A 190199-nucleotide genomic window follows, 5' to 3' on the forward strand; every position below is an offset into this window, starting at 1 on the left:
CGAGTTCAACGTGCTGGACCGGCTCTGGAACGCCCGCGTGACGTCCCATATCCCGCTCAAGGACGTCGCCGCGCGACTGTCCGGCGAGCGCATCCATCGCGCGCTCAAGCTGACCGATGCCTGCATGCGCAATGCCGGCTTCGCCCGGCCGCGCATCGCGGTCGCCGGTCTCAATCCGCATGCCGGCGACGGCGGCAATTTCGGCCGTGAGGAGATCGATGTCATCGCGCCCGTGGTCGCGGCCGGCCAGCGCGAGGGCATTGCCGCCGAGGGGCCGTTCCCGGCCGACACGGTGTTCCTGCGCGCCAAGGGCGGCGCCTTCGATGCGGTGCTGACGATGTATCATGACCAGGGCCAGATCGCGATGAAGCTGATGGGCTTTGATCGCGGCGTGACGTTGCTCGGCGGCTTTCCGTTCCCGATCTGCACGCCCGCCCACGGCACCGCCTATGACATCGCGGGCCAGGGCATTGCATCAATCGGTGCCAGCCGCGCCGCGGTGTTGCTCGCCGCGGAGATGGCCGCTCCGCGAGCCACCTGATTACACGCGATGACCTGGCGTTACTTCGCGACAGGCGTCACGAGCTCCTTGTCAGCAGTATCCACGACAAAGACCGCCAACAGCTTCGCGGGCTCGGTGTCGCTGGCATTGGCGCTGACGGCGTGGCGGTCGCCGGGCTTTTCAGAAAAGTTCTCTCCCTTGTGATAAACCTTGGCAGGCTCGTCATTGACCTGGCTGCGGATCGCTCCTTCCAGGATTGTGGCATAGATGAATGCGGAGCGCGGGTGCATGTGGGCGGGCGAGGAGCCTCCTGGGCCGTACTCGACCAGCACGCCCTTCATGCTCTTGCCGGGGACGTTGGGCAGCGCCTGGTCGAACACGACGGTCACCTTGGCCGTGGGTGTCGCCGTCTCGGCGGCATGGGCCGTCAGGAATGATGCGGCATAAACAGCGGTTGCGATCAGCAATCTGCGCATGGGAGTCTCCTCAAAGTTTCGCGAGCCAGGTTGCGAGCGACGTTTTCCCGAGCCGCGCCTCGCCGAGAGGGTTCAGCGACGTGTCGTCGATGGGAGCGCCGTAGTACGGCGCCCTTGGGTCTCCCACCACCGGTCGAGCGTCGCCGGACGCCTTCAGGCGCCGTGCGATGAAGTCATTGAAGGGCGCCTTCTCAGGTCCTGCGATATCGATGGTGCCGTTGAGCGGCTGGCCCATTGCGACCTCCGCGAGGTGATCGGCGACGTCCTCGGCGGCGATCGGCTGAAACAATGCCGAGGGAACGACGATCCGGCCATCGGCCGCACCCATATCGCCGATGGCGCCGAGGAATTCGAAGAACTGGGTGGCGCGGACGATCGAGTAGGGGACCGGAGATGCCTTGACGATGGTCTCCTGCGCCAGCTTGGCCCGAAAATACGCGATGTCGGGCGAACGCTCGGTCCCGACGATCGAGAGCGCCACATGATGCTTCACGGCCGCAGCCGCCTCGGTCGCGGCGAGGTTCTTGCTCGAACGCTCGAAGAATTCGAGCACGGCGGCGGGCTCCCACGACGGCGCGTTGGCAACGTCGACCACGACATCCGCGCCCGCCAGCACTGCTGCGAGGCCTTCTCCGGTGACGGCGTTCACGCCCGATTTCGGCGAAGCCGCGACGGCGTCGTGGCCTTGTTGCTTGAGCTTCGCTACGAGCTTGGATCCGATCAACCCGGTCCCGCCGATCACGACGATCTTCATGGCATATCTCCTCGGGGCGTTGCGGGCGCGAGCGTTTCAGGGTCGACGGCGCGCGCGTCGCGAAAGCGATGAGGCCACTCTTACCGGGGAAATGGGGCAGGCTCTTGCCTGTAACCGGCCCGCCTTGTCCAAAAATGCTGAAGACGTCTGTCGGATCGCCGATAGATAAAGTTGCATATCGAAATCATCCGACGCGCGGAGCGCACCGCTGATGCCGGCATCCGCCAGCGGCGCTCGCTAGATTGCAGCGCGTCCTTGTTGGTGTTCGGTCACAGACGGCATTCGCACCACGCAGCGGAACCCGACATGGCTGGTCGAGGTGTCGACCGGTTCGGCGTGCCGCGCGGCCGGGCGATATCGGCGGCAATAATTCGGCGCGCAGAGGTGCGAGCCGCCCTTGAGGACCTTGCGCGGAATCTGGATGTCGGGGAGGCGCGGGTCGTAACTTGTGTGCTCACCGCCGCCGCGAGGATTCTTGGGGATGCAGCAGGGTTTTGCGGCGTCGGCGGCGTGCTTTGACGACCACCAGTCGGAGGTCCACTCCCAGACATTGCCGATCATGTCGTAGAGGCCGTAGCCGTTCGGCGGGAAGGCCATGACCGGCGAGGTACGCTCGTACCCATCCTCGCCGAGATTCTGGACGGGGAAGTTGCCCTGCCAGATATTGGCCATGTGCTTGCCGCCCGGCATCAGCGCGTCGCCCCAGGCGTATTCCTCCGCCTCGAGGCCGCCACGCGCCGCGAACTCCCACTCCGCCTCCGTCGGCAAGTCCTTGCCGGCCCAGCGGGCATACGCTGCCGCATCGCTGAAGGAGACGTGGACGACGGGATGGTCGTCGAGGTCCTTGATGTTGCTGCCGGGACCATAGGGATGGCGCCAGCTGGCGCCGCGCAGGAAAGTCCACCACTGGCTCCAGTCGGTGAGATCGGTGATGTGCGGCAGCGGGGAGAACACTAGCGATCCCGCGTAGAGCATCTCCGCCAGCGCGCCTGGATAGTCCTTCGGATCGGGAACGACCTGCGCCTCGGTGACATGGCCGGTTGCGTTGACGAACTGCTTGAACTGCCGGTTGGTCACGGGCGTGCGGTCAATCCAGAAGCCGTCGACAGCGACGCGATGGCTCGGCGCCTCCTCGGGATAATGATGGTCCGAACCCATGCGAAAGGTTCCGCCGGGAATGAAGACCATCTCGCCGCTCTTCAAATCATCCGGCAACCACTCGCAGTGATCCAGATCCGCTCGCAACATGGTGGAAGCTCCGATACGCGCATTCCACCCGATGCTACTGCGCCAACTCTGGGAGACTTCGACGATAGCTCTTTGCCCTGCTCATTAGACGCATTGTCTGGTCCCCTCTTTTTGGCGCTCGGGGGAGAGGCGGACGCTTGCGTTGCGTCAACATCTCTTTCCTTTGCACGCACGTCTTGAGCACACGGCAAATCCATGCCGCATGCGCTCTGCCATCCGCAGAGCGTGTCCGCTCATCTCGCTAAGGTTGCAAACGGTATCCGAAGATTGGACGGCTGTGATGTGCAGTTTGTGCCAGTCTGCGCAGGCAGTTGGTGAGATCTAATGTCCCATGCCGCAAATCCCTCAATCGAAGGCATTTCACGCGCAAATCTTGCAACAAATGCGGCGATGATTTGCTCAAAAACGCGAAGTCGGCTTGTCGCACCCACCTCGCGTTGTGGTGGTATTTCGCTGCTGCCTGCCGCAGAATTGTCGCGCTTCAGTAACAGGGTACAGCCATGGGGCAATTCCTTCTGGTTGATTCGCGCAAGCTGGACGGTTTCGAAGGACTTCAGCAGGCCGTCCACGGCTCGCATGTCGATGTGATGCAACTCGGCCGCGGTCGGTTGCGCGGAACATTATCCCATGTCGGCATCGGCGACTTCTCGCTCAGCATTGGTGCGTTCAACGTTGGCATGCGCACGCAGCGGGTTTCCAGCGACGACAGACTGATCATCGGGATGCTGCTCGCGGCCGAAGAGCGCGTCGCCCACTGGTCGTTCGACATGCAGCTCAACGATGTGCTCGTCATTCCGCCGCGGCTCGAACATGACGGTGTTTTTCATGGCGGCTCCGCCTACGCCGCCATGCGGTTCGACCTCAACGAGGTCGCGACGCTGTTCGGCCGAGAAGCGCGCCTGAGCGACCCCGATACCTGGCGCAGCCGCGGTCATTTCCGCGCGCACATCGAGACCGGCGCGATCGCCTCGCGCCGCCTGGTCCGGATCATGTCGCACCTGCGCGACAACAAATATGGGCTGATGCCATCAACTGCCGATTTCTGGAAACGATCGATTGCCGAATGCATGGCTGCCAACGTCGCGTCGTCGCTGCCACCCGACGGCAATGGCTGGCTCCCTTCCGCGCGACGGCTGATCCGCAAGGTCGAGGAGTTTCTCGACGACGCCGGCACCCGTCCGGTGCACGTGTCGGAAATTTGCGGGACGCTCGGCGTATCGCGGCGGACCCTCCACCGCGCCTTTCAGGAGGTATTCGGTCTCGGTCCGGCCAGCTTCCTCAGGCACAAGCGTCTCTGCGCTGTTCACTCCATCCTGCACCAGAGCGCACCCGGTTCGACCACCGTGACAGCCGTCGCCATGCAACAGGGCTTTTACGAGCTCGGCCGGTTCTCGCAATATTACCTTGCAATGTTCGGGGAGCGTCCGTCGCAAACGCTTGGAATTACAACGCTGCAGCCAGTCGAAGACGACATCGCCAGAGCCTAGCGCTCTGGGTCCGGACCGCGAACGGTGCCATGATCGCATGCATGCCGGCGTTTTGCCCGCGTCAAACGGCGAAAAAACCGTCATGAAAACAACCAGATGGCTACTGTGCATGGGGTTGTTTTCACGGTTTTGAGTTGGACAGGCAGGCCGCCTCCCGCTTCACGCCCCGCAGACGATCACGCCGTACCAGCCCAGCCCGCGATAGGTCTCGTAGCCGGGCGTCGCATGGAACGCGACCAGCGTGCCGGAGCGGTCCTGATAGAAGCCGGAGCGCCGACCGTCCAGCGACAGCGAGATGCGTTCGCTGAGAATGCCTTGTCCGTCGGAAGCGGCGATCACGCGAAGATTGGAGTCGACCAGCAGCACGCGCGCCTTGTCGCTGTCGCCGACGCGCACGCCTTGCACGATGGCGCGGGCCTGTGCCTCCCAGTCGAAATGGATGGCGAGCACCCCGATCGGCGCTCCGTTGGCCTGGCCGCCGGCGCGGACGCTGGCGCAATAGGTCGCGACCTGGGCATTGCCAAGCAGCGGCTGGTTCTCGACGTCGCCCGCGACATAGTCGTCGCCGGAGCGCAGGGTCTTGGCCTCGCGAAACCATTTGGTGTGGGCGACGTTCTGGCCCACGACGCGAAAGCGGTCGGCGCGCCCGTTGGCGATGACGTTGCCCTCGAGATCGCAGAGCCAGAGGTCGAGATAGACGGTGTAGGCGCCCAAGATCACGCCGAGACGCTGCGAGGCATGGGACACGGCCGCGGCGTCGGGCGAGGCCGCGCAATCGACCAACGCTGAATCGGTCGCCCACCAGCGCACGTCGCAGGTCCGTTCATAGAGGTTGCGGTCGATCAGCTCGATGGCATTGAGCGACAGGTCGACCATGCGCTCGCCGCGCGAGCGCTGGCTCATCCGGTCGATCGAGGAGACGAGATCGCCGGTTCGTTTCGTCAATTGGCTTTCGAGCTCGCGGGCGATGGTCTCGACCTGCTGGCCGACGCCGCGGACCTCCTGCGCCACCACGGCGAAGCCCGCGCCCTGCGCGCCGGCGCGCGAGCTTTCGATCAGCGCATTCAGCGCCAGCATCTTCATCTGGTTGGTGATCTGCTGGATCGCCTTGGTCTTGTCGACCGCGATCTGGTTGACCTCCGCCGTGAGCCGGTTGATCAGCGCGGAGATATCGGAATCATCATCAGCGGGTTCATTTGCGATCGGCTTGGCTTTGAGACCCAGCGCAGCAGACATCGGGGGCTTCCCTTGGCAATGAGGTCTGATCTGCAACGAACCCGGAACAATCACTGACAGATCGAATACGATTCTTTTTCGAAGATTCCGCCTAACGCCTGCTTAATTTGCTGTTTTGCGGAATGCTCAAATGATAGTCAGTCCGCGTAGCAAAACGGCAATCCACCGCTTTGTGCCGCGCGGACGTTGCAAATCCCGGGGGATTGCGGGCCAATCGTCCCGTCGGCCGGACGATGCAATACTTCCGGCTCCCAGGTTCCTCAAACCGACCGTTGTTCATGACGCCGCCCGCCACCACCTTGCCCGTCGAAGCGCCCCAGGCATTCCTGGGGGTGGCGCGCTCGCTCACTGACAAGCTTTGGCGCGACCGGCTGGATGCGCGCGGGGCGGCGAAAGCGCTTGCCATCGTGCAGCGCCACCAACTGCCCGAGCTGCTGGCGCGGGTGCTGGCAGGCCGCGGTGTCGACAGTGATGCCGTTGTCGATTTCCTCGATCCAACCATCCGCAAGCTTCTGCCGGACCCGTTCACGGTCACGGAGATGGAAGCCGCCGCGAAGCGGATCGCGGATGCCGCGGCGAACGGTGAGAAGGTCGCGATCTTCGGCGACTACGATGTCGACGGCGCGACCTCGGCGGCGCTGCTGACCTGGCATCTGCGCCATTGCGGGCTTGACCCGCTGATCCACATTCCCGACCGCATCTTCGAGGGCTACGGGCCCAACACGGAAGCCGTGCGTGCGCTGGCCGCAAAGGGCGCCACCCTGCTCGTCACCGTCGATTGCGGCACCACCAGCATCGAGCCGCTCGCCGAAGCAAAACGTCTCGGCATGTCCGTCGTCGTGATCGATCATCATCAGGCCGGCACGGAGTTGCCGGAGGTCGACGCGCTGGTTAATCCGAACCGGCTCGACGATCTCTCCGGCCTCGGCCATCTCGCCGCCGTCGGCCTGGTGCTGGTGACGCTGGTCGCGGTCAATCGCGAATTACGCCAGCGCGGCTTCTGGAATGCGGAGATGCCCGAGCCTGACCTGCTCGGCATGCTGCATCACGTTGCGCTCGGCACGGTTGCCGATGTCGCGCCGCTGATCGGTCTCAACCGCGCGTTCGTCGCCAAAGGCCTGATCGCGATGCGGCGGCGCGACCATGTCGGCCACACCGCGCTGATGGACGTGGCGCGGCTCAACGGCCCGCCGGAGGCCTGGCATCTCGGCTTCATGCTGGGACCGCGCATCAATGCCGGCGGCCGCATCGGCCGGGCCGATCTCGGCGTGCGGCTGCTTTTGGAGGGTGACAGCGTCGAGGCCGCGCGGATCGCCGCCGAACTCGACCGCCTCAACAGCGAGCGCCGTATTATCGAGCAGGCCGCCGAAGCGCAGGCCGAAGCCGAGGCGCTCGCCTCGATCGGACTCGAGGACAAGATCGGCGTGATCGTGACGGCCTCCGAAGGCTGGCATCCCGGAGTGGTCGGTCTCGTTGCGTCCCGGTTGAAGGAGAAGTTCTCGCGGCCCGCCTTCGCGATCGCGCTGGAGCCTGGCGGCATCGGCACCGGCTCCGGCCGCTCGATTGCCGGCGTCGATCTCGGCAAGGCCGTGCGCCAGGCGGTCACCGACGGCATTCTGCTCAAGGGCGGCGGCCATGCGATGGCTGCGGGCGTCACGTTGCGGAAGGAAAAGCTCGCCGAATTTCGCGCCTATCTCGAGCATGCGCTGGCGCGCGACGTTGCCGAGGCGCGCCACGTCAACGAGCTCTACATCGACGGCGCGGTCTCCGCGCGCGCCGTGACGACCGAGCTTGCAACGACGCTCAACCGCGCAGGTCCCTTTGGCAGCGGCAATCCGGAAGTCGTGTTGGCGCTGCCGGCACACCAGCTCGTCTATGCCGACGAGGTGGGACAGGCGCATTTGAGGCTACGCTTCAAGTCGGGCGACGGCGCCATCGTCAACGGCATCGCGTTTCGTTCGATCGGACAGAAGCTTGGCAACGCGCTCGTTGCCAATCGCGGCCAGCAACTGCATGTCGCGGGATCATTGTCGGTCGATCGCTACCAGGGCGCCGAGCGTGTGCAATTCCGGGTCATGGATGTCGCGCTACCCGACCAGGGACCATCCATGATTAGATAGGCCCGGCAAACAACAAAAAACGAATAGAAAAAAGGGAGTGAGCATGGCAGGGCAGGTTGAGGGTAAAGTGGCGCTGGTGACGGGCGGCGCCTCCGGCATCGGCGAGGCCGTCGTCGAGCTGTTCGCGCGCGAGGGCGCCACCGTCATCGCCACCGACATCGACGAGCTACGCGGCCCCGAGCTCGCTGATCGCATCACCAAGGCTGGCGGCAAGGCGATTTTCCTGGAGCAGGACGTCACCAGCGAAGAGCGATGGATCGAGATCGCAGCCGAGATCGCGAAGCGCTTTGGCCGGCTCGATATTCTCGTCTCCAACGCCGGCATCGGCATTGCCGTGCCCTCGATCGTCGACATGACGCTCAGCGACTGGCGCAAGCAGAACGCGATCAACCTCGACGGCGTCTTTCTCTCGGTCAAGCATTGCCTACCGTTGATGCGCAAGACCGGCGGCGGCTCGATCGTCATGATGTCCTCGCTCGCGGGCCTGCGCGGCGCGCCCGGGCTGTCGGCCTATTCGGCGACCAAGGGCGGCGTGCGGCTGTTCGCAAAGTCGATCGCAATGGAGTGCGCGGCGGCCTGTGACGGCATCCGCGTCAACTCCGTCCATCCCGGCATCATCGACACGCCGATCTGGGGCAAGATCCCGACCGGCGCGACCGGCAACCAGGGCAACGCGCCGATCGACCCAGACGAGCGTGCGCGCGTCGTCACGCCGCTCGGCCGCGCCGGCCAGGCTGGTGAGATCGCCTCCGGCGTGCTGTATCTGGCCTCCGATGCCTCGCGCTACGTCACCGGCAGCGAGCTCGTCATCGACGGCGGCATGAATGCCGGCGGCGTGCCGCGACGGCAATAGCCCGCCGCGCGGGCTGCGAAGGGCAGGGTGGCGCCCGCGGGGGCTGACGCGCAGGCGTCGGACCTGTACAACGCGGGCGTCTTCCGGCCGACAGAGGTGTCCTTCCGCCATGGCGCACAGCCTTCACTCTTCGTCATCTACGCCAGCAACGTTCCGCTCGAACCGTCCGGACCTCGTCACCGACGCGATCCGCAGCGCGCGCGAGGATCTTGCCGCCTGCTTCCGCATGGCTGCGCGCAACGGCTTTGAGGAGGGCATCTGCAACCACTTCTCGGCCGTGGTGCCGGGCCATGACGATCTCTTCCTGGTCAACCCTTACGGCTACGCCTTCCGCGAGCTGACCGCGTCAAAACTGCTGATCTGCGATTTCCACGGCAACGTGCTCGACGGCGAGGGCGTGCCCGAGGCGACCGCGTTCTACATCCATGCCGAGATGCACAAGCGCCTGCCGCGCGCCAAGGTCGCCTTCCACACCCACATGCCCTACGCCACGGCGCTGTCGATGACCGAGGGTGATCCGCTGATCTGGGCCGGCCAGACCGCGCTGAAATTCTACGGTCGCACGGCCGTGGACCGCGACTACAACGGCCTCGCGCTCGACAACCGCGAAGGCGCGCGCATCGCGTCCAGCGTTGGGAATGCCGATATCATCTTCATGAAGCATCACGGCGTGATGGTGCTGGCACCGACCATCGCGGACGCCTGGGACGATCTCTACTATCTCGAACGCGCCGCCGAGGTGCAGGTGCTGGCGATGTCGACGGGCCGGAAAGTGCTGCCGGTCGATCCCGCGATTGCGGCCGAGACCTACAAGCAGATGCGCGAGGGCGATTCCGAATCCGCCCGGCTGCATCTTGCGGCGATCCGTCGCCAGCTCGATGCGGAAGAGCCGCAGTACCGACATTGAGGCGCGTTACGACCCCTGGCGCAGCTTCGCCAGCACCTTCAGCCCGCCATAGCCATCGGCAGGTGTGATCCCCGCGCGCTGCTGAAAATCCTTGATTGCCTTCATGGTGTCGTTCCCGACACGGCCGTCGGTGCCGCCGGTGTCGAAACCGGCCTTCGTCAACCGCGTTTGCATCTCCTGCACTTCTGCGAGGGTCAGCGCGCGCTCGGAGCCGGGGAATGGCTGGATAAAAGGCGGGGCGCCGAGGCAGCGGTCGCCGAGATGACAGATCGCCAGCGCATAGTTCATCGAGGGATTGTAGCTCTTCACCGCGTTGAAATTCGGCCCCAGCAGAAACGTCGGCCCGCCCGCAACCGGGGTCCACATTTGCGCGGATGCGGAGGGTTGCGGGAACGGCTGGCCGTCGGCACGGGTGACGCCGGCTGCCTGCCAAGCCGCATAGGTCCGGCTGCCGCTCATCTCACCGGGCGTGCGCACCTCGTAGCCCCAATGCTCGCCGCGGTGCCATTTGCCGCGATTGACGAGATATTTTGCGGTCGAGCCCAGCGCGTCGTCGGGCTTGCCGAACGGCGACACCTTGCCGTCGCCATCGTAGTCGATGCCGACATTGAGCCAGACCTCCGGCATCCATTGCGAATGCCCCATCGCGCCGGCCCAGGATCCCTGCATCTGCTCCGGCGTGCTCCAGCCCTTGTCGACGATGCGTAGCGCGTTGATCAGCTCGGTCTCCCAATAGGCTTTGCGCCGCGGCTCGTTCCAGGCGAGGGCGGCGAGCGAGGGAAACACCGGCGTCATGTGGTTCTGCTGCACCAGCGGATCGCCGTAGGCGGACTCGACGCCCCACAGCGCCAGCAGCGTGCCGCGCTCGACGCCGAAATCGCGCTCGATGCGTGCGAGCAGCGCCTCGTTGTTCTTCAGGGCGATCTTGCCGTTGATGATACGCCAGTCGGAGACGCGACGGTTGATGTATTGCCAGACCTGCTCATGGAATTCGGGCTGGTTGCGCATCTGCTTGAACACGCTCATGTCGGGCTCGACCCGCGCCATCGCGCGCTGCCAAGTCGCGGCCGAAATGCCTTTCGCCATGGCACGGGCGCGAAAACCCTCACGCCATTCCTCGAAGCCTGGAGGCGCGGCCAGGATGCGCGTTGGGACTGCGACGAGTGCGGCTGCGCCGAGCGTGGATCGAAGCAGAGCGCGGCGGCTACGAGAGGCTATGGAATCAGCGTGTTTCATGGACCCATTCTAGCGGGAAACATGGTGGCTGTGACCAGTTCCTGGAACTGCAGGAACAGACGCGGGCCCGCGTTCCCCGGAACAAACTGTCGCACTCCCGCATTCCCCCAGCATCACGTTTGAGGAGGAGAAGATGAGGAAATATCTGTTTGCCGCCGCCATGGTCACCGCCATCGCCGCGCCTGCGTTGGCCGACGAAGTCGGCGTTCACGTCGGTCCGGTCGGTGCCGGTGTGACCGTCGGACAGTCTCACGAATATCGTGAGCGGGACCGCGATCGCGACCGCACCACCGTCATCAGGGAGCGCGAGCCCGCCGACCGCACCACGGTGATCAAGAAGGAAGATGAATTCGGCAATCGCAGCAAGACCGTGATTCATCACGACAACGACTGATGGAGTGGGGCCCCGGCCGATCGCCGGGGCCCTCCGTCGCTCGCAGTCCGTTCATCGAGAATTCGGGGTGGAATGAAGATACGCGCGCACGCGGAGAGCCATGTCGTAGAACTGGACGACGGATCGCAATGGCAGATCTTTCCCGGCGATCTCGCCACCACGCTGAGCTGGGAGCCCGAAACCGATCTGCACCTGGAGCGAAGCGGCGAGCGGGTGAGTTCGCATGAGCTGGTGAATGACGCCGATCAAAGCCGCGTCCGGGTGATCGCAGCGGGCGAGACCTGGCCCGATGGCGAGGTCAAGAAAGTGTTGAAGGGCGGGTAGGGCGCGCCTGCAACAGGTCGGATATCCCCAATTTTGAGCCTGTCACTTTACGGTCGGTTTGCCTCCGCCTGCGCACAATGCGTGAATGCAGGAGCTGTTCGACATTATCCGCGCCAATCCCTGGCCGTTCGGGGCCGGGTTGTTCGTCGTCATCCTGATGATCCTCGCGCAGAACTTTGGGCGCGGTATTCAAGGCGACGGCGCAGTCAGTGACTTTTCGGATTCGGACGGTGGCGGCTGCGGCGACGGAGGAGGCGACTAGGGCTGGTCAGCGGCCGAACGCGCTTCGCCTAGTCCTCCTGCAAATCGGCTGCGATGCCTGCGAGCCAGCGGCGAATGCTTGCTTCGGCCTTGGCGTCGAGCCCGGCGGCCAGGCGCTTCTCCAACGCAATCACCCGTTCCCGGCACGCCTTCAAAAGCGTCGTGCCGCGCGGCGTCAGCTTCCATTGCTGGATGCGGCCGTGGACGGGATGGGGCGTCATCACAATCGCACCGTCACGTTCAAGATTGCGGATGATGACGCCGACGGTCTGGGGCGTCAGAAAGGTGAGGCGGGCAACGTCGGCCCCTGACAGTCCCGGATAAGCATTGAGCATGGTCAGCACCGCGAATTGCGGAGAGGTGACACCGAGATCGGCCAGCGACCGCTCCATCGTCAGACGGACTGCGGCGTGGGCCTGGCGCAGCAGATAGCCGAGATAGCCTTGCTCGCCGCGCTTGCCTTCCCCTGGGGCTGGGACGCGCACCGCCGGGGCGGCCGTGGCTGCCTGCCGCCGCGGTTGCGATCTCGTGATATCAGGCGGCTTGCGCGTCATGTAAGTGCTCTTATAATATGTCAGCGCTCTTACAATACCACGAGGTGAACGGCAATGTCACACGCCCGCAGCGAATACGAGGATTTCAAGAGGATCGCGCCCGACGCGTATGAGCTGGTGCTGGCGCTCGGCCAGGTCGCGGCCAAGGCCGGCCTCGACAAGCAGCTTCTCGAACTGGTCAAGCTGCGGGCATCGCAGATCAACGGCTGCGCCTTCTGCCTGCAGCATCACATCCTGCTTTCGGAGCGGATCGGCGTCCCCGTGGACAAGCTCAATTTGGTCGTGGTCTGGCGCGAGGCGCCGATCTTTTCCGCGCGGGAACGTGCCGCGCTGGCGTGGACCGAGGCGCTGACCTGCCTGCCCGACGGAGTCGGCGAAGACGTGTACGCCGAGGCGAGCCGTGAATTCTCGGAGACCGAGCTGACATACCTGACCTCGGCGGTCGCCTCGATCAACGTCTGGAACCGTTTTGGTGCGGCGTTTCGCTGGACGCCGGCGAAGCGGCCGGTCGCAGCGAATGCGGCGGCATCCTGATTGCAACGAAGGGAGATCATGATGACAACGATGAGTCTGCCCACCACACCGCGCCCGTTGCCGTCGCGCTCAATGGCGATCGCCGTTATCGGCGGGCTCGCCTGCGCGCTTGGGATTGGCAAGGCGCTGCCGGTAACGATGGACACCATATCCGGCGCACTCTCGCCGCTCTGCGCCACAGCTGCCGAAAGCTCGCCGCTCGACAAGGTCGAACCGATTGGCTCCTACGCGCTGCCGAACGTACCGGGCAAACGCGTCACCATCGTGCGCGTGTTCTACGGTCCCGGCGGGTTCTCGCGGCCGCATCGTCACGCGGGATCCGTCACCGCCTACATCACCAAGGGCGAGATCCGCTCCCAGCTCGGCGGCGGCCCGGTCGAAACGTTCGGCGTCGGCCAGTCCTTCTTCGAGCCGCCCGGCTCGACCCATCTGGTCTCGGCCAATGCGAGCACCACGGAGCCGGCGGAATTGATCGCGGTGTTCGTGGCGGACGAGGGCGCGCAACTCACGACGCTGTTGGAGTAGCTGGCACTCACAATCCGAAGCCGCTTTTGTTCAGGTCGGCTGCGATCGCTTAAGACGCTTCCATAGTGGTGAAAGACCGTATGTGACGGCCGGTATCGCAACCGCGCCGACAAGGAGGCCAACGACGCCCGAGATGGCTGCCTCGACCGACCATTCGACGATGCCGGCAATGGAGGGAAGGAAATGCGCGGCGGCCTCGGCGGCGGCATGGACCGTACGACCGATCACTGGTGGGCCGTATTGTTCGATGCCGTGCAGGATGATGCCGCCGCCGACCCAGATCATGGCGGCGGTGCCGATGGTGCTCAGCACCGCAAGGAAGGCCGGCATGCCGCGGACGAGCGCACGTCCAAGCAAGCGGATTGCGCCGCCAATGACTGAGGCGCCGCTATACCGCGCAAGGGCCAGGCCGACATCGTCCGCCTTCACGATCAGGGCGACCACGCCGTAGACACCAACTGTGATGAAAATGGCGACGAGGGCCAGCACGAGCGCCTGCGTCCAGATGCTGCCCGCCGGGACGGCTGCCAACGTGATTGCCATGATCTCCGCTGACAGGATGAAATCCGTCTTGATGGCGCTCGCGACCTTCTCGTCCTCGACCGACCTGGCATTCAACGCAATCGGCTGGGGCTGAGCTTCGTGGTCGTGCGCATGATGCGGCATCACGGCCTCGAGCACCTTCTCGGCACCCTCGTAGCAGAGAAAGGCGCCGCCCAGCATGAGCAGCGGCGTGACTGCGGCGGGAAGGAAATAACCAAGCAACAAAGCGATGGGCAGCAGGATCAGCAATTTGTTGCGGAGCGACCCAACCGCAATCTTGCCCACGATCGGCAGTTCGCGTTTCGAGGCAAAGCCGATCACGTAGTTCGGCGTGACGGCTGCATCATCGATGACCACGCCAGCCGCCTTTGCTCCCGCCTTGGCCGTTTGGCCCGCGACATCGTCGAGCGAGGCTGCCGCCACCTTTGCGATCGCCGCGATATCGTCGAGAAGACCAATCAGTCCGACACTCATCAACCCAGTTCCTTCGGCCTTCCAGCGGGCGGTGTGTGCGACAAACACGCTGTTGCACTGCCTGGCATGGAAGGAGCAAGCCGTCAGTTCTCGTCGCCGCCTGATCCCTCGCGCAGGTCCGGCTTGAGCACGTCCTCCGGCAGCGCATGCGCCACGGGCTGCGGCGTGCCGGCGATCTCCGGGCCGACCTCGCGGCCGCGGGCGCGGATCAGGCGCTCATAGGCGGAGACCAGCGTGACGTAGGGACTGACCCAGATCCAGCCGTCCCGAGTGAACACCTGCACGTCGAAATGCAGGTGCATCGAGGTGCCGGCGGGATGGTCGAGATAATTCGAGACCACGCCGATCTTCTCGCCCTCCGATACGACGCGGCCATTGAGCAGGCCATCGGCGTTCAGTGCCTGCGGGTTCATATGCATGTAGCGGAAACGGATGTGCTCGCTCCGGCTGTTGATTTGCAGCGTCACTGCCTGGTCCTTGGAAGCGCGTATGACCCTCGCATCGCGCACGGCGACGACGGCGCGCTGCTTGGGATCACAGGCTTGGCGGCCTTCACCGGGCGGTGGGCACTCAGCCGCGCGGATGTCCTCGCCTTGATGGCCATAACCGCCGCCGCATTGCCAGACCTCGAAACTGCGGGACTCGCAGAAATTGTCGCGCCAGGGATAGGCGGTCGTGCTCTCCATCTTGTCGCGCTTGGCATAGGATTGCGAGTGTACGAACGCGGGCGCCTTCTCGAGAGGAAAGCGGATCTGTGCGTAGGCCATCACGTCGGGATGGCCGCCCTGCTTGCGATAGCCGGTGTTCGGGATGATGTCGCCGCTCGGCCGGTAGGTGAAGTCCGGGGAACGTGCCCCGGGACGATCGAGAATGTTGGAAGCGATGTCCGTCAGCGGCCGCATGCGCTGGCCGCCGGCCACGCGTAGCGCCTTCAGGAAGCGTTCGGCGACCGGATAGGCCTCCTTGCAGGCAAGCCGCCGCGGTTTTGCGACGCTGTCGAGGCATTGTATCGACACCACATAGGTGACGCCGAAACGGGTGAAAGCGTAGCGTACATAGCCTTCCCGGATGAACTTGCGCAGGTCCGGGTAGAGCGCCGCGAGCGGTTTGACCGGCTCGCCCTTGCCGCCCGAGGGATCGGCAATGTCATAGACGAGCGCCGAACCCGTAATCTGCACCTCGACCGGCCTTGCGAAGACTCGGCTCGGCATGCCGTCTCCGGTACCAGGCTCGAACGAAAAGGTCGCGCTGTAGCCGGCGGGCCCGGCATCGAACATGTCGACGGAATTGATGTCGGCCTGGTAGCGCGACAGCGCGAGGGTCGCCGGCGCGCCATTCCGCCGTGCTTCGAAATACGCGGCAGCGTCGAACGGCAGCAGCACGGGCACGGAGCTCCGGGCGATGCCGGTGAAGAATTGCGAGGAGATCGCATTGAGCTGCACCAGCGCCGGCATTGCGCGGGAATCATAGCGCGGCACCGAACGACGGGGGGCGAAGATGAAGTCGTCCGCGACCCGGGGATGGGCGTTGATTTCGGTGCGGAGCTGGTCGAGCGCCGCGCGCCAATCGACGCGCAGCGCCGTGAGCGAGGGGCTGCGGAACTCATCCGCAGCAAGCGGAGAGGCAATGAAGAGCGAAAGCGACGCCAGAAGTTGCGAGACGAAGCGGAAACTTTTCCCAACCACTGTCTCGCCCCCCGGCGGCACCTGTTGCGCTCGCTTTGGCCCCGTCAGTCCTTGGCGCGCTCGGAGTAGGAGCCGTCTTCGGTCATCACGACGATTCGGGTGCCGACGGCGATGTGCGGCGGCACGGTGGTGCGCACGCCGTTGGACAAAATCGCGGGCTTGTAGGACGAGGAGGCGGTCTGGCCCTTGGTCACGGGCTCGGTCTCGACCACTTCGAGCGTCACGCGCTGCGGCAACGCGATCGACACCACATTGACGTCGTGCGTCGACAATTTGACCGTCATGCTCTCCTGAAGATAGGCCGCGGCGTCGCCGATGACGTCCTTCGACACCTGGACCTGGTCATAGGTTTCAGGGTTCATGAAGTGGAAACCATCACCGTCTTCATAGAGATAGGTGAAGTTGCGTTCTTCGATCGTGGCCTTCTCGACCTGGTCGGTGGTCTTGTAGCGCTCGGAGATCTTTACCCCGTCCGAGATTCGGCGCATCTCGATCTGGCTGACCGGGGTGCCCTTGCCGGGATGGATGTTCTCGGCGGTCACGACGACATATAGCTTGCCGTCTTGCTCGATCACGTTGCCCTTGCGAATAGAACTGGCGATGACTCTCAAAGCTGTATTTCCTGCTTGCTTGGCCCGGCTCGGGCCAGGAGGTGGTCAAATTGATGGGGGACCTGGGGCCCCAAATCAGACCGCGGCACCCGTTTCGGGCCGCAACATACTGGTTTTGCCGTTGGATGCCAGCGTTTTGCTGGCCAACGGAGCAGTCGGCTAATGGCTGGGGACAAGCCGATGTCGCCGTTCTGGTCCCCCTCGCGGCATCTCGACCGCCGGCCGTTCCTTCAGGCCAGGGGGGCCATCACAGGGGCTCTACGGGGATTTTTCGCCGAGCAGGGCTTCATCGAGGTCGAAACCTCCGTTCTCCAGATCTCTCCGGGCAACGAAACCCATCTGCATGCCCCCCGGACCGAGATCATGCGACCCGACGGCAGCCGTGTGAGCCGATATTTGCGGACTTCGCCGGAATTCGCCTGCAAGAAGCTGCTGGCGGCCGGAGAGACCCGGCTTTTCGAGTTCGCCCGGGTGTTCCGGGACCGCGAGCGCGGCGACCTGCATTTGCCCGAATTCACCATGCTCGAATGGTACCGGGCAGACGCCCCCTATGACGCCATCATGGCCGATTGCGTCGTCCTCATCGCCCGCGCGGCCCAGGCGACCGGTATCGGCACGTTCGCCTTCCGCGGCCGGACCGCCGATCCCTTCGCCGAGCCGGAGCTCGTAACGGTGGCCGGCGCCTTCGAGCAGCTTGCGGGAATCGACCTGCTTGCGACCATTTCCGGCGGCGAGGGCGACCGCGCCTCGCTCGCCCGGGCCGCTGCCGGCAAGGTCCGCGTCGCCGAGGATGACACCTGGTCCGACATCTTCAGCAAGGTCCTGGTGGAGCATGTCGAGCCGCATCTGGGGCATGGGCGTTTGACCATTCTGTTCGAATACCCATCTCCAGAGGCGGCACTGGCGCGCTTGAAGGCGGGCGATCCTCGCGTTGCCGAACGGTTCGAGGTCTATGCCTGCGGTGTCGAGCTCGCCAACGGCTTTGGCGAACTGACGGACGCCGAGGAGCAGCGCAAGCGCTTCACGCAATCCATGGCGGAGAAGCAACGCCGCTACGGCGAAGCCTATCCGCTGGACGAGGACTTTCTGGACGCGGTCGCGGCCATGCCGGAGGCAAGCGGCGTCGCGCTCGGCTTCGACCGGCTGGTGATGCTGGCGAGCGGCGCATCGCGAATTGATCAGGTGGTCTGGACGCCGCCTGCAAATGAAACGTTAAGCGAGACATGATGAAGAGCAATCTTGCGCGCACATTGCGCGAGCCGGCCGAACTTGTGGCCGAGCAGCTGGTATCAGCCGAAGCGCTGCCGGCGCTCGAACGTGTTGCCGCGCGTTACGCAGTTGCGATCACCCCCGCGCTGGTCGATCTGATCGACAGGTCCGATCCCGACGATCCCATCGCGCGGCAATTCGTTCCGACGGCCGCGGAGCTGGCGATGCAACCGGGCGAGAACGCAGATCCAATCGGCGATCATCCGCACTCGCCGGTTCCCGGAATCGTGCATCGCTATCCCGACCGCGTGCTGTTCAAGCTCGTTCACGTCTGTGCAGTCTACTGCCGCTTCTGCTTCCGCCGCGAGATGGTCGGACCCGGCAAGGAGAACGCGCTCTCGGACGCCGCCTATCGCGCGGCGATCGACTACATCCGCTCGCACGGCGAGATCTGGGAGGTGATCCTGACCGGGGGCGATCCCCTGATGTTGTCGCCGCGGCGGGTGAGCGAGATCATGGCGGACCTTGCCGGCATCGATCACGTCAAGATCATCCGCCTTCATACCCGCGTGCCGGTGGCCGATCCCGCGCGCATCAGTGACGAGATGGTCGCGGCGCTCAAGGCCGAAGGCGCCACCACCTGGGTGGCGCTGCATGCCAACCATGCGCGCGAACTGACAGGGCCGGCGCGTGCCGCCTGCGCGCGGCTGGTCGGTGCCGGAATCCCCATGGTCAGCCAGTCCGTGCTTTTGCGCGGCGTCAATGACAATTTGGCCGCTCTGTCGGATTTGATGCGAGCTTTCGTCGAATGCCGGATCAAGCCCTATTATCTGCACCACGGTGATCTCGCGCCCGGCACGGCGCATCTGCGAACGACGCTCGCCGAGGGGCAGGATTTGATGCGGCAGCTGCGCGGAAGGGTGTCCGGAATGTGTCAGCCCGACTATGTCATCGACATTCCCGGCGGCGCGGGCAAGTCGCCGGTGGGACCGAATTACGTGTTGCCGATGCAAAATACCGCACCTGATGCGGGTGATGCGGCATCGGAAACGCGCTATCGTATCGTGGATTATTGCGGCGACATTCATGTCTATCCGCCCGAGACCTGAAGATGCCGGCTTGAGAAATGGAGAGGTAAAATGAGAAGCATCATTTTGGCACTGTCGCTTCTGACGGTGTTCGGCAGCGCCGGCTTCGCGCAGACGGGAAGCAAGGGATCGACGACCTCGGGACAATCGGCGGGTTCTTTGCCGCCTGCACCCGTCGGTCATCGGCAGCCGCGCGTCGGCGACGTGCCGAACGAGAAGAACCTGAGCGATCCGAACGATCCCCTCAGCAAGGAAAATCAGGCGCTCGACAAGAAGATCAAGAGCATCTGCCGCGGCTGCTAGGCGCCGGAGCGGCGGGCAGGGTGCGACAGCCTCACCCCGCCCGCAATCGCTCGGTCAGGCGGAGCGCTCGTGCAGCCCAGCGCGCTTGGTGTTGCGCCGGATCTCGACCGCGTCAGCGAGCTGCTTGAGCACGGTTGCCGTGGTCGCCCAGTCGATGCATCCGTCCGTGATGCTCTGGCCATAGGTGAGCGGCTTGCCCGGCACCACGTCCTGGCGCCCGGCGACCAGATTGCTTTCGACCATCACCCCCATGATGCGGTTCTCGCCGCCGGAAATCTGCCGGGCGATGTCGGCCGTCACGAGCGGCTGGTTTTCCGGCTTCTTGCTCGAATTGGCGTGGCTCGCATCGACCATCACGAGCGGTGCGACGCTCGCTTTCGCCAGATCGTTGCAGGCCGCTGCGACGCTCGCCGCATCGTAATTCGGCGTGCTGCCGCCGCGCAGGATGATGTGACAATCCTCGTTGCCCGCGGTTGAGGCGATCGCCGAGCGGCCGAGCTTGGTCACCGCCATGAAATGATGCGGATTCGAGGCCGACTTCACCGCGTCCGCCGCGATGCGCACATTCCCGTCGGTGCCGTTCTTGAACCCGACCGGGCAGGACAGCCCCGAGGCCAGCTCGCGATGTATCTGGCTTTCGGTCGTGCGCGCGCCGATCGCGGCCCAGGACACGAGGTCCGCAATGTATTGCGGCGTGGTCATGTCGAGGAATTCGGTGCCGGCGGGCAGGCCGAGATTATTCACCGCCGAGAGCACGTTGCGCGCCAGCCGCAGGCCCTTGTTGATGTCGAAGCTGCCGTCCAGATCAGGATCGTTGATCAGGCCCTTCCAGCCGACCGTGGTCCGCGGCTTCTCGAAATAGACCCGCATCACGATCTCGAGCTGGTCGGCAAGCTCTTCGCGCAAGCTCGCGAGGCGCTCGGCGTAGTCGAGCGCGGCCCTGGGATCATGCACCGAGCAGGGGCCGACCACGACCAGAAGCCGGTCGTCCTGGCCATTGAGGATCGCATGGATGGCGTTGCGTGCCGCCATCACCACGCGCGTCGCCGTGAGCGTGCGCGGGACTTCCCGCATCACCTCTTCGGGCGTGCTCAGCTCTTTCAGTTCGCGGATACGAAGATCGTCGGTCGTGCTCAGCACGGCGGGCTCCTGTCATTTTGAGAACCTGCCGGCCAATAAAAAAGCCGCCAAGTCTGGCGGCTGTTCGGACTAGATGCTGCAATTTGTCAGATTGAGCGTGATCCTCCCACCGCCAGCGAGCTGTCGTAGCTAAAATACCAATAAAAGCTGATGGTGGCGGTTATCATGGCCAGTCATATAGCGCGGGGTCGGCGGCTTGTCACCCCCCGAATGGACGTGACGGCCACGGGGCGCCTCAACTGTTGCTTTTGCGTGCCGCCAGCGCCATGCCGATCAGCGTGGCGCCGCCGAACAGCAGGTTGATCCCGACGAGGATGCCGATCGCCCATTCCGCCGAGCTCGGCAATCCCGTGATCACCATGAACGAGATCGCGATGTCGACGAGGCCCGAGATCAGGAGCCACGACCAGCGGCCGCCCGGCTCGCGACGATGCTCCAGTGCGTACATGATGGTGGCGACGCCCTCGGCGAGGAAATAGGCGCCGAGCACGATGGTCAGCGTCAGCACGGCCTGCATCGGCCGCGCCAGCAGCAGCATGCCTGCGAGCACGGCGAGCGCGGCCGAGATCAGCGACCACCAGAAGCCCGGCGTGCTGCGCGCCCAATAGGTCGCGATCAATCCGCCGATGCCGCTGATCAAGAACATCCAGCCGAGGAAGATCGCAATCGCAAGGCTTGCGAGCGGCGGCAGGATCAGCGCGGCAACGCCGAGCACGGAAAGCAGGATCCCTTCGAACAGGAAGGCCTTCCAATGCGCCTTGACCGTCCGGCTCATGGCGGATTGCAGCCGGGAAAGATCCTCAGGCGATGTCATGGGCGGGCTCCGGATCGAGACGTGTGTGCTCGATCTAGTCTAGTACGTGCGCACCGCGCTCGCCACCCCGCGGCTCAGCCGCCGCCGTGCGCCGACGAAAAACCTTCGCCGCTGGTGCGGATGCGGTTGCGGCCGAGAACATAGATCGCGGTCGTGACGATCAGAAGTGCGAGGCCGAGCAGGATCGAGACCAGGCCGATCGGGATCAGGGCCAGCGTCAGATTGCGCTCGGGGTTGATGAGCCAGTGATGGATCGAGGTCAGCACGAAGGCGAGCCCGAGAAACCCGACGCCGCCACCGGCCAGCAGCAGCGCCCACATCCGGCGGAGCTGGCTGAGGCGCTCCCGCGCGACGTCGGTTCGGGGTGCATGATGGCGCGCGACGCGCCGTACCAGTCGGACGGCGAAGGCGATCGAGCTGAAGCCGATCAGCAGGCTCGCGCCGCCCAACCACATCCGCAGCGTCGGATCCAGATCCGGCATGCGCTGGAGTGTGAGCAGCGGGAAGTCGAAGGCCGAATGCAGGGCGAGCGGGCCTGCGAAGATCAGCAGGCGGCTGGAGAGACGGGCCCAGTCGCGATGATGGCGGTTCGCACCCAGCGCCGTGCCGGCGCGCGCGATGGTCAGATAGGCGCCGGCGATGATGCCAAGCGCGCCGTGGAACGGCACCGTCAGCACGCTGCGCAAGGCGGCCAGCGAGCGCCACATTTCGGCGTGCTGGACGAGATAGGCGAGGTTCTCGTAGGCGGCGAAGCCCAGGCCGACCGCGGCGCCATAGACCACGGTGTCCATCGGATTGGCGAAGGTCCGCCGCTTGGTCGAGGCGACCAGCACGATGGCGATCACCTTGACCGCTTCCTCGGGCAGCGCGACGCCGAAGATCGAATGCATGGCCAGCGCCGCCCAGGGGTTGTCCGGGGCCGCGACCATTTTGGCGAAAGGGGCGCGGGCCAGGCCCAGCAGCGAAATGCTGGCCGCGCCGAGCAGGAACGCGGTCCAGACCTGGGCCGGCGGTCCCGGGCGTTCCTCGGCGGCGATGACAAGCCACAGCATCAGCAGCGCCGGGGCAATGGCGGCCGTTCCGATGACGGTGGGTAACGCTTCAATCAGGTACATCGGCGCCGAAAATAGGTTCCCTTGATCCGCTTATCCACATCGTCCGATGCGACCTTCTGTCATGCGCTTGCTGTCGCGTCTCTTAACAAGCGTGACAGCCTGGGTTCATCAAGACGGTCGCCGAAGTGTAGAATATGGAGTGCAATCAATCGCATGACAGAACCACCTCGTCATCCCTGACAACGGTCGCGCGCCCGTCGTCAGATCGTGATTGGTAAGTTAGATCAAGGCAATGTGCAGGTTTCTTCGATTCACGATGAACGTGTCGCCGCGGCAAGTCCAGAACCGGGATAGCCCCTCCGGGCGAGGCATGGCTTGGCAAGCCGGCCTAGTCACGCTTCGTCGCACGAGAGGGTGACGAGATCCGGTGTGCCCGGATCTGCTCCAGCTCCCAAAAGGCGCGTATGAGGCACGTGCCGAGACAGAGCACGATGAGCAACAGCAGAAAGGCCTGGTCGACGGCAGAGATATGAGTGGGGATGGGAGTCATGGCAATGATAAAGCAACGCCCGTGCCACGCGTTCCCGCCGCGGCCTGTGCTATCTGCAAGGGCCGCCGCTCCCAAGCCCGCTTTGACTCAATGCGTGGTGAACGGCGGCGGTGCGTCGGGCGCGACGTCGAAGGCGCCGAGATGGAATTCCTCGCCGATGGACGCGTCCGGCTCGGAATGCTGCGCCATCAGCGTGAACGCGGCCTGCGGGTATTGCTTCCAGATGTCGAGATCGCCGGCGGTGATGGTGAGCCAGCCGAAGGTGTACATGTAGCGTCCGGGCTCGGTGACCCGGCCGACCCTGTCCCAGGTGATCTTTTCGACCGTGATCTTTTCGACTGCCATTCGGTCCCCCGATCGCAAGTCTGCAGATGATGCCCGGCAAGAGCCGCGGACCTTCAAAAGCTGACCCCGGAATGGGGCTGCGATAGGGCGGCGCGGCGCGAGGATCAGGCCGATTGCAGCATGGGCGTGCGGACGATCAGCCGGACGACGTCATCCCGCGACTGCTTTTCCGCGAATTTGACCGCGAACCCGTTTTCGAATTTGCGGATCACGCGCCCGACGCAAGCGCCGACCGCAAGCGGAGTTCCCACTGGCGGATCGTACTCGCAGGATATCGCGACACCGGCCGTGGAGACGTCGATGATGAAGCAGGCATGGGTGCTGCCGTCGGCGAGCGTCAGGAAGGTGTGCGCGACCTGCGGCACGAAGCGCGCGTCATTCCGCAGCTCCTGGACGCTGGCGTCCTTCTGCTTCTTCTCGAGCCAGGTCAGCTTTTCCGACATCCAGGCGCGCCGGGCCCGCGTCATGTCGAGTTCCATCAGGAATCCCGATTTCAGCGTCGCGCTGATGGTGCACTGGAATTCGCCAAAATCTTGGAAGTATGAGGTCACGCGCTCGCCGACCTTTCCGACCACGGGAACGTCGACCATCATGCGGAACGGTGAGACGCGGCTGGTGCGGCACGCGAAGGTGCGCAGCTTGCCCTCGCAATCGTACCAGCGCGGCAGAGAGTAGCTGCCGCTCACGGTGACTTGCACGGCACGCTGTCTGAGGAACTCTGCGACGGACATGGGCGCCAATCGTGTTGCGGAGGTTTTCCGTAATTCCACGGTAGCAATCAAATTCTAAGCAAATGATACCGGCGCTCACGAGCAGGGGTAAATTTTTGGTAAACGCGCGGGTCGGGATGGGCGGCATAGCGCCGCGATTAGCAGGCCCGCGATCTCACGATTGCGTCATCCGAGCAGCACCAGCAGCGCCAGCACGCCAATGGCCATGACGAGCTTGATCGTCGCGCAGGTCTGGCTGCCGGGTCCGCGCTCAAATCCGAACCACGGCAATGCATGCCGCATCGCGCGCGTTGCGAATGCTTCGACGATGACGAACAAGAGAGCGATGCCGGCGAGGAAGGACCATGATGCATCCGGCAGCATCCATGCCGCGAGCCACGCGGGAGCGGACGCCTTCAGCGATGCCAGCAGCGCGAACCATCCGAACAGCGATACGAAGCCCTTGATGATGTCGGGCCCGATCGTGCCGGGCTCGAGACGGATGCCGATCTTTCCAAGAGCGAGTTCGATGCGCTCGCCATCGGTGAAGAAGAGGAAGGCGCCGAGGTAGAGCGGGACGCGCGACTGAAACAGGAGCGCGACCATGCCGAACAGGACGGCGTAGCCGAAAGCATCACTGACGATTGTCGTGCCGGCCGCCTGCGACGGCTCCGGTGCAGCCGTGGCCCGAGGCAGCGACCTGGCGCGCGCCATGTGCTCGAGCATTCTAGCGCGGCGCTCCGGCGCGTAGGCTGCCGTGCGGTGGATCCATGGCGGCGGCGCCGGCGAAGCAATTCCGGCCTGGTCGTCCGAGGGAGATTTATGCTGCGCCATGGGCCTGCATCCGGTTCCATCTGGACATTGGTCGGAGCCGAGGGGCAGGGAGGTTCATGCGGGGGCAGCAGATATCGCCGCGTCATCCAAAACGCCCGGATAATGGCGCTCCCTAGCGGAATCGAACCGCTCTCTCCACCGTGAAAGGGTGGCGTCCTAACCGATAGACGAAGGGAGCAAACCCAGGGCCCCGCCGCTTTTCGCGGCACGGCCGCTGGCCGCCCGAGTCATGCCCGGCGGCTGCAGCGGGCGAACCTATAATGGCCTTTGGCGCCCTGGGCAAGCCGTTCGGGAACGGTCTTTTGGCGCCGGTGGATAGCATCCTCCCCGGATCATTCGGGGGCGAATTCAACGGTTTCTTAGGTTCCCTGAGCTAGCGCTGGACTGGGAGAATTTGAGCCGATGCCACCGCCCAAGAAGCGCGCAGCCCGCAAGTCGCTGTCGCAGCATGCCTGGATCACGCTCGAGGGCGGATTCGCGGCGCGGCAATGCCTGGTCCAGGACATCTCCGCCACGGGCGCCAAGATCACGCTGGACGAGGATGCGAGCCAGCTCCCGGGCGTGATCCGGATGGCGTTCGCGCGCGATGCGCGGACCGGGCGGAGCTGCCAGGTGGTTTGGCGCCGCGGCAAATCGGCCGGCATCAAGTTCATCTGACCCCGGGCAAAGTGACCTCGATGGCGCAAGGCGCCGGTTCGGGTTAGAACGGCCCGCATGCGTGCGCCGCTCCTCATCCTGATCTCGTTGCTGACCATGTCCGCGGCCGCGGCGGAAGCCTTGCGTCTGCCGCCTGCGGAGCGTCCACAGGCCGGCAAGGCCTTGCCGCTCAAGGGTGCCGGCGGGAGCGCGAAAGCGGGCTCCTGCGCCGCCTATGGCCGCGGCTTCCATCTGGTCGAGAGCACCGGCACCTGCGTCAAGATCGGCGGCTCGATCAGCGTCGAGACCGCGATCAGGCGCTGACCTCGATGCCACCGGATATCATGCGGCCCGAAATCATCGTCCCGTTCGTGATGTATTGCGCGCTGCTGTGGTGGATCGGCCGCGGCCTGAGCTGGACCGCGCGGCTCGCCACCGCGGCCGTGACGCTCGTGCTGATTTTCTGCGTGCTGCTTTTCGAGCGCGGTTGGCCCTAAACAAAAAAACGCGAAAACAACCCCATGCACAGTAGCCGCCACCTCTTGGCGGCACGCGGCGAAGTGCCGATTCATCGTGCTCTCAACGAGGGTTAAGCCGCATCACCGCTCACGACATCGGCGGTGCCACAAATTGCGCAAAACCGGGCCGTTTGCCGAGATCGGCGAGCCAGCGCGTCAGATGCGGCTGCGCGGGCCGGGTGATGCCCTCGACGCCGAGCCAGCGCCGCGCATAGGCGCCGATCGCGATATCGGCGAGGGTGAACGCATCGCCGTCCATGAACGGACGCGTGGAGAGCAGACGGTCGGCGATGGCCCAGACCTCGGCGGCGGCATCCGCATCCTTCTGCAACTGGATCATGTCGCGCTCGGCGGGCGGCGTGCGCACGAGGCCCCAGAACACCGGGCGGTCGACCGGCTGCACCATCGACAGCGTCCAGTCGAGCCAGCGGTCAACGCTGGCGCGCAGCTTCGGCGCCTCGGGATAGATTTGCGTGCCGCGCCCGTGCGCGAGGCAGAGATAGCGCATGATCGAATTGGATTCCCACAGCGTGAAATCGCCCTCGACCAGCGTCGGGATCCGCGCATTGGGGTTCATCGCGAGATAGTCGGCCTCGCGGGTCTTGCCGAAAGCCATGCCGGCGTCGATGCGCTCGTAAGCCAGGCTGAGCTCGGCGAGGCACCACAGCACCTTCTGCACGTTGACCGAATTGGCGCGGCCCCAGATCGTCAGCTTTTGGTCCGGCACGTCATCCTCCCCAGGCGTTTCTTTCGGCGCGGGTAATAGCGGAATTCACTGCGGCGAGCGACGCGCGATTGCGCCGATCCTCTCATGCAAAAGGGCCGCATGCAAAAAGCTCCGCCCGAGGCGGAGCTTTCATTGCAAGGTCAAGCTGGTCAGGCGATCAGCGGCCGAAGAACAGCCACAGCAAAATGATCACCGGGATCGGCACACCCAGCATCCACAACAAAATTCCGCGTCCCATCGTGTCCTCCTCCAATTGCATTGTCGAAGAGAGAACGCTTAGGGCAGGGGCTGGTTCCCGCGGAAAGGCTCTACCAATGGCCGATGTTGGGCATCGACGACCACGGCTCCTGCGGCGGCTTCGGATCGCCCTTCTGCAAGATCTCGATCGAGTGCAGATCGGGCGAGCGGACGAAGGCCATGTTGCCGTCGCGCGGCGGCCGGTTGATGGTGACGCCGGCCTTCTGCAGCTTCTCGCAAGTGGCGTAGATGTCGTCGACCTCATAGGCGAGATGGCCGAAGAAGCGGTCCTCGCCGTACTTCTCCTCGTCCCAATTCCAGGTGAGCTCGACCAGCGGCGCGCCGCGCGTCTGCGGCTGCTTCTTCAGCGCCTCGAGATCGTCCGACGAGCACAGGAACACCAGCGTGAAACGCCCCTTGTCGTTCTCGATCCGCCGCACCTCCTTCAGCCCCAGCGCATCCTGGTAAAACTTCAGCGCGACATCGAGATTGCGCACGCGCAGCATGGTGTGGAGGTATCGCATGGTTGTTGCTCCCTGGGTGGATGGAGGGTTTTTGGTTCGGCCGAGCCGAGCCGAGGGGAGTAGGAGATAGCAGGAAAATCCGAGGAGGGGCAGGGGGCGGGTGCACATGTGCATGAGGGCGAAGCCGGCTGATGAAGTAAATCAGCCGGCGAAATTTCAATGCACTTTCACCGCAAATCCAGTGGCGCACACGCGCCATTGGCAGTGTGTGCGGGGCGGTCTGCTGCCGCAGCCTATTGCGTCGCGAGGCGCTTTCCGGCCTGCTCGGCCGGCGGCGTGAAGAGCGATACTGCGGTGCCTTCGGGGTCACGAAACTGGAACGTCCTGTTGCCCCATGGCATCGTTTTCAGCTCGTGCACCAGCGTGACCTTGTCTTTCAGGCGCTCATAATCCGCATCGATGTCCTCAACCTGAAACTCGATCACGGCGGTCCGATTGGCGCCGGGCTCGGCACTGTTTTCTTTCCAGAGCGCGACCGTCTCGGCTGCGCCGATTGCCAGGTTGGCGCCCGGCGTCACGATCTTGGCGAACACCGGCGCGAGCCATTCGGCGGAAACTCCGGTGATCATTTCGTAGAACGAAACCATGCTTTTGATGTCGGTGGCGATCAGGCGAGTGGAGGCGAACTTCATGGCATGTCCTTTGGTTGACCGCAGATTTGAGCGGCATCGCGGGGCTCGTCGCACACCGCTGCTGCCACCCTGATGTCAGCAGTCACGACGCCGCGCCGAGCGTGCGAACTAAGGGCATGAATTGCGATGGCAGTGCTCAAGCGCTAGACCACGAGCCCCTTCACGCGATGCTCCCCACAGCGCGAACCGGGCGGTCAGAACGGTGACGCAACCGCAGAATTGGCCACCTCACTCACGGGTGGATAGGCTTGTGTAGCCGCTCGCAGATGAACTCCTCGCGGCAATGACGCGACTAACGGACATGGCCAATATCCTAGGTGAGCTTCTGTTTGCACTGATCCGCTCGATTGTTGCTGGATGGGCGTATGCGCTCTGGGTCAAACTGGCGACATGGCTCGAGCCGAAAATCCAACGGCGTTGGGTGAAGCTTGCCGTAGGGGGCCTCCTCGGCTTGGCAGCTTATTTTATGATTCCGATCTTGATGGGGCTGTTGGGCCCTTGAACACAATGAAATCCGTTCTCATCGTCGCACTGGCAATCGGGGCGCTCGTCTCGACGGTGCTGCTCGTCATGGAGCAGCTCACCGACTACTCCATCGCTGTGATGGCATGGGAGATGCCGGGCATATCCGCAGCCTACCTTTTCTGGGGAGCGGTTGGCAGTTCCGTTTTCCTGGGCGTCGCCATCACTTGGGCCGTGAATGCAATCGTTTACGGCGCGCCCGCCTTCGTTGTCCTTACAGTCGTCAAGCTGGCAATTCGCGGTCTGCCGAAGTGATCTGGCAATGACCGTGGGGTCAGATCTTGGCCTATGCGTCGGGAATTACGCATTACGGTGACACGCAGTTAACTGCGTGATTGCGGTGCTGTTCGCGAGCACCGACGGCTACCTTACGGGATAGTGCACTGACGCCGCAGGTGCCAACGAAACGCATCACGCTTAACGTTTGTGAATGCCGCGTTGGCCGAACGCCTGCAATTTTCCAGTATTGGCGGCACTTCAGATCATCGGTGGAGTCAGGCTCTCCCGTCTCGCGGGACGGAGCGTGCATGCCTCGATCGGCGTCCGCCCGCCAACACGACTAGCCGTATTCATTATGAGTTTGAGGACAGGTGATGTTGCTTCTGGAGGAGTTCAACGAACGAACGCTGTCGCACATGGACAGGGCGCTGGAGCGCGTCAGCGAGATGATGCCTGAGGTGATGGAAGCCTACACCGCGCGCCGGTATGTCGCCGAACGGATCATCCACTGCGCCAAGCACGAGACACGCGAGATCGACGGCCTCGTCGCGGCCGGCCGGCGTGCGGTCGCTGAGCTGGCTGTGAGGGTCGTCGAAAGCGATTAGCTGTCTGGCCGCGAACCTGCCGCAGAGGACCGCGCTCGCCGGCGATGATTGGTACAAATTGGCGCTTGGCGACGGGCGGCCTCCCTGTCAGCCGCCGCCCATCTTTCGGGTTTCGAAATGCAGCGCCGTTTACTTCTCGAGCCCGGCTTTCTGCCGCATCGTGTCGATCAGCTCTGACGCCTCTGCCTTGGTCAGATCCTCCTTGGGGAGGGGCTTGTGGGCCTGCTCGGCGAGGGTCTTGAGATAGGATTCCTGGGCGCCGGTCATCGGGTCGTCCCCGGAGACCCAATCCTTCGGGTCCTTTTGGGTGTTGCCTGCGGTGTTGCCAGCCATCTTGTTGTCGGTCACGGCGATCTCTCCTTTTCAGGCTCAATGCCGACTGATGTTTTTTGTTCCTTATTTGTTCGTGGCCCATGACGCAGCCAGGGCCGCACTTGCCCGGATTCAGGGTCGGGAGATGATCACGGAACGGCCGGCAGCGATCGGCGTCTGCGCATCAGACTTAGCTTGCGCCCCCAATCGAGGATCGGTGCCTCAACGGCGACGTGCAAGGCGGCGGCGAGACCGATGGAGAGCAGGATGCCCGCGATGATTGTCCCGACGGTCGACAGAAGCCACAGTCCGTCGAAGCTGGCGATCCATTTCACCACCAGATAATGGACGATATACAACGCGTACGAGATCTTGCCGAGCCATTGCAGGACCGGTGAGAAGGATCGCCCCTCGATCTCGACAGCGACCACAGCATGGATCAGCAATCCCGCGCCGAGGCCATAGGTCAGGACGCGCGCGAATTGCGGGTCGGCCGCGCCGCGCACGAAAATCCAGTACCACCCGGCCACGAACAGGCCCGCGGAAACGGCGGGGAAGTGGCGCGAAAAGCGCAATCGTCGGCTTCTCTGGAGATAGGCGATGACAACGCCGGCACCGAATTCCAGCACCAGCGGATGAAAGTAGATCCCGGCCTCCAGGCCGAAGACGAGGGCAAGAATGACCAGGGCGAATCCAGCGAACAAGATCTCGAACAGCCGGTCCGGCTTGATCGCCAGGACGATGGCGACGGCGACGTAGAAGTGCAGTTCGAAAGCCAGCGACCAGGCTGGGCCAAGGTACCAGTTCGGATAGGTCCATGCGAAGATGGTTCCGAGATCGAGAGCGGGGCGGTCGCCCGGCGCCAGCGCGATCCAGGAGGAGCTGACAAACGCCGCCAGCAACACCAGCCAATAGAGCGGGAAAATTCTGAGGGCCCGTCTGAAAGCGAAATCCAGCGGGTTGTGTTGTGCCGTCGCGGTGGTCGCGATGATGAAGCCGGAGATCACGAAAAAGATGTCGACGCCGCTCGCAAGTATCGTCAGCGCACCCTCGGCAAGCTCCGGCCCGACCATGTCGGGTCGCGCACTGATCGCGTGTCCGCAGACCACCGACAGCGCAGCGACGCCGCGCATCGCCTGTACACCCGCGAAGATTCGCACCAAGCCTCGCCACGTTCATTCCAGAATAGTGCAATTTAGGCGAGAAACCCATTAAGGAACAGTTGCGCGGATGCGATAGAATGGGTGTCGGATGCGTTAGGGTGAGGCATGCATCTGAGGCGGATTGATTGCTGTGCCCTTCCTCCAAGGCACGACCACAGGAGCACTCCCTAGCGCTTTGCTTCCTGCTTGCCCCGCCTGATTTCCTCTGCCTCGTCCACCAGCTTCAAGGCGGCGCCGTCGTAGCTCAGCTTCAGCCCACGACCGACGGTCCATATCCATCCCTCGCGGGCATCCCCGGTTGGCTGGGCGTTGAACTGGTCGGATATCGATTTGACGGCAGCGTCTTGGGGGCCCGGATTGCTCAACTCCGCGTTGACGCGCCAGATGGGATGTTTGGGGTCCGGATTCTTGGGGTCGACGTCGTCGGCAAAGATCGTGACCTTGGCGCCGTCGACTGCGCATTCGAGGACGTAGGAATCGCGAAGCTGACGGCAGCGGTAGCGACGTTGCGTGATGAGCTTGTTGGTCTCGTCGAATGTCATGCCGGGCGAAAAGCCGAGGATGTCGGACTTCTGCACGAGTGCCAGTGACGCAGGCTTCAGAAAGCTCGGCTGGACCGCCACGAGAACGGCCGCGGCAACAACGATCACGCCGGCGACAACAATGGCAATCTTCATCAGCCCCTCGTAAGAAACGTCCGACCATACAACAGCCGGAGCGTTCTACCAGCATCGCGCTGCATGGTTCGAGACGTCCGCTGTCGTTGGAGGATCGCACCACCGAAAGATCGCATGGTCACATATCGCCTGGTCATGAACGTGAAAAACCGCCCCTGACATGACCAGCGGCGGTTTTAGCAAACGGGGTTTTCGAAACGCGGTCTAGTGACCGGTGCCGGGCTTCGTCGTCTTCGGCGGCTTGCCATCTTCGATCCGGCCTTCATTGCGCAAGTCGCGACCTTCCTGGGCTTTCTTCTGGCTCTCAGGGGACTTGCCGTGTTCGTTCATCTCTTCCTTGATGAACCCGGCGCCTTCCTTCACTTTACCTTCAACGCTCATGACGATCTCCTTGTCCTGGTAATAGGTCAACTCGCGCGAGACCTGACCGTTCCGGTGCGCGCACCTATGTGAGGAGTGCAGTATTGAGGGTGCACTTTGTAAGGGTACACTTTGTAAGAGTGCACTTGCCGGGAACAGGTTAGTTGTCAGCGCGTACCGATGCGTTGATGTCGCGGGCAGAAACCGGAAAAATGCGCCGCGTCCAACATCCCCATTGCGTCCGGTTGTCACCCGGCAGTGCGTTGGACAACGCGGCTTCGGGCGACAGGTTTCCATCGGGAGCCGTTATGAAATGGCCGCGCCGCCTTTTGGAAAGCGACGCGGCCAAGAGGCAAGCGATATAGGAAACCGGCTTACTTCATGTTGCTGCGAGTCTTGGTGCCGCCCTGGTCGCTGCCGGGGCCGGAGCCGCCCTGGCCGGAGGCGTCGGGCCTCACCATTCCGCCCTTGCTCGTGCCGTCATGGCTCATGCCCGTCGTGCCCCTCGTCATCGTGCCCTTGTCCGTGTTGTTCATGCCGGGCTTCTGCATGTTGTCCGACTGCGCGGCGGGGCCGGTCTGGGTCTGGGCAAAGGCAGAGCCGCACATGAGGCCGAGGGCGGCGGTCGCAATGATGAACTTCTTCATCTCAAACTCCTGGTTGGTTGAGTAAGCCAACGGGAGCGCAGAAGCCCTGTTCCTAAAACAGGGCGTTCCAGAGTGCAAAAATTCTCGTCTGCGCGCGAACCGCTATCGACTTCGCTTGAAAGCGCTCTAAGCCGCAATCCGCTGGTCGGCCGGACCCGTCAAGTGCTTGAGCACTTCCGCATGCTCCAGGTCTGGAACCGCGATGGCGGTGTGGCTGTAGCTCGCATGGGTTCGTGATTTTGCAATCTGGTCCAGGATCTCGCCGCCCTTGATGACGTGGAGGCCCATGCCCTCTCCGGACGGGAAGATCGCGAGCACCACGTCATAGGCCGTGATGACGGCGCGCAGCGCTTCGGCCTTGTCTTCGGCAATTTCGACGAACACGCGAACATCGGCCGCGAGTTCACGCAGCTCGTTAAAATCCAGCACTGTGGGTACTCCAACGCAACGATACTGAGAGGAGCTTGGAGGGGTTAGGTTACCGAAGTCTCAACGGCGCATGCCCGGCAACAGGTTTCTCGACCGGGCGCCCCCCGCGAGGCGATAGACAAGCGGGCATTGCCGCCTGCTCGGCAATGCGCCGGCACGGAAAGAACATCTGGAACGGGGAGGGACGAAGCGCGCCTCATACCCCTAAGGGCGTCACACGATGCGCGCGTGACTTTATGCGCGCTTTACTTGGCGTATCCCTGGGATCGGAGCCACGCGATCTTGCGGTCGCCGTTGATCCAGTCGTCGGCATCTGCCTTGCTGGTGAAGCCCTTGATTTCGCGCTGTTCGCTGTCCGGGTAATCCGCCAGGATTTTCCAGTCGTTGTCTGCAATGCGGACGGTTTTGAAGGTCACTTTTGTTTTTGCCATGCCGCATTATGCAGGAGATGACCTGAAAAGAGAACCTGCCTTGTGACGGTCACCCGCGCGGCCCCAGGCGCAGACCTGGGGGCCAGCCTGATCGGCATTGCGCGGCCGGGTCCCCCAGAAAAGGCGAAAGCCCCGCCTGGGGGAAGCGGGGCTCTCTGATGGGGGTGAAGCTTGGGGACTTCAAAGAGTTAGACGCCTCAGGAAGAAAATGGTTCAACGCGGAAACGGCGCAAGCTGCGGCATCTTTGCCGGGGCGTCCGGGCTCCCCCAGAACCCCCTGCTTGCGTTTTGGGCGTCGATGGGTTCTAAGCCCCGTCACTTCATGAAAGTTGGCATGAATCAGAAGCGCGTTGCGCGGTTGGACCGCGTCCTGAGCAAAGCCTGCTCGCGCGCACAGAAGGAAATTCAGACATGGCGAAGATGACCAAGACTCAGTTGATCGATGCAATTGCCGAGGGTACGCAGCTGTCGAAGAACGACGTGAAGTCGGTCATCGAGTACATGGCAACCGTCGGCTACAAGGAGCTCAACGAGTCCGGCGAGTTCGTCATTCCCGGCTTCGTCAAGATGTCGGTTGTGAACAAGCCGGCGACCGAAGCCCGCATGGGCGTCAATCCCTTCACCAAGGAGCCGATGCAGTTCGCCGCGAAGCCGGCGAGCAAGTCGGTGAAGGCCTCGCCGCTGAAGGTGGCCAAGGACTCCGTCTAAGGGCTCGCCAAGGGCTCGCGTTTTCGTTGTGGACCCTCTTTTTCGCGGAGTGCTGCCGCGGAGTGCTGCAATGACCGCTTGCTTGTGCTGAACCAATAAGGAACTCTCTTAGGGAACTCTCGGGCGTCGTCAGGCTTTGCTTCCGAAAGGGAGAAATCACATGACTGGTCTCAGTGAAGTAGAGATTCGAAACCGCGCCTATCACCTCTGGAAGGAGGCCGGCGAGCCCGCGGGCACGATGGACACCTTCTGGTACGAGGCCGAAAAAGAGCTTCTCGCCGAGCGGACCAAGCAAAGCGAAGTCCCGCCCGGGATGACCGACAATCTGCCGGTCTGACTTTGCCGGTCTAAGAGCGGACAGAGGCGAGCGTCGACAGTTCTCAAAGCAGCCACCCGGCGTAACGCCCGGGTGGCTGCTTTGCTGTTCGGGCCATCGCTTGGATGGCGGCCTCAAAGAAAAACCCCGGGCTTAGGGACCGGGGCTCTTCAAGCTGGTCGGCCGCGTCGCGACATGCCGCCAGCACCACTGAATTCGGTTTGACAACGCGAGACGAAAAAATTCGTTCCGGCGGCTACTCCGCCGACACGGACACGGACACGTCGACGATCGCCGGCGTATCGACCTGGCGCTCGCGCCAGACGACGAGATCGCATTTGGGATTGAGCCACTGATACTCGGAGCCGCGCGCCTTCAGATGCGCGAGCGCTGCATCATGTGCGGCGGTCTGATCCGGCGCCTCGACCATGATTTCCACGGTCTCCTCGATCTGACGCACCACCTCGACGGCGTAGTATTTTCTGGTCACGGTCCCTCGCTCCGGAATGACTAACGGGGAGGGCCATGGCGCGTTCCCCAAAAGAAAAACCCCGCGCTTTCGCACGGGGCCTTCCTGGCTGGCTGCGATGGGATTTCAGCGCCGCGCCGCCGGCCGCGTTCTCGAACTTAAGGTTGAAAACCCAAAAAGCAACCGCGCCGACGCGCGGAAGGCTCAAGGCGATGTGCCCGGCGAATTTCGCGGGAGGGGCTGGACTTTCTGTTCTTAGTTTGTTCTAGTGAAGCATCTCTTTTGGCGGCGACCATTTGGTTGGAGGTCCCCATGACTGTCGAGAAACAACGCGAAGTGATCAGGCTCTGGAATCAGCTCAGGAAGCTCGAAGGTCCGGCCGCGGAAGAACTCCGCATCCAGATCCTCGAATGCTTTTCGGAGAAGGATCTGTCGGGGAAGGAGACGGTGAAGCGCGCAGCGTGATGAGCGTCGCACTACGTCGACGATAACAGGCAATCGCGCCTGCCTTCACCGATCGTTAGGAATCGTTTTGCGCTGATTCCTCGACTCCGATTCGTTCTTTGCGAACGAAGTGGAGTCGGATGCAGAACAAGCCGTGGCTTCTGTGTCGATGCGGGACATGCCCTCTCTGACCCAGCCGGCGTGATGCTTGGCACAGTCCCGTTGGCGTCTCCTCGCTATGAGATCAGGCGAGGGAGACGCGACATGGATGCGTGCTGGTTTATCGAGATGTTTGCCGAGATCGCAAAAGTGTTTTTGTACGACCGGCATCCGCGCTTGCGCAAAGGCAGGCCGTCGGTGCCGCAGGTGCAACCGCGATCGAAATCCGATGACGCGATGTGAGCGCGCGACCGTTTGCGATGATGCGATCGCTTGCGCACAAACGAAGAGTTAAGACTTGCTTCGCGCCGATTTCTGCGATTCCGATTCGTTCTTCGAGAACGAAAGGCAGGTGAAGCTGGAACAAAGCCGGACGGCGGATCGCCACAAGCTCCGCAGCCTCGGCTTCGCGCGAGGTTGAGACGGCTCGCCGAGTTCTGAAGGCGCTTGGCGAACTCCTAACGGAAGCTTGCCGCGAAGCCGATAACCCTATTCGGTTAGATTAAAAACCCAATCGCGTTGCGCTTGCCGCTGCTTGGGATAGGTGTGTCTGGCGACGTCTGGAAACGACTTTGCCAACAAGCGACTTTGGCCAACAAGCAATTTTGCCAAGAACGAATTCATGACACCTTTTTCACAACCGAGCTTTTATCAAGGCGACCGCCACACCTACCGGCGCGTCGCCATCGTCGGCACGCTCTTTTGTCTGGCGTTCGTGGTGATCAGCGTCTCGCTGCGGCCACAGCTCGAGGACACGCGTGTCGCGGTCAAGGCCGACAGGCTGATGCGCACGGCGGGCCAGCCACCTCACACGAATTAACGGTCGTCGCCGGAGATCTGATGGTCGGCGCAATTCCCTGGGCACGCGGTGCCATGTGAGGCGAGCGCCACGAAACCGGCATAACCGGACAGGTTGAGCAGGACTTCGAGCCAAACGGGCATGTCGGCCTCTTTTCTCCTTGAAGGCTACGCCAACGTGCGCGCGAAGCGCATGTTCCCGGACAAGACGGACCGGCGCCTCAAAGCGGGGTGGTGGGGTCGAGCCGCCGGCCGAGGGCGCCTACGGACTCGCTCGACGGGTGTTCCTTAAGGAACTCGGCAATGGCCCGCGCCAACTCGCCGTCGCTCATCGGCGTCGGCGGCGGGCGCAGCGTGCCGACACCGAAACTGCGGACGATCTCGTCGTAATGCTGATCGCCCGATCTCGGAACCAGCCTGCGGATACGGGCCAGCAATCTGGATATCGGCACTTTATCCTCCTGGACGCTCCCCGCTGGCAGCAATTGTGCTGCGTTGCCAATTTGCTGTCCGTGAAACTGAAAACCCCGCCAGCATTGGTGATGCTGACGGGGTCTTCGTGCTGTTGCCTCAACCGGATGGCGGAGGCGTCCGCACTTGAACAAGCAATTCGCGGAACGCGCGCCTGTTCCATGCGTGGCGGATTTAATCCGAGCTCGGTTCCACAGCCTTGCGCGCAACCATCTCACCGCGCCGGCGTTGTCTATGCGAGATACGAAGGAGGAGATTCATGATGAGGAAGACACTGGCAGTTCTGGCTACCGTTGCGGCCGTCGGCGTGACCGCGGTCGCGGCGCCTGCGCCTGCCGAGGCGCGCGGCCGCGGCATCGGTCCGGGCCTCGCATTCGGCCTCGCTGCCGGCGCCATCACCGCGGGCGCCGTCGCCGCGTCCCATCCTTACGGCTACGGCTACGGCCCGGGGTACGGCTACTATGGCCGCCCCGCTTATGCTTACGGCCCCGGTCCGTACGCCTACTACGGCGATGGACCGTACTACCGCCGCCACCATTATTACCGTCACTGGTAACGGCTGACCAAATGAAAAGCCCGGAGCAACGCTCCGGGCTTTTTTCATGCTCGGTGATGTGGTGTCGTTACGGCCAGAGCGAGGGCCGCTCCACCTTGCGCGCGTTGTCGAGCGTCGACACGAAATACTCGTCACGCTCGCGCTTGAATTTTTCCTGGGTGGCACGGAAGGCGGCGACACGGGCGGCGATCTCTTCGCGTTCGCGGATTTTACGTTGTTCGTCCTCGGTCATTTCAATCCCCTCTGCACGTGAGTATGTGTCCTACTGAACTCAAGCACTGCCGCCGCAATCACGTTGAGTCGCGTCAACACATGCATTGGCGCTTCTGATTGGGGCGTCAATGGGGAGGAGGCATTGCAGGATTGTGATAAGCGAGGGGCGGAAAAAATTGCCGACCACGTCGTGCGCCGCGGTGGATAACCGCGTCAACAATCTTGTCGCTTGCGCATGTTGCAGCTAGCGCAAAAACAAATCGGCAAAACCGATCGGCCAAGCCAATCGGCAAATCAAAACGGGAGGCCGCGTTGATTGCATCGTATCTTCGCAGCGGCGTCGAGCGTCTCGGCGACATGATCGCCGAAGCCAAACGGATCGTGCCGTTCACCGGCGCCGGCATCTCGACCGAGTGCGGCATCCCCGACTTCCGCTCGCCGGGCGGAATTTGGACCCGCAACCGCCCGATTCCATTCGACGAGTTCGTCGCCAGCCAGGAGGCGCGCGACGAATCCTGGCGCCGGCGCTTCGCGATGGAGGAGGTCTTTGCGGCGGCCCGGCCCGGCCGCGGCCATCGCGCGCTCGCCTCGCTCTATCGTGCGGGAAAGGTTCCCGCGATCATCACCCAGAACATCGACAATCTGCACCAGGCCTCAGGCGTCGCGAGCGACCACGTGATCGAACTTCACGGCAACACCACCTATGCGCGCTGCATCGGATGCGGTCAGGCCTATCCGCTTGATTGGGTCAAGCGCCGCTTCGACGAGGAGGGCGCCGCGCCCAACTGTACCGTGTGCGACGAGCCGGTGAAGACCGCCACGATCTCCTTCGGCCAGATGATGCCGGAGGACGAAATGCAGCGCGCGACTGCGCTGTCGCAAGCTTGCGACCTCTTCATCGCGATCGGTTCCTCGCTGGTGGTATGGCCGGCCGCGGGCTTTCCGATGATGGCGAAGAGATCAGGCGCACGTCTGGTGATCGTCAATCGCGAGTCCACCGAGCAGGACGACATCGCCGACCTCGTGATCCGCCACGACATCGGCGAAACGCTCGGGCCCTTTGTCGGTAATTGAGGCAGCAATTTGATTCGCGGCTATGCAAGCTGTTCATAGGTTCCGCCGAATCTCTTTTTTGTCTATGCGTCGCAACCGGGAGTGTTATCTTTTGAGTCGAAAGATTCGCGTCGCGTCGAGTTGAGAAGATTCTCTAAAGACGCGTGATTCGGCGCCGCCATTCAGGCGGGTTGCATGGCATGTGTGGGGTCCGGGGTTATGGGGTCGTCGGACGGATTTGAGTCCAAGAAGGTCGGAGTTCCCGCGGTGGGCGAACACGGCGGTGGCGGTCGCGACAGCGCACTCAGTCCGTTCACGGGACTTGGTGAGAGCAGCGCCAACCTCGTCGAGGTTCACGGCGTCATCAAATGGTTCGACGCCTCAAAGGGCTACGGCTTCATCGTTCCCGACAATGGCTGGCCCGACGTGCTCCTGCACGTTACCGTGCTTAGGCGCGACGGCTTCCAGACCGCCTACGAGGGCGCCCGCATCGTCGTCGAGTGCATTCAGCGCGCCAAGGGCTACCAGGCGTTCCGTGTGGTCTCGATGGACGAATCCACGGCGATCCATCCGGCGCAGATGCTGCCGCCGCGCACCCATGTCACGGTGACCGCGACCAGCGGGCTGGAACGGGCTCAGGTCAAATGGTTCAACCGGCTGCGCGGTTTCGGCTTCCTGACCTGCGGCGAGGGCACGCCCGACATCTTCGTGCACATGGAGACGCTGCGCCGCTTCGGCATGACCGAGTTGCGGCCCGGCCAGTATGTCCTGGTCCGCTTTGGGCCCGGCTCCAAGGGCATGATGGCGGCCGAGATCCATCCCGAGACGGGATCGCCGGTCTCGTCCCACTAATTTCATTCCCGCGATCGTGAGCAGAGGCGCGCTGGCTGACCGGCGCGCCTCTGGCTTTTCCGGCGACCGCCACGTAAGGACTGGTCCAGTCCCACGCCTCGAGAGCCATCCATGAATTTCGATCGAAAGGCCGTCTTCGCCGTTGCGAAGGGCTGGCTTGCCGCCATCCTCGTCATCGCCGGCTGTGCCGTCGCGAGCGCACCCGTCCGCGCCGCCAGCTTGCAGCCGCTCGAGATCGTCACCAGGAACGGCGTGCAGGTGTTCTCGGTCGAGATCGCGACCACCGAGGAGGAGAAGCAGACCGGCCTGATGTACCGCAAGGAACTGGCGGACGGCAAAGGCATGCTGTTCGACTTCAATCCCGAGCAGGAGGTGTCGATGTGGATGAAGAACACCTACGTCTCGCTCGACATGATCTTCATTCGCGCCGACGGCCGCATCCTGCGCATCGCCGAAAATACCGAGCCGATGTCGACAACGATCATCTCATCCAGGGGGCCCGCGCGGGCCGTTCTGGAGGTGGTGGCGGGGACGGCGCAAAAATATGGTATCCGCGCCGGCGACCGCGTCGGCCACCCGCTGTTCGGCAGCAAGTAGGCGGGCAAGGGGCTATTGGCAGGGCCATTGCCCCCGTCCTGACGGTCTTTTGGGAAGCTTGCTGGCGCCTTTGGAAGGCTTGCTGGCGCTTTGGGAAGCGTGTATCGACGGGGCTCGCCGGACATTCGGGGTATAGCGCAGCCTGGTAGCGCGGCAGTTTTGGGTACTGCAGGTCGTTGGTTCGAATCCAGCTGCCCCGACCAGTCCGGAGGTGGGTCGGAACGGCACCAGAGAACAACAGCCATTCGGCGAGGCGCCAGGCGATCCAGGCGAGCGCGGTTTCCAGCCGAGCGCGGCGATCCAGGCCAAGCCGACAAGGCGCGTTCGATGCAGATGCCCGGAGCTGCCAAAGCCTTCCTAACCCTCAACGCTCAATCCCTGCGCAACGCGACTTCCGCGCGATTTTTCAAGGCATTGGGCGGCTCGGAAGGCGCGGAAATCATAAAACTTTGTCGAACCTTTAGGCGTCGCCCTAGACATATAGGTGTTGGGGGATTTCAGCGCCCAATGCCTAACGGACGCCGCCAAGCGATGATATTCCGCTTGCGCGGCGTTACGCTTTTCCAACCATCAGTTCGTCGCGTACCAGCCGAACGGAAACGGCAGGAACGGCCAGGCCAGCTGATTGTCGTTGGCGACCTTCCGCGGCTCTTGCTCCGGCGTCTTGGCGGGCAGAGCAGGCGGCGTCGAATGCAGCGCCAAGCGCAAACATGCACATTGCAAATTCATCGTGGTGGCCCCCGCCCATCAATCGTTTTCAAAAATTCGCGTCAGCCTGGAAATCACCGCGCGTCCTCAAAACGACGCGCTCATTCTCAAATCGCACACAGTCTAGGAAAATCGGCGAGCGCTTTCAACCGGTCTTGCCACGCGCTCACAGGAAGTAAGGTTGACCGGTTAGGTTAAGGGCGAGCGGTTGTTGCGGCCGCTTTCGCGGCTGTTATCAGATCGGTCCGGCTCGCGATGGGTTGCCTGAATTCGTGCTCACACGACATCACAGTTCGTCGCAGTGCTCGTATCCTGTGAGTTCTGCATCATGTCTTTCGATCGCAACGTCCGAACCACCGGTCCGCAGGCGAGCTGGACCGAGATCTGGCACCTCTGGACCGTGCTCGTGCCGCGCCGCTCGATCAACGGGCAGCTCGTTTACGGCAAGGTCTGGCGCCGCCACGACGGCCGCGACTGGATCTACAAGAAATTCACCGAGTACGATAGCGAAGCGGCGGCCTGAAGCGGCGTCGCTGTCGTCCGGCGCGGTATCGCTGCTGCCCTTCAAGCGGCCTTTGCGGCCGCAGGCTTGGGCGGCGGCGGCTTCAGCGGCTTGTCCTGCTTCTTCGACCAGGAGATGTAATAGGCCACCGTCGTCATGATCGCGATGCCGGCGACGCTGACGAAGATCTGCGCAAATAGCGAGCCCGAGCTCATCGACAGCTCGAAATGACCGACGAAGGACAGGAACACGCCGACGCAGAACACGGCGAGCGACTGCTGGCCGCACACGATGATGGGGTCGAACCCTTTCCATTCCAGGCCCGGCCAGTCCTTCGGCACGAAGCGGATCACCAGGATCACGATCACGACGAAGTGGATGAAGCGATAGGGCGCGAGGTTGGTCTTGTCGTTCGGGTTGAATGCCGAGAACAGCCATTCCGGGAACATGCCGCCGAGGGTCGGGAAACGACCAGCCATGGTCATGACCAGCGCGAACAGCATGTAACCGAGACAGAGCCACAGCGTGACCGGCGCGTTGATCAGCGTCATCGAGCGCCGCGCGCCACCCATGGCGCACCAGGCGCCGAATACGAATAGCACCTGCCAGGCATACGGGTTGAAGTACCACTGGCCGGCCGGATAGGCGGTCAGGTTCAGGCCGAAATGCCGGGCGGCGAGCCACAGCACGATTGAGAGCGCCATAGTGAGGTCTGGCTTGCGCAGCATGAACCAGAGCACCGGCGGAAACAGTCCCATCAGCACGATGTAGAGTGGCAGCACGTCGAGATTGAGTGGCTTGAAGCGCAGGAACAGGCCCTGGCGCAGCGTCTCGGTGGCGTTGTCGACCAGGCCGGCGACGTTGAACTCGTTGATCATCTCTGAATCGCCGAAGCGCAGCGCCAGATAACTGATCGAGGCGATGTAGATCACGAACAGGATGATGTGAGCGACGTAGAGCTGCCAGACCCGCTTGGTCAGCCTGGTGGCGCCGACCAGGAAGCCGCGCTCGAGCATCATCCGCGCATACACGAAGGATGCGGTGTAGCCGGAGATAAAGACGAACAGATCGGCGGCGTCGGAAAAGCCGTAATTGCGGGTGGTGATCCAGTTCACCACGTTGTCGGGGATATGGTCGAGGAAGATCGCCCAGTTCGCAATGCCGCGAAACAGGTCGAGCCTGAGGTCACGGCCCTTCTCGGGGAGCGTGGCGTTGATGTTCAGGAAAGACATGCGACGGGAGCTTTCGGAGGGGACGGACAGGGAGATGTCAACGAAGCAGGGCCGCCGGGCGAGACCCCGGCGCGGAAGGCGGGTACGCAATTGTCACGATGCAGCATAATGATTATACCCATCGGCGAGCCATCCCGGGGGCCGGAATCACCGATCAGTTCCCAAAAGGTGTCTCTATACTATGCCCGCGGTTTCCACCAACTGCTACCGTGACGCATCGAAATCGGACGAAAAGACGAACAAGAGGCCCGGACCATCCATGACCGCACGCATTTTCAAGCCCGCCAAGAACGCGATGCAATCCGGCCGGTCGAAGACCAAGGAATGGCAGCTCGACTACGAGCCCGAGCAGCCGCGCGCGGTCGAGCCGCTGATGGGCTGGACCTCGTCCGGCGACATGAAGCAGCAGATCACGCTGCACTTCCACAGCAAGGAAGAGGCGGTCGCCTATTGCGAGCGCAAGGGCATCGCCTACCAGGTGATCGAGCCGAAGGAGTCGGTGCGCCGTCCGGTCGCCTATGCGGACAATTTCTCGTTCCGCCGCGGCGAGCCCTGGACGCATTGAAGGCGGGCCACGCGTCGAGACTCTCGTCGCGCCCGGGCTTGCCGTCTTCGCTGAAGCTTCGCCGGCCCAACACCGAATGCCCGGCAAGCCTTGGCGGAAGGGTCGCGGGCATCTACGTTTTAGCCTCCGCGTGAAAAGGCGCGGACGGCCGGGACAAGCTCGGTCAATCACGCCGGTTCTTCCCATGGTCCTGCGCTTGGCAGCCACTCCGCCCCGTGCTTCGCTGCCGCGCAAGACAGGCTCATGGCGAGGTGGGGTATGGCGGGGCGTGACCAGCTCGACGGCGTCGATCTGAAAATACTCTCCGAATTGCAGCAGGACGGGCGGGTTCGCAACAACGAGCTGGCGCTGCGCGTCGGGGTGTCCGGGCCCAACTGCGTGAGGCGGCTGAAATCGCTGTTCAGCCGCGGCGTGATCCGGGCGGTGCGCGCCGTCATCGACGAGCGGCTGCTCGGCTATGAGGTGGTGTCGTTCGTCTCGATCCAGCTCGGCAGCCAGGCCCAGCCGGTGCTCGCGGCGTTCGAGAGCTCGATCGCCGCGATCCCGCGCATCCAGCAGTGCTGGCGGATTTCGGGCGACACCGACTATCTTCTCAAATGCGTGGCGCCGAGCGTCGAGAGCATGCGCCAGCAGCTCCTGCATTTCGCCGCGATGCCGAACGTGAAGAACGTCCGGAGCTTCCCGGTGCTGGGTGTGGCGAAGGACGTGCCGCTGCCGTTGCAGGAGATCGCGGCGGCAGGATAGTTCGGCGGGGACGGGTGCCAAAGCGTGGCGGGCACAACGACATCCAAAACTCCGAAGGCGCGAGAGTGATCCCCTTGCCGGGATACAGGTTCGGATAAGACGGATAAAACATAAGTAACTCACCTAACTGTGACATGTTATTTGGGAAGTTCTGCAATGCGTCGAGCCGTGATTGCCGGTTCCTGGCGCCGGCCTACATGCGAGCTGTGAACCTCAGCCTGCGTCGCATGCCGAGGCCTCTTTTGTGGGACCCTGAAGCAGGAAAAGACAACATGACCCCGACCTCGAAGACGTTCGTCGCATCCGCTGCGACGCTGTTTGCATCTGCGTTTCTCATGATGACCGCGCCGGCTGCCCAGGCAGAAGACTACTGCATCACCAATGGCGCCCAGGCCGCACACGGCTGCGGCTATCCGACGATGGAGGCCTGCCGGGCCGCGGCCGGCGGCATCGGCGGCTCGTGCTCGCAGAGCGGCGGCGCGAAGACTTCGACCGACGCGCTTGCCTTCCAGCCGAAGCAGACGCAGTCGCGCACCAAGCTTCGCCCGGGTGGGCAGACCAACTCGAACTGATCGAGACCGGTTTCGAAATGTTGCGGCCTCTGAGTTGGATCTCGGAGGCCGCAACAGCATGACAGCCCGCGCGTCAGCGATACCGTCAGCGATACCTGCCGCGAAACTCGCGCGGTGAGGCGCCGGCCCAGGTGCGGAAGGCGCGGGAAAAGCTCTTCTCGTTGCGGAAGCCCGCGATCTCCGCGATCCGCTTGATCGGGTTACGACCGCGCATCAGCTCCTGCTTGGCGAGCTCGAACTTTGCCTCTTCCTTGAGATCGCGCAGCGAGGTCGCTTCATCGCGCAGGCGCCGATGCATGGTGCGGGTGGAGAGCGCCAGCTCGCTCGCGACATCCTCGGCTCCGAGGCTGCGTCCGCGCGCATTGCGGAGCACGCGGCGAACGCGCTCGACCAGGAGCCGGTCGCGCCGATAGGGTAGTACGGTCAGCCGCAGCGCGCCCTTGAGCATGTTGTCGAGGTCCGCCGCGCTACGGGTGAGCGGCAGCGACAGATAATGCTTGTCGAAGGTGATGGAAGCTCGGTCCGCATCGAAGCGGATGTTTCGGCAAAAGATGGTCGGATAGACCGAGACGTGGCCGGGCTCGGGGTGCGGAAATTCCGCGGCGCGGAGCGCGATCCTGGAATCCACGGCCCAGCAGGAAAAGCCGAGAACATAGCGGAGCAGGGTGACCAGGCAGAATTCGCGCAAAGGCCCGAGGTCGCGCAGCTCGCGGATGGACACGACGGCGGTCTCCTCGCCGACGGCGAGATCGAGCAGCACGTCCTCGGTCAGCAGGCGGTGGTGCCGGCACCAGCGCTTGAGCGCGACTTCCAGCGTCGGGGCGGTGATCGAGGCGCGGCACAGCATGCCGTAGGTGCCGAAGGGCAGCCGCCGCGAGAACCAGCCGAGCGCCTCGTCATCGAGTTCGCGCATGGCATGACCCGCCAGCGCCTCGAACTGGCCGGCCGTGACCCGCCCATCCGGAGAATTGACAAGGTCTGGCGTTACCTGACCCCGGCTCAGCGCCTCGGTCGGATCGCGGCCGTAGCGTTCGTAAGCGGCAACGACGCCGCGGACGAAGGCGGTAGGGGTCACGGCACGGCGCGGGATCGCGGTTGCGACTTGAAAAGGCATCGGACATCCTCTGGAAAAATCCTCGCCAAGTTTGGCGGAAAATGCAACCTTTTCGACCGCAGAAGGGCCCCGATGCCGCTAGGTTTGGTCCCCAAAATACGGAGGAATCGCCTTGAATATCCCGAGCATCGATTTCGATCTGGGCGAAGACATCAGCATGCTGCGCGACACGCTGCGCGCCTTCGTGGAGGCGGAGATCGCCCCGCGTGCCGCCGATATCGAGAAAGCCAATCTGTTCCCGGCGGACCTCTGGAAGCGCTTCGGCGACCTCGGCCTGCTCGGCATGACCGCGCCGGAGCAATATGGCGGCTCCAACATGGGCTATCTCGCCCATATCGTCGCGATGGAGGAGATTTCGCGCGGCTCGGCCGCGGTCGGGCTCTCCTACGGCGCGCACTCCAATCTCTGCGTCAACCAGATCCGCCGCAACGGCAATGATGCGCAGCGCGAGCGCTATCTGCCAAAGCTGATCTCCGGCGAGTTTGTCGGCGCGCTCGCGATGTCCGAGCCCGGCGCCGGCTCAGACGTCGTCTCGATGAAGCTGCGCGCCGACAAGCGCGGAGACCGCTACGTACTCAACGGCTCGAAGATGTGGATCACCAATGGCGGCGATGCCGACGTGCTGGTGGTCTACGCCAAGACCGATCCGGAAGCGGGCCCGCGCGGCATGACCGCCTTCCTGGTCGAGAAGGGGGCCAAGGGCTTCACCCACGGCCAGCATCTGGACAAGCTCGGCATGCGCGGCTCCAACACCTATCCGCTGTTTTTCGACGAATGCGAGGTGCCAGAGGAGAACGTGCTCGGCAAGGTCGGCGAGGGCGTCAGGGTGCTGATGTCCGGGCTCGACTATGAGCGCACGGTCCTCTCGGGCGGGCCACTCGGGATCATGGCGGCCTGCATGGACGCGGTGGTGCCCTACATGCACGAGCGCAAGCAGTTCGGACAGCCGATCGGCGACTTCCAGCTCATGCAGGGCAAGCTTGCCGACATGTATGCGACCTGGCAGGCCACGCGCGCCTATGTCTATGCGGTGGGGCGTGCCTGCGACCGCGCCGATCACGCGCGCAGCTTGCGCAAGGACGCCGCCGCTGCGATCCTCTATTCCGCCGAGAAGGCGACGTGGATGGCGGGTGAGGCGATTCAGGCGCTGGGCGGGGTCGGCTACACCTCCGAATTTCCGGTCGGGCGTCTGTGGCGCGATGCAAAGCTCTACGAGATCGGCGCCGGTACCTCGGAGGTCCGGCGCATGCTGATCGGTCGCGAATTGATGGCTGAGACGGCTTAAAACCTTCACGCAATTGGAATCAACATGCCGCTCCATTCCAGCATCGATACGTCTTCATCGGACTTTGCCCGCAATTCGGAGGCCATGCGCACCCTCGTCGCGGATCTGCGCGAAAAGCTGAGCCAGGTCGCCGGCGGCGGAGGCGAGGTCTCGCGCAACCGCCACACCTCGCGCGGCAAGATGCTGGCGCGCGAGCGCGTCGACCTGCTGGTCGATCCCGGCACTGCGTTCATGGAGCTGTCGCCGCTCGCGGCCTATGGCCTCTATGGCGGCGACGTGCATTCGGCGAGCGTCGTCACCGGGGTCGGGCGCATCGCGGGCCGCGAATGCGTGATCGTCGCCAATGACGCCACCATCAAGGGCGGCACCTATTATCCCATGACCGTGAAGAAGCATCTGCGCGCGCAGGACGTGGCGCGGCAGAACAATCTTCCCTGCGTCTACATGGTCGATTCCGGCGGCGCCTTCCTGCCGCTGCAGGACGAGATCTTTCCGGACGAGCGTCACTTTGGCCGCATCTTCTACAACCAGGCCCAGATGTCCTCGCAAGGCATCCCGCAGATTGCGATCGTGATGGGCTCCTGCACCGCTGGCGGCGCCTATGTCCCCGCGATGTCGGACGAGAGCATCATCGTGCGTAACCAGGGCACGATCTTCCTCGGCGGGCCGCCGCTGGTGAAGGCGGCGACGGGCGAAGTGGTGACCGCGGAGGAGCTTGGTGGCGCCGACGTGCACTCGCGGCAATCGGGCGTGACCGATCACTATGCCCAGAACGACGCACACGCGATCGGCATCGCCCGCCGCATCGTCGGCACGCTGAAGCCATCGGTACGACCGAACCTCAACATGCATCCGCCGCGTGATCCCTTGTTCGCGGCGGAGGAGATTTACGGCGTGGTGCCCGTCGACGGGCGCAAGCCGTTCGACGTGCGCGACATCATTGCGCGCGTCGTTGATGGTTCCGAGTTCGACGAGTTCAAGAAGCTCTACGGCACGACGCTGGTCTGCGGCTTCGCCCACGTCTGGGGTTTTCCGGTCGGTATCATCGCCAACAACGGCATCCTGTTCAGCGAGAGCTCGCTGAAGGGGGCGCATTTCATCGAGCTGTGCTGCCAGCGCGGCATTCCGCTGGTGTTCCTGCAGAACATCACGGGTTTCATGGTCGGCAAGAAATACGAAGCCGGCGGCATCGCGCGGGATGGTGCGAAACTCGTGACGGCGGTCGCGACGGCGTCGGTGCCGAAATTCACCGTCGTGATCGGCGGCTCCTACGGCGCCGGCAATTACGGCATGTGCGGCCGCGCCTACTCGCCGCGCTTCCTCTGGATGTGGCCGAATGCGCGCATTTCGGTGATGGGCGGCGAGCAGGCCTCGATGGTGCTGAGCCAGGTCCGGCGCGACAATATCGAGGCCAAGGGCGACAGCTGGTCGAAAGAAGAGGAAGATAAATTCCGCGAGCCTATCCGCGCGCAATATGAGAGCCAGGGGCACCCGTATTACGCGACCGCGCGTCTCTGGGACGACGGCGTGATCGACCCGGCCGATACAAGGCTGGTGCTCGGCCTCGGCCTCTCGGCGGCGTCGAATGCGCCGATCGAGCCGACGAAATTCGGCCTGTTCAGGATGTGATGCGATGGACCGCTCAAAGCTCTACCGCCGTTTTCGCACGCTCCTGATCGCCAACCGCGGCGAGATCGCCTGCCGCGTGATCCGCACCGCGCGCGCCATGGGCCTGCGCACCGTGGCCGTCTATTCCGAGGCCGACCGCGACGCGATGCATGTCGCGCTCGCCGACGAGGCCGTGCTGCTCGGTCCCGCACGTGCCCGTGACAGCTATCTCAACGTCGAGCGGCTGATCGAGGCCGCGCGCAAGACCGGCGCGGAGGCGATCCATCCCGGCTACGGCTTCCTGTCGGAGAATGCCGAGTTTGCGCAGGCGTGTTTCGACGCCGGCCTGGTCTTCGTCGGCCCGACCGCGGCGATGATGACCGCAATGGGCTCGAAATCCGGCTCCAAGGCGCTGATGGAGAAGGCCGGCGTACCGCTGGTGCCCGGCTATCACGGCGAGGCCCAGGACGATGCCACGCTGGCGAAGGCGGCCGAGAAGGTCGGTTTCCCCATTCTGGTGAAGGCGTCCGCCGGTGGTGGCGGCCGCGGCATGCGCATCGTTCGCTCGGCGGATGAACTCGCGCCTGCGATCGTCAGTGCGAAGCGCGAGGCCAAGGCCGCGTTCGGCGACGACCGCATGCTGATCGAAAAATATGTCGACAATCCCCGCCACATCGAGGTGCAGGTGATCGGCGACAGCCACGGCAATCTGCTGTCGCTGTTCGAGCGCGAATGCACACTGCAGCGCCGCCACCAGAAGGTGATCGAGGAGGCGCCGTCACCGACGCTCAATGCGGCCCAGCGCGAGACGGTCTGCGCCGCCGCGCGAAAAGCGGCCGGGGCCGTCAACTATGTCGGTGCCGGCACCATCGAGTTCGTCTCCGACGGCAAGGACGTGTTCTTCATCGAGATGAACACGCGCCTTCAGGTCGAGCATCCCGTGACCGAGCTGATCACCGGCATCGACCTGGTCGAGTGGCAGTTGCGCGTCGCCTTCGGCGAAGCGCTGCCACTCGAACAAGATCAGATCAAGCTCAACGGACATGCCGTCGAGGCTCGGGTCTACGCGGAGAACCCGACCAAGAACTTCATGCCCTCGGTCGGCAAGATCTCGACCTGGCGGTTGCCGGCGGAAACCGGCGGCCTGCGCATCGACGCGGGCTATCGCGAGGGCGATGCCGTCTCGCCGTACTATGATGCGATGCTAGCGAAGATGATCGCCTGGGCGCCGACGCGTGATGTCGCGATCGAGCGGCTGAACCGCGGGCTTGAGGACTCAGACGTTCGCGGCATCGTCACCAATATCCCGTTCCTCTCCGCCCTGATCACGCATCCGAAGGTGAGGGCGAATGCGATCGACACCGTCTTCATCGAGCGCGAGCTGGCGGTGCTGACGCAGGCACCGCCGGCGCCAAGCGAGCTCGAGCTCTGCGCCGCGGTGGCCGCTGTGATCAAGGACGAGCGGCAGGCCGCGCAGGCGGAAGCGAATTCGCCCTGGCAAACCTTTGGCTGGATGCCGGTCGGCCGCCGCCAGCGCAGCTTTGCGTTCCGCGTCGGCCACGGGCCGGAGCAGAAGGTTAGGCTGAACTACGGCAGCGGCCCGTCCACACTGGTGATCGGCGAGCGCGAGCTGGCGTTCACGATCGTGGTGAAGGACGGCGGCTTCGATCTGACGCTTGACGGCGTCAAAACGTCGGTCGCGGCCGTGATCGATGGTCATGAGCTGTATTTGCGCACGCGCAACGGGCGATTCGACCTGCATTGGGTCGATCCGTTCGGCGGCGAGATGGAGGAGCAGGCCGGCGCGGACAAGATCGCGGCGCCCTTGCCGGGTACCGTCGTCGCCGTGCTGGCGGAGGAGGGTGCCAAGCTCGAGAAGGGCGCGCCGATCCTGACGCTGGAAGTGATGAAGATGGAGCAGACGCTGCGCGCGCCCTATGCCGGCGTGCTGAAGTCCATCAAATGCAAGGTCGGCGACATCGTCCAGGAGGGCGTCGAGCTCGCCGTGGTCGAGCCTTCCGGAGAATGAGATGAGCGATCCCGTCCGCATCATCGAAATGGGGCCGCGCGACGGCCTGCAGAACGAGAAGACGGCGGTCAGGGTCGAGGCCCGCATCGCCTTCATCGAGGCGCTGGTCGCGGCCGGCCTCAATACAGTCGAGGTCGGCGCCTTCGTCTCGCCCAAGGCGATCCCGCAGATGACGAGCTCGGACGCCGTGCTGCGCGGCGTCAGCCACCTGACCGGCGCCGAATTCCACGTCCTGGTGCCGAACGAGAAGGGCTATGACGCCGCGCGCGCGGCCGGCGCCAAGATCGTCTCGGTGTTCGCGGCGGCCTCCGAGGGCTTTTCGCGGGCCAACATCAATTGCACGGTCGCGGAGTCCATCGAACGGTTCAAGCCGGTGCTGGCACGCGCCAAGGCCGATGGTGTGCCGGTTCGCGGCTATATCTCATGCGTGCTCGGTTGTCCGTTCGACGGCGAGATCAAGCCGAAAGCCGTCGCCGATCTCGCCACCACGCTGTGGGAGCTCGGCTGCTACGAAATCTCGCTCGGCGACACCATCGGGGTCGGCACGCCCGAAAAGGCGAAGGAGATGCTGCGCGCGGTCAGCGCCAACATCCCTCCCGCCAACCTCGCGATGCATTTCCACGACACCTACGGCCAGGCACTCGCCAATCTCTATGCCGGGCTGGAGCAGGGCGTCCGCGTCATCGACGCCGCCGCCGGCGGCCTCGGCGGCTGTCCCTACGCGCCTGGCGCGACCGGCAATGTCGCGACCGAGGACGTCGTCTATATGCTCGAGGGCATGGGCGTCAGGACGGGCGTCGACATGGATCGGTTGCTGGCGGCGACGAACGAGATGAGCGGCGTGCTGGGCAAACCGCCCGTGAGCCGCGTGGCGTCCGCGCTGAACGCTAGGAGGAAGCGCGCGACTTCCTAATTCCCGTCATTGCGAGCGCAGCGAAGCAATGACGGTGGACGCAGCAGCTACCTGCTCCCGTCCGGCCCCATCACCAGGTCCGGCAGCCCGGTCGAGATCTCCGGCACGAAGCACAGCAGCAGCACCGCGACCATCATCAGCAGCACGAACGGCAACGTGCCCCAGATCACTTCGCGCAAGGGGATGTCGGGCGCGACGTTGCGGATGACGAAGATGTTGAGGCCGACGGGTGGATGGATCAGCCCCATCTCCATCACGATGGTCATGACGACGCCGAACCAGATGATGTCGAAATTGGCGGCGCGGAGCGGCGGCAGGATGATCGGCGCGGTCATGAGAATGATCGAGACCGGCGGCAGGAAGAAGCCGAGTACGACGACCATGACGAGGATCGCGAACAAGAGTCCCCAGCGCGGCAGATGCATCGCCACGACGGATTCGGCGGCCGATTGCGAGATGTGGAGATAGCTCATCACGTAGGAGTAGAGCAGCGACATGCCGATGATCATCATCAGCATGGTCGATTCCCGGATCGTTGATTTCAGGATTGGGGCGAGGTCGCTCGGACGCCACACGCTGTAGATCGCCGCGATCAATGCCAGCGCCAAGAGGCCGCCGAGGCCAGCGGTCTCCGACGGCGTCGCATAGCCGCCATAGAGCGCGATCATGACGCCGGTGAGCAGCAGCACGAAGGGGATCACGCGCGGCAGCACACTGAAGCGTTCCGCGAGCGTGTATTCGTCACGGGCAAGGATCGCAGCTTCCGGGCCGCCGTTCTTGTAGATCGCTTCGGCCGCGGCATATTCCTGGCGGAAGCGGATCACGGCGTAGACGCCGAACAGCGAGACCAGCAGCAGGCCGGGCCCGATGCCGGCGAGGAACAGCCGTCCCAGCGATTTTTCGGCGGCGACCGCAAACAGAATCATGGTGATCGACGGCGGCAACAGGATGCCGAGCGTGCCGCCGGCGGCGATGATCCCCGCGGCAAAACCGCCGGAATAGCCGCGCTTGCGCATCTCGGGGATGCCGGCCGAGCCGATTGCCGAGCAGGTCGCGGGCGAGGAGCCCGCCATCGCCGCAAACAACGCGCAGGCGAACACATTGGCGACGCCGAGGCCGCCGGGGACGCGGTGCAGCCAGGCGTGCAGGGCCGAGTAGAGATCCTGGCCCGCGCGCGACTTGCCGATCGCGGCGCCCTTCAGGATGAAGAGCGGAATCGACAGCAGCGTGATCGACGCCATTTCCTCGTAGACGTTCTGCGTCACCGTATCGAGGGAGGCGGCGGGCATGTAGATGCCCATGAACACGACTGCGACCGCGCCGAGCGCGAACGCGATCGGCATGCCCGAAAACATTACGACCAACGTCGCGATTCCATAGGCGAGGCCGATACCGAAAACACTCATGAACGCCTGGCTCCAGCGAAAGGCAGCGCAAGCTGCACGAGGATCTGGACGCAGAGCAGGCTCATGCCGAACGCCATCAGCGAATATGGGATGGCCAGCGGCGGCGACCACATCGAGTTCGAGACCTGGCCGTCGACATAGGCTTCATGCGCCAGCGTCCAGGACTTCCAGGCGAAGAAAGCGCAGAACAGAAGCGTCACGGCGTCGACCAGCCAGAGCCTGATCCGGTTCGCCAGCGGTGAGAGCAGGCCGACGAAGGCCTCGATGCCGATGTGACCGCGGTTCTGCTGCACGTAGGCGGCCGTCATGAAAGTGGCGCCGACCAGCAGGAACACCGCTGCCTCGTCCTGCCAGTAATTGGCAGCCTTGAACAAGGCGCGGCTGAGCACGCTGTAGCTCAGGATGGCGCAGGCGGCGATCAGTGCAATCGCGGCAAACACGACGATGATGTTGTTGAGGATGGCGAGACCGCGATCGATCGCCGCCGCAAGGCCGGTCCTTGCGGCAGCGTTTGCCTGGTCGTCACGATCCGGAAGCGGACCGTGGCTCATGCGGCGACGTCGGTCGCGAGCTTGAGCAGGTTGGCCGAGGTCGCGGTCTTGGCACCGTAGTCCTTCCAGGCGGTGTCGCGGGCGATGTCACGCCACTTGCCAACGGTCGCGGCATCGAGCACCGAGACCTTGGCGCCGGCCTTTTCGTAGACCTTGGCGACCTCGACGTCGTCGTCCTGCGCGCCCTTGCGGCCGAAGGCTTCGAGCTCGGTGCCGACTGCGAGCAGGACGTCCTGCTGGTTCTTCGGCAGCTTGTCGAAGATCGCCTTCGACATCATCAGCGGCTCGAGCATGAACCAGTAGGACGCGCCCGCGCCCGAGGTCAGCGATTTCGCGACCTCTTCCAGGCGGAACGAGATCAGGCTGGTCGAGGAGGTGATGCCGGCATCGCAGGCACCCGTCTGCATCGCTGCGTAGATTTCGTTCGAGGGCACCGACAGCACGGATGCGCCGGCGGTCTGCAGCACCATATCCATCTCGCGAGAGCCGCCGCGCACCTTGAGACCCTTGGCATCTTCGGGGGCCACGATCGGCTTGGAGCGGCTGGCGACGCCGCCGGCCTGCCACACCCAGCTGAGCAGGATGATGCCCTTGTCGGCGAGGAAGTCGGTCAAGGCCTTGCCGACCGGCTCCTTCTTCCAGCGCATGCCCTGGTCGTAGGTGGTGACGAGGCCCGGCATCAGGCCGATATTGGTTTCCGGCAATTCGCCGCCGGCATAGGGCATCGGATAGAGGCTGATGTCGAGCGCGCCCTTGCGCATCGCGGAGAACTGCGCGTTGGTCTTGATCAGGGAGGAGTTCGGATAGATCTCGGCGGCGATGTCGCCATTGCTGCGCTTGGTGACTTCGGCGGCGAACATGCGGCAGAGCCGGTCGCGGAAATCGCCCTTATCGACGGTGCCGCCGGGGAATTGATGCGAGATCTTCAGCGTGGTCGCGGCATGCGCGGTGCCGGTGCCGAAACGGAGAATGGCGGGTGCGGCGACGGCGGTCGCAATCAGGTGGCGGCGCGTAAGCATGGCGTGATTCCCTTGGACGGTTTCTTGGACGGTTTTTTGGACGGTTCTTTGGAGGGCCTTGTTTGCCGTGATTTTGGGTTGGTCTTTGAGACCGTGCTGAAGCCCATCCTAGCCGGTCTTTCGGACAATGTTCTCTCATCTGATAGTTCGAGACCGAATGCCGCGGCAAGTGCCGGCCATGCTGCGTTGCACACTTCTGATTTACTGCATCAGCGGCAATTGCCGCGGAAATTTATCAGCGGCCGCGTAACAACGCCCCGTGGCAATCCGTCGAGATCAGATAGCGGCGTCCGTCGCTGACAAACCTCATCTCGAAGGGAAGACCAGTCATGACCATTCGTACCCGCATCGCGCTCGGCGTTTCAGCGGCCATTCTCTCGCTCGGCCTCGCGCTGTCGCCGGCTGCCTTTGCCCAGGACAAGATGGGCAAGGATGAAGGCATGATGAAAAAGGACACGATGTCCAAGGACGGCATGAAGAAGGACACCATGTCCAAGGACGACGGCATGAAGAAGGACACGATGTCGAAGGACGGGATGAAGAAAGACGACGGGATGATGAAGAAGCACTGATCTTCCATCGTCGAGGAGGCGCTTGCGACAGGCAGACGCGCGCCAAAAATCCGGGGGCGGTCACGTAGACCGCCCCCGGAGTATTGTTTCAGTCCAAATTCAATTGAACGTGACTTGCGAGCGTTAGACTTGCGAACGTTACTTGCGCTTCGCCTTACGGGCGGCGTAGCGGGCGTCTCGCTTGGCCTTTTGATCGGCCTCGGCTTCGGCCGCCTTCGCGACGGCTTCTTCGGCTTCGCGGGCGATCCGCGCGGCCTCGAGCGCGGCAACCTCTTCTTGAAGGCGCTTCTGCTCGGCCTTTTCCGTCTCGCGCGCAGCCTTTGCCTCGGCGCGCTTGGCCGCAAGGGCCTCGCGCTCCGCACGCTTCGCCACAACCGCCGGATCATCCGGCCCCGGCTGCGACTTGAATTTGTTCAAAAGGTTTTTGCGTGCTTCCTGTGCCGCCTTTTGCCGGTCGGAGAAGCCTGGTTCCCTAAATCCACTCATCGGCGAACCTTGTCATCCTCGCTTTCGATCCTACATCACTGCCTGTTGGTACGTCGGCTGGGCATAGCGGGCGCCGCGCGACGCAGATGCGTGTACATCGGCGCGCGCCGTGATGCCACCTATAATCGCAGCCGATCAGGTAGACGAAAATCGCCGCCCCCGACGATCTCTCGTAGCCCCGAAAAACTGCCGAATTGTGATGTCCCTCATAAGGGGGCACCAGGGCGGTGCCTAGCGTCCGCCCGGGTATGAGACGCGGAGCACGGGTATGACGATCTCAAGACTGAGCCTGAAGGCGCTCGCAATCGCCGTCGCGGTGGCAGCCCTGGCCGGTGCGGCGCTGCTCCTCGCTGGCCCGCAGCCGATCGAAAGTGCCGTCTTGGGTGCAGATTGGGAATGCACCCAGACCGCGTTTGTACTTACGACCTGCGCACCGCGGGTCCAGCAGGCGATCCCGGCGGTCGAAACCTCGCGCAAGGAAGCGATCCGGCCCACTCGAGGCTAACCGGGAGAAGCTTGGGCGGGATGTCACGCCACCCCGCAGAGGTGATAAAGCCCGCTCGCCCCGTAATCGGTCAGCCATGTCCAAGTCCGAAGCCAATTCCGAGCCTAAGTCCAAAGCTAAGCCCGAATCGGGCGCTAAGCTCAAATCCCCTCCAAAACCTCAGGCCGGTGACAACCGCCGCGGCGCCATCGCCGGCTTGATCATCGCGATCGTGATCCTCGGCGTCGGCTGGTGGCTCGCCCGCGATCTCACCTCCGCGAGCAAGATGCAGGACTGCCTGATGTCCGGGCGAAGCAACTGCAATGTGATCGAGCCGGCCCGCTAGAGGCACTCCAGAGCGGCCCGGGCGGACGGAAAAATGTCGTGATCTTAATCATTTGTAACGGGACTGGGCGACCAAAGCAGGTCAGTCATGTCAGCCGGCATCAGCTCAGCGCGAGCCGAATCGTCTATCGCGCGAGGCATCACGGCCATTGACGGCAATCGAGAGAGTAGGGGGCAAGCACGCATGAGTGCGTCCAGTCGCATCAAGATCATCATTCCCTTGGTTTCGGCCATGGCATTGCTCGCCGTCCCGGCGCAGGCTCAGGACGCCAGACCGCCGAGAGACGCCGCCCAGCCATCGGCCGGGCCAGGCGGCGGCGCGCCGCCTCAGAACATGCGCAAGGGTCCGCCGCCGCAGCAGGCTGTCCGGCCCGCGCCACAGCCCGGCGGCCAGCCCCACGCTGGCGGTCCTGGTCATGCAGGTCCAGGTGCAGGTCCTGCGCCGCGCAATGCCGGCGGTCCGCCGCCCGGACGCAATTACGCCAGGGGTCCCGCGCCGGCGCGCGATTGGGGCGGACACGCCTATCGCGGCCATCTCGCCTGGGATGGCGGACGCTGGCGCCACGAAGTCCACAACGGCCGCTCCGGCTGGTGGTGGGATGTGGGCGGCGCGCGGTATTATTATCCGCAGCGGATGGAGGGGCCCCCGGCCTACATTTCGGAGGATTATTACGACGACGTGCCGGTCGCCTACGCCCCACCCGTCGCCTACGAACCGCCGCCGCCTCCGCCGCCAGCCGACCCCGGCGCGAGCGCCCTTGGCGGCGCCATTGTCGGCGGTGTGCTGGGCGGCCTGATCTCGGGCAACGCCTCGGGTGCGGCCGCAGGCGCCGTGATCGGCGGTGCCACCGGCGCGATCGCCGGCGCGACGGCTGCTTCGCGCCCCGGCTACTATCTGGCCCAGGGCAACTGCTACTACCGTTATCCGAGCGGCCAGTATGTGCAGGCCGATCCCCGCGCGTGTTACTGAGCACTCCAGGCGAGAGCTGAAGCGAAGAGGCGGGCCAAGATCCCGCCTCTTTTCGTTTGGCGCTGGCCGTCAGCTGGCCGGGAATTAAAGAGGATCGGCCCGCGCCTCAGGACACCAGCCAGCCGAAGAACGCGATCGCGGCCCAGACCAGGCCTGCGATCCAGGCCAGCATCACGATGCCGATGGTCGCCAGATATGCGATGCCGAGCGGGTCGGATCGTTCGCGCCGCGTCGGGACGGCAATTTCGGCTGCGGCTTCTTGTGTCATGACGGGAATATCTCCCAAGCCTTCTCGCTCTCTGGGAGCGCTGAAGACTGTTTAGCGGAGACGCCGGGCGCCGGCTGTGACGCACTTCACAGATCGGTGCGCGTCAAGCCCACAATGGTTGCCGGTCGTTCGACAGATGCGTGAGTTGGATCGCGTCGCAAATCCGTGTGGGGAGGCATTAACCCCGCAATCATACGGACGAAATTGCCACGCGCTTGTCCAGATCGTCCGGCTAGAATTGGCTTCATGTGTACCAAGTACGATCCACAGCATGAAGCCGAGGCGGCGATGAAGCGCGCCGTGGCGGCCGAAGGTCCCGACCGGCAACGTCTCATCGAGCTGGCCCTGGCCTGGCATCAACTCGCCCGCGACCGGCGCGAAGATCGAACGGACTGAGCCCACACTCTTACGAGAGAACCGGTATTCACAGAAAAACCCCGTGCTCGGGGGACAAGCACGGGGTTCTCGAGAGCCGATCGGGGCTGGCAAATCGGCACCACTGGATTTCGAACGCGTCGATCGCAGGTTCGTTCCGCGCCCCTTCAATTCTTTTCGCGCGAGATCAAGGACGACCGGGCGGGAGGCGCGTGCAGGTGGAACGTCGGTTCCCCCGCGACGTTGAGCCGCTATGACCGATCCCGAGTTGCGCGCACAATCCTTCGAGATTGCCTGGAAGTATCTCGACCAATCCGGCCTGCTGACTGGCGAGCGCAGGGACGCGGCCCGATTCATCCTGCACAGGATCGACCGCATGATGCTGGCTGGCGAAAGGCGACGATTGCTGCTGTCCAACGCCGCGATCGATGCCTACCGCTTCCGGCCCGCGCTCGTGACGCTCGACGCCTGACGCAAGACGCCGAAACGCGACGTTAAGACTCGTTCGGATGACGATTTCCGATCGCGATTCGTTTCGCGGAACGAAGCGGAGCAGGATCGTGAACAAACAAAAAGCCTGCAAAGGGCTGCAGTGTGTCAGGCAGCTTCCGACTTTGGCACCGCGTCGGCATTCACCGAGAGCTTGACGACATCGCCTTCGACAGCACCCACATATTTCGTGTCGATGTAATGATGATGGTCCTTGTGACCTTCCGGGCTGTCCTTCCGCGTCAGCTTGATGCGGTTGCCCTCGACGCGGTCGACGGTGCCGACAGGTGCGCCGTCCTTGCCGATGATCTTCATGTGCTCTCTGATCTCGCTCATGATGTTCTCCCTATGAAGTGTCAACGGCGAGGGCCGGTCTTTGTTGCAAGGATGAGCGGGCCCGGCTGTTGGAGCCAATGCGTTCGCCGAACGTTGAAAGGCAGTCGCAATTGCCAAGACCACCATCATCAAGATCCGCATGGAGACCTCCGAGGCCTATCTCGAACGAAAGCACAGGGAAATCGGGCTGCTGAACGATTGCCTGAGGAGCCCGCTGCATTTGGCTCGGCCGCAATCGGTCGAGGAGGTTGTAGACTCCAAATTTCAGCTCGCCGCCGCGCTGCGCGCGGAGCATGCGCTGCAGGACTGGAAGGCGACGGAGACGGCTTGGTCGCACGCGGCGTCTCCCTCCAGCGGTCCGTTCGTGTTCAGCTACGATTATCAGCGCGCGGACCTCAAGGTGTGCGGTCCCTCGTTTTATGAACTCGAGCGGGGCTGCAGGAGCGAGGCGATCTATACCGCCTCCGGCATGGCCGCGATCTCCGCAATGCTGCTCGCGTCCGCACGAACTATCGGCAAGGCAGACGTCGTAGTGCTGCCGGGCACCTACGGCGAGACAGTGGAGCTGATCGAGAGCCTCGTCCCCCATTTGCGGCTTGTGACCGCCAGGCTGCCGCTGGGTGAAACGTTTGATGCGGCGGCCGCGCCACGGCTTCTGCTGCTGGATTCATGCGCCCCTGCCGGGGCGTTCGAGGCGGCTCTGCGCTGCGACGGTTCGGGGCTCGACCTGTTGATCTTCGACACGACATGTTTCGCCGGCAGGTCAGGGCGTATCCGGCGCGTCCTGAGATGGGCCGCGCGATGGGACATCCCCGTCGTGTTGGTGCGAAGTCACAACAAGCTGGATTCGCTCGGCGTGGAATATGGCCGGCTGGGCTCTGCCGTCTTCGTGCATTGGAGCCGGAAGGACCTCAAGGCAGGCCAGCTGCTGTCCGAAAGCCTGGCGGCGGAAACCCGCAATGCCGTCCGGCTTCTCGGTGGCGCGGCGTTGCCGGCGCACTTCCCGCCATTCGTGGGCTCGGCGGCCTATTGGGCCCTGACGAAAAGGCGCGTCTCGGCAATCCTGCGCAACGGTCGCCACACGGCGCGATATTTCGCCTCCGAGCTCGCTTGGCTCTCGGCCGAGCTGCATTTCACCCACGGCCTCTATGTCACGCTTCGCGGCAGGCGCGCCCTCGATGAGGCGACCGCGCGGCAGGCGGCCGACGACATGAGCCGCGACCTGAGCGGCAAAGGCTTCCCCATTCGCCACGCCGGCAGTTTTGGTTTTGATTTCGCGGCGACCGAGTGGTTTCACGACGCGACCACGGATCGGTACAGCGTCCGGGTCGCCGTGCCGGATCTGCCGACCGAGGTGTGGAAGGCGCTTGCGGCGGCGATCGCCGAGTGGTGGGCGCGACATCAGGGCAACACTGAAGGGTGAGTACGGTGCAAGGCCATGACAGAGCGACCGAAAGCGTTTCCTTACAGGGAATGCACATGGCATGTTTCAGACGAACAGTCCCAGCAATGGCTTGCGGTGCTTGAAAAGACGGGTGCAGCCAACGTCCGAGCGCGCCTCGCCCAGACCGACGCGGCATCCGCAGGAGCGATCGCGATCGGAACCGCGCCCGTCATGACGATCGGGTTCGCCCAGGAATGGCTGAACTGGAAAGATAATCAAAAATCCGAGGCGGATATCGAACGGCACGAGCGGCAGATCTGGTGGACCCGGACCGCGGCAATCGCCGCATCGGTCGCCGCCTTGAGCGCACTGTTCGGCTGGATTTGGACGATCTTCATCCGGGGGAATAACGGCCTATAACAAACATGATTGTTACGTTGCGCATACATCCGCGAGACGAGAGCGGCTACAAACTGCGCTGTTTCAATCGATCGCCAGGCATTCTTCCACGGCCGGCTTCTGGTGGTCGCGACGCGCCCACGCCTGAACGGCGAACGCGAGTTGATGCTGACTCGCTGCCGCGTCCGCGATAGTGGCCCGGGCCGTCGCGATGGGCTTTGTGACCACACCGGAGTTCACGACTCCCGCGTCAACTGCCAGAAACGATATTGCCACAACCGCCACCGCAGATGCGATAGCCATTCTCGTCAAGTCGGATAGTGGCATCGAAGTCCTTATCGGGCGCACGTCGCTCGGCGGATAGATAGGGCTCGTTTGCCCGGATCAAAGCCCGGAGCGAGGCGACCCACGCGTTCGTGAAGGACAGCGGACCCTGCGGGCGCGCGTCGTAGACCGGGCTCACCATGAGCGCTTGAACCTGAAAATGGCGATCCCGGCAGGAATCGAACCTGCAACCCTCAGAGTAGAAATCTGATGCTCTATCCAGTTGAGCTACGGGACCGTCTTGAGCCCCCCTGGTTGGGGCCGGCTGTTCATCTACCATGCCATTATGAAAAATATCGTCTTTCGCCAAGTCTGAACCGAACCGTTTTCCGCGAAGCCGCGACAAAGCGGAACGGTGGGGTGTCAGGGTGCCGGGTTGAGCGACAGCGGACTGGACGATGGATCACATCGCCGGGAACGCTGGCCAGCTTCCGGGACACGGCCGCCGGACGACTGGTCGGGTATTGCTGCGCCATCAGGACGGCGTGCGCGGCGGTAGCTTGATCGGTCTCCTCTGGGCCTGCCTTGTCATGGCGAATGCGACGATCTGCACCTTTGGTTCCATCGCCTTGAGTCCGTCACCTTTCCGCGCATTTCATGCGACAAGCGGCGTTCGTCCGCGATTTCCGGGAGTCCATCCATGATCGGTCTTGTTCGCGCCGTCACACTCTGCGCCACGCTGGCGTTCGGCCTTAGCGTAGCGCAGGCCGCCGACAAAGCCTTCAAGCGGGACGACCTCGCCGATTCCGCGATCAAGCTGGAGGCGCAGATCAAGGGCGAGGCGGGGCCGGTCGCCAAGACTGGCGCGAGCTTGCGCACCGACGCCGATGCTGCCTTCCGGCGCAACGACTATCGCACCGGCCTGTCGGTGCTCGGCCAGATCGCGGCGACCACGCCGGAGGATGCCGGCAACTGGCTGCGGCTGGCGAAAGTCATCTTCCAGATATCGCCGAAGAGTTCGAGCGAGCAGACGTTCCTGCTGGAGCGCGCCTCGACTGCCGCCTACATCGCCTACCAGCGTGCCGCTAATGCGGGCGAGGAGGCCGACGCGCTCGCGGTGCTCGGCAAGTCGCTGTCCGAACGCAAGCTGTGGCGGCCGGCGCTGGATGCGCTGCGGCTGTCGCTCGACATGCGCGAGGTCGCCGATGTCCGCGGCCAATATGAGAAGATGCGTGACGAGCACGGTTTTCGGCTGCTCGACTACACCGTGGACTCGGACTCCGCCAGTCCACGCGCCTGCTTCCAGTTCTCGGAGGAGCTGGCAAAACGCACCGATTTCGCGCCGTACCTCGCGCTGGCGGGCCAGGACAAGCCGGCCCTGTCGGCCGAGGGCAAGCAGCTCTGCGTCGACGGGCTGAAGCATGGCGAGCGCTACAACATCAATCTGCGCGCCGGCCTGCCGTCCACCGTGAAGGAGGGCCTGCCGAAATCGGCCGAGTTCAACGTCTATGTGCGCGACCGCAAGCCGTTCGTGCGCTTCACCAGCCGCGCCTATGTGCTGCCGAGGACCGGCCAACGCGGCATTCCCGTGGTCAGCGTCAACACGCCAGCCGTCAACATCAACGTGTTCCGGATCGGCGACCGCAATTTGATCAACACGGTGGTCGACAGCGATTTCCAGAAGACTCTGTCGAAATACCAGCTCAGCGATCTCGGCGGCGAGCGCGGCGTGAAAGTCTGGACCGGCGAGCTCGCGACCGCGATGACGCTGAACCAGGACGTCACCACCGCATTCCCGGTCGACCAGGCGCTCGGCGAACTGCAGCCCGGCGTTTATGTGATGACGGCCGCGGCCAAGGGGCCAGGCTCGGACGACGACTACCAGCTCGCCACCCAATGGTTCATCGTGTCCGATCTCGGCGTCACGGCCTATTCCGGCAATGACGGCATCCATGTCTTCGTGAATTCGCTGGCCTCGACCGATCCGGTCGGCAAGGCCGAGGTGCGGCTGGTCGCGCGCAACAACGAGATCCTGGCCACCCGCAAGACCGATGAGAGCGGCCATTTGCTGTTCGAGGCGGGGCTTGCGCGCGGCGAGGGCGGTCTGTCGCCGGCGATGCTCACCGTGACCGGTGAGAAGGTCGACTATGCCTTCCTCAGCCTCAAGTCCTCCGCCTTCGACCTGTCGGACCGTGGCGTTTCGGGCAGGGCCGTGCCTGCGGGCGCCGACGCCTTCGTCTATGCCGAGCGCGGCGTCTACCGCTCCAGCGAGACCGTCTATCTGACCGCGCTGTTGCGCGACGGGCAGGGCAACGCCGTCACCGGCGGGCCGATGACCCTGGTGATCGAGCGCCCCGACGGCGTCGAATACCGCCGCGCCGTGCTGGCCGACCAGGGCGCCGGCGGGCGCACCCTGTCCGTCCCGCTCAACTCGGCCGTCCCGACCGGGACCTGGCGGGTGCGCGCCTTCACCGATCCGAAGGGCTCTTCGGTCGGCGAAACTACCTTCATGGTCGAGGACTACGTCCCTGATCGGATCGAATTCGACTTGTCTGCCAAGGACAAGCTGATCAAAGCTAACGCTCCAGTGGAGCTTAAGGCGGACGGTCATTTCCTCTATGGCGCGCCGGCCTCCGGGCTGGCGCTCGAAGGCGACATGCTGGTCGCGCCCGCGTCGGAGCGGCCGGGCTTTGCCGGCTACCAGTTCGGCGTTGCCGACGAGGAGGCCACCTCGAACGAGCGCACGCCGCTGGAGAACCTGCCGGAAGCTGACGCCAACGGCGTTGCCACCTTCCCGGTCACGCTCGACAAGCAGCCGGCCTCGACGCGACCGCAGGAGGCGCAGATCTTCGTCCGCATGGTCGAGACCGGCGGCCGCGCCGTCGAACGCAAGATCGTGCTGCCGGTCGCGCCTGCTGCTGCCATGATCGGCATCAAGCCGCTGTTCGGCGACAAGAACGTCGCCGAGGGCGACAAGGCCGAGTTCGATGTCGTGTTCGTCTCGCCCGAGGGTGAGAGGCTTCGCCGCGACGGCCTGCGCTACGAGCTCCTGAAGATGGAGTCGCGCTACCAGTGGTATCGCCAGAGCAATTACTGGGAGTACGAGCCGGTCAAATCGACCTCGCGCGTCTCCGACGGCGACGTGACCGTTGCCGCGGACAAGCCGTCGCGGATTTCGCTGACCCCACGGCCCGGCCGCTACCGGTTGGATGTGAAGTCGAACGACGCCGACGGCCCAGTGACCTCGGTGCAGTTCGACGTCGGCTGGTATTCCGACGGCAGCGCCGACACACCGGACCTCCTGGAGACCTCGATCGACAAGCCGCAATACGCCTCGGGCGACACGATGACCGTGTCGGTCAACGTCCGCAGCGCCGGCAAGCTGACGGTCAACGTGCTCGGCGATCGCCTGCTGACGACGCAGACCATCGACGTCAAGGAAGGCACCGCCCAGGTGAAGCTCCCGGTCGGCAAGGACTGGGGCACCGGCGCCTATGTGGTGGCGACGCTGCGCCGTCCGCTTGATGCGGCCGCGCAACGCATGCCGGGCCGTGCCATCGGCCTCAAATGGTTCGGCATCGACAAGCAGACCCGCACGCTCCAGGTGAAGCTGACGCCGCCGGCTCTGATCCGGCCAAATGCGATGTTGAAGATCCCGGTCAAGCTCGACGGGCTCAATCCGGGCGAGGACGCCAAGATCGTCATCGCTGCGGTCGACGTCGGCATCCTCAATCTCACCAATTACAAGCCGCCCGCGCCGGACGACTATTATCTCGGTCAGCGCCGCCTGAGCGCGGAGATCCGCGATCTCTATGGGCAACTCATCGACGGCATGTCGGGCACGCGCGGGCAGATCAAGTCCGGCGGCGACGCTGGTGCCGCCGAGCTCCAGGGCTCGCCGCCCGCGCAAAAGCCGCTCGCGCTCTATTCGGGCATCGTCACCGTTGCCGCCGACGGCACGGCAGAAGTGAGATTCGATATTCCGGAGTTCGCCGGCACCGCGCGCGTGATGGCGGTGGCGTGGACCGCGACCAAGCTCGGTCGCGCCAACATCGACGTCGTGATCCGCGATCCCGTGGTGCTGACCACGACCCTGCCGCGCTTCCTGCTCAACGGCGACCACGGCACGGTCAATCTCGAGATCGACAATGTCGAAGGGCAGGCCGGCGATTACGTCATCAACGTGAAGACGGGCGGGCCGGTGAAGATGACCGGCAATCCCGCAACCACGGTCAAGCTCGCCGCCAAGCAGCGCAACTCCTTCTCGCTCGCTATCGACGCGACGGCGGCGGGGCAGGCGACGCTCGACGTCGACATCAAGGGGCCGAATGGCCTGGCGCTGGCGCGCCATTATGCGCTCGACGTCAAGGCGGCGACGCAAGTCCTGGCGCGGCGCTCGATCCGGACGCTCGCGAAGGGCGAGAGCCTGACGTTGACCTCGGATATGTTCGCCGATCTCGTGCCGGGAACCGGCAGCGTCTCGGTCTCAGCCAGCCTGTCGACTGCGCTCGATGCAGCGACGATCCTCAAAGCGCTCGACCGCTATCCCTATGGCTGCTCGGAACAGATCACCAGCCGGGCGATGCCGTTGCTCTATGTCAACGAGCTTGCTGTCGGCGCGCATCTGGCCATGGACACCGAGGTCGACCAGCGCATCCACGACGCCATCGAGCGGCTGCTGGCTCGCCAGGGCTCGAACGGCTCGTTTGGGCTGTGGTCGGCCGGTGGTGACGATGCCTGGCTCGATGCGTATGTGACGGACTTCCTGACCCGCGCCCGCGAAAAGGGTTTTGTGGTGCCGGATGTGCTGTTCAAGACTGCGCTGGATCGTATCCGCAACTCCGTCGTCAACGGCAACGAGCCGGAGAAGGACGGCGGCCGCGATCTCGCCTACGGCCTCTATGTGCTTGCGCGAAACGGCGCGGCGCCAATCGGCGACCTCCGCTATCTCGCCGACACCAAGCTCTCCAACCTCGCAACTCCCATCGCGAAATCGCAGCTCGCCGCGGCGCTCGCGCTGGTCGGCGACCGCAACCGTGCGGAGCGGGTCTATGGCGCAGCCCTCGACAGTCTCGCCCCAAAGCCGGTGCTGGAGTTCGGCCGCACCGACTATGGCTCGCAGCTCCGCGATGCCGCAGCGCTGGTGTCGCTTGCCAGTGAAGGCAATGCTCCGAAGGCGACGCTGACGCAGGCGGTGTCGCGGGTCGAGACCGCGCGCGGGCTGACGCCCTACACCTCCACGCAGGAGAATGCGTGGCTGGTGCTGGCGGCGCGCGCGCTCGCCAAGGAGAGCCTGTCGATGGAGGTGGACGGCCAGCCGGTCAAGACCGCGCTGTACCGCAGCTACAAGGCTGCGACCCTGGAAGGCAAGCCGCTGAAGATCACCAACACCGGTGATGCGCCGGTGCAGGCGGTGGTCTCGGTGTCGGGCTCGCCGGTGACGCCGGAGCCCGCGGCATCGAACGGCTTCAAGATCGAGCGCAGTTTCTTCACGCTCGACGGCAAGCCCGCCGAGATCAGCAAGGTCAAGCAGAACGACCGCTTCGCCGTGGTGCTCAAGATCACCGAGGCCAAGCCCGAGTACGGCCACATCATGGTGTCCGACTATCTGCCGGCGGGCCTCGAGATCGACAATCCAAAACTGGTGTCGTCGGGTGACAGCGGCACGCTGGGCTGGATCGAGGATGGCGAAGAGCCCGAGGATACCGAGTTCCGCGACGACCGCTTCACGGCTGCCGTCGACCGGGCCTCGGATTCCAAGGCGGTGTTCACGGTGGCCTATGTCGTGCGTGTGGTCTCGCCCGGCAAATACGTGCTGCCGCAAGCCTATGTCGAGGACATGTACAATCCCTCGCGCTACGGCCGCACCGGGACCGGCACGGTCGAGGTGCGGGCGGCGAAGTGAGTGATGGCAAGATGAGCGGGAGAGAAAATCTGGATGGCCGGGATGAGCCCGGCCATGATGGAGCAAGGGGCAGGGGCCATCGCCTCCTCTCCGGCCTCGCGCTCACGCTCATCCTCACCATCGTCGGCTTCGTCGCGTGGGTTTACTCCCTCGGCCCGCTGCCTTTCGACGAAGCCCGCCAGGTCTCCACCACCATCGTCGATCGCAACGGCAAGCTGCTGCGCGCCTATGCGATGGCGGACGGGCGCTGGCGGTTGCCGGTCGAGACAAAGGCGAATGTCGATCCGACCTACCTCAAGCTGCTGCTCGCTTATGAAGACCAGCGCTTTTACGCACATGACGGCATCGACCCGCTGGCGCTGGGGCGCGCTGCGTTTCAGCTTGGGACCCGCGGCCACATCGTCTCGGGCGGCTCGACCATCTCGATGCAGCTGGCGCGGCTGATGGAGCCGCGGCGGCAGCGCTCGCTTTATGCAAAGCTGCGGCAGATGGTGCGTGCGATCGAGATCGAGCGCAGCTTGAGCAAGGAGCAGATTCTCGATCTGTATCTCGCGCTCGCGCCTTACGGCGGCAACCTCGAAGGCATTCGCGCCGCCTCGATCGCCTATCTCGGCAAGGAGCCGAAGCGGTTGTCGCTGGCTGAAGCCGCGTTGCTGGTCGCGCTGCCGCAATCCCCGGAGACCCGCAGGCTCGATCGCTATCCCGACGCGGCGCGCAAAGCGCGCGACCGCGTGCTCGACCGCATGGTCGAGGAGCAACAGATCAGCCGCGACGATGCCAAGCAGGCCAAAGCCGTTCCCGTGCCGAAACTGCGCAAGCCGATGCCGATCCTGGCGCCGCATGCCTCCGATGCGGCGCTCGCGACGGTCAAGGACGCCCCCGTCATCAAGCTGACGCTGGATGCCAACCTGCAGAAGGTGCTGGAGCCGCTGGCGCGCGATCGTGCCATTGCGTTGGGGCCGAACATCTCGGTCGGCATCATCGTCCTCGACAATGAGAGCGGCGACGTGCTCGCGCGCGTCGGCTCGGCGGATTATTTCGACGAGCGCCGGGCAGGGCAGGTCGACATGACCCGCGCGGTCCGCTCGCCGGGCTCGACGCTGAAGCCTTTCATCTACGGGCTCGCTTTCGAGGACGGCTTCGTTCATCCCGACAGTCTGATCGACGATCGACCCGTGCGCTTCGGCTCCTACGCGCCGGAGAATTTCGACATGACGTTCCAAGGCACGGTGCCGGTAAAGAAGGCGCTGCAGCTGTCGCTGAACGTGCCCGCGATCGTCCTGCTCGACCGCGTCGGCGCGAGCCGGCTGGCCTCGCGGCTGCGCCAGGCCGGTGGCAATCTGGTTCTGCCCAAAGACGAGGCGCCGGGACTTGCCATGGGCCTTGGCGGCGTCGGCGTGACGCTGCAGGACCTCGCCCAGCTCTATGCGGGCTTCGCCCGGCTCGGCACCACCAGGCCGCTGCGCGAGATCATAACTGACAGGGACGACCGCGAGCCGCTGCGGCTGCTTGATCAGGTCGCGGCCTGGCAGGTCGGCAATGTGCTGCTCGGCACCCCGCCGCCGGAGAACGCAGCTCACAACCGCATCGCCTTCAAGACCGGCACCTCCTACGGCTACCGCGACGCCTGGTCGATGGGCTTTGACGGGCGCATGACCATCGGCGTCTGGGTCGGCCGGCCCGATGGTGCGCCGGTTCCAGGCCTGATCGGTCGGGTTGCCGCCGCACCGATCCTGTTCGACGCCTTCGCCCGGACCGGCAAGACGCTCCTGCCGTTGCCGAAGCCACCGAAGGGGACCCTGGTTGCCAGCAACGCCAAGCTGCCGTTGCCCTTGAGGCGGTTCCGCCCGGTCGGGGATCTGGTGCGGACCGGGGGCGAACAGGCCCTGCACATCCAGTTTCCGCTGAACGGCTCGCGGATCGACGTCGATCGCTCAGGTGGCGAGGCGGGCGCAGCCATGCCAGTCAAAGTCGCCGGCGGAGTCCTGCCCATGACCGTCATGGTTAACGGAACGGCGCAGGGCGAGATAGACGGACGGCGCCAGCGGCTGATCGATCCGCCCGGTCCCGGCTTTGCGCGGCTGACCGTCATCGACGCCACGGGCGCCGCGGACACAGTTGTCATTCGAATTCAATGACCCTGCCTCAAGCGGTTGTGGCGATGGCGGTTTCAGCGTAAGCGGAACCGATGGCCGAGACCTACCCAGCACCCCGTTTTGGAGCTCCGCGCGAGCCGAAATCCCCGGTGAATCCGGGCAGCCGGCTCGTGTCCATGTTCGATATCGCCACGGCCAGCCACGTCCGCGCGGTGAGCTTCCTGCTGCTGTGCGCGCTGCTGCTATTCCTGCCGGGCTTCTTTACGATTCCGCCGGTTGACCGCGACGAGGCGCGCTTTGCGCAGGCCACCAAGCAGATGGTCGAGAGCGGCGATTATGTCGACATCCGCTTTCAGGAGGACGTCCGCTACAAGAAGCCGGTCGGGATCTACTGGCTGCAAGCGGCCGCGGTCGAGACGGCATCGGCGCTCGGTCTGCCGAAGGCCGAGTTGCGAATCTGGGTCTACCGGCTGCCCTCGCTGATCGGCGCCATCGGTGCCGTGCTCATGACTTATTGGACGGCGCTCGGCTTCGTCACGCGGCGCGCCGCGGTGCTTGCAGCGCTTCTGATGTGCGCCTCCGTGCTGCTCGGCGTCGAGGCGCGGCTTGCGAAGACCGACGCGATGCTGCTGTTCTGCGTGGTCGCCGCGATGGGCGCGATGGCGCGGGCCTATCTGTCGTGGCAGCGCGCCGAGGACGAGACGCATCCGCCATGGAGCTGGCCCGCGATCTTCTGGACGGCTCTCGCTGTCGGCATCCTGATCAAGGGCCCGCTGATCCTGATGTTCGCAGGCCTCACCATCGTCGCGCTCGCGATCCAGGACCGCGATGCCTCCTGGCTATGGAAGCTGCGCCCGCTCTGGGGCCTGATGTGGATGCTGGTGCTGGTGCTGCCCTGGTTCGTCGCGATCTTCTGGCGCGCGGGCGATGCCTTCTTCGCCGATTCCGTCGGCGGCGACATGTTGAGCAAGTTGGGCGCGCAGGAATCCCACGGCGCGCCGCCCGGACTGTACCTGGTGCTGTTCTGGATCACGTTCTGGCCCGGCGCGCCGCTCGCCGCGATGGCCGCGCCCGCGGTCTGGCGCGCGCGGCGCGAGCCCGGCGCGCAGTTCCTGCTGGCCTGGCTGGTCCCGTCCTGGATCGTGTTCGAGGTGGTGTTGACCAAGCTGCCGCATTACGTGCTGCCGCTGTACCCTGCGATCGCGATCCTCACCGCGGGCGCGCTGGAGCGGCGCGTGCTGTCCTGGTCCTGGCTGATGCGCGGCTCGGCCTGGTGGTTCGCGATCCCCGTTGGCGGCTCGATCATCGCGGTCGTCGGCGCGGTGATGCTGACGCGGCAGCCTGCTTTCGTGGCGTGGCCGTTCATCGCGGCCTCGCTGATCTTCGGCCTGTTCGCCTGGTGGCTCCACGACAACAATCACGCCGAGCGCTCGCTGCTCAACGCGCTGGTCGCAGCCCTGATGCTCGCGGTGACAGTCTACGGCATCGTGCTGCCGTCGCTGACGCCGCTGTTTCCGAGCATCGAGATCGCACGCGCGCTTCGCAACGTCACCTGCGTCGGCCCGAAGGCGGCCGCGGCCGGCTATCACGAGCCAAGCCTCGTCTTCCTGACCGGCACGCAGACGGTGCTCACCGACGGTTCGGGCGCGGCGGATTTCCTGCGGCAGGGGAGTTGCCGTTTCGCGCTGATCGAGCAGCGTTCGGAGCGCGGCTTCGTGCAGCGCGCCGAGGCGATCGGGCTGCGCTACAAGGTTGGTACGCGCATCGACGGCTACAATTTCTCCCAAGGGCGAGCGATCTCGATCTCGATCTTCCGCTCGGAAGGCACCGAGTAGGATGTCGGCACCCACCGACATCGCGCCGCGCGCGAGCTATCCCGCGCAATTGCTCACGCTGTCGGGGCGCGCTTTGGCGCAGCTCGTGCGTACGCCCTCGCATTCGCGCCGCGCCGAGGCCGCACGAAAGCTGGCGCGGCATTCGCTGTGGCTCAGTGCGGCAGGTGCAGCCCTGGTCATCGCGCTGATGGTCGTGTTCGACCTGACCGAGATCCAGCTGATGCCGGCGCGCGGCACGCCGGGCCTGTGGCCGATCCGCATCCTGACCGATTTCGGCAAGGACGAGTATGTGCTCTCCGTGCTCGGGGGCGGGCTGGTGGTGCTGGCGCTGGTTGCGGCGGGATTGCGCGGCAGAAGCCGCGCGTTGCTGCTCGGCCTCGGCACGCGGCTGCAGTTCATGTTTCTGTCTGTTGCCGTGCCGATATTCGTCGCCGAGATCCTGAAATATCTCATCGGTCGAGGACGTCCGTTCGTCGGCGGCAAGGCCAATCCGTTCAACTTCATCCCGTTCGAGGGGACGGGGGCCTATGCCAGTCTGCCGTCGGGTCATGCGGTGACGGCGTTCGCACTGGCGTTCGCCGTCTCGGCGCTATGGCCGCGCCTGCGCGTATTCATGTTCACTTACGCGATCGTGATCCTGCTGACGCGACTGGTGCTGCTCGCGCACCACCCGAGCGACGTGGTGGCCGGCGCCCTGGTCGGCATGGTCGGCGCCATGGCGGTGCGCTACTGGTTCGCGGCCCGCAGGCTCGGCTTTGCCATCCGTGCCGACGGCACCATTGTGCCTCTTGCAGGGGCGGTCTCGGGCCGCCTCAAAAGGGTTGCCCACGGGGCATCCGCCCCATAAAAGCGGCTGCCTGCCGGGCCCGCCGGTTCCCGAGCCAAGCCAATTCCAACCACGAGCTTCGATTTGTCGTCCCAGCCTTCGGTTTTCCAGCCCTCGGTTTCCATCGTCGTTCCCGTGCGCAACGAAGCCGACAACATTGTGCCGCTGATCGAGGAGATCGGCGCGGCGCTCGACGGCCGCTGGGCCTATGAGATCATCTACGTCAATGACGGTTCGACCGACGCGACCGGCGAACGGCTCGGCGCGGTCATGAAGCAGCGGGACAATCTGCGCCAACTGCGCCATGCCAAATCAGGCGGCCAATCCGCGGCCGTGCGCAGCGGCGTGCGTGCGGCGCGCGGCGCGATCGTGGCGACGCTCGACGGCGACGGGCAGAACAATCCGGCCTTCCTGCCGGACTTGATCGCGGCCGTCGAGAACGGAAGCAAGGTCGGACTCGCCGCCGGACAACGCGTCGGCCGCAAGGATACCGGCTTCAAGAAATTCCAGTCGCGCGTCGCCAACGGCGTCCGCAACGCGATCCTGAAGGACGGTACGCGCGACACCGGCTGCGGCCTGAAGGCGTTCCGGCGCGAGGTGTTCCTGATGATGCCCTATTTCGACGGGCTGCATCGCTTTTTGCCGGCGCTGGTGCGCCGCGAGGGCTACGAGATCGCCTATGTCGACGTGATCGACCGGCCGCGCCGCTCCGGCGTGTCAAACTACGGTTTCTTCGACCGGCTGTGGATCGGCATCATGGATCTCGTGGGCGTGTGGTGGCTGATCCGCCGCAAGAAGCCGACGCCGGATGTGACTGAGGTGAAGGCATGATCATCCAATACGGTCAGGCGCTGAGCAACTATTTCTACGACGTCTTCGTGGCCAAGTTCGACTTCTGGCTCGCGTTCGGCCTCGTCGCGCAGCTGTTCTTTACCGCACGCTTCCTGGTGCAGTGGATCGCGAGCGAGCGCGCCGGCAACAGCGTGGTGCCGATGGCGTTCTGGTTCTGCTCCATGGGAGGCGGGCTGATGACGCTGGTCTATGGCGTCGTCAAGCGCGAGCCCGTCATTATCCTCGGCCAGGCGCTGGCGACCATCATCTATATCCGCAACATCATGCTGATCGTGAAGAACCGCGGCCGCGCGTCAAAGACGCTGGAGCGCTGATCCGGGGCGACTAGCGCGGCAACGCCGAGGCCGCGCCCGACGCGGGCACGGCGGAGGTCTCCGCCTCGGTCCTGCGATGGGGCTCGCCGGCCGCGTCGAGCACGGGATAGGCGACCGAGCAGATATGCGAGTGGATGCGGCGCAGGTCCCGCAGCACGTCGAGATGCAGCGACGTGGTTTCGATGGTCTCGGGACGGCCCTCGCGCAGGCGGTCGAGGTGGCGCTCGACGGCGGCAAGCTCGGTATTGCGCAGTGCCGTTTTCTCCACCAGCAGCTTGCGTGCCTCGTTGGCGTCGCCCGACATGAAGACGCCGAAGGCGATGCGCAGCGAATCCATCGTGCGCTTGTGGAAGGCGGCGAGCTCCTCGGCGCCCTCGGGCGAGAACTGGAAGCGGCGCTTGATCTTCTTGGTCGCGAGCTCGCTCAGGCTCTTGTCGATGATATCGCCGATATGCTCCAGATTGATGGCGAAGGAAATGATCTCCATCGCGCGCCGGCCCTCGCTCTCGTCGAGGCTGCCCCGCATGAGTTTCGTCACGTAGAGCTTGATGGCTTCGTCGAGGCCGTCGACGATGTTGTCCATCTTCGAGACCTGGTCGACCAGCGCGCGGTCCCCGCTCATCATCGCGGCCATCACCTTACGCAGCATGATCTCGACAAGATCGCCCATGCGCAGGGTTTCGCGGCCGGCATCGGCCAGCGCCAGCGACGGCGATTCCAGCGCGGTCTCGTCGAGATAGCGCGGCCGGGCCGGATCGGCCTCCTGAACACGATCGGGCAGGAGCCGCGTCAACAGGCGCGACATGGTGTCGAGCAGGCCGATGAAGATAATGGCCGTGCCGACGTTGAAGGCGATATGAAATGCCGCCGTCATCCTGGCGAGATCGGGCTGCCAGGCGTGCATGTGCTCGGCGATCGGGCTCAGGAAAGGCAGGACCAGGGCGATCCCGATCATGCGATTGACGAGATTGCCCACCGGCAGGCGATAGCTGGCGGGATCGTCACGCTTGGCGCCTTCGAACACGGGATTGATGGCGCTGCCGAGATTGGCGCCAAGCACCAGTGCGAGCGCCGCGTAAGGCGAGATGAACTGCGAATAGGCGAGTGACATGATCAGCAGCACGCTGGCGACGCTCGAATGCACCGCCCAGGTGACGAGGGCCGCGATCACGATGCACAGAACGGGATCGCCCGTGATGGAGGACATCACGACGCGGACGCCCGGTGCGTTCTCGGCCGGCGCCAGCGTGTCGAGCAGGATGTGCAGCGACAGCAGCATCAGTCCGAGACCGATCAAGACACGGCCGACGTCCTTGATCCGCGAGCGCGGACCCACGCGGAAGGCGACCAGTCCGAGCACGAACAGGACCGGCGCGACGGCGGCGATGTTGAACGACAGCACCTGCACGATCAACGTCGTGCCGACATTGGCGCCGAGCATGATGGCGAGCGCGGTGACCAGGCTGAGCAGGCCCTCGGCTGCGAACGAGCTCGTGAGCAGCGCGGTCGCCGTGCTGCTCTGGAGCAGCGCTGTCAGCCCGAGACCGGCGGCAAACGCGTTGAAGCGATTGCCAAGCGCCTTGCCAAGCAGCCGTCGCAGGTCCGGGCCAAAGGCGCGCAGAATCCCGCTGTGGACCATGTGCAGGCCCCACAGCAACAGCGCCACGCCGCCCATCAGATCGAGCAGTACCAACGTTCCCATGCTCCGAGTCCGGATTGGAGTCGATTGGTGAGGCTAGCGCCAAATGCTTGAGGTTCAAACCATTTGTTGGCGCGTCGGCGTTAACGTTTGCGGGTTCTGCACGTTCCCCCGGCGCACGTTGGCGCGTCCCGCGGCGCGATGCCTTGTGAGCAGGCTCACATTGCTGCCTTGAGGGCAGCGAAGCCGCGATCGAGGTCGGCCTTGAGGTCGTCGACGCTTTCGAGCCCGATATGCAGACGCAGAGTGGGGCCGCCCGGCGCCCACTTGGTCGCGGTGCGATAGGCGTCGCAATCGAAGGGAATCACCAGGCTCTCGAAGCCGCCCCAGGAGAAGCCCATGCCGAACAGTTTGAGCGTATCGAGCATGGTGTCGACCGCCTTCTGCGGCGCCGGTTTCAGGACGATGCTGAACAGGCCCGACGCGCCCGTGAAGTCGCGCTTCCAGATCGCATGGCCCGGATCGGTCTCGAGCGCCGGATGCAGCACGCGCGCGACCTCGGGACGGCTCGCAAGCCAGTGCGCCATGTCGAGTCCGGAGCGATGATGCTGCGCCAGCCGCACCGATAGCGTACGCAGGCCTCGCAGTGCCAGGAACACGTCATCGGGACCGGCGCAAACGCCGAGCAGGCGGATGCCTTCGGCGATCTGCGGCCAGGCCTTGGCATTAGCCGAGATGGTGCCGAACATGATGTCGGAATGGCCGCCGATATATTTGGTGGCGGCCTGCATGCTGATGTCGACGCCCTGTTCGAGCGAACGGTGATAGAGCGGCGTGGCCCAGGTGTTGTCGTCGATGACGAGCGCGCCGCGCCCATGCGCGACCTCGGCGATGGCGCGGATGTCCGGCATCTCGAACGACTGCGAGCCGGGCGCCTCGACCAGAACGGCGCATGTGTTGGGCCTGAACAGCTTGTCGATGCCGGCGCCGATCATCGGATCGAAGTAGGTGGTCTCGACGCCGTAGCGGGTGAGCATGCCGTTGCAGAAATTGCGCGAGGGCCGATAGACGTTGTCGCAGACCAGGATGTGGTCGCCGGCCTTCAGCACCGAGAGCAGGGTGGTCGAGATCGCCGACAGCCCCGACGGCACGATGCCGACGCCGGCGCATTGCGGCCCCTCCAGCGCCATCAGGGTCTCCTGGAACGCACGGGTCGTCGGCGTGCCGTGCCGGCCGTACTGGAACTCGCCGCGATGGGCGTGCAGGTCCTCGGCGGTCGGATAGAGCACGGTCGAGCCGTGGAAGACGGGCGGGTTGACGAACCCCTTCTGCGCCTTGGTGTCGCGGCCGGAGGTGACCAGGCGGGTCTCGGCGTGCTGCTCGGACGGGTGTGAGGAATCCATGCGTCTGCTTTCAAAAGCGCGTTTCCACGAGGCGCGATGCGCCGGCGGGCTGGCCGAAAGGCCGCTGTCGTTAATAACAGAACACAGAAGAGTCCCGTCAACCCCTTGACCCGGCACGCCAGTCGTTCTGTTATCGCAGGTGCTATTCAGTCGCCGCATGTTGAGGGGCCTGCCGCGACCTTCGATCCATCGCCTGACCGGACCTAGCGCCACAGCCATAACGGCGGGCGCCTTTCGGCGAGGATTAAGGCAAGGCCTCCCGGGATCGGCGGGTGATCGGCAAGGTTTTCCAGCATGACTCTTGCAGGGCTGGTCTTGATACGGCTAGCCCTGGCAGAGACGATCGCAAAGACAACGTTCCTGACCTTGAGACGACTTTGAAAGGCCCAAAGCCCATGAAACGCGTAACCCTGGCTCTCACTCTCGCTCTCGCCGCCGGCCTGACTGCCCAAGCCGCCCATGCGCAAACGCTCAAGACCGTCAAGGACCGGGGCATGCTGTCATGCGGTGTCAGTCAGGGTCTGCCCGGCTTCTCCTCGCCGGACGACAAGGGCAACTGGACCGGGCTTGACGTCGATGTTTGCCGCGCGATCGCCGGGGCGATCTTCAACGATCCGACCAAGGTCAAATACGTGCCGCTCTCCGCCAAGGACCGCTTCACGGCGCTGCAATCCGGCGAAGTCGACGTGCTGTCGCGCAACACCACCTGGACCATCTCGCGCGATACCTCGCTCGGCGCCAACTTCACCGGCGTGACCTATTATGACGGGCAAGGTTTCATGGTGAAGAAGTCGCTCAAGGTGAACTCGGCGCTCGAGCTCAACAGCGCCTCGGTCTGCGTCCAGACCGGCACCACCACCGAGCAGAATCTCGCCGACTACTTCAAGGCCAACAACATGAAGTACGAGGTGATCGCGTTCGGCACCAACGACGAGACGGTCAAGGCCTACGAGGCCGGGCGCTGCGACGTCTTCACCACCGACCAGTCGGGCCTGTACGCCAACCGCCTGAAGCTTGCCAATCCCGGCGATCACATGGTGCTGCCGGAAATCATCTCGAAGGAGCCGCTCGGACCAATGGTGCGCCACGGCGACGACCAATGGTTCGACATCGTGAAATGGACGCTGTTTGCCATGATCACCGCCGAAGAACTCGGCGTGACCGCGAAGAACGTCGACGAGAAGACGAAACAGGAAAATCCGGAGTTGAAGCGCGTCCTCGGTACCGACGGCAATTTCGGTGAACAGCTCGGCCTGAGCAAGGACTGGGTGGTGCGCATCGTGAAGGCCGTCGGCAATTACGGCGAGGTGTTCGACCGCAACGTCGGCGCAGGCTCGCCGCTTGGTATCAATCGGGGTCTCAACAATCTCTGGAACAAGGGCGGTCTCCAGTACGCGCCGCCGATCCGCTGACCCCGCCTGATCCGCGCTCGCGGCGATGAGCATCGAGGCTCGCAAACCCCCGCCCCAGATCGCGCTGAAGATCAGGCGCGTGCTGGGAGGCAAGACAGGCTGGAACGGCATCGCCGTCCAGTTTGCCTTCGCTGCGGTCCTGGGCTGGATTGCCTATGAAATCGTCTCCAACGCCCGCGCCAACCTCGAGAACCAGCACATTGCGGCCGGCTTCGGCTTCCTCGCGAACAACGCCGGTTTCGACGTCAATCAGACGCTGATCTCGTATACCGGCTCAGACACGTTCCTGCGCGTATTCCTGGTCGGGCTCCTCAACACGCTCGTGGTCTCGGTGGTGGGCATCGTGTTCGCCACCGTGATCGGCTTCATTGTCGCGCTGTGCCGGCTGTCGCCCAACTGGCTGCTCGCGCGCATTGGCGAAATCTATGTCGAGATCATCCGCAACCTGCCGGTGCTGTTTCAGATCCTGTTCTGGTACCTGGCGGTGCTCGCGGCCTTGCCCAATCCACGACAAAGCATTTCGCTGCTCGGCATCGCTTTCGTCAGCAATCGCGGTCTCGTCATTCCCCGCCCGATCGGCGAGAGCGGATTCGAGGCGTTTCTTGTGGTGCTGGCGCTCGGCATCGTGGCTTCGGTGGCGCTGCGCATCCATGCGCGCCGGGCGCTGTTCCAGCGCGGTCAGGTGATCCGGATCTGGCCCTATGTGCTGGGGCTGCTGTTCGGACTGCCGCTCGTCACCATGCTGGTAGCGGGTCTGCCCTTCACCTTCGAGCTGCCGCAGCTCAAGGGCTTCAATTTCGCCGGCGGCTCGCGCATCATCCCGGAGTTCGTGGCGCTCACGTTGGCCTTGTCGACCTATACGGCCGCCTTCATCGCCGAGATCGTGCGCGCGGGCATCCTCTCCGTCCACAGCGGACAGATGGAGGCGGGATCGTCGCTGGGCCTGAGCCGCGGCACTACGCTGCGCTTGGTCGTCGTGCCGCAGGCGATGCGCGTCATCGTTCCGCCGCTGACCAACCAGTACCTCAACCTCACCAAGAATTCGTCGCTGGCCGTCGCGATCGGCTATCCCGACCTCGTCTCCGTGTTCGCCGGCACGTCGCTGAGTCAGACCGGGCAGGCCATCGAGATCATCGCCATGACGATGGGCGTCTATCTCCTGATCTCGCTGATCACCAGCGCCGTCATGAGCGTCTACGGTTGGCGCATCAGCCGGAGTCTCGGCGCATGAGCGATATCAGCTCGTCCAGTTTCGTCCGCCAGGATCTTCTCGATGAGCGTCCCGCGCCGGTAAAGACCACGGGCTTCGTCGGCCTGGTGCGGACGCGCCTGTTCAACTCGCCGACCAACATCCTGCTCACGATCGTCGGCGCCTTGCTGCTGTGGTTCACCGTCATTCCTTCCGTCAAATTCCTGATGGTCGACGCAGTCTGGACCGGCAAGGATCGCACCGCCTGCCTCGCCGAGAACGCCGGCTTTGCGGTCGGTGCCTGCTGGCCCTACATCCAGGCCAAGCTGCCGCAACTGATCTACGGCTTCTACCCCGAAGCCGAGCGCTGGCGGGTCGACCTCACACTCGTCCTGTCAGTGGTTCTGTTGGTGCCGTTGCTCATTCCGCGGCTGCCCTCGAAAGGATTGAACGCAGGCCTGTTCTTTTTTGCGTTTCCAGTGGTTGCATTCTTTCTGCTGCATGGCGGCGGCATCAAGGGATTTGGCCTGAGCTGGACCGCTGATCTGCTGCAATTATTCGACGACAGCATCATCGGCGCCGGGCAGGCTCTGCTCAGTCTCGGCAAGACGTCCTCTGCCGCACCGCTGTTGTGGGTCGTCGGCAATGTCATCGTGCTCGTGGGTAACCTGATCTACTGGCTGATCTTTCCGCTGACCTGGCTGCGAGATCAGCTGCACGGGACAGGCCAGTCGGTCTGGGCCGATTTCGCCATCACCGCCGCGATCGTCTCCCTGATCGCCTTCGTTCTCGGCGGCGGCCTCCGCACCGGGGGGCGGGCCCTGACGTCCAGCATCGCCACCTTCGTCGCCATCGCAATCGTGATCAAGCTGATGGGGCTCGATCACGGCGGACTGCCGATCGTGCAGACCAACCTGTGGGGCGGGCTTCTGGTGACGCTGGTGGTCTCTGTTACCGGCATTGTCACCTCGCTGCCGATCGGCATTGCGCTGGCGCTTGGCCGCCGCTCGACCATTCCGCTGATCCGGATCTTCTCGATCGCCTTCATCGAGTTCTGGCGCGGCGTGCCGCTGATCACCGTGCTGTTCTTCGCAACCTACATGCTGCCGCTGTTTCTCCCGGGCAATTTCACGGTCGACGGGTTGGTGCGTGCGCTGATTGGAATTTCGCTGTTCACCGGCGCCTATCAGGCCGAGAACGTCCGCGGCGGGCTGGCCGCCATCCCGCGCGGGCAGGGCGAGGCGGCCGCGGCATTGGGGCTGTCCTGGTGGAAGACGACCTCGCTGATCGTTCTGCCGCAGGCGCTGCGCCACGTCATTCCGAACCTCGTCAACAGCTTCATCTCGCTGTTCAAGGACACGTCGCTGGTCTCGATCGTGGCGCTGTTTGATCTCTTGGGCTCGCTGCGGGCGTCGTTCTCGGATCCTAAATGGTCGTCGCCGTCGACCGCGTTCACCGGGTTCGCCTTCGCCGGGATCATCTACTTCATCTTCTGCTTTGGAATGTCGCGCTACTCGCTCTTCGTCGAGCACCGCCTCAACGCTCACCGCCGCAACTGATCGAGGTCACCATGTCCGACCCCATCGTCAAGATATCCGGCCTGAACAAATGGTACGGCGAGTTTCACGTGCTGCGCGACATCGACCTTGCGGTCGAGAAGGGCGAGCGCATCGTGATCTGCGGCCCCTCCGGCTCCGGCAAGTCGACGCTGATCCGCTGTATCAACGCGCTCGAGGAGTTTCAGGAAGGCGAGATCGTCGTTGATGGCATCGAGCTCGGGCCGAACCTGAAGCACGTGGACGCGGTGCGGCGCGAAGTCGGCATGGTGTTCCAGAGCTTCAACCTGTTTCCACACCTGTCCGTGCTGGACAATTGCACGCTGGCGCCGATCTGGGTGCGCAACATCCCCAAGAAGGACGCCGAGGCGGCGGCGATGAAGTTTCTGGAGCGGGTCAAGATTCCGCACCAGGCCAACAAGTTTCCGGGACAGATGTCCGGCGGTCAGCAGCAGCGCGTCGCGATCGCCCGCGCGCTGACGATGAACCCGAAGGTGATGCTGTTCGACGAGCCGACTTCGGCGCTCGACCCCGAAATGGTCAAGGAGGTGCTGGACACCATGGTCGACCTCGCCGAGGAGGGCATGACCATGCTGGTGGTCACCCACGAGATGGGCTTTGCCCGCGAGGTCGCCAACCGCGTGGTATTCATGGACGCGGGCCAGATCATCGAAGCCAACACGCCCAAAGAGTTCTTCGCGGCCCCGCAGCACGCCCGCACAAAACTGTTCCTGAGCCAGATCCTGCGCTGAGTACCTGCAATCCGGTGGCGTCGCCGGTCTAACCGACCCCGCCAGCTTGGCACCATGCGAATCGGCCAGCCTCTTTTCGGGCCATATTCCGGAGAGAGATTTTGCAGAGCAGCGCCGGCGCGCGCGCATTCCAGAACGCGCGATTGCAAAAGAAATTGAAGAAGCAGGCGGACGCGCTTATGTCGGCCGCGGTTCAGGCACTCGGGCAGGGCCGATACGCGGAAGTCGAGACACTCTGCAGCCGGATTTTGACGGAGATTCCGGATCATTTCGACGCCGCGCACCTGCTCGGCCTGCGCGCGTATGATGGCGGGCGGCTCCAAGAGGCGCAACAATTGCTCGAGCGCGCGACCGTGCTCGATCCGCGTTCGCCCGATGCCCATGGTAATCTCGGGGCAGTGTATTTCACCCTCCAGAAGTTTCAGGACGCTCGCGCATGCCAGGAGAAGGCGATTGCGCTGAAGCCGAATTCTCCGATCGCCTTGACCAATCTGGGCAATACGCTGCTGCACATGGGCCTCGCTGAGCAGGCTATCGAGCTGCACGAACGCGCTATCAGGCTGAAGCCGGACTATGCCGATGCATTTTGCAATCGGGGCATGGCGGAGCTGATCGAAGGTCAGTTCCAGCGCGCCAAGGGGAGTTTCGATCGCGCCCTCGCTTTTCAGCCGCGCCACGCGGAAGCGATCGCGGGCAAGGGCATGGTATGCATCGAGCTCCGGCACTACGAAGAGGCGGCCGCGGCGATCGCGGCAGGGCTCGCGATCAAGCCGGATTCGCCGAAGATTCTGGCGCAGCGCGGACGGCTCAATCTCGATCTGTCGCGGCTGGAGCAGGCGCTCGCCGACTTCGATGGGGCGCTGGAGCTTTCGCCGAAGCTCGAAGTGGCCTTGCAGGGGAAGGCGCAAGTCAACATTCTCAAGGGCAACACGGCCGAGGCGATTGCGGCGGTCGAGACCTTGCTGGAAGAAAATCCGCGGTCCGACATCGGAATTGCGCTTCTGGCTTCCTGCTATGCGAGCCAGGGAGACATCGCGACTGCGCTCGAACATCTCGACGCGGGGCTGGCAATCGCGCCTGATTATGCGGACTTGATCGGGCGCAAGATCTTCTTTCTGGACTATCTCCCCGACGCCGATTTTGCGGTTCAGCAGGCCGCACGAAAGCAGTGGTGGGACGCGATCGGCGCCAGATTGCCGCAAAGCGCGTTGTCGTCCCGCAAGCTCGATGGGGACAAGCGGATATTGATCGGATACGTCGCTTCCGAATTCAGGAACCACTCCGCAGCATTCGCTCTGTTACCGGTACTGCGCCATCATGATCATGCCAGGTTCGAGATCGTCTGCTATTCGTGCTCGCCATTACGAGATGAGATAACCGACGAATTCAGGTCCATGGCGGACGTCTGGGTCGATGCCTGGCAGCTTTCGGACGACGAGCTGGCCGATCGCATTCAGGCCGACGGGATCGATATCCTGATCGACGTGTCCGGGCATTCGACCGGCAACAGGCTCCATGTCTTCGCCCGCAAGCCGGCCCCGATCCAGGTCTCGGGGTTTGGTCACGCCACTGGTACGGGCCTTCAGACCATGGACCATGTGCTCGCCGATCCCATCTTCATTCCGCAATCGGCGCGACATCTGCTGGCTGAAAAGGTTTACGACCTGCCGTGCCTGATCACGATCGATCCCATTTTGGATCTACCTGCATCGGAGCCGCCCATGCTCCGCAATGGTTATGTCACCTTCGGCGTGTTCAACCGCATCTACAAGATCTCGGATGGAGCCATCCGAGTCTGGTCGAAAGTGATGCGGAAAGTGACGGGTTCGAAGATCATCATCAAGCATACCCTGCTTGACGATCCCATGCTGCGCGACAGCCTGGTCGCGCGGTTCGTGGCACAGGGCATTGCCGAGGAGAATGTCACCTGCCTGGGCTCGTCGCCGCGCCACGAGCATCTGCTGGCGTTTGCGAACATCGACATATCGCTCGACACGTTCCCGCAAAACGGCGGCGTCAGCACCTGGGAATCGCTCTATGCGGGCGTGCCGGTCGTAGCCAAGCTCGGCAACGGTGCATCGTCGCGCGCCGGCGGGTCGATCGTGGCTGCGGTCGGTCTCGATGACTGGGTCGCCGATAATGACGAGGGCTATGCCGCGATCGCATCCAAATATGCGGCACAGCCGGCGCATCTGGCGAAGCTGCGCGCGGACTTGCCGGCCCGGATCGCGGCTTCGCCTGCCGGCAATGTCGAAATTTACACGCGCGAGGTCGAAGCGGCTTATCGCCAGTTCTGGCGCGACTATTGCGCCGCGGCTTCGAAGGGCGGCGACGTGCGTAGGAGGCCAGCGGCGCCGGGCCGCTGAGCCCCGGGAAATCCCGGGGTATCACCGCGCCGGCTGACCGGCCGGCCAGGCCTGCGAATCAGTTAGACTCTCGCCGGGCTATCCCTCGGAGAGACACCTTGCAGACCAGCGGCGCCGGCGCGCGCGCATTTCAGAACGCGCGATTGCAGAAGAAATTGATGAAGCAGGCCGACGCCGTCCTCTCCGCCGCGGCTAGCGCCTATGGCCGGGGTCGATATGCCGAGACCGAAGCACTCTGCCGGGATATCCTGAAGGCGCTGCCCGATCATGTCGACGCGATGCACCTGCTCGGCATGTGCGCGCATGACGGTCGCCGCCTGGAGGAGGCGCAACAGCTGCTCGAGCGCGTGATTGCACTCGATCCGCGACTGCATGATGCCCACAACAACCTCGCCACCGTGCATTTCGACCTCGGCAATTACGAGGAGGCGCGGCGGTGCCAGGAGAGGGCCATCGCGCTAAAGCCGAATTTTGCGGTCGCGCTGACCAACCTCGGCAACACGCTGATGCATCTGGGGCAGTACGAACAGGCGCTCGAGCTGCATGAGCGCGCCATCAAGATCAAGCCGGATTATGCCGATGCATTCTGCAATCGCGGCATGGTCGAAGTTGTGCTTGGACAGATCATGCGCGCCAAGGAAAGCTTCGACAGGGCCCTGCTGTTTCAGCCCCGTCACGCCGAGGCCATCGTCGGCAGCGGCATGGTCGCCATGGAGCTGCGGCACCACGACGAGGCGGCCGCCAAGTTTGCCATGGCGCTCGCGATCAAGCCCGGCTCGCCGAGGATCGTAGCCCAACGCGGGCGACTCAGTTACGAGTTGCAGCGCCTGGAGCCCGCGCTTGCGGATTTCGAGGCGGCGCTTGCGATCTCGCCCAAGCTCGAGCTGGCTCTGCGCGGCAAGGCCCAGACCTGCCTCGTCATGGGAAAGACCGCGCAGGCGATGGCGGCCGCAGCGGCCCTGATCGAGCAAAATCCGCGCTCCGAGATGGGGCTGGCGCTGATGGGCTTCTCGTATTCGAACCAGGGGGACATGGACGCCGCGATCGAATATCTCGATCGTGCGCTGGCGCTCCGGCCGGATTATGGGGATGCGATCAGAGGAAAGATCTTCCTGGAGGACTACCGCACCGAGGCCGATTTCGTGGTCCAGCAGGCGGTGCGAAAATCCTGGTGGGACCAGATCGGCTCCAAACAGCCGCGAAGGGAGCTGCCGAAGCGGCCGCTGGATCCGGAGAAGCGGATCGTGGTCGGCTATGTCGCTGCCGAATTCCGGCAGCACTCCGCGGGGCTCACGCTGCTGCCGGTGCTGCGCCATCACGATCACACCAAATTCGAAATCATCTGCTACTATTCCTGGCCGGGCGGGGACGAGTACACCGCCATGTTCAAATCGTTGGCGGACGTCTGGGTCGAAGCCTGGGGGCTTTCGGATGACGAGCTCGCCGATCGTATCCAGGCGGACAATGTCGACATACTGATCGACGTTTCGGGGCACACGACCGGAAACAGGCTGCTGACTTTCGCTCGGAAGCCGGCCCCGATCCAGGCCACTGGCTTCGGACACGCGACAGGCACGGGCATGCCGACCATGGACTACGTGCTCGCGGATCCCATTTTCATTCCGCCGTCGGTTCGGCATCTGTTTGCCGAGAAAATCCACGATCTGCCGTGCCTGATCACGATTGAACCAGTCTCGGATCTGCAGCCCTCAGAGCTGCCGATGCTCCGCAACGGCTACGTCACTTTCGGTGTGTTCAACCGCATTTACAAAATCTCGGATGATGCGATCCGTGTTTGGTCGCGCATCATGCGGGAGCTGCCGGGATCGAAGATCATCCTCAAGCATGGTCTGCTCGATGATCCGCTGCTGCGCGATAGCCTGATCGCGCGTTTTCTGGCGCAGGGTGTTGTCGAAGAGAGCCTCACCTGCCTCGGCACCACCTCGCGCGACGACCATCTGGCGGCTTTCGCCCAAGTCGATATTTCCTTCGACACGTTCCCGCAAAATGGCGGCATCAGCACCTGGGAATCTCTCTACAAGGGCGTTCCCGTCGTTGCCAAGCTCGGCAACGGTGCCTCCTCGCGTGCTGGCGCCTCCATCGTGACCGCCGTCGGCCTCGGCGACTGGGTCGCGGAAGATGACGATGGCTATGTCGAGATCGCCCGCAAATTTGCGTCACAGCCCGAGTATCTGGCGAGATTGCGCGCGGATTTGCCGGCTCGGATCGCGCTTTCGCCCTCGGGCAATGTCGAGACCTACACGCGCGAGCTCGAGGTGGGTTACCGAAAGTTCTGGCGCGACTATTGTGCCGCCGCCTCGAGTGACGGCGGCGTTGCGTAGGCGAGGCCTGCGTTGAGCACCGGCATCTTCCGGAGATTGCCGGGCCGCCTAAACCGGACGGCCTTGGCCGCGAATCAGCTAGAATCCTCCCGGGCATCCTCCGGAGAGAATCCTTGCAGAGCAGCGGCGCCGGCGCACGCGCGTTCCAGAACGCGCGGTTGCAGAAGAAATTGAAGAAGCAGGCGGACGCGATCATTTCGACCGCGAATACGGCCTATGGCCACGGCCGGTATGCGGAGACCGAGGCGCTCTGCCGCCAGATCCTCAATGAACTTCCGGAGCATTTCGGCGCCTTGCACCTGCTTGGCTTGGGCGCATTCGCGAGCCGACACTTCGAGGCAGCGAAACAGGCGCTCAAATATGCCGTGACGGTCGACCCACGCTCGGCACAGGCATTTTCCGATTTGGGAGCCACGCATTTCGCGCTTGGGGAGTATGAGGAAGCGCGTACGTCCCTGGAGCGGGCCATAGCGTTGAAGCCGAGCTTCCCCATGGCCTTGGCCAACCTCGGCAATACCTTGTTGCATCTCAACCGCGTCGAGCAGGCTATCGAATCGTACGATCGCGCGATCGGGCTGAAGCCCGATCATGCCGATGCGCTCTGCAATCGCGGCCTGGCAGAGCTTGCGCTGCGCCAGCTTGATCGCGCCAAACAGAGCTTCGAGCGCGCACTGTTGTTTCAGCCGCGAAACGTGGAGGCGCTCGTCGGCAAAGGTTTGGTCAATATCGAGCTCAAAAACTTCGACGAGGCCAAGGGCGCGCTGGAGGCGGCGCTCGCGATCAGGCCGGGGTCGGCGAAGATCTTGGCGAATCGTGGACGGCTCAATCTTGAGACGTCGAGCCTGGAACAGGCGGCTGCGGACTTTGATGCGGCCCTTGCGCTTGCGCCCAAGCTCGAGGTGGCCCTGCAGGGGAAGGCACAAGTCGCGCTTGCCATGGGAAACACGGCGCAAGCGATTCTGGCGTGCACCACGTTGCTGGAGGAATATCCACGCTCCGCGATCGCGATGGCGCTGCTGAGCGCTTGTTTTGCCAACCAGGGCGAGATCGCATCGGCGATCGAGCTACTCGATGCGGCGCTGGCCATTGTACCGGATGCGTCCTTGATCGGCCGGAAGATCTTCTTTCTCGACTATCTTTCCGACGCCGATTTCGCGGTTCAGCAGGCCGCACGAAAGCAGTGGTGGGACGCGATCGGCTCGAAGTTGCCGCGAAGGATTCTTGCCCCCCGGCAGCTTGATCCCGACAAGCGGATCGTGGTCGGCTATGTTGCTGCCGAATTTTGGCATCACTCGGCAGCGTTCGCTCTGTTGCCAGTGCTGCGCCAGCATGACCACGCCAGGTTCGAGATCGTCTGCTATTCGTGCTCGCCGGTAAGAGATGAGATCACCGCCGCATTCAGATCCTCGGCGGACGTCTGGGTGGACGCCTGGCAGATGTCGGACGACGAACTGGCCGATCGCATTCAGGCTGACAAGGTCGATATCCTGATCGACGTGTCCGGGCACACGACCGGCAACAGGCTCCATGTCTTCGCCCGCAAGCCGGCCCCGATCCAGGTCTCGGGGTTTGGTCACGCCACGGGCACGGGCCTTCAGACCATGGACTACGTGCTCGCGGATCCGGTCTTCATTCCGCAATCGGCGCGCCATCTGCTGGCTGAAAAGGTCTACGACCTGCCGTGCCTGATCACGATCGATCCCATTTTGGATCTACCTGCATCGGAGCCGCCCATGCTCCGCAATGGTTATGTCACCTTCGGCGTGTTCAACCGCATCTACAAGATCTCGGACGAGGCCATCCGGGTGTGGTCGAAAGTGATGCGCGAGGTGACGGGTTCGAAGATCATCATCAAGCATACCCTGCTTGACGATCCCATGCTGCGCGACAATTTGGTCGCGCGGTTCGTGGCACAGGGAATTGCCGAGGAGAATGTCACCTGCCTGGGCTCGTCGCCGCGCCACGAGCACCTGCGGGCGTTTGCGAACGTCGACATATCGCTCGACACGTTCCCGCAAAACGGCGGCGTCAGCACCTGGGAATCGCTCTATGCGGGCGTGCCGGTCGTAGCCAAGCTCGGCAACGGTGCATCGTCGCGCGCCGGCGGGTCGATCGTGGCTGCGGTCGGTCTCAATGACTGGATCGCCGAGGATGACGATGGCTACGTCGAGATCGCCCAGAGATTTGCGAAGCAGCCCGAGTATCTGGCGAAGTTGCGCGCGGAGATGCCGGCCCGGATCGCAGCGTCCCCCGCCGGCAATGTCGAAATCTACACGGCCAGGGTCGAGGCGGGTTACCGCCAGTTCTGGCGCAACTATTGTGCTGCGGCCTCGGAAGGCGGCGAGGGCGCCTGACCGTGCCGGGTGGGGCGAAGCCTCGAATTGCGCCGGCCACCTTAGTCCTCCGGAAACCATGCGGCGCTGCGCGACCGTGCAGGTTCATGGCTCCGAAAGCTATCTCTGGGCATGTGGCGCCAAAAAGGGTGCGCTAATGCTCGGTTTCGTGTTCGGCTTGAACGCCCGGCTCGGGCGATTGCATTTCTTCCTCGCGACGGTCGCGCTTGCGATCGTGATGACGGCGATCTGCTTTGCAATCGCAATGGCCGTGCTGAACAACACGTCGCCCGGCGCGATCCGACCCGAAGACCTCACCAAGAGCTGGGCGATGATGGTCGCAATCGTGTTCTTCGGAGTTGCGACCTTCACGCTGCAATCGATGCGCATCCGCGACATCGGCTGGGACCCGGTCTGCGTGGTGCCTGCCTGGTTCGCGCTCATGATCGTCGACCATGTCGTCGCGGGCCGTTTTCCGGCCTGGGCGATCGGGCAGGAGCAGCAGGCAACGGCGGTCGGCGCGCTCGTCAACCTCGCGCTGATGCTCGCGCTCATGTTCTGGCCGAGCGGCGACAGCGAAGGCTCCTACAGCGCACCCCTCCCGCCGCGCACGCGCGCGAACAAGCCTTCGCTATCGAACGAGCGGCTCGCGCGGGTGTCGCAGGGATCGTCGCGGCCGACTTGGGGCTAGACGAACGGCAGCTTGATGTTGCTGCGCTTCTCCAGCCATTCAGGCACAGGAAGGCTCTTGGCGCGCATGAAGTCGGCGTTGAACAGCTTCGACTGGTAACGGCTGCCAGAATCGCAGAGCACGGTGACGATCGTCTTGCCGGGCCCGAGCTGTTTCGCGAGACGCATCGCGCCGGCAACGTTGATGCCGGTCGAGCCGCCGAGGCACAAGCCTTCGTGCTGGAGCAGTTCGTAGATCACCGTAACTGCTTCCGCATCGGGAATGAGATAAGCGTCATCGACCTTTGCGCTCTCGACGATTGCGGTCGCGCGGTTGAGGCCGATGCCCTCGGTGATCGAGCCGCCCGGCGTCGCCTTGGCATCGCCCGTTCTGAAATATTCATACATGCCGGCGCCGTGCGGGTCGGCGCAGGCGATCCTGACATCTTTGCTCTTCTCTTTCAGGAAGCGGCTGGTGCCGGAGAGCGTGCCGCCGCTGCCGACCGAGCAGACGAAACCGTCGATCTTGCCGCCGGTCTGCTCCCAGATCTCGGGACCTGTGGACTCGTAATGCGCCTTCGCATTGTCGAGGTTGTTCCACTGGTCGGCGAACAGCACGCCGTTCGGCTCGGTCTTGCGCAGCTCGTCAGCAAGACGGCGGCCGACATGCTGGTAGTTGTTCGGATTGGAATAGGGCAGTGCCGGTGATTCCAGCAGCTCGGCGCCGCACAGCTTCAGGAAATCCTTCTTCTCCTGGCTCTGCGTCTCCGGGATCACGATCAGCGTGCGGTAACCGCGCGCGCTGGCCACGACCGCAAGGCCGATGCCGGTATTGCCGGCGGTCGATTCCACGACGAGACCGCCGGGCTTGAGCTCGCCGCGCTTCTCGGCCTCCAGGATCATCCATTTGCCGGCGCGATCCTTCACCGACTGGCCGGGATTCATGAACTCGGCCTTGCCCAGGATGGTGCAGCCGGTCAGTTCGGAAGCGCGCTTGAGCTTGATCAGCGGGGTGTTGCCGATGGCTTCGACAACGTCGTTGTTGATGGTCATGTCTGGGCAAATCACTGGCAAAGGGGTTGATCAGGTTGGCCAGAACCTAGTGCTTGGGAGGCCAAAGGGGAAGGCTTTTGCGCTGCGGCGAAACCGACGGAAGTGCCCGTCGAAGCAGTGAAATTCTTGCGAGGGACGATGGCCGATGATGCTGGGCTACGCGGCGCCGACAACAGTAGGAAGATCGGGTCGGACTCCGCCAAAACATGGAAGATTACGGCCGTCGTCAGCGCACTCGCGACAATTCATCGCCTTTGGGCGGGACGCGTCGATAACGACGCGCGTGGATAGCCTGCAGAAGCCGGCAGACATATCTGCACGACGAATGCCTGTTTATTTTCGACGGTAAACAACCTCGTGGACCGGCTCGGCCGGCTTCGCGACCAGCTCTGAAGCCGGATTGCGAGCGCTACGGACGAATTAAAGCCACTGAAGTTGGTGTGGCGGCAATATCACATGAAATGTTGGTAAGCTTGAATGCGCTCCGGAACGGCTTCGAGATTCGAAAAAGTACTGCAGGACAGAGACTTTTTTCAATTTGTTCGCCGCGGGATCGTCGCACTTTGGCGACCATCTCGCAACTGCGGGACTGTCCCGCTGTTCCGCACCCGGCTAGTATGGGTGTCCGGTTCCGTAGAAAGCCTCACCTTGTGAACGAGTTGTCCAAAGCCCCCCGACTGTGCCGCCGCGAATCGGTTACTCCAGCTGCGCGGTGGCGGCTCGATCTGCCCGGCGGGGGGGATGTGTGACACAGGATGTTCCTGCGATCGCTGTGCGGCGGTCTCTAGGCGCCACGTCCCGGACGCGACGTGCGGCGCGCTGGCTTGCGGTCGTTTGCCTTGCCGCCGGCTCGGGCGCTTGCGTGTTGACGCAGGATCTACCTGATCCCGCGCTCGACGTTCCCACGCAGTACAAATACGCGGGCAAGGCGGATGCCCCGCCGTCGCTGGATTGGTGGCGCAGCTTTCGCTCGGCGGAGCTGACACAGCTGATGGAAGAGGCGCAGACCGTCAACCTCGACATCGCCGCCGCCGTTTCCCGCATCGTCGAGGCTGACGCGCAGGCGCGGCAGGCGGGTGCGGCGCTGCTGCCGAGCCTTTCCGGCACCGGGCAGGAGGCCTATTCGCGCACCTCCGGCTCCTCCGCCTCGGGGCTCACCAATGGCGGCCGTGAGGTCGTCAACTACCAGGCTTCGCTGAGCGCAAGCTACCAGCTCGATTTCTGGGGCCAGAACCGGGACGCCCTGCAAACGGCGGAAGAGACGGCAAATGCCAACCGCTTCGATCGCGACGTCGTTGCGCTGACCACGCTCGCAGGCGTCGCTAACGCTTACTTCCAGGTGCTGGCCTCGCAGGATCGCATCCGGACGTCACAGCGCAACATCGCGAGCGCGCAGCGCATCCTCGATGCCGTCAGGGAACGGCGCAAGGCCGGCACCGGCACCGATCTCGACGTCGCCCAGCAGGAGAGCGTGCTCGCAAACCAGAAGGCACTGGTGCCGCCGCTGCGCCAGACGCTCGACCAGAACGTCAATGCGCTTGCAGTCCTGGTGTCGCGGCCGCCGGAGAGCGTGCGCGTGCTCGGGGGCTCGCTGAACCGGATCGCGATTCCCCGCGTGACGCCCGGCCTGCCGTCGGAGCTCTTGACGCAGCGCCCAGACATTCGCCGGCAGGAGGCCCAGCTCGCCTCCGCCACCGCGAACGTCGGCAATGCCCGCGCGCAGTTCTTTCCGACCATCCAGCTCACCGGCAATGGCGGCTATCAGAGCTCAGCCCTGGTCTCGCTATTCCAGCCGCATGCGGCCTTCTTCCAGCTCGTCGGCAGCGCGACGCAGCCGATCTTCGACGGTGGCAAGATCCTCGGCAATTTCGAGTTTGCCAAGGCGCGGCAGGACGAACTGCTCCAGACCTACCGCAAGACCATCATCCAATCGTTCGCCGATGTCGACAATGCGCTGTTCTCGATCAAGCAGACCACGATCAGGCTGCAATTGCAGCGCGATGTCCTCAACGCCTCCCGCCGCGCATTCGATCTCTCCGAACAGCAATTGCGCGCCGGCACCGCCGACATCGTCACCGTGCTCAACACGCAACTGACCCTGTTCCAGGCGGAAGACGCGCTGTCGCAGGCGCAACTTGCCCGCCTTCTTGCTATCGTCAGCCTGTATCAGGCGCTCGGCGGCGGCTGGGAGCCGAGGATGGAGAAACCGGTCAATGCTCTTTAAGCCGGATACGAAGCAAGGCGCGAAGGAGGGAACGGCGAAGAAGTCGCGCGGGCGCGGCTTCATCATGACCCTGATCACGCTGGCGATCCTCGGCGGGCTTGGCTACTACGGCTGGAGCACCTGGCACCAGCAGCCGCAGCAGGCGAACGGCCGCAACCAACGGCCCGATCTGCCGGTACCAGTGCTGGCGGCGACGCCGCGTATCCGGGACGTTCCCGTTTATCTTGACGGCGTCGGCGCGATCCGCGCGCTCAACACCGTGACCGTCCGCTCGCAGGTCGACGGCAAGCTGATCGCGGTGAATTTCACCGAGGGCCAGGACGTCAAGAAAGGCGACGTGGTCGGCGAGATCGACCCGGCGCTCTACCAGGCGACGTACGATCAGGCCGTCGCGAAGAAGGCCCAGGACCAGGCCCAGCTCGCCAACCAGCGTATCGACCTCACGCGCTACGAGCAGTTAGCTGCCTCCAATGCCGGATCCAAGCAGCAGGCCGACACCCAGCGCGCGCTGGTCGCGCAGACGGAGGCGCTGGTGAAGGCCGATCAGGCCGCGATCGACAATGCGGCGGCGACGCTGAGCTACACCAAGATCGTGGCGCCGATCTCGGGCCGCGCCGGCCTGCGCCAGGTCGACCAAGGCAACATCATCCACGCCTCCGACACCACCGGCCTCGTGGTGATCACGCAATTGCAGCCGATCGCGGTGTGGTTCAGCCTGCCGCAGCAGCAGATCATGCGGGTCAACGCCGCGGCGGCGAAGGGCGCGCTCGCGGTCGACGTGTTCGGCAATGACGGCCTCACCGTGATCGACACCGGCAAGCTCACCGGCATCGACAACCAGGTCGACCAGACCACGGGAACGCTCAGGCTCAAGGCCGAATTCCCCAACGCCAATTACCAGCTCTGGCCCGGCCAGTTCGTCAATGTCCGCCTCAAGGTCGAGACCTTGACGCAGGCGCTGGTGGTGCCGACCTCGGCCGTGCAGCGCGGACCGATCGGCACCTTCAGCTATGTCATCGGCGAGGACAACGTGGTTGCGGCCAAGCCGGTGACGGTGACGCAGCAGAACGAGCATGACGCCGTGATCGCCAGCGGCCTGTCGGCGACCGACAAGGTCGTCACCACCGGCTTTGCCAATCTGTCCGATGGCTCCAAGGTGGTCATCGGGCGCGACGACCAGACCCCGTCGGCCGATCTGGCGCCGCGCAAGCGCTCGCGCGGGCCGGATGGTCAGAAGAAGGACGGCGCAAAAGACGGCCAGAAGGACGGACAAGACAAGGACGGCGAGTTCCGCGCCAAGCGCAAGAGCAGCGAAGGCGACCAGAAGGGCCAGACCGGACCGGCACCAGGGCCTCCGTCAAGTCCTGGTGCATCGGGAAGTGGAGCCAAGCAGCCATGATCCCGACAACAGCCGCCTGAGCGCAGGCGCATCCCATGGGCGTCTCCGAACCCTTCATCCGACGGCCGATCGCGACCTCGTTGCTCGGCATCGCGCTTCTGATTGGCGGGCTGCTCGGCTATTTCGCGCTGCCGGTGTCCGCGCTGCCGCAGGTCGATTTCCCGACCGTGCAGGTGACGACGCAATTGCCCGGCGCGAGCCCCGACGTGATCGCCTCGCTGATCACCGCGCCGCTGGAGCGGCAACTCGGCCAGATCCCGTCGCTGTCGGCGATGAACTCGACGAGCTCGTTCGGCGTCAGCCAGATCTCGCTCCAGTTTGATCTCAACCGCGACATCGACGGCGCGACCCAGGACGTCCAGGCCGCGATCAACGCTGCGGCCGGCGTGCTGCCCAAGACGCTGCCTTATCCGCCGACCTACGCCAAGGTGAACCCGGCCGATGCGCCGGTGATGACGTTGGCGCTGCGCTCCGACACGATCTCGTTGCGGGCGATGAGCGACATCGCCGACACGCTTCTGGCGCAGCGGCTGAGCCAGATTTCCGGCGTCGGGCGCGTCTCTGTGCTCGGCGGACTGAAGCCAGCCGTCCGCATCCAGGCGGATCTCGCGCGGCTGGCCGCCTATGGCATCGCCATGGAAGACCTGCGCACCGCGATCGCCAATGCCAACGTCTCCGGGCCGAAAGGCTCGCTCGACGGCGCGCAGCAATCCTACATCATCGCCGCCAACGACCAGATCGCCGCCGCCGACGCCTACAAGCCCGTCATCATCGCCTACCGCAACGGCTCCCCCGTCACCATCGCCGACGTGGCGCAGATCGTCGATGGCCTCGAGAACGACCGCACCGGCGGCTGGTATCAAGGCTCGCCCGCCGTCATCATCGACATCCAGCGTCAGCCCGGCGCCAATGTGATCGACGTCGTCAGCCAGATCCGCGCGGAAATCCCAAAGGTTCAGCGCGCTATTCCGGCCGGCGTGAACCTCACCATCGTCTCCGACCGCACCGTCACCATCCGTGCCTCGGTCCGCGACGTGCAGTTCACGCTGATCCTGAGCGTCGTGCTGGTGACGCTGGTGGTGCTGCTGTTCCTGCGTTCGCTGCGGGCCACGCTGATCGCCGGCGTGGCGCTGCCGCTGTCGCTGATCACCAGCTTCGGCATCATGTATTTCGCCGGCTTCAGCCTCGACAATCTGTCGCTGATGGCGCTCACCATCGGCACCGGCTTCGTCGTCGACGACGCCATCGTCATGATCGAGAACATCGTCCGCCACATGGAAAACGGCGATAGCGCGATGGAGGCTTCGCTAAAGGGCGCCAGCGAGATCGGCTTCACCGTGATCTCGCTGACGGTGTCGCTGATCGCGGTGTTCATCCCGCTGCTGTTCATGTCGGGCCTTGTCGGCCGCATGTTCCGCGAATTCGCGCTGACGCTGACGATCGCGGTCGTGACTTCGGCCGTCGTCTCGCTGACGCTGACGCCGATGATGTGCTCGCGCCTGCTGAAGCATGCCCATGAAGAGCTGGCAGTGCCGGGTCTTGCCGCGGTCAGCCGTTTCATCGACCGCACCGTCGAGTTCTATCACCGCACGCTGCTCTGGGTGCTGGAGCGCCAGCGCGCGACGTTGGTCGTGACCTTCGCCACGCTGATTGCGACCCTGGCGCTCTATGTCGTCGCGCCAAAGGGCTTCCTGCCGCTGCAGGACACTGCCTCGATCACGGCGGTGACGGAAGCCGGTCCGGACGTGTCGTTCGCGGAGATGCAGAAGCGGCAAGCCGCGGCGGCCGACGCCATCAAGGCCGACCCCGATGTAACAGGCGTGGTCTCGGTGATCGGTGCTGGTTCGGTCAATCCGACCACCAATGTCGGCCGTCTTGTCATGACGCTGAAACCTCGCGGCGAGCGGCGTGATGATGTCAGCGTGGTCATCACCCGGCTGAAGGAGCGAGTGGCCGCCATCCCCGGCATGACCGTCTATTTCCAGCCGGTGCAGGACGTGCAGATCTCGACCCAGTCGAGCCGCTCGCAATACCAGTACACGCTGACCGGCACCGACGCTGCCCTGGTGTCGGAATGGGCGCGCAAGCTGGTTGCCGAGATGCGGCGCGATCCGCTGTTCCGCGACGTCTCCTCGGAGGCGCAGGAAGGCGGTCTGCGGGCGCAGCTCACGGTCGATCGCACCCGCGCCGGCCAGCTCGGCGTCAGCCTCCAGGGCATCACCGACACGCTCAACGACGCCTTCGCGCAGCGGCAGATCTCGACCATCTACGGCCAGGCCAACCAGTACCGCGTGGTGCTGGAAGCGCTGCCGATGTACCAGCGCGATCCCTCGATCCTGTCGAAGCTCTATCTGCCGGGCGCGGCGAGCGCGACTGCCGGCGCGCCCAACGCACAGGTTCCGCTCTCCGCCGTGGCGACGCTGACCCGCACCACCGCGCCGCTCGCGATTTCGCACCAGGCGCAATTCCCGTCGATCTCGCTCAGCTTCAATCTCGCCCCGGGCGCGGCGCTCGGCGACGCTGTCGAGGCCGTGAAGACCATCGAGACCCGGATCGAGATGCCCAACAGCATCGTCGGCGTCTATGCCGGCGACGCCGCCGAATTCGCCAAGGCGTTGGCGGGCCAGCCTTGGCTGCTGCTCGCCGCCGTCATCACGATCTACATCGTGCTCGGCGTGCTCTATGAGAGCTACATCCACCCGATCACGATCCTCTCGACGCTGCCCTCGGCCGGCGTCGGCGCGATCTTGGCGCTGATGCTGTGCGGGCAGGATCTCTCGGTGATCGGGTTGATCGGCATCATCCTGTTGATGGGCATCGTCAAGAAGAACGCGATCATGATGATCGATTTCGCGCTCGAGGCCGAGCGCGGGCAGGGGATGCCGGCGCATGAGGCGATCGTGCAGGCCTGCCTCTTGCGCTTCCGCCCGATCATGATGACGACGCTGGCCGCGCTGTTCGGAGCGCTGCCGCTGGCGATCGAGAGCGGCACCGGCGCCGAGCTGCGCTTTCCGCTCGGCATCTCCATCATCGGCGGCCTGCTGCTCAGCCAATTGCTCACGCTCTACACCACGCCGGTGATCTATCTCGCACTCGACCGCATCAACCGCCGCCTCGAGCAGGCGCTGCCGCCGGCGGAGTCCGGCGGGCCGCCCGTCGCGGGCGCGACGGAGGGGATGCAGTGATGGCATCGATCTCGGAGCCCTTCATCCGCCGCCCGGTCGCGACCACGCTGCTGTCGATCGGGTTGTTCCTGCTGGGTATCGTGGCCTACGAGTTCCTCCCGGTCGCCTCGGTTCCGAACGTCGATTTCCCCGCCATCTTCGTTTCCGCCAGCCGTCCCGGCGCCGACCCGTCCGTGATGGCCGCGACGGTCGCCTCGCCATTGGAGCGGCGGCTCGGCGAGATCGCGGGCATCAACCAGATCACCTCCACCTCGTCGCTCGGCACGACCAACATCCAGCTCCAGTTCGACATCGGCCGCAACATCGACAAGGCCGCACGTGACGTGCAGGCGGCGATCAACGCGTCGCTGGTCGACCTGCCCAGCGATTTGCCGACGCTGCCGCGCTTCCGCAAGGCCAACACTGCCGGCGCTCCCGTGTTCGTGCTGGCGCTGACCTCGAAGACGCTGTCCGCAAGCGCGATCTACGACGTCGCCGATACGGTTTTGGCGCAGCGGATCTCGCAGGTGCCGGGCGTCGGCGACGTCACGGTGTCCGGCGCCGATCAGCCGGCGGTGCGGGTGCAGCTCAATCCCGTTGCGCTGTCGAACGCCGGCATCGCCACCGACGACGTGCGGACTGCGATCATCAACGCCAACCCGCTCGGTCCGGTCGGCATCTTCAACGGCGAGCGCCAGAGTGAAACGCTGTCGCTCAACAGGCAGATGCGGACCGCGAAAGAGTTCCGCGACATCGTCATCAAGAGCTCGAACGGCAATTTCGTCCGGCTGGCCGACGTCGCCGACATCGAGGACTCCGTCCGCAACGCCCGTTCCATCGCCTGGTTCAACAAGCAGCCGGCGGTGCTGATCCAGATCACCAAGCAGGGCGATGCCAATGTCATCGACACCGTCGACCGGGTGAAGGCGTTGATCCCCGCGCTGAAGCAGTGGATTCCGGCCGGCGTCGATATCTCCACCTTGGTCGACCGCACCAGCACGATTCGCGCCAGCGTGCTCGACATGCAGTGGACCTTGTTCGCGACGGCCATTCTCGTGATGGTCGTCGTGTTCGTATTCCTGCGGCGGCTCACGCCGACGATCGCGGCCGGAATCTCCGTGCCGCTGGCGCTGGCCGGGACCTGCGCCGGCATGTGGGTCGCCGGCTTCTCGATCGACAATCTGTCGCTGATGGCGCTGGCGATCTCCGTCGGCTTCGTGGTCGATGACGCCATCGTCATGATTGAGAACATGTACCGCAACCTTGAGCACGGCATGCGGCCGCTCCAGGCGGCATTGGACGGCGCCCGGCAGATCGGCTTCACCGTGGTGTCGATCAGCTTGTCGCTGATCGCGGCGTTCACGCCGCTGATCTTCATGGACGGCATCGTCGGCCGGCTGCTGCGCGAGTTTTCGCTGACGCTGACCTTCGCGATCCTGGTCTCGACCCTGGTGTCGCTCACGGTGACGCCGATGATCTGCGCGCACTACATCCGGCAGACCACGTCCGGCACGGCGACCCTGTTCGACCGGATCATCGAGGGCTCGCTGTCGCGCATCGTCGCTTTCTACACCCGCACCTTGCGCACCGTGCTGGAATATCCGCTGCTGACGCTGCTGGTGTTCTTCGCCACCATCGCGTTGACGGTGACGCTCTACATCAAGATTCCCAAGGGCTATTTCCCGACCGACGATTCCGGCTTCGTTATCGGGGCGACGCGCGCCTCGGCCGACATCTCGTTTCAGTCGATGTTGAGCCTGCAGCAGCGGCTCGCCGACATCGTAATGCAGGATCCTGCCGTGGCCGGCATCGGCTCCACCGTCGGCAGCGGCGGCGGACCGGGCGGCGCGACCTCCAATCGCGGCACCATGTTCATCAGCCTGAAGCCGCCGGAGGAGCGCGACCACGTCTCGACCCAGGTGGTGATCGACCGTCTCAGGCGAGCGTTATACCCGGTGCCCGGCATCCGCCTGTTCATGTTCGCCGCCCAGGACGTGCGCGCCGGCGGACGGCAGAGCGATTCCGACTACCAGTACACGCTGACCAGCACCGATCTCGGGTTGCTCCAAAAGTGGGCGCCGATCGTGGCCAAGCGCATGGAGAGCGTCGAGGGCATCACCGACATCTCCAGCGACCGTGATCCCGGCGGGCTTCAACTGACCTTGTCGATCGATCGCCAGAAGGCCTCGGCGCTCGGCGTCCGCGTCCAGGATATCGACAACGCGCTCAACAATGCGTTCTCGCAGCGGCAGATCGGGATCATCTACACCCAGCGCAACCAGTACATGACCGTGCTGGAGATCGACCCGAAATTCCAGGTCGACCCGTCCAACCTCGAACGCATCTATGTCGCCGGCGCGGGCGACGCGCAGGTGCCGCTGTCGGCCGTGGTGCATGCGACGCGCGGGCTGGCCGCGCTCGCGGTCTATCATTCGCAATCGTTCCCATCGACCACCGTGTCGTTCAATCTGTTGCCGGACGTGCAGATCCAGGCCGCAACGCAGAACATCCAGCGCGCGGTCGAGGAGCTGCACATGCCGGAGGGCATTCGCGGCAGTTTTGACGGCAATGCCGGGGATTTCGCCAAGACCAGCGGCCGCCAGCCGCTCCTGATCCTCGGCGCGCTGGTGGCGATGTATATCGTGCTCGGCGTACTCTATGAGAGCCTCGCCCATCCGCTCACGATCATCTCGACGCTGCCCTCGGCGGGTCTGGGCGCGCTGCTGGCCTTGCAGCTCACCAACACGCCACTGACGGTGATCGCCTTCGTCGGCATCATCCTGTTGATCGGCATCGTCAAGAAGAACGGCATCATGATGGTGGATTTCGCGCTCGATGCCGAGCGCCAGCGCGGCCTGTCTTCGGCGGAGGCGATCTTCGAGGCCTGCCAGGCGCGCTTCCGGCCGATCCTGATGACGACGATGGCGGCGCTGTTCGCCGGCATTCCACTGGTGGTCGCGACCGGGCCCGGCACGGAGCTCCGCCGACCTCTTGGCATCACCATCATCGGTGGGCTGTTCGTGTCGCAGATCCTGACGCTCTACACCACGCCCGTGATCTACCTGCTGATCGACCGCCTGCGCCGACGGCGCGAGCCGCGCCCGCTGGCCGCGCCGGCGGAATAGGCGGGTTGTTGAACCGCCCTGCAAAGCGTATAGCGGCGACCATGTCGCACCCCACCGCCGCCGCGCCGGCCGATCCGATCCCCGAATGCCCGCACTGCCAAAAGCCGATGCCGCTGTGCATCTGCGACAGCGTCACGCCGCTCAAAAACCGCCTTGGACTCCTGATCCTTCAGCATCCGCAGGAGCAGGACAGGGCGCTCGGCACCGCCCGGCTGCTTGCGAAGCATTTCGCCGGTGCCACGCTGCGGGTCGGCTTGTCCTGGCCGAGCCTGTCCAAGGCGCTGGGGCAGCCGATCGAGAACGCCTCGCACTGGGCCGTGCTCTATCTCGGCTCCGCGCACGCCGCCGATCTCGAGGCCGAGGGCGAAATCCTGGCCCTCAACCGCAAGGGCGAGGTCGCGGACAACCAGCGCGCGCGCCTCGGCAAGCTCGAAGGTGTGGTGCTGCTCGACGGCACCTGGAGCCAAGCCAAGGCCCTGTGGTGGCGCAATCCCTGGATGCTGAAATGCCAGCGCGTCATCCTCAATCCGGCCGCGCCATCGCGCTACGGGCGCCTGCGCAAGGAGCCTCGGAAGGACGGACTGTCGACCATCGAGGCCGCAGCGACGATCCTCTCCGTTCTGGAGAAGCGCCCGGACATCGCCGAGACGCTGAATGCCTGTTTCGAACGGATGTTAACCCGCTACCGCGAGGTTCAGACCGAGATGCCCGAATTGGCGCCAAAGCCGCCGGTCAAGGACCGCCGGCGCGGTGTGCGGCGGGGCAAGCGAGCCTGAGTCCGGTCCGGATCATCCGTACGGCCGATTGTCCCGCGAGAGGCGGGCGAATAGAGACCATCGGCCAACAGGCCGCGATCTGCTATCCTGTGGCACCATCGGAACGCCGGAAGCGGAAAGGGCCGTCGCATTCAGCTTGCAGCCAAGGAGATCCTTGCCCAGGCGGCGCGGTTCGATCGTTGGGGCACGCTTGCCCTGATGGACATTTCGCTGCGCTACCGGCGCACTGTGATCGGCCCGCTCTGGATTACGCTGACGCTCGCTGCGACCATTGCCAGCGTCGGCACGGTCTATGCGGCACTGTTCAGGCAGGACATCGCGAGCTTTCTGCCGACCTTCGCTGTCGGCCTGATTGTCTGGACGCTGATCGCGACGACGCTGCAGGAAGGTTCCAACATCTTCGTGGCTTCAGGCCATTTGATCAAGGCCGTGCCGGCGCCGCTGATCGTGCATGTGCTCCAGATGATGGCGCGCAACGTCCTCATCTTTGCGCATCATCTGGTGATCGTCGTCCTGCTCTATCTCGTGATGCCGTGGCCGCTGCATGCGAGCATGCTGCTCGCGGTGCCGGGCATTGCGATCCTGCTCGTCGTGCTGCTCGGCGGCTCGGTTGCGCTCGGCATGCTCTGCGCGCGGTTTCGTGACATCGGCTCGGCGATCGTCAGCGGCCTGCAATTCGTATTCTTCCTGACGCCGATCATCTGGACCGAGGACACCGTGCGCGGCACCGCGTTTTATTGGCTGATCCGCGCCAATCCGTTTGCAACGCTGCTCGATCTGGTCCGCAGGCCGCTGCTGTCGCAGCCGACCGATGCGGAGCAGTGGCTGCTCGGGATCATCTATGCGGCCGTCGTGGCCGTCATCGGCCTCGGCTGCTACGCGAAATACCGCCATCGCGTGGCGTATTGGCTGTGAGGCGCGAGATATGACCCCCGCAGCTCATATCGCGCTTCGCAACGTCTCGGTGAGGTTTCCGGTGCTGTCGTTCCGCGACCGCTCGCTGCGCAGCCGGTTCGTCAGCGCCGTGACGCTGCGGCGGAACACAGCGGTCCCGCACATCGTCGAGGCGTTGAACGACGTCAGCCTCGATATCCGTGCCGGCGACCGCGTCGCCATCATCGGCGCCAATGGCGCCGGCAAGACCACGCTGCTTCGGGTGCTCGCCGGCATCTACCATCCGACGTCCGGCAGCGTGGACGTGCTGGGCCGCTGCCAGCCGCTGTTCGATCTCTCGGCCGGATTCGACGAGGAAGCGACCGGCTACGAGAACATCATGCGGCGCGGGCTCGTGATCGGCGCACGACGCTCCGAGATCGATGCCCGGCGCGCGGAGATCGCCGAATTCACCGAGCTCGGCGACCGGCTCGACCTGCCGCTGCGCACCTATTCCAGCGGCATGATGCTGCGCCTGATCTTTGCGGTCGCAACCGCCGTCGAGGGCGAGATCGTGTTGCTCGACGAATGGATCGGCGTCGGCGACCAGCAGTTCCGCAAGAAGGCGCGGCAGAGGCTCGACGAGATCGTCGTGCGCGCCGGCATTCTGGTGCTCGCCTCGCACGACGTCGCGCTGATCAAGAGCACCTGCAACCGCGCGATCCTGCTGGAGGAGGGGCGGATCGTGGCGGCCGGCGCAACCGATGAGATTCTCGGCCAATATCTCGGCGGCGCGAAGGCGTAGCTGCCCGGTCGGGGTTGCCTAAACCCGTGATCCCCTATATTGCTCCGCCCTCGTTGGGGCCACGTGGCGGAGTGGTTACGCGCCGGTCTGCAAAACCGTTTACTCGGGTTCGAGTCCCGACGTGGCCTCCATCACAACCTCCTGATATCTCAGCAATATTCGATCGTGTCGCGCCTGCTATGGGCCCGCGCGAGCGATGCATGCTGGCCGCGCACACCGGGTTTGCCCGGGGCCCGGCGGAAACCCGTCATTCAGCCTGCTGGCATAGTCTTCGCATCTGCGAAGTGATGCATCCCAACGATCGAGCGCTGGAGAGCACGTGAGCGAAATCGTCCGATTTGTCCCGAAATCCGAGCTGGAGCGGGCTCGCCTCATTCGCGAGGCCCGCGCGATCTATGACAGCATCTTTCCGCCGGCCGCACCCGACCAAGCGCCGCAGGACGGCGGAGAGCGCGTCAAGACCTGATCGCGGGCATGCCGAATCTCGCGGCGTAGGGCCCATAGCAAAACGCCCGCAGAGCGCGGGCGCATCGGCTCACGGTGAAATTGGCCTTAGCAGGCCGCGTACCAGCCGTCGGGAAACGGAAGCAGGGGCCATGCGCCCTCGTTGTCATTGGCGGCTTTGGGCTTCGCGTAATAGGTCCACGAGCGCGGCACGAAATCCTCCCCCGGCACGACCGCCAGATCGTCATGGACTATGGCGTCCTGGACGGCATCCAGCAGCAAGTTGAATTCGGCTTCGCTCATCACACCCTCCGGACCGGATGGCGCAATGTCGCAAAGCCGGCTTGTTTCCCGATTGAGCCGATCGTTCGCATTTTAACGATCGGCCAATCGGGTCCCGATTGGTTAGCGATTGATGAAATCCCGTTGGGAAACTTAGGTTCCTGCCGGATGCCCGCAGTGTGAAGGAGGTCACATCTTCGGCTGTTTATTTCTCCTACCCGTTCGCACACCGGCCAACACAGGCCGGCGGGCAGGGCAGAACGGGAGACTGGTCATGAAGGCGAGGTTCTTGCGGTTTGCGGGTGTGAAAAGCCGGGCGCGTCGCGCCTCGACGGTCGGGCTGTTCCTGACGCTGTTTGCCTCCGCCGCCCATGCGCAGCAGGGAACGCCCGAGCAGCGCCGGGCCTGTACCCCCGACGTCTACCGGCTCTGTGCCGGCGAAATCCCCAACGTTCGCGCCATCACGGCCTGCCTGCGCCGCAACAGGCCAAGCTTGAGTGAGGCTTGCCGCACCGTGTTCGATCAGGCCGGCGGCTGACATACCGGCCCTGTGGGCTTGTGCGCAGCAAGTGGCTCACGTGGGCTCGCGAATCCGGCATAGTCGGCCTGTGGATATACCTGTGGGTATGCTGCGGACAGGCTGTGGAACAGCGGTGATGTGCTTCGGATGCCGCCCGCAGATGCGTCCTTCGATTGTCATATCTCTGTCAAATGACCTCACCGCATGATTCCCTGACGTGCAGATCGCGGCGTCGCGCACGATCATGTGCTTTCCCGAATTCGGAATTGCGCGCTACAGCGTCCCGCATTCACGAACAGTTTTTGTGCAGCCGCCTGCCCAAATGGCGGGCTCCCTCCATCCAATTTTTTGTACGCCCGCGGACAAGCTTTCCGGTCCGCTCTCCACCTAGGCTCGCTTCCGAGATCTGGAACATGGCCATTGCCATGACAATTCGAAGGAGCTGGAGATGGAGAGACCGGTATTGCCCCAGGCGCGGGGGAACGCGCGTGCATCGCTGTCCTGGCGCAAGGCCGCGGTCGGCGCCGCAGTCACTTTCGGCGCGCTGGCAGCCGCGCCCCTGAGCGCGCAGGCTGCGGCGCCTGCGGCCTGCGCCGCGCTCCAGGACAAATATCCGGACTGGAAGGGCAAGACCCTCGTCAACGCCATCAACCCGCACACGCCGGGCTATGAGACCATCGATCCGAAGGATCCGAGCAAATATATCGGCTTCGACATCGATCTCGGCGAAGCCATCGGTGAATGCCTCGGCTTCAAGCTGACCTACAAGCCGGTGACGTTCGCGGCGCTCCTGACCACGCTGGCCGCGGGACAAGCCGACATCGTCATTTCCGATATCTACGCCACCAAGGAGCGCGCCAAGGCCGCCGACTTCATCACCTATTCGAAAGTGTTCGACGGCGTGCTGGTGGCCAAGGGCAATCCGAAGGGCATCAACGGCATCAACATGTCGATGTGCGGCGCCGCTGCCGCCGAAAACACCGGTTATGTCGAGGTGCCCCTGATCCAGGCGCTGATGCCCGAGTGCAAGAAGGCCGGCAAGGCCGAGCCGACCGTCCAGCTCTACGACAACAACGCCAACTGCATCCAGGCGATCCTCGCCGGTCGTGCCGACACCTATGTCAACGACGTCAACACCGTCGACAGCGCGGTCAAGGCCTATCCGGACAAGCTGGAGAAGGCGACCGCGGTGACGATCCCGTATTCCGTCGGCATCGCCGTTCCGAAGGACAAGCCGAAATTCCGCGACGCCGTGCTCGCAGCCCTGATCGAGGTCCAGAAGGCCGGAACGCATATGGAGCTTCTGAAGAAGCATGGGCTCGACGTGAACAACTTCAAGGAGCCTGACATTCTGACGGCCGACTGATGTCGCTGTTCCTCCATTACCTGAGCATGCCGTATCTGCTCGAGGGCATCGAGCTCACCCTCGAGGTGACTGCCCTCGGGCTCGGCGGAGGATTGATCCTCGGATTGATCCTCGCCGGCATGCAGCTCTCCCGCTTCTGGCTGCTGGCGGCGATCGCCAGGGCCTACACTGTGATCTTCCGCGGCACGCCGCTGATCCTGCAAATGGTGTTCGCCTACGACGCGTTGCCGCATATCGGCATCAAACTGCCGGCGGTGCTGGCCGCCGGCCTTGCGCTGGCCTGCAACGAGGCGCCGTTCATCGCCGAGATGCTGCGTGCCGGCGTGCTCGGCGTCGATCGCGGGCAGGTGACGGCCGGCCAGGCGCTCGGCATGACGCCGCGGATCCTGATGTGGCGGGTGATCGCGCCCCAGGCGATTCGCACCATGATCCCGGCCTTCGGCAACGAGGCCGTGAGTGCGCTGAAGAATTCGTCACTCGCCTCCGTGGTCGCGGTCCAGGAGCTGACCTTGCGCTCGACCCAGCTTGCGTCCTCGACCTTCGACTTCTTCTCGATCTTCTTCGCCTCGGGCTTGCTGTATCTCGTGCTGACCTTTGCCATCAGCATCATCCAGCTTTTTGTCGAATGGCTGCTCGATCTCGACCGCGCCAAAGGTCGCCAGCGCAAGCTCGCCGATTATCTGCCCTGGCGCCGCCTCGATCTCGCCACCAAGCTCGAACTTGCCGCAGCGACCGTCGACGTCCCGGTGTCCGCACAGGCAGAGCTCACCGACACGCCGCCGCGGGCGCTGACCCGCGAGGAGCGCACCCGGCGTGCGGCAACGATCTCTCGAAACAACATCGCGGTCGAGACCAGGGACCTCACCAAGAGCTACGGCACGCAAAAGGTGCTTGGAGGCCTCGATTTTACGGTGCGTGTCGGCGAGGTCGTCGCACTGCTCGGGCCCAGCGGCTCCGGCAAGAGCACGCTGCTCCGCTGCATCAATCATCTCGAAAGCTGGGACGGGGGCACCGTGCGCGTCGGGGGACGCCGTCTCGGTTTCGACGACAACGGCAAGCTGCTGCCGCCCCGCGCGATCGCCAATGAGCGGGCAAGCGTGGGCGTCGGGATGGTGTTCCAGCAATTCAACCTGTTCGCCCATCTCTCGGCGAAGGAGAACATTGCCGGTCCCTTGCGCTGGGTGCACGGCATGACCCGCATCGATGCCGATCGCCGCGCCGCCGAGCTGCTCGACCGGGTCGGGCTGTCGCACCGCGCCGACGCGCTGCCGCGGCATCTCTCCGGCGGTCAGCAGCAGCGCGTCGCGATCGCCCGAGCGCTCGCACCGAACCCCAGCGTGCTGCTCCTGGACGAGCCGACCTCGGCGCTCGATCCCGAGCTCGTCAGCGAGGTCCTGGAGGTGATCCGGCGGCTCGCCATCGATGATGGCCTCACCATGATCATCTCGACGCACCAGATCCGCTTCGCGGACGAGGTCGCCGACCGTGTCGCCTTCCTGAGCGGCGGCACGATCATCGAGGAGGGGCCCGCGCATGAGGTTCTCTCCAGCCCCCGCAATCCGCTGACTGCGCGTTTCCTCAGCGTGATGGAAACCGACAAGACTCCGGAGGCGGTGCGATGAGAGCCGCACCCGCAACGTTCAAGACCGCGTTTCCAGAAGAGGCCACCTCATGAAGCATTTCACGCTGCCGGTTTCGCCGAAAACCGTCCACTGGGGCTATTTCTCCAAGAAGGTCGCGCCGGCCCTGACGCTGCGTTCGGGCGATCGCGCCACCATCGAGACGCTGACCCACCACGCCAACGACGATTACGAGCGCATGATCCAGGGCGATCCCGGCGCCGAGAGCGTGTTCCAGTGGACGCGCGAGCACAAGGCAGTCGCGCGGCGCGGCTCGGGTCCTGTCGAAGGCCCATTCATTCGTGGCGCAGGCGAGGGGATCGGCGTGCATCTCCTCACCGGTCCCGTCGCGATCGATGGCGCCGAGCCCGGCGATATCCTCGAAGTGCGCATCCTCGATATCAGGCCGCGGCCGAGCTGCAGCGCCTGTCATGCCGGGCGCTGCTTCGGCTCCAACGTCGCCGCGAATTGGGGGTTTCACTATCACGATCTGATCGAGGAGCCGAAGCCGCGCGAGGTCGTCACCATCTTCGAGCTCGACACCTCCGGCGAGCCCTGCGCCAAGGCGGTCTACAACTATGTTTGGACGCCGCAGACCGATCCTGACGGCATCGTGCATCCGACCATCGATTATCCCGGCGTGCGCGTCGATCACGCCACCATCACGAAGCGGGAGAACATTCTCGCGAGCGTCAAGGTGCCGGCACGGCTGCATTTCGGCACCATGGGGCTCGCACCGTCGGAGGCCGATTTCGTCAGCTCGATCCCGCCGAGCTATACCGGCGGCAACATCGACGACTGGCGCATCGGCAAGGGGGCGCGGATGTTCTATCCGGTCGCGGTCCCCGGCGCCTATTTCTCGGTCGGGGATCCCCATGCAGCCCAAGGTGACAGCGAGCTTGGCGGCACCGCGATTGAGACCTCGCTGACCGGCGATTTCGAGTTCGTTCTGCACAAGAAAGCCGATCTCGCCGGCACCAGCCTCGAAGGTCTCGACCATCCGATGCTGGAGACTGATCAGGCCTGGTCATTCTACGGCTTCACCTATCCGAACTACCTTGCCGCGCTCGGCGTCGACGCACAAACCGAAATTGCCAATCACTCGAGTCTCGACCGTGCGATGCGCGACGCGTTCAGAAAACTGCGCCGTTTCCTGATGACCGTGCACGGCCTCAGCGAGGACGAGGCGATTTCGCTGCTATCGGTCGGCGCCGATTTCGGCGTCACCCAGGTGGTCGACGCCAATTGGGGCGTTCACGGCACGATCCGCAAGAACATCTTCCGTTGTGACTGATGTGCCGTAGCCCGGATGGAGCGAAGCGCAATCCGGGTTTCTCACAGCGAACTCTGATGGTCCCGGATTACGCTTCGCTCCATCCAGGTCACGCATCGCGCTTATCGGCGATACCTAGCTCTAACGCTTTGAAGTGCAGTCTGTTTCCGGGATGTGGGAATGACCAAAGACGGTTATTTGCGGCCCGTCGCTGCGACGGATGACCAATTGCGTCTGGCACAGAGGTTGCTTCGATCCACTGCAATCTGGGTCGATCCGATGAGCTTCCGTCCCTTCACGAGCGAGTCCTACGCGCAAGACGACCGGCCCGAAGCCTGGCGGGACGTGCTCGCCGCGGTCGGCCTGCAGCCGGCGGCAGGCCATTCCTTCCTGGATGGGCACGCAACGGCGTCACATCGCCACGCCGCAGGCGTTGCGCTGACGCGCATGGCGGCCGTCGCCCAGACCATTGGTCCGCGTTCGCAGGCCAACGAAGACCTGCCGATTGCGCTGATGCCGGTCGAAGACGGCATGGTGCTCAAGAGTGCCGGCGGCCATCGCATCGTTCCGGTGGGCCATCTCGTGCTGCTGCCGCGGAGCGGGGACTGGAGTATCGTGTTCCAGCGCGACATGCGCGCCATCGTGCTGTCGGTAACGTCGGACGCGCTGCACGGCCGCCTCTCGGGCAGGCCGCGGCTCGGCGAACCCAGGGTCGTTCCGCCCAGCGGCTTTGCCGACGTCTTCGCGCGCTTGATGGACGCGACCGCGCGCACGCTCGACACCCTGAGCGATGCCGAATGGAATGCGGTCACGCAGTCGCTCGTCGATCTCCTGCTGACACTCGCCCATCAATTGGCGGCTTCGACGTCCGACGCCGGATCGAGCGCGACGCAGTCGGCACTCCTGCACCGGATCTGCCAGAGCATCGAACGCCGCCTCGACGATCCCGAGCTGGTGCCCGCGCGCGTCGCGCAGGCCGAAGGAATCTCCGAGCGCTATCTGCAAAAGCTGTTCGAGACGGTCGGCGACAACTTTACTCACTACGTGCGCGAGCGGCGGCTGCAACGCGCCTGGGCCGACCTGTCCAATCCGTCCGAGGCGCATCGCTCGATCTCGGAGATCGCCTACGCCTATGGTTTTGGCGATTCCGCGCATTTCAGCCGCGCCTTCCGCCATCGCTTCGGACTGCCGCCGCGCGAGTTTCGCCAGCAGGAGGCGGAGCGGGCGACGACGCAGCATGGGATAACCGGTCAGCGCGGCTGGCCGCAGGATGCGCTGGCGCAGCTTCGCGTGCACCAGGCGAGTGCCGAGGCGCGCGGCAATCTCGCCCGTACCGACATCGATGAGCCGAGGACGGCCGAGCGCAAGCATCATCATCTTCCGGTCGAAGCCGACCGTGTTCATTGGGGATATTTCAGTCGCTCGTTACAGCCGCAGCTCGAGATCGCCTCGGGCGATACCATCACCATCGAAACCCTGACGCAGCACGCCTCCGACGATCCTGAGCTGATGATCGCGGGCGATGCCGCCGCCGAAGACGTATTCGGCTGGACCAAGGCGAGGAAGAACGTGGATCGCCGCGGCGCGGGTCCGATGGATGCCAGCATATTCGGGCGCGGCGCCGGCGAAGGCTTTGGCGTACACATCTGCACCGGGCCCGTGTCGGTGAAGGACGCCCAGCCCGGCGACGTGCTGGAAGTGCGGATCCTCGACATCGTACCGCGTACAAGTCCTCATCCGAAACATACAGGGCGCGTGTTCGGCTCCTCGGTTGCGGCCTGGTGGGGCTATCATTACGACGAATTTCTGTCAGGACCGAAGCCGCGCGAGGTGGTGACGATCTACGAAATCTTCGACGACACCGATGCGCCGCATGCCCGCGCGCTCTATTCCTACCGCTGGGAGCCGCAGACCGACCCGTTTGGCGTGGTGCACTCCACCTACGACTATCCCGGCGTTCCCGTCTTGCCCGGCACAGTGAGGCGCCGCCACGCGGTGCTCGACGGCATCCGGATTCCCCTGCGGCCGCATTTCGGCGTGATCGCGGTGGCGCCGCGGGAGGTCGATTTCATTGACTCCGTACCGCCGTCCTATTTCGGCGGCAATCTCGACAATTGGCGCCTGGGGAAGGGGGCGACCGTCTATCTTCCGGTGTCCGTCCCCGGCGCATTGCTGTCAGTCGGCGATCCCCATGCCACGCAAGGCGATGGCGAATTGAGCGGCACCGCGATTGAATGCTCGATGACCGGAACGTTCGAGGTGATCCTGCACAAGAAGGCCGATCTCGCCGGCCAGCCCTTCGCCGATCTCTCTTATCCCTTGATCGAGACCGAGACCGACTGGGTCCTGACCGGATTCAGCCATCCCAACTACCTCGCCGAGTTCGGCGCTCAGGGCCAAAGCGAGGTCTACGCAAAATCCTCGCTCGACCTCGCCATGAAAGATGCGTTCCGCAAGATGCGGCGCTTCCTGATGAACGTGAAGGGCCTCAGCGAGGACGAGGCGATCGCGCTGATGTCGGCCGCCGTCGACTTCGGCGTCACGCAGGTGGTCGACGGCAATTGGGGCGTGCACGCGATCATCAGCAAGCGCCTGTTTCAAACCTTCCCCTAGACAAGCCTTCCCTTGAAAGAAGCGCCGTAACAAGGAACCCCAGTGAAATTCCACATGATCAGCGGCGGACCGAAGCCGGTCGCGCCCTTCAGCCACGCGGTGGAGACCGACGGTTTTGTCTTCGTCACCGGCCAGATGCCGGACACGCCGCAAACACCGAGCGTGTTGCCCGACGGCATCGTCGCGCAGACGAGGGCGGTGATGGAGAATTTGAAGGTAGTGTTGGCGGGCGTCGATCTCGGTCTCGAACACGTCGTGATGACACGCATTTATCTCACACGTTTCAAGAAAGACTACACCGCAATGAACGAGACTTATCGCGGGTACTTTCCGCCCGACCGCCTGCCGGCCCGCACCTGCGTCGGTGTCACCGGGCTTGCCTACGACGCGCTGATCGAGATTGACCTGGTCTGCCGCCGGCCGTGAGGGCGACAGCCCGTAGCCCGGATGGAGCGAAGCGCAATCCGGAATTCGTTCCGCGGATACAGGGCCCCGGATTACGCTTCGCTCCATCCGGGCTGCAAGACCTTGCGTTGCCCGTCCGCACGCGGCGCCCGCGCAGGAGACAGCAAGCCGCGCCGATCTATGAATGCCGGTTCATTGCTGCGGAGAATTCGAATCGGTAAGAATTAGCTCGTTGCGCGTCTCGCGTCGTGCAACGCGCCGGAGGCGGATCGATCGCGTCTTGAACCTTTCGATTGCGCCTCCGACGAATCCTTCGAGGCAACGCCATTGGTTGCCGCGGCGCCTGCGCCGATCGACGTCAGGCACCGAAAGCCCGTTTCGATCGGGGGAATTTCATATGAAGTATTTTCTGTCTGCACTGATCGCGATCGGTCTATCGATTGCTGCCGCGCCGTCGTTCGCGGCTGACGCCCGCAACGTCACTGTCGTCAACGAGACCGGCTATGCGATCAAATTCCTGGGCTTCAACGCCCCGGCCGATGGCATGGACGAATGGGACAACGAGTTGGACAAGGTTTTGCAGAACCAGGCGAGCACCTATGTCGAGTTCGACGATGACGACGAAGGATGCGTCTGGAACGTCCGCGTCGACTGGCAGAACTATGACGAGACCGTGCTCTGGAAGAACGTCAACCTCTGCAAGTTCACCGCGCTGCGGCTGCGCTACGATTCCGGCACCAAGACCACTTCATTCGTCGCCGAGTAACTTGACCTGAGGCCAGGCGGAGGAGGGGCCACGCGCCCTTCCTCGCCGCAATGTGCGAGATGGCGAATTCGTCCTTTGCAAGCGCAAGCGGCTTTGTTATACGCAGCCGCGCGCGAACGACGGGTTCGCCCTTTTCCTCGGTAGCTCAGCGGTAGAGCATCCGACTGTTAATCGGATGGTCGCTGGTTCGAATCCAGCCCGGGGAGCCAAATTCCGCTTCATTTTCAATAGCTTGCGTCAAGACTCTGATCTGGCGTGCGATCTCCTTGCGGCAAATTCTCAATTAGATGTGCACCGTGGCGAGCCCGTGTTCTCCGCGGCGACGCCAAAACGACTCAATTGAAATCGAGCTTCCAGAGGCCGGTCCTTTACGGAGCTGATTCCCATGCGAGACATCCAGGTCGACCGTTCCCCGCTGGCTCCCTCCATTTTGCCGGCGGACATCCCCGAACTCAGCGACGACGAATGCCTCGCCTGTCTGGCGCGCGCGGTCGAGACCCACGATTCGGCACGGCTGGATGAAGTCGCCGCATTGATCGGCCGCCTCGCCGTCACGATCGAATAGGCCGGCTCACCCTGGACGTTGCGAGTTGCGGAAAGGCCCGGTTCGCTGGGCCAAAGCCATGTTGCGTTTTTGCAGGGCCTGCTCCAAAGATGCCGCCAACTTTCGTCCGCGGCATCGTCCGCCTTGCAGGGTCCGCAAATGTCCGTTTTCTCGACGGCGCGCCTAAAAATGGTCGATGGCCAGGTGCGCACCAGTGACGTCACCGACCGTCGTGTTCTCGACGCCATGCTCACGGTTCCGCGCGAGGCCTTCGTGCCGGCCAGCCGGCAGGCAGTGGCGTATCTCGACCTCGATCTCGACGTCAGCGAGGGCGGCGTCAAGCGGTTCCTGATCAAGCCGCAGCTGACCGGCAAGCTGCTCCAGGCCGCCGAGATCGGCGAGGACGACAACGTGCTGGTCGTCGGCTGCGCCACGGGCTATCTCGCTGCGCTGGCCGCCAAGCTCGCCCGCCAGGTCACCGCGACGGAATGCGATTCGGCGCTGGCCAAGAAGGCCAATGACGCCTTCGCCGCCCTCGGGCTTGCCAACGCGGCCTGCAAGGCCGCGGCCTGCACCGAGGGTGATACTGCTGCTGGTCCCTATGATGTGATCGTCCTCAACGGCGCCACCGAGGTGACGCCGGCAGGGCTGCTCGGGCAGCTCAAGGAGGGTGGGCGCCTGGTGGGGGTCTCGGCCGAATCCAGGCCGCCGCGGGCCATGATCGTGACCCATACCCACGGCGAATTCGGCCATCGGGCACTGTTCGATGCCGCGGCCCCGGTCCTTCCCGGGCTGGAACGGGCCGCCGCCTTCGTATTCTGACGGCCCGATAGCGGCTTTAGCCCGTTAAAATCCCGTTCTGAATCAGAAGTGTGGCCGGGATGCTGCACGTGAAGAGTTTCCACTGAGAACCACCCTCAGGTAGTTCCGTCGCGCTTGACCGCGTCCTATGTTGCGGCGGGGCAACGACTCCACTCGTAGACGGTAACCCAGCTCGCGGGCACGAGCCGGGCGTTAGAATGAACGGAATTTTTGGATGCATGGGGTGAAGCTCTTCACCGGAGCAGCGGTTTCGGTCCTGCTGCTGGCGCTTGTCGCGCCGACGCCTGCCTTGGCGGATACGATCGAGGCTGCGCTGGTGCGCGCCTATCAGAACAATCCGCAGCTTAACGCGCAGCGCGCCCAGGTGCGCTCGACTGACGAAAACGTGCCACAGGCGCTGTCGGGCTATCGCCCCAAGGTCGGAGTCAACCTCAGCACCGGCTATCAATATCAGGACATTCAGCAGCAGCAGAAGGGTCTGCCGATCCATAGCGACCCGCCCCTTCAGCCCAATAGCGCCAGCCTGACCATCAACCAGACGCTCTACAACGGCAATCAGACCGCCAACAGGACGCGCGCGGCGGAGAGCCAGGTCTCGGGATCCCGCGAGGCGTTGCGCGTGCTCGAGCAGACGGTCCTGTTGCAGGCTGCCACCAGCTACATGGATTATCTTCGTGACTCCGCCACCCTCGAAGTTCAGCGCAGCAACGTGCGCGTGCTCGAACAGACGCTCAAGCAGACCCGCGATCGCTTCAATGTCGGCGAAGTGACGCGCACGGACGTGGCGCAATCCGAAGCGCAGCTCGCGGCCGGCAGGACCCAGGCACTGACTGCCGAATCGAATCTCACGACGACGCGCGCGAATTTCCGCCGCATCATCGGCAATGAGCCGACGAACCTTGCGCCGGGCTCGCCCGTCGATCGTTTCCTGCCCGGGACGCTCGCCTCCGCCGTCGGTCTCAGCCTGGTGGAGAACCCCAACGTCACGGCCTCGATGTTCGGCATCGATGTCAATTATCTTCAGGTCAAGATCAACGAAGGCGCGCTGCTGCCGACCCTCACGGTTCAGGCTGGCATCACCCAGTCGTACCAGCAGACCCTGACGGTCTTCCGAACGACGACCGCTTCCGCCATTGCGACCGCCTCCGTGCCGATCTATCAGGGCGGCGCTGAATATGCGCTCATCCGCCAATCGAAAGAGAACCTGGCGCAGCAGCGCCTGAATCTCGAAACCACCCGCGACCAGACCCGTGCCAACGTCGTGCAGGCCTGGGGGCAGTTGGAAGCCGGCAAGGCGCAGGTACAATCTGCGCAGGCGCAGGTCACGGCTTCCGAGATCGCGCTGAACGGCGTGCGTGAAGAAGCCAAGGCCGGCCAGCGTACCACGCTGGACGTGCTCAACGCGCAGCAGGCGCTGGTCAACGCACGCGTTGCGCTCGTCACTGCCCAGCATGACCGCGTGGTGGCGTCCTATTCGGTGCTCAATGCGGTCGGCCGTCTCGCCCCGCAAGTCCTCGGCCTCAACACCACGGTCTATGATCCCAGTGTCCACTACCAGCAGGTTCGCGACAGCTGGGCCGGCGTACGCACGCCAGACGGACGCTAGAGTCCCGTAATCATCCGGTCGGCCTCGCGAATAGCCGAAGCCGACCGGTGCTTTGCTTGCAATCAACAAAATCCCTGACATAGCCTTGCCGAGAAGATGCGGGCCGATTCGCTCTGCATCCGATGCCGTGTGCGTAAAGCATGAGTGCCGAGGGCAGGGGCGCACCGCTGCACGTTGAGCCGTCATCTGGGGACAAGTCGGGCTGCCGCGACGAAAATGTCGGGCCACCCATCCGGAACCGGCCAATCCTGTCGTGCTTGGTGTAAAACAACGCATGCGAGGGCGTTGATGATGTGGAGTCGGAGATGACGCAGCCTGCAAAGGTCACAGAACCCTCAATGGAGGAGATTCTGGCCTCGATCCGGCGCATCATTGCCGACGATGAGGCCAAGCCGCCGCCGGCGGATGCTGCCAAGCCCGAGAAAGCTGCCGCCCCCGCCGCGCCACCGAAGCCGCAGGCGATCAACGATATTCCGCCATCCAAGGTCGCGCCGCCCAAACCGGCCGCCGAGAAGCCCGCACCGGCTCCGGCCGCGAAGCCGGCGCCGCCGCCGGCCCACACACCCGAGGCGGATGCGTCCAACAATCAGGACGATATCGACGCGCTGCTGGCGGGCCTGGACACGGCCACGGCTGCGCCGGAAATCCGTGCTCCCGAGCCGGAGCCCGAACCTGAGCCCGACGTGCTGGAATTGACCGACGATATGGCGCTGGCGATGGAGCCGACGCCGCCTCCGCCGCCGCCGAGCTTCCGCAAGGTCGAGCCGCGCGACGATCTCGAATTCGCCGAATCGCCGCCGCCGCGTCCGACGCCGGCATCCTATGCGCCCGCGGACTTCGATGCGCCGCCACTGCCGCCCCAACAGCCGATCCTGGCGCAATCGACGGTCTCCGCGGTCGAATCCGCCTTCAATTCCCTGGCCCACACGGTGCTCAGCAGCAATGCGCGAACGCTGGAGGATCTGGTCAAGGAGATGCTGCGTCCGATGCTGAAATCCTGGCTGGACGACAATTTGCCGGGCCTCGTCGAACGCATCGTGAAGGCCGAAATCGAGCGGGTATCGCGCGGCGGCAGGTAAATCGGGCCGCAGAGCCCTCATAAAGCCCTGCTTGTCCGTGATATTTGGCCTCCCGACCGGACCCGGAAAGCTTTGTTGCCGCCTGGCTTTCCTTTGACCTTTCCGTTGACTTGTCCGTTGACTTGGACCCCGTGCGCGGCTTTCTAACAGCGCCATGATCGAGAAAAATTACCAGCCCGCCGATATCGAAGCCCGCATGTCCGTCGTGTGGGAGGACAGCCTTGCCTTCAAGGCCGGCCGCCCGGACCGTCGCGACGCAGTGCCCTTTACCATCGTGATCCCGCCGCCAAACGTGACGGGCTCGCTGCACATGGGACACGCCCTCAACAACACGCTCCAGGACATCCTGTGCCGCTTCGAGCGCATGCGCGGCCGCGACGTGCTGTGGCAGCCCGGCACCGACCATGCCGGCATCGCCACCCAGATGGTAGTCGAGCGGCAGCTAATGGAGCGCCAGCAGCCCAGCCGTCGCGAAATGGGCCGCGAGAAGTTTCTGGAGCGGGTCTGGCAGTGGAAGGCCGAGAGCGGCGACACCATCATCAACCAGCTCAAGCGGCTCGGCGCCTCCTGCGACTGGTCGCGCGAACGCTTCACCATGGACGAGGGCCTCTCCAAGGCCGTGGTCAAGGTGTTCGTCGAACTGCACCGCGACGGCCTGATCTACAAGGACAAGCGGCTGGTGAATTGGGACACCAAGCTGCTCACCGCGATCTCCGATCTCGAAGTGCAGCAGACCGAGGTCAAGGGCAGCCTCTGGTACCTGCGCTATCCGATCGAGGGCAAGACTTTCAGCCCCGAGGATCCCTCGAGCTTCATCGTCGTTGCCACCACGCGCCCGGAGACCATGCTCGGCGATACCGGCGTCGCCGTGCATCCCGATGACGAGCGCTATCAGAAGCTGGTCGGCAAGAACGTGATCCTGCCGCTGGTCGGCCGCAAGATCCGGATCGTCGCCGACGATTATTCCGATCCGGAGAAGGGCTCGGGCGCGGTCAAGGTGACACCGGCGCACGACTTCAACGATTTCGAGGTCGGCAATCGCCACGGCCTCGCCCGGATCAGTGTCATCGACAAGGAAGGTTGCCTCGATCTCCTCGACAACGAGGATTATCTGCGCGACCTGCCGGAAGGCGCCGCGCAGTTCGCCGAGGAGTTCAACAAGCTCGATCGCTTTGCAGCGCGCAAGCGCATCGTCGAGCGACTGGAATCGTTCGGGTTCGTCGAACGGATCGAGCCCCATACCCACATGGTGCCGCATGGCGACCGCTCCGGCACGGTGATCGAGCCCTATCTGACCGACCAATGGTATGTCGACGCCAAGACGCTGGCGAAACCCGCGATGGCCGCGGTGCGTTCGGGCGAAACCACCTTCGTGCCGAAGAACTGGGAAAAGACCTATTTCGAGTGGATGGAGAACATCCAGCCCTGGTGCATATCGCGCCAGCTCTGGTGGGGCCACCAGATCCCGGCCTGGTACGGTCCCGACGGCAAGGTGTTCGTCGCCGAGACCGAAGAGGAGGCCATCAGTCATGCCCTCGGCTATTACGTCGAGCAGGAAGTCATCACGGTCGAGCAGGGCCGCGAGATGGCGCTCGACCGCAACAAGCGTGACGGCTTCATCACGCGCGACGAGGACGTGCTCGACACCTGGTTCTCCTCGGCGCTGTGGCCATTCTCGACCCTTGGCTGGCCCGCGGACGCGCCGGAGGTGCAGCGCTACTACCCCACCAACGCGCTGGTGACCGGCTTCGACATCATCTTCTTCTGGGTCGCCCGCATGATGATGATGGGGCTGCACTTCATGAAGGAGGTGCCGTTCTCGACGATCTACATCCACGCCCTCGTCCGTGACGAGAAGGGCGCCAAGATGTCGAAGTCGAAGGGCAACGTCATCGATCCGCTCAGCCTGATCGACCAATATGGTGCGGACGCGCTGCGCTTTACGCTGGCCGCGATGGCCGCGCAGGGGCGCGACATCAAGCTCGCCACCAGCCGTGTCGAGGGCTATCGCAATTTCGCGACCAAGCTCTGGAATGCGTCGCGCTTCGCGGAGATGAACCACTGCGCCGTGCCCGAGGGCTTCGAGCCGGCGAAGGCGAAGGAGACGCTGAACCGCTGGATCGCGCATGAGAGCGCACACACCACGCGTGAGGTGACCGAGGCGATCGAGGCCTACCGCTTCAACGACGCCGCCGGCAGCATCTACCGCTTCGTCTGGAACGTCTATTGCGACTGGTATCTTGAGCTCGCAAAACCCGTGCTGCTCGGCCCCGACAGCCCTGCCAAGGCCGAGACCCGCGCCATGGTGGCATGGGCGCGCGACGAGATCCTGAAATTGCTGCACCCCTTCATGCCCTTCATCACCGAGGAGCTGTGGGAGGTGACGGCCAAGCGCGACGGTCTGCTCGCGCTGGCACCGTGGCCGCTGAAGCCGGCCGGGCCCACGCCGGAGCAGCTTGCGATGCTCGCGGCGACGACGGGGCCGACCGATGCGCTCGTCTCGCCGGTTTGGGTGCTGCCGATCTTCGACCATGCCGACTTCACTGATCCCGCGGCCGAGGCCGAGATCGGCTGGGTCATCGACCTTGTAACGCAAATCCGTTCGGTACGCGCCGAGATGAACATTCCGCCGGCGACCCTGACGGCGCTGGTGCTCGCAGGCGCCTCGGCCGAGACGAAGGAACGGGCGCCGCGCTGGAGCGACGTCATCAAGCGCATGGCGCGGCTGTCGGATATCTCTTTCGCCGACCGTGCACCCGACGGCGCGGTCCAGCTCCTGGTGCGCGGCGAGGTTGCCGCGCTGCCGCTGAAGGGCGTGATCGACGTCGCCGCCGAGCGCACGCGTCTCGACAAGGAGATCGGGAAGGCCGATTCCGACATCAAGCGCGCCGAGTCCAAGCTGGCGAACGAGAAATTCGTCGCCAACGCGGCCGAGGAGGTCGTCGAGGAGGAGCGCGAAAAGCGCGAGGCCGCGCTCGCCCGCAAGGCCAAGCTGCTCGAGGCGCTGGAGCGGCTCAAGCAGGCGTCGTAGGGCCTATTTCGGAAACGGCTTGCTGAGGAATTCCGAACCCCTGACGCCATAGCGCCAGGGCAGTTCGACGGCCTTGGTGATGCCGATCCGGATTCCGGCCACGACCTCCAGATCCTCCGTCCGCGCATGCAGCGCGATCGGCGGGCGGTCCAGCGGCAGGGCATTGTGCGCAATGGTGATGCCGAGCGCTTCGGTCAGCTTGCCCGGGCCCGAGCACAACGCGTGCAAATCCTGGAGATGGCGCCGCCGACGCATCGCAGCCAAGCCGTGGGTTGGCTCCAGCGCGCGGATCAGCACGGCGGCGGCCGAGCCTTCCTCCTCGCAGACGAAGTTCACGCACCAGTGGATGCCGTAGGAGCGGTAGACATAGGCAAAGCCGGGCGAGCCGAACATCACCTGGTTCCGCGGCGTTGGCCCTCGATAGGAGTGCGCCGCCGGCTCGGTATGATGATAGGCCTCGACCTCGACGATGATCCCACCGACGCCGTCGACCAGCATGGTCGCGCCGATCAAGTCGGGCGCGACCTCGTGGACGCTGCGTGCGAAAAAGGCACGCTTCAGCGCTTTGCCGAGCCGGGGTGTGGAAGGTTTCGAGACTGGAGCCATTCGAGGTGAGAATCGCCAGAGAACAGAGCAGGATATTGCCCATATCTGCCATGTTCCCTGAAGCGGGGCGAGCCGGGTTGCGATGCCCGGCCAGACCGACTAGGTAGGACTTGGTCAGACCGGACACCCCATGGTCGTTATTGTCGATACCATCTCGAACCCGCTGCGCCCGCGCCACCCCGAAAAGGTGAACCGGCCCGATTCCGCTTCGCCGCCGAAGCCGGACTGGATCCGCGTACGCGCCCCCAACACCCGCGGCTATGCCGACACCCGCAACATCGTGCGCGCCAACGGCCTGCATACGGTGTGCGAGGAGGCGGGCTGCCCGAATATCGGCGAGTGCTGGGACAAGAAGCACGCGACCTTCATGATCATGGGCGACACCTGCACCCGCGCCTGTGCGTTCTGCAACGTCAAGACCGGCATGCCGAACGCGCTTGACGCCGCCGAGCCGCAGAACGTCGGTGAGGCCGTGGCCAAGCTCGGGCTTGCCCATGTCGTCATCACCTCCGTCGACCGCGACGATCTCACGGACGGCGGCGCCGAGCATTTCGCCCAGACCATCCGTGCGATCCGCGCCGCGTGCCCCTCGACCACGATCGAGATCCTCACGCCCGACTTCCTGCGCAAGGAGGGGGCGTTGGAGGTCGTCGTCGCCGCGAAGCCCGACGTGTTCAACCACAATCTCGAGACCGTGCCGTCGTGCTATCTCACGGTGCGGCCGGGCGCGCGCTATTTCCATTCGATACGGCTGCTGCAGCGGGTCAAGGAGCTCGATCCCACCATCTTCACCAAGTCCGGCATCATGGTCGGCCTCGGGGAAGAGCGCCACGAGGTGCAGCAGGTGATGGACGATCTGCGTTCCGCCGACGTCGATTTCCTGACGATCGGGCAATATCTCCAGCCGACCCGCAAGCATCACGCCGTGATGCGCTACGTGCCGCCGGACGAGTTTTCGTCCTACGAGAAGGTGGCCTACACCAAGGGCTTCCTGATGGTATCGGCGAGCCCGCTCACCCGATCGTCGCATCATGCCGGCGAGGATTTTGCCAAACTGAAGGCCGCGCGGGCAGCAAGCGCCCGCTGAATCGCCATGCCCAATTTTTCGAGCAAGCGCCGTGTCGATCACAGCGCGTCCGAGATGTTTGATCTGGTCGCCGACGTCGAGCGATACCCGGAATTCGTGCCGCTCTGCAGCGCTTTGAAGGTCCGACAGCGCATGGCGAAACCCGACGGCACCGAGGTGCTGGTCGCGGACATGACGGTGTCGTTCAAGCTGGTCAGGGAATCCTTCACCAGCCGCGTGACGCTCGACCGCGCCAATTTGAAGATCCTGGTCGAATATCTGCAAGGTCCCTTCAGTAATCTGGAAAACCGTTGGACGTTCGAACCCAAAGGCGAGAGCGTTTGCGATGTCGGCTTCTTCCTCGCCTACGAGTTCAAGAGCCGCATGCTGGCGCTCCTGATGGGCTCGATGTTCGATGCCGCGTTCGCGCGATTTTCCATCGCGTTCGAGAAGCGGGCGGACGCGATCTACGGACGGCGGAAGCTGGCGTCGTCGTAGTGGGGCTCCTGTAGCCCGGATGGAGCGCAGCGTAATCCGGGGCCCTGGATCTGGAGTGGACCCAAAAGTGAGACAAGAAAACCGGGGACAGTTCTCTAAAGGAGAACGGATGCCCAACAAATCCCCCCGTAAGTTCGATCGAGAATTCAAGCTTGAGGCGGTCCGCCGGCTATTTGCGGGCGAGACGGTAAGGGCACTTTCAGACGAGCTGAAGGTGCTGCGCAAAGATCTCTATTCGCGGCGAAAACTGTTCCGGGCGGGCGGGGGCGGAGGCGCTGCGCCCGCTATGCGCGAACCCGGTCGGGCCGCCCACATCACCACAAGACTTGACGCACAGACCCCGGGCGTCAGGACGACACGGTTTTGCCGTACGCTAATGGCAGGTCGTGTGCGCGATGCCTTCGCTCACGGTTTCCCGCTCTGCGAAGCCCTTCGCGCCGATGTGACTAGCGTCCACCGCAGCTCACCCCACGTTTCGTGACGATCGCGATACGCCCCTCTGACCGGGATGAGGTGGCGAAGGAATACGCCAAAGCCAAATTTCGGTAAAGCAGAATATTTTCGTGCGGAAGGATTGACCCACGGTTTAGGTGTTTTGCCCCTCGGGCAGCGCAAGGCCTTGCAGCCCGGATGGAGCGAGGCGTAATCCGGCGCCCGGTATCCCCGGAATGAATCCAGGATTGCGCTTCGCTCCATCCAGGGTACGGGAGTCAGCTCCGCGGCGACCGCGGCGTCCTGCGCTTTACGGCGTGCCGACGCGGCGAGCGTGTCACGCGGGGGCGCAGGCGGGTTACCGCGGCTTCACGGCGGGGCTTGGCCTGGGCCGGGCCGCGGGCGAGATCCATCAGCATGCGCAGCGCCTCGACGACCGAACGCTGACGCACGGCGGTGCGGCCGATGGCGCCAAAGCGATGCTCGCGGTGAACGATGCGTCCGTCGCGTGCGGCGGCGGCGAAATGGACGAGGCCAACCGGCTTGCCAGGCGTGGCGCCGCCGGGGCCGGCAATGCCGGTGATGGCGACCGCAAGATCGACGCCGGCACGCTCCAGCGCGCCGATCGCCATGGCTGTTGCCGTCTCCTTGCTGACGGCGCCGAAATTCGCAAGCGTGCCGGCCTCGACTCCCAGCATCGCGCGCTTTGCGTCGTTGGAATAGGTGACGAAGCCGCGATCGATGACGTCTGACGAACCGGGGATGTCGGTCAGCGCGCCGGCAACCAGGCCGCCGGTGCAGGACTCCGCGGTCGCGATCGTCAGCTTGCGCATCCGGCACAGATCGAGCAGCGAGCGGGAGAGGGCGCGTGCGTCGCCGCCGGCCATGGCCTAGACACTCCAGGGCAAGCGGATGGTGGCGCTCGCGGTGGCCGCGATGCCTTCCTCGCGGCCGGTGAAGCCGAGCCGTTCGCTGGTGGTCGCCTTGACCGCGACGCGGGAGATGTCGACGCCGGAGATCTCGGCGATGCGCGCGCGCATGGTGTCGCGCAAAGGGCCGATCTTCGGCCGCTCGCAGATCATGGTCACCTCGAGATTGGCGATGCGGCCGCCGCGCTGGGTGACGCGCTCGATGGCGTATTTCAAGAACTGGTCGGAGGAGGCGCCCTTCCACTTCGCGTCGCTGGGCGGAAAGTGCGATCCGATGTCGCCGTCGGCGAGCGCGCCGAGGATGGCGTCGACCAGCGCGTGCAGGCCGACATCGCCGTCGGAATGGGCCAGGAAGCCCTTGGTGTGCGGAACGCGCACGCCGCAGATCATGAGATGGTCGCCCTCGCCGAAGGCGTGGACGTCATAGCCCGTGCCGGTCCTGATGTCGCCGAGCAGGCTGGCCAGCCGCGCTTCCTCGCGCACGAAATCCTCGGGAGTGGTGAGCTTCATATTGGCAACATCGCCTTCAAAGGTTGCAACCGTCAATCCCGCCCATTCGGCAATCGCGGCATCGTCGGTGAAATCGGCGCGCCCGTCCTTGGCCGCGCGACGATGCGCTTCAAGGATGACGTCGAAGCGAAAGGATTGCGGCGTCTGCGCAATTCGCAACCGTGCCCGGTCCGGCGTGTCCTCGACATTGCCGTTCTCGCCGGTGACCTTGATGGTGTCAGTGACGGGAACGACGGGGATCGCGGCGCCGGTGCGGCTGGCCGCATCGATCGCGCGGGTGACCACGCCTTCCGAAACGAAGGGGCGCGCGGCGTCGTGGATCAGGACGATGTCGGGCTTGTGCCTGGCGAGCGCTTCGAGACCGGCGAGCACCGAGGCCTGCCGGGTTGCGCCGCCATTGACCGGAGCCTCGTGGCTGAGCCCTGCGACCGCTGCCGTGAACATGGCGCTGTCGTCGGGGTTCACGACCGGCTGAACCGCGAACACGTCCGCATGACCGCTGAAGGCTTCCATGGCGCGATAGATCACCGGCACACCGCCGATCTCGCGATATTGCTTGGGGCCACCGGCGCCTGCGCGCAGGCCGCGTCCGGCCGCGACGAGGACGACTGCGGTGCGCTGTGATTTCGCCATAGGACTCAAATACTCATTTGGTGATGAAGAGAGTCGGGGAGTGGGGTGATTGCCGCATGCCTCTAGCACGGCAGGCCCGCAAAAAAAGGGGGTTTCCCCGGATTGTGGGAAACAGCATTTTGCTGCACTGCACTTGAAATATTTGCAGAACTGTCTAAAGTGTAGGCATGACGCTTGACTGCACAAGAATTGTGCGCAAGATAGATCATGGCAGGCGCGATGAGGCGCTGCCAACGCAACGAGACCCCTGTGACCGGCTCGGCAGTATCTGGCTCTAAGCCATTGAAGATAGGCGATATTGATGTCGCCACCCCGGTCTTCCTGGCGCCGATGTCGGGGGTGACTGACTCGCCCGTCCGCCGGCTGGCCGCGGAGTTGGGGGCCGGTCTGGTGGTGTCCGAAATGACGGCCAGCGACGAACTCGCCAATGGCCATCGGATGTCCCGGTTGCGCTGCGAAGCCACCGGCATCGGCCCGCACGTGGTCCAGCTCGCCGGTTGCGAGACGCATTGGATGGCGGAGGGCGCCCGGATCGCCGAGGCCGACGGCGCCGATATCATCGACATCAACATGGGCTGTCCGGCCCGTCACGTCACCGGCGGCCAGTCCGGTTCCGCCTTGATGCGCGACCTCGACCACGCCGTCAGCCTGATCGAAGCGACGATTGCGGCGGTGAAGGTACCGGTGACGCTGAAGATGCGGCTCGGCTGGGACGATCGTACCCGCAACGCGCCGGAACTGGCGCGACGCGCGCAGGCATCAGGCATCAAGCTCGTCACCGTGCACGGGCGCACCCGCTGCCAATTCTATAAGGGCGAGGCCGATTGGGACGCGATCCGCGCCGTGCGCGACGCCATCTCCATTCCGCTCGTCGTCAATGGCGACATCACCACTTTCGAGAAGGCGCTCGCAGCGTTAGAGGCCTCCGGCGCCGATGCCGTGATGATCGGCCGCGGTGCGCAGGGCCAGCCCTGGCTGCCCGGCCAGATCGGCCGGCGCCTGAAGGGCGGGGCGGCGGAAGCCATGCCGTCGCTCGAGACGCAGCTGCATTATGTGCGCACGCTTTATGAAGGCGTCTGCGCGCTCTACGGCCTGCGCATCGGGCTGCGGCACGCGCGAAAACATCTGGGCTGGGCGCTCGACGTCGCGGCCGATGTGAGCCGTGCGCCGGCCGAGAAGCTGAAATCCTGGCGCCAGAAAATCCTCACCTCGGAGGATCCGCGCCTCGTCCACCGGTCACTGCAAGATGCCTTCGACGACTTCGCATGGAGCGCCGCTGCATGAGCTCAGCCGCTGAACATCGTCGGCCGTTTCCGTCCGACAGCGATGCCATCCTGGATGCACTACCCAATCCCGTGCTCATGATCGGGCCGGACGGCAAGATCGTCGCCGCCAACATCGCAACCGAAGCCTTCTTCGATATCTCGACGCAGTTTTTGAAGCGGCAATCGCTGAAAGAGCTGGTGCCGTTCGGCAGCCCCTTGCTGGCGCTGATCGACCAGGTGCGTTCGTCGAACGCACCTGTCAACGAATACAAGGTCGATCTGGGCACGCCACGCATGGGCGGAGACCGCCAGGTCGATCTGCATGTTGCCCCCGTCACGGAACGGCCCGGCCATATCGTGGTGATGCTCCAGGAGCGCTCCATCGCCGACAAGATGGACCGCCAGCTCACCCATCGCAGCGCCGCGCGCTCGGTGATCGCGCTCGCCGCGATGCTGGCGCATGAAATCAAGAACCCGCTCTCCGGCATCCGCGGCGCGGCTCAGCTCCTGGAGCAGCAGGCCTCCTCGGAAGACCGCATGCTGACGCGGCTGATCTGCGACGAGGCCGATCGTATCGTGACCCTGGTCGACCGCATGGAGGTGTTCGGCGACGAGCGCCCCGTGGTGCGCGGCCCCGTCAACATTCATTCGGTGCTCGATCACGTCAAACGGCTGGCGCAGTCCGGCTTTGCCCGCAACATCCGCTTCGTCGAGGATTACGATCCCTCGCTGCCGCCGGTGCTGGCGAACCAGGACCAGCTCATCCAGGTGTTCCTCAACCTGGTGAAGAACGCCGCCGAAGCGCTGATCGACGTTCCCGACGGCGAAATCCAGCTCACAACCGCATTTCGTCCCGGCGTGCGCCTCTCAGTCCCCGGTCAAAAATCCCGTGTATCCCTGCCGCTCGAATTCTGCGTGAAGGACAACGGACCAGGCGTGCCGGACGATCTTCTGCCCAACCTGTTCGATCCCTTTGTCACCACCAAGCAGACCGGCTCGGGTCTGGGCCTCGCGCTGGTCGCAAAGATCATCGGGGATCACGGGGGCATCATCGAATGCGAATCTCAGCCGCGGAAGACCACCTTCCGCGTGCTGATGCCGATGTATTCCACATCGGTGAAACATGCCGATCAAAGCAGTCGCGACGGCTCTGCCGGGAAGTCGTCGTCTGCGTCACAGGGGGCAAAATGAGGATCAACGATGCCCGCAGGTAGCATTCTCGTTGCTGATGACGACACCGCCATCCGCACGGTTCTCAATCAGGCACTATCGCGCGCCGGCTACGAAGTGCGGCTGACCGGCAATGCCGCGACGCTCTGGCGCTGGGTCAGCCAGGGGGAGGGCGATCTCGTCATCACGGACGTGGTGATGCCCGACGAGAACGCGTTCGACCTGTTGCCGCGGATCAAGAAGATGCGGCCGAATTTGCCTGTTATCGTCATGAGCGCGCAAAACACCTTCATGACGGCGATCCGTGCCTCCGAGCGCGGCGCCTATGAATATCTGCCAAAGCCCTTCGACCTGAAGGAGCTGATCGCCATCGTCGGCCGCGCGCTGGCCGAGCCGAAGGAGCGGGTCTCGACGCCGAACGAGGACGCCGAGATGGAGGCGATCCCGCTGGTCGGCCGCTCGCCGGCGATGCAGGAAATCTATCGCGTGCTGGCGCGCCTGATGCAGACCGACCTCACCGTGATGATCACGGGCGAGTCCGGGACCGGCAAGGAGCTGGTGGCGCGCGCGTTGCACGATTACGGCAAGCGCCGCAACGGCCCGTTCGTCGCGGTCAACATGGCGGCGATCCCGCGCGACCTGATCGAGTCGGAACTGTTCGGCCATGAGCGCGGCGCGTTCACCGGGGCCAACACGCGCGCCTCCGGCCGGTTCGAGCAGGCCGAGGGCGGCACGCTGTTTCTCGATGAGATCGGCGACATGCCGATGGAGGCGCAGACCCGGCTGTTGCGCGTGCTTCAGCAGGGCGAATACACCACGGTCGGCGGCCGCACCCCGATCAAGACCGACGTGCGCATCGTCGCGGCCTCCAACAAGGATCTGCGCGTCCTGATCCAGCAGGGTCTGTTCCGCGAAGATCTGTTCTTCCGCCTCAACGTCGTGCCGCTACGGCTGCCGCCCTTGCGCGAGCGCATCGAGGATCTGCCCGATCTCATTCGTCATTTCTTCGCGCTGGCCGAGAAGGACGGACTGCCGCCGAAGAAGCTCGACACGCTGGCGCTGGAGCGGATGAAGCAGCACCGCTGGCCGGGCAACGTGCGCGAGCTCGAGAACCTCGCCCGTCGGCTCGCGGCGCTCTATCCCCAGGACGTGATCACGGGCTCGGTCATCGACGGCGAACTGGCGCCACCCACGGTCAGCCCGGGTGCCGCGGTCCAGCATGGCGTCGACAATCTCGGCGGCGCTGTGGAAGCGTATCTCTCCTCGCACTTCCAGGGCTTCCCGAACGGCGTACCGCCGCCCGGCCTCTATCACCGCATCCTGAAGGAGATCGAGGTGCCGCTGCTCACCGCCGCGCTCGCCGCCACCCGCGGCAACCAGATTCGTGCGGCCGATCTGCTCGGCCTCAACCGCAACACGCTGCGGAAGAAGATCCGGGATCTCGATATCCAGGTGTATCGGAGCGGGGGCTAGCATCCCCGCAACGGACGGTGGCTCAGCTCCCCCTACCAAGCGGAGCTGAGCCTGTCCGGATCGCGCTGGCCGTTGTGGCTGACGCGGTGATCAGAAGTCCGGACCGGACTGAAATGTTCCGCAGGAACATTCAAACGATGATTTCAGCCGCGGGATGCGGCCTCACACCTATCTGACAAACCGGCCTGCGACCTGTATCGCGCTGGCGACGTTCGCATTGGGCTCCTGCACCCCGACACCGTTGACCAGGAGGTCGGCCGCCACGATCAGCAGCAGCACGGCCGACACCATCATTGCGAGAAAGAACCTGTGCATGCTGGTCAAGCCGTGAGGGCCGGAATGCGTTCCCGCCCTCCGGCATGTCGCTGTGGATGCGCGGGTCGGTCGCGGCGAGGGCGCCGCGGAATTGTCGCAATTCGGCAACAATGTGGTACGAATACATCAGTATCCGCCCGCCGCGGACCCCGTTTTTCAGCACCCATTGCCGGAATGACCAGCGCAGACACCTCGGCCGCATCCTTTGACACGGCCCCAGCTGAAGAGCCCCGGCGTTGGTCGGCGCGACGCTGGCTGGCGCCGTTCGCCGTGGCGCTGGCCCTGCTGTCGGCCTGCCTGACATTCCTGGTCCTGACCGGCCTCACGTCGATCGAGCCGACCCCTGCGGTTGTCCGCTCGTTCTATCTGATCAATGCGGGCACGATCCTGCTGCTGGTCGGCATCATCATCCGCGAGCTCTGGCAGCTGATCCTGGCGCGACGGCGGGGCAGGGCGGCGGCGCGCCTCCATGTCCAGATCGTCAGCCTGTTCTCGATCGTGGCGGTGCTGCCGGCGGTGCTGGTCGCCGTCGTCGCCAACGTCACCATCGAGCGCGGCCTCGACCGCCTGTTCTCCGGCCCGACCAAGGAGGTGATCCAGAATTCGCTGACGATCGCGCGCGCCTACATGCAGGACCACGCGCAGCTGATCCGGGGCGACATTCTCGGCATGGCCAACGACATCGCCCACGCCCGGCCGCTCTACGACCAGGATCGCCGCTCTTTTCGCGAATTGCTGACCTCCAGCGCCGCCTCGCGCAATTTGCCGGGCGCGATGATCATCGACAAGAACACCAACATTCTCGAATCCGCCGATACCGGCATGCGGCTGGCCTATTCGCCGCCGGCGCCGGACTTCCTCAGCAACGTCAACGAATCCGAGCCCGAGATCGCGGTGCTGCCCGATGCGAGCTTCGTCGCCGCGGTGGTCCGCTTGCGCGCCTTCAGCGACACCTTCCTCTACGTCGCGCGGCCGCTCGATCCGAATGTCGTCAACCAGCTCAAGCAGACCGAGGTCAGCGTCGCCGAATACGCCCAGATCGAGTCGCGCCGGCTCGGCATCCAGGTCGCGTTCGCGCTGATGTTCGCGGTGATCGCGCTGACCATCCTGATGGCCTCGGTGCTGATCGGCCTCAACTTCGCCAACTCGCTGGTCTCGCCGATCCGGCGACTGATGAACGCGGCCCAGACGGTCTCGACAGGCGATCTCCATGTGAAAGTGCCGGTGCACCAGTCGGAAGGCGACCTCGCCCAGCTGGGTGAGACCTTCAACAAGATGACGGAGGAGTTGCGCAGCCAGCGCGACGAGCTCGTCAACGCCAGCGACCTCATCGACAGCCGCCGCCGCTTCATCGAGGCGGTGCTGTCGTCCGCGAGCGCCGGCATCATCGGCGTGGATAATTCAGGCAGCGTCGGCATTCTCAACCGTTCCGCCGAAAAGCTGATCGGGCACTCCGAAGCCGAGACGCTCGGCCATCCGCTCTCCGACGTGCTGCCCGAGCTCGAGGAGATGATGAAGACGGCGCGGGAAGGGACCCAGCGCCTGGTGCAGGGGCAGATCACGATCACGCGGGACGGGCAGGAACGCAATCTGTCGGTCCGCGTCAGCGCCGAGAAGACCAGCCAGCCGCACGACAGCTACATCATCACGCTCGACGACATCACCGAACTGGTCTCGGCGCAGCGCACCTCGGCCTGGGGCGACGTCGCGCGCCGCATCGCGCATGAGATCAAGAACCCGCTGACCCCGATCCAGCTCTCCGCCGAGCGCATTCGCCGCAAATTTGGCAAAGACATCACCGAGGGCAAGGACAAGCAGATCTTCGAACAGTGCACCGACACCATCGTGCGTCAGGTCGACGACATCCGCCGCATGGTCGACGAGTTCTCGCGCTTTGCGCGGATGCCGAAGCCGGTGATGGAGGGTGAGGACGTCGCCGACGCAGTGCGGCAGGCGGTGTTCCTGATGAAGGTCGCCCACCCCGAGATCGATATCGAGGCCGAGTTCAAGGAAGACCCGCTGCGCGCCCAGTTCGACCGGCGGCTGATCTCGCAGGCGGTCACCAACATCGTCAAGAACGCCACCGAGGCGATCGAGCAGGTCCCCCTGGAGGAGCTCGGCAAAGGCCGGATCGACGTCGTGGTCTCGCGCGAGGGCGAGGACGTGCTGATCGACGTCGTCGACAACGGCATCGGCCTGCCCAAGGTGGCGCGCTCCCGCCTGCTCGAGCCCTATGTGACGACACGCGCCAAGGGCACCGGCCTTGGGCTCGCGATCGTCGGTCGCGTGCTGGAAGACCATGGCGGGCGCATCGAGCTGAAGGATGCCTCGGACTTCCGCGAGGGCCAGCGTGGCGCCTGGATGCGGATGCGTTTTGCGATCTCCGGCGCTCCCGCGAAGAGCGAGGGGGCCGAACCGGCGGGCGGGGCAACGACCAAGCCGGAAATCGGCGAAACGGCCACGCAATCCGTCAAGGATCCGGAAACAAAGCAAGCGGCTGTCGAAACCAAAGAGCCGGCTGAAAAGACCAATGATTCAACGAAGATCGAAGCCTCAACAGGCAGCTGAGAAAACAGGCGACCCATGGCAAGTGAAATTCTGATTGTCGATGATGAGGCCGATATTCGGGATCTCGTTGCGGGCATCCTCGAAGACGAGGGCTTCGTGACCCGGACCGCGCGCGACAGCGATACGGCGCTCGCCGAGATCGCCAACCGCAGGCCGCATCTGGTGTTCCTCGACATCTGGCTGCAGGGCTCCAAGCTCGACGGCTTGCAGCTCCTGGAGCAGGTCAAGAAGGACAACCCCGATCTCCCGGTCGTGATGATCTCCGGCCACGGCAACATCGAGACCGCGGTCGCCGCGATCAAGCGTGGGGCCTACGACTTCATCGAGAAGCCGTTCAAGACCGACCGGCTGATCCTGGTCGCCAACCGTGCACTGGAGAACTCGCGGCTCAAGCGCGAGGTCAAGGAGCTGAAGCAGCTCGCGCCGAGCGCAAGCTCGCTGGTCGGCCGCTCGCCCAGCATGAACCAGCTGCGCCAGACCATCGAGCGTGCGGCCAAGGCCAACAGCCGCATCCTGATCGTCGGTCCCGCCGGCGCCGGCAAGGAACTGACCGCCCGCACGTTGCACACGGCCTCGGGCCGCGCCGACGGCCCCTTCGTCGTCATCAACGCCGCTGCGATCACGCCCGAGCGGATGGAGCACGAGCTGTTCGGCATCGAGCAGTCCAACGGCGAGCACGCGCGCAAGCCCGGCGCGCTCGAAGAGGCCCACGGCGGCACGCTGTTCATCGACGAAATCGCGGACATGCCGCGCGAGACCCAGAACAAGATCTTGCGCGTGCTGGTCGAGCAGTCGTTCCAGCGCGTCGGCGGCAACGGCAAGGTCCAGGTCGACGTGCGCATCATCTCCTCCACAGCGCGCAACCTGGAAGAGGAGATCGCGGCCGGCCATTTCCGCGAGGACCTCTATCATCGGCTGTCGGTGGTGCCGATCCGCGTGCCCGCGCTATCGGAGCGGCGTGAGGACATCCCGGAATTGATTGACTACTTCATGGAGCAGATTTCCGCGGGCAGCGGCCTGCCCAAGCGGCAGATCGGCCAGGACGCGATGGCGGTGCTGCAGTCGCATGTCTGGCCGGGCAATGTGCGCCAGCTCCGCAACAACGTTGAGAGAGTCATGATTCTGGCCGCGGGCGGGCCGGAGGTCATCATCACTGCCGACATGCTGCCGCAGGATGTCGGCTCCATGGTGCCGGCGATGCCGACCAGCAACAATGGCGAGCACATCATGGGCCTGCCGCTGCGCGAAGCGCGCGAAGTGTTCGAGCGCGACTATTTGATTGCACAGATCAGCCGTTTCTCAGGAAATATTTCTCGCACGGCCGAGTTTGTTGGCATGGAACGCTCGGCACTGCACCGGAAGTTGAAGGCGCTCGGCGTCGGCTAACGCTGCGACGTCGTTGGAATAGGCGAGGAAAATCATCGATTTCCGTAGTTTTTCGGGGCAATACGGCGTGGGCTGCCGCGTCAAGCGGCTTGCCTAATAAGCCTACCTGTCCTCTAATCGAACCGCTGTCCCTCCGAGGGGGATCTCATGAGGGACGGCACCGGACGAGGACCCCGGATTTTCAAAAGAGGGCCGCAACCGGCGCAATAAAAAGAAACTCAAAGCGAGAAAAAAACAATGGCGGCAGACCGCGCACAAAACCTGCAGGACACCTTCCTTAATCACGTTCGCAAAACCAAAACGCCACTGACGATCTTTCTGGTCAACGGAGTGAAGCTCCAGGGCATCGTGACCTGGTTCGACAATTTCTGTTTGCTGCTTCGGCGCGACGGTCACTCGCAGCTCGTCTACAAGCATGCGATCTCGACCATCATGCCGGGCGCTCCGATCCAGTTGTTCGAAGGCGGCGAGGACCAGCCGGCTTGAGAGTGATCTGATTGGAACCCCGGAATTTCGACGGGGATGCCGACCGTCCGCGGTCGGCAGGGGGTACGCAGACGGGGCGGGTGCTTGTCATCGGTCCCTATTTGCGGGTGCGCGCAGGCAATGCCGACGCGCAATCGGAAGCTCATGTCCTGCGTGACGCGGAAGCCCGGCTCGACGAAGCTGCCGGCCTCGCGCGCGCGATCGATCTCGTCGTTGCCGATGCCATCATCGCGCCGATCAACCAGATCCGCCCTGCGACCTATATCGGCAAGGGCAAGGTCGAGGAGATCGCTGCGCTCGCCAAGAGCCGCGACGTCGAGCTCGTGGTGATGGATTGCGCGCTTGCGCCGATCCAGCAGCGCAATCTCGAGAAGGAGCTGCAGGCAAAGGTGCTCGACCGTACCGGGCTCATTTTGGAAATCTTCGGCCGCCGCGCCAAGACCAAGGAAGGCTCGCTCCAGGTCGAGCTCGCGCATCTCAACTATCAACGTTCGCGCCTGGTGCGCTCATGGACCCATCTCGAACGCCAGCGCGGCGGCTTTGGATTCATGGGCGGTCCCGGCGAGACCCAGATCGAAGCCGACCGCCGCCTGATCCAGGAGCGCATCTCCAAGCTCGAGGGCGAGCTGAAGAAGGTGCAGGCCACACGCCGCCTGCATCGCGCAGGCCGCCAGCGCGTGCCGTACCGCGTCGTGGCGCTGGTCGGCTACACCAATGCCGGCAAGTCGACGCTGTTCAACCGCCTGACCCGCGCCGACGTGCAGGCCGCCGACATGCTGTTCGCCACGCTGGATCCGACCCTGCGTGCGCTCACCCTGCCGCATGGCGGCAAGGCGATGCTGTCGGACACCGTCGGTTTCATCTCCAATTTGCCGACGCAGCTCGTCGCCGCCTTCCGCGCCACGCTGGAGGAGGTGCTGGAAGCCGACGTCATCCTGCATGTGCGCGACATCTCGCACGACGACGCCGAGGCGCAGCAGAGCGACGTCGACGCCGTGCTGCGCCAGCTCGGCATAAATCCCGATGACTCAGGCCGCATCATCGAGGTCTGGAACAAGATCGACCGTTATGGTCCCGAACAGCGCGAAGAGCTTTTGAACATCGCGGCGCGCAGGCCGGAGGATCATCCGGCGATGCTGGTGTCGGCCGTGTCGGGCGAGGGGGTCGACGCACTGCTCGCCGCGATCGAGGAGCGCTTGGCTGCCAAGCGCATCACGCTCGACCTCTCCATCGATGCCTCCGACGGCGCCGGCATCAGCTGGCTGCATCGGAATTCCGAAGTGCTGGCGAAAGAGCTGCACGACGGCCGCTTCGACATGACGGTGCGGGTGGACGAGACCAAGCGGGACATCGTGGTGAACCGGTTTGACGCCGTGCCGCGACTGTCGGCATAACGGGTTTCGCCCCGGCGAAGGAGTTAGCCGCGCGCCTGGTTGCTTTTCTCGGCCGGTGCGGCGCTTTTCTCCTCGCTCTTCGCCGCGTTCCACAACGCGTCCATCTCGGCGAGCGACGCCTGCTCCAGCGTGCGGCCCTGCGCCTCCAGCGCCCGCTCGATGAACCCAAACCGGCGCTCGAACTTCGCGTTGGTCGCGCGAAGCGCGGCTTCCGGATCGGCATCGACATGGCGGGCGAGATTGACCAGCGCGAACATCAGGTCGCCGGTCTCTTCCGCTAGGCCCTCGCTGTCGTCGCGGTCGAGCGCGGCTTCGATCTCGTCGGCTTCCTCGCGGATTTTTGCCAGCACCGCGCGCGGATCGTTCCAGTCGAAGCCGACAGTGGAGGCCTTGCGCTGCAGCTCCATGGCGCGCGTCAGCGCGGGCTGGCCGGCCTTCACGCCTGACAGCAGCGATTTGTGCGACGACGCTTCCTGCGGCGGCCGGCGCGCAGCGCGCTCGGCTTTCTCCTCCGCCTTGATGCGGTCCCAGACTTCCTTGACGTGGGAGGAGGCGAGGTTGCCCTCCTTGTCGGCGAAAACGTGAGGATGGCGCCGGATCATTTTTCGCGTGATGGCCTCGACGACATCTCCAAACGCGAACGCGTTCTGCTCAGACGCCATCTGGGCGTGGAAGACGACCTGGAGCAGCAGGTCGCCGAGCTCCTCGCAGAGATCGTCGAGATCGCCGCGGCTGATGGCCTCGACCACCTCATAGGCTTCCTCGATCGTATAGGGCGCGATGGTTGCAAAATTCTGCTCGAGGTCCCAGGGGCAGCCTGTCACCGGTGTGCGCAGCGCCGCCATGATCTCGATCAGGCGGGAAATGTCGCGGGAAGGGGTCATTGCGGGGCAGTCTCCTGGCTCCCAAGCCTTATGCCAAAAGCGAGCTCCCGTTCCCAGCGCAGCGCGGCGGAACAGGGTGATTTCCACCGGTTGGCGGGCCGGATTGGCGAGCAGCGTGCGCAATGCTAAAGCGCGGGCCATGAGCGACGTATTTTCATCCGAAACCGCATTGGTGCTGTTCTCCGGCGGCCAGGATTCCACCACCTGCCTTGCCTGGGCGCTGAACCGGTTTGCGCGCGTGGAGACGCTGGGGTTCGATTACGGCCAGCGCCACGCCATCGAGCTTGCCTGCCGTGACCGACTGTTCGACGGCATCAAGGATCTGCGCGCGGATTGGGCTTCCAGGCTTGGCGAGAGCCACACGCTGTCGATCCCAACGCTCGCGGCCGTATCCGAGACGGCGCTGACGCGCGACGTCGCGATCGCGATAGGCGCCGACGGCCTGCCGAACACGTTCGTGCCCGGCCGCAATCTGGTGTTCTTGACATTCGCCGCGGCACTGGCCTACCGGCGCGGCATCAGTCACATCGTCGGCGGCATGTGCGAGACCGACTATTCCGGTTATCCCGATTGCCGCGACGACACCATTCGCGCGATGCAGGCCGCGCTGTCGCTCGGCATGGCCCGCAAGTTCGAGCTGCACACACCGCTGATGTGGATCGACAAGGCCGCGACGTGGAAGCTCGCCCATGAGCTTGGCGGCGACGGGCTGGTCGATCTCATCCGCGAGCAGTCGCACACCTGCTATCTCGGCGAACGCGGCGCGCAGCATGATTGGGGATACGGCTGCGGCGAGTGCCCTGCGTGCAGCCTGCGGGCAAAGGGGTGGTGGGAGTACGTGGCGGGGCGGTGAGGTGCCTCACTCCGCCGTCATTGAGAGGAGCTCTTGCGACGAAGCAATCCAGACTGCCTCTGCTGAGGGATTCTGGATTGCTTCGCTACGTTCGCAATGACGGGTGTGCGCGATCTTACCGAAAATCCTCCGCCTTCAGCTCGATCGGCTTGCCGTGCGGGGTGCGATCTGCCGCGTGATCCCAGGCGTCGCGGTAGCGATGCAGCGTCTCCGCAGACGCAACGCCCTTGCGCGCGACGAGACCTTCCAGCGTGGCGAGCCAATGGAGATAGTAGGTCTCGCCAGTATCGGGATCGCCGGCCGCCTGCGCGCGCTTGATCTCGGAGGCCAGGGCTGCCGCCCATTCGGGCCAGGTGAACACGCCGCGCTCGTGCAGCGTCAGCGCCATCGCGAAGGCGTGCGCTTCCCAGGGCGCGCGGAACACGGGGCCGTCATCGTCGCGCGGAATGCTCGGGATGGCTGCAGTCGCGGCAGCAGCAGCCGTGCTGCTCATCACGCCGGGTCCAGATACGGCTCGAACGCATCGATCGAGACTTTCGAGGTCGGATCGCCGTCCGCGCCCCAGAGATCGCGGCCCTCGAATACCACCGTGTAGAGCCATTGCGGATTCTCGCCGAGCTCCATCGCCGCCGAGTCCGGAAATACGTGGCAGCCATGGTTGAGCTCGACGACGCCGACATGGCCGCGCACGTAGCGCGGCAGCCGCGTGTGGGTCGCCGGATGAATGTTCTTCGCGCGGACCTTGTCACCGATCTTGTATTTCGCCAGTGCCGGGGCAGGGCGGGCGAACTTGCCGCGCACCATGATGCGCTCGACCTGGCCGAGATCGAACTTGCCGTGCTTGAGCGCCTTGGACGGCTGCATCGCATGGCCGGCGGCGACTTCCTCCCGGGTGAGATAGCCTTTCTCGATCAGCATCTCCTCGAGCCCGAGAAACCATTTCTTGTAATAGGAGCTCGACAGGTACACGTGCGGCGGAATCGTCTCGCGATAGAAGCGCGAGGTGTCGATGTTGAAGGCGCCGGCTGCGCCCATCGCACGCACCATGGCGAGAACACGCGACTCCCATTCCTCGTGGAACACCGGCTCGTTGGGCTCGGGCTCGACCTTGCCGAAGCCGTCCATGCCGCCCATGTCGTGCACGCCGTTCATGACGGCGCTCCGGGCGCTTTGGGAAAGCCGGTGCCGATCATGGAATCGCGCGTGACCAGCTCGGCGAGCTGCTCCTCGCTCCAGCCATCGGTCCCCGCGGGGCGCATCGGCAGCACAAGAAAGCGCGTTTCGGCGGTCGAATCCCATACCCGGATTTCAACGTCCTTGGCGACCTGCACGCCGAAATCGGCGAGCACGCCGCGCGGGTCCTTCACCGCGCGGGAGCGATAGGGCGCGGCCTTGTACCAGACCGGCGGCAGCCCCAGCATTTCCCAGGGGTAGCAGGAGCACAGTGTGCACACGACCATGTTGTGACGCTGCGGCGTGTTCTCGACCACGACGAGGTGGTCGCCGACGCGGCTGACATGGCCGAGCGTGCCGATCGCCTTCGAGCCGTCCTCCAGCAGTGCCGTCTTGAAAGCCGGATCGCTCCAGGCCTTGGCGACGACGCGCGCGCCGTTATGGGGACCGATCCGGGTCTCATAGGCCTGGATGATGGCGTCGAGCGCGGCCGGCTCGACATAGCCTTTTTCGGTCAGGATCGTCTCGAGCGCGCGCACGCGCAGCTCGGTCTCCGACAGCTCGGAATGGTCGTGATCGTGGTGATGATGATGGTCGCTCATAGGGCGAAGATAGTCCCAGAATCCGGGCGTTGTCGAGGCGAAGACTCTGCTAACATCGCACCATGGGCTGGGCTGCAAGAACTGGGATAACCGCCGCAATCGCGGCTCTTGGCGCATTCGCGGCGCAGGATGCGCGCGCCGCGAATGGCGCCTATGCGGTCGATGCCGCCGACATCTCCGAGGTCGGCTCCTGCAAGGTGGAGAGCTGGCTGTCGACGGCTTCCAACACCGATTTTTCGGCGGTCGCCAATCCCTCCTGTGTCGTCGATCCCTTCAGGCCGATCGAGCTGAGCCTGCAGACCATCCGAGCCCGGAGCGATGGCGACTGGAGCACGACGGTCGCTCCAAAAGCCAAGACGAATTTCGTCCCGACCGGAATAGGCCGGTGGGGATTGTCGGCCTATGGCGGCGGATCGTTCGACGCGGCGACCGGCGAGGCGCTATCCGCCTTTGCCGTCATCCCCGCGACCTTCCGCCTGTCCGAGACCATGCGCATCAACGTCAATGGCGGCTGGCTCTGGGATCGCGCGGTGGATCGCCATTACCTGACCTACGGCATCGGCTTCGATTGGAAATTCACCGACACCCTGCAATGGACGATCGAGGCGTATGGGCAGGCCGGCGCGTCCGAGGTCGCAAGCGTCGTGCAACCGCGTTTCCAGACCGGCGTCCGCTACCGTCCGAACGAGATCTTCTCCGTCGATGTGATCTACGGCCGCAACATCACCGGCGAAAATGCCAACTGGATCACCATCGGCACCACGATCCGGTTTCCGGTCCATGGAAGCGAACCCGAACATTGGCGTACCGGGCATCTGTGAGCACCAGGAAGACCCAAGAACAAGGGAGATTGCGTTGCCTGACTATGTCAAGGTCGAGAAGGGCCTCGGATCGGAGGGGCGGATTGCGGTGGTGCGGTTCGACCGCGGCGACGGCATCAATGCGCTATCGCCAGAGGCGCTGCGCCAGCTCACCGCAGCCGCGCGCAGTTTCGAGGATGACGCCGCAACCTCTGTCGTGGTGCTGACAGGCAGCGCGGCTGCGTTCAGCGCCGGCTTCGACCTCAAGGATGCCGAAGGCCGCTCGCGCAAGGACATGGACCTCGGCACGCTGCGGCGGCATCTCAAGCTCGGACCGCGCCTGACCCACGCCTGGCAGGAGATGGAGCAGATCACGATCGCCGCCATCGAGGGCTTTTGCGTCGGCGGCGGCGTGGCGCTCGCCGTCGCGCTCGACTTCCGCGTCATGGGACGTGATGCCCATCTGCGGGTGCCCGAGATCGGGCTCGGCATGAACATGAGCTGGCAAAGCATTCCGCGCATGCTGCATTTGATCGGCCCGGCTCGGACCAAGCAGGCGGTGATCCTGGCCGATCAGCGCGTCAGCGCGGATGAAGCCTATGAGTGGGGCCTGGTCGAGCAGGTGGTCGATCCCGGCCATGCGTTCGATGCCGCGATGGAGCTTGCGCGCAAGGTGGCAGCGCAGCCGCCGCTCTCCGTTGCCATGACGAAACTCACGGTCAACCGGCTGGCGCATGCGCTGGATAATCTCGCCAGCCACATGGACGTCGACCAGTTCGCCCTGGCAAGCCTTAGCGAGGACCACAAGGAGGGCGTCGAGGCGTTCCTGACGCGACGCAAACCGAAGTTCAGAGGGCGGTAGAAGCAGGCTCGGGCCATTGATTGCGCCGCGGACTATCCGTATACGCGGCGCTGGGACAAAATAGGCCCGATCAACGGGCCGGCAGACGACAATGACGATCGAGGGGGGAAAGGGCCCATGGCCGGTAGCTCGCAGGCGCCTGAGGCGAAAGGGTTTCGCTGGAAGCTGATCGCGCCGCTCGCGGTCTGGCTGGTGATCTATCTGTGGCCCGTGCCGGCAGGGCTCAATGTCAATCAGTGGCACTATTTTGCCGTCTTCGCGGCCGTCATCACCGGGCTCATCCTGGAATCGATGCCGGTGGGCGCGGTCGGCCTGATCGGGCTGACGGTTGCCGGCGTCGGCGGTTATATCGATCCCGATCCGACCAAGTCGCTGCGCTGGATGCTGGCGGGCTTTGCCGAGAGCACGGTGTGGCTGATCGTCGGCGCCTTCGTGTTCTCGATCGGGTACCGCAAAAGCCAGCTGGGCCGGCGTATTGCGCTCGTGCTGGTGCAAAAGCTCGGCACCAACACGCTCGGTCTCGGCTATGCAGTGGCGATGTCGGACTTTTTGCTGGCGCCGGCGACACCGTCCAACACCGCGCGCAGCGGCGGCATCGTCTATCCCATCATCAGCAACATCCCGCGCATCTACGGCTCCGAGCCAGGACCGACCGCCGGCAAGATCGGCACCTACGTGATGTGGACCGCGTTCGCGTCGACCGCCGTCACCAGCTCATTGTTTTTCACCGCGCTCGCGCCCAATGCAGCGGCGCTCGCCATCGCCAAGAAGACCGTCGGAATCGAGGTCAGCTGGGCGCAGTGGTTCATCGGCTTTGCGCCGCTCGGCCTCCTCCTGATGGTGCTGGTCCCGCTGCTCAGCTACGCGGTCTGCCGCCCCGAGGTGAAGAGCAGCCCGGAAATTTCCGAATGGGCATCGAAGGAGCTCTCGGAGATGGGCCCGATGTCGCGCAACGAGTGGATCATGCTGGCGCTGATCCTGCTCGCGATGTTCCTGTGGATCGCGGGCTCGAGCCCGGACATCCGCGTGCCGCTTCTGGGCTCGAATTTCGTCAACGCCACCACCGTCGTGTTCATCGTGATCTCGCTGATGCTGGTGACGGGCGTGATCGAGTTTGCGGACATCGTCGCCGAGAAGGGCGCCTGGGAGGTGTTCTTCTATTTCACCTCGCTGCTGACGCTGGCTTCGGGCCTCAACGAGATCGGCTTCATCAAATGGTTCGCGACCGAATTTGCAAAGCCGCTCGTCGGGCTGTCGCCGTCGACCGCAATGCTCCTGCTGGTCGCACTGTTCTTCTGGATCCACTATTTCTTCTCGAGCATCACCTCGCATGCCGCCGCCGTGCTGCCCGTGGTGCTCGCGGTCGGATCCGGCATCCCCGACCTGCCGGTTACGACGCTCGCCATGCTCTGCATGTATTCGCTCGGCCTGATGGGGGTGATCTCACCTTACGCGACCGGGCCGGCGCCGATGTATTTCGGCAGTGGCTATATCGGCAAGGGTCAGTTCTGGGGTTTTGGGCTGATTTTCGGGGTGCTCTATTTCGCAGGGCTCCTGCTGATCGTATGGCCCTGGTTGCGGGTCACCTGAGCCGGGGCGAGGGCCAAGACGGCGGCAGATGAATTTTCTTCAGTGGGGAGAAATTCGGAAAACTTCGTCCAATTCCCCACAAATATCTGACATTGCCAGAGAGACCTGAAAGGGCGATGGTGCCTGCTGCGGTGCAGCGCGCTCCAGCTGAGTCCTCATCGCGGTTTCACTCTCCGTCGCTTGATGCGACCGGTTCCCGGATGCCCCAGAGGCAAGCGGAACTATTGTGCATGAAGGCCGCCTCCATGAACGTCCACCCGTCGCTCGCGATCGGACAGCCGATCGAAAAACCTGACGCGATCTCAGGTCACGCGATCTCGGCTGCCGCGACTGCGCCTGACGCGATGGTCCGCTTCGAAGGCATCTCGAAAACCTATCCGGCTTATCGCGGCAAGCCCGGCGTCAATGCCCTGCAAAACATCGACTTCGCGATCCCGCACGGTTCGATCACCGGCGTCATCGGTCGCTCCGGCGCCGGCAAATCGAGCCTGGTCCGGCTCATCAACGGCCTGGAGAGGCCGACCACGGGCCGCGTCATCGTCGATAACAGAGATATCTCGGCGCTCGCAGGGCGCGAACTGCGATTGGCGCAGCGCTCGATCGGCATGATCTTCCAGCACTTCAACCTGCTGTCCTCGCGCACCGCAGCCGCCAATATCGCGCTGCCGCTCGAGATTGCCGGCTGGGCCAAAGCGGACATCAAAACCCGGGTCGCCGAGCTGCTTGCGCTGGTGGGCATCGCGGACAAGCACGACCGCTACCCGTCCGAACTCTCCGGCGGCCAGAAGCAGCGCGTCGGCATCGCGCGAGCGTTGGCGACGCGACCCAGCGTGCTGCTGTCGGACGAGGCGACCTCGGCGCTCGATCCGCAGACCACGCGGGCGATCCTCGATCTGCTCGCGAACATCAACCGCGAACTCGGCGTGACCATCGTGCTGATCACCCACGAGATGTCCGTGGTGCGCCAGCTCGCCAAGGACGTCGTGGTGCTCGACGCCGGCCGCGTCGTCGAGAGCGGCCATGTCGCCGACATCTTCACCCACCCCAAGCATCCGATCACGCAATCCTTCCTGGCCGAGGTCATCGGAGACAGCCTGCCGGTGTCGCTGGCGAGCCGGATCGTTTCGGAGCCGCCTGCGGGCGGACAGGCGGTGATCCGCGTCCAAGTGCGCGGGGCAGGGGCCGGCGACACGCTGGTGGCGCGGCTCGCACGCGAACTCGGCCTCGACGTGTCGCTGCTGTCGGCCCGCATCGACGAGATCGGCGGCCAGCATGTGGGCTCACTGACGCTTGGTATCCCTCTCGGCATGTCCAGCGGCCAGGACGCGACGACGCGCACGCTGGCCTGGCTGTCACAATATCAATTCCCCGCGGAGCGTCTCGGCTATGTCGCCTGAACTCATCAACCTGATCGTCCAGGCGACCGGCGAGAGCCTGTACATGGTCGGGCTCGCCGCTCTGGTCGGCACCGCCTTCGGCCTGCCGCTCGGCGTCTTTCTCGCGACCAGCCGGAAAGGCGAGCTGTTCGCGGCGCCTCTCGTCAATCGCGTGCTCGGCATCGTCGTCAACGCGACACGGTCTACGCCCTTCATCATCCTGGTCGTCGCCATCATCCCGTTCACGCGGCTGGTGGCCGGCACCTCGATCGGATCGACGGCCGCGATCGTGCCGTTGACGATCGCATCGGCGCCGTTCATCGCGCGCCTGGTTGAGGCCGCAATCCGCGAGGTCGATGGCGGCCTGATCGAGACCGCATCCTCGTTCGGGGCATCGCCGATGCAGATCGTGCTCAAGGTGCTGATCCCCGAAGCGTTGCCGGGTCTTCTGCTGGCGCTGACGCTCGCGGTGGTCAGCCTGCTCGGCTACTCCGCCATGGTCGGTGCCGTCGGAGGCGGGGGCCTGGGCGATCTCGGTATCCGCTACGGCTATCAGCGCTTCATGCCGGAGATGATGCTCGCCGTCGTCGTGGTGCTGATCGCGCTGGTGCAGCTGGTGCAGAGCGCTGGCGATTATTTCGCGCGTCGGGTCAACCGCCGGCTGCGACATCGCTGACGCCGTTTCAGACATTTCGAACAAGCAGGTTCTTGTCGGTCTGGAAACATTCCAAACTTCGAGACACGACTGAGCGCATTCGTCGCACGCGTTGCGCACGCGTCTGGAGAAATTCTAACGCAGTTCCTATCGCACTCCGAAATCGCCTGCGTTAGGGCGAGGCATCAAAAACGATACCGGCGAAGCCGGCAGTGCGTGGGGCCTCGACGTGACCGACTTCCAACTTGCTTCGCGTTCCGACACGCGTCGTCGACAGATACAGACTCTCTTCCTCGGAGCGGCCAGCACATTTGCTCTCGTCGTACCCTTCTGTGCCGTGGAGGCGCAGACGCAGATTCCCGCCGTCACCGTCGAAGCCCCGGCCCAGCGCGCCCGGCCTGCGGCGGTCGCATCAACGCGACGCTCAGGGGCGACACGCACCGCACGCGCCAATCGTCGCTCTCCGGCGCAGCAAGTCGCGCCAACCCAATCGGCATCCTCGAACGGTGCCACGGGTGAACGCGCCAATGGTCCGGTGCGCGGTTTCGTTGCGACGCGCAGCGGCACCGCGACCAAGACGGATACGCCGCTGATCGAAACCCCGCAGTCCGTCTCGGTCGTCACGACCGACCAGGTCAGGAACCAGGGTGCGGTCTCGATCGGCGAGGCGTTGCGCTACACCGCGGGTGTCAGCGGCGACGTCAATGGCGGCTCGGATACCCGTTTCGGCGCCCTCCAGATCCGCGGCTTCGATACCACCATGTCGGGCCTCTACGTCGACGGATTGCGGATTCCCTCCAGCAATTACGTGCACTTCAACGGCCTCGATCCCTACGGCGCAGAGCGCCTCGAGGTCCTGAAGGGCCCATCCTCGGCCATGTATGGCGGCAGCGGCACCGGCGGCATCCTCAACTACGTGACCAAGCTGCCGACGGCGCAGCAATTCGGCGAGGTCTCGATCTCCGGCGGTAGCTTCAACCGTTATCAGGGCCAGTTCGACATGGGCGGTCCCGCCAACAGGGACGGCACCGTGCTGTGGCGCCTGACGGGCGTGGTGCGCGACGGCGAGACCCAGGTCGACTTCACCAAGGACAACCGCGTCTTCATCGCGCCCGCCGTCACGTTCAAGCCGAACGAGGACACCACCATCACGATTCTCGCGAACTACCAGCGCGAGCGGGCAGGGTGGGGCCTTCAGTTCCTGCCGGCCTCGGGCACGGTGTGGCCGAACAACGGCCGCACCATACCGGTCTCGTTCTTCGCGGGCGTGCCGAGCTTCAACGCGTTCAACACCGAGATCGCGACCGCCGGCTACCAGCTCTCGCACAATTTCACCGACAACATCACGTTCCGTCAGAATTTGCGCTATGCCTATCAGCACAACGAGGAGAAGGTGTTTTTCGGCGGAGGCTATACCGACGAGGCCGCGGGACAGCTCGCGCGTTTCGGCAGCTACAGCAACTCCTACATCAACTCCTTCGCGGTGGACAATCAGCTCCAGGGCAAGTTCACGACCGGCTTCCTCAGCCACACCACGCTGGTCGGGATCGACTATCGCAACACCACATTCCGCGACACAGCCTTTGGCGTCACCACGTCCGCGCCCGAGATCAACGTCTTCAACCCGGTCTACAGCTACGACTGGACCATGGGCGCCATGAGCGACGACACCGGCGTCAAGCAGTCGCAAGTCGGCCTCTACGCGCAGGACCAGATCAAGCTCGGCCGGTTCTCGTTCCAGCTCAGTGGCCGCCAGGATTTCGTGACGACGCAGGTAGACAGCGGAATCTTTAATACGTCCGTCGCGAAGGATGCATCGGCTTTCACCGGCCGCGCCGCATTGATGTACAATTTCGACAACGGCATCGCGCCTTATTTCAGCTATTCGGAATCGTTCCTGCCGGTGCTCGCCACCGGTCCGAGCGGACAGCTGCTCAATCCCGAGACCGGCGTGCAGTACGAGGTGGGCGTCAAGTATCAGCCGATCGGCTGGAACGCGCTGTTCACCTTCGCCGCCTTCGACCTGACGCGCGACAACGTCGTCACCTTTGCGCCTCCGCTCAACATTGCCGAACAGACCGGGCAAGTGAAATCGCGCGGCCTTGAGCTCGAAGGCACGATGTCGCTCGCCGACGGCTGGAACCTGCGCGCGGCCTACGCCTATGTCGATGCAATGGTGACGCAGGATCCCGTCAATGTCGGCAAGGCGCCGGTCACCGTGCCGCTCAACCGCGCCTCGCTGTGGAACGACTACACGCTTCAGACCGGGCCGCTCGCGGGGCTGCAGCTCGGTGGCGGCCTCCGCTATGTCGGCGCGACCTGGGGCGATGACGCCAACACGTTCAAGGTCGGATCCGCGACCGTGCTGGACGCGCTGCTCGCCTACACCAGGGACAATTGGCGGCTGTCGCTGAACGTCACCAACCTCGCCGACACCCGCTATGTCGCCGCCTGCTACAGCCTGTCGGGCTGCTTCTATGCGGAGGGACGCAAGGCCATCGGCAAGCTGACGTATCGGTGGTGAGTTCGAATGAGGACAGGCCGTGATGGCGGCCGGGCCCGCTTGATGAGAGAAGACGATGAGAGCGATATTCGGCAAGCTGCATCGCTGGGCGGGACTGCTGACGGCCGGCTTCCTGTTCTTCTCCGGCATCACCGGGGCGATCATCTCCTGGGATCACGAGATCGACGAGGTCCTGAACAGCCATCTGTTCGACGTCAGCAGCAAAGGCCCGGCCATTCCCTCGATCGATCTCGCCAAGATGATCGAGCAGCGCGATCCCCGCGCGCGCGTGGTCTACCTGTTCATGACGCCGGAGGCGGGCCACTCGCTGTGGTTCTTCGTCATGCCCAGGATCGATCCCGCGACCGGCAAGCGTTACGCGCTCGACTACAATCAGATCTTCCTCGATCCCAACACCGGCGCGGAGCTCGGCCGGCGCTATTGGGGCGCGGTGTGGCCGGTGACGCGAGAGAACTTCGTCTCGTTTCTCTACAAGCTGCACTACACGATGCACATCCCGGAATTCTGGGGCAGCGACCGCTGGGGCATGCGCCTGCTCGGAATCATCGCCATCATCTGGACCATCGATTGCTTCGTCGGCTTCTACCTGACGCTGCCCTCGCGCCGGCGCGCCAAGGCGGCACGGGCGCCCCAGGTCACGCGCCAGCTCGAACGCGGCTTCTGGGCGCGCTGGGCGCCGGCGTGGACCATCAAAACCTCGGGCAGCGCCTACCGGATCAATTTCGACCTCCATCGCGCTTTCAGCCTGTGGACCTGGGGCCTCCTGTTCATCATCGCCTTCACGGCGTTCTCGCTGAACCTCTATTTCGAGGTGTTCTCGCCGCTGATGAAGATGGTGTCGAATTACACGCCGACACCCTATGAGCAGCGGCCATATCGCGATCTCGACGATCCCATCGAGCCTAAGGTCGGCTTCGCCGACATCGCCGCGCGCGCGGCGGCCGACGGCAAGGGGCGAGGGTGGACCGTCCCGGTCGGCTCAGTCAATTACGGCCCGGCCCACGGCGTCTATGCCGCCGCCTTCTTCCATCCGGGCGACGATCACGGCGCCGGCGGCGTCGGCCCGGCGCAGCTCTATTACGACAGCGAGGACAGTCGTCCGATTGGCGAACGGCTGCCCTGGGTCGGCACCGCCGCCGACATCTTCGTGCAGGCGCAATTCCCATTGCATTCAGGCCGCATCGTGGGACTGTTCGGCCGCATCCTGATCTCGATCATGGGGCTGGTGGTGGCAGCACTCTCGGTTACCGGAATCGTGATCTGGTGGCGCAAGCGCCGCGCCCGTATCCGCGTCCGCGAGACAGCGGCGATGCGCCCGAGCCGGCAGCAACTGACGCCGGCGGAGTAGGGCTCCTGGCCGCTCGCGGATGAACCTTCCCGCACGGCACCGGCACAAAGACTGGAGATCAGACCCAGCCCTGTCGGAAATCACATGAGATCGCTCGCCTTGCTCTGCCTGCTCGTTTTCGCCACGCCCGCACATGCGGCTGGCCCGGAGCAGCATTATCTCGACCTGCGCGATCGTTACATCGCAAAGTTCTCGAAAGCCACGGAAAACGACGAAACCTATAAGCAGCACGATGCGGCGCTCAAGGAGTTGACTGGCGGCCTGCGCGGCCTGGTGGGCCCTGTCACCATTAAGGGACTGCCGGCAGACGGCAAGACCAACGCCGACACGCTCTTCAAGGGCGACTCCGGCTTCGGCCATCTCGACGGCCTCGGCTTCACGTCCGAAGGCGACAAGATGCAGGCCGTCGTGACCACCACCGCGCTGCTCAAGCATTGGCTGCGCGAGCACCGCGAGGACGGGATGCCGCAAGAGATCGGCGCGGCATTCAAGTCGGACCGCTTCTACTATCAAGCCATCCAGGACTCCGCCTTCGCCAAATATGCCGAGCTGCCGATCACGAAGCCCGCGGGAGCAAGCGCTGCGGTCGCTGTACTGGGCGTGCGCGGCAATGGCGATTTGAAGGGACCGCCGCATGAAATCGACGTCGTCGCAATCCAGGGCGACAAGGTCTTCTTTCTCGCCGCAAGCGACGCGGTGAAGACGGCTGAGATCCCGGCCTGCGAAAAGGTCTGGAAGCAGATGATTGCCAAACCCATCGACAAGAAAGACCCCCGCGGCGACATCACCCGCGAAGACAACGCGATGACCGCGTACACGGCGTGCTTCGCCAGGGAAGCGCCAAGCCAGAGCTGGTATGCGACGGCGGTCAAGAAAGCGCAGAGCCAGTTGGAGTTGCTGCCGCTGCGCTAAGGCGATCATCCAGTTACCTGCCGGGGGCTGCAGCGTTGTGCGGCGCCATGGCTCGAGAATGCTCAATCGGAAATTGCAGCTCGTCCTGCAGGCGCAACCGAGGCGGATCAGCGCGATGTTGCCAAGTCCGCATCGACGAGCTCGTCGGCAACAGGGTGCTCGGATTCGGCCGCGCTCATGGAACTCGTTCGCGACGAGGGGGTTGCACTGCGGTTGGAACCGAACGGGTAGCACAGTTGAATCGCCGACAATTCCTGGAAGCCTCGGCATTGACGCCCTTGGCAACACTACTGCCAGGCGCACTCTCTGCGGCATCGGCGGCGGAGTTGCCGTTTGGCCCCTCTTATGTCCGCGAGCTTGCCCGCAACTTGGCGAGTAAGCCCTTTGAGCCACCAGATGAAAAGGTCCCGGACGCGCTCAAGGATCTCACCTACGATCAGTACCGGTCAATTCGCTTTCTGCCGGAGCGCGCGGCTTGGCGCAGCGAGAAGCTGCCCTTCGAGGTCCAGTTTTTCCACCGCGGCTTTTTCTACAAGAACAAGGTCGACATTTACGAGGTCTCCGGCGGACGAGCCGTACCGATCAGGTACCGGCGCGACGATTTTGCATTCGGCGACAATATCGGCCAAGTAGCGGACGCCGATCTCGGATTTGCCGGGTTTCGCATTCACACTCCGATCAATCGCCCCGACTATTACGACGAGGTTTGCGCGTTTCTCGGCGCCAGCTACTTCCGTGCCGTTGCCAAAGGCGAGACCTACGGCCTCTCCGCGCGCGGCCTGACGATCGATACCGGCGAGAGCAAGGGGGAGGAATTTCCCTTCTTCAAGGCCTTCTGGCTGGAGAAGCCCGCGCCGGGTGCCACATCTGTCGTGGTACACGCGCTGCTTGACAGCAAGAGCGCTACGGCAAGCTATCGCTTCACGATCAGGCCCGGCGCTCCGACGGTCTTCGACGTGGAGATGTCGCTCTATCCGCGGATCGAGCTGCAGCATGCCGGCCTGGCGCCCATGACGAGCATGTTCTTTTTCGGTCCGAACGACCGACACGATGTCGACGATTTCCGCCCTGCGGTGCACGACTCCGATGGGCTCGCCGTGTTCAACGGAAAGGGCGAGCAACTCTGGCGTCCTCTCAACAATCCGCGCGATCTGCAGGCCAGCACATTCAATGACCTCAATCCTCGCGGCTTCGGCCTGATGCAGCGGGAGAGAAACTTCTTTGCCTACGAGGACATCGAATCGCGCTTTGAGCGTCGCCCGAGCCTCTGGGTCGAACCGATCGGAGACTGGGGAGAGGGCAGTGTGGTCCTCTTTGAGATCCCGACCAAGGAGGAAGTTCACGACAACATCGCCGCCTTCTGGCGCCCGAAAACAGCTCTCCAGGCCAAGAGCGAAAACAATTACACCTATCGTCTGCACTGGGGTGCGGACGCGCCGAAGCCCAATTCACTGGCCCGGTTCACCCGCACAGGCGTTGGCGCCCGGGGCGACGACAGCAAATTGTTCGTGCTCGAGCTGCTCGGTGACAAGCTGAAGGAGGTCGATCCTGACAAGGTGAGGGGCGCCGTCAGCGCCGACAAATCCGAGATCAAGAACGTCGTCACACAGCCAAACCCGGAAACCGGCGGCTGGCGCCTGAGTTTTCAATGCGCCGCGAAGGACGCGCCTATCGAGTTGAGGGCGGTCTTGATGCAGGGCGACCAACCGATCTCCGAAGTCTGGGTTTACCGATGGGCGCCCTGACGCCGTCGCCCGCGCTTTCGCCTGAGCTTGGCATTCGGTATCTTCCCGACGAAACGCCTCTCCCGATGCTGCCCTGCCGATTGGACGGGACAAATCGTGCCTATCCGGCGCGACTGCGGACCACCCCTGCCGTTGCAGCGCGGCGCCTGTTCATTCTTGGCGGAACGGTCGCGATCACCGCTGCGGGCGCTGTTGAGATGTACGACGTTCTCAAGGTGGGTGGCGTCACGGTCCTCGAAGGCATGGTGTTCGGGCTGTTTCTCGTGCTGCTCGCCTGGATCGCGTTTTCGTTCGTGTCTTCAGTCGCCGGTTTTTTTGTGCTCCTGCGGGGCCGACCGGATGTGCTGCCAATTAACAGCCACGGTCCGTTGCCCGGGATCACCGGCCGAACGGCGATGCTGTTGCCGACCTATAACGAGGATCAGCACCATCTCATGGCGCGACTCCGCGCCATGTACGAGTCGGTCGGCGAGACCGGACAGGCCCCGTTGTTCGATTGGTTTCTGCTCAGTGACACCACAGATCCGGACATCTGGATTGCCGAGGAGCTTGCGTTTCTGGAACTGCAGCGCAACTGCGGTTCGGGCCATCTCTACTACCGTCACCGATCCGACAACACCGCCCGAAAGTCCGGGAACATCGCCGAATGGGTGAGGCGGTTCGGTGGCGCCTACGACTACATGATCATTCTCGACGCGGACAGCCTGATGAGCGGAGAGACCATCGTTCGGCTGGTGGGCGCGATGGAAGCAAACCCGCAGGCCGCGCTGATTCAAACGCTTCCGATCGTCGTCAATGCGCGAACCCTGATTAGCCGGCTTCAGCAGTTCTCGGGTCGTTTGTACGGTCCGCTGATCGCGGCCGGGAACGCCTGGTGGCACGCCTCAGAGGGCAACTACTGGGGACATAATGCCATCATCCGGGTGCAGGCTTTTGCGCAAGAGGCGGGCTTGCCCGAATTGCGCGGGAGGAAGCCTTTCGGCGGCCACATCCTCAGCCACGATTTTGTCGAAGCCGCGCTGATGCGGCGGGCGGGGTGGGGGATTTTCATGGCTCCAGGCCTCGGTGGGAGTTTCGAGGAGGTGCCCCCGTCGCTGCTGGATTTCGCGGCGCGGGACCGCCGCTGGTGTCAGGGCAATCTCCAGCATCTTGCCGTTCTGCCGGCTCGAGGCCTGCACTGGGTCTCCAGGCTTCACCTGCTGACCGGCATCGGCTCCTATCTCACCGCGCCCCTGTGGCTGCTGTTTCTATTGCTCGGAATCCTGATCTCCTTGCAGGCCTATTTCGTCAAGCCGGAGTACTTTCCAAAGGGCTTTTCGTTGTTTCCAACCTGGCCCGCACAGGATCCCGTGCTCGCCGCCTGGGTCTTTGCCGCGACAATGGGGCTGCTCATCGTGCCCAAATTGCTGGCCTACCTCGTTTTGCTCACCAGGCGTGCGGAACGGCAGGCATTCGGCGGCGGATTTCGCGTGCTGCTGGCGGTGGTCGCCGAGAGCCTGCTTGCCGCCTTGATCGCCCCATCCATGATGATCTTTCAATCCACCGCCGTTGCGGAGATCCTGCTGGGTCGTGACGCGGGCTGGCAAGTTCAACGGCGAAGCGATGGCAGGATCACGCGCGATGAAGTCTATCGCAAGTTCACGGTGCCGACCCTATGCGGTCTGGCAATGGCGGCAAGCGCCTACGCCGTGTCGCTTCCGCTGCTGCTCTGGATGTCGCCAGTCATCATCGGCCTCGTTTGCGCCATTCCGATCGGTCTCGTCACGTCGACGGCGCCGCGAATGGCGCACCTGTTTGCGACCCCCGAGGACAATCGCGCGCCGGCGCTGTTGCAGAGGGCGAGAGAGCTTGCCAGCCAGGCTCGGATCCAGGCACATGGAGCTCTGCTCGAACTTCGACAGAACCCCGCGTTGCTGGGACCGCACATGCAGTCCCTCGAAACGCCGCCTCGCAAATCGGGCCAAATCGACATAGATCTCGCGATCGGCCGGGCCAAGATCGAGCAGAGCGACGACTTCGAGGAAGTCGTCAGCAGCCTCAGCGCACGCGAGACCCTTGCCGTGCTGAAGCACCGAAATGCCCTCGAGCAAGTCATGCGAATGCCGAGAGCTACTGCTTCCGCGGAAGTCTAGGTCATGGCAGTGTAGGTGAGGGCGCTGACCACCCAGGGGTGCTCGGGCAGAGGGCGAATGTCTGCCGTAAGCGCCGTGTGTGGTCCCAGCCTACAGCGCACTGCCCCCCAGATTCCATCCACGACCGCCCTCGCCAAAGATCTCGTAGCCCGTCGCCGTCACCGCGACCGTGTCCTCGAGCTTGATGAACCCGCGCTTCGGATGCTTCATCGTGGTCTCGATCGACACCACCATGCCTGTTTCGAGCGGCAGGCGAGCGTCGGTGTCATCGTAGGGGATTGGGCCTTTGGCGGTCAGGCGAGGGGCCTCATGGCTGACGAGGCCCATGCCGTGGGCCAAAAACTCCGTGCAGTCACGCTGGCTGATCTTCGCGAGCTGCCGCTCGGCCGCGACGTAGATGTCACCGCCCATAGCGCCGGGCCGCACCGCCGCGAAGGCGGCGCGCTGGACGGCTTCGATCTCGGCCAGGCACTCCTTCAGCTCGGTATCGGGATCGCCGAGCACGGCCATGCGCGCGAGATCGCCGATATAGCCGTGATAATTGCCGCCGGAATCGAGCGACAGCACGTCACCTTGCTCCCAGCGCTGCGTCGATGGCGCCCGGTTGTGGCTGTTGCCGCAGGCCAGCAGGCAGTATTCGAAGGTCAGCCCACGATTGGCCTCGGCGATCCGCAAAGCGTCCGACAATTGCTGCTTGGTCGTTCCAGGCCCGTGCCCGGCGATCACCTCCAGCATCGAGGCGATGACGAGCTCGGAGGCCGTCTTGAGTTTCGCCAGCTCGTCGGCCGACTTCACCGCGCGCAGCCGCTCCAGCACCAGCAGTGCCTCCTTGAGCTCGGCGCCGGGCAGGGCATCGGCAAGCGCCCGGCCCGCATCCATCGGCAGGAACGCCATCTCGACCCCGACCCGCTTCAAGGGCACGCCGGCATCCCGGATCAGGCTTACGGCCCGCGTGATCGCATCGACCGAGCCGTTGGACTCGGTCCGGACCTGCGCAATCCATGGCGGCGCGACAGCGCGCTGATGGGTCTCCAGCCGGTGCCCGACATAGACCGCGTGCTCCGGCGCGCCCTTGGGATAGATCAGGACCGGCAGATAGCGGCTGACGCCCAGCGCATCCATGTAGTCGAAGAAGATCGCGCGCTCGGCACCGAGCATGTACTGCACATTATGCTTGGAGGTCGCGACCAGGACGTCGAGGCCGGCGGCTTCCATCAGACGATCGAGCTTGGCCGCATCGAATGGAATTGCGCGCGACCGATCTGCGCGGGCGACGTTCTCCTGCATGACGAACCTCCAATGCTGCCGTGGGCATCAACCGCTGCGTCGGTTTGCCCGGGGCTTGTTTGGCGGCAAGTGTGAGCCGAGAGAGGGCTTCTGAGTAGGTGCGGAATGATCTGGCTGATCTGCACGGCTATATCCATGATTCGCATAAGGTATATTATGGAATATATTTATATATAATCAGATCAGTTATTTAGCCAGAATTCCTCTCATCGGACCTTCGTTCCTCGTTCTCTTCCGGGCCGGCCCGTCGCACGTCGCCCGACTTTCGACGGCTACTGTGCATGGGGTTGTTTTTCGGTTTTTGAATCCGGCCCATGCCTCCGAAAGCCGATATTGCCGTGAGGATGTCCGGCTGCAATAAGCGAAGCTTGCGAGATCGCAGATGACCTTCTGACCTTCCGTCCGTATAGATTTGCATCTCAGAACAACAACAAACTTTCCGAGGAAGCAGACCCATGAGCTTTTCCCGCCGCACGCTTCTCAAGGCCTCCGCCGCCACCGCGGTCCTGGGCGGCCTCAGTGCGCCCCATGTGGCCCGCGCCCAGAGCGCCGAGTTCACCTACAAATACGCCAACAACCTGCCGGACACCCATCCGCTGAACGTGCGCGCCAAGGAGATGGCGGCGGCGATCAAGGCCGAGACAGGCGGCAAGTTCGACCTCCAGATCTTCCCGAACAACCAGCTCGGGTCCGACACCGACATGCTGAGCCAGATCCGGTCCGGCGGCGTCGAGTTTTTCACGCTGTCGGGGCTGATCCTGTCGACCCTGGTGCCCGCGGCCTCCATCAACGGCATCGGCTTCGCGTTCCCGGACTACGGCACGGTCTGGAAGGCCATGGACGGCGATCTCGGCGCCTTCGTCCGCGGCGAGATCAAGAAGGCCGGGCTCGAGGTCATGGACAAGATCTGGGACAACGGCTTCCGCCAGACCACGTCGTCGAGCAAGCCGATCACCGGTCCGGACGATCTCAAGGGCTTCAAGATCCGCGTGCCGGTGTCGCCGCTGTGGACCTCGATGTTCAAGGCGTTCGATGCGGCGCCCGCCTCGATCAATTTCGCCGAGGTCTATTCCGCGCTGCAGACCAGAATCGTCGAGGGCCAGGAGAACCCGCTGGCGATCATCTCGACCGCCAAGCTCTACGAAGTGCAGAAATACTGCTCGCTGACCAACCACATGTGGGACGGCTTCTGGTTCCTGGCCAACCGCAAGGCCTGGAGCAGCCTGCCCGAGGATGTGCGCACCATCGTCGCCAAGAACATCAATGCCGCAGCGCTCAAGGAACGTGAGGATACCGCCAAGCTCAATGCCAACCTGCAGCAGGAGCTCGCGGGCAAGGGCCTGACCTTCAACCAGCCCGCAGTCGCGCCGTTCCGCGACAAGCTGCGGTCCGCCGGCTTCTATGCCGAGTGGAAAGGTAAATACGGCGATCAGGCCTGGGACCTGCTGGAAAAGGCGGTCGGCAAGCTGTCGTAACGCGTTGGAGCCGTCATGGCTCATATCGAGGTCGAAGTGAACGGAGTGGCGGGTGAGGCGACTGTTCGGTCCCCTCGCCGACCTTCGTTGCTGGCCTCGACGGAGCGCGCACTCGGGCTCCTCGTCGAAATCCCGGCGGCCATTTTGGTGGTCGCCGAGATCGCGATCCTGTTTGCCGGCGTGGTCGCACGCTACGGGCTGCACAGGCCGCTGATCTGGTCGGACGAGCTTGCCTCGATCCTGTTCCTGTGGCTCGCCATGCTGGGCGCGGCGGTCGCGTTCCGCCGCTCCGAGCACATGCGCATGACCGCGGTTGTCGCCAGCACCAGGCCGGCCACGCGGGCCTGGCTCGATCTGGTCGCGACCTGCGCGGCGCTGGCCTTCCTGGCGCTGATCGTCTGGCCGTCCTGGGACTACGCCTACGAGGAAAGCTTCATCACCACGCCGGCGCTGCAGATCTCCAATATGTGGCGCGCCGCGGCGCTGCCGGCCGGAATCTGCCTGATGGCGGTGTTCGCGCTGTTGCGGCTGCTGCGCGCAGCCGATTACCGCATGGTGCTGACGGCCGCAGTCGCCGTTGCCGTCGTCGTCGGCTTGTTCTGGCTGGCGCAGCCTTATCTGCGGCCGCTCGGCAATCTCAACCTCGTCATCTTCTTCGTCGGCGTCGCTGGCTTCTGCGTCTTTGCCGGTGTTCCCATCGCGTTCGGCTTCGGGCTCGCGATCTTCGGCTATCTGGCACTGACCACGCGCACGCCGGTGATGGTGCTGGTCGGGCGGATGGACGAGGGCATGAGCCACCTCATTTTGCTCTCGGTGCCGCTGTTCGTATTTTTGGGGCTCCTGATCGAAATGACCGGCATGGCACGGGCCATGGTGGCGTTCCTGGCGAGCCTGCTTGGCCATGTCCGCGGCGGGCTGCATTACGTCCTGGTCGGCGCGATGTATCTGGTCTCCGGCATCTCCGGCGCCAAGGCCGCCGACATGGCGGCGGTCGCGCCCGTGCTGTTCCCGGAGATGAAGCAGCGCGGCGCCAAGCCCGGCGACCTCGTCGCGCTTCTTGCCGCCACCGGCGCGCAGACCGAAACCATTCCGCCGAGCCTCGTGCTGATCACGATCGGATCGGTCACGGGCGTCTCGATCGCCGCTTTGTTCACCGGCGGCCTGCTGCCCGGGGTGGTGCTGGCGATCACGCTGTGCATGCTGGTGTGGTGGCGCTACCGCCACGAGGACATGAGCCATGTCCGTCGCGCCACAGGCGGCGAGATCGGCAAGACCTTTATCATCGCCCTGCCCGCGCTCGCGCTGCCCTTCGTGATCCGCTACGCCGTGGTCGAAGGCATCGCGACTGCCACCGAAGTCTCCACCATCGGCATCGTCTATGGCGCCCTGGTCGGACTCCTGGTCTACCGCCGCTTCGACTGGCGGCGGCTGTTTCCCATGCTGGTCGAAACCGCCGCGCTGTCGGGCGCGATCCTGCTGATCATCGGCACGGCCACCGGCATGGCCTGGGGCCTGACGCAATCAGGCTTCTCGCGCGCGCTGGCGTCGGCCATGACCGGACTGCCGGGCGGCGCGGCGACCTTCATCGCCGTCTCGATCCTGGCTTTCACCATCCTTGGCAGCGTGCTGGAGGGCATCCCGGCGATCGTGCTGTTCGGGCCGCTGTTGTTTCCGATTGCGCGTGCGGTCGGCGTGCACGAGGTGCACTATGCCATGGTGATCATTCTCGCCATGGGTATCGGGCTATTCGCCCCGCCCTTCGGGGTCGGCTATTATGCCGCCTGCGCCATCGGACGCGTCGATCCGGCCGAAGGCATCAGGCCGATCTGGGGTTATCTGCTGGCGCTGCTGGTAGGATTGATCGTCGTCGCCGTGTTTCCGTGGATCTCCATCGGATTCCTGTAAGCCGGCGCGTGAGGAAGGTGTCGATGAGCGAGCGGCAGAACCAGTACAATATCGGTCTCGACAAGACGCCCGCCAACTACGTGCCGCTGAGCCCGTTGAGCTTCCTTGCGCGCAGCGCCGCGGTCTATCCCGATCACGTTAGCACAGTCTACGAGGGGCGCAGCTTCACCTGGCGCGAGACCCATGAGCGCTGCAAGCGCGTTGCTTCGTATCTTGCCGGCAAGGGCATCGGCGTCGGCGACACCGTCGCGGCGATGCTGCCGAACATTCCGGCGATGAACGAGGTGCATTTCGCCGTACCCATGACGGGTGCCGTGCTCAACGCCCTGAACATCCGGCTCGATGCGCCTTCGATCGCATTTCAGCTCGACCATGGCGGCGCAAGGATCATTCTGGTCGACCCGGAGTTTTCCGGCGTGATCACCGATGCGCTCACGCAGATGAGTGGTCCAAAACCGTTCGTGATCGACGTCGACGACGCCGCCTTCAAGGGCGGCAGGCGCATCGGCGAGATCGAGTACGAGACCGCCGTCGCGCAGGGCGATCCTGACTTCACCGCCATCCCGCCGAAGGACGAATGGGATGCGATCGCGCTGAGCTACACTTCTGGCACCACGGGAAATCCCAAGGGCGTCGTGACCCATCATCGCGGCGCCTATCTGAATGCCGTCAGCAACATCCTCGCGGGCCAACTCGGCCAGCATCCGGTCTATCTCTGGACGCTGCCGATGTTCCACTGCAACGGCTGGTGCTTCCCCTGGACCATTGCGGCGGCCGCCGGCATCAATGTCTGCCTGCGCAAGGTCGAGCCGACCAAGATTTTCGAGCTGATCAAGCAGCACGGCGTCACCCACATGTGCGGCGCGCCGATCGTCTACAACACGCTGATCAACGCGCCCGATGCACCGAGGAACGGCACTGCCCGCCGAGTCGTCGGGCTGATCGCCGGTGCCGCGCCGCCGGTCGCGGTGCTCGAGGGCGCCGAGAGCATTGGGATCAAGCTGACGCACGTCTACGGCCTGACCGAGGTCTACGGTCCCGCCTCCGTCTGCGCCGAGCAGCCAGGCTGGGATGATCTGCCCGCAGCCGAGCGCGCCAGCTTGAAGCGGCGGCAGGGCGTGCCCTACCCGCTCGAGGAAGGCGTCACCGTCATCGATCCCCAGACCATGAGGCAGGTGCCGCGCGACGGCGAGACCATCGGCGAAGTCATGTTCCGCGGCAACATCGTGATGAAGGGCTACCTCAAGAACGACAAGGCGACGAAGGAAGCCTTCGAAGGAGGCTGGTTTCACACCGGAGATCTCGGCGTGCTCGACGCGCACGGCTACGTCATCATCAAGGATCGCTCCAAGGACATCATCATCTCCGGCGGCGAGAACATTTCCTCTGTCGAGGTCGAGGACATCCTTTACAAGCACCCCGCTGTGCTGTTCGCCGCCGTGGTCGCAAAGCCCGATCCGAAATGGGGCGAAGTGCCCTGCGCCTTCGTCGAGCTGAAGGACGGCGCCAGCGCGAGCGAAGCCGACATCATCGCCTTCTGCCGCTCGCATATGAGCGGCTTCAAGACGCCAAAGGCCGTCGTGTTCGGGCCGATCCCGAAAACGTCGACGGGCAAGATCCAGAAATTCCTGCTGCGCAACGAAGCGGGATCGGCGAAGGCGATCTCGGCCTGAGCTTGTCTCGACCTCCGCGGCGGCTGCGTGTCGCCGCGAAGTCATTGTGCAGTTTCGACGCGGTCGGGTTTGCCGAGCCCCTTGGCCCTCACATCTTCTTATAGGCGTCAACCAGGGCCTGGCCGTCGGCTCCCGCCTTCTTGAGCCAGTCGGCGGTGAGCTGTTCGCCGATCTTCTGGAATCCGGCCTTCAGGGCCGGGCTCGGCGGCTCGACCGTCATGCCCTTGGCCTTGAGCTGATCGATGTACCAGGTGCTCTTGTCCTGCCAGGCCTTCCAGCCGCGGGTTTCCGCGGTCGCTGCGGCCTTGAGGATGGCCTCCTGGGTCGGCTTGTCGAGCGCCTCGAACGCAGCCTTGTTGACGAAAGTGTAGTCCTTCGGGATCCAGGCCTGCACATCATAGAAGTATTTCAGCGACTCCCATGCCTTCGCATCGTAGCCCGTGCCGCCGGACGACATGAAGGAGTTCACGACGCCGGTGGCAAGCGCCTGCGGCAACTCGGCGGCCTGGATGGTGACGGACTGCGCGCCGACCAGCTCGCCAATGCGCGCGGTCCCAACATTATAGGCCCGCCATTTCAGGCCCTTCATGTCTTCGATGGTCGCAAGCGGCTTGCTGACATAGACGCCCTGCGGCGCCCACGGCACGACGAACAGCAGCTTGAGCCCCTGCGCATCGAGCTTCTTCGTAATCAGCGGCTTCGACGCCTGATAGAGCTTCATGGCGTCCGGAAAGCTGGTCGCCAGAAACGGCACCACATCGACCCCGTACACCGGATCCTCGTTCTCGTGGATCGACAGCAAGACTTCGCCCATCTGCGCCTGCCCGGTCATCACCGCGCGCTTGATATCGGGTGCCTTGAACAGCGACGCGCCGGGATGAACCGTGATCTGGAGCTTGCCGGACGTGGCAGCCTCGACGTCCTTGGCGAAAGCAACGAGGTTCTCGGAGTGCGGATTGTCGGCCGGATACGCTGCCGGCAGATTCCATTTGGTCTGAGCCAAAGCGGGTGTCACGGCCAGCACGGCGCCGGCGATCAGGGATGTGCGGAATAAACGAGACATCATCGGGCTTCTCCTCACAGTCAATTTCAAAACGGTACGCTCAGTCTGGGAAGGCGAGCTTGGGCAAGAACATCACGATCTGCGGATATTCCGTGATGATGAACACGGCCGCGAGCAGCAGGACAAAGAACGGGAACGCCGCCCGCGCAACGGTGAAAGTGTCGCGCCCGCTCATGTTCTGGAGCACGAACAGATTGAAACCGACCGGCGGCGTGATCTGCGCCATCTCGACGTGGATGATGAGATAGACCCCGAACCAGACCAGGTCGAGACCGGCCTGCCTGACCATCGGCAGCACGATCACGGCGGTCAGGACGATCATTGAGATGCCGTCGATCAGGCATCCCAGGATGATGTACATGATACTCAGATACAGCGCGAGCATGCCCGGCGTGAGCTGCTGGCCCTGGACCCAGGTGGCAAGCGCCGCCGGAATGCCCGTATAGGCCATCGCTGCGGTCGTGTAGGCTGCGCCCGCCAGGATCAGCATGATCATGCAGGTCAGGCGCGTCGCGCTCATGATGCTTTCGAGGAAGTTCTTGCCCGTCAGCGTGCGGCTCCACCACGCCAGCAGCAGCGCGCCCGAAACGCCCCAGGCGGCGCATTCCGTCGCCGTCGCAAAGCCGAGCACGAGCGAGAGGAAGACCGCCAGGATCAGCAACAGGCAGGGCGCAAGCCTGGCCGACTCCCGCAGCTTCTGGCGGAACGGCATCGGAGGATCGCGCGGCGGAATCTTCTTCGGATTGAGCAGCGACCAGACGATGATGTAGCCGGAATAGAGCACCATCACGAGCACGCCGGGCAGGAAGCCGCCGAGGAACACCTGAAGCACGGAGACATTCGCCGTGACCGCATAGACCACCATCGGGATCGACGGCGGGATCAGCAGGCCGAGCGTACCGGAGCCCGCGAGCGAGCCGAGGCTAAGGCTCTTGTCGTAACCACGCTTGTCCAGTTCGGGCAGCGCGATCTTGCCGATGGTCGCACAGGTCGCCGCCGACGAGCCCGACACCGCCGCGAAGATGCCGCAGCCGATCACGTTGACATGAGTGAGGCGCCCGGGCAGCCACTGCACCCAGGGCGAGAGGCCCCGGAACATTTCTTCCGACAACTTGGTGCGGAAGAGGATTTCGCCCATCCAGATGAACAGCGGCAGCGCGGCCAGCGTCCATGACGAGCTTGCGCTCCATGTCGTGGTCGCAAGCACCGAGCCGAGCGGCAGGCTCGTGGTCAGCGCCATCGCCACGAAGCCGACGAGCCCCAGCGAAACCGCGATCCAGATGCCACTTCCCAGCAGCACGATCATGACGCCGAGCAGAATGAACGACAGTTCAATCATGCCGAGATTGGCCATCGTCAACCTCCGCCGCCCTGTGAGATCCGCTCGATGAATTCGTCCGGGGTCTCGTCCGGCGAGCCCTTCTCGTAGCTCGGCCGGTTGCCGCCGACGACACTGACCATTTCATCAATGAGCGCGATCGAGAGGATCACGAGTCCGCCGGAAAACCCGAGCTGCGGAATCCAGAGCGGAAGCGCGACGACGCCCTGCGCCACGTCGTTGAAGCGCCAGGAATCATAGGTCATCTGCACGGCATGCCGGGTGAAATAGAGGATGAAAGCGGCGGCAATACCGAGGGCCACGACCTCCGCTACCTGCTTGGAGCGCCCATGCAGACGCTCCAGCAGCAGGCCGACCCGGATCATCTCGCCGCGCTTGAAGGTGTGAGCGAGGCCGAGGAATGCCATCGCCGCCATGCACCAGGAGGCGAAATCATCGCCGGCGGGAATGTTGACCGCAAACTGGCGCCCGATCGACATGATCATCATGATTGCAAAGATCGCAACCATGAAGGCGCCGGCGGCGTAGCCCGCACCGAGATAAAGGAGATCCAGCGCGCGTCGCACCGGTCCCCGGCTCGTGACATCGTCCCCTGCCAACGCGATCCCCATCCTCACACGAGGCGATTCAGACAGTCCCGGCGATCGTACGTCGCACGCCGGTCCTGCATGGATATCGCCTCTGCCCAGCGCCCTGTCTTTCAGACGTTAGATCAACATGATGGGGCTAGCGCAAGCAAGCAGTATGCCGGCTCTCGCCGAAATTTCCACCGCAGGTTCAGCGGGTCTCCAGCCGCAGCCCATCATACGCGGGCACCACGCCCGCCGGCAGCGACTGCCGGATCACCTCATAATCGACGTCGGCCGTCATATTGGTGATGACGGCGCGCTTCGGCTTGAAGCGCTCGATCCAGGACAACGCGTCGTTGATGCTGAAATGACTGACATGGCTGGTGTAGCGGAGGCCATCGACGATCCAGAGATCCAGATTTTCCAGTGCGCCCCAGCTCTCGCGCGGGATGTCGTTGAGGTCGGGTGTGTAGGCGGCATCGCCGATGCGATAGCCCAGCGCGGGAATGTTGCCGTGCTGCACCAGGAAGGCGGTCATCGTCACCGCGCCACCCTTTCCCTGGATGGTCTGGCTTTCGCCGGCCTCGATCGACTGCGCCGTCAGGATCGGCGGATAGTCGCTGCCCGCCGGCGAGACGAAGCAATAGGAAAACCGCGACATGATGTCGTTCGCGGTCGTCTGATTGAGATAGGTCGGAATCCGCCGGCGCATGTGCATCACGACCGAACGCAGATCGTCCATGCCGTGGGTCTGATCGGCGTGCTCGTGGGTCAGGAACACTGCATCGATGTGGTCGACATTGGTCGAGAGCAATTGCTCGCGCAGGTCCGGCGAGGTGTCGATCACGATACGCGTGGTGCCCTCGTCCGATGTCTGCTCGACCAGCAGCGAACAGCGGCGACGGCGGTTCTTGGGATTGGTGGGATCGCAGGCACCCCAGCCGAGTGCCGGGCGCGGCACGCCGGCGGAGGAGCCGCAGCCCAGGATCGTCAGCGTCAGCGTCATGCGGCTCCCAGTTCTAAGCTTTCACCCTGGAGAACAGGCGAAAGAAGTTTTCGCTTGTCTGGCGCGAGATCTCGTCAAACGACACGCCGCGTGTTTCGGCGAGCACTTTTGCGACCTCGACCACATAGGCCGGTTCGTTGCGCTTGCCCCGGAACTTGCCGGGCGCAAGGTAGGGCGAGTCTGTTTCAACCAAAATGCGGTCGGACGGCAGTTCGGCCGCAAGCGCGCGCAGGGCCTCGGACTTCTTGAAGGTCAGGATGCCCGTGAAGCCGATATAGAGCCCGAGCGAGACCGCCTTCAGCGCCAGCTCGCGCCCGCCGGTGTAACAATGCAACACGGCGCGAAACGATCCTTTTGCCGTCTCCTCTTCTAGGATACGGCCGCAATCCTGGTCCGCCTCGCGGGTGTGGATTACCAGCGGCAAGCCGGTGGCGCGGGCGGCAGCGATGTGGGCACGAAAGCCCCTCGCCTGCGCCTCCGGCGAGCCGTTGTCGTAGAAATAGTCGAGCCCGGCTTCGCCGAGCGCGACGACCTTGGGGTGCTGCGTCAGCGCAATCAGCTCGTCCGGCGCGATGCCGTCTTCCTCATCGGCGTTATGCGGATGGGTGCCGACCGAGCAATAGACGTCGTCATAGCGCTCGGCGATAGACAAAAGCTGGTTCAGCTTTTTCACCCGAGTCGAAATGGTGACCATGCGGCCGATGCCGGCCGCTCGCGCCCGCGACACGATCCCGTCGAGATCCTCCGCAAAATCCGGAAAATCCAGGTGGCAGTGGCTGTCGACCAGCATGGTGCGAACGCCTTTAGGCTGCCGGCTCGATGTAGCGCGGGAAGGCCGGCGTCGGCGCGGGCAGCGTCGTACCGGGCGCGATGCGCGTTGCACCGCCGAGCGCGGCGAAGTTGCGCTCCCCTTCGGGGATCCCGAGGCTGTTCAGCAGCAATCCCGAGGCCGTCGGCATCGCCGGCTGGGCCAGGATCGCGATCTGGCGCACGACTTCGGCGGTGACGTAGAGCACCGTCCTCTGCCTGACTGGATCGGTCTTGGCGAGCGCCCACGGCGCTTCGCCCGCGAAATAGCGGTTGGCTTCCGCGACCACGGCCCATACGGCGTTGAGCCAGTGATGGATTTGCTGCGTCGCCATCGCTTCGCGGGACGCCGCGAGCATGCCGTCAGCCTGTGACAGGATCGCCTTGTCGTTGTCGCTGAATTCGCCGGGCTCCGGGAGTACGCCGCCGAGCTGCTTAGCGATCATCGACAGCGAGCGCTGCGCGAGGTTGCCGAGATCGTTGGCGAGATCGGCATTGATGCGCGCGACGATGGCCTCGTGATTGTAGTTGCCGTCCTGGCCGAACGGCACTTCGCGCAGAAAGAAATAGCGCATCTGGTCGACGCCGTACTGGTCGGCGAGGTTGAAGGGATCGACCACGTTGCCGACCGACTTCGACATCTTCTCGCCCCTGCTGAACAGGAAGCCGTGGGCATAGACCCGCTTCGGTAGTGGGATCCCGGCCGACAGCAGGAACGCCGGCCAGTACACCGCATGGAAGCGGATGATGTCCTTGCCGATGATGTGCACGTCGGCAGGCCAATAACGCCAGTTTTTGTCGCTCTCGTCGGGGAAGCCGACGCCGGTAATGTAGTTGGTGAGCGCGTCGACCCAGACATACATCACGTGCTCTTCGTCACCGGGCACCTTGACGCCCCAATCGAACGTCGTGCGCGAGATCGAGAGATCGCGCAGGCCGCCCTTGACGAAGCTCACCACCTCGTTCTTGCGGGAGTCGGGGCCGATGAAATTGGGCTGCGTCTCGTAGAGCTTGAGCAGCCTGTCCTGATAGGCCGACAGGCGGAAGAAATAGCTCTTCTCCTCGACCCATTCGACCGGCGTTCCCTGCGGCCCGAGCCGCACCCCGTCGTCGTTCAGGCGCGTCTCGTCCTCGGCGTAATAGGCTTCGTCACGCACGGAGTACCAGCCGGCATAAATGTCGGCATAGATGTCCCCGTTCGCTTCCATGCGTCGCCAGATCTCTTGGCTGGAGCGATGATGCTGCTCCTCGGTGGTGCGGATGAAACGGTCGAACGACACGTTGAGGCGCTCGTCCATCTGCTTGAAACGGCCGGCATTGCGGGCCGCGAGCTCCGAGACGGACATTTTTTCGCTGGCCGCGGTCTGAACCATCTTCTGGCCGTGCTCGTCGGTGCCGGTCAGGAAGAACACGTCCTTGCCGTCGAGTCGTGCGAACCGCGCCAACGTATCGGTCGCGATTGCCTCATAGGCGTGGCCGATGTGAGGACTGCCATTGGGATAGGCGATCGCAGTCGTGATGTAGAAGACGTTGTCGCGCGCGGGGACGGTCACCGGCGTGGTGGCCTGCGGCGTGGCGACGGACTTCGGTGCGCGCGGAGCCTTGGGCTTCGATACATCGGGCTTCACAACTTTCGGCGGCGTGGGGACTGGAGCGGGTCCGGCGGCCACGGCGGGCGCAGCCACCCTCGCCGTCATGGCTATCTTCTTCGCCGGGGCCTTGTTTTTCGCCGACGCCTTGTTTTTTGCCGAAGTCTCGTTCTTCGCCGAAGCCTTGGCTGGCTTTTTGGTCGCTGTCTTCACCGTCTTCTTGGCAACGACCTGCTTCTTCGCTGCCTTCTTTGCCGTCTTCGCGGCGCTCTTCTTCCCGTTTTTTTTGGCAGCCGTCTTTTTGGTCTTCGTGGCTTTCTTGACCTTCTTGGCAGCTTTGCGCGGGAGCGCCTTCACGGCCTTCTTCGCAGATTTCTTGACGGCCTTCGTGGCGGCCTTCTTGCTGCTCTTGCTCTTAGCGGTTTTCTTAGCTCGCGCTGCCACGACGAATTCCTTTACCGGCTTCTCGAAATTTGGAAACGAACCTGCGTTAGTTTATTGTCTTGAGCATGATCCCATTGGAAAACCGCTGCACAGTTTTCCGGATCATGCTCTAGCGCGTTGCGTCCGCCAGCCAGCCGAACACCGAGAAAACCAAGGGCTTTCGCTCCAGATTGTAGGTTTCGGTGTCGCGCGCGGCGCGGACGATCTTTTCCCATACCTCAGCTAGGCGCGCAAGGCGCGGCAGGTTCTGGTTGGCATTGGCCTCGTCGGCGTGCAGGCGTTCCGCGATCCAGCGATCGATGCCGTCGATGAAGGCGGCAAGCGCAACGCGGTCGCTGGTGCCGAGCGATTCGCCGAGCGTGTGCAATTCGCGCGGATCGACCTGCGGCAGTCGCGCCAGCAGCGCGGCCGTACGTTGCTGGAGCTTCAGGGCGTCACCGCCGAGCAGCGTCAGCGCCCGCGCGACGCTGCCCTCGGACGCCTCCGCCGCCTCGCGCAACGCCGGATCATTCGGGTCGAGATCGGCCGCGGTGGCGGCTGCTCCAATCACGTCGTCAGTTGCGAGCGCGCGCAGGCGCAGCTTGCGGCAGCGCGACTGAATTGTGGCGAGCACGCGCGCCGGCGCGTGGCTCACCAGCAGGAACAGCGATTGCTGCGGCGGCTCCTCGAGAATTTTCAGCAGCGCGTTGGCGGCATTTGGATTGAGCTCGTCGACGGTATCGACGATGCAGACGCGCCAGCCTTCGGCCGCCGCGGTCGAGCCGAAGAAACCGATCGTCTCGCGCGTCTCGTCCACGGTGATTACCGTGCGCATCACGCCGCGATCGTTGGCGGTGCGCTCCAGCGTCAGCAGGCCCCCATGCGAGCTCGCTGCAACCTGCCGCGCCACGGCGTTATCAGGATTGATAGCTAGATCTTCGGCGCGCTGCACCGAAAGCGCCAGCGGCTGGCCGTGAGCTAGCACGAAGCGCGCCATCCGATAGGCCAGCGTCGCCTTGCCGATGCCTTGCGGCCCGCCAATTAGCCAGGCATGCGGGATACGCCCGCTGCGATAGGCGGCGAGCAGCGCGGTCTCGGCCTCGCGATGGCCGAACAGAACGCTCGTCTCGCGCGGATGAGAAATGGCGGTTTCGCGCTCGGTCTGACGCGGGCTCATATGGACACCACCGATGCCGGCGTCGGAAGCAGGCGATCACGCAACGCGGTCCAGATGCGTCCGGCAACCGTATCAGGGTCGGAATTGGCGTCGAGCAGCACGCAGCGCGCAGGATCGTCCGCTGCGATCTTGCGATAGGCCTCGCGCAGGCCCTGATGGAAACCGAGCTTCTCGGCCTCGAACCTGTCCGGGGTGCCGCTGCCGCGGCGTGCGGCCGCGCGCTGCAAGCCGATCTCGACCGGCAGATCGAGGATGATGGTGAGGTCCGGCTTGAGATCTCCGATCGTGACCCGCTCCATCGCGTTGATCAGCGCCGCCGGTACGCGGCCGAGGCTGCCCTGATAGGCCCGCGTCGAGTCGGCGAAGCGGTCGCACAGCACCCAGGTGCCCTGGTTGAGCGCGGGCTGGATCACGGTGCGGACATGGTCGTCGCGCGCGGCCGCGAACAGCAACGTCTCGGCCTCGGGTCCGAGCAGTTTGCCCATGCCTGACAGCACCAGATGCCGCATGATCTCGGCGCCCGGCGAGCCGCCCGGTTCGCGCGTGACGAGGATGCGCATCCTGGCTGCCTTGAGACGATCGGCGAGCTTCTTGATCTGGGTCGACTTGCCAGTGCCCTCGCCGCCTTCAAAGGTGACGAAACGCCCGCGTCCGGACGGCCACTTTACCGCGCTTTCACTCATGATCAGAGCTTCTCGGCGCCCGCACGGAACATGCCGATCACGAGCTCGCTGGCGCCGTCGATCGCGCGGCGCACGGTCGAGCCAGTGCCGATCGCGTCTGCGGCATAGACCGGCGTCTCCACCGCGATGTTGCCGCTGCGCCAGACCCTGACCAGCCCGACCTTCTGCCCGGCCTCGACCGGCGCGCGCACCGGGCCGCTATAGACGACGCGCGCGATCAGCTTGTCGCTGCCGTTCTTGTGCACCATCACTTTCACGGGCGTCTTGGCGACCAGTTTCACCGAACGGCTCTCGCCGCCGAACACCTTGGCGTAGCCGACGGGCTGATCGGCCGCGATCAGGGTGCGGGTCTCGAAATTGCGAAAACCCCATTCCAGCATCTTCTTGGCTTCGGTGGCGCGATCTTCGGGGTCTTCCAGCCCGTTGACGACGACGATCAGCCGCGTGCCGTTCTGCACGGCCGAGCCGACCATGCCGTAGCCGCCTTCCTTGGTGTAGCCGGTCTTCAGACCGTCGGCGCCTTCCATGGAATTGAGCAACGGATTGCGGTTGGGCTGGCGGATCTTGTTCCAGGTGTATTCCTTCTCGCCGAACAGTTTATAGAATTCGGGGAAATCGAGAATGATGTGCCGGGCGAGGATGCCGAGCTCGCGCACCGTCATCTTGTTGGCGGGGTCGGGCAAGCCGTTGGAATTGCCGAAGGTCGACTTCGTCAGGCCAAGCTCGCGGGCGCGCTTGGTCATGAAGTCGGCGGCGAAAATCCGCTCGTTGCCCGCCATGGCTTCGGCGAGCGCAATGCAGGCGTCGTTGCCGCTCTGGATGATCGCCCCGTGCAGGAGATCGTCGACGGTGACCTTGCTGTTGATCGCGGCGAACATGGTCGAGCCGCCGGAGGGCGCGCCGCCCCGGCGCCAGGCGTTCTCACTGATCCGGTATTCGTCGGTCAGCTTGATGTCGCCCTTCTTGATGGCGTTGAAGACGACCTCGGCGGTCATCAGCTTCATCATGCTCGAGGGCGCACGCAGTTCGTCGGCGTTCTTCTCGAACAGCACGCTGCCGCTGGACGCCTCGATCAGGATCGCGGTCGGGGCGTCGCCGTCGAAGCCGGCATCATCTGTTTTCTTGGCGCCCTGAACGCTCTGGTTGGCGGCGTAGAGCGCCCCGCCCCAGCCGATGGCCGCCACCACAGCCGTCGCGATCAGCCCGCGCGCCAGCGCTCCGGCGATGAACCGGGTGCGCCCCAACGAGGAAAGATGAAATTCCATGGCCAAGCCCTGAGAGCGGCGTTCTAACAGTTGGAGCGGGTGCGAACAACACGGGGTGGCCGCTTGTCCCGAGATTGCACGATTCTCGTCCCGCCCCTATCGTGGCACCTCAGATTTTCTGACCAAACCCCTGAAACAAGGCGGAAAAGCGATGTCATCCACCCGCGTAATCAAGGCCAATGGCATCGACCTGTTCATCCGCGAAGCCGGTCAGGGGCCGCTGGTGGTGCTATGCCACGGCTGGCCGGAACTCTCCTACTCCTGGCGCCACCAGATCCTGGCGCTGGCGCAGGCCGGCTTTCGCGTCGTCGCCCCCGACATGCGCGGCTACGGCCAAAGCTCAGCGCCGCCCGAGGCGACGGCCTATTCGATCTTCGACACGGTCGGTGACGTCGTCGGCCTCGTGCAGGCACTTGGCGAGACCAAGGCGATGGTGGTCGGCCACGATTGGGGTGCTCCGGTGGCCTGGCACGCGGCGCTGTTCCGGCCCGACATCTTCACGGCTGTCGCTGGCCTGAGCGTGCCGCCGCCCTTCCGCGGCCGCGGCAAGCCGCTCGACCTCCTGCGCCAGGGCGGCATCAGCAATTTCTATTGGCAGTATTTCCAGGCGCCCGGCATTGCCGAGGCCGAGTTCGAGCACGACGTCGCGCGCACCATGCGCATCGTGCTCGGCGGGCGGGGCCTTGCCGATCCCTCCGCGGCAATGTTCGTGCAGGAGGGCAAGGGCTTCCTCGGCTACGGCAACCCGGAGGAGCCTCTGCCAGCCTGGCTCAGCGAGACTGACCTTGCCTATTTCACTGAAGCCTTCCGCAAATCCGGTTTTCGTGGCGGGCTGAACTGGTATCGCAACCTCGACCGCAATTGGGAGCTGACGGCGCCCTGGCAGGATGCGCAGATCCACCAGCCCTCGCTCTTCATTGCCGGTTCGAAAGACGCCGTTATCACCGGCCTGATCGGAGCCAAGCGCGTCAACGAGCTCGAGCGCGTGCTGCCCAATCTGACGCGAAAGCTGATCATCGACGGCGCCGGCCATTGGGTCCAGCAGGAGCGGCCCGAGGAGGTGAATGCGGCGCTGGTGAAGTTCTTGAAGGAAAGCGCGGCTCAGTAGAGGCCGCGGCCGCTCAGGATGCCGCGGGCCTCAGCAGCCCCGTCCGAGGCGTAGGCGCCGGACGGCGCGCTCTCGGTCGCATAGCGTCCGTCACCATCATAGGACACGGCGCGGGCGTTCTGGAGCGCCCGGCCCCGGTTACGGCTCGAGGCCGACATTTCCGAGGTCGCACTGAGTGAAGCCATGTCGGCGGAGGTGTTGCCGAGATTGTAGGGCCGTCCCTCCGGCGTCGGAACTTCGCCGCGCATGGCACCGCGGTTCGACGACGGCAGCTCCGGCACGAAGGGTCTCGCGGAGGCGACCCGGACCATCGAAGGCGACGGCGCCGGGGTCCCGGTGCGCAAGGTCGCCATCAGCTGGCGGTCGTCGGAACCTTCCAGCGGCGCCCGCCCGACATATTCGACACGAACCTTGGCGATGCCATTGCCTTTGAATTCAAGCAGTTCGGCGGCCTTGTTCGAGACGTCGATGAGCCGGTTGCCGTGGTAGGGCCCGCGGTCATTGACGCGGACGATCAGCGACTTGCCGTTCGAGACGTTGGTGACCCGCGCATAGGACGGCATCGGCAGGGTCGGATGCGCCGCGGTCAGCGAGCCCATGTCGAACACTTCGCCATTGGCGGTCAGGCGGCCGTGGAAATCGTCGCCGTACCAGGAGGCCATGCCCTCGGCGCGGTAGTTGACGTCCTCTTCGGGCACATAGGTCCGGCCGCCCACCACGTAGGGCTTGCCGACGCGGTAAGCGCCGCCGCCCTTCGGCACCGGATCGCCCAAAGCCACCACCCGGGGGCTCGAGGACACGCCGTATTTCGGATCGACCCGGCTGGCGAATTTGTTGGAGGAGGCGCAATTGGCGAGCGCAAGGCAGGTCGCGGCCATCGCAGCAGCGCGCGCGACCCGCAAAACCGAATCTGACCGACGGATCCCCATTCGCCCCAAATACCATTTCGCCGGAGGCGTACCTAACCCGCTTTGGCTACGGGGCAGCGCTATCCGGTCCTTTGCTCCGAGGCGGCCCACCACCGCGTCGGAAGTGGTAACGATAACGCAACCCGAACACGGCGGAAATGGGGAGCCCACAGCGTTCACGCCGGGATGGTAAACGGGGCGTATGCGTTCGCCCCGTTGAACTACGGGGCGCGGGCGCCCTGCTCTGTGCCGTGGCCGGACATTCTGTTGCGCCAAATCCTCACTCCACCCCCATTGTCGCGCCGCTCACTGGAATTCTTTTGACTGTGCAAGGCCGCCCGCGTTTTCTCGCGTGCAGGGCGGAATGGAATAAGACGATGATCGAGACGGTTTCGGCACTGATGGGTTTGGTAAGCGCGGGGATCTTCCTGGCCCATGCGTTTGAAGGTTACCGCACGAGGGCCTGAGGCACTCGCGCGGGCGGCTAGCATCACCCTTTCAAGACGGCGCGTTCGGACATTTTTAAGCGATCCGATCGAGCATCGCAGACGAGAGCGGCAGGTGTCTCATGCGCAACCATGACCTCGTATCCGATGGCTTCCTGGCATTGACCGCCGGTGGTTTGGTCCTGCTGTGCTCCAGCCTCGTGGCATTGGCCTTCGCCTGAGCACCCGGCATTTCCCGAAAAAATACGCTTAGCGCAGTCCAAGCAGCGATCGCCGGTAGAGGCTGTCACGGGCTTCGCTCAGGCAGACGAAGCTGCCGTCAAATCCCTGGGCGTACCGCTTCTGGCCTTTGCCGTAGTAGACGCCTTTGCTGAAATCGAGCCAGACGACCCGGTCGTGCGGGCAATGACGCTGCGCCTGCGCCTCGTAGCGAAATGGCGTCAGCGGCGTGGCCGATACCTCAGCGCCGCTGCAGCCGACCAGGATCGCAGTAGCGAGCGCGACCGCGCCGGGCGATGTGCCGAAGCTGCTCCAAAATACTCCTCCGCAAGACACCACCCGCCTCCCGATCCCAGCCGTCGAGGGCCGGCTTGCTTCACTTGTCCGCTTCGAGTTGCTGCAACGCCTGGTGCAAGCATTCCTGAAGCTTGGCTGCGACCTGGTCGCGCGCGACGCCTTTGGCGGCGAGATCGCCTGCCACCTTGTCGAGGATCTCGCCCATCGACTGGTTCTCCAGATGGTCCGTCACCAAGGCCGTCGCGTAGCTGGCCACGGCATCGCCGCTGAGGCCGAGTTGGGTTGCAGCCCAGAGCCCGAGCAGCTTGTTGGACCGGGCCGTGGCCTTGAACATGAGCTCCTCGTCGTGGACGAATTTGGCCTCGAAGCCCTGCTCGCGCTTGTCGAACGTGGTCATGGTCAGCTCCAATGTCGTTTTCGCTGATCGGGATCGGACTGGCTGGAAGCGAACGTCTCCGTGGTTCACGTCAGGGTCATCTGAAGCTTCCAGCGGAAGCCAAGCGCCGTCAAGCCCGCTCGGCTGCGCCCACCGGGCGTCTGCAGGGCACCGAACAGCTCTACGCCAGCCAGCTCAGCTAGGGAGGGATGTTTACTATTTGTTAAGCAGACTCAGCGCCGCATGGCCCGGGGACATCGAGAGCTGACGCATGAACAAAGAACTGCGGGAGTTTCGACGGCTTGAACGGGTCTGCCTGGAGCAGGCAGCCCTCTCCACCATGGACCTCGCGCGAGGCGGGTTGCTCAAGGTCGCTGACGATTGTCGCGTCGCAGCCGAAGCGATCGAGGCACAATCGCCTCGTAGACCTTTCGCAAGTGCCGTCCAAGCGCTGAAGCAGGTGTTGAGCGTGACGCGCGTCCCGCACCGGCACTGAGGCCAGCGCTCGCGGGCGAGGACAGCTTTGACGGGGCGACCGCGTGCGGTCAGCCCTTGGCCTCCGTCTGCTCACGTGCCAACCTTTCGGCTCTCAGCCGTTCCTTGTTGGCATAAAACGCCTTCTGCGCCGCTTCGTGATCGCGCATGGCTTTTTCGGCTTCGATACGGCGTGTCGCATCGCGCGCCTGCCGCTGCTCGGGGGTCAAGGGCTTGCGCCGGTAGGAAATGTCTTCCGTCATGGCCAGATAACGCGGGGGTGAGGAAAGAGTTCCTCATGGTCACGCTGAGCGGCACTGCGGGCCGACTTCACAATGTGCGAAAACAACCCCATGCACAGTAGCCAAGTCCTTCTGCAGACAGCACTTTTTTATCGCGCTTGCGATGCGTTTGACCCCGCAGGGATCTCGATGTCTGCAAGAACAGGCAAGTGGTCTGAATAGGCCCTCGCCCCCTCGTCGGTCCAAACCTTCCCGATCCGGCTGTCGGAGGTTGCATAGATCCGGTCGAGCCGTAGAAGGGGCAAATGCGACGGGAAAGTTCGCAGCCGCGTCCGGTTTGGGCAGGTCTGCGCGAGCACGCGCCGCACCGATTTGATCCAGAACCAATCGTTGAAATCCCCGAGGACGACGGTCCTTCCAGGCTTCGCTAGCCTCACCAGCGCCTGAGCCTGCGCATGGCGCTCGTAGATACTCAAGCCGAGATGCGTGGCCACCACGCGGACATCGCCAACCGGCGTCAGCAGTCCCGCTGCAATCGCCCTGCGCGGCTCGCGCTCACGATACGACACGTCGACGATCTCGGGCGGGCCGGAGAATGGAAACCGGCTCAGGAGCGTTTGGCCGTATTCGCCATCCGCCGTGACGATCGACTTGGCGTGAACACCGTGATCGCCGACGACACTCGCCAGCTTCGCAAACGGATCGTCTGATCGCGATCGCGAATCCACCTCCTGAAGCGCGACGACATCGGGAGCCCATTTGCGAATGATCGAACAGATTCCCTCGAGATCGAACTTCGGATTGAGATTGAAAGTGCCATGCACATTCCACGTCATGAAGCGCATCGGCGCCATCATCGCCTCCCGGCGAGCCAGGTCGCGACGAATTGCGCGCCTGCGCAGATCGCGAGCCAGCCCAGGAACGCCAGTGCGAGCAGCACTATGTTGAGCCAGGACGCATTCCTGGCGAGATCAGCGATCTGGGCACCCAGAACTGCCATGGCGAGAATGCCGGGCGTCATGCCGAGCAGCGTTCCGACCAGGAAGTCACGCAGAGGCAGCGTGCTCGCGCCAGCCACGACATTCACCACCGAGAACGGCGCGATCGGAATCATCCGGATGACGACGACAGCCAGAATGCCCTTGCCGACCACACGTTCCTGGATGCGCGCGGTACGTCGTCCGAGCAAACGCTGCAGGCGTTCGCGGCCGAGTGCCCGTCCGATCGCAAACAGGATAAAGGCGCTGAGCACGACGCCCGTCATCGCGGTGACGAAGCCTAGCCAGGGTCCAAGTGCGGCGGCAGTTGCCGCAATGAGCACGAGAACCGGAAACACGACCAACCCGCCGACGACGAAAGCCGCTATCGCGAATGGCGGCCCCCAGACGGACTGCGAATAGGCAGACAGAAGCGTCGACATCCGGCCCGCGTCGGCGAAATCACTCAAGGACGTGTACGACCAGGCCATCGCCAGTCCAAGAAGCGCCACGGCTATCGAGACCATCCCGATGATCGTCTTCGTGCTCCACATGCGCGATGCCGCGCGCTCCAGATGTAGAGGCCGCTCGGGGTCCGCCACGGGCTGAACCATCGTGGCCAGAGCGCTGGTCAGCACGGAAGATTCCACGTCCCGCAGCGCCTTCGTCGCACCTGCCCTAGAGACGTCGTCCAGGAGCGCAAAAAGACGATCGTCGTTTTGCGCAACCGTCTGTTCATCGAGACCGCAGAAATGGGCGATCAGGCGACGGCGGACCGAGGCGATGAAATTCCGATGCTCGTCTGAGGCGGCTTCAAAGATTAGGTCGCATTCGCTGTCGGCGCCCATCGATCGATTGTTCAAATTGGCCGAACCGATCCTCAGGATCCGGTCGTCGACGATCATGAGCTTGCTGTGCACCATCACGGCCGCTTCCGTGTCCCCATTCCCCGACACCGGATAGACGAAGCGGATGCGATCGGCGACGCCGGCCGAACTGAAGCAGTCGATGAAGGCGCCCCGGCCGTTCTGCATGGCCTGGGATTCCAACCATGAGGAATGCAATTTTGGCGTGACGACCACAACCCGAAGCGAAGGCACGCGCAGCATCTGCTCCGCCAATTCGCGCGCGATCCTGGTGGCGCTGGTGAACTGGTTCTCGATGTACACGAAGCTCGTCGCGGACCGGATCGCTGCGATCAACGAGCGTTCCACCTCCCTGATTGTCGAACCTGCCGGACAAACCACCTCGGTCCTGGCGATACCCACCGGCATATGCCGGGCCTCGACCGGCACATTCGCTGGCCAGCGCAAGCTTTTCAGCGGGCGCCGATCATCAATCTGTTGGCCCGCCGCGCGCCAGCGTTGCTCCACGAGGTCGAACAGCCACGCCGCCGCATCCCTGTCGACCACGCATTGAACATCATGAAACGGCAAATATGGCTTGCCCTGGGGATCGCAGCGCAAGGCGTGATCGGCGCTATGATCACTTGTGTCCCAGCGCCTGATCGTCAGATCGAGCCCGCCGACGAACGCCAGTGAACCATCGACACAGACGATCTTCTGGTGTTGGGCCGAACCAAATGGAAGTGTGGAATCCAGGTGAAACCGGACGCGGCTGTCGGTGTCGGCGCTGAATTTGGCCGCGGAATTCCATTCCCTCTCGGAAGCGTAGAACGAGACGAAGTCCCAGACGAGAATGTTGATCCGCAAGGTGGGACACCGTTGGACCAGCGCGCGCAGCAATGGGCCGAGCTGTTCCGGCAAACCATCATCCGCTCGCCCGGACTCTCCGACCAGCCTGGTTTCACTATGGATATCCCAACCGACGATATAGACGAGATCCTGCGCCTGCAGCAGGGCCTCGCGCAGGGCCGCGAAATACGCGGCAGCATCGTTCAGAACCGCCACACGCTGCGCCTCGCACCGCCGCCAGACGGTGTCGCCGGGGATCAGGGTCGATGAGCTCTGAAGCAGGTCAACCTCGCCATTCGCATTCGCGTCTAAACGCACCGAACGCGCGAGGGGTTCCTTGTCGTCATGGCCACGATTCGCGTGCGGCCTGCCCGCATGCTGAGCCACGGCGCCGACCCGCACGATTGCCGCTACTTGGTTCGGACCGCCTTTGCACCTGCGCCCTTCAAGGCGTCCGCGATCTTCTCGGGCGCATCGCCGTGAAAATCCACGGAAACCTCGATCCGGCCTTCCAGTTTCTGATGCCCCTCCGGCGCGGGCGCGGCCTTGGCGTCAGGACCGGCCGGGCGTGTCCCCGACGTGTTCGCGTCGCCGACCGGCTGTACGAAGACGTCCGTTCGCGGCACGCCGCATTCCTGCACGACATGCTCAACCGCAAGCTCGGCGCCGCGGCGCGTGTCGAATTCTCCGATGATCGTACTTTCCAAGGGCGCCCTCCGTGGCTGGACCAGCGTGCGAACAACTGGTCAGCGAGGGCCAGGTTCCTGAACGCGCGGGCGTTTAGAACCGAACGATCCCAAACATGAACAGCAGCGCGAGAGTGATCAACCCGGAGACCAGCAGCGAGCCGAGACATCCCAATCGGTTCGAGAAAAAGAAGAACATGCCTCGCCCGTCCCATAGCTTCGTGCCTGGCTAAGTTCTCCCATTCGACAGTGTTCCTGGAGACGTTTTTGGACGCGCGAGCAAGAACAGATCCAAGAACCAATCATCGAGCGGAACGTTATGTCCGCGATGTCAGACGCTTTTGATTATTTCCGGGCGCATGCGGTCCGAGCCCTTTGCAAGGCCCGGGCGATGCCGCGCGGACGCATGAAACATCTGCAAACCGTCGTGGCCCGGATCTACCACCTGCTGACCAAGGAGGCCGCGTACGGGCCGAACCTGCAGCATATGGACGACTTCCGCGCAGCCCAGAAGCTCGAGAAGTCGATCGACTGAACTGCGATGACGGCGAAGCTGCACGCCCTCCCCGACGCGTTCAGCGTCCTTTGGGGGTGGTCCCCGACTGCGACTTGCCAAGCCCGGGATTGATGGCGAGCGACGCGCCGGCGGCGCCACCGGCTTCATAGGCCGTCATCGACACCATCCGGCTGGCGCTACGCTGGGTCCGCATCTTCAGGTCGAGCTTGTCGAACTCCGCATCGACCACCGACGTCTTGAGAACCACCAGCCCGCGGCCGGTGCTTTCGTTGACCTGATCGCGACCGGCCTTGATCGCGACCAGCTTGTCCGCGATCGACGCCACCATCCCGAGCGCGAAGGAGGCATTGGCCAGATGCCGCTCCTGGTGCCGGAACCTGCCGTAGTCGACCGAGGTCTTGAAGCGGCCAAGGTCAGCGCGCACGGCACCGTCGATCAATTCGGCCAGATAATGCGCGACCTCGACATCCGCGCCGAGACCGAAGAACACATAGCGGTTGTCGCCGGCCGCGTTCTTCTCGCGCCAGACCCGACAATCGCAGAAATGAGCGATCGCGCCGACGCAGTCGTCCAGCGGAATGCGCTTCTTGCGAAAAGTCTCGTAGACCCTCCGCTCGCACGACGACGCGCGCAGTTCGACGTCGGAGAGCGACAGATCATGTCGATCCAGCAGCTCGGCGACCTTGGCGGCCGCAGACATTGCCTCGTCCTCGGTGCAGCCATTGGCGATCGTCTTGGAACGCAACGCCTGAATGCGGAGCTTCAGCTTGTCGAGGGAGGCCGGAGCGGAGGTCTGATTCACCGATCACCTGTCCGGGTAAACCCGACGGATAGAACCGGTCGGATAGACCGGCGGAAGGGGTGTCCCGTCAAACTTACTGAACTTGCTCGACGTTTCCGCCAGCGCCGCGAGCTATCTACGGTCCTATCCCCAGTGAATTTCGCAGCCTCACGACCGTAGTTTTCGGCCATCTCGAGCTGCGCGCCGGCCTCGCCGGGCACCCTGCTCTCCTCCGCCAGATCGCGACATAGTCGCTCCATTGCCGCGAGCTCTTCGATGTCGTGCTGATGTTGCCCCATGGGCGCCGATCTGACTCCGGCGCCCATGTTCCGTCAAGCTTTAGTCAGCGTCAATTCAGCGTCTTCGGCTTGGTCGTCGCGATCAGCTTCACTCCCCGCGACCGCTAAGATATGCGCCACGATCGACGCGATGGTGCGTGGTAACGTCAAGACGATCGCGGCAGCAGCCGAACCGGCCGGTCTGTCCCGCGAACACCCGTCCCGCGAGCTCGGCAGGCCGCACATCGCCAAGCTCTTGGAAGAGAAGGTCGTGCGGAATCTGGCATTGAGCAGCGCTCGCGCCGGTGCCACAAAAATAGATATCCGGGCGAGCGCCAACGATATGGTGAGAGACCGGGCGAGTTCGTGGCTTCTCGAGTTGGCCGGTCATTCTCCTAATCCTGCAGCGGGCAATCACCGCGGCGGCGGTCCGCGAGCGGGCTGGACAATCGATTTGTCCGAGCCAACTCAGCCGGCCCTGGTGATCGTCGTCAACCATCCGCCACCGCCGGCCCCGAAAGCCGATCAGACGGGCGTTGTGATCGACGCCACGCCGAACCCAAGCTGATCGATCGAGCACCGGCACCGCATTCGCTCAATCCTGCGCACAAGAGGCTCCAATGCCCGGTTGACGACACAGTAAGCAACAACTACAAAGCACGCTTTTCTGGTTGAAGAAAATTGCATGCATACCAACATCATTTCTACACGCACCGATGCTCGACGTGCGCGTACTGTACTGGCTGCTTGGACTGTTGTCGTTGTCGTGCCAGCCGTGTTCATCCTGAAGCTGCTAGGCCTTGCGCTATATGCAATCCCCGACTCCGATGATTTTTGTTTCTTTCATGCGAACGATCGTGATGGCATCTTCGGATCGGTGTCGGTCTTCTACAGCTCCGTCATAGGGCGCATCACGCCGTTGCTTCTGATGCAGCTTCCTGCCGTCCTACGCACCTCGACAGGCATAGATCTTTTCATTTGCTATGTCCTGATCATCTTTGCTTTCATGGTCGCGTTTGTTGCGGCGATGATATTTCTTGCGCGACGGATCCACCCGGACACAACTCCCTTGCAGCAGATTGCGCTCGGGCTGGCCTTCGCGGCTGTGCTCGCGAGCGAGGCTCCGAGCCTGCACCAAATGTTCTATTGGTTACCAGGTGTTGCCTGTTACATCGTTCCTGCGGCGATCGTCGTTTTGGTGTTTGCTGAGCTCATAAACGCGACGGAAGATGGGGTGCATCTCTCGCGCGCATCGACTGCGCTGATGGCGTTCGGTGGTTTAGTCGCGGCAATGTGCAATGAGTTCACGGCGGTTTGGCTAATAGGTGTCGTCTCCTGCTCGCTGTTGGCTCGCTGGGTGTTCGGCCAGCGTCTCCAGGTCAATGCACATGTGTGGATTGGTCTCGCAACCGTCGCCGGCCTCGCCGTCGTGTTGTCGGCGCCTGGTAACTCCGTGCGCATGAGTCAGTTTCCGATGGCGCGTGACTTTTCCAACTCGCTGAAGGAGGCGTTTCTTTTCGGCTTGGTTGGGCTGGGACGCCTATTCAGAGAGCCCGCGACGGCGACGTGGCTTCTGTTCGTTGTGTTGGCCACAACTGCATTGCCACAGCCGAATTACGTGAGCTCGAGAAACAGAAAGTTTTTAGCCGTAGGCGTCGCGCTCATTGGTCTGGGCGGCGCATATTTCGGATATTTCGTGCACCAGTATGCCACGGGTATCCGTCTTGTTGAGAGGGCGCAGAATGAGGTGCTGGTCTTTATACTGTTCAGCCTGACGATGAGCGCCGCGCTTTTTGCCCGAGCATATCGCGACCAAATTGGCAAGCTGGTCAGCGCGTTACCTTTGTCCTCATCAGGCATGGGTTTTGCCGTGCCTTTGATATTCGGCGCCAGCTTGGCAATAGCGTTGCACTACAGCAAGGTCGGCATGCAGATTCGGTCGGAGGGAGACGGCTCTAGCGTCTTCTGGCTCGAGAGCATGGAACGTCATGCGCGCCTCACCCTGTCTCCCGAGCAAAGGCTAGTGGTCGCGCAGCACACGGCGCACCCGACCACGTTGATGAGCAGCGATGTGACCGACAACCCCGGCCGGCTCCCGAACGACTGCATCGCGCGCTTCTATCAAAAGGAGAGCATCGTAGCGGGGTCCGGGGGTACGCCTAGCGTGCAACGTGCCGACTAGCCGAGCCGATCGGGCACCGCGAGCATGGCGTTCTCGGAAAATTCGCCGCCGTCCGGGTTGGTGAAGATGAGTTCGCCCTGGGCGGTCACGGCGATCACGGCTCGAACTGAGGAGAACACTTGCGAACCCGCAAGTATAGCGCTCCGGAGCTGACCTTTGATTTCACTGTGAATTCCGAACAGTTGCGAACAATGGAGAACGCCATACTGGCGGAAGGGGTGACCGTAGCTTTGCGGTGTCACGCGAAGTCATCAGCGATCACGAACGCCCCTACCCTTTTGATTGTCCACAACTTTAGACAATCACAAGCACTCATGAGCAATCGGGGTGCAAACGTAGTGGTGAACTCGGATTGGTGAGCGCCTAGCGTGGCGATTAACCAGCGGAGACGCCATCCCATGCACCAAACCATTCGAAAGGGCCTGACGGTCCGTACAATACACGCCCTTGTCCAAGCCGCAAAGCCCGGCATGTGGTCTCACGAAAACGGGCTCTGCCTCGCAGTCGCCAAGAGCGGATCAGCCTTTTGGGCGCTTCGCTACTCCACCAGGACCGGCAAACGCCGATTGATGACGCTCGAAACATACGAGCCGATCGACGTTGCCAAGCTGAAAGCCCTCGAATGGAAGGCCGCTGAACATCGCAAGCAAATTAAGGCAGGTCACGATCCTTTAGAACAACGGAGCTTCTCCACGACCAAAGCGATCGCCAAGCGAGCCGGCGACGAAACATTTGAAGATGTCGCGCGGGAGTACATTGCTCAGCACAAAGACGGTTGGAAAAACGCCAAGCACCATCAGCAATGGGAAAATACCCTCGCCACCTACGCTTACCCGATCATCGGCAAAATGCTCCCTCATGAAATCAGCACCGACGACGTCCTGAACGTAATTCGACAGGATCACGCTCGAAAAGGAAGCAATGGGACGCTTTGGGCCAACGCCCGCGAAACAGCATCACGTGTGAGAAGCCGAATTGAGATCATCATCGCAGCGGCAAAAGCAAAAGGTCTATCCAACCGAGACGCACGCGAGCGCTGGGTCAATCACCACAATCCCGCGCAATGGCAAGATAACCTTGAACATTGGCTGAACGGCAAGCAATCCAAGGCGCATTTCGAGGCTATGGATTGGAAGGACGCGCCAGCGTTCGTGCGCGCCCTGCAAGAAAAGCCCGATTATTCCGCCAAAGCCTTGGCGCTAACCATCCTATGTGCCGTTCGCACCAATGAAACGATCAACGCAACTTGGCCTGAATTTGATCTCGATAACGCGATATGGACGATCCCGGGCGAACGTATGAAGGCTGGCGTCGAACATCGCGTCCCCTTATCGAACGCAGCCGTTAATCTGCTCAACAGCCTACACCGTATCGATGGCAATCCTTACGTCTTTCCAGGCGCGAAACGCAATCAACCGTTATCCAACATGGCAATGCTCGAAATGTTGCGCGGAATGCGCGCCGGTATCACCGTTCACGGCTTTCGATCGACATTCCGAGATTGGACCAGCGAAACCACACTGCATCCCGACACGATTGCCGAAATGGCGCTTGCTCACACTATCAAGGACAAGACCCAAAAGGCCTATCGGCGTGGTGACGCCCTCGAACGCCGAAAGGACCTCATGCAGCAATGGAGCGACTATCTTTTGATGGGTGCCGGAGTCTATAGCCAAAAATGGCAACGGTTACTGGCTTAACTGTAGTCGAAAATCCGGACTTTGGTATCCATCGCCGTTGGCGCGACTGCGGCTCCGACACCGGCAATGCCGGTAATCATAGGCATTGCCGTCAAAAAACGATTATCTCGCACGCGGCACCCACCGCGCGGCTGATGGCACGCCGCTCACTTCAAACCCGCGCATCGTATCGCAACGATTTGGTCACCAGCTTCAATGCGCGGCAATCTTCGCAAACCGCTTCTCGTCGATCAAAGTCGGAGGTCAACCCCAAAGCGGCACAAACGGGGTTGATCTGCTGGCGCGGATAAATGTCGGCAAGCTTTGCAACACAGTCGTCGCAATAGGCCTTCGGGGTTTCGCTTCGCAGAAACGCGTATATCTTTTCCGGGTTCGTCATGGCGACCAAAGCTAAGTTATCGCAATCGCCCCGTCTAGGTCACCAACCGCCCCTCTTTTCACGACTTGGCAGACCACGGCGGATACGGGGCATCTTCTGCTTCGTCCCAGACGACCTGGACAACCGTGACTGGAGTACCCTTGGGTATGTTTTTGCTGATAGCATCGATCGCCGCTTGCGCTGTCGGATGCATGTACCCGCTAAGGTAACGGTGCCCCTCCTGGTCGGCGAAGACATGGGAATAGCCGACGTAGCTGCGGAATTTTGACACAGGCGCGCTCCCTTTGTTTCGTTGTCGAGGCATCTAGCGCCATTCGATCTCCCACGTCCACTCGCTCAGATGACGCGACCCAGGCTGTCGAACGAACTCGGACAACATCTCAGCATTCTAATGTGGGTCAAAGCTGATCGCGAATCCACAGCTAAACACTCGTGATTGCTGCTTCTCGCTCAAGATGACTCTTGACGAACAAATCCGTTTACCTAGTGTCATGCTGTGCTGTGAGCGCGTCGGATGACGCCCACGGCGTGGACCGGATGGTCCAAGCCGCTTGGAACGGCGTACAGGTCCGGATGGCCCTCTAACCGCTGGTGGCGAGCGGTGCTCGCGGCGCGGATGCCCGCACTCCCCAGAAGCCCCAGAAATAGCGGAGAGAGGCATTCCCATGCCCAGCACCATTCTGACCGTTCCCCAGATTTGCGAGCGCCTGACGATCTCTGAGCCCACCCTGCGCCGTTACAGCAAGTCCAATCCCGATTTCCCGCGCAAAGTGAAGCTCGGGCCACGCCGCGTCGGATATCTCGCCGATGACGTCGAGCGCTACATAGCATCCCGAACGGTCACGCCAGCAGCCGCCTAGCATGATTGGCCAACTAATTCGGTGAGCGGCACCAAATCCGCAAATGGCTTCAACGAAACGGGCGGAGGGTTGCTCCGCCCTACCCTAAAGAATGCCCGACGCGCTGATTAGAGCGAGCCGGGCAACAAGGAACACCGGAATGATTGATTTAGCGCAGCCCATCGCACTGCGCAACGCACCCTCGTCGCTAGATTACGCGAGATGGCTGGCGTCGCTTGGCGTCAACGTTTTCCCGCTGAATCCAGCTACGAAGCGTCCATTCGCCAACGCTGATGTTGCGGCAGTTCTAGGACGGCCTGCGCCGGTCCAGGGCGAAGGCGGTTTAAAGTTGGCGACAAGCGACGCCGCCGTGATTGGCGCCTGGTGGACGGCTTGGCCGTCCGCTCTGCTAGGTATCCGAACGGGCAGTGTTTCCGGCCTGTACGTTCTGGATGTGGACCGCAAGAATGACAAAGACGGTTTTGCAACAATCCACGCAAACAACTGGATCATTCCCAACACCGTCGCGACGCAAACGCCATCGGGGGGCGGACACTACTACTTCTCCATTCCGCGCGGTGACCCGCCGGTTTGGTCCGTACTCCGGCCCGGTGATGTTTGAAATCGTCACGACGCTTGGCACGATAAGCTACAGCATCGACAAACCGACGATGAATTACGCAACTCAACTCGGCAATATCGAATCTATTTCCGCAGCCTTCACCCTGCATGAATTCGACAACGGCAAAGTCTTTAGGCACGAAGGCAACAACAACATCACCGTGATCGTTTCGAACGATTTGCCGCCCGGTTTCAACGTCGGTTTCATTCAAAACTCGACGGGAACCATCACCATCGCATCAGCGTCCGGCGCAAATAAGCGTGCTGGTGGCAGCGCAACGTCCGCCCAATATCAATCCGGTTCGCTTGTAGTCTTTGCAAACACGGACCGATGCGACGGCTGAATACAAGACCGGCGGCGACTTCGCCTAAACACTTCACCTAACCCACACCTAAAAGGATAACGGAACAATGCCGATGCACGCTTCTTACACTGCTAACTCTACTGAAAACCTTGCCACCATTACCGATAGCGCTGGCGCGTCTGCCATTGCTGTTATGCCGAACGGCATCATGCCGGGGACTGCTGTTGGTCGAGCGATGGCGGACCTTTCGGCAGCCACTGAGAGCTTCATTGGCGTCGTGCAACGTAACGCCGCCCAATTGCTCCCGGCTGTTCTCACAGCTGCTATTCGGACGTCAGCCGCGTCCACACTGGGCAAGCCCTTCCGCTCGCTCACCGTGGCCGGACAGAACGAGACACAAGCACAGAGTGCCGCACTGGTGCGGGCGACGGCGGTCGATCCTGCCACTCCCGCTAACGCAGCGCTCCGTCAGCGCGCTTTAGACCTATACAGCCGTGCGCAAAGTGCTGCGGAACGGATGAGCTTGATCAATAATTTCTCATACGAACAGCTTGCCGGCCTAATCGCCGCTGGCATCCAAAACGAGTTGCCTGATGACAGGAAGGAGATGCTGCTTCATCGCTATCAAGTCTTGCGTTTCGTCGAAACGGCTGGAATTCAATCCGATTATTCGCTGAAGCCCACCGTCGAAAATCCGACCGCTACAGGGCCGGACGTCGATGCAGCGATCCGAGCTGCTGAAACAGCGACCGACAAATTTGAGACGCGCAAGGATGATCTCGCTGCAATCGACACGGCGCTGCAATCCACCGCTCGCTTGGTGGCCCTGGCCTGCAAAATGAGCATCGCGGACGCGTACAACATGCTGAGCGGTCAGCAACAGTGAGCAGCAAAGGACCGCAGGGATTGCCCGGCTTGGTTATCTTAGAAACCAAGCCGGAAATATCCGCGAGCGAGCTATCGGCTATGCTGAACCGCTCGCGTGCCGCCCTGCACGCATGGCGAAAGAAATTCAACTTTCCGCGTCCTATTCGTTCACATGGTCGGACCACCATAACGCCAGTTCGCGACGTTGCGGCATGGCTGACGAGACACAATGTGCAGGTGAAATGGGTTTGACGGCAATGAACTTGAAACCAATACCTATCGTAGCGCCGGTTCGCGCGGATGCTCCGCGTAATTTATCGTCAGATGGACAAACCTACCACGATCCTGGCGGCAGGTTCGCCCTCGGGAATCCGGGCCGTCCATTTGGCGCAAAGGGCAAACACAACCGTGAAATGCTTCGTCAGGTCAAGGAGCTTGCGCCGAAAGCGTTTCAGAAATTATGCAGCGCACTCGACAATGGTGAGCGATGGTCAGTCGAGTACATTTTGGATCGAGTATTGCCGCAGTCACGCACTGTCGAATTTGAGGGTGCAACGGCGGCCGACGTAAAGGCAGCGCTACAGAATGGTGATATCAGCACCGCCGAAGCGAAGGAGATGAGCGGAACGCTAGCAAAATTGGCAGAGATCAGCGAAATCACCGAAATGCGCAACCGTCTATCTGAACTTGAAAAGCTATTGCAGCAGCCGGGCAAATAGTCGTGCGCGTGACTGAGCGCGATAAGCGACGATTGGCCGCTCTCGCCACAGCGATTAAGCCCGACGCCTCCCTGGCTGCGAGGATCGAACATCTTACCGTCGACAAGCGCGCTCACTACGAGCGTTGGCGACAGCGACAGAACGATTTCTTACAGCGCTACCGTGACGGCGAGGCATACGCGCGCATCATTGAAGGATACGGCCCGAAATTGCGTGAAGACATAGCCACATTGCTCTACGGGACGAAGGCAACCATTTTGCAGGCCACATCAGACGATGACGCCGCGCGGATTTATAAGGACTACTGCGATGATCTATAAAGTGACGTTTCCACGTCCTATCCTTTACAGATTCGGACCTGACGGGTTGGCAGACTTCAATTGGGTAAAGGATTACGATCGCAAGCACGGCAGACATGCATCCAATCAGCATCCTGAAATAATAAGTTGCACTGCCCTCGACTTTGATCGCAACGAACATGGGTTATCTGTCACAACCAACAATAATCTTTCAATCGGCGGCATCATCCTAATTCAAATAGCTTTGCATTTCGCCGACCGCCACAAAACCAAGTCGTTTGACACCCTGCGCGACTTGAAACTGCTTTTCGAAACGCCGTCCAACCCATTCAACGATGCGAATGATTGGTGGGATCGCGTCGGAACCGATTTGATCCTGGGCACGCCGCTGGAAGAAATAGACGCTGCGACGCCCATGGGGATGTACAGCGAAAGCCGCTATGAGGTCGACAAAGAGCGTAACCGTAATCTTGAGTTTTGGACGAGATTGCGGCCCAGCGAAATCAAGGACAATCGGCGACGGCGCAACAGCTGAACTCCTCAACCCTGCAGCTCTCACACACGCGGACGCGCCCTCCCCGCGAAGCGTTGCCGCCGCTTATTAAATTTGTGCACTAGCCAAATTGACTAGCCATTCCGATTATCAGGGGGCATTCTTTACACTTGCGAAAACGATGGACCAATCGAAATTGTTTAGAGCCGTTTGTTTCGAGAAAGAGCAGGCCCCAAATCGCAGATTCCCCCGTTTGCGTGTCTGCCGACTGAAGTCAGGGAGGAACGGGCGGGACGCGTTGGCATCAGCTCTCACCGCTTTGTTGATACTAAAGACTAAGTTCGCTTCCGCGCACGCGAATGCTACGTCCGCAACCTCCAGATGCGAGACGGTGTCGGCTGACGAATTTCCGGAGATCAATCTGCATTGTTGCGAGCGGTCCGGATCGACGCCCAACTGAGGGGGTCTTCAGCCGGGCGGAAACGCGATGGGACGATCCTAGAGGGGAGCTAACGGCGTGAGCCTAAACAAAGTCATCAACGGCGTCAGGGCGGGTTGGGCGGACTATCGAGCATTAGGGACGGTATCGAAGGCGCATCCCGAATACACATTAGTCGTGCGAGATTTCCGCCAAGAACTCGAGCGCCACACTCCGGCCGGTCCTTCTTACCGAATAGAGGGTTCTACGGGCAGAGGGAATATCACCTCAGCGCCTTGGGTGGCAACGTTCGATCGCAGTGTTACCAACTCAGCGACCCACGGATTCTACTTAGTCTACCTCTTTTCGGTCGATCTCAGGCGGCTCTATCTCTCCCTAGCTTTCGGTACGACCCAATTCGGGGAATACTTCAACTCAGTCCAGGAGCGCCATATAGCGCTCCGCGCCGCCGCGACACACCTCGGCGGCTTGGTTCACCCTGGAAGAATCCTCCACTTCGGGCCGCTAAATCTTGCCGCCGAGCCGCGAGACCGGATGCATTTCGACTACGAGCAGTCGAGCATCGCGGCAATAGAGTATGACTTGGAAGCGTTACCTGATGATGCGCAACTCGTCGCCGACTACGCCTTCATGCTGGCACTGTACCGGGACCTGGTAAGTAATCCGCTCCTTCCAGATTTGCAGCAGCTGCTAGAGGCGGAAATTGCCCCTGTTGCAGAACAGGCTGTGCCAACCGTGAAGACATTTGAACCTCGGGCGCCTCGAAAGGCCAGAGCGACAGGTTCGGGGAACGGCCGCCATCGTCTGTCGAAGGAATCAAAGAAGGTCGGAGATGCTGGCGAGCGAGTTGTGTTCGAATATGAAATCCAGAAGGCTCGCCGGCTCGGTTTTGATGAGACTCAAGTGCGGTGGCTCGCAAGGGATGCGGCGACAACCATGCGTGGATCTACGCCGTGGTGCCGTAGACGCGCCCATGCCGCCTTGGCTCGGTTTGCTGGTGACAAGCCTCGAAGCCGGAACGCCTCGACGTGGGGCCCCGCACGCTCATAGAGACTGCGGACACGTTGAACCGCATTCGCAACAACTTTGTCTACCTCGTTGTTCAAGAGCCACTCGAGGGCCGCTCGACGATAAGGGTTGATCTCGCTGGCCTTGAAGCTCGACCGATAAGGGCTACCGTGCCGCGCGTGGTGGTCTGCATGCGACCTGCAGAAGCGCGTATCGAGGCCGTCTCCGGTTCCAGCTCGGGCCGTGTTCTTGCAGCCGACCACACGGCACATCTTGAACATGTGGCTGGGCTCTTGGGCGCGGCCCTTGACCTCGGCCTTGCGAGCGACGCGACGTTTCCACCGGGCGATGTCAGTCATCGTCGTCTCCGAAGTAGTAGCGGAGCGGCACGAACCGCTCACCGGCCTCAGTCTTGATCCGCTTCCTGTCCTCGACTTCCATCTCGTTGGGGTCCTCTTCGGAGAGCATGAGGCACCAGACGCCGCCGATCTGCCGAACGTCCGTCTTGTGGAGCTGACACGCTTCGCCTTGGCGCAATCCGTGGAAGAGCGCGAGCAGCGGCACCCAGAAGCGACCACGCCTCGGGTGGCTCGTGCCCGGTTTCGCGTAACCGTTCTCGTCGTCAACACAGCCGGTGTAGAGAGGCATCTGGAACAGCTTCGGTAGATCGTGCAGCGGCACCGGCTTACGCTTGTTCCTGTCCTTGACCGGGTCGGCCAACTGCAATTCTCTGGCCGGGTTGCGGTCTGCAAGATCCTCATTGACTGCCCAGTTGAACAGCGATGATTGGTTGTTCAGGTACGAGTTGACCGTTCCGACAGACATGAGCGGCTTGCCCTCCATCTTGGCCAGTCGCGCGGCTTCCAACAGCGACTTGCCCGGGTAGACCTTCCGCGCATTCTTGGGGATCGTCTGCAACAGAGATCGAACCCGCTTGCAGTCCTCTCGGGTTACATCCCGGACCAGCTTGTCCGGTCCCATGAGTTCTTCGATAGCGTCGAACAGGATACGATAGCTGAGCAGCGTCTTCTCACCGCGCCTGACGCTTGGATCAGCCAAGTAGTCGTCCATGAGCCGCCGCAGGCTGAGACCCCCAGCAGGCTTCTTGTTCGCTCCTCCGAAGCGGTTCACGAGGTGGTCCGTACCGTAATCGTTGTTGGCGCGACGCCGGAGTGTAGTAGCGGCATCTCGGATGGTGTCGCGCAAGGCAGGCAGAAACCGCGCCCTACTATCCTCGTCGATCTTCCCAACGGTTGACGAGCGGCTGAGTAACTCTGCGAGATGGGGGCCAATCTCCGCTTCCAAGTCGGCAGCGGTGTCCGTCCTCGACATCTTGTCGATGATCTTCTCGTAGACCACCGCCCCACCCGGCTGGTCTTCCCATCGGCGGATGGCGAACTCGTAAGCCTTCCCGCACAGTCGAACGATCTCCCTCTGAGAGAGGTTCGCGGAGGGGCCGGCCTCGGTCGCTCTCAGGCGCTCCATCTCGGCGTCGAAGTCCGCACTCGCAGCCCGGACCCTCCGTACCGCCTCGCGGTAGTCAGAGGTCCCAAGGGACTTCCACCGTTCCTTGCCCTTGAACAGATGCAGCAGATCGGCGGGGTACGAGGCGCGGAGGTAATAGGTGTTTTTACGCTTGTGTAGTCGAGGATGAGGCACGTCTTCCATGGGCTCGCTGTAGCAGTTTACCGTAGCACCCATCAACTGGAAGCCATTGGAACTGCTGAGTTTCTGGAAGATCAACGACTTGGCGCGGGACTGGCGGAAGAGGTGGGATTCGAACCCACGGTACCCTTGCGGGCACGCCGGTTTTCAAGACCGGTGCCTTAAACCACTCGGCCACCCTTCCAAGTCCGGAATGGCTGTCGCTTAACGCAGTCGACGGCGCATAGCAACGCGAAGTTGGCGCCCGCCCCTTTCCCCGGCATCGGATCTGTCAGGCGAGCGTCAGCCTGTTCCCTTACCCTGTGCCCTCTCGGCAATCCGGACACTGGCGACATCTCCCAGGGCGTCGCCGGTTGCGAGGCCCGGTTTGGAGTCGCTTCCTTTTCCGGGCCTCGTTTGCCAGCTGCAAAGAAAAGCGGCGCCCCCGAGGGAGCGCCGGGCAAGTCCGTTCATTGTTGCTTTAGCTCAGTAGCCGCAGGACGCGCAGCCCATCTGCACCGGAGCGTAATAGGAATAGCCCGGCTGGACCATCTCGACGCGCTGGCGCGTGGCGTATTGGGGCGGGATGCGCTCGTACTGGACGCTCGGCGGCGCCACCATCACGGTCTGCGGCACCATCACGGTGCGGTACTGCGCCGGCGCGCGGTGCGCCACCACGGAGCCGGGCGAAACCATCACGGTCTCGTCGACAGTCCGGTATTGCGGCTGCACGTATTGCTGCTGGTAGCAGGTCGTGCACGGCGGCGGCGTGTAGCAATTGTAGCAGCCGGCGGAAGCAGCAGTCGTCATGGAAATCGCAGCGACGACGGTCGAGAAAACGACAGCGAAAGTGCGAGACATTGTTGTGGTGCCCCAATTGCCAAAATGGATTTGCGAAGGTCGCTGCCAGTATACGCCGCAAAACCTTGCTTTGCCGAAGTTCGTCGGGGCATCCTTAATGCAAACGGCCGGCTTGCGCCGGCCGTTCAGAACTTGTTGACCATGCGCGGTGCGTGATGCTTGCGATCACGCCGGCACGTGACGCTATTACTTCACGCGACGCTTGACCTCGCGCACCGCGCCGCGCGCGGCGCTGGTGGTGAGCGCAGCGTAAGCCTGCAGCGCGGTCGAGACGTTGCGCTTGCGGCCGATCGCCTGCCAGGCGGCATCGCCCTTCGCCTCTTCGGCGGCGCGACGCTTGGCCAGCTCGTCGTCGGAGACCTCGAGGGTGATGCTGCGGTTCGGGATGTCGATGGCGATGCGATCGCCGGTCTGCACCAGGCCGATGTTGCCGCCCTCGGCCGCTTCCGGCGACAGATGGCCGATCGACAGGCCCGACGAGCCGCCCGAGAAGCGTCCGTCGGTGACGAGCGCGCAGGCTTTGCCGAGGCCCATCGATTTCAGATAGCTGGTCGGATACAGCATCTCCTGCATGCCGGGGCCGCCGCGCGGGCCTTCATAGATGATGACCACGACCTCGCCGGCAACGACCTTGCCGCCCAGAATGCCTTCCACGGCCGCGTCCTGGCTTTCGAACACGCGGGCCGGGCCTGCGAATTTCAGGATCGAGGCGTGGACGCCGGCGGTCTTTACGATGCAGCCGTCCTGCGCGAGATTGCCGTAGAGCACGGCGAGACCGCCGTCCTTGCTGAAGGCGTGTTCGAGGTTACGGACCACGCCCTTCTCGCGGTCGGTATCGAGCTCGTCGTAGCGACGCTCCTGGCTGAAGGCGATTTGGGTCGGGATGCCGCCGGGCGAAGCCCGGAAGAAGGTGCGGACGGACTCGCTCCTAGAGCGCTTGATGTCCCAGCGCTCCAGCGCGTCGTTCATGGTCGGCGCGTGCACGGTCGAGACCGAGGTGTCGATCAAGCCGGCGCGGTCGAGCTCGCCCAGAATGCCCATGATGCCGCCGGCACGATGCACGTCCTCGACATGCACGTCGGCAACCGACGGCGCGACCTTGCACAGCACCGGCACGCGGCGCGACAGCCGGTCGATGTCCTGCATGGTGAACGCGACCTCGCCTTCATGGGCGGCGGCGAGCAGATGCAGCACCGTGTTGGTCGAGCCGCCCATCGCGATGTCGAGTGTCATCGCGTTCTCGAACGCCTTGAAGTTCGCGACATTGCGCGGCAGCACGCTGGTGTCGTCCTGCTCGTAGTGGCGGCGCACGATATCGACGATGGTGTGGCCGGCCTCGACGAACAGGCGCTTGCGATCGGCGTGGGTCGCGACCACCGTGCCGTTGCCGGGGAGCGCAAGGCCAAGGGCTTCCGTGAGGCAGTTCATCGAATTGGCCGTGAACATGCCCGAGCACGAGCCGCAGGTCGGGCACGCCGAGCGCTCGATCACCTTGACGTCCTCGTCGCTGACTTTGGAGTCGGCGGCTGCGACCATGGCATCGATCAGGTCGACCGCCTTGGTCTTGCCCTGCAGCGTGACCTTGCCGGCCTCCATCGGTCCGCCCGAGACGAACACGGCGGGGATGTTGAGCCGCAGCGCGGCCATCAGCATGCCGGGGGTGATCTTGTCGCAATTGGAGATGCAGACCATCCCGTCGGCGCAATGCGCATTGACCATGTACTCGACGCTGTCGGCGATGAGCTCGCGCGACGGCAGGCTGTAGAGCATCCCGTCATGGCCCATGGCGATGCCGTCGTCGACCGCGATGGTGTTGAACTCCTTCGCCACGCCGCCGGCCTGCTCGATCTCGCGGGCGACAAGCTGGCCGAGGTCCTTGAGATGGACGTGGCCGGGCACGAACTGGGTGAAGGAATTGACCACCGCGATGATCGGCTTGCCGAAATCGCCGTCCTTCATGCCAGTCGCGCGCCAGAGGCCGCGGGCGCCCGCCATGTTGCGGCCGTGGGTGGTGGTGCGGGAGCGATAGGCTGGCATGGCGGTTTCCGTCCTCGGTTTGGCTGGCCGGGCGGGCGATTTTCGAAGCCGCCTCAGGCCTTTCCGGCCGGATAGCGCACGGGGGGAACGCGCGCAACGGGAACTTGAGCCGGACAGGGCTCCCCTGCTCCCGGCGCGGGCTCTTCGTAGCCCGAAGATAGCGCCTTCTCGATGGTGGTCGCCGCTGCCAGCATGATCCAGGGCCACTGCCGTCGCGCGCTTGCAATGATTCAACGGCAACTGCGCGTGCAGGCCGATGCACCGCGCAAATGCAAGCGCGATAAAATCCGTAGTCGTCCGGAATGGAATCCTATTCCGATGTCGCGTACATCGCGGGACATCGATCGGCGGCCTTCCAAGGGCATCACCCTCTGATCGCGCACCACGGGGTTGGGGGACCACATGGGGCA

189 protein-coding genes and 6 tRNA genes (1 of these 195 running past the window's edge) are annotated in these 190199 nt (G+C 63.8%); 118 read left to right on the forward strand and 77 right to left on the reverse strand.

Annotated features, from left to right (window positions below; translation table 11 throughout):
- Positions 1-541, forward strand: partial view of a 4-hydroxythreonine-4-phosphate dehydrogenase PdxA gene (locus IVB41_RS21135; RefSeq protein ID WP_247434490.1) — the 3' portion only. It extends 464 nt beyond the left edge of the window; 541 of the gene's 1005 nt are visible here — the last part of the coding sequence; the start codon falls outside the window, past its left edge; its stop codon occupies positions 539-541.
- 20 nt (positions 542-561) lie between these two features.
- Here IVB41_RS21135 and IVB41_RS21140 read toward each other — a convergent pair whose 3' ends face one another.
- From IVB41_RS21140 to IVB41_RS21150, 3 genes are all read right to left on the reverse strand, one after another.
- On the reverse strand, positions 562-978 hold the full coding sequence (locus tag IVB41_RS21140; protein ID WP_027569894.1) for a cupin domain-containing protein: 417 nt from the start codon (positions 976-978) through the stop codon (positions 562-564).
- A 10-nt stretch (positions 979-988) separates the two neighbouring features.
- The gene (locus IVB41_RS21145; RefSeq protein ID WP_247286172.1) at positions 989-1732 is read right to left on the reverse strand and encodes an SDR family oxidoreductase; all 744 of its coding nucleotides are present in this window, start codon (positions 1730-1732) and stop codon (positions 989-991) included.
- A 237-nt stretch (positions 1733-1969) separates the two neighbouring features.
- Complete coding sequence (locus tag IVB41_RS21150; protein ID WP_247434493.1) at positions 1970-2980, reverse strand: formylglycine-generating enzyme family protein; 1011 nt, start codon at positions 2978-2980, stop codon at positions 1970-1972.
- A gap of 500 nt (positions 2981-3480) precedes the next feature.
- On the opposite strand from IVB41_RS21150, the gene IVB41_RS21155 reads away from it, so the two are divergent.
- On the forward strand, positions 3481-4467 hold the full coding sequence (locus IVB41_RS21155) for a helix-turn-helix domain-containing protein (protein ID WP_247434496.1): 987 nt from the start codon (positions 3481-3483) through the stop codon (positions 4465-4467).
- 159 nt (positions 4468-4626) lie between these two features.
- Here IVB41_RS21155 and IVB41_RS21160 read toward each other — a convergent pair whose 3' ends face one another.
- A complete protein-coding gene (locus IVB41_RS21160; protein ID WP_247434499.1) occupies positions 4627-5703 on the reverse strand; it encodes a methyl-accepting chemotaxis protein in 1077 nt (358 codons plus the stop codon).
- Between the two features lie 278 nt (positions 5704-5981).
- On the opposite strand from IVB41_RS21160, the gene recJ reads away from it, so the two are divergent.
- From recJ to IVB41_RS21175, 3 genes are all read left to right on the forward strand, one after another.
- Positions 5982-7823, forward strand: coding sequence for a single-stranded-DNA-specific exonuclease RecJ (recJ, locus tag IVB41_RS21165; protein WP_247434502.1), 1842 nt, complete (start codon positions 5982-5984; stop codon positions 7821-7823).
- Positions 7824-7866: 43 nt separating this feature from the next.
- Positions 7867-8676, forward strand: coding sequence for an SDR family NAD(P)-dependent oxidoreductase (locus IVB41_RS21170; RefSeq protein WP_247434505.1), 810 nt, complete (start codon positions 7867-7869; stop codon positions 8674-8676).
- A 109-nt stretch (positions 8677-8785) separates the two neighbouring features.
- Positions 8786-9583, forward strand: coding sequence for an aldolase (locus IVB41_RS21175; RefSeq protein ID WP_027569901.1), 798 nt, complete (start codon positions 8786-8788; stop codon positions 9581-9583).
- 6 nt (positions 9584-9589) lie between these two features.
- Here IVB41_RS21175 and IVB41_RS21180 read toward each other — a convergent pair whose 3' ends face one another.
- Positions 9590-10819 (reverse strand): lytic murein transglycosylase, encoded by a 1230-nt coding sequence (locus IVB41_RS21180; protein WP_247434508.1) that lies wholly within the window; start codon positions 10817-10819, stop codon positions 9590-9592.
- 133 nt (positions 10820-10952) lie between these two features.
- Here IVB41_RS21180 and IVB41_RS21185 point away from each other — a divergent pair, with 133 nt between their 5' ends.
- The 3 genes from IVB41_RS21185 (at position 10953) to IVB41_RS21195 (ending at position 11799) form a co-directional block, all read left to right on the forward strand.
- Positions 10953-11213: a hypothetical protein gene (locus IVB41_RS21185; RefSeq protein ID WP_027517762.1), complete on the forward strand. Its 261-nt coding sequence runs from the start codon at positions 10953-10955 to the stop codon at positions 11211-11213.
- A gap of 72 nt (positions 11214-11285) precedes the next feature.
- Positions 11286-11537 (forward strand): hypothetical protein, encoded by a 252-nt coding sequence (locus tag IVB41_RS21190; protein WP_247286162.1) that lies wholly within the window; start codon positions 11286-11288, stop codon positions 11535-11537.
- Between the two features lie 85 nt (positions 11538-11622).
- Positions 11623-11799, forward strand: a complete 177-nt coding sequence (locus IVB41_RS21195) for a hypothetical protein (protein ID WP_247434513.1) — start codon at positions 11623-11625, stop codon at positions 11797-11799.
- A 28-nt stretch (positions 11800-11827) separates the two neighbouring features.
- Here the strand turns inward: IVB41_RS21195 and IVB41_RS21200 are convergent, their stop codons facing one another.
- Entirely contained in the window at positions 11828-12352 is a 525-nt protein-coding gene (locus IVB41_RS21200; protein WP_247434517.1) for a MarR family winged helix-turn-helix transcriptional regulator, read from the reverse strand.
- A 54-nt stretch (positions 12353-12406) separates the two neighbouring features.
- Between IVB41_RS21200 and IVB41_RS21205 the strand changes: the two genes are divergently transcribed.
- On the forward strand, positions 12407-12886 hold the full coding sequence (locus IVB41_RS21205) for a carboxymuconolactone decarboxylase family protein (RefSeq protein ID WP_027569905.1): 480 nt from the start codon (positions 12407-12409) through the stop codon (positions 12884-12886).
- 21 nt (positions 12887-12907) lie between these two features.
- Entirely contained in the window at positions 12908-13411 is a 504-nt protein-coding gene (locus IVB41_RS21210) for a cupin domain-containing protein (RefSeq protein ID WP_027569906.1), read from the forward strand.
- 30 nt (positions 13412-13441) lie between these two features.
- Here IVB41_RS21210 and IVB41_RS21215 read toward each other — a convergent pair whose 3' ends face one another.
- The 3 genes from IVB41_RS21215 to efp all read right to left on the reverse strand — a co-directional run bounded on the left by IVB41_RS21215 (position 13442) and on the right by efp (position 16724).
- The gene (locus IVB41_RS21215; protein WP_247434522.1) at positions 13442-14428 is read right to left on the reverse strand and encodes a DUF808 domain-containing protein; all 987 of its coding nucleotides are present in this window, start codon (positions 14426-14428) and stop codon (positions 13442-13444) included.
- Between the two features lie 83 nt (positions 14429-14511).
- The gene (locus tag IVB41_RS21220) at positions 14512-16134 is read right to left on the reverse strand and encodes a M23 family metallopeptidase (RefSeq protein WP_247434525.1); all 1623 of its coding nucleotides are present in this window, start codon (positions 16132-16134) and stop codon (positions 14512-14514) included.
- 23 nt (positions 16135-16157) lie between these two features.
- Positions 16158-16724, reverse strand: coding sequence for an elongation factor P (efp, locus tag IVB41_RS21225; RefSeq protein ID WP_027569909.1), 567 nt, complete (start codon positions 16722-16724; stop codon positions 16158-16160).
- A gap of 162 nt (positions 16725-16886) precedes the next feature.
- On the opposite strand from efp, the gene epmA reads away from it, so the two are divergent.
- From epmA to IVB41_RS21240, 3 genes are read left to right on the forward strand one after another with little or no spacing between them, the layout of a single operon-like run.
- On the forward strand, positions 16887-17951 hold the full coding sequence (gene epmA / locus IVB41_RS21230; protein WP_247361160.1) for an EF-P lysine aminoacylase EpmA: 1065 nt from the start codon (positions 16887-16889) through the stop codon (positions 17949-17951).
- On the forward strand, positions 17948-19042 hold the full coding sequence (locus IVB41_RS21235; protein WP_247434528.1) for a lysine-2,3-aminomutase-like protein: 1095 nt from the start codon (positions 17948-17950) through the stop codon (positions 19040-19042). Before epmA ends, IVB41_RS21235 begins: the two co-directional genes overlap by 4 nt.
- 30 nt (positions 19043-19072) lie before the next feature.
- Positions 19073-19324: a hypothetical protein gene (locus tag IVB41_RS21240; protein ID WP_027569912.1), complete on the forward strand. Its 252-nt coding sequence runs from the start codon at positions 19073-19075 to the stop codon at positions 19322-19324.
- Between the two features lie 54 nt (positions 19325-19378).
- Here IVB41_RS21240 and IVB41_RS21245 read toward each other — a convergent pair whose 3' ends face one another.
- The 7 genes from IVB41_RS21245 to IVB41_RS21275 form a co-directional block, all read right to left on the reverse strand.
- Positions 19379-20464: a 3-deoxy-7-phosphoheptulonate synthase gene (locus IVB41_RS21245; protein ID WP_346770855.1), complete on the reverse strand. Its 1086-nt coding sequence runs from the start codon at positions 20462-20464 to the stop codon at positions 19379-19381.
- Between the two features lie 235 nt (positions 20465-20699).
- Positions 20700-21278 (reverse strand): HdeD family acid-resistance protein, encoded by a 579-nt coding sequence (locus IVB41_RS21250; RefSeq protein WP_247361156.1) that lies wholly within the window; start codon positions 21276-21278, stop codon positions 20700-20702.
- Between the two features lie 74 nt (positions 21279-21352).
- On the reverse strand, positions 21353-22393 hold the full coding sequence (locus IVB41_RS21255; RefSeq protein ID WP_247434532.1) for a PrsW family glutamic-type intramembrane protease: 1041 nt from the start codon (positions 22391-22393) through the stop codon (positions 21353-21355).
- 577 nt (positions 22394-22970) lie between these two features.
- Positions 22971-23228, reverse strand: a complete 258-nt coding sequence (locus tag IVB41_RS21260; RefSeq protein WP_027569916.1) for a hypothetical protein — start codon at positions 23226-23228, stop codon at positions 22971-22973.
- A 104-nt stretch (positions 23229-23332) separates the two neighbouring features.
- On the reverse strand, positions 23333-23959 hold the full coding sequence (locus IVB41_RS21265; RefSeq protein WP_027569917.1) for a pilus assembly protein PilZ: 627 nt from the start codon (positions 23957-23959) through the stop codon (positions 23333-23335).
- 165 nt (positions 23960-24124) lie between these two features.
- Positions 24125-24772: a hypothetical protein gene (locus tag IVB41_RS21270; RefSeq protein WP_247434535.1), complete on the reverse strand. Its 648-nt coding sequence runs from the start codon at positions 24770-24772 to the stop codon at positions 24125-24127.
- 103 nt (positions 24773-24875) lie between these two features.
- Positions 24876-24950 (reverse strand) — tRNA-Glu (locus IVB41_RS21275).
- Between the two features lie 224 nt (positions 24951-25174).
- On the opposite strand from IVB41_RS21275, the gene IVB41_RS21280 reads away from it, so the two are divergent.
- The 3 genes from IVB41_RS21280 to IVB41_RS21290 are packed head-to-tail and all read left to right on the forward strand — an operon-like array spanning position 25175 to position 25905.
- Positions 25175-25429, forward strand: coding sequence for a PilZ domain-containing protein (locus IVB41_RS21280; protein WP_007610106.1), 255 nt, complete (start codon positions 25175-25177; stop codon positions 25427-25429).
- A 57-nt stretch (positions 25430-25486) separates the two neighbouring features.
- Positions 25487-25732, forward strand: a complete 246-nt coding sequence (locus tag IVB41_RS21285) for a hypothetical protein (protein WP_247434538.1) — start codon at positions 25487-25489, stop codon at positions 25730-25732.
- 5 nt (positions 25733-25737) lie between these two features.
- Complete coding sequence (locus IVB41_RS21290) at positions 25738-25905, forward strand: hypothetical protein (protein ID WP_155809976.1); 168 nt, start codon at positions 25738-25740, stop codon at positions 25903-25905.
- A gap of 109 nt (positions 25906-26014) precedes the next feature.
- Here the strand turns inward: IVB41_RS21290 and IVB41_RS21295 are convergent, their stop codons facing one another.
- The 3 genes from IVB41_RS21295 to IVB41_RS21305 form a co-directional block, all read right to left on the reverse strand.
- Entirely contained in the window at positions 26015-26653 is a 639-nt protein-coding gene (locus IVB41_RS21295) for a glutathione S-transferase (protein WP_247434541.1), read from the reverse strand.
- 308 nt (positions 26654-26961) lie between these two features.
- Complete coding sequence (locus IVB41_RS21300; protein ID WP_247434543.1) at positions 26962-27414, reverse strand: VOC family protein; 453 nt, start codon at positions 27412-27414, stop codon at positions 26962-26964.
- Positions 27415-27647: 233 nt separating this feature from the next.
- Entirely contained in the window at positions 27648-28046 is a 399-nt protein-coding gene (locus IVB41_RS21305; protein WP_027569922.1) for a VOC family protein, read from the reverse strand.
- Positions 28047-28347: 301 nt separating this feature from the next.
- Between IVB41_RS21305 and IVB41_RS21310 the strand changes: the two genes are divergently transcribed.
- The 3 genes from IVB41_RS21310 to IVB41_RS21320 all read left to right on the forward strand — a co-directional run bounded on the left by IVB41_RS21310 (position 28348) and on the right by IVB41_RS21320 (position 29392).
- Positions 28348-28548, forward strand: a complete 201-nt coding sequence (locus tag IVB41_RS21310; protein WP_247434546.1) for a hypothetical protein — start codon at positions 28348-28350, stop codon at positions 28546-28548.
- 5 nt (positions 28549-28553) lie between these two features.
- Positions 28554-28823 (forward strand): hypothetical protein, encoded by a 270-nt coding sequence (locus tag IVB41_RS21315; protein WP_247286148.1) that lies wholly within the window; start codon positions 28554-28556, stop codon positions 28821-28823.
- Between the two features lie 338 nt (positions 28824-29161).
- A complete protein-coding gene (locus IVB41_RS21320; protein ID WP_027569924.1) occupies positions 29162-29392 on the forward strand; it encodes a hypothetical protein in 231 nt (76 codons plus the stop codon).
- 129 nt (positions 29393-29521) lie between these two features.
- Here the strand turns inward: IVB41_RS21320 and IVB41_RS21325 are convergent, their stop codons facing one another.
- The 7 genes from IVB41_RS21325 to IVB41_RS21355 form a co-directional block, all read right to left on the reverse strand.
- A complete protein-coding gene (locus tag IVB41_RS21325) occupies positions 29522-29725 on the reverse strand; it encodes a DUF3072 domain-containing protein (protein WP_051462968.1) in 204 nt (67 codons plus the stop codon).
- A gap of 128 nt (positions 29726-29853) precedes the next feature.
- Complete coding sequence (locus IVB41_RS21330; RefSeq protein ID WP_346770856.1) at positions 29854-30864, reverse strand: acyltransferase; 1011 nt, start codon at positions 30862-30864, stop codon at positions 29854-29856.
- Positions 30865-31034: 170 nt separating this feature from the next.
- On the reverse strand, positions 31035-31544 hold the full coding sequence (locus IVB41_RS21335; protein WP_027569927.1) for a hypothetical protein: 510 nt from the start codon (positions 31542-31544) through the stop codon (positions 31035-31037).
- 204 nt (positions 31545-31748) lie between these two features.
- A complete protein-coding gene (locus IVB41_RS21340) occupies positions 31749-31925 on the reverse strand; it encodes a hypothetical protein (protein WP_007610124.1) in 177 nt (58 codons plus the stop codon).
- A gap of 353 nt (positions 31926-32278) precedes the next feature.
- A complete protein-coding gene (locus tag IVB41_RS21345) occupies positions 32279-32551 on the reverse strand; it encodes a hypothetical protein (RefSeq protein ID WP_027569928.1) in 273 nt (90 codons plus the stop codon).
- A 126-nt stretch (positions 32552-32677) separates the two neighbouring features.
- Positions 32678-32980 (reverse strand): hypothetical protein, encoded by a 303-nt coding sequence (locus IVB41_RS21350; RefSeq protein ID WP_007610128.1) that lies wholly within the window; start codon positions 32978-32980, stop codon positions 32678-32680.
- 245 nt (positions 32981-33225) lie between these two features.
- Positions 33226-33411: a hypothetical protein gene (locus tag IVB41_RS21355; RefSeq protein ID WP_007591378.1), complete on the reverse strand. Its 186-nt coding sequence runs from the start codon at positions 33409-33411 to the stop codon at positions 33226-33228.
- 411 nt (positions 33412-33822) lie between these two features.
- Here IVB41_RS21355 and IVB41_RS21360 point away from each other — a divergent pair, with 411 nt between their 5' ends.
- A complete protein-coding gene (locus IVB41_RS21360; protein WP_007591377.1) occupies positions 33823-34119 on the forward strand; it encodes an HU family DNA-binding protein in 297 nt (98 codons plus the stop codon).
- Positions 34120-34279: 160 nt separating this feature from the next.
- Positions 34280-34456, forward strand: a complete 177-nt coding sequence (locus tag IVB41_RS21365; RefSeq protein ID WP_084462276.1) for a DUF2934 domain-containing protein — start codon at positions 34280-34282, stop codon at positions 34454-34456.
- Positions 34457-34691: 235 nt separating this feature from the next.
- On the opposite strand, the gene IVB41_RS21370 is transcribed toward IVB41_RS21365, so the two are convergent.
- Complete coding sequence (locus IVB41_RS21370; protein ID WP_247434549.1) at positions 34692-34925, reverse strand: hypothetical protein; 234 nt, start codon at positions 34923-34925, stop codon at positions 34692-34694.
- A 291-nt stretch (positions 34926-35216) separates the two neighbouring features.
- On the opposite strand from IVB41_RS21370, the gene IVB41_RS21375 reads away from it, so the two are divergent.
- Positions 35217-35369: a hypothetical protein gene (locus tag IVB41_RS21375; protein WP_197031199.1), complete on the forward strand. Its 153-nt coding sequence runs from the start codon at positions 35217-35219 to the stop codon at positions 35367-35369.
- Between the two features lie 760 nt (positions 35370-36129).
- Positions 36130-36327 carry a hypothetical protein gene (locus IVB41_RS21380; protein ID WP_247286143.1) on the forward strand — a complete coding sequence of 66 codons (198 nt, stop codon included), beginning with the start codon at positions 36130-36132 and terminating at the stop codon, positions 36325-36327.
- Here IVB41_RS21380 and IVB41_RS35640 read toward each other — a convergent pair.
- Positions 36324-36449 carry a hypothetical protein gene (locus IVB41_RS35640; protein WP_106943514.1) on the reverse strand — a complete coding sequence of 42 codons (126 nt, stop codon included), beginning with the start codon at positions 36447-36449 and terminating at the stop codon, positions 36324-36326. The two genes, IVB41_RS21380 and IVB41_RS35640, sit on opposite strands and share 4 nt — an antisense overlap.
- Before the next feature lie 77 nt (positions 36450-36526).
- A complete protein-coding gene (locus IVB41_RS21385) occupies positions 36527-36757 on the reverse strand; it encodes a hypothetical protein (RefSeq protein ID WP_247434553.1) in 231 nt (76 codons plus the stop codon).
- 281 nt (positions 36758-37038) lie between these two features.
- Here IVB41_RS21385 and IVB41_RS21390 point away from each other — a divergent pair, with 281 nt between their 5' ends.
- The gene (locus tag IVB41_RS21390; protein ID WP_035975008.1) at positions 37039-37332 is read left to right on the forward strand and encodes a hypothetical protein; all 294 of its coding nucleotides are present in this window, start codon (positions 37039-37041) and stop codon (positions 37330-37332) included.
- A gap of 67 nt (positions 37333-37399) precedes the next feature.
- Here IVB41_RS21390 and IVB41_RS21395 read toward each other — a convergent pair whose 3' ends face one another.
- The gene (locus IVB41_RS21395) at positions 37400-37564 is read right to left on the reverse strand and encodes a hypothetical protein (protein WP_007610153.1); all 165 of its coding nucleotides are present in this window, start codon (positions 37562-37564) and stop codon (positions 37400-37402) included.
- Between the two features lie 293 nt (positions 37565-37857).
- Here IVB41_RS21395 and IVB41_RS21400 point away from each other — a divergent pair, with 293 nt between their 5' ends.
- The 4 genes from IVB41_RS21400 to IVB41_RS21415 all read left to right on the forward strand — a co-directional run bounded on the left by IVB41_RS21400 (position 37858) and on the right by IVB41_RS21415 (position 40250).
- A complete protein-coding gene (locus tag IVB41_RS21400; protein WP_247434556.1) occupies positions 37858-38619 on the forward strand; it encodes an NAD-dependent protein deacetylase in 762 nt (253 codons plus the stop codon).
- 198 nt (positions 38620-38817) lie between these two features.
- On the forward strand, positions 38818-39450 hold the full coding sequence (locus IVB41_RS21405) for a cold-shock protein (RefSeq protein WP_018457757.1): 633 nt from the start codon (positions 38818-38820) through the stop codon (positions 39448-39450).
- A 111-nt stretch (positions 39451-39561) separates the two neighbouring features.
- Positions 39562-40047 (forward strand): DUF192 domain-containing protein, encoded by a 486-nt coding sequence (locus IVB41_RS21410; RefSeq protein ID WP_247434561.1) that lies wholly within the window; start codon positions 39562-39564, stop codon positions 40045-40047.
- Between the two features lie 126 nt (positions 40048-40173).
- Positions 40174-40250 (forward strand) — tRNA-Pro (locus tag IVB41_RS21415).
- A gap of 367 nt (positions 40251-40617) precedes the next feature.
- Here the strand turns inward: IVB41_RS21415 and IVB41_RS35645 are convergent.
- Complete coding sequence (locus IVB41_RS35645) at positions 40618-40749, reverse strand: hypothetical protein (protein ID WP_256374433.1); 132 nt, start codon at positions 40747-40749, stop codon at positions 40618-40620.
- 334 nt (positions 40750-41083) lie between these two features.
- On the opposite strand from IVB41_RS35645, the gene IVB41_RS21420 reads away from it, so the two are divergent.
- On the forward strand, positions 41084-41278 hold the full coding sequence (locus tag IVB41_RS21420; protein ID WP_027569933.1) for a hypothetical protein: 195 nt from the start codon (positions 41084-41086) through the stop codon (positions 41276-41278).
- 41 nt (positions 41279-41319) lie between these two features.
- Here IVB41_RS21420 and IVB41_RS21425 read toward each other — a convergent pair whose 3' ends face one another.
- Positions 41320-42489, reverse strand: a complete 1170-nt coding sequence (locus IVB41_RS21425; RefSeq protein WP_027569934.1) for an OpgC domain-containing protein — start codon at positions 42487-42489, stop codon at positions 41320-41322.
- Between the two features lie 259 nt (positions 42490-42748).
- On the opposite strand from IVB41_RS21425, the gene IVB41_RS21430 reads away from it, so the two are divergent.
- The 3 genes from IVB41_RS21430 to IVB41_RS21440 all read left to right on the forward strand — a co-directional run bounded on the left by IVB41_RS21430 (position 42749) and on the right by IVB41_RS21440 (position 44370).
- Positions 42749-43054, forward strand: a complete 306-nt coding sequence (locus IVB41_RS21430; RefSeq protein ID WP_007591346.1) for an ETC complex I subunit — start codon at positions 42749-42751, stop codon at positions 43052-43054.
- Between the two features lie 258 nt (positions 43055-43312).
- Positions 43313-43798: an Lrp/AsnC family transcriptional regulator gene (locus IVB41_RS21435; protein ID WP_007591345.1), complete on the forward strand. Its 486-nt coding sequence runs from the start codon at positions 43313-43315 to the stop codon at positions 43796-43798.
- A gap of 272 nt (positions 43799-44070) precedes the next feature.
- A complete protein-coding gene (locus IVB41_RS21440) occupies positions 44071-44370 on the forward strand; it encodes a DUF3551 domain-containing protein (RefSeq protein WP_027569935.1) in 300 nt (99 codons plus the stop codon).
- 85 nt (positions 44371-44455) lie between these two features.
- Here IVB41_RS21440 and IVB41_RS21445 read toward each other — a convergent pair whose 3' ends face one another.
- Complete coding sequence (locus IVB41_RS21445) at positions 44456-45484, reverse strand: AraC family transcriptional regulator (protein WP_247434564.1); 1029 nt, start codon at positions 45482-45484, stop codon at positions 44456-44458.
- Positions 45485-45596: 112 nt separating this feature from the next.
- Here IVB41_RS21445 and IVB41_RS21450 point away from each other — a divergent pair, with 112 nt between their 5' ends.
- The 4 genes from IVB41_RS21450 to IVB41_RS21465 are packed head-to-tail and all read left to right on the forward strand — an operon-like array spanning position 45597 to position 51319.
- On the forward strand, positions 45597-46769 hold the full coding sequence (locus IVB41_RS21450; RefSeq protein ID WP_027569937.1) for an isovaleryl-CoA dehydrogenase: 1173 nt from the start codon (positions 45597-45599) through the stop codon (positions 46767-46769).
- A gap of 24 nt (positions 46770-46793) precedes the next feature.
- On the forward strand, positions 46794-48398 hold the full coding sequence (locus IVB41_RS21455; protein ID WP_247360988.1) for a carboxyl transferase domain-containing protein: 1605 nt from the start codon (positions 46794-46796) through the stop codon (positions 48396-48398).
- A gap of 4 nt (positions 48399-48402) precedes the next feature.
- Positions 48403-50406 (forward strand): acetyl/propionyl/methylcrotonyl-CoA carboxylase subunit alpha, encoded by a 2004-nt coding sequence (locus tag IVB41_RS21460; RefSeq protein WP_247434567.1) that lies wholly within the window; start codon positions 48403-48405, stop codon positions 50404-50406.
- A gap of 1 nt (position 50407) precedes the next feature.
- On the forward strand, positions 50408-51319 hold the full coding sequence (locus tag IVB41_RS21465) for a hydroxymethylglutaryl-CoA lyase (protein WP_247434570.1): 912 nt from the start codon (positions 50408-50410) through the stop codon (positions 51317-51319).
- Positions 51320-51366: 47 nt separating this feature from the next.
- On the opposite strand, the gene IVB41_RS21470 is transcribed toward IVB41_RS21465, so the two are convergent.
- Genes IVB41_RS21470 through dctP form a run of 3 tightly spaced genes read right to left on the reverse strand, consistent with a single transcriptional unit; the run spans position 51367 to position 54295 of the window.
- Complete coding sequence (locus IVB41_RS21470; RefSeq protein ID WP_027569941.1) at positions 51367-52725, reverse strand: TRAP transporter large permease; 1359 nt, start codon at positions 52723-52725, stop codon at positions 51367-51369.
- Positions 52722-53276 (reverse strand): TRAP transporter small permease, encoded by a 555-nt coding sequence (locus IVB41_RS21475; RefSeq protein ID WP_027517812.1) that lies wholly within the window; start codon positions 53274-53276, stop codon positions 52722-52724. Before IVB41_RS21475 ends, IVB41_RS21470 begins: the two co-directional genes overlap by 4 nt.
- Entirely contained in the window at positions 53273-54295 is a 1023-nt protein-coding gene (gene dctP / locus IVB41_RS21480) for a TRAP transporter substrate-binding protein DctP (RefSeq protein ID WP_247397891.1), read from the reverse strand. Before dctP ends, IVB41_RS21475 begins: the two co-directional genes overlap by 4 nt.
- A 329-nt stretch (positions 54296-54624) precedes the next feature.
- Between dctP and IVB41_RS21485 the strand changes: the two genes are divergently transcribed.
- Positions 54625-54867, forward strand: coding sequence for a pentapeptide MXKDX repeat protein (locus tag IVB41_RS21485; protein WP_247397893.1), 243 nt, complete (start codon positions 54625-54627; stop codon positions 54865-54867).
- 138 nt (positions 54868-55005) lie between these two features.
- Here the strand turns inward: IVB41_RS21485 and IVB41_RS21490 are convergent, their stop codons facing one another.
- Complete coding sequence (locus IVB41_RS21490; protein ID WP_247434574.1) at positions 55006-55353, reverse strand: DUF6481 family protein; 348 nt, start codon at positions 55351-55353, stop codon at positions 55006-55008.
- A 268-nt stretch (positions 55354-55621) separates the two neighbouring features.
- On the opposite strand from IVB41_RS21490, the gene IVB41_RS21495 reads away from it, so the two are divergent.
- The 3 genes from IVB41_RS21495 (at position 55622) to IVB41_RS21505 (ending at position 57152) form a co-directional block, all read left to right on the forward strand.
- Complete coding sequence (locus IVB41_RS21495; protein WP_247286132.1) at positions 55622-55858, forward strand: hypothetical protein; 237 nt, start codon at positions 55622-55624, stop codon at positions 55856-55858.
- 76 nt (positions 55859-55934) lie between these two features.
- Positions 55935-56183: a hypothetical protein gene (locus IVB41_RS21500; protein WP_247434577.1), complete on the forward strand. Its 249-nt coding sequence runs from the start codon at positions 55935-55937 to the stop codon at positions 56181-56183.
- 183 nt (positions 56184-56366) lie between these two features.
- Positions 56367-57152 (forward strand): hypothetical protein, encoded by a 786-nt coding sequence (locus IVB41_RS21505; RefSeq protein ID WP_247397899.1) that lies wholly within the window; start codon positions 56367-56369, stop codon positions 57150-57152.
- A 106-nt stretch (positions 57153-57258) separates the two neighbouring features.
- On the opposite strand, the gene IVB41_RS21510 is transcribed toward IVB41_RS21505, so the two are convergent.
- Positions 57259-57420 carry a hypothetical protein gene (locus IVB41_RS21510; protein WP_199198412.1) on the reverse strand — a complete coding sequence of 54 codons (162 nt, stop codon included), beginning with the start codon at positions 57418-57420 and terminating at the stop codon, positions 57259-57261.
- A 246-nt stretch (positions 57421-57666) separates the two neighbouring features.
- On the opposite strand from IVB41_RS21510, the gene IVB41_RS21515 reads away from it, so the two are divergent.
- Together IVB41_RS21515 and IVB41_RS21520 are read left to right on the forward strand one after the other, a co-directional pair.
- Positions 57667-57816, forward strand: coding sequence for a hypothetical protein (locus tag IVB41_RS21515; protein WP_247434580.1), 150 nt, complete (start codon positions 57667-57669; stop codon positions 57814-57816).
- A gap of 232 nt (positions 57817-58048) precedes the next feature.
- Positions 58049-58267 carry a hypothetical protein gene (locus IVB41_RS21520; protein ID WP_247434583.1) on the forward strand — a complete coding sequence of 73 codons (219 nt, stop codon included), beginning with the start codon at positions 58049-58051 and terminating at the stop codon, positions 58265-58267.
- Positions 58268-58392: 125 nt separating this feature from the next.
- Here IVB41_RS21520 and IVB41_RS21525 read toward each other — a convergent pair whose 3' ends face one another.
- The gene (locus IVB41_RS21525; protein ID WP_063994351.1) at positions 58393-58620 is read right to left on the reverse strand and encodes a DUF2171 domain-containing protein; all 228 of its coding nucleotides are present in this window, start codon (positions 58618-58620) and stop codon (positions 58393-58395) included.
- A 139-nt stretch (positions 58621-58759) separates the two neighbouring features.
- Here IVB41_RS21525 and IVB41_RS21530 point away from each other — a divergent pair, with 139 nt between their 5' ends.
- Together IVB41_RS21530 and IVB41_RS21535 are read left to right on the forward strand one after the other, a co-directional pair.
- Positions 58760-60043 carry a hypothetical protein gene (locus IVB41_RS21530; protein ID WP_247434586.1) on the forward strand — a complete coding sequence of 428 codons (1284 nt, stop codon included), beginning with the start codon at positions 58760-58762 and terminating at the stop codon, positions 60041-60043.
- A 15-nt stretch (positions 60044-60058) separates the two neighbouring features.
- Positions 60059-60424, forward strand: a complete 366-nt coding sequence (locus IVB41_RS21535; protein WP_007610194.1) for a hypothetical protein — start codon at positions 60059-60061, stop codon at positions 60422-60424.
- A 464-nt stretch (positions 60425-60888) separates the two neighbouring features.
- Here IVB41_RS21535 and IVB41_RS21540 read toward each other — a convergent pair.
- Positions 60889-60965 (reverse strand) — tRNA-Arg (locus IVB41_RS21540).
- Between the two features lie 402 nt (positions 60966-61367).
- Between IVB41_RS21540 and IVB41_RS21545 the strand changes: the two genes are divergently transcribed.
- From IVB41_RS21545 to IVB41_RS21570, 6 genes are all read left to right on the forward strand, one after another.
- A complete protein-coding gene (locus IVB41_RS21545) occupies positions 61368-66572 on the forward strand; it encodes an alpha-2-macroglobulin (protein ID WP_247434589.1) in 5205 nt (1734 codons plus the stop codon).
- A gap of 11 nt (positions 66573-66583) precedes the next feature.
- Entirely contained in the window at positions 66584-68710 is a 2127-nt protein-coding gene (gene pbpC / locus IVB41_RS21550) for a penicillin-binding protein 1C (RefSeq protein WP_247360940.1), read from the forward strand.
- 50 nt (positions 68711-68760) lie between these two features.
- A complete protein-coding gene (locus tag IVB41_RS21555) occupies positions 68761-70503 on the forward strand; it encodes a glycosyltransferase family 39 protein (RefSeq protein WP_247360938.1) in 1743 nt (580 codons plus the stop codon).
- Position 70504: 1 nt separating this feature from the next.
- Entirely contained in the window at positions 70505-71350 is an 846-nt protein-coding gene (locus tag IVB41_RS21560; protein ID WP_027569957.1) for a phosphatase PAP2 family protein, read from the forward strand.
- Between the two features lie 63 nt (positions 71351-71413).
- Complete coding sequence (locus IVB41_RS21565) at positions 71414-72160, forward strand: glycosyltransferase family 2 protein (protein ID WP_247360934.1); 747 nt, start codon at positions 71414-71416, stop codon at positions 72158-72160.
- Entirely contained in the window at positions 72157-72495 is a 339-nt protein-coding gene (locus tag IVB41_RS21570) for a lipid-A-disaccharide synthase N-terminal domain-containing protein (RefSeq protein WP_007591223.1), read from the forward strand. The genes IVB41_RS21565 and IVB41_RS21570 overlap by 4 nt, the downstream gene beginning before the upstream one ends.
- A 10-nt stretch (positions 72496-72505) precedes the next feature.
- On the opposite strand, the gene IVB41_RS21575 is transcribed toward IVB41_RS21570, so the two are convergent.
- Together IVB41_RS21575 and metC are read right to left on the reverse strand one after the other, a co-directional pair.
- On the reverse strand, positions 72506-74197 hold the full coding sequence (locus IVB41_RS21575; RefSeq protein WP_247434592.1) for a Na/Pi cotransporter family protein: 1692 nt from the start codon (positions 74195-74197) through the stop codon (positions 72506-72508).
- Between the two features lie 155 nt (positions 74198-74352).
- A complete protein-coding gene (gene metC, locus IVB41_RS21580) occupies positions 74353-75537 on the reverse strand; it encodes a cystathionine beta-lyase (protein ID WP_027569960.1) in 1185 nt (394 codons plus the stop codon).
- A gap of 395 nt (positions 75538-75932) precedes the next feature.
- Between metC and IVB41_RS21585 the strand changes: the two genes are divergently transcribed.
- From IVB41_RS21585 to IVB41_RS21620, 8 genes are all read left to right on the forward strand, one after another.
- Complete coding sequence (locus IVB41_RS21585) at positions 75933-76949, forward strand: amino acid ABC transporter substrate-binding protein (RefSeq protein ID WP_247434597.1); 1017 nt, start codon at positions 75933-75935, stop codon at positions 76947-76949.
- Positions 76950-76974: 25 nt separating this feature from the next.
- Positions 76975-78180, forward strand: a complete 1206-nt coding sequence (locus IVB41_RS21590; RefSeq protein WP_247286121.1) for an amino acid ABC transporter permease — start codon at positions 76975-76977, stop codon at positions 78178-78180.
- Positions 78177-79697, forward strand: a complete 1521-nt coding sequence (locus IVB41_RS21595; protein WP_247434599.1) for an amino acid ABC transporter permease — start codon at positions 78177-78179, stop codon at positions 79695-79697. The genes IVB41_RS21590 and IVB41_RS21595 overlap by 4 nt, the downstream gene beginning before the upstream one ends.
- 11 nt (positions 79698-79708) lie before the next feature.
- Positions 79709-80446, forward strand: coding sequence for an amino acid ABC transporter ATP-binding protein (locus IVB41_RS21600; RefSeq protein ID WP_247286117.1), 738 nt, complete (start codon positions 79709-79711; stop codon positions 80444-80446).
- A 101-nt stretch (positions 80447-80547) separates the two neighbouring features.
- Complete coding sequence (locus IVB41_RS21605) at positions 80548-82812, forward strand: tetratricopeptide repeat protein (protein WP_247434602.1); 2265 nt, start codon at positions 80548-80550, stop codon at positions 82810-82812.
- 98 nt (positions 82813-82910) lie between these two features.
- The gene (locus tag IVB41_RS21610) at positions 82911-85154 is read left to right on the forward strand and encodes a tetratricopeptide repeat protein (protein ID WP_247434605.1); all 2244 of its coding nucleotides are present in this window, start codon (positions 82911-82913) and stop codon (positions 85152-85154) included.
- A 113-nt stretch (positions 85155-85267) separates the two neighbouring features.
- Positions 85268-87508, forward strand: coding sequence for a tetratricopeptide repeat protein (locus IVB41_RS21615; RefSeq protein ID WP_247434608.1), 2241 nt, complete (start codon positions 85268-85270; stop codon positions 87506-87508).
- 136 nt (positions 87509-87644) lie between these two features.
- Positions 87645-88178, forward strand: coding sequence for a DUF805 domain-containing protein (locus tag IVB41_RS21620; RefSeq protein ID WP_247434611.1), 534 nt, complete (start codon positions 87645-87647; stop codon positions 88176-88178).
- Here IVB41_RS21620 and IVB41_RS21625 read toward each other — a convergent pair.
- A complete protein-coding gene (locus tag IVB41_RS21625) occupies positions 88175-89209 on the reverse strand; it encodes a cysteine synthase A (protein WP_247434614.1) in 1035 nt (344 codons plus the stop codon). The genes IVB41_RS21620 and IVB41_RS21625 overlap by 4 nt on opposite strands.
- A gap of 772 nt (positions 89210-89981) precedes the next feature.
- Here IVB41_RS21625 and IVB41_RS21630 point away from each other — a divergent pair.
- The 9 genes from IVB41_RS21630 (at position 89982) to IVB41_RS21670 (ending at position 102041) form a co-directional block, all read left to right on the forward strand.
- The gene (locus IVB41_RS21630; protein ID WP_247434617.1) at positions 89982-91433 is read left to right on the forward strand and encodes an efflux transporter outer membrane subunit; all 1452 of its coding nucleotides are present in this window, start codon (positions 89982-89984) and stop codon (positions 91431-91433) included.
- Positions 91423-92832, forward strand: coding sequence for an efflux RND transporter periplasmic adaptor subunit (locus tag IVB41_RS21635; protein ID WP_247434620.1), 1410 nt, complete (start codon positions 91423-91425; stop codon positions 92830-92832). The genes IVB41_RS21630 and IVB41_RS21635 overlap by 11 nt, the downstream gene beginning before the upstream one ends.
- A 35-nt stretch (positions 92833-92867) precedes the next feature.
- Positions 92868-96017 (forward strand): efflux RND transporter permease subunit, encoded by a 3150-nt coding sequence (locus IVB41_RS21640; protein ID WP_027566892.1) that lies wholly within the window; start codon positions 92868-92870, stop codon positions 96015-96017.
- Entirely contained in the window at positions 96017-99121 is a 3105-nt protein-coding gene (locus tag IVB41_RS21645; RefSeq protein WP_247360916.1) for an efflux RND transporter permease subunit, read from the forward strand. The genes IVB41_RS21640 and IVB41_RS21645 overlap by 1 nt, the downstream gene beginning before the upstream one ends.
- Before the next feature lie 41 nt (positions 99122-99162).
- Entirely contained in the window at positions 99163-99897 is a 735-nt protein-coding gene (locus IVB41_RS21650) for a tRNA-uridine aminocarboxypropyltransferase (RefSeq protein ID WP_027566894.1), read from the forward strand.
- 198 nt (positions 99898-100095) lie between these two features.
- Positions 100096-100812 (forward strand): ABC transporter permease, encoded by a 717-nt coding sequence (locus IVB41_RS21655; protein WP_027566895.1) that lies wholly within the window; start codon positions 100096-100098, stop codon positions 100810-100812.
- Positions 100813-100822: 10 nt separating this feature from the next.
- Positions 100823-101575: an ABC transporter ATP-binding protein gene (locus tag IVB41_RS21660; protein WP_247434622.1), complete on the forward strand. Its 753-nt coding sequence runs from the start codon at positions 100823-100825 to the stop codon at positions 101573-101575.
- 57 nt (positions 101576-101632) lie between these two features.
- Positions 101633-101706: transfer RNA gene (locus IVB41_RS21665), tRNA-Cys, on the forward strand.
- Between the two features lie 188 nt (positions 101707-101894).
- On the forward strand, positions 101895-102041 hold the full coding sequence (locus IVB41_RS21670; protein WP_007610232.1) for a hypothetical protein: 147 nt from the start codon (positions 101895-101897) through the stop codon (positions 102039-102041).
- 86 nt (positions 102042-102127) lie between these two features.
- Here the strand turns inward: IVB41_RS21670 and IVB41_RS21675 are convergent, their stop codons facing one another.
- Positions 102128-102322, reverse strand: a complete 195-nt coding sequence (locus IVB41_RS21675; RefSeq protein WP_027566897.1) for a hypothetical protein — start codon at positions 102320-102322, stop codon at positions 102128-102130.
- 253 nt (positions 102323-102575) lie between these two features.
- Here IVB41_RS21675 and IVB41_RS21680 point away from each other — a divergent pair, with 253 nt between their 5' ends.
- The 13 genes from IVB41_RS21680 to IVB41_RS21740 all read left to right on the forward strand — a co-directional run bounded on the left by IVB41_RS21680 (position 102576) and on the right by IVB41_RS21740 (position 117945).
- Positions 102576-102839 (forward strand): hypothetical protein, encoded by a 264-nt coding sequence (locus IVB41_RS21680; protein WP_247286100.1) that lies wholly within the window; start codon positions 102576-102578, stop codon positions 102837-102839.
- A 430-nt stretch (positions 102840-103269) separates the two neighbouring features.
- Positions 103270-104187, forward strand: coding sequence for an ABC transporter substrate-binding protein (locus IVB41_RS21685; RefSeq protein ID WP_247286099.1), 918 nt, complete (start codon positions 103270-103272; stop codon positions 104185-104187).
- Entirely contained in the window at positions 104187-105809 is a 1623-nt protein-coding gene (locus tag IVB41_RS21690) for an amino acid ABC transporter permease/ATP-binding protein (protein ID WP_247434627.1), read from the forward strand. The genes IVB41_RS21685 and IVB41_RS21690 overlap by 1 nt, the downstream gene beginning before the upstream one ends.
- A gap of 49 nt (positions 105810-105858) precedes the next feature.
- A complete protein-coding gene (locus tag IVB41_RS21695; protein ID WP_247434630.1) occupies positions 105859-107100 on the forward strand; it encodes an acetamidase/formamidase family protein in 1242 nt (413 codons plus the stop codon).
- Positions 107101-107358: 258 nt separating this feature from the next.
- Complete coding sequence (locus IVB41_RS21700; RefSeq protein WP_247434893.1) at positions 107359-109692, forward strand: acetamidase/formamidase family protein; 2334 nt, start codon at positions 107359-107361, stop codon at positions 109690-109692.
- A 42-nt stretch (positions 109693-109734) separates the two neighbouring features.
- On the forward strand, positions 109735-110118 hold the full coding sequence (locus tag IVB41_RS21705) for a RidA family protein (RefSeq protein ID WP_247434633.1): 384 nt from the start codon (positions 109735-109737) through the stop codon (positions 110116-110118).
- Positions 110119-110494: 376 nt separating this feature from the next.
- The gene (locus tag IVB41_RS21710) at positions 110495-110863 is read left to right on the forward strand and encodes a hypothetical protein (protein WP_247434635.1); all 369 of its coding nucleotides are present in this window, start codon (positions 110495-110497) and stop codon (positions 110861-110863) included.
- A gap of 134 nt (positions 110864-110997) precedes the next feature.
- Positions 110998-111072 (forward strand) — tRNA-Asn (locus IVB41_RS21715).
- Positions 111073-111248: 176 nt separating this feature from the next.
- On the forward strand, positions 111249-111428 hold the full coding sequence (locus tag IVB41_RS21720) for a hypothetical protein (protein ID WP_007591158.1): 180 nt from the start codon (positions 111249-111251) through the stop codon (positions 111426-111428).
- A gap of 138 nt (positions 111429-111566) precedes the next feature.
- Complete coding sequence (locus IVB41_RS21725; protein WP_247434640.1) at positions 111567-112229, forward strand: protein-L-isoaspartate O-methyltransferase; 663 nt, start codon at positions 111567-111569, stop codon at positions 112227-112229.
- A 214-nt stretch (positions 112230-112443) separates the two neighbouring features.
- Complete coding sequence (locus IVB41_RS21730; protein WP_027566905.1) at positions 112444-113835, forward strand: TolC family outer membrane protein; 1392 nt, start codon at positions 112444-112446, stop codon at positions 113833-113835.
- Positions 113836-114140: 305 nt separating this feature from the next.
- Positions 114141-114914: a PopZ family protein gene (locus tag IVB41_RS21735; RefSeq protein WP_247434643.1), complete on the forward strand. Its 774-nt coding sequence runs from the start codon at positions 114141-114143 to the stop codon at positions 114912-114914.
- Positions 114915-115068: 154 nt separating this feature from the next.
- Positions 115069-117945: a valine--tRNA ligase gene (locus IVB41_RS21740; protein WP_247434645.1), complete on the forward strand. Its 2877-nt coding sequence runs from the start codon at positions 115069-115071 to the stop codon at positions 117943-117945.
- Positions 117946-117948: 3 nt separating this feature from the next.
- Here IVB41_RS21740 and IVB41_RS21745 read toward each other — a convergent pair whose 3' ends face one another.
- Positions 117949-118551 carry a DNA-3-methyladenine glycosylase gene (locus tag IVB41_RS21745; RefSeq protein WP_247434648.1) on the reverse strand — a complete coding sequence of 201 codons (603 nt, stop codon included), beginning with the start codon at positions 118549-118551 and terminating at the stop codon, positions 117949-117951.
- 130 nt (positions 118552-118681) lie between these two features.
- Here IVB41_RS21745 and lipA point away from each other — a divergent pair, with 130 nt between their 5' ends.
- Both lipA and IVB41_RS21755 read left to right on the forward strand, forming a co-directional pair.
- Positions 118682-119638, forward strand: coding sequence for a lipoyl synthase (gene lipA / locus IVB41_RS21750; protein WP_007591147.1), 957 nt, complete (start codon positions 118682-118684; stop codon positions 119636-119638).
- Positions 119639-119644: 6 nt separating this feature from the next.
- Positions 119645-120115, forward strand: a complete 471-nt coding sequence (locus IVB41_RS21755) for a type II toxin-antitoxin system RatA family toxin (protein WP_007591145.1) — start codon at positions 119645-119647, stop codon at positions 120113-120115.
- 710 nt (positions 120116-120825) lie between these two features.
- On the opposite strand, the gene IVB41_RS21760 is transcribed toward IVB41_RS21755, so the two are convergent.
- Positions 120826-121434: a CinA family protein gene (locus IVB41_RS21760; RefSeq protein WP_247434654.1), complete on the reverse strand. Its 609-nt coding sequence runs from the start codon at positions 121432-121434 to the stop codon at positions 120826-120828.
- Between the two features lie 3 nt (positions 121435-121437).
- The gene (locus tag IVB41_RS21765; protein WP_247434657.1) at positions 121438-122619 is read right to left on the reverse strand and encodes a bifunctional 2-C-methyl-D-erythritol 4-phosphate cytidylyltransferase/2-C-methyl-D-erythritol 2,4-cyclodiphosphate synthase; all 1182 of its coding nucleotides are present in this window, start codon (positions 122617-122619) and stop codon (positions 121438-121440) included.
- 282 nt (positions 122620-122901) lie between these two features.
- Here IVB41_RS21765 and dusB point away from each other — a divergent pair, with 282 nt between their 5' ends.
- The 3 genes from dusB to ntrC are packed head-to-tail and all read left to right on the forward strand — an operon-like array spanning position 122902 to position 126527.
- A complete protein-coding gene (gene dusB / locus IVB41_RS21770; protein ID WP_247434896.1) occupies positions 122902-123903 on the forward strand; it encodes a tRNA dihydrouridine synthase DusB in 1002 nt (333 codons plus the stop codon).
- Complete coding sequence (locus IVB41_RS21775) at positions 123900-125075, forward strand: nitrogen regulation protein NR(II) (RefSeq protein ID WP_027566920.1); 1176 nt, start codon at positions 123900-123902, stop codon at positions 125073-125075. The genes dusB and IVB41_RS21775 overlap by 4 nt, the downstream gene beginning before the upstream one ends.
- 9 nt (positions 125076-125084) lie before the next feature.
- Positions 125085-126527, forward strand: coding sequence for a nitrogen regulation protein NR(I) (ntrC, locus tag IVB41_RS21780; protein WP_007610301.1), 1443 nt, complete (start codon positions 125085-125087; stop codon positions 126525-126527).
- A 168-nt stretch (positions 126528-126695) separates the two neighbouring features.
- On the opposite strand, the gene IVB41_RS21785 is transcribed toward ntrC, so the two are convergent.
- A complete protein-coding gene (locus IVB41_RS21785; protein ID WP_247286081.1) occupies positions 126696-126842 on the reverse strand; it encodes a hypothetical protein in 147 nt (48 codons plus the stop codon).
- Between the two features lie 174 nt (positions 126843-127016).
- Here IVB41_RS21785 and IVB41_RS21790 point away from each other — a divergent pair, with 174 nt between their 5' ends.
- The 4 genes from IVB41_RS21790 (at position 127017) to hflX (ending at position 132676) form a co-directional block, all read left to right on the forward strand.
- Complete coding sequence (locus IVB41_RS21790; RefSeq protein WP_247434659.1) at positions 127017-129410, forward strand: PAS domain-containing sensor histidine kinase; 2394 nt, start codon at positions 127017-127019, stop codon at positions 129408-129410.
- 15 nt (positions 129411-129425) lie between these two features.
- Positions 129426-130796: a sigma-54 dependent transcriptional regulator gene (locus tag IVB41_RS21795; RefSeq protein ID WP_007591127.1), complete on the forward strand. Its 1371-nt coding sequence runs from the start codon at positions 129426-129428 to the stop codon at positions 130794-130796.
- Between the two features lie 237 nt (positions 130797-131033).
- Positions 131034-131282 (forward strand): RNA chaperone Hfq, encoded by a 249-nt coding sequence (gene hfq / locus IVB41_RS21800; RefSeq protein WP_007591126.1) that lies wholly within the window; start codon positions 131034-131036, stop codon positions 131280-131282.
- A gap of 11 nt (positions 131283-131293) precedes the next feature.
- Positions 131294-132676: a GTPase HflX gene (hflX, locus tag IVB41_RS21805; protein ID WP_247434662.1), complete on the forward strand. Its 1383-nt coding sequence runs from the start codon at positions 131294-131296 to the stop codon at positions 132674-132676.
- Positions 132677-132699: 23 nt separating this feature from the next.
- On the opposite strand, the gene mazG is transcribed toward hflX, so the two are convergent.
- Positions 132700-133560: a nucleoside triphosphate pyrophosphohydrolase gene (gene mazG, locus IVB41_RS21810; RefSeq protein ID WP_247397980.1), complete on the reverse strand. Its 861-nt coding sequence runs from the start codon at positions 133558-133560 to the stop codon at positions 132700-132702.
- Positions 133561-133699: 139 nt separating this feature from the next.
- Here mazG and queC point away from each other — a divergent pair, with 139 nt between their 5' ends.
- Positions 133700-134413, forward strand: coding sequence for a 7-cyano-7-deazaguanine synthase QueC (queC, locus tag IVB41_RS21815; protein WP_247434665.1), 714 nt, complete (start codon positions 133700-133702; stop codon positions 134411-134413).
- A 115-nt stretch (positions 134414-134528) separates the two neighbouring features.
- Here queC and IVB41_RS21820 read toward each other — a convergent pair whose 3' ends face one another.
- From IVB41_RS21820 to nthA, 3 genes are read right to left on the reverse strand one after another with little or no spacing between them, the layout of a single operon-like run.
- Entirely contained in the window at positions 134529-134906 is a 378-nt protein-coding gene (locus IVB41_RS21820; protein ID WP_027566926.1) for a nitrile hydratase accessory protein, read from the reverse strand.
- Positions 134906-135565, reverse strand: a complete 660-nt coding sequence (gene nthB, locus IVB41_RS21825) for a nitrile hydratase subunit beta (protein WP_027566927.1) — start codon at positions 135563-135565, stop codon at positions 134906-134908. The genes IVB41_RS21820 and nthB overlap by 1 nt, the downstream gene beginning before the upstream one ends.
- Positions 135562-136188: a nitrile hydratase subunit alpha gene (nthA, locus tag IVB41_RS21830; RefSeq protein ID WP_007591118.1), complete on the reverse strand. Its 627-nt coding sequence runs from the start codon at positions 136186-136188 to the stop codon at positions 135562-135564. The genes nthB and nthA overlap by 4 nt, the downstream gene beginning before the upstream one ends.
- 62 nt (positions 136189-136250) lie before the next feature.
- On the opposite strand from nthA, the gene IVB41_RS21835 reads away from it, so the two are divergent.
- From IVB41_RS21835 to mdoH, 10 genes are all read left to right on the forward strand, one after another.
- Positions 136251-137009 carry a hypothetical protein gene (locus IVB41_RS21835; protein WP_247434667.1) on the forward strand — a complete coding sequence of 253 codons (759 nt, stop codon included), beginning with the start codon at positions 136251-136253 and terminating at the stop codon, positions 137007-137009.
- A 34-nt stretch (positions 137010-137043) separates the two neighbouring features.
- Complete coding sequence (locus IVB41_RS21840; protein ID WP_247434670.1) at positions 137044-137850, forward strand: enoyl-CoA hydratase/isomerase family protein; 807 nt, start codon at positions 137044-137046, stop codon at positions 137848-137850.
- Between the two features lie 117 nt (positions 137851-137967).
- The gene (locus IVB41_RS21845; protein ID WP_247434673.1) at positions 137968-139440 is read left to right on the forward strand and encodes a DASS family sodium-coupled anion symporter; all 1473 of its coding nucleotides are present in this window, start codon (positions 137968-137970) and stop codon (positions 139438-139440) included.
- 230 nt (positions 139441-139670) lie between these two features.
- A complete protein-coding gene (locus tag IVB41_RS21850) occupies positions 139671-140837 on the forward strand; it encodes a methionine ABC transporter ATP-binding protein (protein ID WP_247434676.1) in 1167 nt (388 codons plus the stop codon).
- The gene (locus IVB41_RS21855) at positions 140827-141492 is read left to right on the forward strand and encodes a methionine ABC transporter permease (protein ID WP_247359295.1); all 666 of its coding nucleotides are present in this window, start codon (positions 140827-140829) and stop codon (positions 141490-141492) included. Before IVB41_RS21850 ends, IVB41_RS21855 begins: the two co-directional genes overlap by 11 nt.
- 514 nt (positions 141493-142006) lie before the next feature.
- Entirely contained in the window at positions 142007-143995 is a 1989-nt protein-coding gene (locus IVB41_RS21860) for a TonB-dependent siderophore receptor (protein ID WP_247434679.1), read from the forward strand.
- Positions 143996-144050: 55 nt separating this feature from the next.
- Positions 144051-145343 carry a siderophore utilization protein FsrB gene (gene fsrB / locus IVB41_RS21865; protein ID WP_247434683.1) on the forward strand — a complete coding sequence of 431 codons (1293 nt, stop codon included), beginning with the start codon at positions 144051-144053 and terminating at the stop codon, positions 145341-145343.
- An 84-nt stretch (positions 145344-145427) separates the two neighbouring features.
- The gene (locus IVB41_RS21870) at positions 145428-146255 is read left to right on the forward strand and encodes a hypothetical protein (protein ID WP_247434686.1); all 828 of its coding nucleotides are present in this window, start codon (positions 145428-145430) and stop codon (positions 146253-146255) included.
- Between the two features lie 290 nt (positions 146256-146545).
- Positions 146546-148000 carry a glucan biosynthesis protein G gene (locus IVB41_RS21875; RefSeq protein ID WP_407062493.1) on the forward strand — a complete coding sequence of 485 codons (1455 nt, stop codon included), beginning with the start codon at positions 146546-146548 and terminating at the stop codon, positions 147998-148000.
- Positions 147988-150132, forward strand: coding sequence for a glucans biosynthesis glucosyltransferase MdoH (mdoH, locus tag IVB41_RS21880; protein WP_247434692.1), 2145 nt, complete (start codon positions 147988-147990; stop codon positions 150130-150132). The genes IVB41_RS21875 and mdoH overlap by 13 nt, the downstream gene beginning before the upstream one ends.
- A gap of 90 nt (positions 150133-150222) precedes the next feature.
- Here mdoH and IVB41_RS21885 read toward each other — a convergent pair whose 3' ends face one another.
- The gene (locus IVB41_RS21885; RefSeq protein WP_247434694.1) at positions 150223-151419 is read right to left on the reverse strand and encodes a Xaa-Pro peptidase family protein; all 1197 of its coding nucleotides are present in this window, start codon (positions 151417-151419) and stop codon (positions 150223-150225) included.
- A gap of 455 nt (positions 151420-151874) precedes the next feature.
- On the opposite strand from IVB41_RS21885, the gene IVB41_RS21890 reads away from it, so the two are divergent.
- Genes IVB41_RS21890 through IVB41_RS21900 form a run of 3 tightly spaced genes read left to right on the forward strand, consistent with a single transcriptional unit; the run spans position 151875 to position 156472 of the window.
- Entirely contained in the window at positions 151875-152894 is a 1020-nt protein-coding gene (locus IVB41_RS21890; RefSeq protein ID WP_027517958.1) for a TRAP transporter substrate-binding protein, read from the forward strand.
- A gap of 15 nt (positions 152895-152909) precedes the next feature.
- Positions 152910-154799, forward strand: coding sequence for a TRAP transporter large permease subunit (locus tag IVB41_RS21895; RefSeq protein ID WP_027566941.1), 1890 nt, complete (start codon positions 152910-152912; stop codon positions 154797-154799).
- A gap of 23 nt (positions 154800-154822) precedes the next feature.
- Positions 154823-156472 (forward strand): acyl-CoA synthetase, encoded by a 1650-nt coding sequence (locus IVB41_RS21900; protein ID WP_247434698.1) that lies wholly within the window; start codon positions 154823-154825, stop codon positions 156470-156472.
- Between the two features lie 88 nt (positions 156473-156560).
- Here IVB41_RS21900 and IVB41_RS21905 read toward each other — a convergent pair whose 3' ends face one another.
- The 9 genes from IVB41_RS21905 to IVB41_RS21945 form a co-directional block, all read right to left on the reverse strand.
- Positions 156561-157538, reverse strand: coding sequence for a TRAP transporter substrate-binding protein (locus tag IVB41_RS21905; RefSeq protein ID WP_247434701.1), 978 nt, complete (start codon positions 157536-157538; stop codon positions 156561-156563).
- A gap of 37 nt (positions 157539-157575) precedes the next feature.
- The gene (locus IVB41_RS21910) at positions 157576-158889 is read right to left on the reverse strand and encodes a TRAP transporter large permease (RefSeq protein ID WP_247434703.1); all 1314 of its coding nucleotides are present in this window, start codon (positions 158887-158889) and stop codon (positions 157576-157578) included.
- A 2-nt stretch (positions 158890-158891) separates the two neighbouring features.
- A complete protein-coding gene (locus tag IVB41_RS21915) occupies positions 158892-159485 on the reverse strand; it encodes a TRAP transporter small permease (RefSeq protein ID WP_247434706.1) in 594 nt (197 codons plus the stop codon).
- A 166-nt stretch (positions 159486-159651) separates the two neighbouring features.
- Positions 159652-160449: an MBL fold metallo-hydrolase gene (locus tag IVB41_RS21920; protein ID WP_247359305.1), complete on the reverse strand. Its 798-nt coding sequence runs from the start codon at positions 160447-160449 to the stop codon at positions 159652-159654.
- Between the two features lie 13 nt (positions 160450-160462).
- Entirely contained in the window at positions 160463-161239 is a 777-nt protein-coding gene (locus IVB41_RS21925; protein ID WP_027566946.1) for a TatD family hydrolase, read from the reverse strand.
- Between the two features lie 13 nt (positions 161240-161252).
- Entirely contained in the window at positions 161253-163289 is a 2037-nt protein-coding gene (metG, locus tag IVB41_RS21930) for a methionine--tRNA ligase (RefSeq protein WP_247434709.1), read from the reverse strand.
- Positions 163290-163398: 109 nt separating this feature from the next.
- Positions 163399-164445, reverse strand: coding sequence for a DNA polymerase III subunit delta' (locus IVB41_RS21935; protein WP_247434712.1), 1047 nt, complete (start codon positions 164443-164445; stop codon positions 163399-163401).
- Positions 164442-165128 carry a dTMP kinase gene (gene tmk, locus IVB41_RS21940; protein ID WP_247434714.1) on the reverse strand — a complete coding sequence of 229 codons (687 nt, stop codon included), beginning with the start codon at positions 165126-165128 and terminating at the stop codon, positions 164442-164444. The genes IVB41_RS21935 and tmk overlap by 4 nt, the downstream gene beginning before the upstream one ends.
- A gap of 2 nt (positions 165129-165130) precedes the next feature.
- The gene (locus IVB41_RS21945) at positions 165131-166393 is read right to left on the reverse strand and encodes a D-alanyl-D-alanine carboxypeptidase family protein (RefSeq protein WP_027566950.1); all 1263 of its coding nucleotides are present in this window, start codon (positions 166391-166393) and stop codon (positions 165131-165133) included.
- A gap of 151 nt (positions 166394-166544) precedes the next feature.
- On the opposite strand from IVB41_RS21945, the gene IVB41_RS21950 reads away from it, so the two are divergent.
- Positions 166545-167501 carry an alpha/beta fold hydrolase gene (locus tag IVB41_RS21950; RefSeq protein ID WP_247434717.1) on the forward strand — a complete coding sequence of 319 codons (957 nt, stop codon included), beginning with the start codon at positions 166545-166547 and terminating at the stop codon, positions 167499-167501.
- Here the strand turns inward: IVB41_RS21950 and IVB41_RS21955 are convergent.
- From IVB41_RS21955 to IVB41_RS21965, 3 genes are all read right to left on the reverse strand, one after another.
- Positions 167495-168430: a septal ring lytic transglycosylase RlpA family protein gene (locus IVB41_RS21955; RefSeq protein WP_081747816.1), complete on the reverse strand. Its 936-nt coding sequence runs from the start codon at positions 168428-168430 to the stop codon at positions 167495-167497. The two genes, IVB41_RS21950 and IVB41_RS21955, sit on opposite strands and share 7 nt — an antisense overlap.
- Positions 168431-169104: 674 nt before the next feature.
- Positions 169105-169410 (reverse strand): hypothetical protein, encoded by a 306-nt coding sequence (locus IVB41_RS21960; protein WP_247434721.1) that lies wholly within the window; start codon positions 169408-169410, stop codon positions 169105-169107.
- 40 nt (positions 169411-169450) lie between these two features.
- Positions 169451-169768 (reverse strand): DUF1476 domain-containing protein, encoded by a 318-nt coding sequence (locus IVB41_RS21965; RefSeq protein ID WP_247398033.1) that lies wholly within the window; start codon positions 169766-169768, stop codon positions 169451-169453.
- A gap of 250 nt (positions 169769-170018) precedes the next feature.
- Here IVB41_RS21965 and IVB41_RS21970 point away from each other — a divergent pair, with 250 nt between their 5' ends.
- Positions 170019-170243: a hypothetical protein gene (locus IVB41_RS21970; RefSeq protein ID WP_247434724.1), complete on the forward strand. Its 225-nt coding sequence runs from the start codon at positions 170019-170021 to the stop codon at positions 170241-170243.
- A gap of 49 nt (positions 170244-170292) precedes the next feature.
- On the opposite strand, the gene IVB41_RS21975 is transcribed toward IVB41_RS21970, so the two are convergent.
- The 4 genes from IVB41_RS21975 to IVB41_RS21990 form a co-directional block, all read right to left on the reverse strand.
- Positions 170293-170484 (reverse strand): hypothetical protein, encoded by a 192-nt coding sequence (locus IVB41_RS21975; RefSeq protein WP_007591059.1) that lies wholly within the window; start codon positions 170482-170484, stop codon positions 170293-170295.
- 128 nt (positions 170485-170612) lie between these two features.
- A complete protein-coding gene (locus tag IVB41_RS21980; RefSeq protein ID WP_247434727.1) occupies positions 170613-171320 on the reverse strand; it encodes an endonuclease/exonuclease/phosphatase family protein in 708 nt (235 codons plus the stop codon).
- Positions 171317-173536: a VTT domain-containing protein gene (locus IVB41_RS21985; RefSeq protein WP_247434730.1), complete on the reverse strand. Its 2220-nt coding sequence runs from the start codon at positions 173534-173536 to the stop codon at positions 171317-171319. Before IVB41_RS21985 ends, IVB41_RS21980 begins: the two co-directional genes overlap by 4 nt.
- Positions 173537-173544: 8 nt before the next feature.
- Positions 173545-173841, reverse strand: a complete 297-nt coding sequence (locus IVB41_RS21990; RefSeq protein ID WP_247359313.1) for a hypothetical protein — start codon at positions 173839-173841, stop codon at positions 173545-173547.
- 307 nt (positions 173842-174148) lie between these two features.
- On the opposite strand from IVB41_RS21990, the gene IVB41_RS35810 reads away from it, so the two are divergent.
- A complete protein-coding gene (locus IVB41_RS35810; RefSeq protein ID WP_007591053.1) occupies positions 174149-174355 on the forward strand; it encodes a hypothetical protein in 207 nt (68 codons plus the stop codon).
- Between the two features lie 40 nt (positions 174356-174395).
- Here the strand turns inward: IVB41_RS35810 and IVB41_RS21995 are convergent, their stop codons facing one another.
- On the reverse strand, positions 174396-175139 hold the full coding sequence (locus IVB41_RS21995; protein ID WP_247434733.1) for a DUF2786 domain-containing protein: 744 nt from the start codon (positions 175137-175139) through the stop codon (positions 174396-174398).
- Between the two features lie 276 nt (positions 175140-175415).
- On the opposite strand from IVB41_RS21995, the gene IVB41_RS22000 reads away from it, so the two are divergent.
- On the forward strand, positions 175416-175964 hold the full coding sequence (locus tag IVB41_RS22000) for a hypothetical protein (protein WP_247434736.1): 549 nt from the start codon (positions 175416-175418) through the stop codon (positions 175962-175964).
- Between the two features lie 117 nt (positions 175965-176081).
- On the forward strand, positions 176082-177578 hold the full coding sequence (locus IVB41_RS22005) for a DUF6056 family protein (RefSeq protein ID WP_247434742.1): 1497 nt from the start codon (positions 176082-176084) through the stop codon (positions 177576-177578).
- Here IVB41_RS22005 and IVB41_RS35655 read toward each other — a convergent pair.
- Positions 177575-177697, reverse strand: coding sequence for a hypothetical protein (locus IVB41_RS35655; protein WP_256464241.1), 123 nt, complete (start codon positions 177695-177697; stop codon positions 177575-177577). The two genes, IVB41_RS22005 and IVB41_RS35655, sit on opposite strands and share 4 nt — an antisense overlap.
- Before the next feature lie 279 nt (positions 177698-177976).
- On the opposite strand from IVB41_RS35655, the gene IVB41_RS22010 reads away from it, so the two are divergent.
- Positions 177977-179278, forward strand: coding sequence for a site-specific integrase (locus IVB41_RS22010; RefSeq protein ID WP_247434746.1), 1302 nt, complete (start codon positions 177977-177979; stop codon positions 179276-179278).
- 151 nt (positions 179279-179429) lie between these two features.
- On the opposite strand, the gene IVB41_RS22015 is transcribed toward IVB41_RS22010, so the two are convergent.
- A complete protein-coding gene (locus IVB41_RS22015; protein WP_247434749.1) occupies positions 179430-179657 on the reverse strand; it encodes a hypothetical protein in 228 nt (75 codons plus the stop codon).
- A 58-nt stretch (positions 179658-179715) separates the two neighbouring features.
- Entirely contained in the window at positions 179716-179928 is a 213-nt protein-coding gene (locus tag IVB41_RS22020; protein WP_247434752.1) for a hypothetical protein, read from the reverse strand.
- A 394-nt stretch (positions 179929-180322) separates the two neighbouring features.
- Here IVB41_RS22020 and IVB41_RS22025 point away from each other — a divergent pair, with 394 nt between their 5' ends.
- The 8 genes from IVB41_RS22025 (at position 180323) to IVB41_RS22060 (ending at position 185289) form a co-directional block, all read left to right on the forward strand.
- Positions 180323-180517, forward strand: coding sequence for an AlpA family transcriptional regulator (locus IVB41_RS22025; RefSeq protein WP_247434755.1), 195 nt, complete (start codon positions 180323-180325; stop codon positions 180515-180517).
- 139 nt (positions 180518-180656) lie between these two features.
- Positions 180657-181118 (forward strand): bifunctional DNA primase/polymerase, encoded by a 462-nt coding sequence (locus IVB41_RS22030; RefSeq protein ID WP_247434758.1) that lies wholly within the window; start codon positions 180657-180659, stop codon positions 181116-181118.
- A complete protein-coding gene (locus tag IVB41_RS22035) occupies positions 181111-181461 on the forward strand; it encodes a hypothetical protein (protein WP_247434761.1) in 351 nt (116 codons plus the stop codon). The genes IVB41_RS22030 and IVB41_RS22035 overlap by 8 nt, the downstream gene beginning before the upstream one ends.
- Before the next feature lie 67 nt (positions 181462-181528).
- Positions 181529-182308, forward strand: a complete 780-nt coding sequence (locus IVB41_RS22040) for a hypothetical protein (protein WP_247434765.1) — start codon at positions 181529-181531, stop codon at positions 182306-182308.
- Positions 182309-182501: 193 nt separating this feature from the next.
- Positions 182502-183008 (forward strand): hypothetical protein, encoded by a 507-nt coding sequence (locus IVB41_RS22045; protein WP_247434769.1) that lies wholly within the window; start codon positions 182502-182504, stop codon positions 183006-183008.
- 2 nt (positions 183009-183010) lie between these two features.
- Positions 183011-183328, forward strand: a complete 318-nt coding sequence (locus tag IVB41_RS22050) for a hypothetical protein (protein ID WP_247434772.1) — start codon at positions 183011-183013, stop codon at positions 183326-183328.
- Complete coding sequence (locus tag IVB41_RS22055; protein WP_247434775.1) at positions 183318-183842, forward strand: hypothetical protein; 525 nt, start codon at positions 183318-183320, stop codon at positions 183840-183842. Before IVB41_RS22050 ends, IVB41_RS22055 begins: the two co-directional genes overlap by 11 nt.
- Positions 183843-184317: 475 nt before the next feature.
- Entirely contained in the window at positions 184318-185289 is a 972-nt protein-coding gene (locus IVB41_RS22060) for an MrcB family domain-containing protein (RefSeq protein WP_247434779.1), read from the forward strand.
- A gap of 309 nt (positions 185290-185598) precedes the next feature.
- Here IVB41_RS22060 and IVB41_RS22065 read toward each other — a convergent pair whose 3' ends face one another.
- The 4 genes from IVB41_RS22065 to ilvD all read right to left on the reverse strand — a co-directional run bounded on the left by IVB41_RS22065 (position 185599) and on the right by ilvD (position 189789).
- Positions 185599-186990, reverse strand: coding sequence for a DUF6538 domain-containing protein (locus tag IVB41_RS22065; protein WP_247434782.1), 1392 nt, complete (start codon positions 186988-186990; stop codon positions 185599-185601).
- A 16-nt stretch (positions 186991-187006) separates the two neighbouring features.
- Positions 187007-187096: transfer RNA gene (locus IVB41_RS22070), tRNA-Ser, on the reverse strand.
- A 281-nt stretch (positions 187097-187377) separates the two neighbouring features.
- On the reverse strand, positions 187378-187701 hold the full coding sequence (locus tag IVB41_RS22075) for a hypothetical protein (protein WP_247343463.1): 324 nt from the start codon (positions 187699-187701) through the stop codon (positions 187378-187380).
- A gap of 237 nt (positions 187702-187938) precedes the next feature.
- On the reverse strand, positions 187939-189789 hold the full coding sequence (gene ilvD / locus IVB41_RS22080) for a dihydroxy-acid dehydratase (RefSeq protein WP_247434786.1): 1851 nt from the start codon (positions 189787-189789) through the stop codon (positions 187939-187941).
- A 171-nt stretch (positions 189790-189960) separates the two neighbouring features.
- Between ilvD and IVB41_RS22085 the strand changes: the two genes are divergently transcribed.
- Positions 189961-190164, forward strand: coding sequence for a hypothetical protein (locus tag IVB41_RS22085; protein WP_247434790.1), 204 nt, complete (start codon positions 189961-189963; stop codon positions 190162-190164).
- The last annotated feature ends 35 nt before the right edge of the window (positions 190165-190199 follow it).

The sequence above is a fragment of the Bradyrhizobium sp. 44 genome, from assembly GCF_023073095.1.
GTDB lineage: Bacteria > Pseudomonadota > Alphaproteobacteria > Rhizobiales > Xanthobacteraceae > Bradyrhizobium.

Bases quoted from the DNA above. Each gene is read 5' to 3' on its own strand.
- IVB41_RS21140 (WP_027569894.1), bottom strand. From the start codon at position 978: ATGCGCAGATTGCTGATCGCAACCGCTGTTTATGCCGCATCATTCCTG.
- IVB41_RS21145 (WP_247286172.1), bottom strand. From the start codon at position 1,732: ATGAAGATCGTCGTGATCGGCGGGACCGGGTTGATCGGATCCAAGCTC.
- IVB41_RS21150 (WP_247434493.1), bottom strand. From the start codon at position 2,980: ATGTTGCGAGCGGATCTGGATCACTGCGAGTGGTTGCCGGATGATTTG.
- IVB41_RS21155 (WP_247434496.1), top strand. From the start codon at position 3,481: ATGGGGCAATTCCTTCTGGTTGATTCGCGCAAGCTGGACGGTTTCGAA.
- IVB41_RS21160 (WP_247434499.1), bottom strand. From the start codon at position 5,703: ATGTCTGCTGCGCTGGGTCTCAAAGCCAAGCCGATCGCAAATGAACCC.
- recJ (WP_247434502.1), top strand. From the start codon at position 5,982: ATGACGCCGCCCGCCACCACCTTGCCCGTCGAAGCGCCCCAGGCATTC.
- IVB41_RS21170 (WP_247434505.1), top strand. From the start codon at position 7,867: ATGGCAGGGCAGGTTGAGGGTAAAGTGGCGCTGGTGACGGGCGGCGCC.
- IVB41_RS21175 (WP_027569901.1), top strand. From the start codon at position 8,786: ATGGCGCACAGCCTTCACTCTTCGTCATCTACGCCAGCAACGTTCCGC.
- IVB41_RS21180 (WP_247434508.1), bottom strand. From the start codon at position 10,819: ATGAAACACGCTGATTCCATAGCCTCTCGTAGCCGCCGCGCTCTGCTT.
- IVB41_RS21185 (WP_027517762.1), top strand. From the start codon at position 10,953: ATGAGGAAATATCTGTTTGCCGCCGCCATGGTCACCGCCATCGCCGCG.
- IVB41_RS21190 (WP_247286162.1), top strand. From the start codon at position 11,286: ATGAAGATACGCGCGCACGCGGAGAGCCATGTCGTAGAACTGGACGAC.
- IVB41_RS21195 (WP_247434513.1), top strand. From the start codon at position 11,623: ATGCAGGAGCTGTTCGACATTATCCGCGCCAATCCCTGGCCGTTCGGG.
- IVB41_RS21200 (WP_247434517.1), bottom strand. From the start codon at position 12,352: ATGACGCGCAAGCCGCCTGATATCACGAGATCGCAACCGCGGCGGCAG.
- IVB41_RS21205 (WP_027569905.1), top strand. From the start codon at position 12,407: ATGTCACACGCCCGCAGCGAATACGAGGATTTCAAGAGGATCGCGCCC.
- IVB41_RS21210 (WP_027569906.1), top strand. From the start codon at position 12,908: ATGACAACGATGAGTCTGCCCACCACACCGCGCCCGTTGCCGTCGCGC.
- IVB41_RS21215 (WP_247434522.1), bottom strand. From the start codon at position 14,428: ATGAGTGTCGGACTGATTGGTCTTCTCGACGATATCGCGGCGATCGCA.
- epmA (WP_247361160.1), top strand. From the start codon at position 16,887: ATGGCTGGGGACAAGCCGATGTCGCCGTTCTGGTCCCCCTCGCGGCAT.
- IVB41_RS21235 (WP_247434528.1), top strand. From the start codon at position 17,948: ATGATGAAGAGCAATCTTGCGCGCACATTGCGCGAGCCGGCCGAACTT.
- IVB41_RS21240 (WP_027569912.1), top strand. From the start codon at position 19,073: ATGAGAAGCATCATTTTGGCACTGTCGCTTCTGACGGTGTTCGGCAGC.
- IVB41_RS21250 (WP_247361156.1), bottom strand. From the start codon at position 21,278: ATGACATCGCCTGAGGATCTTTCCCGGCTGCAATCCGCCATGAGCCGG.
- IVB41_RS21255 (WP_247434532.1), bottom strand. From the start codon at position 22,393: ATGTACCTGATTGAAGCGTTACCCACCGTCATCGGAACGGCCGCCATT.
- IVB41_RS21260 (WP_027569916.1), bottom strand. From the start codon at position 23,228: ATGGCAGTCGAAAAGATCACGGTCGAAAAGATCACCTGGGACAGGGTC.
- IVB41_RS21265 (WP_027569917.1), bottom strand. From the start codon at position 23,959: ATGTCCGTCGCAGAGTTCCTCAGACAGCGTGCCGTGCAAGTCACCGTG.
- IVB41_RS21270 (WP_247434535.1), bottom strand. From the start codon at position 24,772: ATGGCGCAGCATAAATCTCCCTCGGACGACCAGGCCGGAATTGCTTCG.
- IVB41_RS21280 (WP_007610106.1), top strand. From the start codon at position 25,175: ATGCCACCGCCCAAGAAGCGCGCAGCCCGCAAGTCGCTGTCGCAGCAT.
- IVB41_RS21285 (WP_247434538.1), top strand. From the start codon at position 25,487: ATGCGTGCGCCGCTCCTCATCCTGATCTCGTTGCTGACCATGTCCGCG.
- IVB41_RS21290 (WP_155809976.1), top strand. From the start codon at position 25,738: ATGCCACCGGATATCATGCGGCCCGAAATCATCGTCCCGTTCGTGATG.
- IVB41_RS21300 (WP_247434543.1), bottom strand. From the start codon at position 27,414: ATGCGATACCTCCACACCATGCTGCGCGTGCGCAATCTCGATGTCGCG.
- IVB41_RS21305 (WP_027569922.1), bottom strand. From the start codon at position 28,046: ATGAAGTTCGCCTCCACTCGCCTGATCGCCACCGACATCAAAAGCATG.
- IVB41_RS21310 (WP_247434546.1), top strand. From the start codon at position 28,348: ATGGCCAATATCCTAGGTGAGCTTCTGTTTGCACTGATCCGCTCGATT.
- IVB41_RS21315 (WP_247286148.1), top strand. From the start codon at position 28,554: ATGAAATCCGTTCTCATCGTCGCACTGGCAATCGGGGCGCTCGTCTCG.
- IVB41_RS21320 (WP_027569924.1), top strand. From the start codon at position 29,162: ATGTTGCTTCTGGAGGAGTTCAACGAACGAACGCTGTCGCACATGGAC.
- IVB41_RS21325 (WP_051462968.1), bottom strand. From the start codon at position 29,725: ATGGCTGGCAACACCGCAGGCAACACCCAAAAGGACCCGAAGGATTGG.
- IVB41_RS21335 (WP_027569927.1), bottom strand. From the start codon at position 31,544: ATGAAGATTGCCATTGTTGTCGCCGGCGTGATCGTTGTTGCCGCGGCC.
- IVB41_RS21340 (WP_007610124.1), bottom strand. From the start codon at position 31,925: ATGAGCGTTGAAGGTAAAGTGAAGGAAGGCGCCGGGTTCATCAAGGAA.
- IVB41_RS21345 (WP_027569928.1), bottom strand. From the start codon at position 32,551: ATGAAGAAGTTCATCATTGCGACCGCCGCCCTCGGCCTCATGTGCGGC.
- IVB41_RS21355 (WP_007591378.1), bottom strand. From the start codon at position 33,411: ATGGCAAAAACAAAAGTGACCTTCAAAACCGTCCGCATTGCAGACAAC.
- IVB41_RS21360 (WP_007591377.1), top strand. From the start codon at position 33,823: ATGGCGAAGATGACCAAGACTCAGTTGATCGATGCAATTGCCGAGGGT.
- IVB41_RS21365 (WP_084462276.1), top strand. From the start codon at position 34,280: ATGACTGGTCTCAGTGAAGTAGAGATTCGAAACCGCGCCTATCACCTC.
- IVB41_RS21375 (WP_197031199.1), top strand. From the start codon at position 35,217: ATGACTGTCGAGAAACAACGCGAAGTGATCAGGCTCTGGAATCAGCTC.
- IVB41_RS21380 (WP_247286143.1), top strand. From the start codon at position 36,130: ATGACACCTTTTTCACAACCGAGCTTTTATCAAGGCGACCGCCACACC.
- IVB41_RS35640 (WP_106943514.1), bottom strand. From the start codon at position 36,449: ATGCCCGTTTGGCTCGAAGTCCTGCTCAACCTGTCCGGTTATGCCGGT.
- IVB41_RS21390 (WP_035975008.1), top strand. From the start codon at position 37,039: ATGAGGAAGACACTGGCAGTTCTGGCTACCGTTGCGGCCGTCGGCGTG.
- IVB41_RS21395 (WP_007610153.1), bottom strand. From the start codon at position 37,564: ATGACCGAGGACGAACAACGTAAAATCCGCGAACGCGAAGAGATCGCC.
- IVB41_RS21405 (WP_018457757.1), top strand. From the start codon at position 38,818: ATGGGGTCGTCGGACGGATTTGAGTCCAAGAAGGTCGGAGTTCCCGCG.
- IVB41_RS21410 (WP_247434561.1), top strand. From the start codon at position 39,562: ATGAATTTCGATCGAAAGGCCGTCTTCGCCGTTGCGAAGGGCTGGCTT.
- IVB41_RS21420 (WP_027569933.1), top strand. From the start codon at position 41,084: ATGTCTTTCGATCGCAACGTCCGAACCACCGGTCCGCAGGCGAGCTGG.
- IVB41_RS21425 (WP_027569934.1), bottom strand. From the start codon at position 42,489: ATGTCTTTCCTGAACATCAACGCCACGCTCCCCGAGAAGGGCCGTGAC.
- IVB41_RS21430 (WP_007591346.1), top strand. From the start codon at position 42,749: ATGACCGCACGCATTTTCAAGCCCGCCAAGAACGCGATGCAATCCGGC.
- IVB41_RS21435 (WP_007591345.1), top strand. From the start codon at position 43,313: ATGGCGGGGCGTGACCAGCTCGACGGCGTCGATCTGAAAATACTCTCC.
- IVB41_RS21440 (WP_027569935.1), top strand. From the start codon at position 44,071: ATGACCCCGACCTCGAAGACGTTCGTCGCATCCGCTGCGACGCTGTTT.
- IVB41_RS21445 (WP_247434564.1), bottom strand. From the start codon at position 45,484: ATGCCTTTTCAAGTCGCAACCGCGATCCCGCGCCGTGCCGTGACCCCT.
- IVB41_RS21455 (WP_247360988.1), top strand. From the start codon at position 46,794: ATGCCGCTCCATTCCAGCATCGATACGTCTTCATCGGACTTTGCCCGC.
- IVB41_RS21460 (WP_247434567.1), top strand. From the start codon at position 48,403: ATGGACCGCTCAAAGCTCTACCGCCGTTTTCGCACGCTCCTGATCGCC.
- IVB41_RS21465 (WP_247434570.1), top strand. From the start codon at position 50,408: ATGAGCGATCCCGTCCGCATCATCGAAATGGGGCCGCGCGACGGCCTG.
- IVB41_RS21470 (WP_027569941.1), bottom strand. From the start codon at position 52,725: ATGAGTGTTTTCGGTATCGGCCTCGCCTATGGAATCGCGACGTTGGTC.
- IVB41_RS21475 (WP_027517812.1), bottom strand. From the start codon at position 53,276: ATGAGCCACGGTCCGCTTCCGGATCGTGACGACCAGGCAAACGCTGCC.
- dctP (WP_247397891.1), bottom strand. From the start codon at position 54,295: ATGCTTACGCGCCGCCACCTGATTGCGACCGCCGTCGCCGCACCCGCC.
- IVB41_RS21485 (WP_247397893.1), top strand. From the start codon at position 54,625: ATGACCATTCGTACCCGCATCGCGCTCGGCGTTTCAGCGGCCATTCTC.
- IVB41_RS21490 (WP_247434574.1), bottom strand. From the start codon at position 55,353: ATGAGTGGATTTAGGGAACCAGGCTTCTCCGACCGGCAAAAGGCGGCA.
- IVB41_RS21495 (WP_247286132.1), top strand. From the start codon at position 55,622: ATGACGATCTCAAGACTGAGCCTGAAGGCGCTCGCAATCGCCGTCGCG.
- IVB41_RS21500 (WP_247434577.1), top strand. From the start codon at position 55,935: ATGTCCAAGTCCGAAGCCAATTCCGAGCCTAAGTCCAAAGCTAAGCCC.
- IVB41_RS21505 (WP_247397899.1), top strand. From the start codon at position 56,367: ATGAGTGCGTCCAGTCGCATCAAGATCATCATTCCCTTGGTTTCGGCC.
- IVB41_RS21510 (WP_199198412.1), bottom strand. From the start codon at position 57,420: ATGACACAAGAAGCCGCAGCCGAAATTGCCGTCCCGACGCGGCGCGAA.
- IVB41_RS21515 (WP_247434580.1), top strand. From the start codon at position 57,667: ATGTGTACCAAGTACGATCCACAGCATGAAGCCGAGGCGGCGATGAAG.
- IVB41_RS21520 (WP_247434583.1), top strand. From the start codon at position 58,049: ATGACCGATCCCGAGTTGCGCGCACAATCCTTCGAGATTGCCTGGAAG.
- IVB41_RS21525 (WP_063994351.1), bottom strand. From the start codon at position 58,620: ATGAGCGAGATCAGAGAGCACATGAAGATCATCGGCAAGGACGGCGCA.
- IVB41_RS21530 (WP_247434586.1), top strand. From the start codon at position 58,760: ATGGAGACCTCCGAGGCCTATCTCGAACGAAAGCACAGGGAAATCGGG.
- IVB41_RS21535 (WP_007610194.1), top strand. From the start codon at position 60,059: ATGACAGAGCGACCGAAAGCGTTTCCTTACAGGGAATGCACATGGCAT.
- IVB41_RS21545 (WP_247434589.1), top strand. From the start codon at position 61,368: ATGATCGGTCTTGTTCGCGCCGTCACACTCTGCGCCACGCTGGCGTTC.
- pbpC (WP_247360940.1), top strand. From the start codon at position 66,584: ATGAGCGGGAGAGAAAATCTGGATGGCCGGGATGAGCCCGGCCATGAT.
- IVB41_RS21555 (WP_247360938.1), top strand. From the start codon at position 68,761: ATGGCCGAGACCTACCCAGCACCCCGTTTTGGAGCTCCGCGCGAGCCG.
- IVB41_RS21560 (WP_027569957.1), top strand. From the start codon at position 70,505: ATGTCGGCACCCACCGACATCGCGCCGCGCGCGAGCTATCCCGCGCAA.
- IVB41_RS21570 (WP_007591223.1), top strand. From the start codon at position 72,157: ATGATCATCCAATACGGTCAGGCGCTGAGCAACTATTTCTACGACGTC.
- IVB41_RS21575 (WP_247434592.1), bottom strand. From the start codon at position 74,197: ATGGGAACGTTGGTACTGCTCGATCTGATGGGCGGCGTGGCGCTGTTG.
- metC (WP_027569960.1), bottom strand. From the start codon at position 75,537: ATGGATTCCTCACACCCGTCCGAGCAGCACGCCGAGACCCGCCTGGTC.
- IVB41_RS21585 (WP_247434597.1), top strand. From the start codon at position 75,933: ATGAAACGCGTAACCCTGGCTCTCACTCTCGCTCTCGCCGCCGGCCTG.
- IVB41_RS21590 (WP_247286121.1), top strand. From the start codon at position 76,975: ATGAGCATCGAGGCTCGCAAACCCCCGCCCCAGATCGCGCTGAAGATC.
- IVB41_RS21595 (WP_247434599.1), top strand. From the start codon at position 78,177: ATGAGCGATATCAGCTCGTCCAGTTTCGTCCGCCAGGATCTTCTCGAT.
- IVB41_RS21600 (WP_247286117.1), top strand. From the start codon at position 79,709: ATGTCCGACCCCATCGTCAAGATATCCGGCCTGAACAAATGGTACGGC.
- IVB41_RS21620 (WP_247434611.1), top strand. From the start codon at position 87,645: ATGCTCGGTTTCGTGTTCGGCTTGAACGCCCGGCTCGGGCGATTGCAT.
- IVB41_RS21625 (WP_247434614.1), bottom strand. From the start codon at position 89,209: ATGACCATCAACAACGACGTTGTCGAAGCCATCGGCAACACCCCGCTG.
- IVB41_RS21635 (WP_247434620.1), top strand. From the start codon at position 91,423: ATGCTCTTTAAGCCGGATACGAAGCAAGGCGCGAAGGAGGGAACGGCG.
- IVB41_RS21640 (WP_027566892.1), top strand. From the start codon at position 92,868: ATGGGCGTCTCCGAACCCTTCATCCGACGGCCGATCGCGACCTCGTTG.
- IVB41_RS21645 (WP_247360916.1), top strand. From the start codon at position 96,017: ATGGCATCGATCTCGGAGCCCTTCATCCGCCGCCCGGTCGCGACCACG.
- IVB41_RS21650 (WP_027566894.1), top strand. From the start codon at position 99,163: ATGTCGCACCCCACCGCCGCCGCGCCGGCCGATCCGATCCCCGAATGC.
- IVB41_RS21655 (WP_027566895.1), top strand. From the start codon at position 100,096: ATGGACATTTCGCTGCGCTACCGGCGCACTGTGATCGGCCCGCTCTGG.
- IVB41_RS21660 (WP_247434622.1), top strand. From the start codon at position 100,823: ATGACCCCCGCAGCTCATATCGCGCTTCGCAACGTCTCGGTGAGGTTT.
- IVB41_RS21675 (WP_027566897.1), bottom strand. From the start codon at position 102,322: ATGAGCGAAGCCGAATTCAACTTGCTGCTGGATGCCGTCCAGGACGCC.
- IVB41_RS21680 (WP_247286100.1), top strand. From the start codon at position 102,576: ATGAAGGCGAGGTTCTTGCGGTTTGCGGGTGTGAAAAGCCGGGCGCGT.
- IVB41_RS21685 (WP_247286099.1), top strand. From the start codon at position 103,270: ATGGAGAGACCGGTATTGCCCCAGGCGCGGGGGAACGCGCGTGCATCG.
- IVB41_RS21690 (WP_247434627.1), top strand. From the start codon at position 104,187: ATGTCGCTGTTCCTCCATTACCTGAGCATGCCGTATCTGCTCGAGGGC.
- IVB41_RS21695 (WP_247434630.1), top strand. From the start codon at position 105,859: ATGAAGCATTTCACGCTGCCGGTTTCGCCGAAAACCGTCCACTGGGGC.
- IVB41_RS21700 (WP_247434893.1), top strand. From the start codon at position 107,359: ATGAGCTTCCGTCCCTTCACGAGCGAGTCCTACGCGCAAGACGACCGG.
- IVB41_RS21710 (WP_247434635.1), top strand. From the start codon at position 110,495: ATGAAGTATTTTCTGTCTGCACTGATCGCGATCGGTCTATCGATTGCT.
- IVB41_RS21720 (WP_007591158.1), top strand. From the start codon at position 111,249: ATGCGAGACATCCAGGTCGACCGTTCCCCGCTGGCTCCCTCCATTTTG.
- IVB41_RS21725 (WP_247434640.1), top strand. From the start codon at position 111,567: ATGTCCGTTTTCTCGACGGCGCGCCTAAAAATGGTCGATGGCCAGGTG.
- IVB41_RS21730 (WP_027566905.1), top strand. From the start codon at position 112,444: ATGCATGGGGTGAAGCTCTTCACCGGAGCAGCGGTTTCGGTCCTGCTG.
- IVB41_RS21735 (WP_247434643.1), top strand. From the start codon at position 114,141: ATGACGCAGCCTGCAAAGGTCACAGAACCCTCAATGGAGGAGATTCTG.
- IVB41_RS21740 (WP_247434645.1), top strand. From the start codon at position 115,069: ATGATCGAGAAAAATTACCAGCCCGCCGATATCGAAGCCCGCATGTCC.
- IVB41_RS21745 (WP_247434648.1), bottom strand. From the start codon at position 118,551: ATGGCTCCAGTCTCGAAACCTTCCACACCCCGGCTCGGCAAAGCGCTG.
- lipA (WP_007591147.1), top strand. From the start codon at position 118,682: ATGGTCGTTATTGTCGATACCATCTCGAACCCGCTGCGCCCGCGCCAC.
- IVB41_RS21755 (WP_007591145.1), top strand. From the start codon at position 119,645: ATGCCCAATTTTTCGAGCAAGCGCCGTGTCGATCACAGCGCGTCCGAG.
- IVB41_RS21760 (WP_247434654.1), bottom strand. From the start codon at position 121,434: ATGGCCGGCGGCGACGCACGCGCCCTCTCCCGCTCGCTGCTCGATCTG.
- IVB41_RS21765 (WP_247434657.1), bottom strand. From the start codon at position 122,619: ATGGCGAAATCACAGCGCACCGCAGTCGTCCTCGTCGCGGCCGGACGC.
- IVB41_RS21775 (WP_027566920.1), top strand. From the start codon at position 123,900: ATGAGCTCAGCCGCTGAACATCGTCGGCCGTTTCCGTCCGACAGCGAT.
- ntrC (WP_007610301.1), top strand. From the start codon at position 125,085: ATGCCCGCAGGTAGCATTCTCGTTGCTGATGACGACACCGCCATCCGC.
- IVB41_RS21785 (WP_247286081.1), bottom strand. From the start codon at position 126,842: ATGCACAGGTTCTTTCTCGCAATGATGGTGTCGGCCGTGCTGCTGCTG.
- IVB41_RS21790 (WP_247434659.1), top strand. From the start codon at position 127,017: ATGACCAGCGCAGACACCTCGGCCGCATCCTTTGACACGGCCCCAGCT.
- IVB41_RS21795 (WP_007591127.1), top strand. From the start codon at position 129,426: ATGGCAAGTGAAATTCTGATTGTCGATGATGAGGCCGATATTCGGGAT.
- hfq (WP_007591126.1), top strand. From the start codon at position 131,034: ATGGCGGCAGACCGCGCACAAAACCTGCAGGACACCTTCCTTAATCAC.
- mazG (WP_247397980.1), bottom strand. From the start codon at position 133,560: ATGACCCCTTCCCGCGACATTTCCCGCCTGATCGAGATCATGGCGGCG.
- queC (WP_247434665.1), top strand. From the start codon at position 133,700: ATGAGCGACGTATTTTCATCCGAAACCGCATTGGTGCTGTTCTCCGGC.
- IVB41_RS21820 (WP_027566926.1), bottom strand. From the start codon at position 134,906: ATGAGCAGCACGGCTGCTGCTGCCGCGACTGCAGCCATCCCGAGCATT.
- nthB (WP_027566927.1), bottom strand. From the start codon at position 135,565: ATGAACGGCGTGCACGACATGGGCGGCATGGACGGCTTCGGCAAGGTC.
- nthA (WP_007591118.1), bottom strand. From the start codon at position 136,188: ATGAGCGACCATCATCATCACCACGATCACGACCATTCCGAGCTGTCG.
- IVB41_RS21835 (WP_247434667.1), top strand. From the start codon at position 136,251: ATGGGCTGGGCTGCAAGAACTGGGATAACCGCCGCAATCGCGGCTCTT.
- IVB41_RS21845 (WP_247434673.1), top strand. From the start codon at position 137,968: ATGGCCGGTAGCTCGCAGGCGCCTGAGGCGAAAGGGTTTCGCTGGAAG.
- IVB41_RS21850 (WP_247434676.1), top strand. From the start codon at position 139,671: ATGAAGGCCGCCTCCATGAACGTCCACCCGTCGCTCGCGATCGGACAG.
- IVB41_RS21855 (WP_247359295.1), top strand. From the start codon at position 140,827: ATGTCGCCTGAACTCATCAACCTGATCGTCCAGGCGACCGGCGAGAGC.
- fsrB (WP_247434683.1), top strand. From the start codon at position 144,051: ATGAGAGCGATATTCGGCAAGCTGCATCGCTGGGCGGGACTGCTGACG.
- IVB41_RS21870 (WP_247434686.1), top strand. From the start codon at position 145,428: ATGAGATCGCTCGCCTTGCTCTGCCTGCTCGTTTTCGCCACGCCCGCA.
- mdoH (WP_247434692.1), top strand. From the start codon at position 147,988: ATGGGCGCCCTGACGCCGTCGCCCGCGCTTTCGCCTGAGCTTGGCATT.
- IVB41_RS21885 (WP_247434694.1), bottom strand. From the start codon at position 151,419: ATGCAGGAGAACGTCGCCCGCGCAGATCGGTCGCGCGCAATTCCATTC.
- IVB41_RS21890 (WP_027517958.1), top strand. From the start codon at position 151,875: ATGAGCTTTTCCCGCCGCACGCTTCTCAAGGCCTCCGCCGCCACCGCG.
- IVB41_RS21895 (WP_027566941.1), top strand. From the start codon at position 152,910: ATGGCTCATATCGAGGTCGAAGTGAACGGAGTGGCGGGTGAGGCGACT.
- IVB41_RS21900 (WP_247434698.1), top strand. From the start codon at position 154,823: ATGAGCGAGCGGCAGAACCAGTACAATATCGGTCTCGACAAGACGCCC.
- IVB41_RS21905 (WP_247434701.1), bottom strand. From the start codon at position 157,538: ATGATGTCTCGTTTATTCCGCACATCCCTGATCGCCGGCGCCGTGCTG.
- IVB41_RS21910 (WP_247434703.1), bottom strand. From the start codon at position 158,889: ATGGCCAATCTCGGCATGATTGAACTGTCGTTCATTCTGCTCGGCGTC.
- IVB41_RS21915 (WP_247434706.1), bottom strand. From the start codon at position 159,485: ATGGGGATCGCGTTGGCAGGGGACGATGTCACGAGCCGGGGACCGGTG.
- IVB41_RS21920 (WP_247359305.1), bottom strand. From the start codon at position 160,449: ATGACGCTGACGCTGACGATCCTGGGCTGCGGCTCCTCCGCCGGCGTG.
- IVB41_RS21925 (WP_027566946.1), bottom strand. From the start codon at position 161,239: ATGCTGGTCGACAGCCACTGCCACCTGGATTTTCCGGATTTTGCGGAG.
- IVB41_RS21935 (WP_247434712.1), bottom strand. From the start codon at position 164,445: ATGAGCCCGCGTCAGACCGAGCGCGAAACCGCCATTTCTCATCCGCGC.
- tmk (WP_247434714.1), bottom strand. From the start codon at position 165,128: ATGAGTGAAAGCGCGGTAAAGTGGCCGTCCGGACGCGGGCGTTTCGTC.
- IVB41_RS21945 (WP_027566950.1), bottom strand. From the start codon at position 166,393: ATGGAATTTCATCTTTCCTCGTTGGGGCGCACCCGGTTCATCGCCGGA.
- IVB41_RS21950 (WP_247434717.1), top strand. From the start codon at position 166,545: ATGTCATCCACCCGCGTAATCAAGGCCAATGGCATCGACCTGTTCATC.
- IVB41_RS21955 (WP_081747816.1), bottom strand. From the start codon at position 168,430: ATGGGGATCCGTCGGTCAGATTCGGTTTTGCGGGTCGCGCGCGCTGCT.
- IVB41_RS21965 (WP_247398033.1), bottom strand. From the start codon at position 169,768: ATGACCACGTTCGACAAGCGCGAGCAGGGCTTCGAGGCCAAATTCGTC.
- IVB41_RS21970 (WP_247434724.1), top strand. From the start codon at position 170,019: ATGAACAAAGAACTGCGGGAGTTTCGACGGCTTGAACGGGTCTGCCTG.
- IVB41_RS21975 (WP_007591059.1), bottom strand. From the start codon at position 170,484: ATGACGGAAGACATTTCCTACCGGCGCAAGCCCTTGACCCCCGAGCAG.
- IVB41_RS21980 (WP_247434727.1), bottom strand. From the start codon at position 171,320: ATGATGGCGCCGATGCGCTTCATGACGTGGAATGTGCATGGCACTTTC.
- IVB41_RS35810 (WP_007591053.1), top strand. From the start codon at position 174,149: ATGTCAGACGCTTTTGATTATTTCCGGGCGCATGCGGTCCGAGCCCTT.
- IVB41_RS22000 (WP_247434736.1), top strand. From the start codon at position 175,416: ATGGGCGCCGATCTGACTCCGGCGCCCATGTTCCGTCAAGCTTTAGTC.
- IVB41_RS22005 (WP_247434742.1), top strand. From the start codon at position 176,082: ATGCATACCAACATCATTTCTACACGCACCGATGCTCGACGTGCGCGT.
- IVB41_RS22010 (WP_247434746.1), top strand. From the start codon at position 177,977: ATGCACCAAACCATTCGAAAGGGCCTGACGGTCCGTACAATACACGCC.
- IVB41_RS22015 (WP_247434749.1), bottom strand. From the start codon at position 179,657: ATGACGAACCCGGAAAAGATATACGCGTTTCTGCGAAGCGAAACCCCG.
- IVB41_RS22025 (WP_247434755.1), top strand. From the start codon at position 180,323: ATGCCCAGCACCATTCTGACCGTTCCCCAGATTTGCGAGCGCCTGACG.
- IVB41_RS22030 (WP_247434758.1), top strand. From the start codon at position 180,657: ATGATTGATTTAGCGCAGCCCATCGCACTGCGCAACGCACCCTCGTCG.
- IVB41_RS22035 (WP_247434761.1), top strand. From the start codon at position 181,111: ATGTTTGAAATCGTCACGACGCTTGGCACGATAAGCTACAGCATCGAC.
- IVB41_RS22040 (WP_247434765.1), top strand. From the start codon at position 181,529: ATGCCGATGCACGCTTCTTACACTGCTAACTCTACTGAAAACCTTGCC.
- IVB41_RS22045 (WP_247434769.1), top strand. From the start codon at position 182,502: ATGGCTGACGAGACACAATGTGCAGGTGAAATGGGTTTGACGGCAATG.
- IVB41_RS22055 (WP_247434775.1), top strand. From the start codon at position 183,318: ATGATCTATAAAGTGACGTTTCCACGTCCTATCCTTTACAGATTCGGA.
- IVB41_RS22075 (WP_247343463.1), bottom strand. From the start codon at position 187,701: ATGACGACTGCTGCTTCCGCCGGCTGCTACAATTGCTACACGCCGCCG.
- ilvD (WP_247434786.1), bottom strand. From the start codon at position 189,789: ATGCCAGCCTATCGCTCCCGCACCACCACCCACGGCCGCAACATGGCG.
- IVB41_RS22085 (WP_247434790.1), top strand. From the start codon at position 189,961: ATGGTGGTCGCCGCTGCCAGCATGATCCAGGGCCACTGCCGTCGCGCG.